The sequence below is a fragment of the Alcanivorax sp. DSM 26293 genome (assembly GCF_900107995.1).
Lineage (GTDB): Bacteria > Pseudomonadota > Gammaproteobacteria > Pseudomonadales > Alcanivoracaceae > Alcanivorax.
This window is the reverse complement of the sequence record NZ_FNUM01000003.1, coordinates 114,100-335,975: the sequence shown is the minus strand read 5'-3', so window position 1 is coordinate 335,975 and position 221,876 is coordinate 114,100. Positions and strand designations below refer to the sequence as shown.

General features: G+C 59.5%; 223 protein-coding genes, 1 other RNA gene and 1 riboswitch (2 of these 225 only partly in view). Of the genes, 121 read left to right on the top strand and 103 right to left on the bottom strand.

The genetic code is table 11. The features are described from left to right. From C4S63_RS07975 to pilG, 6 genes are all read right to left on the bottom strand, one after another. Nucleotides 1-4,555, bottom strand: the 5' portion of a protein-coding gene (locus C4S63_RS07975) for an Hpt domain-containing protein (RefSeq protein ID WP_103917247.1). The gene continues 2,528 nt to the left of window position 1, outside the view; only the first 4,555 of its 7,083 coding nucleotides appear in the window; it begins with the start codon at nt 4,553-4,555; its stop codon lies beyond the left edge, outside the window. Between the two features lie 63 nt (nt 4,556-4,618). Continuing rightward, a complete protein-coding gene (locus C4S63_RS07970) occupies nt 4,619-5,497 on the bottom strand; it encodes a protein-glutamate O-methyltransferase CheR (protein ID WP_063509839.1) in 879 nt (292 codons plus the stop codon). A gap of 31 nt (nt 5,498-5,528) precedes the next feature. Then, entirely contained in the window at nt 5,529-7,553 is a 2,025-nt protein-coding gene (locus C4S63_RS07965; RefSeq protein WP_103917246.1) for a methyl-accepting chemotaxis protein, read from the bottom strand. Between the two features lie 59 nt (nt 7,554-7,612). After that, nucleotides 7,613-8,161, bottom strand: coding sequence for a chemotaxis protein CheW (locus tag C4S63_RS07960; RefSeq protein ID WP_062815156.1), 549 nt, complete (start codon nt 8,159-8,161; stop codon nt 7,613-7,615). A gap of 13 nt (nt 8,162-8,174) precedes the next feature. Continuing rightward, complete coding sequence (pilH, locus tag C4S63_RS07955; protein ID WP_062815157.1) at nt 8,175-8,543, bottom strand: twitching motility response regulator PilH; 369 nt, start codon at nt 8,541-8,543, stop codon at nt 8,175-8,177. Nucleotides 8,544-8,575: 32 nt separating this feature from the next. Then, nucleotides 8,576-8,959 carry a twitching motility response regulator PilG gene (gene pilG, locus C4S63_RS07950; RefSeq protein ID WP_007148837.1) on the bottom strand — a complete coding sequence of 128 codons (384 nt, stop codon included), beginning with the start codon at nt 8,957-8,959 and terminating at the stop codon, nt 8,576-8,578. Nucleotides 8,960-9,202: 243 nt separating this feature from the next. Between pilG and gshB the strand changes: the two genes are divergently transcribed. The 4 genes from gshB to ruvX all read left to right on the top strand — a co-directional run bounded on the left by gshB (nt 9,203) and on the right by ruvX (nt 12,365). Then, a complete protein-coding gene (gene gshB, locus C4S63_RS07945) occupies nt 9,203-10,156 on the top strand; it encodes a glutathione synthase (RefSeq protein ID WP_062815158.1) in 954 nt (317 codons plus the stop codon). Nucleotides 10,157-10,220: 64 nt separating this feature from the next. Then, nucleotides 10,221-11,096 (top strand): energy transducer TonB, encoded by an 876-nt coding sequence (locus C4S63_RS07940; protein WP_063509840.1) that lies wholly within the window; start codon nt 10,221-10,223, stop codon nt 11,094-11,096. 179 nt (nt 11,097-11,275) lie between these two features. Further along, nucleotides 11,276-11,836: a YqgE/AlgH family protein gene (locus C4S63_RS07935; RefSeq protein WP_063509841.1), complete on the top strand. Its 561-nt coding sequence runs from the start codon at nt 11,276-11,278 to the stop codon at nt 11,834-11,836. A gap of 124 nt (nt 11,837-11,960) precedes the next feature. Beyond that, complete coding sequence (ruvX, locus tag C4S63_RS07930) at nt 11,961-12,365, top strand: Holliday junction resolvase RuvX (protein WP_103917245.1); 405 nt, start codon at nt 11,961-11,963, stop codon at nt 12,363-12,365. Between the two features lie 42 nt (nt 12,366-12,407). Here ruvX and C4S63_RS07925 read toward each other — a convergent pair whose 3' ends face one another. Further along, complete coding sequence (locus tag C4S63_RS07925) at nt 12,408-12,998, bottom strand: YceI family protein (RefSeq protein ID WP_103917244.1); 591 nt, start codon at nt 12,996-12,998, stop codon at nt 12,408-12,410. A gap of 31 nt (nt 12,999-13,029) precedes the next feature. Next, nucleotides 13,030-13,602, bottom strand: a complete 573-nt coding sequence (locus C4S63_RS07920; protein WP_103917243.1) for a cytochrome b — start codon at nt 13,600-13,602, stop codon at nt 13,030-13,032. A gap of 258 nt (nt 13,603-13,860) precedes the next feature. Between C4S63_RS07920 and pyrR the strand changes: the two genes are divergently transcribed. The 3 genes from pyrR (at nt 13,861) to C4S63_RS07905 (ending at nt 16,916) form a co-directional block, all read left to right on the top strand. Next, entirely contained in the window at nt 13,861-14,364 is a 504-nt protein-coding gene (pyrR, locus tag C4S63_RS07915) for a bifunctional pyr operon transcriptional regulator/uracil phosphoribosyltransferase PyrR (RefSeq protein WP_200819524.1), read from the top strand. A gap of 268 nt (nt 14,365-14,632) precedes the next feature. Continuing rightward, nucleotides 14,633-15,640: an aspartate carbamoyltransferase catalytic subunit gene (locus C4S63_RS07910; RefSeq protein ID WP_062815164.1), complete on the top strand. Its 1,008-nt coding sequence runs from the start codon at nt 14,633-14,635 to the stop codon at nt 15,638-15,640. Further along, nucleotides 15,630-16,916, top strand: coding sequence for a dihydroorotase (locus C4S63_RS07905; protein WP_103917242.1), 1,287 nt, complete (start codon nt 15,630-15,632; stop codon nt 16,914-16,916). Before C4S63_RS07910 ends, C4S63_RS07905 begins: the two co-directional genes overlap by 11 nt. Nucleotides 16,917-17,066: 150 nt before the next feature. Here C4S63_RS07905 and dsbG read toward each other — a convergent pair whose 3' ends face one another. The 5 genes from dsbG to C4S63_RS07880 form a co-directional block, all read right to left on the bottom strand. Next, a complete protein-coding gene (dsbG, locus tag C4S63_RS07900) occupies nt 17,067-17,618 on the bottom strand; it encodes a thiol:disulfide interchange protein DsbG (RefSeq protein WP_103917241.1) in 552 nt (183 codons plus the stop codon). Continuing rightward, the gene (locus C4S63_RS07895) at nt 17,615-18,424 is read right to left on the bottom strand and encodes a TlpA disulfide reductase family protein (protein WP_063508683.1); all 810 of its coding nucleotides are present in this window, start codon (nt 18,422-18,424) and stop codon (nt 17,615-17,617) included. The genes dsbG and C4S63_RS07895 overlap by 4 nt, the downstream gene beginning before the upstream one ends. A 33-nt stretch (nt 18,425-18,457) precedes the next feature. Then, entirely contained in the window at nt 18,458-18,970 is a 513-nt protein-coding gene (locus C4S63_RS07890; protein ID WP_062815167.1) for a DUF4136 domain-containing protein, read from the bottom strand. Between the two features lie 149 nt (nt 18,971-19,119). Next, nucleotides 19,120-20,568 carry a hypothetical protein gene (locus C4S63_RS07885; protein WP_103917240.1) on the bottom strand — a complete coding sequence of 483 codons (1,449 nt, stop codon included), beginning with the start codon at nt 20,566-20,568 and terminating at the stop codon, nt 19,120-19,122. A gap of 21 nt (nt 20,569-20,589) precedes the next feature. Continuing rightward, a complete protein-coding gene (locus tag C4S63_RS07880; RefSeq protein WP_062815169.1) occupies nt 20,590-20,793 on the bottom strand; it encodes a hypothetical protein in 204 nt (67 codons plus the stop codon). A gap of 328 nt (nt 20,794-21,121) precedes the next feature. Here C4S63_RS07880 and C4S63_RS07875 point away from each other — a divergent pair, with 328 nt between their 5' ends. The 5 genes from C4S63_RS07875 to C4S63_RS07855 all read left to right on the top strand — a co-directional run bounded on the left by C4S63_RS07875 (nt 21,122) and on the right by C4S63_RS07855 (nt 24,771). Next, nucleotides 21,122-21,778 carry an Abi-alpha family protein gene (locus tag C4S63_RS07875; protein ID WP_063525749.1) on the top strand — a complete coding sequence of 219 codons (657 nt, stop codon included), beginning with the start codon at nt 21,122-21,124 and terminating at the stop codon, nt 21,776-21,778. Between the two features lie 68 nt (nt 21,779-21,846). Beyond that, entirely contained in the window at nt 21,847-23,070 is a 1,224-nt protein-coding gene (locus C4S63_RS07870) for a DUF445 family protein (RefSeq protein WP_062815171.1), read from the top strand. A 19-nt stretch (nt 23,071-23,089) separates the two neighbouring features. Next, complete coding sequence (locus tag C4S63_RS07865) at nt 23,090-23,296, top strand: hypothetical protein (RefSeq protein ID WP_062815172.1); 207 nt, start codon at nt 23,090-23,092, stop codon at nt 23,294-23,296. Nucleotides 23,297-23,299: 3 nt separating this feature from the next. Next, nucleotides 23,300-24,061, top strand: a complete 762-nt coding sequence (locus C4S63_RS07860) for an MFS transporter (RefSeq protein ID WP_103917239.1) — start codon at nt 23,300-23,302, stop codon at nt 24,059-24,061. Further along, nucleotides 24,061-24,771 (top strand): hypothetical protein, encoded by a 711-nt coding sequence (locus C4S63_RS07855; RefSeq protein ID WP_063508687.1) that lies wholly within the window; start codon nt 24,061-24,063, stop codon nt 24,769-24,771. The genes C4S63_RS07860 and C4S63_RS07855 overlap by 1 nt, the downstream gene beginning before the upstream one ends. Nucleotides 24,772-24,795: 24 nt before the next feature. Here C4S63_RS07855 and C4S63_RS07850 read toward each other — a convergent pair whose 3' ends face one another. After that, on the bottom strand, nt 24,796-25,698 hold the full coding sequence (locus C4S63_RS07850) for a LysR family transcriptional regulator (RefSeq protein WP_062815175.1): 903 nt from the start codon (nt 25,696-25,698) through the stop codon (nt 24,796-24,798). A gap of 130 nt (nt 25,699-25,828) precedes the next feature. Between C4S63_RS07850 and C4S63_RS07845 the strand changes: the two genes are divergently transcribed. The 3 genes from C4S63_RS07845 to C4S63_RS07835 all read left to right on the top strand — a co-directional run bounded on the left by C4S63_RS07845 (nt 25,829) and on the right by C4S63_RS07835 (nt 28,465). Beyond that, nucleotides 25,829-26,416: an FMN-dependent NADH-azoreductase gene (locus tag C4S63_RS07845; protein ID WP_103917238.1), complete on the top strand. Its 588-nt coding sequence runs from the start codon at nt 25,829-25,831 to the stop codon at nt 26,414-26,416. Nucleotides 26,417-26,505: 89 nt separating this feature from the next. Next, nucleotides 26,506-27,510: a glutathione S-transferase family protein gene (locus tag C4S63_RS07840; RefSeq protein WP_103917237.1), complete on the top strand. Its 1,005-nt coding sequence runs from the start codon at nt 26,506-26,508 to the stop codon at nt 27,508-27,510. A gap of 94 nt (nt 27,511-27,604) precedes the next feature. Further along, a complete protein-coding gene (locus C4S63_RS07835) occupies nt 27,605-28,465 on the top strand; it encodes a pirin family protein (RefSeq protein ID WP_103917236.1) in 861 nt (286 codons plus the stop codon). 102 nt (nt 28,466-28,567) lie between these two features. Here C4S63_RS07835 and C4S63_RS07830 read toward each other — a convergent pair whose 3' ends face one another. Continuing rightward, on the bottom strand, nt 28,568-28,726 hold the full coding sequence (locus C4S63_RS07830; RefSeq protein ID WP_035245841.1) for a YqaE/Pmp3 family membrane protein: 159 nt from the start codon (nt 28,724-28,726) through the stop codon (nt 28,568-28,570). A 152-nt stretch (nt 28,727-28,878) separates the two neighbouring features. Between C4S63_RS07830 and C4S63_RS07825 the strand changes: the two genes are divergently transcribed. Continuing rightward, complete coding sequence (locus C4S63_RS07825) at nt 28,879-29,424, top strand: NADPH-dependent FMN reductase (RefSeq protein ID WP_103917235.1); 546 nt, start codon at nt 28,879-28,881, stop codon at nt 29,422-29,424. Between the two features lie 96 nt (nt 29,425-29,520). On the opposite strand, the gene C4S63_RS07820 is transcribed toward C4S63_RS07825, so the two are convergent. From C4S63_RS07820 to C4S63_RS07800, 5 genes are all read right to left on the bottom strand, one after another. Beyond that, nucleotides 29,521-30,105, bottom strand: coding sequence for a TIGR00730 family Rossman fold protein (locus C4S63_RS07820; RefSeq protein WP_103917234.1), 585 nt, complete (start codon nt 30,103-30,105; stop codon nt 29,521-29,523). Between the two features lie 219 nt (nt 30,106-30,324). Next, a complete protein-coding gene (gene phoR / locus C4S63_RS07815) occupies nt 30,325-31,635 on the bottom strand; it encodes a phosphate regulon sensor histidine kinase PhoR (RefSeq protein ID WP_062815181.1) in 1,311 nt (436 codons plus the stop codon). 111 nt (nt 31,636-31,746) lie between these two features. Then, nucleotides 31,747-32,451, bottom strand: a complete 705-nt coding sequence (phoB, locus tag C4S63_RS07810; protein WP_062815182.1) for a phosphate regulon transcriptional regulator PhoB — start codon at nt 32,449-32,451, stop codon at nt 31,747-31,749. Nucleotides 32,452-32,754: 303 nt separating this feature from the next. Then, the gene (gene ubiA / locus C4S63_RS07805; protein ID WP_103917233.1) at nt 32,755-33,627 is read right to left on the bottom strand and encodes a 4-hydroxybenzoate octaprenyltransferase; all 873 of its coding nucleotides are present in this window, start codon (nt 33,625-33,627) and stop codon (nt 32,755-32,757) included. A gap of 204 nt (nt 33,628-33,831) precedes the next feature. Beyond that, nucleotides 33,832-34,374 (bottom strand): chorismate lyase, encoded by a 543-nt coding sequence (locus tag C4S63_RS07800; protein ID WP_103917232.1) that lies wholly within the window; start codon nt 34,372-34,374, stop codon nt 33,832-33,834. A gap of 257 nt (nt 34,375-34,631) precedes the next feature. Here C4S63_RS07800 and rd point away from each other — a divergent pair, with 257 nt between their 5' ends. The 5 genes from rd to C4S63_RS07775 all read left to right on the top strand — a co-directional run bounded on the left by rd (nt 34,632) and on the right by C4S63_RS07775 (nt 37,692). Further along, nucleotides 34,632-34,796 (top strand): rubredoxin, encoded by a 165-nt coding sequence (gene rd, locus C4S63_RS07795; protein WP_008929914.1) that lies wholly within the window; start codon nt 34,632-34,634, stop codon nt 34,794-34,796. Between the two features lie 50 nt (nt 34,797-34,846). Next, the gene (locus tag C4S63_RS07790) at nt 34,847-35,995 is read left to right on the top strand and encodes an NAD(P)/FAD-dependent oxidoreductase (RefSeq protein WP_062815186.1); all 1,149 of its coding nucleotides are present in this window, start codon (nt 34,847-34,849) and stop codon (nt 35,993-35,995) included. 175 nt (nt 35,996-36,170) lie between these two features. After that, nucleotides 36,171-36,551: a hypothetical protein gene (locus C4S63_RS07785; protein WP_062815187.1), complete on the top strand. Its 381-nt coding sequence runs from the start codon at nt 36,171-36,173 to the stop codon at nt 36,549-36,551. A 154-nt stretch (nt 36,552-36,705) separates the two neighbouring features. After that, nucleotides 36,706-36,942 (top strand): DUF5062 family protein, encoded by a 237-nt coding sequence (locus C4S63_RS07780; RefSeq protein ID WP_062815188.1) that lies wholly within the window; start codon nt 36,706-36,708, stop codon nt 36,940-36,942. A gap of 108 nt (nt 36,943-37,050) precedes the next feature. Then, nucleotides 37,051-37,692, top strand: coding sequence for a hypothetical protein (locus C4S63_RS07775; RefSeq protein ID WP_103917231.1), 642 nt, complete (start codon nt 37,051-37,053; stop codon nt 37,690-37,692). A 54-nt stretch (nt 37,693-37,746) separates the two neighbouring features. Here C4S63_RS07775 and C4S63_RS07770 read toward each other — a convergent pair whose 3' ends face one another. The 3 genes from C4S63_RS07770 to znuC all read right to left on the bottom strand — a co-directional run bounded on the left by C4S63_RS07770 (nt 37,747) and on the right by znuC (nt 40,772). Continuing rightward, nucleotides 37,747-39,030 (bottom strand): MATE family efflux transporter, encoded by a 1,284-nt coding sequence (locus tag C4S63_RS07770; protein WP_082810729.1) that lies wholly within the window; start codon nt 39,028-39,030, stop codon nt 37,747-37,749. A gap of 193 nt (nt 39,031-39,223) precedes the next feature. Further along, complete coding sequence (gene znuB, locus C4S63_RS07765; protein ID WP_063509103.1) at nt 39,224-40,006, bottom strand: zinc ABC transporter permease subunit ZnuB; 783 nt, start codon at nt 40,004-40,006, stop codon at nt 39,224-39,226. Beyond that, on the bottom strand, nt 39,999-40,772 hold the full coding sequence (gene znuC, locus C4S63_RS07760; RefSeq protein WP_062815192.1) for a zinc ABC transporter ATP-binding protein ZnuC: 774 nt from the start codon (nt 40,770-40,772) through the stop codon (nt 39,999-40,001). The genes znuB and znuC overlap by 8 nt, the downstream gene beginning before the upstream one ends. A 236-nt stretch (nt 40,773-41,008) precedes the next feature. On the opposite strand from znuC, the gene C4S63_RS07755 reads away from it, so the two are divergent. After that, entirely contained in the window at nt 41,009-41,875 is an 867-nt protein-coding gene (locus C4S63_RS07755) for a metal ABC transporter solute-binding protein, Zn/Mn family (RefSeq protein ID WP_234999964.1), read from the top strand. A gap of 277 nt (nt 41,876-42,152) precedes the next feature. On the opposite strand, the gene C4S63_RS07750 is transcribed toward C4S63_RS07755, so the two are convergent. Then, nucleotides 42,153-42,503 carry a hypothetical protein gene (locus C4S63_RS07750; RefSeq protein WP_103917229.1) on the bottom strand — a complete coding sequence of 117 codons (351 nt, stop codon included), beginning with the start codon at nt 42,501-42,503 and terminating at the stop codon, nt 42,153-42,155. Nucleotides 42,504-42,663: 160 nt separating this feature from the next. Here C4S63_RS07750 and C4S63_RS07745 point away from each other — a divergent pair, with 160 nt between their 5' ends. Next, complete coding sequence (locus C4S63_RS07745; RefSeq protein WP_234999963.1) at nt 42,664-43,764, top strand: cellulase-like family protein; 1,101 nt, start codon at nt 42,664-42,666, stop codon at nt 43,762-43,764. A gap of 260 nt (nt 43,765-44,024) precedes the next feature. Here the strand turns inward: C4S63_RS07745 and C4S63_RS07740 are convergent, their stop codons facing one another. Continuing rightward, on the bottom strand, nt 44,025-44,942 hold the full coding sequence (locus C4S63_RS07740; protein WP_103917228.1) for a homoserine kinase: 918 nt from the start codon (nt 44,940-44,942) through the stop codon (nt 44,025-44,027). A 118-nt stretch (nt 44,943-45,060) separates the two neighbouring features. Here C4S63_RS07740 and C4S63_RS07735 point away from each other — a divergent pair, with 118 nt between their 5' ends. Together C4S63_RS07735 and C4S63_RS07730 are read left to right on the top strand one after the other, a co-directional pair. Further along, nucleotides 45,061-45,669 carry an outer membrane beta-barrel protein gene (locus tag C4S63_RS07735; RefSeq protein ID WP_062815197.1) on the top strand — a complete coding sequence of 203 codons (609 nt, stop codon included), beginning with the start codon at nt 45,061-45,063 and terminating at the stop codon, nt 45,667-45,669. A gap of 65 nt (nt 45,670-45,734) precedes the next feature. Beyond that, nucleotides 45,735-46,763, top strand: coding sequence for an alpha/beta hydrolase (locus C4S63_RS07730; RefSeq protein WP_103917227.1), 1,029 nt, complete (start codon nt 45,735-45,737; stop codon nt 46,761-46,763). A gap of 176 nt (nt 46,764-46,939) precedes the next feature. Here C4S63_RS07730 and C4S63_RS07725 read toward each other — a convergent pair whose 3' ends face one another. After that, nucleotides 46,940-47,707 carry an ATP-binding protein gene (locus C4S63_RS07725; protein WP_103917226.1) on the bottom strand — a complete coding sequence of 256 codons (768 nt, stop codon included), beginning with the start codon at nt 47,705-47,707 and terminating at the stop codon, nt 46,940-46,942. Nucleotides 47,708-47,963: 256 nt separating this feature from the next. Between C4S63_RS07725 and C4S63_RS07720 the strand changes: the two genes are divergently transcribed. The 4 genes from C4S63_RS07720 to C4S63_RS07705 all read left to right on the top strand — a co-directional run bounded on the left by C4S63_RS07720 (nt 47,964) and on the right by C4S63_RS07705 (nt 52,052). Beyond that, the gene (locus C4S63_RS07720; RefSeq protein WP_103917225.1) at nt 47,964-48,251 is read left to right on the top strand and encodes a hypothetical protein; all 288 of its coding nucleotides are present in this window, start codon (nt 47,964-47,966) and stop codon (nt 48,249-48,251) included. Nucleotides 48,252-48,266: 15 nt separating this feature from the next. Continuing rightward, complete coding sequence (locus tag C4S63_RS07715; protein ID WP_103917224.1) at nt 48,267-49,625, top strand: DUF2868 domain-containing protein; 1,359 nt, start codon at nt 48,267-48,269, stop codon at nt 49,623-49,625. After that, the gene (locus C4S63_RS07710) at nt 49,622-51,052 is read left to right on the top strand and encodes a GTPase/DUF3482 domain-containing protein (protein WP_103917223.1); all 1,431 of its coding nucleotides are present in this window, start codon (nt 49,622-49,624) and stop codon (nt 51,050-51,052) included. The genes C4S63_RS07715 and C4S63_RS07710 overlap by 4 nt, the downstream gene beginning before the upstream one ends. Before the next feature lie 274 nt (nt 51,053-51,326). Continuing rightward, nucleotides 51,327-52,052 carry a DUF1963 domain-containing protein gene (locus C4S63_RS07705; protein ID WP_062815203.1) on the top strand — a complete coding sequence of 242 codons (726 nt, stop codon included), beginning with the start codon at nt 51,327-51,329 and terminating at the stop codon, nt 52,050-52,052. A gap of 299 nt (nt 52,053-52,351) precedes the next feature. Here the strand turns inward: C4S63_RS07705 and C4S63_RS07700 are convergent, their stop codons facing one another. Continuing rightward, nucleotides 52,352-53,263 carry an AraC family transcriptional regulator gene (locus C4S63_RS07700; protein ID WP_062815204.1) on the bottom strand — a complete coding sequence of 304 codons (912 nt, stop codon included), beginning with the start codon at nt 53,261-53,263 and terminating at the stop codon, nt 52,352-52,354. Between the two features lie 139 nt (nt 53,264-53,402). On the opposite strand from C4S63_RS07700, the gene C4S63_RS07695 reads away from it, so the two are divergent. From C4S63_RS07695 to mmsB, 3 genes are all read left to right on the top strand, one after another. Next, the gene (locus tag C4S63_RS07695) at nt 53,403-54,899 is read left to right on the top strand and encodes a CoA-acylating methylmalonate-semialdehyde dehydrogenase (protein WP_062815205.1); all 1,497 of its coding nucleotides are present in this window, start codon (nt 53,403-53,405) and stop codon (nt 54,897-54,899) included. 118 nt (nt 54,900-55,017) lie between these two features. Further along, nucleotides 55,018-56,169 carry an acyl-CoA dehydrogenase family protein gene (locus C4S63_RS07690; RefSeq protein ID WP_062815206.1) on the top strand — a complete coding sequence of 384 codons (1,152 nt, stop codon included), beginning with the start codon at nt 55,018-55,020 and terminating at the stop codon, nt 56,167-56,169. Nucleotides 56,170-56,248: 79 nt separating this feature from the next. Continuing rightward, entirely contained in the window at nt 56,249-57,151 is a 903-nt protein-coding gene (gene mmsB / locus C4S63_RS07685; protein ID WP_062815207.1) for a 3-hydroxyisobutyrate dehydrogenase, read from the top strand. A gap of 132 nt (nt 57,152-57,283) precedes the next feature. Here mmsB and thpD read toward each other — a convergent pair whose 3' ends face one another. The 4 genes from thpD to C4S63_RS07665 form a co-directional block, all read right to left on the bottom strand. After that, a complete protein-coding gene (gene thpD, locus C4S63_RS07680) occupies nt 57,284-58,216 on the bottom strand; it encodes an ectoine hydroxylase (protein ID WP_062815208.1) in 933 nt (310 codons plus the stop codon). Between the two features lie 374 nt (nt 58,217-58,590). Then, complete coding sequence (locus C4S63_RS07675; protein ID WP_062815209.1) at nt 58,591-59,259, bottom strand: DUF899 family protein; 669 nt, start codon at nt 59,257-59,259, stop codon at nt 58,591-58,593. 250 nt (nt 59,260-59,509) lie between these two features. Then, nucleotides 59,510-60,658: an alkane 1-monooxygenase gene (locus tag C4S63_RS07670; RefSeq protein WP_035245910.1), complete on the bottom strand. Its 1,149-nt coding sequence runs from the start codon at nt 60,656-60,658 to the stop codon at nt 59,510-59,512. 71 nt (nt 60,659-60,729) lie between these two features. After that, nucleotides 60,730-61,749: a putative solute-binding protein gene (locus C4S63_RS07665; protein ID WP_035245912.1), complete on the bottom strand. Its 1,020-nt coding sequence runs from the start codon at nt 61,747-61,749 to the stop codon at nt 60,730-60,732. 192 nt (nt 61,750-61,941) lie between these two features. Here C4S63_RS07665 and C4S63_RS07660 point away from each other — a divergent pair, with 192 nt between their 5' ends. Further along, the gene (locus tag C4S63_RS07660) at nt 61,942-62,958 is read left to right on the top strand and encodes an AraC family transcriptional regulator (protein ID WP_103917222.1); all 1,017 of its coding nucleotides are present in this window, start codon (nt 61,942-61,944) and stop codon (nt 62,956-62,958) included. 8 nt (nt 62,959-62,966) lie between these two features. Here the strand turns inward: C4S63_RS07660 and C4S63_RS07655 are convergent, their stop codons facing one another. The 5 genes from C4S63_RS07655 to C4S63_RS07630 all read right to left on the bottom strand — a co-directional run bounded on the left by C4S63_RS07655 (nt 62,967) and on the right by C4S63_RS07630 (nt 67,514). Then, complete coding sequence (locus C4S63_RS07655; protein WP_062815210.1) at nt 62,967-63,587, bottom strand: class I SAM-dependent methyltransferase; 621 nt, start codon at nt 63,585-63,587, stop codon at nt 62,967-62,969. Between the two features lie 12 nt (nt 63,588-63,599). Further along, entirely contained in the window at nt 63,600-64,301 is a 702-nt protein-coding gene (locus C4S63_RS07650) for a lysophospholipid acyltransferase family protein (protein ID WP_103917221.1), read from the bottom strand. 603 nt (nt 64,302-64,904) lie between these two features. Next, complete coding sequence (locus C4S63_RS07640) at nt 64,905-65,708, bottom strand: hypothetical protein (protein ID WP_200819523.1); 804 nt, start codon at nt 65,706-65,708, stop codon at nt 64,905-64,907. Nucleotides 65,709-65,795: 87 nt separating this feature from the next. After that, nucleotides 65,796-66,125, bottom strand: a complete 330-nt coding sequence (locus C4S63_RS07635; RefSeq protein ID WP_103917219.1) for a hypothetical protein — start codon at nt 66,123-66,125, stop codon at nt 65,796-65,798. A 318-nt stretch (nt 66,126-66,443) separates the two neighbouring features. Further along, nucleotides 66,444-67,514: a fatty acid desaturase gene (locus tag C4S63_RS07630; RefSeq protein ID WP_103917218.1), complete on the bottom strand. Its 1,071-nt coding sequence runs from the start codon at nt 67,512-67,514 to the stop codon at nt 66,444-66,446. Between the two features lie 92 nt (nt 67,515-67,606). Between C4S63_RS07630 and C4S63_RS07625 the strand changes: the two genes are divergently transcribed. After that, nucleotides 67,607-68,599 (top strand): AraC family transcriptional regulator, encoded by a 993-nt coding sequence (locus tag C4S63_RS07625; RefSeq protein WP_103917217.1) that lies wholly within the window; start codon nt 67,607-67,609, stop codon nt 68,597-68,599. An 86-nt stretch (nt 68,600-68,685) separates the two neighbouring features. Here the strand turns inward: C4S63_RS07625 and C4S63_RS07620 are convergent, their stop codons facing one another. The 3 genes from C4S63_RS07620 to C4S63_RS07610 all read right to left on the bottom strand — a co-directional run bounded on the left by C4S63_RS07620 (nt 68,686) and on the right by C4S63_RS07610 (nt 71,614). After that, a complete protein-coding gene (locus C4S63_RS07620) occupies nt 68,686-68,955 on the bottom strand; it encodes a YdeI/OmpD-associated family protein (protein ID WP_062815218.1) in 270 nt (89 codons plus the stop codon). Between the two features lie 146 nt (nt 68,956-69,101). After that, nucleotides 69,102-70,520, bottom strand: coding sequence for an amidase (locus tag C4S63_RS07615; RefSeq protein WP_103917216.1), 1,419 nt, complete (start codon nt 70,518-70,520; stop codon nt 69,102-69,104). A 266-nt stretch (nt 70,521-70,786) separates the two neighbouring features. After that, nucleotides 70,787-71,614, bottom strand: coding sequence for an HAD family hydrolase (locus C4S63_RS07610; protein WP_062815220.1), 828 nt, complete (start codon nt 71,612-71,614; stop codon nt 70,787-70,789). A gap of 161 nt (nt 71,615-71,775) precedes the next feature. Between C4S63_RS07610 and glsA the strand changes: the two genes are divergently transcribed. Next, nucleotides 71,776-72,810, top strand: coding sequence for a glutaminase A (gene glsA, locus C4S63_RS07605; RefSeq protein ID WP_234999962.1), 1,035 nt, complete (start codon nt 71,776-71,778; stop codon nt 72,808-72,810). Between the two features lie 133 nt (nt 72,811-72,943). Here the strand turns inward: glsA and C4S63_RS07600 are convergent, their stop codons facing one another. Next, nucleotides 72,944-73,417 (bottom strand): peroxiredoxin, encoded by a 474-nt coding sequence (locus C4S63_RS07600; RefSeq protein WP_062815222.1) that lies wholly within the window; start codon nt 73,415-73,417, stop codon nt 72,944-72,946. A 398-nt stretch (nt 73,418-73,815) separates the two neighbouring features. Then, complete coding sequence (locus C4S63_RS07595; protein ID WP_062815223.1) at nt 73,816-75,690, bottom strand: hypothetical protein; 1,875 nt, start codon at nt 75,688-75,690, stop codon at nt 73,816-73,818. A 219-nt stretch (nt 75,691-75,909) separates the two neighbouring features. Between C4S63_RS07595 and C4S63_RS07590 the strand changes: the two genes are divergently transcribed. After that, nucleotides 75,910-76,575 carry an SDR family oxidoreductase gene (locus tag C4S63_RS07590; protein ID WP_103917215.1) on the top strand — a complete coding sequence of 222 codons (666 nt, stop codon included), beginning with the start codon at nt 75,910-75,912 and terminating at the stop codon, nt 76,573-76,575. A gap of 197 nt (nt 76,576-76,772) precedes the next feature. On the opposite strand, the gene tmpT is transcribed toward C4S63_RS07590, so the two are convergent. Next, nucleotides 76,773-77,420, bottom strand: coding sequence for a thiopurine S-methyltransferase (tmpT, locus tag C4S63_RS07585; RefSeq protein WP_103917214.1), 648 nt, complete (start codon nt 77,418-77,420; stop codon nt 76,773-76,775). Nucleotides 77,421-77,588: 168 nt separating this feature from the next. Here tmpT and C4S63_RS07580 point away from each other — a divergent pair, with 168 nt between their 5' ends. After that, nucleotides 77,589-78,185 carry a hypothetical protein gene (locus tag C4S63_RS07580; RefSeq protein ID WP_234999961.1) on the top strand — a complete coding sequence of 199 codons (597 nt, stop codon included), beginning with the start codon at nt 77,589-77,591 and terminating at the stop codon, nt 78,183-78,185. A 212-nt stretch (nt 78,186-78,397) separates the two neighbouring features. On the opposite strand, the gene C4S63_RS07575 is transcribed toward C4S63_RS07580, so the two are convergent. From C4S63_RS07575 to C4S63_RS07565, 3 genes are all read right to left on the bottom strand, one after another. Next, complete coding sequence (locus C4S63_RS07575) at nt 78,398-80,485, bottom strand: VIT and VWA domain-containing protein (protein ID WP_103917213.1); 2,088 nt, start codon at nt 80,483-80,485, stop codon at nt 78,398-78,400. A gap of 150 nt (nt 80,486-80,635) precedes the next feature. Continuing rightward, nucleotides 80,636-81,124, bottom strand: coding sequence for a hypothetical protein (locus tag C4S63_RS07570; protein WP_062815228.1), 489 nt, complete (start codon nt 81,122-81,124; stop codon nt 80,636-80,638). Between the two features lie 132 nt (nt 81,125-81,256). Then, a complete protein-coding gene (locus C4S63_RS07565; protein ID WP_103917315.1) occupies nt 81,257-81,742 on the bottom strand; it encodes a YajQ family cyclic di-GMP-binding protein in 486 nt (161 codons plus the stop codon). A 142-nt stretch (nt 81,743-81,884) separates the two neighbouring features. On the opposite strand from C4S63_RS07565, the gene C4S63_RS07560 reads away from it, so the two are divergent. From C4S63_RS07560 to C4S63_RS07540, 5 genes are all read left to right on the top strand, one after another. Continuing rightward, complete coding sequence (locus tag C4S63_RS07560; protein WP_062815229.1) at nt 81,885-82,571, top strand: hypothetical protein; 687 nt, start codon at nt 81,885-81,887, stop codon at nt 82,569-82,571. A gap of 96 nt (nt 82,572-82,667) precedes the next feature. Then, the gene (locus C4S63_RS07555) at nt 82,668-83,627 is read left to right on the top strand and encodes a hypothetical protein (RefSeq protein WP_103917212.1); all 960 of its coding nucleotides are present in this window, start codon (nt 82,668-82,670) and stop codon (nt 83,625-83,627) included. A gap of 14 nt (nt 83,628-83,641) precedes the next feature. Beyond that, nucleotides 83,642-83,908: a hypothetical protein gene (locus tag C4S63_RS07550; protein WP_103917211.1), complete on the top strand. Its 267-nt coding sequence runs from the start codon at nt 83,642-83,644 to the stop codon at nt 83,906-83,908. Between the two features lie 115 nt (nt 83,909-84,023). Further along, nucleotides 84,024-85,307 carry a pyridoxal phosphate-dependent aminotransferase gene (locus C4S63_RS07545; RefSeq protein ID WP_062815232.1) on the top strand — a complete coding sequence of 428 codons (1,284 nt, stop codon included), beginning with the start codon at nt 84,024-84,026 and terminating at the stop codon, nt 85,305-85,307. Nucleotides 85,308-85,545: 238 nt separating this feature from the next. After that, the gene (locus C4S63_RS07540; RefSeq protein ID WP_103917210.1) at nt 85,546-86,955 is read left to right on the top strand and encodes an aldehyde dehydrogenase; all 1,410 of its coding nucleotides are present in this window, start codon (nt 85,546-85,548) and stop codon (nt 86,953-86,955) included. Nucleotides 86,956-87,009: 54 nt separating this feature from the next. Here the strand turns inward: C4S63_RS07540 and C4S63_RS07535 are convergent, their stop codons facing one another. Continuing rightward, nucleotides 87,010-88,281 (bottom strand): AarF/ABC1/UbiB kinase family protein, encoded by a 1,272-nt coding sequence (locus tag C4S63_RS07535; protein WP_103917209.1) that lies wholly within the window; start codon nt 88,279-88,281, stop codon nt 87,010-87,012. Between the two features lie 141 nt (nt 88,282-88,422). Then, complete coding sequence (locus C4S63_RS07530; protein ID WP_062815235.1) at nt 88,423-89,190, bottom strand: outer membrane protein; 768 nt, start codon at nt 89,188-89,190, stop codon at nt 88,423-88,425. 255 nt (nt 89,191-89,445) lie between these two features. Between C4S63_RS07530 and katG the strand changes: the two genes are divergently transcribed. Together katG and C4S63_RS07520 are read left to right on the top strand one after the other, a co-directional pair. Beyond that, on the top strand, nt 89,446-91,614 hold the full coding sequence (gene katG, locus C4S63_RS07525; RefSeq protein ID WP_103917208.1) for a catalase/peroxidase HPI: 2,169 nt from the start codon (nt 89,446-89,448) through the stop codon (nt 91,612-91,614). 297 nt (nt 91,615-91,911) lie between these two features. Then, on the top strand, nt 91,912-92,487 hold the full coding sequence (locus tag C4S63_RS07520; protein WP_103917207.1) for a CoA pyrophosphatase: 576 nt from the start codon (nt 91,912-91,914) through the stop codon (nt 92,485-92,487). Nucleotides 92,488-92,592: 105 nt separating this feature from the next. Here the strand turns inward: C4S63_RS07520 and C4S63_RS07515 are convergent, their stop codons facing one another. Further along, a complete protein-coding gene (locus C4S63_RS07515; protein WP_062815238.1) occupies nt 92,593-92,799 on the bottom strand; it encodes a cold-shock protein in 207 nt (68 codons plus the stop codon). 278 nt (nt 92,800-93,077) lie between these two features. Here C4S63_RS07515 and C4S63_RS17495 point away from each other — a divergent pair, with 278 nt between their 5' ends. Both C4S63_RS17495 and C4S63_RS17490 read left to right on the top strand, forming a co-directional pair. Then, entirely contained in the window at nt 93,078-93,419 is a 342-nt protein-coding gene (locus C4S63_RS17495) for a hypothetical protein (protein ID WP_234999960.1), read from the top strand. Further along, nucleotides 93,386-93,679, top strand: a complete 294-nt coding sequence (locus tag C4S63_RS17490) for a hypothetical protein (RefSeq protein ID WP_234999959.1) — start codon at nt 93,386-93,388, stop codon at nt 93,677-93,679. The genes C4S63_RS17495 and C4S63_RS17490 overlap by 34 nt, the downstream gene beginning before the upstream one ends. A 35-nt stretch (nt 93,680-93,714) precedes the next feature. Here the strand turns inward: C4S63_RS17490 and C4S63_RS17375 are convergent, their stop codons facing one another. Continuing rightward, nucleotides 93,715-93,891 (bottom strand): hypothetical protein, encoded by a 177-nt coding sequence (locus tag C4S63_RS17375; RefSeq protein WP_160052737.1) that lies wholly within the window; start codon nt 93,889-93,891, stop codon nt 93,715-93,717. Between the two features lie 410 nt (nt 93,892-94,301). Between C4S63_RS17375 and C4S63_RS07505 the strand changes: the two genes are divergently transcribed. After that, entirely contained in the window at nt 94,302-94,733 is a 432-nt protein-coding gene (locus C4S63_RS07505) for a hypothetical protein (protein ID WP_103917206.1), read from the top strand. Nucleotides 94,734-94,873: 140 nt separating this feature from the next. Here the strand turns inward: C4S63_RS07505 and C4S63_RS07500 are convergent, their stop codons facing one another. The 4 genes from C4S63_RS07500 to C4S63_RS17370 all read right to left on the bottom strand — a co-directional run bounded on the left by C4S63_RS07500 (nt 94,874) and on the right by C4S63_RS17370 (nt 97,284). Beyond that, nucleotides 94,874-95,395: an ATP/GTP-binding protein gene (locus C4S63_RS07500; RefSeq protein WP_103917205.1), complete on the bottom strand. Its 522-nt coding sequence runs from the start codon at nt 95,393-95,395 to the stop codon at nt 94,874-94,876. Nucleotides 95,396-95,426: 31 nt separating this feature from the next. Beyond that, complete coding sequence (locus tag C4S63_RS07495) at nt 95,427-96,341, bottom strand: hypothetical protein (RefSeq protein WP_146063364.1); 915 nt, start codon at nt 96,339-96,341, stop codon at nt 95,427-95,429. Nucleotides 96,342-96,533: 192 nt separating this feature from the next. After that, a complete protein-coding gene (locus C4S63_RS07490; protein ID WP_103917203.1) occupies nt 96,534-96,890 on the bottom strand; it encodes a hypothetical protein in 357 nt (118 codons plus the stop codon). Between the two features lie 253 nt (nt 96,891-97,143). Then, nucleotides 97,144-97,284: a hypothetical protein gene (locus C4S63_RS17370; protein ID WP_160052735.1), complete on the bottom strand. Its 141-nt coding sequence runs from the start codon at nt 97,282-97,284 to the stop codon at nt 97,144-97,146. A 471-nt stretch (nt 97,285-97,755) separates the two neighbouring features. Here C4S63_RS17370 and C4S63_RS07485 point away from each other — a divergent pair, with 471 nt between their 5' ends. The 3 genes from C4S63_RS07485 (at nt 97,756) to C4S63_RS07470 (ending at nt 100,675) form a co-directional block, all read left to right on the top strand. Further along, entirely contained in the window at nt 97,756-98,196 is a 441-nt protein-coding gene (locus tag C4S63_RS07485) for a Replicative DNA helicase (protein WP_103917202.1), read from the top strand. Nucleotides 98,197-99,152: 956 nt separating this feature from the next. Beyond that, on the top strand, nt 99,153-100,121 hold the full coding sequence (locus C4S63_RS07475) for an NAD(P)-dependent alcohol dehydrogenase (RefSeq protein WP_160052732.1): 969 nt from the start codon (nt 99,153-99,155) through the stop codon (nt 100,119-100,121). A 2-nt stretch (nt 100,122-100,123) separates the two neighbouring features. Then, nucleotides 100,124-100,675, top strand: a complete 552-nt coding sequence (locus C4S63_RS07470) for a hypothetical protein (RefSeq protein WP_103917199.1) — start codon at nt 100,124-100,126, stop codon at nt 100,673-100,675. On the opposite strand, the gene C4S63_RS07465 is transcribed toward C4S63_RS07470, so the two are convergent. Next, nucleotides 100,672-101,166, bottom strand: a complete 495-nt coding sequence (locus tag C4S63_RS07465; RefSeq protein WP_103917198.1) for a hypothetical protein — start codon at nt 101,164-101,166, stop codon at nt 100,672-100,674. The two genes, C4S63_RS07470 and C4S63_RS07465, sit on opposite strands and share 4 nt — an antisense overlap. 300 nt (nt 101,167-101,466) lie before the next feature. Here C4S63_RS07465 and C4S63_RS07460 point away from each other — a divergent pair, with 300 nt between their 5' ends. The 4 genes from C4S63_RS07460 to C4S63_RS07445 all read left to right on the top strand — a co-directional run bounded on the left by C4S63_RS07460 (nt 101,467) and on the right by C4S63_RS07445 (nt 105,084). After that, nucleotides 101,467-102,210 (top strand): AraC family transcriptional regulator, encoded by a 744-nt coding sequence (locus C4S63_RS07460; RefSeq protein WP_103917197.1) that lies wholly within the window; start codon nt 101,467-101,469, stop codon nt 102,208-102,210. 116 nt (nt 102,211-102,326) lie between these two features. Further along, a complete protein-coding gene (locus tag C4S63_RS07455; protein ID WP_103917196.1) occupies nt 102,327-103,244 on the top strand; it encodes an alpha/beta fold hydrolase in 918 nt (305 codons plus the stop codon). A gap of 14 nt (nt 103,245-103,258) precedes the next feature. Then, nucleotides 103,259-103,726, top strand: a complete 468-nt coding sequence (locus tag C4S63_RS07450) for a hypothetical protein (protein WP_103917195.1) — start codon at nt 103,259-103,261, stop codon at nt 103,724-103,726. A gap of 152 nt (nt 103,727-103,878) precedes the next feature. Beyond that, nucleotides 103,879-105,084, top strand: a complete 1,206-nt coding sequence (locus C4S63_RS07445) for a lipase family protein (RefSeq protein ID WP_103917194.1) — start codon at nt 103,879-103,881, stop codon at nt 105,082-105,084. A 123-nt stretch (nt 105,085-105,207) separates the two neighbouring features. On the opposite strand, the gene C4S63_RS07440 is transcribed toward C4S63_RS07445, so the two are convergent. Together C4S63_RS07440 and C4S63_RS07435 are read right to left on the bottom strand one after the other, a co-directional pair. Further along, nucleotides 105,208-105,588: a hypothetical protein gene (locus C4S63_RS07440; RefSeq protein WP_103917193.1), complete on the bottom strand. Its 381-nt coding sequence runs from the start codon at nt 105,586-105,588 to the stop codon at nt 105,208-105,210. 10 nt (nt 105,589-105,598) lie between these two features. Beyond that, entirely contained in the window at nt 105,599-106,192 is a 594-nt protein-coding gene (locus tag C4S63_RS07435; protein WP_103917192.1) for an NAD(P)H-dependent oxidoreductase, read from the bottom strand. A 134-nt stretch (nt 106,193-106,326) separates the two neighbouring features. Here C4S63_RS07435 and C4S63_RS07430 point away from each other — a divergent pair, with 134 nt between their 5' ends. Further along, nucleotides 106,327-106,686, top strand: coding sequence for a helix-turn-helix domain-containing protein (locus C4S63_RS07430; RefSeq protein ID WP_062815248.1), 360 nt, complete (start codon nt 106,327-106,329; stop codon nt 106,684-106,686). Between the two features lie 23 nt (nt 106,687-106,709). Here the strand turns inward: C4S63_RS07430 and C4S63_RS07425 are convergent, their stop codons facing one another. Beyond that, complete coding sequence (locus C4S63_RS07425; protein WP_103917191.1) at nt 106,710-107,909, bottom strand: low temperature requirement protein A; 1,200 nt, start codon at nt 107,907-107,909, stop codon at nt 106,710-106,712. A gap of 255 nt (nt 107,910-108,164) precedes the next feature. On the opposite strand from C4S63_RS07425, the gene C4S63_RS07420 reads away from it, so the two are divergent. Both C4S63_RS07420 and C4S63_RS07415 read left to right on the top strand, forming a co-directional pair. Beyond that, entirely contained in the window at nt 108,165-108,524 is a 360-nt protein-coding gene (locus C4S63_RS07420) for a DUF6559 family protein (RefSeq protein WP_103917190.1), read from the top strand. 161 nt (nt 108,525-108,685) lie between these two features. Next, nucleotides 108,686-108,889, top strand: a complete 204-nt coding sequence (locus C4S63_RS07415; RefSeq protein ID WP_200819522.1) for a hypothetical protein — start codon at nt 108,686-108,688, stop codon at nt 108,887-108,889. Nucleotides 108,890-109,078: 189 nt separating this feature from the next. Here C4S63_RS07415 and C4S63_RS07410 read toward each other — a convergent pair whose 3' ends face one another. The 12 genes from C4S63_RS07410 to C4S63_RS07360 form a co-directional block, all read right to left on the bottom strand. Further along, nucleotides 109,079-109,807: a hypothetical protein gene (locus C4S63_RS07410; RefSeq protein WP_103917189.1), complete on the bottom strand. Its 729-nt coding sequence runs from the start codon at nt 109,805-109,807 to the stop codon at nt 109,079-109,081. A gap of 15 nt (nt 109,808-109,822) precedes the next feature. Further along, nucleotides 109,823-110,227, bottom strand: a complete 405-nt coding sequence (locus tag C4S63_RS17445; RefSeq protein WP_200819521.1) for a hypothetical protein — start codon at nt 110,225-110,227, stop codon at nt 109,823-109,825. Then, a complete protein-coding gene (locus C4S63_RS17440; protein ID WP_200819520.1) occupies nt 110,220-110,534 on the bottom strand; it encodes a hypothetical protein in 315 nt (104 codons plus the stop codon). The genes C4S63_RS17445 and C4S63_RS17440 overlap by 8 nt, the downstream gene beginning before the upstream one ends. After that, nucleotides 110,534-111,184: a hypothetical protein gene (locus C4S63_RS07400; RefSeq protein WP_103917188.1), complete on the bottom strand. Its 651-nt coding sequence runs from the start codon at nt 111,182-111,184 to the stop codon at nt 110,534-110,536. The genes C4S63_RS17440 and C4S63_RS07400 overlap by 1 nt, the downstream gene beginning before the upstream one ends. Nucleotides 111,185-111,332: 148 nt before the next feature. Further along, nucleotides 111,333-114,101 (bottom strand): DNA polymerase I, encoded by a 2,769-nt coding sequence (gene polA / locus C4S63_RS07395; RefSeq protein ID WP_103917187.1) that lies wholly within the window; start codon nt 114,099-114,101, stop codon nt 111,333-111,335. 195 nt (nt 114,102-114,296) lie between these two features. Next, entirely contained in the window at nt 114,297-114,644 is a 348-nt protein-coding gene (gene mnhG / locus C4S63_RS07390; protein WP_234999968.1) for a monovalent cation/H(+) antiporter subunit G, read from the bottom strand. Nucleotides 114,645-114,660: 16 nt separating this feature from the next. Further along, a complete protein-coding gene (locus C4S63_RS07385; protein WP_062815253.1) occupies nt 114,661-114,936 on the bottom strand; it encodes a cation:proton antiporter in 276 nt (91 codons plus the stop codon). Nucleotides 114,937-115,077: 141 nt separating this feature from the next. Beyond that, nucleotides 115,078-115,551: a Na+/H+ antiporter subunit E gene (locus C4S63_RS07380; protein ID WP_103917186.1), complete on the bottom strand. Its 474-nt coding sequence runs from the start codon at nt 115,549-115,551 to the stop codon at nt 115,078-115,080. Further along, nucleotides 115,548-117,041, bottom strand: a complete 1,494-nt coding sequence (locus C4S63_RS07375) for a Na+/H+ antiporter subunit D (protein WP_103917185.1) — start codon at nt 117,039-117,041, stop codon at nt 115,548-115,550. The genes C4S63_RS07380 and C4S63_RS07375 overlap by 4 nt, the downstream gene beginning before the upstream one ends. Continuing rightward, nucleotides 117,038-117,385, bottom strand: coding sequence for a Na+/H+ antiporter subunit C (locus tag C4S63_RS07370; RefSeq protein WP_062815256.1), 348 nt, complete (start codon nt 117,383-117,385; stop codon nt 117,038-117,040). Before C4S63_RS07370 ends, C4S63_RS07375 begins: the two co-directional genes overlap by 4 nt. After that, nucleotides 117,382-117,849: a Na+/H+ antiporter subunit B gene (locus tag C4S63_RS07365; RefSeq protein WP_200819518.1), complete on the bottom strand. Its 468-nt coding sequence runs from the start codon at nt 117,847-117,849 to the stop codon at nt 117,382-117,384. Before C4S63_RS07365 ends, C4S63_RS07370 begins: the two co-directional genes overlap by 4 nt. Continuing rightward, nucleotides 117,842-120,169, bottom strand: coding sequence for a putative monovalent cation/H+ antiporter subunit A (locus tag C4S63_RS07360; protein ID WP_103917184.1), 2,328 nt, complete (start codon nt 120,167-120,169; stop codon nt 117,842-117,844). Before C4S63_RS07360 ends, C4S63_RS07365 begins: the two co-directional genes overlap by 8 nt. Nucleotides 120,170-120,549: 380 nt before the next feature. Here C4S63_RS07360 and C4S63_RS07355 point away from each other — a divergent pair, with 380 nt between their 5' ends. From C4S63_RS07355 to C4S63_RS07330, 6 genes are read left to right on the top strand one after another with little or no spacing between them, the layout of a single operon-like run. Beyond that, nucleotides 120,550-123,342, top strand: coding sequence for a monovalent cation/H+ antiporter subunit A (locus C4S63_RS07355; protein WP_103917183.1), 2,793 nt, complete (start codon nt 120,550-120,552; stop codon nt 123,340-123,342). Further along, complete coding sequence (locus C4S63_RS07350; protein ID WP_103917182.1) at nt 123,342-123,677, top strand: Na+/H+ antiporter subunit C; 336 nt, start codon at nt 123,342-123,344, stop codon at nt 123,675-123,677. Before C4S63_RS07355 ends, C4S63_RS07350 begins: the two co-directional genes overlap by 1 nt. Beyond that, on the top strand, nt 123,674-125,155 hold the full coding sequence (locus C4S63_RS07345) for a monovalent cation/H+ antiporter subunit D (RefSeq protein ID WP_103917181.1): 1,482 nt from the start codon (nt 123,674-123,676) through the stop codon (nt 125,153-125,155). The genes C4S63_RS07350 and C4S63_RS07345 overlap by 4 nt, the downstream gene beginning before the upstream one ends. Next, nucleotides 125,152-125,637 carry a Na+/H+ antiporter subunit E gene (locus C4S63_RS07340; RefSeq protein ID WP_062815262.1) on the top strand — a complete coding sequence of 162 codons (486 nt, stop codon included), beginning with the start codon at nt 125,152-125,154 and terminating at the stop codon, nt 125,635-125,637. Before C4S63_RS07345 ends, C4S63_RS07340 begins: the two co-directional genes overlap by 4 nt. Continuing rightward, on the top strand, nt 125,631-125,900 hold the full coding sequence (locus C4S63_RS07335; protein WP_035245990.1) for a K+/H+ antiporter subunit F: 270 nt from the start codon (nt 125,631-125,633) through the stop codon (nt 125,898-125,900). The genes C4S63_RS07340 and C4S63_RS07335 overlap by 7 nt, the downstream gene beginning before the upstream one ends. A gap of 36 nt (nt 125,901-125,936) precedes the next feature. Further along, nucleotides 125,937-126,269 (top strand): Na+/H+ antiporter subunit G, encoded by a 333-nt coding sequence (locus C4S63_RS07330; RefSeq protein WP_062815263.1) that lies wholly within the window; start codon nt 125,937-125,939, stop codon nt 126,267-126,269. 1,010 nt (nt 126,270-127,279) lie between these two features. On the opposite strand, the gene yihA is transcribed toward C4S63_RS07330, so the two are convergent. Next, complete coding sequence (yihA, locus tag C4S63_RS07325) at nt 127,280-127,921, bottom strand: ribosome biogenesis GTP-binding protein YihA/YsxC (protein WP_103917180.1); 642 nt, start codon at nt 127,919-127,921, stop codon at nt 127,280-127,282. A 438-nt stretch (nt 127,922-128,359) separates the two neighbouring features. Between yihA and C4S63_RS07320 the strand changes: the two genes are divergently transcribed. The 6 genes from C4S63_RS07320 to C4S63_RS07295 all read left to right on the top strand — a co-directional run bounded on the left by C4S63_RS07320 (nt 128,360) and on the right by C4S63_RS07295 (nt 131,962). After that, nucleotides 128,360-128,653 (top strand): cytochrome c5 family protein, encoded by a 294-nt coding sequence (locus C4S63_RS07320; protein WP_103917179.1) that lies wholly within the window; start codon nt 128,360-128,362, stop codon nt 128,651-128,653. Between the two features lie 23 nt (nt 128,654-128,676). Further along, nucleotides 128,677-129,330 (top strand): cytochrome c, encoded by a 654-nt coding sequence (locus C4S63_RS07315; protein WP_103917178.1) that lies wholly within the window; start codon nt 128,677-128,679, stop codon nt 129,328-129,330. Between the two features lie 173 nt (nt 129,331-129,503). Then, complete coding sequence (locus C4S63_RS07310) at nt 129,504-130,139, top strand: thiol:disulfide interchange protein DsbA/DsbL (RefSeq protein ID WP_103917177.1); 636 nt, start codon at nt 129,504-129,506, stop codon at nt 130,137-130,139. Between the two features lie 3 nt (nt 130,140-130,142). Next, the gene (locus tag C4S63_RS07305) at nt 130,143-131,045 is read left to right on the top strand and encodes an endonuclease/exonuclease/phosphatase family protein (RefSeq protein WP_103917176.1); all 903 of its coding nucleotides are present in this window, start codon (nt 130,143-130,145) and stop codon (nt 131,043-131,045) included. A 59-nt stretch (nt 131,046-131,104) separates the two neighbouring features. After that, nucleotides 131,105-131,452 (top strand): gamma-glutamylcyclotransferase, encoded by a 348-nt coding sequence (locus tag C4S63_RS07300; RefSeq protein WP_063510021.1) that lies wholly within the window; start codon nt 131,105-131,107, stop codon nt 131,450-131,452. Nucleotides 131,453-131,467: 15 nt separating this feature from the next. After that, the gene (locus C4S63_RS07295) at nt 131,468-131,962 is read left to right on the top strand and encodes an NUDIX hydrolase (RefSeq protein ID WP_103917175.1); all 495 of its coding nucleotides are present in this window, start codon (nt 131,468-131,470) and stop codon (nt 131,960-131,962) included. Nucleotides 131,963-131,991: 29 nt separating this feature from the next. Here the strand turns inward: C4S63_RS07295 and C4S63_RS07290 are convergent, their stop codons facing one another. From C4S63_RS07290 to C4S63_RS07260, 7 genes are all read right to left on the bottom strand, one after another. Beyond that, nucleotides 131,992-133,674: an alpha/beta hydrolase gene (locus C4S63_RS07290; RefSeq protein ID WP_062815271.1), complete on the bottom strand. Its 1,683-nt coding sequence runs from the start codon at nt 133,672-133,674 to the stop codon at nt 131,992-131,994. Between the two features lie 181 nt (nt 133,675-133,855). Continuing rightward, a complete protein-coding gene (locus C4S63_RS07285; protein WP_103917174.1) occupies nt 133,856-135,316 on the bottom strand; it encodes a hypothetical protein in 1,461 nt (486 codons plus the stop codon). A 14-nt stretch (nt 135,317-135,330) separates the two neighbouring features. Then, nucleotides 135,331-136,491 carry a PDZ domain-containing protein gene (locus tag C4S63_RS07280; RefSeq protein WP_103917173.1) on the bottom strand — a complete coding sequence of 387 codons (1,161 nt, stop codon included), beginning with the start codon at nt 136,489-136,491 and terminating at the stop codon, nt 135,331-135,333. 71 nt (nt 136,492-136,562) lie between these two features. Beyond that, the gene (locus C4S63_RS07275; RefSeq protein ID WP_103917172.1) at nt 136,563-137,195 is read right to left on the bottom strand and encodes a CsgG/HfaB family protein; all 633 of its coding nucleotides are present in this window, start codon (nt 137,193-137,195) and stop codon (nt 136,563-136,565) included. A gap of 38 nt (nt 137,196-137,233) precedes the next feature. Continuing rightward, entirely contained in the window at nt 137,234-138,067 is an 834-nt protein-coding gene (locus C4S63_RS07270) for a hypothetical protein (RefSeq protein ID WP_103917171.1), read from the bottom strand. After that, nucleotides 138,064-138,510, bottom strand: a complete 447-nt coding sequence (locus C4S63_RS07265) for a hypothetical protein (protein WP_103917170.1) — start codon at nt 138,508-138,510, stop codon at nt 138,064-138,066. Before C4S63_RS07265 ends, C4S63_RS07270 begins: the two co-directional genes overlap by 4 nt. Before the next feature lie 20 nt (nt 138,511-138,530). After that, entirely contained in the window at nt 138,531-139,784 is a 1,254-nt protein-coding gene (locus C4S63_RS07260) for a hypothetical protein (protein WP_200819517.1), read from the bottom strand. Between the two features lie 279 nt (nt 139,785-140,063). Between C4S63_RS07260 and C4S63_RS07255 the strand changes: the two genes are divergently transcribed. Both C4S63_RS07255 and C4S63_RS07250 read left to right on the top strand, forming a co-directional pair. Then, nucleotides 140,064-142,049, top strand: coding sequence for a thrombospondin type 3 repeat-containing protein (locus C4S63_RS07255; RefSeq protein WP_103917169.1), 1,986 nt, complete (start codon nt 140,064-140,066; stop codon nt 142,047-142,049). 41 nt (nt 142,050-142,090) lie between these two features. Continuing rightward, the gene (locus C4S63_RS07250) at nt 142,091-142,735 is read left to right on the top strand and encodes a hypothetical protein (protein ID WP_103917168.1); all 645 of its coding nucleotides are present in this window, start codon (nt 142,091-142,093) and stop codon (nt 142,733-142,735) included. Between the two features lie 42 nt (nt 142,736-142,777). Here the strand turns inward: C4S63_RS07250 and C4S63_RS07245 are convergent, their stop codons facing one another. Further along, nucleotides 142,778-144,139: a deoxyguanosinetriphosphate triphosphohydrolase gene (locus tag C4S63_RS07245; RefSeq protein WP_103917167.1), complete on the bottom strand. Its 1,362-nt coding sequence runs from the start codon at nt 144,137-144,139 to the stop codon at nt 142,778-142,780. A 136-nt stretch (nt 144,140-144,275) separates the two neighbouring features. On the opposite strand from C4S63_RS07245, the gene C4S63_RS07240 reads away from it, so the two are divergent. Together C4S63_RS07240 and C4S63_RS07235 are read left to right on the top strand one after the other, a co-directional pair. Further along, on the top strand, nt 144,276-144,950 hold the full coding sequence (locus C4S63_RS07240) for a type 1 glutamine amidotransferase domain-containing protein (RefSeq protein WP_103917166.1): 675 nt from the start codon (nt 144,276-144,278) through the stop codon (nt 144,948-144,950). Between the two features lie 61 nt (nt 144,951-145,011). After that, nucleotides 145,012-145,488: a glutathione peroxidase gene (locus C4S63_RS07235; RefSeq protein ID WP_103917165.1), complete on the top strand. Its 477-nt coding sequence runs from the start codon at nt 145,012-145,014 to the stop codon at nt 145,486-145,488. Nucleotides 145,489-145,654: 166 nt separating this feature from the next. Here C4S63_RS07235 and C4S63_RS07230 read toward each other — a convergent pair whose 3' ends face one another. From C4S63_RS07230 to C4S63_RS07215, 4 genes are all read right to left on the bottom strand, one after another. Then, complete coding sequence (locus C4S63_RS07230; RefSeq protein WP_103917164.1) at nt 145,655-146,080, bottom strand: DUF6691 family protein; 426 nt, start codon at nt 146,078-146,080, stop codon at nt 145,655-145,657. Continuing rightward, nucleotides 146,077-146,517 carry a YeeE/YedE family protein gene (locus C4S63_RS07225; protein WP_103917163.1) on the bottom strand — a complete coding sequence of 147 codons (441 nt, stop codon included), beginning with the start codon at nt 146,515-146,517 and terminating at the stop codon, nt 146,077-146,079. The genes C4S63_RS07230 and C4S63_RS07225 overlap by 4 nt, the downstream gene beginning before the upstream one ends. Next, a complete protein-coding gene (locus C4S63_RS07220; RefSeq protein WP_103917162.1) occupies nt 146,514-146,825 on the bottom strand; it encodes a helix-turn-helix transcriptional regulator in 312 nt (103 codons plus the stop codon). The genes C4S63_RS07225 and C4S63_RS07220 overlap by 4 nt, the downstream gene beginning before the upstream one ends. 90 nt (nt 146,826-146,915) lie before the next feature. Then, the gene (locus C4S63_RS07215) at nt 146,916-147,575 is read right to left on the bottom strand and encodes a hemolysin III family protein (protein ID WP_103917161.1); all 660 of its coding nucleotides are present in this window, start codon (nt 147,573-147,575) and stop codon (nt 146,916-146,918) included. A gap of 260 nt (nt 147,576-147,835) precedes the next feature. Here C4S63_RS07215 and C4S63_RS07210 point away from each other — a divergent pair, with 260 nt between their 5' ends. From C4S63_RS07210 to C4S63_RS07155, 13 genes are all read left to right on the top strand, one after another. Then, complete coding sequence (locus C4S63_RS07210; protein ID WP_103917160.1) at nt 147,836-148,282, top strand: Dps family protein; 447 nt, start codon at nt 147,836-147,838, stop codon at nt 148,280-148,282. Nucleotides 148,283-148,397: 115 nt separating this feature from the next. Continuing rightward, a complete protein-coding gene (locus tag C4S63_RS07205; protein WP_103917159.1) occupies nt 148,398-149,132 on the top strand; it encodes a glutathione peroxidase in 735 nt (244 codons plus the stop codon). Between the two features lie 378 nt (nt 149,133-149,510). Next, entirely contained in the window at nt 149,511-150,584 is a 1,074-nt protein-coding gene (locus tag C4S63_RS07200) for an efflux RND transporter periplasmic adaptor subunit (protein WP_103917158.1), read from the top strand. Then, nucleotides 150,585-153,653: an efflux RND transporter permease subunit gene (locus C4S63_RS07195; RefSeq protein WP_103917157.1), complete on the top strand. Its 3,069-nt coding sequence runs from the start codon at nt 150,585-150,587 to the stop codon at nt 153,651-153,653. Between the two features lie 257 nt (nt 153,654-153,910). Continuing rightward, complete coding sequence (locus C4S63_RS07190; protein ID WP_103917156.1) at nt 153,911-154,585, top strand: thermostable hemolysin; 675 nt, start codon at nt 153,911-153,913, stop codon at nt 154,583-154,585. Beyond that, nucleotides 154,569-156,005, top strand: a complete 1,437-nt coding sequence (locus C4S63_RS07185; protein ID WP_200819516.1) for an AMP-binding protein — start codon at nt 154,569-154,571, stop codon at nt 156,003-156,005. Before C4S63_RS07190 ends, C4S63_RS07185 begins: the two co-directional genes overlap by 17 nt. Nucleotides 156,006-156,012: 7 nt before the next feature. Then, the gene (locus C4S63_RS17435) at nt 156,013-156,690 is read left to right on the top strand and encodes a TenA family transcriptional regulator (RefSeq protein ID WP_200819515.1); all 678 of its coding nucleotides are present in this window, start codon (nt 156,013-156,015) and stop codon (nt 156,688-156,690) included. Then, entirely contained in the window at nt 156,674-157,513 is an 840-nt protein-coding gene (locus C4S63_RS07180) for an SDR family oxidoreductase (protein ID WP_103917155.1), read from the top strand. Before C4S63_RS17435 ends, C4S63_RS07180 begins: the two co-directional genes overlap by 17 nt. Beyond that, nucleotides 157,510-158,142, top strand: a complete 633-nt coding sequence (locus C4S63_RS07175) for a tetratricopeptide repeat protein (protein ID WP_103917154.1) — start codon at nt 157,510-157,512, stop codon at nt 158,140-158,142. The genes C4S63_RS07180 and C4S63_RS07175 overlap by 4 nt, the downstream gene beginning before the upstream one ends. Before the next feature lie 140 nt (nt 158,143-158,282). Next, nucleotides 158,283-159,263 carry a calcium/sodium antiporter gene (locus tag C4S63_RS07170; RefSeq protein ID WP_103917153.1) on the top strand — a complete coding sequence of 327 codons (981 nt, stop codon included), beginning with the start codon at nt 158,283-158,285 and terminating at the stop codon, nt 159,261-159,263. 24 nt (nt 159,264-159,287) lie between these two features. Continuing rightward, a complete protein-coding gene (locus C4S63_RS07165) occupies nt 159,288-160,412 on the top strand; it encodes an AI-2E family transporter (protein WP_062815290.1) in 1,125 nt (374 codons plus the stop codon). Continuing rightward, on the top strand, nt 160,409-161,155 hold the full coding sequence (locus C4S63_RS07160; protein ID WP_062815291.1) for a DUF4397 domain-containing protein: 747 nt from the start codon (nt 160,409-160,411) through the stop codon (nt 161,153-161,155). Before C4S63_RS07165 ends, C4S63_RS07160 begins: the two co-directional genes overlap by 4 nt. A gap of 109 nt (nt 161,156-161,264) precedes the next feature. Continuing rightward, a complete protein-coding gene (locus C4S63_RS07155; RefSeq protein WP_062815292.1) occupies nt 161,265-161,978 on the top strand; it encodes a DUF4397 domain-containing protein in 714 nt (237 codons plus the stop codon). 91 nt (nt 161,979-162,069) lie between these two features. On the opposite strand, the gene C4S63_RS07150 is transcribed toward C4S63_RS07155, so the two are convergent. Continuing rightward, nucleotides 162,070-163,017 carry a pirin family protein gene (locus tag C4S63_RS07150; RefSeq protein WP_103917152.1) on the bottom strand — a complete coding sequence of 316 codons (948 nt, stop codon included), beginning with the start codon at nt 163,015-163,017 and terminating at the stop codon, nt 162,070-162,072. Between the two features lie 46 nt (nt 163,018-163,063). On the opposite strand from C4S63_RS07150, the gene C4S63_RS07145 reads away from it, so the two are divergent. From C4S63_RS07145 to C4S63_RS07125, 5 genes are all read left to right on the top strand, one after another. Then, nucleotides 163,064-163,519 carry an OsmC family protein gene (locus C4S63_RS07145; RefSeq protein WP_231874139.1) on the top strand — a complete coding sequence of 152 codons (456 nt, stop codon included), beginning with the start codon at nt 163,064-163,066 and terminating at the stop codon, nt 163,517-163,519. 62 nt (nt 163,520-163,581) lie between these two features. After that, nucleotides 163,582-163,866: a pyrimidine/purine nucleoside phosphorylase gene (locus C4S63_RS07140; RefSeq protein WP_062815295.1), complete on the top strand. Its 285-nt coding sequence runs from the start codon at nt 163,582-163,584 to the stop codon at nt 163,864-163,866. Nucleotides 163,867-164,149: 283 nt separating this feature from the next. Continuing rightward, nucleotides 164,150-165,052, top strand: a complete 903-nt coding sequence (locus C4S63_RS07135) for an alpha/beta fold hydrolase (protein WP_200819514.1) — start codon at nt 164,150-164,152, stop codon at nt 165,050-165,052. A 91-nt stretch (nt 165,053-165,143) separates the two neighbouring features. Further along, the gene (locus C4S63_RS07130; RefSeq protein ID WP_103917151.1) at nt 165,144-166,226 is read left to right on the top strand and encodes a hypothetical protein; all 1,083 of its coding nucleotides are present in this window, start codon (nt 165,144-165,146) and stop codon (nt 166,224-166,226) included. Nucleotides 166,227-166,436: 210 nt separating this feature from the next. Further along, a complete protein-coding gene (locus C4S63_RS07125; RefSeq protein WP_103917309.1) occupies nt 166,437-167,705 on the top strand; it encodes an MATE family efflux transporter in 1,269 nt (422 codons plus the stop codon). Between the two features lie 148 nt (nt 167,706-167,853). Here the strand turns inward: C4S63_RS07125 and C4S63_RS07120 are convergent, their stop codons facing one another. Next, on the bottom strand, nt 167,854-168,774 hold the full coding sequence (locus C4S63_RS07120) for a sterol desaturase family protein (RefSeq protein WP_103917150.1): 921 nt from the start codon (nt 168,772-168,774) through the stop codon (nt 167,854-167,856). 122 nt (nt 168,775-168,896) lie between these two features. On the opposite strand from C4S63_RS07120, the gene C4S63_RS07115 reads away from it, so the two are divergent. The 3 genes from C4S63_RS07115 to C4S63_RS07105 all read left to right on the top strand — a co-directional run bounded on the left by C4S63_RS07115 (nt 168,897) and on the right by C4S63_RS07105 (nt 171,908). Next, nucleotides 168,897-169,919, top strand: a complete 1,023-nt coding sequence (locus tag C4S63_RS07115; RefSeq protein WP_062815300.1) for an AraC family transcriptional regulator — start codon at nt 168,897-168,899, stop codon at nt 169,917-169,919. A 214-nt stretch (nt 169,920-170,133) separates the two neighbouring features. After that, nucleotides 170,134-171,114: a nitronate monooxygenase family protein gene (locus tag C4S63_RS07110; RefSeq protein WP_063509752.1), complete on the top strand. Its 981-nt coding sequence runs from the start codon at nt 170,134-170,136 to the stop codon at nt 171,112-171,114. A 191-nt stretch (nt 171,115-171,305) separates the two neighbouring features. After that, nucleotides 171,306-171,908, top strand: coding sequence for a glutathione S-transferase family protein (locus C4S63_RS07105; RefSeq protein WP_103917149.1), 603 nt, complete (start codon nt 171,306-171,308; stop codon nt 171,906-171,908). Nucleotides 171,909-171,979: 71 nt separating this feature from the next. On the opposite strand, the gene C4S63_RS07100 is transcribed toward C4S63_RS07105, so the two are convergent. Then, complete coding sequence (locus C4S63_RS07100; RefSeq protein WP_103917148.1) at nt 171,980-172,507, bottom strand: hypothetical protein; 528 nt, start codon at nt 172,505-172,507, stop codon at nt 171,980-171,982. A gap of 219 nt (nt 172,508-172,726) precedes the next feature. Between C4S63_RS07100 and C4S63_RS07095 the strand changes: the two genes are divergently transcribed. The 3 genes from C4S63_RS07095 to C4S63_RS07085 are packed head-to-tail and all read left to right on the top strand — an operon-like array spanning nt 172,727 to nt 175,117. Continuing rightward, the gene (locus tag C4S63_RS07095; RefSeq protein WP_103917147.1) at nt 172,727-173,770 is read left to right on the top strand and encodes a hypothetical protein; all 1,044 of its coding nucleotides are present in this window, start codon (nt 172,727-172,729) and stop codon (nt 173,768-173,770) included. After that, the gene (locus C4S63_RS07090; protein ID WP_103917146.1) at nt 173,770-174,774 is read left to right on the top strand and encodes a phosphotransferase family protein; all 1,005 of its coding nucleotides are present in this window, start codon (nt 173,770-173,772) and stop codon (nt 174,772-174,774) included. Before C4S63_RS07095 ends, C4S63_RS07090 begins: the two co-directional genes overlap by 1 nt. Continuing rightward, nucleotides 174,764-175,117, top strand: a complete 354-nt coding sequence (locus C4S63_RS07085; protein ID WP_103917145.1) for a DUF6285 domain-containing protein — start codon at nt 174,764-174,766, stop codon at nt 175,115-175,117. The genes C4S63_RS07090 and C4S63_RS07085 overlap by 11 nt, the downstream gene beginning before the upstream one ends. 11 nt (nt 175,118-175,128) lie before the next feature. Here the strand turns inward: C4S63_RS07085 and fghA are convergent, their stop codons facing one another. Beyond that, the gene (fghA, locus tag C4S63_RS07080) at nt 175,129-175,974 is read right to left on the bottom strand and encodes an S-formylglutathione hydrolase (RefSeq protein WP_103917144.1); all 846 of its coding nucleotides are present in this window, start codon (nt 175,972-175,974) and stop codon (nt 175,129-175,131) included. 123 nt (nt 175,975-176,097) lie between these two features. Beyond that, entirely contained in the window at nt 176,098-177,207 is a 1,110-nt protein-coding gene (locus tag C4S63_RS07075; protein ID WP_103917143.1) for an S-(hydroxymethyl)glutathione dehydrogenase/class III alcohol dehydrogenase, read from the bottom strand. A gap of 140 nt (nt 177,208-177,347) precedes the next feature. On the opposite strand from C4S63_RS07075, the gene C4S63_RS07070 reads away from it, so the two are divergent. After that, a complete protein-coding gene (locus C4S63_RS07070; RefSeq protein WP_062815310.1) occupies nt 177,348-178,220 on the top strand; it encodes a LysR family transcriptional regulator in 873 nt (290 codons plus the stop codon). A gap of 269 nt (nt 178,221-178,489) precedes the next feature. Beyond that, nucleotides 178,490-178,888, top strand: a complete 399-nt coding sequence (locus tag C4S63_RS07065; RefSeq protein ID WP_103917142.1) for a GFA family protein — start codon at nt 178,490-178,492, stop codon at nt 178,886-178,888. Between the two features lie 32 nt (nt 178,889-178,920). On the opposite strand, the gene C4S63_RS07060 is transcribed toward C4S63_RS07065, so the two are convergent. From C4S63_RS07060 to C4S63_RS07020, 9 genes are all read right to left on the bottom strand, one after another. Next, nucleotides 178,921-180,075, bottom strand: coding sequence for a hypothetical protein (locus C4S63_RS07060; RefSeq protein WP_062815312.1), 1,155 nt, complete (start codon nt 180,073-180,075; stop codon nt 178,921-178,923). Nucleotides 180,076-180,085: 10 nt separating this feature from the next. After that, entirely contained in the window at nt 180,086-180,304 is a 219-nt protein-coding gene (locus C4S63_RS07055; protein WP_063509745.1) for a hypothetical protein, read from the bottom strand. Nucleotides 180,305-180,555: 251 nt separating this feature from the next. Continuing rightward, on the bottom strand, nt 180,556-181,497 hold the full coding sequence (locus C4S63_RS07050; protein WP_062815314.1) for a DegV family protein: 942 nt from the start codon (nt 181,495-181,497) through the stop codon (nt 180,556-180,558). A gap of 127 nt (nt 181,498-181,624) precedes the next feature. Further along, nucleotides 181,625-183,094, bottom strand: a complete 1,470-nt coding sequence (pyk, locus tag C4S63_RS07045; protein ID WP_103917308.1) for a pyruvate kinase — start codon at nt 183,092-183,094, stop codon at nt 181,625-181,627. 128 nt (nt 183,095-183,222) lie between these two features. Then, nucleotides 183,223-183,690, bottom strand: a complete 468-nt coding sequence (locus C4S63_RS07040) for an aminoacyl-tRNA deacylase (protein WP_062815315.1) — start codon at nt 183,688-183,690, stop codon at nt 183,223-183,225. Between the two features lie 519 nt (nt 183,691-184,209). After that, nucleotides 184,210-185,037 (bottom strand): methylenetetrahydrofolate reductase [NAD(P)H], encoded by an 828-nt coding sequence (gene metF, locus C4S63_RS07035; RefSeq protein WP_062815316.1) that lies wholly within the window; start codon nt 185,035-185,037, stop codon nt 184,210-184,212. Nucleotides 185,038-185,128: 91 nt separating this feature from the next. Next, nucleotides 185,129-186,517, bottom strand: a complete 1,389-nt coding sequence (gene ahcY / locus C4S63_RS07030) for an adenosylhomocysteinase (RefSeq protein WP_103917141.1) — start codon at nt 186,515-186,517, stop codon at nt 185,129-185,131. 20 nt (nt 186,518-186,537) lie between these two features. Further along, nucleotides 186,538-186,615, bottom strand: a riboswitch (S-adenosyl-L-homocysteine riboswitch). Between the two features lie 61 nt (nt 186,616-186,676). Then, nucleotides 186,677-187,825 (bottom strand): methionine adenosyltransferase, encoded by a 1,149-nt coding sequence (metK, locus tag C4S63_RS07025; protein WP_062815318.1) that lies wholly within the window; start codon nt 187,823-187,825, stop codon nt 186,677-186,679. Between the two features lie 62 nt (nt 187,826-187,887). Further along, the gene (locus C4S63_RS07020; RefSeq protein ID WP_103917140.1) at nt 187,888-188,871 is read right to left on the bottom strand and encodes a metalloregulator ArsR/SmtB family transcription factor; all 984 of its coding nucleotides are present in this window, start codon (nt 188,869-188,871) and stop codon (nt 187,888-187,890) included. 193 nt (nt 188,872-189,064) lie between these two features. Here C4S63_RS07020 and tkt point away from each other — a divergent pair, with 193 nt between their 5' ends. From tkt to C4S63_RS06980, 8 genes are all read left to right on the top strand, one after another. After that, on the top strand, nt 189,065-191,065 hold the full coding sequence (tkt, locus tag C4S63_RS07015; RefSeq protein ID WP_103917139.1) for a transketolase: 2,001 nt from the start codon (nt 189,065-189,067) through the stop codon (nt 191,063-191,065). Continuing rightward, nucleotides 191,066-192,094 (top strand): type I glyceraldehyde-3-phosphate dehydrogenase, encoded by a 1,029-nt coding sequence (locus C4S63_RS07010; protein WP_063510121.1) that lies wholly within the window; start codon nt 191,066-191,068, stop codon nt 192,092-192,094. A 48-nt stretch (nt 192,095-192,142) separates the two neighbouring features. Next, complete coding sequence (locus tag C4S63_RS07005; protein ID WP_062815322.1) at nt 192,143-193,306, top strand: phosphoglycerate kinase; 1,164 nt, start codon at nt 192,143-192,145, stop codon at nt 193,304-193,306. 83 nt (nt 193,307-193,389) lie between these two features. Next, nucleotides 193,390-194,454 (top strand): class II fructose-bisphosphate aldolase, encoded by a 1,065-nt coding sequence (gene fba / locus C4S63_RS07000; RefSeq protein ID WP_103917138.1) that lies wholly within the window; start codon nt 193,390-193,392, stop codon nt 194,452-194,454. Nucleotides 194,455-194,839: 385 nt separating this feature from the next. Continuing rightward, a complete protein-coding gene (locus tag C4S63_RS06995; protein ID WP_103917137.1) occupies nt 194,840-195,049 on the top strand; it encodes a hypothetical protein in 210 nt (69 codons plus the stop codon). Nucleotides 195,050-195,287: 238 nt separating this feature from the next. Next, nucleotides 195,288-195,788 (top strand): hypothetical protein, encoded by a 501-nt coding sequence (locus C4S63_RS06990; RefSeq protein ID WP_103917136.1) that lies wholly within the window; start codon nt 195,288-195,290, stop codon nt 195,786-195,788. Next, nucleotides 195,785-198,772 carry a class I SAM-dependent DNA methyltransferase gene (locus C4S63_RS06985; RefSeq protein ID WP_103917135.1) on the top strand — a complete coding sequence of 996 codons (2,988 nt, stop codon included), beginning with the start codon at nt 195,785-195,787 and terminating at the stop codon, nt 198,770-198,772. Before C4S63_RS06990 ends, C4S63_RS06985 begins: the two co-directional genes overlap by 4 nt. A gap of 71 nt (nt 198,773-198,843) precedes the next feature. Continuing rightward, nucleotides 198,844-199,476 (top strand): hypothetical protein, encoded by a 633-nt coding sequence (locus C4S63_RS06980; RefSeq protein WP_146063363.1) that lies wholly within the window; start codon nt 198,844-198,846, stop codon nt 199,474-199,476. A gap of 101 nt (nt 199,477-199,577) precedes the next feature. On the opposite strand, the gene C4S63_RS06975 is transcribed toward C4S63_RS06980, so the two are convergent. Together C4S63_RS06975 and C4S63_RS06970 are read right to left on the bottom strand one after the other, a co-directional pair. Beyond that, the gene (locus C4S63_RS06975; protein ID WP_103917133.1) at nt 199,578-200,003 is read right to left on the bottom strand and encodes an META domain-containing protein; all 426 of its coding nucleotides are present in this window, start codon (nt 200,001-200,003) and stop codon (nt 199,578-199,580) included. Between the two features lie 75 nt (nt 200,004-200,078). Next, a complete protein-coding gene (locus tag C4S63_RS06970) occupies nt 200,079-200,729 on the bottom strand; it encodes a flavin reductase family protein (RefSeq protein ID WP_103917132.1) in 651 nt (216 codons plus the stop codon). Between the two features lie 112 nt (nt 200,730-200,841). Here C4S63_RS06970 and C4S63_RS06965 point away from each other — a divergent pair, with 112 nt between their 5' ends. After that, entirely contained in the window at nt 200,842-201,792 is a 951-nt protein-coding gene (locus tag C4S63_RS06965; RefSeq protein WP_062815325.1) for an alpha/beta hydrolase, read from the top strand. A gap of 106 nt (nt 201,793-201,898) precedes the next feature. After that, nucleotides 201,899-202,402, top strand: coding sequence for a hypothetical protein (locus C4S63_RS06960; RefSeq protein ID WP_062815326.1), 504 nt, complete (start codon nt 201,899-201,901; stop codon nt 202,400-202,402). Between the two features lie 68 nt (nt 202,403-202,470). Here C4S63_RS06960 and rpiA read toward each other — a convergent pair whose 3' ends face one another. Then, nucleotides 202,471-203,124, bottom strand: a complete 654-nt coding sequence (rpiA, locus tag C4S63_RS06955; RefSeq protein WP_062815327.1) for a ribose-5-phosphate isomerase RpiA — start codon at nt 203,122-203,124, stop codon at nt 202,471-202,473. A gap of 151 nt (nt 203,125-203,275) precedes the next feature. Between rpiA and ilvA the strand changes: the two genes are divergently transcribed. Next, entirely contained in the window at nt 203,276-204,799 is a 1,524-nt protein-coding gene (gene ilvA, locus C4S63_RS06950) for a threonine ammonia-lyase, biosynthetic (protein WP_255409062.1), read from the top strand. 293 nt (nt 204,800-205,092) lie between these two features. After that, a complete protein-coding gene (locus C4S63_RS17365; protein WP_156478221.1) occupies nt 205,093-205,242 on the top strand; it encodes a hypothetical protein in 150 nt (49 codons plus the stop codon). Here C4S63_RS17365 and C4S63_RS06945 read toward each other — a convergent pair. The 4 genes from C4S63_RS06945 to C4S63_RS06930 form a co-directional block, all read right to left on the bottom strand. Further along, a complete protein-coding gene (locus tag C4S63_RS06945) occupies nt 205,223-205,804 on the bottom strand; it encodes a 5-formyltetrahydrofolate cyclo-ligase (RefSeq protein WP_103917130.1) in 582 nt (193 codons plus the stop codon). The genes C4S63_RS17365 and C4S63_RS06945 overlap by 20 nt on opposite strands. 59 nt (nt 205,805-205,863) lie before the next feature. Then, a non-coding RNA gene (gene ssrS / locus C4S63_RS06940) (6S RNA) lies at nt 205,864-206,047 on the bottom strand. 334 nt (nt 206,048-206,381) lie between these two features. Next, complete coding sequence (locus C4S63_RS06935) at nt 206,382-206,693, bottom strand: cell division protein ZapA (RefSeq protein WP_103917129.1); 312 nt, start codon at nt 206,691-206,693, stop codon at nt 206,382-206,384. A gap of 51 nt (nt 206,694-206,744) precedes the next feature. Beyond that, entirely contained in the window at nt 206,745-206,957 is a 213-nt protein-coding gene (locus C4S63_RS06930) for a TIGR02449 family protein (protein ID WP_035246082.1), read from the bottom strand. A gap of 249 nt (nt 206,958-207,206) precedes the next feature. On the opposite strand from C4S63_RS06930, the gene C4S63_RS06925 reads away from it, so the two are divergent. The 10 genes from C4S63_RS06925 to C4S63_RS06880 all read left to right on the top strand — a co-directional run. Then, complete coding sequence (locus tag C4S63_RS06925) at nt 207,207-207,791, top strand: UPF0149 family protein (protein WP_062815331.1); 585 nt, start codon at nt 207,207-207,209, stop codon at nt 207,789-207,791. Nucleotides 207,792-207,826: 35 nt separating this feature from the next. After that, nucleotides 207,827-209,143, top strand: coding sequence for a Xaa-Pro aminopeptidase (gene pepP / locus C4S63_RS06920; RefSeq protein ID WP_103917128.1), 1,317 nt, complete (start codon nt 207,827-207,829; stop codon nt 209,141-209,143). Nucleotides 209,144-209,351: 208 nt separating this feature from the next. After that, nucleotides 209,352-210,533: an FAD-dependent monooxygenase gene (locus tag C4S63_RS06915; protein WP_103917127.1), complete on the top strand. Its 1,182-nt coding sequence runs from the start codon at nt 209,352-209,354 to the stop codon at nt 210,531-210,533. A 259-nt stretch (nt 210,534-210,792) separates the two neighbouring features. After that, entirely contained in the window at nt 210,793-212,046 is a 1,254-nt protein-coding gene (locus C4S63_RS06910) for an FAD-dependent monooxygenase (protein ID WP_234999958.1), read from the top strand. Between the two features lie 130 nt (nt 212,047-212,176). Further along, entirely contained in the window at nt 212,177-213,190 is a 1,014-nt protein-coding gene (locus tag C4S63_RS06905) for an extracellular solute-binding protein (protein WP_197463389.1), read from the top strand. Between the two features lie 3 nt (nt 213,191-213,193). Further along, a complete protein-coding gene (locus C4S63_RS06900) occupies nt 213,194-214,795 on the top strand; it encodes an iron ABC transporter permease (protein WP_103917126.1) in 1,602 nt (533 codons plus the stop codon). A gap of 255 nt (nt 214,796-215,050) precedes the next feature. Beyond that, nucleotides 215,051-216,415, top strand: a complete 1,365-nt coding sequence (locus C4S63_RS06895) for an OmpP1/FadL family transporter (RefSeq protein ID WP_062815334.1) — start codon at nt 215,051-215,053, stop codon at nt 216,413-216,415. Nucleotides 216,416-216,425: 10 nt separating this feature from the next. Beyond that, nucleotides 216,426-219,602, top strand: a complete 3,177-nt coding sequence (locus tag C4S63_RS06890) for an Ig-like domain-containing protein (protein WP_103917125.1) — start codon at nt 216,426-216,428, stop codon at nt 219,600-219,602. Between the two features lie 318 nt (nt 219,603-219,920). Next, nucleotides 219,921-221,276 (top strand): outer membrane protein transport protein, encoded by a 1,356-nt coding sequence (locus C4S63_RS06885; protein WP_062815336.1) that lies wholly within the window; start codon nt 219,921-219,923, stop codon nt 221,274-221,276. A gap of 12 nt (nt 221,277-221,288) precedes the next feature. Beyond that, nucleotides 221,289-221,876 carry the 5' end (the start) of an Ig-like domain-containing protein gene (locus tag C4S63_RS06880; protein ID WP_103917124.1) on the top strand. The gene runs 2,631 nt beyond the window's last position, so 588 of the gene's 3,219 nt are visible here — the first part of the coding sequence; it begins with the start codon at nt 221,289-221,291; the stop codon falls past the right edge of the window.

Genomic DNA, 221,876 nt, shown 5'->3' with positions numbered 1-221,876 from the left:
CGACCATTTCCGCGAGCTTGTCGTGACAGCGATGCAACAGATCCAGCAGGGTTGTTTCAACAGCCAGACGGCTCTGTGCCAGCCCCTCGTACAGGGTTTCCAGTTCATGGCCCAGATCGCCCAGTTCCCGGACTTCGGCCATGCGGGCACCGCCCTTGAGGGTGTGCAGGTCCCGTTGCAGCGACTGCAGTTCGATCAGGTTGTCCTGCTCGCTGATCCACTGTTCCAGGCTGCTGCCGGCGGACTCCAGAATTTCATCCGCTTCTTCCAGAAAGATTTCCACCAGCTCCGGGTCACGCTCCGGTTGAGGGGGCGCCGGCATGCTGGGCGCGTCCTCAAACGCAACGGGCGCGGGACCGGTGTCTGCAGCAAAATCGGAAGGCGTGTGGTCAGCAAGGTCGTCATTGTCCGGGGAGGTAACAACGGTGCCCGGGATGTCGGCAGCCGTCGTGTCGCCACGCAGGAAGGCCTGGATGGCACTGACCAGTTCCGGTGCGCTGTCGGGGGTGCGGCCGGCGCGCAGGCCGTCGATCATGTCGGCGAGCCGGTCATGGCAGCGATGCAGCAGGGCAAACAGTGCCGGATCCGCCTCTAGCTGGCCGGTATTGAAGGCTTCGTAAAGGTTTTCCAGTTCGTGGGCCAGGTCTCCCACCGGCGCCACGGCGGCCATGCGGGCGCCGCCCTTGAGCGTGTGCAGGTCCCGCTGCAGGCCATCCACATTGCTGGCATCGCCCTCTTCCCACTGATCCAGGGTGTGGCTGGCGGATTCCAGAATTTCTTCGGCCTCTTCCAGGAACAGGCTGACCAGCTCCGGATCCATATGGGCCTGATATTCATTGCTGTCGGCCCAGCTCTGGGTATCCGCATCGCTGTCCGCTTCCGGGGTGTCGGCAGTGTGATCAGAGAAGGCGTCATCCCACTGCGGCGCACGAGTGCCGGAGCCGGGGCCATCGTCGTCCGGGCCGCTGCTTTCTGCCAGTTCGTGCAGGGCATCCACCAGTCCCAGTTCCGGGCGCACGGTCTGGCCGGCAGCCAGGCAGTCCATCATGTTGACCAGGGCATCCTGGCCTTCGCCGGCCAGGGACAACATCTGTTCGCTGTACGCCAGCCGGCCGGATTCCACGGCGCTGTAGCAGGCCGCCAGGCCCGCAGCCAGGGCATGAATTTCGCCAAGCCCGGCGGTGGTGGCGCTGTTGGAGAGCAGTTGCAGCTCGTCGCGGAGTTTCACCAGCTCTTCGGTCTGCTGCGGATTCCTGGACCACTGCTCAAGCAGTTGCTCCGCATCCACGATCAGGTCCATGCCTTCGGACAGGAAGACGGAAAGGATGTGCGGGTCCGGGCCGGAATCCCGTTGTTCGGCCAGTCCGTCCCGTTGTTGCTGCAGGGCGGTGATCAGGGCGTCAGCACCGGGCAGGTGGGCCTGGTCGAGTTGTTCCAGGTTGTCGCGCACCAGTTGGTGGGCCTGGCGCAGCAGTTCGGCCTGCTGGCTGCTGGCCCGGCGGTTACTGCTGATCAGGTCGCGCACCAGTTTCTCGGCCGGCTCTGCCACTTCCGCCACCGCTTCGATTTCTGCCATGCGGGCACTGCCCTTGAGGGTGTGCAGGGCACGGTGAACGCTGTCGTCAAGGCTGTGCTCGGACAGGTCCGGGTCCACGGTCTGCAGCCACTCCTCAATCAATGCCAGATTGCGAAGGGCCTCGCTGGCAAAGATTTCCAGCAGTACCGGGTCCGTGCCTTCCTCGCTGGCGCTCTCTGCCGGAAGGTCATCGCCGTCACTCATGTCCGGAATGTCGGCCAGGCTGTCAATTTCGCTGTCGCTGCTGGCGTCCGTGTCGAGCGGCTGGGCGGGTGCGTCCGTTTGCGGGGCGTCGGCCTCGGGCAGGTTGAACTCGATGATGCCGTCCTCTGACGCATCGTCGCTTTCCCAATCAAGCGGCGTGCCCTCGTCGCTGGCGTCGTTGAAGGCGGCCAGATCTTCCACGGACAGGCTGTCGCCGTGGTCATCGCTGCGGTCCGTGAACCCGTCACTGTCTGCGGGCAGGGTCAGTTCCAGGGTGTCGTCGGCCTGTGCGTCATCAGCGGAGGCATCGTCGTCCTGGTCGACGGTGTCAGCGCTGTCCGCAGGGAGGGTGTCGCTACCGGTCTGGCCTGTGATCGCCGGCACCTGATCGATCTGTCCACCGGCGGCCAGGGTATCGGCGGCGTCGGCCAGGGGCTGCACATCGAACGGATCCGGTTGTCGCTGGGTAAAGGCATCCACCAGGGCGGGTACCCGGTTGCGGACTTCCTGCACCAGATCAATGAGTACGGCGGTGGGCTCAATGGTGCGGTCAATCACCCGGTTGAGCATGTTTTCCACGGACCAGCCCAGCTCACCCACGGTACTGGCACCGACCATTCGGCCGGAGCCTTTCAGGGTATGGAAGGCGCGACGGAATTCCACCAGGGACTCTTCATCGCTGGTGTTGGCGGCCCAGCGGGGGAAATACTGGTCCAGGGCTTCCAGCACTTCGCCCACTTCTTCCTGGAAAATCTCGATGATTTCATCATCGATCAGATTGTCATCGTCTTCATCCGCCAGGTTTTCGGTGGTCTCCGGTGATTCTGGCTCCGCGCTGTCCGTGCCCTGGTCTGTGGGCGCCAGGCCGGTAATCTCGAGAGTCGGGTCGTCCTGGTCATCCGCGGTGTCCCAGGTCACTTCGGCGGGATCGTTGAAGGCCGGCTCCAGGGAAATGTCCGACTCCGGATAGTCCTCGGTGTGGTCGTCGCTGTCGCCGATCTGGCCAGTGGTATCGCTGTCGATCTGCACGTCGGCGTCCAGCTCGATGCGTTCCACTTCCACCGGGTCATCGCCGAAGCCGCTGCCCTGATCCAGGGGATAACCGAGCGCGTCCACACTGGCGCGGGCCAGCTGCAGGATATCGTCGGTGGTTTCCGGATCGTCGCTGAGACGTTCCAGGTAGTACTCCACCGAGGTGATGGCATCCGCCAGAGTGTCCATGCTGCGCCAGTCCGGCTTGGGCTGGTCCGCATCAAGCAGTTTTTCCTGAATGAACTGCACGCACTGGCGCAATATCAGTGCCGGCTTGTTGAGCTGGATCACTTCCAGGCCGCCGCGCACGGCACTGAGTCGTTCCGGTACCGGGTGAAGATGTTCCGGGTTCCACTGGGACGCAATGAATTCGACGATACCGTCCTTGGCCTCTTCCAGGCCGGCTCGGCATTCGCGCAGTACCGCTTCCATGGCCTGGCCCACGTGGCCGGGCACGTCGTTCTGATCACCGTTATAGGATTTTCCGCGGCGGTCGCCGCCGCTGATACCGGCCAGGGTCGCTTCCACATAAAGCAGGGCGCCGGCAATATCCATCAGGGTTTCGCGTTCCGCAGGGCGTTTACCGGCAACAATGTCCTCTACCGCGTGGAGCTGTTCTTCCACCAGGGTGCGTGGCTGGCCCAGGCCCAGTACGGCCACGGTGTCGGCCACCTGTTTCAGGGTTACGGTCTGTGGATGCAGCTTGCTGGCATCGCTTTCGCCGTTATGGACGAAGGCTTCCAGGGCGTCCTTGACGGTGGTGATCTCTTCGGAAAGCGCCTTCACCACGGAATTCATGGCTTCGGCATCCGGGCCGGTCATGCGGGCCCGTTCCGCGTTGATCAGGTCATCGGAAGGCAAGGCATCGTCAAGACGGAAACGGGCTTTCACGTCGCGGATGCGCGGACTGTCCGCGTCCGCCTTGGCCACGTAGTACAGCAGGTTCTTGAGCAGTTCCGTGGGCGCCGGACGGTTCAGGCTGGCCGCGCCTTCGCTGACCAGTTCACGCAGGTTGCGGTCCACGTGGCCCAGCATCAGTTTTACCGAGGTGCCCAGGACAATGGCGTCTTCGGAGAGCCCTTCCACCAGGGCATTGCTGATGCTCCACAGGGGAGCGCGAGGAGCGTCGCCGGTGATCTGCTCCAGCTTGGTGAAGACCTTGGCCATGTAGCCCAGGTTCTCGCCCATATTGTCGTTGCGCAGCACACCGAGCAGGGCGATCTGGAACATCTGACGGATTTTCTTGGCCAGCTGGATAAAGCGCGGGTCGTTGAGCAGGTCTTCGGGGATCTGGCCGCGGCCGGTGGCATCGGTGAGATCCGGTTTGAACAGGGCGGTTTCCGACAGCAGCGGTTCGCCACGGGCGGCTCGCAGATCATTGAGCAGGGGCAGGAGTACCACCGGCAGGTCGCGCCGGTTGCTGGCTACCCTGTCGAGATAAGGCGGCAGCTGCAGGATGGCCCGCATCAGGGTTTCCTGGCCATCTCCCACGTTGCCGACCCGGGCTTCCAGCAGCGCCTGAGCCAGCTTTTCCATTTCTTCGGCGAGCAGAGCAGCACCGTAGAACTCCACCATTTGCAGGGTGCCGTACACCTGGTGCAGATGGGCCTGGCAAAAACGCATGCGGGTGGCGTCGTCCGGGGTATCCACGAACGCTTCCAGTGCCTGCTGCGCCTGGTTCAGGGTTTCCTGGATCTCCCCGCGAACCCAGTCCAGAGCCAGATAGTCGTGACGGTCACTCATGACGTCTCCTGTCATACTCAAACCTGCCGTCACTGCGGGCAGGTTTTTTATTATCTACAGCGCTTATCGACAGCGCCGAAAAGCCAGCGTATCGGCGAAATGTATGCGTTCCAGATCCGGATGCTGCCAGTCGGTCACTTCCCCGGGACCGAGTACCAGAATGCCACCGGGCGCCAGCCGTTCCGCCAGTCGGTTGACGATCTGACGTTTCCGCCAGCGGCGGAAGTAAATCAGCATGTTCTGACAGAAAATCAGATCCATGTCGTTCATTGGCGCGGTGCTCAGATCCAGCACGTTGAGCCGCGCAAAACAGATGCGTTCGCGCAGCACGGGCGCCACGGCCAGGGTCTGTTCGTTGCCGCTGGGCTGGAAATATTTCTCCCGCAATTGCGGGTCCACCTGCAGTACCCGGCGCGCGGGATATTCCCCTTTGCGGGCCTTGGCCAGGGTGGGCAGGCTGATATCGGTGGCGGTGATGCCGTAGAACAGTTTGCGATCCGTGTCGTTCAGCTGCTCATTGATCATCATGGCGAGGGAGTAGGCTTCCTCGCCGGTGGAGCACCCCACGCTCCACACATCCAGGTTGGCGCCGTCCGGCTGTTCTGCCTTGAAGCGCTGCACGAATTCTTCCACCAGAGCGTAGGAGCTCGGGTGGCGAAAAAAACTGGTTTCCTGAACCGTGAGCCGGTCCACCAGTACCGACCATTCCATGGCCCGGGATTCGGTGGAGCCCACCATCAGGTGTTCGTAATAGGTGTTGTAGTCCTCGATGCCCAGCTCGCGCATGCGAATGCTCAAGCTGGTTTCGAGAAAGGTCTTGCGCTCGTTGGACAGGGTCATGCCGGTGCGCTCTTCGAGCAGCGCCTGCCATAGCTGGAACTGCTCCGCATCCATGGCGGGCGTGCTTTTGATCGACCAGCGGTCTGTCACGGCAGCACCCATAGCATCACCCCGCTAACCGGCGCGAGCCGGATCAGGAGTGCTCCGGCAGGCGGAAGCCGGCAACGGAATTACGCATCTCCTGCGCCATCTCGGCCAGGTTACCAATGGACCGCGCAGTGGCGGTGGTACCGGCGGAGGTCTGCGAGGTAATTTCCTGGATCACGTTCATGGTGTTGGAAATGTGACCCGCGGAGGCGGCCTGCTGGCGCGCCGCGTTGGAAATGTTCTGGATCAGGTCCGCCAGGGTTTTCGATACGTTCTCAATTTCTTCCAGTGCCACACCAGCGTCCTGCGCCAGGCGGGCCCCTTTTACCACCTCGGCGGTGGTGGCTTCCATGGAGATTACCGCTTCGTTGGTATCGGTCTGAATGGTTTTTACCAGGGTTTCAATCTGCTTGGTCGCAGCAGCGGAACGTTCCGCCAGTCGCTGTACCTCATCCGCTACCACCGCGAAGCCGCGGCCCGCTTCACCGGCCATGGATGCCTGAATGGCGGCGTTCAATGCGAGGATGTTGGTCTGGTCGGCGATGTCGTTAATCAGGGATACGATGTCACCAATCTCCTGGGAGGACTCACCGAGACGCTTGATCCGTTTGGAGGTTTCCTGAATCTGTTCGCGGATGGTGTCCATGCCGTGGATGGTCGCCTGTACCACTTCGGCGCCCTTGTTGGCGATGGCTACCGCCCGTTCCGCTACCGCGGCGGATTCGGCGGCGTTGGCGGATACCTGGTCAATGGAGACCGCCATTTCGTTCACCGCGGCAGAGGCCCCGGCAATTTCTTGGGCCTGGTGCTCGGAGGCCTCGGCCAGATGCATAGCCGTGGACTGGGTTTCCTGGGCCGCAGAGGCCACCTGTACCGCCGAGTTGTTGATCGTTTGTACCAGGCTGCGCAGCTGGTCAATGGAGTAGTTGATGGAGTCCGCAATGGCCCCGGTGAAGTCCTCGGTCACCGTTGCCTGTACGGTCAGGTCACCGTCCGCCAGGTCGCCCAGTTCGTCGAGCAGTCGCAGAATCGCGGCCTGGTTACGCTGGTTCTCGCTTTCCAGTTCGTCCTTCAGTTTTGCTGCCTGACGGTTCCGTTGCGCCATGATCAGGAAGAACAGCAGCACCGCGATGGCGGCAGAAAGGCCACCGAGTGTCACGGACGGGAAGAAGGTGTTGGTGGAGCCTTCGAATTGGGTGTTCAGGTTGCTGGATTCCTGCAGCAGATCCTGGGAACGGCGGAAAATGGTGTCGGCCGCGTTACGTACCTGGAACAGTTCGGGAGCAGTTTCCAGAATTTCGTCCACGGACTGGTTAACGAATTCGTCGAACAGGTCAGCAATTTCAGCCAGGTAATCCAGGGCATCCGGGTCGTTCACCTGGTCAATGCCCATGGCGTCGTCGCCTTCGATCATGCCATTCATGACCCGGCCGAACAGGCTGGCGTCACGACCGAAAGCATCCGCTGCGATCACCGCGCCATCGCCCCCTTCCAGTACCTTGGAGATGGAGCTGAGAATCCGTTCTGCGAGCAGGGACTGACGTTGGGCAAAAGCGATCTGATCCGGCTCGGCACCGGTGGCAACCAGGATCTCTACCACGCCTTCGTATTCCGCTTGCAGGGAAGGAATGGTCTGGGCCAGGGTATCTGCCACTTCGTGCAGATCCAGAACCGTATCTTCCCCGCGCAGGATGGTGCCGGCGTTGCTGTTCACTTCGGACCACAGGCTACTCAGACGTTCTTTCACCTCCGGGTTCTCGACCGGCTCGTCTTTCACATCATCCCAGGCAGACTGGAAGCTCTGTTGGGATTTGGCCAGCAGCTCGAAAGCGTCCGCGTTACCGGCAGCCGCTTCCAGGGCGTTCTTGGCGATTTGCTGGGAAATAACGCGCATTTCCGAGGCCAGGGTAATGTTTTCCTGGGCCTGGTTCGCCGTGGTGGCGGACAGCAGAAAGTTCACCACCGCCAGGACGATAAAGACGGCAAGCCCGATATACAGCGCGATATTCAGCGTGCTGCCTTCCGCGCCCCCCCGCAATTTGTCAAAGATTGCTCCCGAATTGAACTTCATAGTCTGGCTCCTGGCCTGGCGTTCGCTCTTCTTATGTACCCCAAATGCTTGTCTGCGGATCAGCCGGTGCGGGCGACCTGCATAAAGCGTGGATCCTCTGCCAGCCGAGTCAGGCTGAACACGGACCAGTACTCCCCGTCCCGCCGGTAGGCGCCGCGCACAAATGGCGTCACGCTGCTGTCGCTGACCGGCAGTGATTCCACAAATTCATCAATGGGAAAATGTTGCATCCCCAGTACTTCATCCACCGTCATGCCGGTGTACAAGTCGTCCTGGTCCAGCACCAGCAGTCGCCGACGTTTTTCCTGGACCGGTGAACTCTTTTCCAGAAAGCCGCTGAGATCCATCACGGTCATCAGTCGGCCCCGGACATTGGCCACGCCCTTCATCCAGCTGCGTGCGCCGGGAATGCGGGTGTAGGCCGGCACCGAGAGGATTTCGGAAACCTCATCCAGCGGTGCCACGTATTTCTTGCCATCCATCACAAAGCCCACACCGCTCCAGTAGCTCACCGCATCCTGCTGCATGGGCAGGTCTTTGGCCTGCTCACGGCAGCGACGGTTGTAGTCGGCCAGTTGGATATAGGCGGCGGAAGCAGTTGCGCTCATCGTGGGCTCCGGATTAGCCGTCGGCCAGCATGCGGTCGACGGTTTGCAGGAGCACATCCTCGTCCACCGGCTTGGTCAGATAGTCCTTGGCGCCCTGGCGTTTGCCCCAGACACGGTCGGTTTCCTGATCCTTGGTGGTAACGATAACGATGGGAATGTGCGCGGTATCGGCGCCTTTGGTGAGCTGGCGGGTCGCCTGGAAGCCGTTCAGGCCAGGCATCACCACATCCATCAACACCAGTTCGGGCAGCTCGGAGCGGGCCATGGCCACGCCATCAGCCCCGTTGGCGGCCTCGAGTACTTCGTGGCCGTGCTTTTCCAGAATCTCCCGCAACTTGTAGGTTTCGGTGGGAGAGTCATCCACTATCAGAATACGTGCCATCTTATCCTCTTCAGGCTCAGCGACGCTGTCGCTTAACCGTTGATATGCTGTCGAATCGCGCCGAGAAGCTCGTCCTTGGAAAACGGCTTGGTCAGATACTCGTCGGACCCCACTATTCGCCCCTTGGCCTTGTCGAAAAGGCCGTCCTTGGACGACAGCATGATCACCGGGGTGGCCTTGAAGGCACTGTTGTTCTTGATCAGGGCGCAGGTCTGATACCCGTCAAGACGCGGCATCATAATGTCGACGAAGATGATATTGGGTTTGCTGTCGGCGATTTTGGCCAAGGCATCGAAGCCATCGGTGGCGGTGATCACTTCACAACCTGCTTTCTTCAACAAGGTTTCCGCGGTGCGACGGATGGTTTTGGAATCGTCGATCACCATTACCTTGAGGTCTTGGAAATTGTCAGTCATGGAAACTGCCTTTAACCGTGAACCGTTTTTGGCCGCAACTTATTGTAATTTTTGGCCTTTCTAGTAATTCGATGGGCGGGGTGTGTAGCGATACAAGCCCAAGCGAAGTTTTTAACACAGATTCTACAATCAATCTATAAGACCCTATGAAACTTGAGAAAATGCCCCGCGCATCCCTGCATAGCGATAGGCGGCCTGCACTGCTAAGATTCCCCGGCCCGCTTTATTGTCTGTGGAGACCCCATGAGCTTGCGTATTGGTGTGGTGATGGACCCCATCGCCAAAATCAAACCCTGGAAAGACAGCACCTTCGCCATGCTGCTGGAAGCGCAACGACGTGGCTGGTCATTGCTCTACATGGAGCCGGCGGATCTGTATGTGCGCGATGGTCGCACCTTTGCGGCCACTCGGGCACTGTCCGTCACCGACAATAACGACGATTGGTACCGTCTGGCCGATGCCGTGAATCACGATCTGGCCGATCTGGATATTATCCTGATGCGCCAGGACCCGCCGTTCAACGCAGAATACATCTATGCCACCTACCTGCTGGAAAAGGTGGAACGGGAAGGCGTACTGGTGGTGAACCGGCCCGGCAGTGTTCGCGACAGCAATGAAAAGCTGTTTGCCACCGACTTCCCCCAGTGCTGTGCCCCTACGCTGGTGTCCAGCCAGTCCGGACTGCTGCGCGATTTTGTACAGGAGTTCGGTGACACTGTGATGAAGCCGCTGGACGGCATGGGCGGCAGCAATATCTTCCGGGTGCGCAAGGACAGCCCCAATATCTCGGTGGTGATCGAGGTGCTGACCCAGCATGGCAAGACGCCGATCATGGCCCAGCGCTTCGTGCCGGAGATCACCGAGGGTGACAAGCGCATCCTGATGATCAATGGCGAGCCGGTGCCCTATGCGCTGGCGCGGATCCCCAAGGAGGGCGAGTTGCGCGGCAACCTGGCGGCCGGCGGCACCGGCCAGGGGCGGGAGTTGAGTGACCGGGACCGCTGGATCTGTGAGCAGGTGGGGCCTACCCTCAAGCGCAAGGGCCTGTATTTTGTGGGTCTGGACGTGATCGGTGATTATCTCACCGAGATCAACGTGACCAGTCCCACCTGTATCCGCGAGCTGGACGCGATCTTCAATATCAACATTGCCGGTCAGCTGTTCGACATGTTGCTGGAGTTGCGGCAGCCGTCATAGACGATGAGTGCGGGCCGGGGCACACTCTCCGGCCGATCAAAGGCAGTAACAAAAAGAAGAAACCATGGCAGCCAATTCCACCGTCAGCGCATCAGATCGTCTCACCTTTACGGTGTTTCTGGCGCTGGCCTTCCACGGCATCCTCATCTTCGGGGTCAGCTTTGCCCCGGAGAAACAGCGCGCCGCCCCCCATACCCTGGAAGTGACCCTGTCCCAGCATCGCAGCGATGACGCGCCGGACGAGGCGGACTTTATTGCCCAGAGCAACCAGCTGGGTTCCGGTGATTTGGCGGAAAAACAGGAACTGACCACCACCGAGCAGGTGGACTTCGCCGACAACAAACTCGACAACGTGCAGCTCAAGGAAAAGACCACCCGGGAGCGCCGCGATCGCCAGTCCCAATTGCTGGTCATTACCACCGCCCGCGCCAGCGACCGGAAGGTCAACGCGGACCAGCAGGAAAAAACCGACCCGAAACCGCTCAAGGTGGCCAAACAGGAAAACCTGCAGGACCTGAGCCGGGAAATCGCCAGCCTGCAGGCCCGCCTGGATGCCCAGAAACAGGCCTACGCCAAGCGCCCTCGGATTCGTCGCCTTACCTCGGTATCCGCCAAGGCCCACTACGAAGCCCAGTACATCGACAGCTTCCGCCGCGAAGTGGAAGCCATGGGCACCCGCAATTTCCCGTCCCGGGCCCTGAACAGCAATACCTTTGGCGCCGTACGGCTGATGGTGGCGATCCAGAAAGATGGCAAACTGAAGGAGGTGCGTCTGCTGAAATCCTCCGGCCACACCTTCCTGGATCAGGCGGCCATCCAGAGCGTGCGACTGGCCGCCCCCTTCGATCCCTTCACGGCGGAGATGCGCAAGAACATGGACGTGCTGGAAATCATCCGCACCTGGAAGTTCGACAAGAACCAGCGGGTGTCTTCGAAGTAATAGCTGCAAGCCTCAAGCTACAAGCGGCAAGGCGCGGATTGGGGTGTTGCCAGCTTTAAGATCAGTGCCCGCGCACCATTCGTGGTGAATGCGGGCACGGCATCAACGGTAACTATCGGCATGTCCCGCGTTGTAGCTTGAAGCTTGCAGCTCTCCCACCCACCCCGGATACTGTCCCCATGGACAACACGACCCTCAAACACCAGTTGCTGGTGGCCATGCCGCAGATGGCCGACCCCAACTTTGAACATTCCGTCACCTATCTCGTCGAGTACGGTAGCGAGGGCGCCATGGGGCTGACCCTCAACCGCCCCGTGCAGATCAGCCTGGGCGATATCCTCAGCGACATGGACATCGACATCGAAGTGCCGCCCTCGGAGCGGCACCGGGTGGTTGCTGGCGGTCCGGTACAGCAGGAGGCCGGTTTCGTGTTGCACGCTGCCTCCACCCACTGGCAGTCCAGCGTGCCGCTCAGCGACGGCCTGATGCTCACCACCAGCCGCGATATTCTGGAAGCCATCGCCATCGGCGAAGGACCGGAGCAATCGCTGATCTGCCTGGGCTACGCCGGCTGGGAACCCGGCCAGCTGGAACAGGAACTGGTGGAAAACGCTTGGCTCAGCACCCCGGCCAGCCGTGAACTGGTGCTCGACACCCCCTTCGAACAAACCTGGCAAGCCGCCGCAGCGCGTATTGGTGTGGACATGAGCTTGATTGCGACCCAGGCGGGACACAGCTGACATGTCCTTTCGCACCGTAGGAGCTATGCTTGCATGGCGAAAGGTTTTGATCTGGAGCGGTGCTTCCTGAAAGTCCTTCGCCATGCAAGCATGGCTCCTACGGCCTCAATAACCGACTCGTCATATGATTCTAGCGTTTGACTACGGCACCCAAAAAATCGGCGTGGCCAGCGGCAACAGCCTGCTGGGTACAGCCACGCCGTTAAAAGCCCTGCCCTGCAAGAACACTCAACCCAACTGGGACGACATTGCTGCCTTGTTGAAAGAGTGGGAGCCGGAAGAGCTGGTGGTGGGTCTGCCGTTGAACATGGATGGCAGTGAAAGCGAATCCACGGCACGGGCAAAGAAATTTGCCAATCGTCTGAAAGGCCGTTTTGGCATGAAAGTCTGGTTGGTGGATGAACGCTTGAGTACCCGCGAAGCGCGGGAGCGAACCGGAATTCGTCAGGCGGATAGCCGGGTGGATTCCATGGCGGCGGTGATCATTGCCGAAGGGTTTTTGAGTGAGGGTGGCGAAGCGTTGCCATAAAAAAACGCCAGCGCGAAGCTGGCGTTTTTCGTTATCACTGCATTACTGTCTGATCCCTTCCACCGAGATAATGATGTCCACGGTTTCCGATGCTGGACCCAGGTCGTAGGTGATGCCGAAGTCCGCCAGTTTCAGGGTTGTGGAGGCTTCCAGGCCCATGCGGTAGCCGCCCCAGGGATCATCGCCGTAGCCCAGCAGTTTGGCGTCCAGTGTGACCGGTTTGGTGACACCGTGCAGGGTGAAGTCGCCGGTAATCTTGGCGGTTTTTTCGCCGGTCTTTTCAATCTTTGTGCTCTTAAAGGTGGCGGTGGGGTACTCGTCTACCTCGAGGAAGTCATCGCCGCGCAGGTGCTTGTCACGCTCGGCGTGGTTGCTGTCCAGGCTGGCGACCTGGATGGTGGCCTGCACGCTGCTGTTCTCCGGGTTGTCCGCGTCCACGGTGAAGCTGCCGTCGAAATCGTTGAAGCGGCCGTACAACCAGCTGTAGCCCAGATGGGAAATCTTGAACATGACAAACTGGTGAGCGCCCTTTTTATCAAACGCATAGGTGCCGCCGGGTTTATCGGCAAAGGCCATGCTGCTGAGCAGCAGTGCCAGGGCGGGAATGGTGATTTTCTTTGCTAGCGTCAACATAAGCATCGAACTCCGTTTGGATTAAAGGTTGTCAGGAAAGGTTGTCTGGGTCACGGGGCGCTTTGCCCAGCATGCGGCGCAAGGTGTCGTCCCGATCAAGCAAGTGGTGTTTGAGCGCGGCCAGGGCATGCACGCCGGCGAGGATGATGATCGCCCAGGTGGCAATCTCGTGGATGTCTCCGGCAAGATCTTCCAGGCCCTTCTGGTCGCCGGTCATAGAGGGTACGGCAAACCAGTTGAATACATCGATGGCAGACCCGTCGGCGCTGGTGATCAGATAGCCGCTGATCATGGCGGTGAACAGCAACAGATACAGGGCCCAGTGGGTCAGGTGGGCGCTGACTTTTTCCCAGGGCTGATGGGTGGGCAGGGCTTTCGGGGGTGGAGAAATCAGCCGCCACAGTAGGCGGGCGCCCATCACCAGAAACAGCAGGATGCCCACGCTGCGATGCAGGTGCGGCGCGCTGCGGTACCAGTCGTGGTAGTAGGTCAGGTCGACCATGTAAAGCCCCAGCGCAAACATGCCCACCACCGTCATCGCCACCAGCCAATGCAGTGCGATGGTGATGATGCCGAAGCGTTGTGAGTCGTTGCGCAGTTGCATCCCTGTACCCTACCCGATCTTCCTGATGATTGGAGTGTTGCCCGCTAGCCGGGTTCCGCCCTTTACAAAACTTACCGTTACCGGCGACGGCTTTGCCATCCTCACCTTGGCGGGGTGTTACTGCCATCCCAAAAAACTGAACGGTTTGATCACCTGGCCTGAAGGTTTGTCGGGTCCTGGCCTTTATTCTTTCTCCGGCAGGCGCCATGCTTGCAGGGCGAACGTCGGATATCGCCATACACAGAGCAGGAGAGCCCCTTGAGCTGGGACGAACAACAACTGCAGACACACCTGGGTGCCATGGCCCGGGCCATCACCGAGCAATACGGTGAGCGGGCCCCGCTGCTGGTGGGGATCGAGTCCGGTGGGGCCTGGGTGGCCCGGGCATTGAACGCGATGTTGGCCAAGCCGCTACCGTTGGGGACCCTGAATCCGGCTTTCTACCGGGATGACTTTGATACCCGTGGGCTCAAGCGCACGGTCTCGCCGTCGAAGCTGCCTTTCGAGGTGGACGGGCAGCATATTCTGCTGGTGGACGACGTGCTCATGACCGGCCGCACCATTCGTGCCGCCATGAACGAATTGTTCGATTTCGGGCGCCCGGCCTCGATCGGCCTGGTGGTGCTGTTTGATATCGGTCACCGGGAATTGCCAATTCGTGCCGATATCTGTGGTGAAACTTTGGCATTGCCCCCCCATCAGCGGGTAGAATTACGCGGGCCCGCCCCCCTTGTGGCGGAGATACGAGAGACAATGGCCTAGGCCTGTTATCAGTTTCCTGGGCCGCCGTGTTGCGCCGTAAATAGCGCCAGGCAAGGCGCGAGGAGCGATGTTTGGTTTACCCAAATGAACGACGAGCAACACGGCATGGCGCTATTTACGGCACAACCCGAAGGGCCGGGTCCCTTTTTCCGCAATACGGTGTTGCCGCTCGCTTATGTAGAATAACTACACGGTGCTCACGGCGCCTTGTCTTGCGAAAAAACTGCCACCGGCACGGTGGCCCAGGAAACTGATAACAGGCCTCCGAATGACGCTTGCGCCATCCTCCCGCGTACAACTCACCGACGACGGTAAGTTACGCCATTTCCTGACCACCGAGCACCTGCCCCGCTCTTTACTGGAAGATATTCTCGATACCGCCGCCAGCTTTGTGGATGTGGGTGGCCGGTCCATCAAGAAGGTGCCGCTGCTGCGCGGCAAGACAGTGGTCAATCTGTTCTTCGAATCCAGCACCCGTACCCGCAGTACCTTCGAGCTGGCGGCCCAGCGCCTCAGCGCCGACGTGCTCAACCTGGACATTGCCAAATCCGCCACCAGCAAGGGCGAAACCCTGCTCGATACCCTGCGCAACCTGGAAGCCATGGCCGCGGACATGTTCGTGGTGCGCCACCAGGATTCCGGCGCGCCCTTCTTCATCGCCAACGAAGTGACCCCGGATGTGGCGGTGATCAATGCCGGTGACGGGCGCCATGCCCACCCCACCCAGGCCATGCTCGACATGTACACCATCCGCCACTACAAGGGCGGTTTCGAGGGGCTCAAGGTCGCCATCGTCGGCGATATTCTCCACTCTCGGGTGGCCCGCTCACAGGTTCACGCCCTGAACATTCTGGGCGCCGAGGAAGTGCGGCTCATTGGCCCGAAAACCCTGTTGCCGGTGGATGCCCAGGGGCTGGGGGCCACCGTGTTCACGGATATGGGCCAGGGCCTGAAGGATGTGGATGTGGTGATCATGCTGCGCCTGCAGAAAGAGCGCATGGATTCTGCCCTGTTGCCCAGCGAGAGCGAATTCTTTCGCCTTTACGGCCTCAACAACGAAAAACTGCAGCTGGCCAAACCGGATGCCATCGTCATGCATCCCGGTCCCATCAACCGGGGCGTGGAAATTGCCTCGGAAGTGGCAGACGGCCCGCGCTCGGTGATCCTCAACCAGGTGACCTTCGGTATCGCGGTGCGCATGGCGGTCATGTCCATGGCCATCAGCGGCCAGGAAAGCAGTGCCCAGGGCCGCACAGGAGGTGAGCGTGGCCAGTAGCAAGAAAGCCAATATCCTGATTCGCAAGGGCCGGGTGATCGATCCGGCCAATGGTCGCGACGAGGTTGCCGACCTGCTGATTGAAAATGGCCGTCTGGTGCGCATCGGTGCCAGCCTGGATGCCCCCGGCGCCGATATCGTGGACGCGGAAGGCCACTGGGTGTTGCCCGGGCTGGTAGACGCCTGTGTGCACCTGTCCCTGCCGGGCAGCGGTCGCAGTGGCGACATTGCCAGCGAAACCCGCGCCGCCGCCGCGGGTGGTATTACTCACCTGGTGGCCCAGCCGGACTGCGGACCGGTGGATTCCACCGCCGTGGTGAGGCTGATCCGCGAGCAGGCCGGCCAGGCCGGATTCGCGCGCATCATGCCCATTGCCGCCATGACCCAGGGTCTGGCCGGCGACCAGCTGGCGGAAATGGCCACCCTGGCCAAGGCAGGGTGTATTGCCGTGGGCAATGCGGGCCGCAAGGTCGCCAGCGCCCTGGTGCTGAAGCGTTCCCTGGAATATGCCTCCACCTTCGATTTGCCAGTGATGTTCCGGCCCCAGGATTCCGCGCTTAGCGCGGGCGGCTGTGCCCACGAAGGGGCCGTGGCCACCCGTCTGGGGTTGCCGGGGATTCCGGCGGTAGCGGAGAGCGTGGACCTGTCCCGGGACCTGCTGCTGGTGGAAGCCACCGGTGTGCGTGCCCATTTCCAGCAGATATCCAGTGCTGACTCCCTGCGGTTACTGCGCGCTGCCAAGCGTCGCGGCCTGCCGGTGACGGCGGACGTGAGCATTCAGCACCTGCTGCTGGATGAATCGGCCCTGGAAGGGTTCAACAGCCACTGCCACGTGATCCCGCCCCTGCGCAGTGCGGCGGATCGCGAGGCCCTGCTGGAGGCGGTGGCCGACGGTACCATTGATGCCATCTGCTCCCAGCACACCCCCATTGGTTCTTCCAGCAAGGCGGCCCCTTTCCCGGCCACCAAGCCGGGCATGGCCGGGCTGGATACCCTGCTTGGCCTGGTGCTGCAACTGGTGGACGACGGTAAGCTGGCACTGCCCCGGGCCCTGGATGCGGTGACGGCCGCCCCCGCCCGCTGCCTGGGCATCCTGGCCGGCCAATTGGAAACCGGCCGCCCGGCCAGCCTGTGCGTGCTGGATGCCAGCGCCGAAAAGGATTACGCCGAACACTGGCTGTCCGCCGGCAACAACTCTCCCTGGCGCCGCGCCGTGCTCAAGGGCAACGTGAAGCTGACGGTGTGTCAGGGCAAGGTGAGCTGGCTGACGGACTGATTCAGTGAACAGTTAACAGTGAATAGTTAACAGTTCGCGGGATGGGTTCTTTGTTCCTTAACGCAAGAGGCCGCGCCTGAACGCCGGGCGCGGCCTCTTGCGTTTCAGTGCCCAGATGCCTGTGGGCGCGAGCTGTTCACTGTTAACTCTTCACTGTTCACTGATCTGAAACACCTCCGCCCGCAACGCCTCCTCCCCAATCACGCCGGGGGCCAGGCGCCAGCGTCCCTGGCTATCTTCGAAGACCAATGCGGGGGTGCCCTGCAGGCCCAAACCGATCATCAATGCCGTGTTGTTGTGGATCTGGCTGCGGATGGCGTCGGGGACCCGTTCCAGCGGGCGGATGCCGCCGTCGTCATAGTGCCCTTCGTGTTCAGCCAGTGCCGCCGCCGGATCCGGGGCGGCGAGGATGGCGCCTCCCTGGGTGAAGCTGCGTTTCGGGTGGATCAGGCCGACGATGATATGGCGCACCTGAAGGGAGTTGTCCGGATGCTGGATCAGGGGCTGCATGTTTTCCCAAAGCTCGGCGCAATAGGGGCAGGCCATGTCGGTGAACACATACGCCACCCGCTGGGGAGGGTCGGCACCCTCCGCCACCCAGCTGCTGCTTTCCAGTCGTGCCAGCAGGCTGTCCATGTCCGCCTGCGCGCCCACGGTGGAGAGGGGAAGCAGCAAGGACAGTAGCAGGGTGAGCAATTTCATGGGTGGGGACCATCCAGATGGTGGGTAAGAAAGTGATGCAGACTGGCCCGGGACAGCGGGCCAAAGTGGCGGGCCAGTTCGTTGCCGTCCTCATCAAAGAGTAGTGTCAGCGGTAAACCGCCGTTACCGGCATGGTGACCCAGCGCCATCTGCGGGTCCAGCAGGGGCAGGTCGAAATGGAGTTCGGCCTGGATCAGGTAATCCCGCACTGCCTGGGCGGTTTCCCCCTGATTGGCGAGGACAAAACGGACGTGGGGGTAGCGCGTTTGCGCCTCGGCCAGTATCGGCATTTCTCGCCGGCAGGGGGGACACCAGGTGGCCCAGAGGTTGATCAGGGTCGGCCCCTGGGTTAGCGGCTTGAGAGGAACCGGAGTGCCCTGCAGGTTCTCCAGGGTGATTTCCGGCAGTGGTGTTGCGTCAGGGGTCATGCTGTGAAGTGCGGTGAGAGAGAGCCCCATGGCGACCATTGCCGCGGCGGTGCTGGAGAGTAACGCCAGCCGCAGTGCCGGACGTCGCCACAGACACAGGCCGAAAACGGGCAGGGCTGCCAGGGCCCCAGGCCACCACCAGCCGCCATCACGGATATCTGCCATGGCCATCAAGCCGGAGTACTGATCGGGGTAACGCAACACGAATGCCAGACGTGCCCCAGCCAGGGCAGCCAGGGTGATCAGCCATAGCCATTTTTCCACTGGCTTGCCACGCCATTGCCACCAGATGCTGGCCAGCACGGCGGCGGAGAAAGTGATCAAAGCCACAACCGTGCCCGCCGGCAATGCCAGCGGGCCGATCAGGATAGCATCCAATGCAGGGCCTCTTTACCTGTGTGGGACTCCCTGTCAGCCAGGGTAACGTTGAAACATTTCAGCAACGGCCTTGCGGATCCGGTCGCTGCGACGCTCACTGCTCATTTCGTCATAGAGGCGGTCACGGCTGGTTGCCTGCCAGACCACGTTGTTGGTGGCGGGCTCAATCATTTGTACCACCAGCTTGTATTCCTCAGTGATGTCGCCTTCCACCGGGGTGGTGGTGCCCACCCCCACATTATTGCGGCTGAAGCCGAAACCGAACTGCAGCACCGAGCCGTCATACCGCTGTTCACGTTTGAAGTAGTGTTTCACGTGCACATCGGCCTGTTCGGAGGCGGCGGGCGTCAGGCCCTGTTCAGCCAGGGCACTTTTCAGGGCGTTACGGGCCCGTTGGTCGTCCAGTTCCCGGGGCTGATCCTCGTTCTGTTCCACAAAGGCGTAGCTACGGTACTGGTTCAGGCTCGCGCCTTCCTGGCTATCGATAACCACCGGGCTGACGCAGGCGCCAAGGACCAGACAGAGTGATAGGAAAAACCAGCGCATGATGCTTCTCCCGGTTGGAATGAATGCCTCCCATTATCACAGGGGAGCGGCAGGATACCGTGAAATAGCCGCCCCGGCAGACAGGCTCCGGGGCGTAGCTGCCTTCAGCTTGATAAGTATGACCGTTCTGTGGGCGAAGGGTTCAGCGGTCAGGCCGGCAATGCCTGTTCCAGCCGTGGCCACAGGCCGGTTTCGTTGGCGGCTTCACGGAAAGCCTGCTGGTCCTGCGGGGGCTGGCGCTGATAGACACGGCCGATATCGCGGAGCATGTCCGGGGCGTCCACCACGCTGACGGCCGTGGCGATGGCCTGCCAGCCGTTGCGGGTATCGCGGGCAGCGTCCAGGAATGCCTGCAGCAGGTCACCGCCGTCGCGCAGGCTGATTTCCACCACGGTCTGCAGGCCTTCGCGGTGAAAGCGGCGGGCAAAATCCAGCAGCAAGTCTGTCTTGCCGGATTTGGCCGCGTTACGCATCAACGCCTCGATCACCGAGGGGTTATGACTGCTGGGCAGTTTTGCCATCATGTTGCGTTCGTCGTCGCCGAGGAACTGTGCCAGGTCCAGAATCAGATCCCACTGTCCGCTCTGGTGTGCCGCCTGCACCACGGCTTCCGCCACCTCTTCGCCCTGGCGCAGGGCGGTGTGGGCGACCACTTCCTGATAGTCCCGTTGCATGGCTTTTACCAGAGGCAGGGTTTCTTCCAGCAGGTTCTTGCTGACTGCCGCATTCACCAGATCGGTAATCACGCTGTTATTGCGAAGAGCGGGCAGGTTGACGATCTTGCGATGGTAGCGGGGGTTGATGACGGACAACGCGCGCAGCACCGGCCCCCACAATTGTTGGCGGTGGGCCACACCTACCAGGGAATCCAGGGTGCGTTCATCTTGCTCGGCCATGATGTTGCCGAGCCGGCTTTTCAGTTCTCCCTCCACATGGTCGATTACCCAGATGGCCTTGGGCCAAAGATCGATATTCTCGGTACCGGAACGCACGATACTGGCCAGTCGGCTGTTATCAATCATGCGGATCACGTTACTGAGCTGGGTGGTGTTTTCCATGTAGAAGGCAATGTTCAACAATGCACCATCGTCCTTCACTGCATTCACCACTTCACGGATAGAGGGCGCAGACAGTGCGTCGGCGAAGCGGCCCAACAGCAGGAACTGTTTTTCCTGAATTTGTTTCAGTGCCACCTCGCGGATGGTCTCGGCCGGCAGGCGTCGAATAATTTCACGAATCTTGCGCGGGTCTGCCTGTGCGGCAATCTCGCCGAGAAAATCCGGGGTCAGCCGCCGGGCAACCTTTACGGCGAAGTAAGGATCCATTTCCCCGACCAGGCGAGCGGCCATTTTGGCGCCCACGGCATAAGCCAGCTTCGCCAGTTGCTTGATGGAAAGCCAGCGGGTCCAGCTTGCCAGGTGCTGAAAGCCCTTGCGGTGCTGGTCATACATTTCCTGTTCAATATGTTCACGCAGGGCACGCAGGTTGTTGGTGCCGGCGTCTGCAAGCGCCTGCCAGGTGGCGTCGTTGAGGGTCAGATACTGTTCAAGCTTTTCCAGCTCAATCTGGATTTCCAGGTTCGTGGTCAGGTCGTTCATGTAGGCATCCTTGGTGCGGAACTAGCGAAGGGCGCTGCGGGCAATACTGCGCAGCCAGAGTGGCAAGGCCTGAACGCCGGTATCAATGGCTTTGTTCAGGCGACTCTTTTCGCTTTCCAGGTAATCATCCACCGCCCGGTCAAGATCCTGGGTTACCGGCTCAGGCAAATAGGAAAGAAATCCCACCCGCTGATGCATACGTTCGATGGCATCCTTGTTATTCATGATCGATCCTGTTTTTGTTTGCCGATTCAGGGTGTGCCGTCATCGTAAAATCCCTGTGGAGAACCGATTCGGGAAAACACCGTCATTGCACTGTATCAAACGAGAGCAAACAGAAAGTACACATAACATTAAGCAACTGTGGCATTTTTGTATCGACATTCTTGCCAACATTGTTGACCCCCCGAAACAGTGATACTTAATGACGTTATCACTGAAGGAATCGATAGCGGTTGGGAACGGGCCTGCCATGGAGGCGATGTTGGCTGGAGAAAACAGAAAGAAAAATACGTCGGCCAGAACCCCCTGGGCCGGGCGACTCGTTCGGCAAATGCGACAGGCTGTGGCGCGGGCGCCGGGCGGGCACTATGTGCTGGATCAGGCACGTGCTGTCGAGGATGTGTTGTTCGAAGATTTACAGTTGCGACTGGGTGGCATGGATAGCCGTCATTATCTGCCCGGTCCGGCCGGGACCTCATCCGCTGAGGGAGACGGCCCGGACAGATCCCTGCAGTCGCGCTTTGCCGCGCTGGCAGATCAGTCCCTGGAACAGACCCCGGATAGCGCCATGAACCGGGTTTATGGCCGTATCGTTAACCAGCTTCTCCCCGACGAAGTCCGCATCCTGACGGCCATGTCGGATGGCTCTGATATTGCCATCAGTCATTTGCTGGCTCGGGGAGGTCGTTTCAAAAGCAGCGAGCACCGGGTGATGGCATTTCTCAGTCGCGTGGGAAACGAAAGTGGTGTGATGCTGGCGGAAGCGGTGCCCCATTACCTTGCCCATCTGTTTTCCCTGGGGCTGCTCGATGGCGGCCCGGAAGACACGACCCAGACCGCAAAATATGAGGCCATAGAGAATGGTTCGGAGGTGCGTGCCGCTTGCGAAATGATGCGTAAGGAATCACGGCTTCGACCCGTCTTTATTCGCGAAACCGCACACCTTTCCGCTTTCGGCAAGGCATTCTGGACGGCCTGCTCCGGATAACAACCCGTATCTGAAAGCGTATGGAGTTGTTCAGAGACTCCTAAAAGAAGAACGAAAAGCGAGGAATAATGGAAGCGTATATTAACGAGTTTACCGACAATATCTGGTTGTACTTGTCCATGCCATTGATCAGCGCTTTGGTGGGTTATGCAACCAATGTCATTGCCATCAAGATGATGTTTTATCCGGTGGAATTTTTTGGCAAACCCCCTCTTCTGGGCTGGCAGGGCATTATTCCTCGCCGGGCTGCCAAGATGGCGGCGATCTCTGTAGACACTATCACCACGCACCTGATTACCCAGGAAGAGATTTTTGACCGTCTCGATCCGGATAGGGTGGCCGGTGAGCTGGAGCCGGTGCTCAACAATATGATCGAAGACGTGGTGGATTCCATCATGGGTCAGCACGAGCCAGGCCTGTGGGAATCGCTGCCGGAGATGGTGAAGAAACAGATCTACAAAAGAGTAAAGAAAGAAGCGCCTGGCCTGATTTCCGACATCATGAAACAGATCAAGATCAACATCGCACAGATGTATGATCTTGAGGACATGGTGATCACCAATCTGACCAAGGACAAGTCACTACTGAACCGTATTTTCCAGGAAGTGGGCGCGGCGGAGTTCAAGTTTATCGGGCGTTCCGGGCTCTACTTTGGCGGCATTTTCGGTACCTTCCAGATGATTGCCTGGATTTTCTACAAGGGTTCCTGGTTGCTGCCGGTTTTCGGTCTGGCGGTGGGCTATGCCACCAACTGGATTGCCCTGCAGATGATTTTCAATCCCAAGGAGTTGATGCGTTTTGGCCCGTTCAATGTGCAGGGCCTGTTCATGAAGCGTCAGGATGAGGTGGCGCGGGATTATGGTCGTCTGGTTTCCTCCTATGTGCTGACGCCGGCCAATATTATTGAAGGGATTCTCAAGGGGCCGTATTCGGACAAGGTGTTTGCCATGATCGGCAAACACGTACAAAAAGCGGTGGATGAACAAACCAGTTTTGCCAAGCCGTTTGTTACCTTTGCCGTGGGTACCCAGAACTATCGGGACATGAAGGAATGTGCCGTGTCGGAGTTGGTAAGCCGGTTACCGGAAACGCTCAAGCATATTGAAAACTATGCCAACGATGCGCTGGATCTGGAAAACACGCTCTCTACCCGTTTGCAGAGTCTCAAACCGCAAGAGTTTGAAAGCATGTTGCGCCCGGCATTTGAACAGGACGAATGGATTCTGATTGCGGTGGGTGCGTTCCTTGGCTTCCTGGTCGGTGTCTTCCAGTTGCTGGTAATGTTTTCCTGAGACTGTCCTGGAGTCGGCAATGTCCTTGTTAATGATTGTCTGGATCCTGTTGTGTGTGCTGTGCTTCGCCGCTGGCCTGGTGTGGTCATGGCGACGGGCCCGTCGCCGTATGCGTGCCCGCGTGGAGCAGGTGGTGGATGAGGAAGTTCGCCAGCAGGTCGCCCGGGAAGTATTGCGTCATCTGCAGGATGGCCCCGCGCACAGTAATGGCAAGGGGGAGCCCTGATTCATGCAGGTTACCATTCGAAAGTCGTTTGTTATTGGTGCGGGAGTGCTGTTGATCATCGCGCTGGCCATCGGTGCCTACCTGGCCTGGTGGGTGTGGAAAAATCTGGGTGCAGAATTATTGTTACGTGATCAACAGGCCAGTGTGGTGGTGCCCGAGCCCATGTCAGTGGGCATCGATATTCTGGATGATCTGGATATCGTCATTGATACGGTGATCGATACCACGGTGCCCATCGATCAGACCCTGACTCTGCCGGTCAAGGAAACCCTGGATGTGCAGGTGGGCTTCGATAATGCGGTGCCCATCAGGATGAATGTCCCGCTGAAAGATACCATCAAGCTGGATCAGATTATTCCGGTGGACGGCGAGGTGCGTGCCCGGGTGTTGGGCAAGTGGATCACCGTGCCGATCAAGGGCGAGCTACCGGTGAAAGCGGATGTGCCCATTGATGTGAACGTGCCGGTGGATCAGCTGGTCAAATTGCAATTCAACGCCCCCGCCAAGGTGGATATTCTCGAAGACCTTTCCGTACCACTGAAGGCAGATATCAAAACATCCATTCCCCTGAAAAGTGCCATGCAGGTGCCGGTGCGTTCCCGGCTGCGCGCCAGCGCCACCATCCTGGAACCCGCGGACGCCCTGATTGCCGAGATGGATCTGAAATTGCCACTGCGGGAAGTGGGCCTGTCGTTTGTCAAGGACGGCAAATCTGCCACGGCTGATGAGGGTGACATGACCCCGTCCCGGGGGGAGCAGCCTTGATGGGCCGTTGGGTGCTATGGGGCTGGGTGTCACTTGCGGTTATTGTGGCAGGGCTGTTTCTGGGTTTCGTGCTCTACAGCCGTATCGTCATCGGTGTGGGCCTGCAGGAACAGTTCGCACTGCTGAAATTGCCGGAAAGCCTGATCGTGCAGACCCGGGCGGAGGAAGACGCGGCAATTACCCTGCAAGGGCGGGTGGAAGTGGATGTGCCATTCAAGCACCAGGCCCTGCCGTTACCCCTGCGTGGCACCTACAAGGCCAATCTGGCGCTGGATACCATGGTGCCCCTGCGCATGACCATCGAGTATCAGGACGTGATCTCCATCGACACCACCGTGGCCATCGAAGGGGATACCAAACTGATAGCCGACTGGCTGCCGCGCATTCCCCTGGAGGGCGAGCTGCCCTTGAAGCTGGATGTGCCGGTGTCCCTGAAAGTGCCGGTGGATACCCGTATCCGGTTTGTGTACGACGGGCCGGTGCAGGTGGGGTTCGACCAGACCATTCGGCCGCCGGTGGATACAACCCTTCATACAGCCATCAATCTGGATGAGGAAATCAGCGCACCGATCACCAATGTGTTCGAGGCCCGGGTGATCCCCGATAACCGGGCGTTGCCCATTATCCTTACGGATACCGGGTTGACCTTGCCGCTGGAGAATCTTCGGGTTCGTCCCATGGCGTCCCGGGTGCAAGACGAGACACCCTAGCCGGGATTGGCGGGCCTGGAACGATCAGGACACGGTGACCCCGGGACAGGGCACCGCAGCGGCCTCGCGAATCCTCTCGCCCAGGTAACGGGCGGCTTGCCCGGCGTACTGCCCATCCGCATAAATCAGATGCAGGTCCACCAGCCGTTCAACCCCCTCTTTCAAGGGCAGCACCTTCAGTGCCCCGGTTTCCAGGCCGTCGCCGATCTCGGCCTCGGGGACCCAGGCAAATCCCAGGCCCCGGCGAATGGCGGCGATACGCGTGGACGGGTGCGACACGGTCCAGCGTTGCTCAGCGCCCAGCCAGCCGGAGTCGATGCGGCGGCTGCCGGAATCACGGATCACGATTTGCCGATGCTGGCGAAGATCCTCATGGGTGAGGCTGTCGGCCTGGTTGAGTGGATGGTCTGCTGCGGCCACCGCCACAAAGCGCACCCGCATCAGTGGATCGCCGAAGAACCCCGGCGGTACCCGCCCGCCGATCACCACATCCGCCTCCTTGCGTAGCAGGGCTTCATCGGAGCCGGACAGCACGGTCTCGGTGTACTCCACGCGGGTCAGCGGACTGTGCTGGGCGAACGCATCCAGGGCCGAGAGCATGCAGTGTTGCGGGAACAGGGCGTCAGCGGCCACGCGTACCAGCGGCTCCCAGCCCTGGCTGAGCTGGATGGCGGCACTCTCGATCCGGTTGGCCTCCTCCACCAGCACCTTGGCCTGGCGATACAGCATCTGGCCGGTTTCGGTCAGCCTGGCCCGCCGCCCTTCCAGGGCAAAGGCGCGGACCCCCAGCTCGGTCTCGATTTTCTGCACCGCATAGCTGATGGCGGACTGGCTCTTGTCCAGGGCCTCGGCGGCGCTGGCGTAACCGCCCTCATCCACCACCGCAATCAGGGCTTGCCACTGATCCAGACTGATTTTCGCTGACATATCGAATTACCTGAGCTAAACGTGCAAATTTATCCGGTTTTATATCGCATTTGCTGAATCCAGAATAGCCCTACAGTTAGCAAACAGCGTTCGGCCGTTGCCGACACAGTCATTACAAGGAGTTGGGGTCATGAATATTCTGGTCATCAAAAGCAGCGTCTTCGGCGATAACGGCAATTCTTCCACTCTGGTCAACGAGCAGGTGGAGCGTCTGAAGGCCCAGCACCCGGAAGCGACCATGGTAGTGCGTGACCTGTCTGCAGAGCCGATTCCGCATCTGGACGGCGAGCGGGTTGGCGCCTTTTTTACCCCGGCGGATCAGCGCACTGACGAGCAACAGACAGTGGAAGACTTTTCCCAGGCGCTGATCGCGGAGCTCAAGGCTGCGGATCATGTGGTGCTCGGTCTGCCCATGTATAACTTCGGCATTCCCAGCCAGCTGAAGAGCTGGATCGACCACGTGGCCCGTGCCGGCATCACTTTCCGCTATACGGAAAATGGCCCGCAGGGATTGCTGGATGACAAGCCGGTCACCGTACTGGCCGCCCGTGGCGGGCTGTATGCCGGTACCGAGAACGATACGGTGACACCGTACATCAAACTGTTCTTCGGCTTTGTGGGTATCACCGATGTGTCTTTCGTGTTTGCGGAAGGTCTGAACATGGGTGATGAGAGCAAAGAGCAAGCCATGAGCGAAGCCCGCGCTGCGCTGCAGTGATCCAGGTTGCAAGAGCTATGCTTGCATGGCGAACCTGCCAAGGCACGGCTCCTGCGGTGAGACGGTAATTCTGCAACAAGGAGACAATCATGGGACTGCTGGTTGATGGCAAATGGCAGGACAAGTGGTACGACACCAAGAGTACCGGTGGGCGTTTCAAGCGTTCCGAAAGTCAGTTCCGCAACTGGGTGACGGCGGATGGCAGCGCTGGCCCCAGTGGCGACAGTGGCTTTCAGGCAGAAAGTGGCCGCTATCACCTGTACGTGTCCTACGCCTGTCCCTGGGCACACCGCACGTTAATCGTGCGGGCGCTGAAAGGGCTCCATGAACATATCAGCGTATCCGTGGTGCATCCGCACATGCTGGAGAACGGCTGGGAACTGCGCGATGACTTTGACGGCGCCACCGGCGATGGGCTCTATGGCTTCAGCAAGCTGTATGAGTTGTACCTGAAGGCCGATGCCACCTACACCGGTCGCGTCACGGTTCCGGTGCTGTGGGACAAGCAGCGCGAAACCATCGTCAGCAATGAGTCCGCGGAAATTATTCGCATGCTCAATACCAGCTTTGACGGGTTGGCGGCGGTGCCGGGGAATTTCTATCCCGAAGCGTTGCAGGCGGAAATCGATGCCATTAACGACCCGGTCTATAACCACGTGAACAATGGCGTCTACAAGGCCGGTTTTGCTACCAGTCAGCAGGCCTACGATGAAGCGGTGGTGACGCTTTTCGAGCAGCTGGATGCTCTCGAGCAACGACTGGGCAAGCAGCGTTATCTGGTGGGTAACACCCTCACCGAAGCGGACATTCGCTTGTGGACGACACTGGTGCGCTTTGATCCGGTGTATGTCACCCACTTCAAGTGTGACAAAAAGCGCATTGCCGATTATCCGAACCTGAACGGATTTTTGAAAGAGATTTACCAGCTGCCCGGTGTGGCCGAAACCGTGAATATGGCGCATATCCGCCACCACTATTTCCGCAGCCATCCGACCATCAACCCTCACGGGGTTATTTCCATCGGGCCAGAGCTGGACTGGGATTCGCCCCACGGCCGTGAACGGCTCGGGGAAAGAGAGATTATCAACCAGTGACGAGGGGTGAGTAACGAGAAGCGAATTTCGAAAATCAAAATCGGTTTCGCTCTTCGCAACTCGTAACTCGACACTGCTACATCAGGAGGTTCCCATGGAACGCACAATTCTCAACACCATTCGCGCGCTGGATACATCCGACGGTGCCGGTGTTCGCCTGAAGCGGGCGCTGGGCTACAACCCCATGGTGCGGCTGGATCCCTTTCTGATGCTGGACGCGTTCTCCTCCGATAATCCGGATGATTACATTGCCGGCTTCCCGCCGCACCCGCACCGGGGCTTCGAAACGGTGACCTACCTGATGGAAGGCCACATGAAGCATCGCGATCATCTGGGAAACGAAGGGGATCTGCAGCAGGGTGGTGTGCAGTGGATGACCGCCGGGCGCGGTATTATTCATGAAGAAATGCCGCAACAGCAGGATGGTTTGCTGCGGGGTTTCCAGTTGTGGATCAACCTGCCTGCGGCAGAAAAAATGAAAGCGGCCGGTTACCGGGACATTGCCGATAACGAGATCCCGCGTCTGGACTTGTCCAGCGGAGGCCAGATCAAGGCCATCGCCGGGGAAGTGACCATCGGCAATCAAGTGATCAGCGCACCGGTAAAAGGCGGCAGTACCGATCCGCTTTACCTGGACGTGAAATTGCGTGCGGGTGAAAGGGTGACGGTGCCGCTGACACAGGGTTACAACGCTTTCCTGTATCTGTTCGAAGGTGAGGTCAGCGTGGCGGGTGAGGCAGTCAAGAGCGACCATCTGGCGACCTTCACTGACGGTGACAGGGTCACTCTGGTGGCCGGAGAACACGGTGCCAGATTGCTGCTGCTGGCGGGCAAACCCATTGGCGAGCCCATTGCCCAGTACGGCCCGTTCGTGATGAATACCCAGGACGAAATCAACCAGGCCCTGAGTGATTATCGCGACGGCACCCTGACCGCCGAACCGTCGTTCTTATAACGATGCCCTGAAAGCGAGTGGCGAGTAACGGGTTTTGAAAGGCAACACCTCTATGGGGTTAAGGCTTTCGCGACTCGCAACTCGCTTCTCGCTTTTTCTTTTCTAGCGTGACGCGATCACCCAGACCGCATGCACGATGCCGGGGATGTAGCCGAGAATGGTCAGCACAATGTTGATCCAGAAATGCTTGCCGATCCCCTCCTGGAGAAATACGCCCAGTGGCGGAAGCAGGATGGCAATAAGAATGCGTAACAGGTCCATGCGTCTCTCCTTGAGTCCGAAAGTCTCACTGTAAGATCATTCTTTCATGGCGTCTGCTAAAAAATACAAACTGCAGCACAGATTGCGTTGCTGACACCGTTAATTTCCGCGAAGCTGGTCGTTATTACGATATCCGGGAAAGGAGAGACAGTATGAAAATTCTGGCCATAGCTGGCAGCTTGCGGGAAAAATCCTATAACCGTGGTCTGGTGCGCGCCGCCCGGGCATTGGCGCCGGCGGGCATGGAAATCATCGAAGCGGATATCAGCGATATTCCACTTTATAACGGTGATGACGATGGTGACACCCAACCTGCTCCAGTGCTGGCTCTGGCGGAAAAGGTAAAAGAGGCGGATGCCCTGTTGTTTGCCACGCCGGAATACAATTACTCCATCCCCGGGGTGCTGAAGAATGCCATTGACTGGATGTCACGCGTGCCGGGCGGCATCTTTGCCGGCAAGCCCGCTGCCATCATGGGGGCCTCCATGGGCGGTATGGGCACCAGCCGCAGCCAGTACCACCTGCGTCAGGTGCTGGTGTTCCTGGATGTGCACCCGCTCAACAAACCGGAAGTGTTCGTCTCCGCCGCCCACGAAAAATGCGATGACAATGGCGATCTGCAGGATGAAAAAACCAGAGAAATGATCGGTAAGCAATTGGAGGCACTTAAGGTCTGGGCGGAGCGGCTCGGCGAATAATTAAGACCGTTGGAGCCTTGCTTGCAAGGCGAAGCTTTCAGAGTGGGACGACGGGGGATGCCTCTTCGCCTTGCAAGCAAGGCTCCAACGCGGTTCCTAGAGTTGGCTTTCTCGCCGAATCCATTTGGTGACATCCGGCGCCTGATAATCCGCGAAGCTGTCCAGCAGCGTTGCTGGACAGTTGTGAACCTGCAGGAGATCTCTGTGTTCCTGGCGCAGAAAGCCCTGGCTGACGGCGTGGTCGAGGAAGGTGATCAGGGGGTCGTAGTAACCGTTCACGTTCAGCAGGGCGCAGGGGTTGTGGTGAAAGCCCAGTTGCGCCCAGGTCAGAATTTCAAAAATTTCTTCCAGCGTACCCATGCCGCCGGGCAAGGCGATAAAGCCGTCAGAGCAATCCGCCATGGCCGCCTTGCGCTCGTGCATGGAACCGACTACACGCAATTCGGTGAGATGGTCGTTGCCGATTTCCTTGCGCATTAAGGCATCGGGAATAATGCCGATCACCTCACCGCCCCGTTGCATGACCGCATTGGCGATGGCGCCCATGACACCGACGCTGGCGCCACCATAAACCAGTCCCAGCCCGCGCTTTACCAGTTCGTCGGCCAGATCTTCAGCGGCGGTGATGTAGTCGTTCCCCTCACCGGGGCTGGAGCCGCAATAGACGCAGATTCTTTTCATGGATATTCACCTGATCCCTGCGCCGTAGGAGCGTCGCTGGCGGCGCGATAACGAACCTTGAAGACTGGAATTCCACCACAGAGGGCACAGAGTTCACCGAGGAAAAGATGGGTTTCTTCTCTGTGTGCTCTGTGCCCTCTATGGTGAAAATGCGTTTGATCTAGGTTTGCCATCGCGCCGCCAGCGACGCTCCTACGGCGGGGTATTTAAAAGTATCACTCATCCCGCCACCGCCGTGGGTTTGCTCACCAACCGCTCCGCCGGGAAATGACAGGTGAAGACGCTCCCCTTGCCCAGCTGACTCTTGATTTCCAGTTTGCCGTTATGACGGATCATCACGTGTTTGACGATGGCCAGGCCCAGGCCGGTACCACCGGTCTCGGTGACGCGGCTGTTGTCCGGGCGGTAAAAGCGTTCGGTGAGACGCGGGATATGCGCCGGGTCGATGCCGACACCGTTATCACTCACCGCCAGGTGTGCGCCACGCTCATCCTGCCACCAGTGAATACGGATCTGGCCACCGGCGGGGGTGTACTTGACCGCATTGGTGATCAGATTGCCGAAGGCGCTCTCCAGCTCCGCCGGGTTGGCAATCAGGCGGGCTTCTTCTGGCACGTCCAGCTCAATGCTGTGGCCCTTGTCGGCGCTGATCGCCAGGGCATTTTCGCGCATGCGCTTGAGCATGCCGTGGACAGGGACCGCCTGGCTGAGATTGTCCGCATTGGTGCCTTCCAGCCGGGCCAGCAACAGCAGGTCCGAGACCAGGGCTTCCATACGGTTGGACTGGTTGTCCATCTGGGTGAGGGCCCGACGTAACCGGGACTGTTCCTCCGGCACCGTGTCCAGCAGGGTTTCCAGGTAGCCCTTGAGCACGGTCAGTGGGGTTTTCAGTTCGTGGCTCACGTTGGCCACGAAATCCTTGCGCATCTGTTCCAGATGATGGATCCGGGTGACATCCCTGGCCATCATCAACTGCTCGCCCACCCCAAATTCGGTAATGCGAAATTGCAGGATGCGGTTGTCGTCCACCGGCGAGGGAATCTCCAGCGCCTCGCGGAAATCCCCCTTGCTCAGGTATTCGGTGAATTTCGGATGGCGCACCAGGTTGGTCAGCGGCTGGCCCAGATCCTGGCGGGCGTTGAACCCCATGTAGCGTTCCGCAGCCTGGTTCCAGTATTCCAGGTAGCCGTGCTGGTCAATCAGAATGACCACGTCTTCCAGGGCATTCACCGATTGCTGGGCACGGTGAATGATGCCCTGCAGATTTTCCTGGGCGCGGCGTTCTTTCTGGAAAAGGTGCTCAAGGCGGGTGTAGAACTCCCCCCACAGCCCGATGCTGTCCGGGGGTTCGGTGTGGTCATCGCGCACCAGCCAGCTGTACAGACCAAACAGCTGCCGGGTGCTCCAGATGATGTAGCCCAGCAGACCGACCACCAGTGGCCAGATGTGGCCCACTGCCAGCGCTGCCGCAACGGACAGCAGGATCAAGCCGACTATGCGATTTACTTCCTTGGCCAGACTGGCTTTCATGATCTCGCTTCCACCGCCCCGTTGCGGCTACGTGGGTGCATTCACCGTCACCGATCCGCATTGCATCACCTCTGGGGATTGCGCGCAACGCGCCATGCGGACCGGATCGCTTCAGCTTGCCTTGGCGGATTTTACCGAAAAACGGTAGCCAGTGCCGCGGACTGTCTGGATAAAGCGGTCGTAGCCGAAGGGGGACAGGGCCTTGCGCAGCCGGCGGATATGCACATCGATGGTGCGGTCTTCCACATAGACATTGGCGCCCCACACCTGATCCAGCAGCTGGGTCCGCGAATAGGCCCGCTCCTGGTGGCTCATGAAGAATTCCAGCAGACGGTACTCCGTGGGCCCCATGTCCACCGGTTCATCGTCGGCGCTGATGCGATGGCTCACCGGATCCAGGCACAGGCCTTCCACTTCGATGGCCTTGTCTGCCGCGGTGCTGGAAGCACGCCGCAGTACGGCCTTGATGCGGGAGATCAGTTCGCGGGTGGAAAACGGCTTGGTGATGTAGTCGTCGGCGCCCACATCCAGCCCCTGGATCTTGTTGTCCTCTTCGCTCTTGGCGGTAAGCATGATGATGGGGATTTCGTTGGTGGTCTCATCACGCTTGAGGCGGCGGGCCAGCTCGATACCGGTAACCGACGGCAGCATCCAGTCCAGCAACACCAGATCCGGGCGTTCATCGACAATAATTTCGTGGCCTCGCTGGGCGTTTTCCGCCTCCAGCACATCAAAATCGGCCAGCTCCAGCGCAACGGCCACCATTTCCCGAATGGCGGGCTCGTCGTCAACAATCAGAATACGGTTACGGGACATGGCTTTCCTTCCTTGCCTGTCTGTCTGTGTTGGCCTATTAGATTGCTTTTTTGTGACATCTGTATGACAAATTGGGCGGAAACGGGCGAAAAAGCAAGGGGGGGGAGCTACAAGCTTCAAGCTACAACGCGGATTGATGGGGGAGCTATCCGATGACGTTGGAAGCCGCGCGTCGAGGTGAAAGAGCGCAAGGATAAAGCATGGTTTGAAACCGTCAGATTTGTTTAGCAATGAATCGCGGGCATGGCGTTTCAGAACATGGGAGCCAGCCCGCGTTGTAGCTTGCAGCTTGAAGCTTGTCACTCAGAAGTACTGGAAATACAACCCGACAAACACACACGCCCCGGCCCAGTGGTTATTGAGAAAAGCGTGGAAGCTGGGCCAGCGTTCCCGGTAACGGATCAGGCTGTGCTGGAACAGGAAACTCAGGGACATGCCGGCCAGACCCAGGTACCAGGGCCAGGAAAAGTCCAGCCGTTGCCCCACCATGATCAGGGCCAGCAGAGTCAGCCCCTGGAGGATGGCGATCATCAAGCGGTCCGCATCGCCGAACAGGATGGCGGTGCTCTTGATGCCCAGTTTCAGGTCGTCTTCCCGGTCGCACATGGCGTATTCGGTGTCGTAGGCCACGGTCCACACCAGGTTGGCCACGTAAAGCAGCCAGGCGATTTCCGGCACGGCCCCGGTTTCGGCGGCAAAGGCCATGGGAATGGCCCAGCTGAAGGCAGCGCCGAGAAACAGTTGCGGCATAAAGGTGAAGCGCTTGGTAAAGGGGTACAGCATCGCCAGCCCCAGCCCGCCGAAGGACAGCCAGAACGTCAGTTCATTGAGAAACAGCACCAGCACAAAGGCCAGCAGCCCCAGCCCGCAAAACAACGCCAGGGCTTTCTTGGCGCTGATAGCACCGGTGGCCAGCGGACGGCCTTTGGTGCGTTCCACATCGCCGTCGAAATCTCGGTCGGCAAAGTCGTTAATCACGCAGCCAGCGGCACGCATGATGATCACCCCGAGAATGAAGATCACCACGGTCTTCAGGCTGGGCGTACCGTTCCCGGCAATCCACACCGCCCACAGGGTCGGCCACAACAGCAACAGGGTGCCGATGGGGCGGTCCAGCCGCATCAACTGAATGTAGGGCCAGAGCGACGGGTAGCGTTGTTCAACGAAGGCAAACATGGGACATCCGGTTGTCAGGGGCGGGGGTAAGTTTCAAGTTGAAAGTGGAAAGTTTCAAGGCTCCTTGTAGGAGCACCTCTTGAGGTGCGAAGCCTCGAATGGTCGCGATAACTCTTAGAGTTGAACCGACTCTCCCTCCAGGCAGGGTGACTGCGGTGAAAACCATTTCCTCGCTACGCTCGGTTCGCACCTCAAGAGGTGCTCCTACAGCAGCCCTGAAGAAACGCCAGTAGCGCCCACCTTCTCCCACAGCGCCGGCAGGAAGTATTCTGCCACCAGCAACGGTTCACCGCGTTTGATAAAACGGGACTGGCGCCCCCAGCACACTGGCATGGCTTCTGCAGGGCTCCCAATGCGGGCCCAGACCTGGTCGCGCTGGCAGGTGGGGCGTTTGTACAGTTCCAGGCCCAGGGAGCGGCTGCCCATATGGCCCAGGGAGCGATTGGCACCGGTCAGACTGGTCAGGGGGAGTACGCTGCGGGCGGCCACCACCGGGGTGTCGTCCAGCAGCAGGGTCACTTCGCGGATCAGCGCCGCCCGCCGGGGGGCCAGGTTCAGCAGTTGCCGTTCGTCGGCGCGGGGAAAGCTGATGGCGTGGTAGCCCGGCGCTACCCGGAACTGGCCGTGACGCTTCAGGCGCAGGGTCAGGGAGGCGGGATCCGCCATCCAGTCACGGATACGCGGCGGCAGCACCAGCTGTTCCAGCGGGCGCCAAAGGCTGTCAGGATGCAGGGCGGCAGGCAGCATGGGTCTCTCAACGTCGCAGGCCGCAGGACTATGGCGCAAGCGGTGACTCAGGGCAAGTCGGCGGTCAGCCTGTGTGCAGGCGCTTGCCTGCAAGGGATAATGGCGCTGGGCCCGGTCGATGGACCCCGGCGCCGTGCTTTGCCAGCGCCCAATGTCATTGATTTTTCGGGCGTGCGCCGATAGGTTAACGCCCCCCGAGAAACACCCTGTATGTAGCAGAGTAAGCAAGTACTTACTCCAAATCGACGAGGTTCACGATGAAGAAGTGGGAATGCGTAGTGTGCGGTTTCATCTATGACGAAGCCGAAGGTCTGCCCGATGAGGGTATTGCCCCGGGTACCGCCTGGGATGACGTGCCGGAAGACTGGGTCTGCCCGGACTGCGGCGTGGGCAAGGAAGACTTCGAAATGGTGGAAATCTGAGCCACTGCTACGGTCATTCTGCCCGTTCACTGATTAATTAAGGACTGTTCATGCAACCTATCGTCATCATCGGTTCCGGCCTTGCCGGCTTCAACACCGTCAAGGAATTCCGCAAGCTGGACAAGGACACGCCCATCGTCATGCTCACCAGTGACGACGGCCGTAACTATTCCAAGCCCATGCTGTCCGCCGGTTTTACCAAGGAAAAAACCGCTGATGACCTGTGCATGGCCACGCCGGAGAAGGTTGCCGAGCAGTTCAATGTGGAAGTGCGCACCGACGTGCACGTGGCAGAGATCGATCCTTCCGGCAAGCGCGTGCTGCTGCCGGACGACCACCTGGACTACAGCAAGCTGGTGCTGGCCCTGGGCGCGGATACCTGGACGCCGCCGCTGGAAGGCGACGCCGTGGGCGATGTGTTCTCCGTCAATGACTTGATGGATTACGGCAAATTCCGCACTGCCCTGCAGGGCGCCAAGAAAGTCACCATCCTCGGTGGGGGTCTGATTGGCTGTGAGTTTGCCAATGACCTGTCCAACGGTGGCTATGCGGTGACCCTGGTGGAACCCCAGGGCCGTTGTCTGCCGCTCTTGCTGCCGGAACCGGCCTCTGCCGCCGTGGGTCGTGGCCTGGCGGATCTGGGCGTGACCTTCCACTTTGGCCCCCTGGCCCAGGCGGTGAATCACGGCGACAACAACCAGCTGGTCACCGAGCTGTCCGACGGTACGCGCATTGAATCCGATGTGGTGCTGTCCGCCATCGGCCTGCGCCCGCGCATCGCCCTGGCCAAGGAGGCCGGCCTGGCTATCAACCGTGGCATCATCACTGACAAGACCCTCAAGACCAGCGCTGAAGACATCTACGCCCTGGGTGATTGCGCCGAAGTCCAGGGCCATGTGCTGCCCTATGTGTTGCCGCTGATGGCCTCCGCCCGTGCCCTGGCCAAGACCCTGGCCGGCGAAACCACGGCGGTGAGCTATGGCGTCATGCCGGTCACCATCAAGACCCCGGCCTGCCCGGTGGTGGTGTGTCCGCCTGCAGATGCAGAGAATGGCGAGTGGGAAATCCAGGAAGACGGCAACAACGTTCAGGCCCTGTTCCGCGGCAAGGACGGCAGCCTGCAGGGGTATGCCCTCACCGGTGATGCGGTGAAAGAGAAGATGAAGCTCAACAAGGAACTGCCGCCGTTGATGCCTTAGTAGCTACAAGCGTCAAGCTGCAAGCTACAAGGCGCGTGATAGATTGGCGGTTACCGGCAATGTCTTCCCCCGCGATTCGGGCGCGGTAAATGCGGTTCGGTTTGCATGGCCTGCTCCCGTGTTGCAGCTTGTAGCTTGAGGCTTGAAGCTCGCCCCTGACAGAAAAGGAACGCCCATGAAATTTGCACTGGTTTTGCTGGTCCTTGGCTGGCGTTTGCGCTGGTTGGCCTGGCGTAATGCGGGTTTTCGCAAACAACTGGAAAACCGCAACGTGATAATGCAGTGGCGGACCTTCAAGGGTAAGCCGGCGCGCAGTTTTCATTTCACGCCAGGCAAGGTGGTGTCCTCCGGTGGCCTGCACGACAAGCCCACGGTCACCCTGAACTTCAAGGACGCCAGCTACGCCTTCCGCACTCTGCAGGTGGCGGGCAAGAACCAGATGGCCTTCATGGAAGGCATGCAGGCCGGCGACATCAAGATCGAAGGCGATCCGGGGCAGCTTATGTGGTTCATGACCCTGATGAAGTTCATCATGCCGGGTGGCAAGAAAAAATAGCTCTCCCGGTTCTTCCTGCAAATGTCTCACTGCACGCCCCGGATTCGGGGCGTGTTCGTGTCTGGCCCTCCGCTTCCGTTTTCCCTTTGGTAAATTCGGGTCATCCCGTAGGCTGGTGAAATATTCAGGTTGCTAACCAAGACAGGGAATGGCGATGAAGAAACTGAAAAACGAAAAGGAACTGGTCAAGAAAGCCATTGCACTGGGGGTGGATTACGCGGAGAAGCGCGGTGTGGTGGAATTCGAACCCACCGATTCTGCGGCGGAGAAGCTGGAGTACATCTACCGGCTGCTGGTGCACGACAAGGTGATTCAGCCGTTGCCGGAGGACCAGGTATCTCAGCCCTCCATTCAGCACAAACTCGCCATCTGGGCTTCCAAGCAGACATAACCGGTATCGCTTGTTGCTTGCCGGTCTGTTATAAAAATCCTTGAACTCGAGCCTGTGGGCAAGCATTCCCGCGCTCGATGGAATTGCCTCTCTTCAAAAGGACCTGATATGCGACGCATCGCCCTGTTGGCCATTGCCAGTATCGTTTTGCTACTGACCGCCTGTGCGACAACCACGGAAACCCATTCCACCTGGCAAACCAAAACCGGAGAATCCCACCCGACCTTCCGGCATATGTATGTGCTGGTGCTGGCGGATGACCCGGCGGTTGCTGCCACGGCAGAACAGCAGGTGCGCAAGAGCCTGAATCATCGGGCCGTGGAAGCCACGCTGGCCAGTGAGACCCTGGGCGAGCGAGAGAGCGAACGGGAGGCGTACCGTGCCCAGGTCGAGGCGGCTGTGAAGGCCAGCGGTGCCGATGGCGTCATGGTGGTGTCGTTGCTGAAAGTGGAAGAACGCTCCGAGTATGTGCCGCCCCAGGTGGACTATGTGCCCGTGCCCTCTGCCCCCATGTATCTGGGCTACGGCCCCTATGTGGGCCACAGTTACGGCGCCATCTATCAGCCCGGTTATTACCACAATGCCAAGGACTATTACCTGCAGACCCAGGTCTACAGCGTGGAGCGCAAGCGCCCGGTGTGGCAGGCCCAGTCGCGCAGCATGAATCCGGATAGTCTGAAGAACGGCGCCAAGGGCTATGCCAAGAGCATTGTCTCGCAGCTGGACAAGGATGGTGCCCTGAAGCGCTAGCCGTTATGCCAGAGAGGGCACAGAGCCCGCGCAACACCCCCTCCGCTCTGTGCCCTATCCCGCCAGCCGTTTTTTCAGCACCCAGCCCATCAATATCCCTCGACCCGCCATAAAGCCGTTCATGGCCAGCCACAGGCCGTGGTTCTCCCAGCCCAGGGTTAACGCCCAGAGCACAAAGAAAATCCCCACTGCCAGCAACATGGTGTTGCGCATGGCCGCGCCCCAGGTGGCGCCCACGAAGATGCCGTCCAGCCAGAAGCCGGCACTGGCGGTGAGGGGTAACAGCAACATCCAGGGCAGATAGGTAATGGCCGTGTCGCGGATGCCGGGCAGGTCAGTGAGCAGATGAATCAGTGGCACACCGCCGAGACTGAACGCGATCAGCCCGAGGGCCGCACAGGCCACGGTCCAGCGGCCGGTGGCGCCAATCGCCTGGCGCAAGGCCTGTCGATCATGTCGGCCATGGGCGTCTCCCACCAACGCTTCCGCCGCATTGGCAAAGCCGTCCAGCAGGTTGCTGAGCAGCAACAGAAAGGTGATCAGTACCGCATTGGCGGCCAGCACCGCATCCCCCAGGCGGGCGCCCTGGGCGGTGAAGAAAAAGAAGGTGCTGAGCAGGGCCAGACTGCGCAGGAAGATATCCCGGTTCACCGCCATCAGCGCCAGCATGGCCGCCGGCTGCCACAACCGCTCCTGTCGCGCCGGTGGTCGCAGGGCGGCGCGCAGCCAGAACAGACCGCCGGCCAGGCCCACGTATTCCGCCGTGGCACTGGCGATGGCAACGCCGCGCACATCCAGATGCCAGACCTGTACCAGCAGCACGTCCAGCAGGGCATTGGTGCTGTGCATCAGCACCGTCATCTTCAATGGCACCCGGGTATTGTGGGTGCCAATGGCAAAACCGATCAGGGCAAAATTGGCCAGCGCCGCCGGGGCGCCCAGAATGCGGATGTTGATATAGTCCCCGGCCAGCTTCTGCACCTCGTCGCTGCCGCCCAGCAGCCACAGCCCGGATTCCCGCAGCAGCGGCGACAGGGCAATCAGCCCCAGCCCAAGCACGGTGGACAGCAACAGGGCGCGCAGCAATACCACCCGGGTATCCTTCTCCCCACCCCGCGCCTGGGAGGCAAAGCCGGTGGTGCCCATGCGCAGGAAATTGAAGGAGAAATACAGGAACATGAAGACATTGCCACCCAGCGCCACCGCCGCCAGATAGCGGGGATGGTCCAGATGCCCCACCACGGCGGTGTCCACCAGCCCCAGCAACGGCGCCGTCAGATTGGACAGCAACAGCGGCCAGGCCAGCATCCAGATGCGGCGGTTAATCGATAAGCTCACTCAGCCCTCTTCAACAATCCTTCTACGGAGCCGCTGTAGGAGCGCCTCTCGAGGCGCGAACCGCGTGTAAACGCGGAAATCCCCCGCAGGGCGATCAGGCAATCCCAGGGCTCGACAGGTTTGGATAGAAACCCGATCCTCTCGCTATTGCTCGGGTTCGCACCTCGAGAGGTGCTCCCACAGAGAGACATTGTCATGCTGGTCGCCGCAGCAACGTCAGCACAAACAAACTGCTGGCGGCGACCACGATGGAGGGGCCCACCGGTGTATTGGCAAACCAGCTCACCGCCAGCCCGGCCAACACTGCCAGGGTGCCCAGCACGCTGGCCACCGCCGCCATCTGCGCCGGGGTATGGGTGAGCCGGCGGGCGCTGGCGGCGGGGATCACCAGCAGGGAGGTGATCAACAATACCCCCACGGTGCGGATGGCACCGGCGATCAGCAGGGCCAGCAACAACATCAGCAGCAGCCGGGTGCGCTGTACCGCCACCCCTTCCACCTGGGCCAGTTCCTCACTGACGGTGATGCTCAGCAGGGCCCGCCACTGCCACAGCATCAGCAGCAGAATCAGGATGGCACCGGCCCACAGGGCCAGGGCATCCTGCCAGCCCACCGCCAGCAGGTCGCCGAACAGATAGGCAAACAGGTCCACCTGGATACCCTGCTGCAGGCTGATGGCAATCACCCCCAGGGCCAGGGTGGTGTGGGCGACAATGCCCAACAGGGTATCGCTGGCCAGTTGCTGTTGATGCTGCAGGGCGGTGAGGGCAGCGGCCAGGCCCAGGCATACGGCCACCACAGCCAGGTACAGACTGATATCCAGCGCCAGCCCCAGGGCCGCCCCCAGCAGCGCGCCGTGGGCCAGGGTGTCGCCAAAGAAGGCCATGCGCCGCCAGACCACAAAGGCACCCATGGGCCCGGACACCAGGGCCACGGCCAGGCCGGCGAACAGCGGCGGCAACAGCAGCTCAATCATGGTGGCAATTCCCGTCGTGTTGGTGGCCCGGTTGGGCGTCGCCATGCAGATCATGGTCGTGGTCATGATCGTGGGTATAGAGCGCCAGGTTGGGGGTGCCGGCACCGGGCCCGAACAACTCGTGGTAGGCCGGGTCCCGGCTCACGGATTCCGGGCTGCCGGAGCAGCACACATGGCGCTGCAGGCAGATCACTTCGTCGGTGGCGGCCATCACCAGATGCAAGTCGTGGGAAATCAGCAGGATGGCGCAGCCCAGATCATCGCGGACCGATTTGAGCAGCCCGTAGAGCGCATTCTGCCCGGCCACGTCCACCCCCTGGGCCGGTTCGTCCAGCACCAGCAGGTCCGGCTTGCGCAGCAGGGCCCGGGCCAGCAGCACCCGCTGCATTTCGCCGCCGGACAGCTGCTGCACAGCACGGCGACGCAGGTGGGCCACCCCGGCCTGCTCCAGGGCCGCCCGCCGGGCGGAGGTGGGACCGGGAGCGGCCAGCCACAGGAAGCGGTCCACGGTCAGCGGCAGGCTATCGTCGATCTTGATGTGCTGGGGCATATAGCCCACCCGCAGGCCCTTGCGCCGGGTCACCGAGCCGCTGGACGGCGTCACCAGCCCCAGCACCACCCGCGCCAGGGTACTTTTGCCGGCGCCATTGGGGCCGATCAGGGTGGTGATGCGCCCGGGAGCCAGGGTCAGGCTCACCCCGGACAGCACGCTGTTGCCACCCAGGGTGACTGACACCGCCTGCACATTGACCAGAGGATCCGACATAGCAAAAGGGCCCGAAGAACAAAGGCGCAATGATATACTGCCGGCCTTTCGCCTGCACGAAGCAGGCTTGTTGCAGGAGCGCGGCAGAGTGCATGCGTCGCTGGCGTCGCGATAACCCAACAGTGACGAGTTGCGAGAAGCGAGTTTCGAAAATCAAGATTCCTGGAGCTGGGGCCAGGTTTTCGCTTCTCGTACCTCGCAACTGGGTTTGCTCCTGCACGGTGTTAAACGAGGAAATGATGCGCAGTTTGTGGTTGGTTATGTTGATGATGCTCAGTGCCCAGGCAGTGAGCCAGACCCTGGTGGCCAGTGTGGAGCCGTTGGCCAAGGTGCTGCGCGGCCTCTATGGCGACCAGGTGGAGGTGGTGACCCTGTTGCAGGCCAACCAGAACCCGCATCAGCTGGCCCTGTCCCCCCGCCAGGCCATGCTGGTGCAGCAGGCGGATCTGCTGGTGTGGCTGGGCGAGGCGGTGGAAGCGCCGCTGGCTCCCCTGGTGGCCCGCCGGCAGGGTCCGACCCTGAGCCTGCTGGCCCTGGAAGGCGTCCATCGCCGGGAAGGGGGGGAGGATCACGACCATGGACATCAACATGCCGACCACGCCGATGCCACTCTGGATCCGCACCTGTGGCTGTCACTGGACAACATGATGCGACTGGCCGGAGCGCTGGCGCAGCAATACCCGCAGGGGCTGAAAGCCGGAGAACCGGCACGCTGGCAGCAACAGGCCAAAGACCGCCATACCCGGCACCGGCAGGCGCTGGTCGGGCTGGAGGGAGTGTCCTGGCTGAGCTACCACCAGCCCTGGGGGTATCTCACCGAAACCCTGGGGCTGGCGGAGCCGCTGGTGGTGTCAAAGCAACTGGATGCGGGACCCGGTAGCCGGCGTTTTGTGGCGCTGGCCGGCGAGATTCGCGAGCAGCAGGTCCGCTGCGCCATCCTTGAGCCGGAAGCCCGCGCCGCCATGGTCTCCCGGCTGTGTCCGGATTGCCGGGTGCAGCCTCTGGACCCGCTGGGCCGGGACTACCCGGAACTGGATTATCTGAGCTGGCGGGATCGGCTGGTGGAAGGTTTCAAGGCGTGTCTGCAGGCGGGAGCGGGCTGAAGCTACGAGCTCCGCTCGCTGGATAAGAAAAGGTTGGAAGGTTCCCAAGGCTTCGGCATTTCTTACGAAGCCGCTGTAGGAGTACCTCTTGAGGTGCGAACCTTGCGAAGCAAGGAAATCGCCCGAAGGGCGATCAGGCATTTCAGCACTCGACAGGTTTCAGAAAGAATGGCGGTGAGATTGATCTTTGTCGCCTCGCCAAGCGCGGTTCGCATGTCGCAGATCCCCTGCGGGGGCAAGCATGGCTCCTACAAAAGACTGCCAACCCTCGCAGCTGCTAAAGCTCCCGAATCGGAATCAACGTGGGCGGCGGTGGCGGAGGGGTGTTGTCGCGCAGCGCTGGAGGGCGGACAGATTCGGCCTGGCGCTGACGCAGCTCCTGTTGCTCGTTTTCCAGATACCGGGTGTCCGGGCTGACCGCATTCATGCCCCGGCTTTCATCGCTGGTATCCAGTTCCCGGGGGGACTCCAGATACATGGACTCCAGTTCCTTGCCATCCAGCGGCTGGGCGGGAACCGGCTCGCGGGTTTGCGGCGCATCATCGTCCGGCGGCGCGGAGTCGGGCAGTTGTTCCGCCGCCAGGCTCAGGGCCGGGGCCATTAACAGGGCAATCATTATTTTTTTCATATCCCGATCATAGCGCTCCCGCAGGCCCGGGGGAACTGGCGGATTCGCACCACCCGGTGTCAAGGCGGGTCAATAATTCCCCGTTGGGCTCAGGGCCATTGAGGCGGCACCGGAAAACGGTATGCTGGAGCGCTTAATCTGAAACGGGTGCAGGGCCTGAATGGCACAGCAAAGCAAACCTATCGCAATGGCCTGCTGGGATTTGTCCTGGCTGCTGGACCGTGACAGCCGTCACGGGGCCTTTGCGTCGCTGGAAAAAGTGCTCGATGAAACCCAGCAACGGGGTTTCAATGCCTTGCGCCTGGATCCGTGCCCGCACCTGATTGCCCGCCCCGAGAACGGTGTCCATCTGGACCGCTGTGAATTGCAGGCGCCCGGGTGTGAGCCGGTGGAAGTGAAAATCCGCCACAGCCTCCAGAAACTGCTGCAGTCTGCCCACGAGCGCGGCCTGAAGGTCTGGTTCAGCAGCCGTTTTGTGGATGACAGCCGCGCGCGCCGTTCCTTTGTGCGACGGCCGGAAGACTTCGTCGCGGTGTGGAGCGATACCCTGTCCCTGGTGCAGGAATGGGGTTACCTGGAGGATGTGGCCGGGGTGGATTTCTGCCACCAGTTCCCCGCCCTGCCCTACGCCCATGGCGTCACCCGTCGGGTGTTCAACCGGTCGCCGGACCGGCCGCTGCCGCCGCGCTGGTCCGCCAGCGCCGCCGAACGCATTGAGGAGTATCTGCTGGATATTCCCCGTGCCCTGCATGCCCTGTTCCCCGGGGTGCCCATCGGCCTGAGCACCACCACCCAGATCAGCGAGCAGTTGCGGCAGCTGGATACCAGTGAGCTGGATTTTCTCGATTTCAGCCTGTGGCTGGATGATGATCCGCGCTATCGACTGGCCAGCGGCGAGGCGGTGCCCATGACCGGCCTGGCCCGGCGCCTGGCCAGCCCGGTGAAGCAGCTTCTGCTGGATGCCGGCGGCATGCACTGGCAGCGGCGCATGGAAGACCAGTTACAGCGGCGTATGGCCTTTACCCGTCTGCGGCGTCTGCAGCCGGTGATCGGTGAAGGCTTTGTTCGCCAGCCCCGCCATCTGCGCCGCCTGCCCACCGGCTGGGCGGACCTGCACGAAATGATGGTGGTCTGCGCCCTTACCCAGGGGGTGGAATCCATGACGCCCACCTCCCTGGCCTGCCCGGCCTATGAGTGGCTGTGGCGGGAAGAGGAGTACCTGGCGCACCTGAATCATCTCATCCTGTCCGGCTCGGAGTAATCCCTCGCCCTCTATTTTCACTACAGAGCTCACAGAGTGAATGTAGGAGCGTCGCTGGCGGCGCGATTCACCCAGGTTCGAGTTACGAGGAGCGAGTTCCGAAAAGCGTTTTTACTACAGAGGGCAGAGAGTTCACTGAGGGAAACATTGCGTTATCTATGTGCGCTCAGTGCCCCTGCCGGCAGGGCACTGGCGGTGTGAAAAGTCGGGGGGTGGTTGTGATTTTCGAAACTCGCTCCTCGGAACTCGCTCCTGGCCTCTTACCCCGCCAACGCCGCAATCCGCCACTGAAAAATCCGCGCAAACTCTTCCGGGTCCTTGCTGCCCTGCCCTTCGCTGTGCTCGGACACCGGGCCGGCCAGTCGCGACAACCAGAAGCGCAGGGCGGCCACCGCCAGCGCCTCCAGCAACAGGCTGTCATCCACCTGCCCGCTGGACTCCCGGTAGCCTTCCAGCAGCGCTTGCTCCCGCTCGGCCACCGGCTTGCCATTGCGATCCACACACCAGTCGTTGAGCGTTACCGCCAGATCGTATTCCGGGTAATCCAGGCAGGCGTTGTAGAAGTCCAGCAGGGCGCTGATGCGACCCTGTTGCCACAGCAGGTTGTCGCGGAACAGGTCGCCGTGGATCAGGGTGGTGCCGGTGGGTCGTGCCTGCCAGTCACTCAGCAGTGCCTTGGCCCCCTCGCGGTGGTCGTCTGGCAGCTGGTCCAGGTGGCTAGCCAGTGTCTCCAGCCGTTGACGTTCGCCGGGCAGGGTCTGCAGGGTGCCGGTAGCACATTGATGCAGTTGGGCAAGCAGCGCGCCCACCTGTCGGCAGCGGTCCAGGTCCACGGCAAAATCATGCTCCCCGGGCAGGCGCGGCATCAGCACCGCCGGTTTGCCGGCCACTGTGATCTGGTCCTGGCCGCCATGATCCGTCAGCGGGGCGGGCACCGGCAGACCCTGTTCAGCCAGGTGCGCCAGCAGCACCAGATACGGGGCGAGAGCCGCGTGGGTCAGGGTTTCGAAAACCGTCAGCACTAGTGGCGCAGGTTGCTGGTGGCGATCCTCTGCCTCAATCAGGAAGGTGCTGTTTTCGATGCCATGGCTGGCCGCCCGATAATCCCGCAGTCGGAAGCCGTAACCGTCCAGAACGGCGGCAAGTTGGCGGTGACTGAGCGGGGTATAAACGGACATGGGATTCCTTGTCGGCAAAAAGGCCGCAGATGACCGGACTCTGCGGGCGAGCAATGGTATAACAGGCGCTGATAACAATAACGACGCATCTCCAACAATAACAAAAGGATGACTTGCCATGCGTTACGGGATTCTGTTTTTCGGGTTACTGTTTGCTGCCGCCAGCCAGGCGGACGGGGTGGCGCACTATCAGGACCAGCGTTTCGGCTACGTGGCCGGCAATCTGATGAACATCACCCTGGACTATGACAACCGCGAGCTGACTCCCACCGGGGTGGGGGTGCGTCTGGGGGGCATGATCGACCCGTACTGGGGGGTGGAGCTGCGTGCTGCCGTGGCGCCTTCCGGCGATACCTGGCGGGCCGAGAACAGCCGCAACAAGGTGGATTACACCGTGGATCATATCGGCGCCTTGCTGGCCACCGGCCGGTTGCCGTTCCAGTCACCGGTCACGCTGCCCGTGCTGGATGCCTACGTGGACGAATTTTTCGTGCAGGGCTTTGCGGGTATTGCCGATGTGAAGGTGAAAACCAACCGGCGTCGCTGCAACGCGCTGCGCTGCCGGGATGATGTCTCGCGTAATGATGAGACCAGTCTGGCCTTTGGCGCCGGAGTGGGCGTGCGCACCACGTTCAATCTGGGGCTGACCCTCCAGTACATGCAGTACGTGGACAAGGATTACATCACCGTGACCGGCATCGAAGGCGGTCTGGAGTGGTATTTTTAGTAACGTTTCATGCCGACGGCCTGATGCATGAGCGTCATCGACGGCAGATACAAAGAGGACAATCGATGAATCCTGCAGTATTCGAGCGTGGCGCGGTGCGCGCCCTGATGAGCCTGCCCGGTGCGGTGCTGGACAAGCTGTCCGCCGGCCTGGAAACCCACAGTCGCTCCCATCTGGATTCCCGCCTACGCTTCCTGCTGGCGCTCAGCGCCGCCAAGCCGACGCTGGATAGCGGTACCGTGGAACAGGCCCGCCGCCTGTACCGGGATGTCATCAATCTGCTGGATGTGGCGCCGGTGTCTTTGCCTGTGGTGGTCGATCACCAGGTGCCGCGGGACGATGGCAGCTCGATGCGGGTGCGGCGTTATCGTCCGGCCCTGGCGCCACGAGTGGCGCCGGCAATCCTGTTCATGCACGGTGGCGGCTTTACCGTGGGTGGCGTGGACGAGTACGACCGCCTGTGCCGCTACATTGCCGACCGCACCAATGCGGTGGTGTTGAGTGTGGATTACCGGTTGTCCCCGGAGCATCCCTCTCCGGCGGCGGCGGAGGATTGCCTGGCCGCCTGGCGCTGGTTGCTCGACAACACCGCTGCCATGGGGCTGGACCCGCAGCGGCTGGCGGTGATGGGCGACAGTGCCGGCGGCAACCTGAGCGCCGTGGTCTGCCAGCAGGCCAAACAGGCCGGCCTGACCCTGCCTGCCCTGCAGGTGCTGATCTACCCCACCACTGACGGGGCCCTCAAGCACCCCTCGGTGCAGGCCCTGGGCCAGGGCTTCGGGCTGGATATGGCCTTGCTGACCTGGTTCCGCAGCCAGTTTATTCAGGATCCGGCGATGATGGAGGACTACCGCGTGTCGCCCCTGCGCAACCCGGACCTGTCCGGTCTGCCCCCCGCCATCCTGATCACCGCCACCGATCCGCTGCGGGACGAGGGGCTGGAATATGGCGAGAAATTGCGGGCAGCGGGGGTGGATGTCACTGCCCTGGATTACCCGCAACTGGTCCACGGCTTTCTCACCATGGGCGGCGTTATTCCCGCGGCACGCAAGGCGGTCAATGCCATCTGCGACGCCACCGTCCAGCGGTTGTGATTTAGTTAAAAGTTGAAAGTTCAACGTTAAAAAAGCGCGAGATGGCGTTGTTGCCAAGGGTGAAGGCAGGTGGCCGCGTTGGTGGCTAAGAGTGCAGCATCACAGCGGCGCGTGGGCTTTTCGGTTGCTTCCCATCTCGCTTCGCGCTTTTCAACTTTAAACTTTCAACTTGCTCCTCAAAACTCCCCCACAAACTGATTATAAAACTGCCGTGCCGTACGTCCGGAGCGCACGCCCTTTTCCATGGAAAATCGGCGCGCGCGAACGTGCAATTGCGCCTGGTCTTTTACCGGGCCAAACAGGTGATCGACGATCTCGAAATACTGCGGTTCGCTGATCGGGTAAAAACTCAACGCCAGCCCGAAACGATCCGAAAGGGAAATCTTTTCCTCCACCGCATCACCGTGATGAATCTCCCGGCCCACCACGTGGCTCTGTTCATTGTCTTTCATGTATTCCGGCACCAGATGGCGACGATTGCTGGTGGCGTACAAGCGCACATTCTCCGGCGGCAATTCCAGGGAGCCTTCCAGCACACTTTTCAGATGCTTGTACTGGTGTTCTCCGTCCTCGAACGACAGGTCATCGCAGTAGACGATAAAGCGCTGACTGCGTTCGCGGATATCATCAACGATATCCGGCAGATCCTGCAGGTCGTCCTTGTCCACCTCGATCACCCGCAGCCCCCGCGGCGCAAACTCGTTCAGCAACGCCTTGACGATGGAGGACTTGCCGGTGCCCCGGCTGCCCCACAGCAGCACATGGTTGCAGGGTTCGCCGCGCAGAAACCGTTCCGTGTTCTGCAGGATCTTCGCCTTCTGGGTATCGATGCCGAGCAGATCCTCCAACCGTACCGGATCCGGTCGGCTCACCGGTCGCAGGGTGCCGGAACGGCCCCGCCAGATCGCGGCAGGAATGTTGCGCCAGTCGATGTTGGACGCCATGGAAGCCTCGTGAGAAAAAGTGGGAAAGCAATGACGCCGCCAGGAAAATAACGAAGCCTGACAAACCGGTCTTTCGTTGGAGCCTTGCTTGCAAGGCGAAGAGGCGGCTGTTCTGAAAGGATTCGCCTTGCAAGCAAGGCTCCAACGGTGAAAGTCTAACAAAAGTTTTTCCTCTGGAGCATGCGTGGCCGCTGAACTTTCACTATGCTTGAATCTCCAATGCATGGTCCTCGACGACTATTTCAGGAGATCGTCAATGAAAGCTGTTGCCCTGGTTGTGCCCGCCTTTGCCTTGCTGGCCACCGCCTGCGCCACCCAGTACGACACGGACTACCCGGCCGGGCTGCCGGAAAGCACCACCACCTGCCCGGAAGATCCGCCCCAGGCCTGCACCATGGATTACCGCCCGGCCTTCGGCTATGACGAGCAAGGGGGCATCCTCGGCGAGTACGGCAATGCCTGCGGAGCCTGTGCCACTGACGGGGTGAAATACACCTCCCCCAAACAGCTGCCGCAACCGGCCGCTGCCCCGGACGACAAATAACCTCGAGGTCGCCCCTTGCCCAAGGCCCTGACCCTGCTGCTGGATTTTGACGACCAGTACCGTCGTGATGTGCAACAGAGCCACGCCTTTCTGCACCGCCGCGATCGCCGTTTTGCCCAGCAGCAGGAAGACCAGAAACAACCGCTCACCGTGCCCGCCTGGCTGGCGGCACTGCATGCCCTGAACGGCCAGCGCCGTGAAGCCGGCGCCGACCCGCGCCTGCGTCACTGGCGCCAGGCCCGCTGGGTGTTTGCCGGCCTGGGAGCCCTGCTGGGGGCGGGTTTCATGCTGGGTCTGCTCTGGTATGACGGCAGCCGGCAGATCAACCTGACCCTGCTGATCGGCCTGGTGGCCCTGCAACTGCTGCTGGCCCTGTTCACCAGTCTGCAGGCCTGGCTGGGCTGGCAGCCCTGGGGCAGCCTGCTGGGGGCGCGCCAGGGGGAGGATCCTCTGGCCGCCCTGCGCCCGGCCCTGTGTGCCCGCATCGCCCACACCGGGGGGTTGCTGTTTGCCATCAGCGGTCTGCTGACCTTGCTGGCCCTGGTGGTGGTGCAGGATCTGGCCTTCGGCTGGAGTACGACACTGCAGACCTCCGCCGACGGCTATCACCGGATGGTGGCGGCCCTGGCTCAGCCCTGGCAGAGCCTGTGGCCCGCAGCGGTCCCCTCGGCGGAGCTGGTAAGCGCATCCCAGTTCTACCGGCTTGCGGACACTCCGGCGGATAACCCGGCCTTGCTGGGGACCTGGTGGCCCTTTGTGCTGATGCTGTGGCTGGTGTATGTGCTGTTGCCCCGGCTGGTGTTGCTGATGCTGGCGGCCCTGCAGCTCCGCTGGCAGGCCGGCCGGGCCCTGCGCGCCCACCCGGGCTGGCAGGGGCTGTTCTATCGCTTCGAGACGCCCTGGGTGGAGACCCGTGGCCAGGAAGACAGCCAGCCCGCCCCGGCGGCGGCCAAAACGGACCTGTCGCCCCTGCCGGACAGTGCCACCCTGATCCACTGGGCCGGCGCCGCCATGGACGCCCCCGGCCTGTTGCCCCGCCTCAGCCGCGATCCGGCGCCGCTTCAATGCCGTGCCGGGGGCAACAATTCTCTGGAAGAGGATGCCCGGGTGCTGGAACAGACCGGTGCCCGCAATCAGCCGGTGATCCTGGTTACCCGGGGCTGGGAGCCGCCCACCGGGGAACTCAGCGATTTCATTGTCGATGCCCGCGATCATTGGCCCGCTGCCACCCTGCTGGCCCTGGTGCCGCTGGCGGATGAGCAGGGCACCGCGCTCACCGATGCCGGGCTGCTGGCCCAGTGGCAACGCTTCGTGGATCGTCAGGGCGACAGCCATCTGTTGCTGTGCGCCCCCCGGGAACAGGATCAACCATGAACGAAACGGCCCAACAACTGCCCCGCTTTGCCGTGGTTGGCCACCCCAACAAGGGCAAGTCCAGCGTGGTGGCCACCCTGGCCCAGAACGATTCCATTGCCATCGCCATGGAGCCGGGCACCACCCGCGACAGCCACCGTTACCCCATGAAGGTGGATGACACGACCCTCTACGAGCTGATCGACACTCCCGGGTTCCAGCGTCCCCGCAAGGTACTGGCCTGGTTGCAGGGGCACAGCCTGTCCGCCTCCGATCGCCCGGAAACCGTGGCCGCCTTCGTCACCCAGCATGGGGATGACCCGCGCTATCACGATGAATGCCAGCTGCTGGCTCCCATCGTGGACGGCGCGGGGATCATCTATGTGGTGGACGGCTCGGTACCCTACAACCGGGAACACGAAGCGGAAATGAACATCCTGCGCTGGACCGGCCGCCCCAGCCTGGCGCTGATCAACCAGATCGGCAGCGACGATCACAGTGCCGACTGGGAAGCGGCCCTGGGCCAGTATTTCCAGATCGTGCGTCGTTTTGACGCGGTGCGCGCTCCCTTCGAAAAGCACCTGGACCTGCTGCGCAGCTTCGGGCAACTGGCGCCGGACTGGCGCGAGCCCCTGGATGCGGCGCTGGAATACCTGCAGGCCCTCAAATTTGGCCGCGACAGCCAGGCCCTGGAACATATCGCCGATGCCCTGATCGACATGCTCGGCCATCAGGAAAGTGCCCGCCTGGGCGAGCACGAACCGGCCAAACCGCTGCTGCCCAAATTGCGCCAGCGGTGGCATCACTGGCAGCGCGAACGGGAGCAGCGCCTGCGCCGGTCGGTGGAAGATCTTTATCAGCACCGTCGCCTGCAACGGCAGGAGAGCGACCTGCTCACCCCGGACGATGGCGACCTGTTCAGTGAGCGCACCCGCCAGCTCTGGGGTATCAGCAAGACCCAGCTGGCCGCCGCCGGCTTCGGTGCCGGTGCGGTGGGCGGCGCGGGCCTGGATGCGGTGACGCTGGGGCATTCCCTGGGCACCGGCGCGCTGATCGGTGGTCTGCTGGGCGCCGCCGGCAGCTATTACTACAGCGACAAACTCACCCGCCTGAAACTGGGCCCGCTCAGTGGCGGCTTCCGGGAAGCGGTCTACGGCCCCCTGAAAGACCCCCAGTTCGCCTATGTGGTCCTGGGCCGTGCCCTGGTGCACAGCTACGAAGTCAGCCAGCGCAACCACGCCGGCCGCGACGTGCTGGTGGTCAACGAGGCCGGCGAACACTGGCTCGATCACATGGACCGCAAGGAGCGCCAGCGCCTGCACAAGACCCTGCTGTCCCTGGCCAGCCGCAAATTCGAACCGGGCAAACGCCAACGGCTGATCGAGCAGCTGGAACAGGCGCAACAGGCGTTCGGGCAATGGCAGATGGGGCAGTTTGAAGGCAGTTGACAGTTGATAGTGTACAGTTGACAGCTACGCGGTCTTGATTGGCTGTTAATTGTAGCGCAGGAGGCCGCGCTTAAAGCTTGGGCGCGGCCTCAAGTGTTTTAAAATCGACAAACCGGGCTCGCGCCGCGGTCAACTGTCCACTATCAACTGCCAACTGTATTTTTTTGCATTCCACTCAGTCAGCAAAACCGCCCTGGCAGCAGATTTGTGAAGGCTATTCGTTGCCTTGGTCCCGCACTCTGGGCAAGCTAAAACGACCTTGCGAGGACGTGTGATGCTGCCTGAAGAAATCAAACTCAAGCTGGCCCCCTTGTCCCGGAGTGCCTGGCGGCCCCGGACAGGCCCTGCTGTGCCCGGCGCGCGTTCGAAATTCGGGGGCTTGCCCCTGTTGAGGCCCGACGAGTCCTGGCCCTGTTGTGCCCATTGCCATCAGCCCATGCAGTTGTTCGTGCAGCTGGATTCCGGGGATTTGCCGGCGGAGGCGGGTCAGCCGTTCGGTGACGGGGTATTACAGGTGTTCTACTGCACCAACATGGAAGAAGAATGCGAGGTGCTTTGCCAGGCCCATCTGCCCTTCTCCGAAGCCTCACTCACCCGAGTGATTCCCCGGGATCAGACCGGCGGCTTCGACGCCTTGCCGGTGACCATTCCTGATGCCTTCCCCGAACAGTCGCTCACCGGCTGGAGTCGCCACAACGATTTTCCCGATCAGCAGGAAACCGTGGCCATCAATGATGATCTCCCCGACGGTACCCTCGCCCTGCTCCATGCCCACCGCCCTGCCCCGCGGGCCGGCGACAAGCTGTTGGGCTGGCCGCACTGGGTGCAGAATGTGGACTACCCGACCTGCCCCTGTTGCCAGAAAAAAATGCAATTTATCATGCAGCTGGATTCCACCGACACCCTGCCCTTCTGGTTCGGTGATTACGGTTGCGCCTATGTTTTTCAGTGTGAAAATCACCCTGACGTGATGACCATGACCTGGTCAAGCCGCGCCTGATTTTTGAAAATAAAATTAAAAAAATAAATATGGGAAGCGATGCTTGCGTCGCGAATCCAGCAGTATCTGCGAGGCAGTACCGTCAGCTTTTCAAATAACACCCAGCCGAACCATTAAACGACTACCCACCAATTACCGTAGGGTGCACTGAGCCTAAGGCGAACTGCACCGGTCCGGCGTTTGATGGTGCAGTTCGCCTTAGGCTCAGTGCACTCTACATATCCGCTGGCGTGCTAAAGAATGAGTAACCGTCGTGTGTCCTGCGGTTAACGTACTTTATATTCTGGCTCACTATGGCCCTAATGCCCCCGCTCACGACGGTAACGTTGTGGCGAAACGCCCATCACTTTTTTAAACAATCGCGAAAAATAATAGGGGTCATCATAGCCCAGCCGGGCGGCAATCTGCGCCAGGGTGTCGTCGCTGATATCCAGCAGATAGCAGGCATGGCTGACCTTGATGCGTTGAAAGGCCTGCATGGGAGTTTGCCCGGTCTGGCGTTTGTATTCGCGGATAAAGTGGTAGCGCGACAGCGTACTGGTGGCGCTCACCAGCTCGTCCAGATTGAGACGGCGGGTGAGGGCGGTCTGAAGGTAGCTGTTGACCCGGTTGATGTCCAGGGAGGCGTGGCGGGTGGTGTACTGGCGGCGCATCAGGGCCGCAAAGGCCAGCAGGCTGCGCAGCAGGTTGGCAGCGTAGACCAGGTGCTCCGGCTGTACCCGGGTGGCGGCGGCGAGCAGGGCCTGAAATTCCTCTGCCAATCGTGAATGCACCCCTACCGTTACCCGCTGACGCTCCACGCCCTCCCCGGCAATTTCGTCAAAATACCCTGCGACCTCATCCCCCCCTAAATGCACCCAGTAAATACTCCAGGGATCACTGTCGTCCGCCTGATAGCGATGGGGAAGGCCTTCCGGCAGCAGTAACAGATCCCCGGCGGTTACCGCCAATGTCTGGCCCTCGACCTGCAGCTGGCCCTGGCCTGAGACGCAGTAAATCAGCAGATCATCCGCGGGATTCGCCCGGTACATGCGGTGTCCGCTGGCATGGGGGTAGTAGCCGACGCCATGGGGCAGGCAGCCGCGACAGAGTGGGTGCGCCGTCATGGTGGCCAGCACCGCCGGGGGCACCACGGTGCGCTGGCCACTGGCGGGCAGCGGCCAGCGGGAGGTTTCCGCCGGGTGGTTGTCGGGGTCGGTTGAAGAGCTCATAAGCAGCAATATAGTCCATCTTGGATCAAAAGTGGCTATCTCTATCCGCCGGAGGCTGTGCTACAACGTATTCAGAGGTTCCTTATCGCGCAGACTCGCTTCACGCTGGCTCGCCAGCCCAAACAAGAATGGAGACCCCATGGCTCGTCAACTCCCCATGCTGATCAATGGCGAATTCGTCGCCAGCCAGACCGACCAGTGGATACCGGTTACCAATCCGGCCACGCAAGAGGTGCTGTGCGAAGCCCCGGCGGCCACCGCCGGCGAAATGGAGCAGGCCATCGCTTCCGCCAAGGCGGCCTTTGCCGACTGGAAGGAAGTGCCAGTGTCCGAGCGGGCGCGGTTGATGCTGCGTTACCAGGCCCTGCTCAAGGAGCACCAGGAAGAGATTGCCGAGATCCTCAGCCAGGAAACCGGCAAGACCTTCGAGGATGCCAAGGGCGATGTGTGGCGCGGTATCGAAGTGGCCGAGCAGGCCGCCAATATCGCCTCGCTGATGATGGGCGAGACCATGGGCAATGTGGCGCGCAGCATCGACAGCCACTCCTGGACCCAGCCGCTGGGGGTCTGTGCCGGTATCACCCCCTTTAACTTCCCGGCCATGATTCCCCTGTGGATGTTTCCCCTGGCCATCGCCGCCGGTAACACCTTCGTGCTCAAGCCTTCCGAGCAGGATCCCATGACCCCCAACCGGCTGGCGGAGCTGTTCCAGCAAGCCGGTGCGGCGCCGGGTCTGCTTCAGGTGGTCCATGGCGGCAAGGAGCAGGTGGATACCCTGCTGACCCATCCCGATATCAAGGCGGTGTCCTTTGTGGGTTCGGTGCCGGTGGGGCAGCACGTGTACCGCACGGCCACTGAGCATTTGAAACGGGCCCAATGTTTTGCCGGTGCCAAGAACCATATGGTGATCATGCCGGATGCGAAAAAAGAACAGGTGATCAGCAGCCTGGTGGGCTCCTCCTGCGGGGCGGCGGGGCAGCGCTGCATGGCCATCAGTGTGGCGGTGTTCGTGGGCGACTCCAAAGCCTGGATTGATGAGCTGAAAGACGAGTTCGCCAAGATTCGCCCCGGCGCCTGGAACGATCCCGATGCCGCCTACGGCCCGCAGATCAGTCCCCAGGCCAAACAGCGTGTGCTGACCCTGATCAAGCAGGGCAAGGAAGAGGGCGCCAACTGTTTGCTGGATGGTTCCGAGTGCACCGTGGATGGCCTGCCGGATGGCAACTGGGTGGGGCCCACCCTGTTTTCCGGTGTGACCCCGGAGATGTCCATCTACCGGGAAGAAATCTTCGGCCCGGTACTCTGCTGCGTCACCGTGGATACCCTGGAAGAGGCGTTGGAGCTGGTCAACAACAGCCCCTACGGCAACGGCACCTCCATCTTCACCGCCTGCGGCGCCGCGGCGCGCAAATACCAGCATGAAGTGGAAGTGGGGCAGGTGGGTATCAATGTGCCGATTCCGGTGCCGCTGCCGTTCTTCAGCTTTACCGGCTGGAAAGGCTCGTTCTACGGTGACCAGCACGCCTACGGCAAACAGGCCGTGCGCTTCTACACAGAAACCAAGACCGTCACCAGTCGCTGGTTCGATTCCGATATTCCGGCGGCCGGGCCAAACATGAGTATCAATTTGAAGTGACGGGATTCTCCGTAGGAGCGTCGCTGGCGGCGCGATTCCAGCGTCAGGTTATCGCGCCGCCAGCGACGCTCCCGGGGCAGGGTCTTGAATGATGAAAAGGTCTTGAAAGGATCAACGCGTGGACTTTTCTTTTAGCGAAGAACAAATCGCCTTCCGCGAAACGGCCAGACAGTTTTCTGAAAAAGCGCTGGCGCCTTTCGCCGCAGAATGGGATGCAAACAGCCTCTTTCCCAAAGACGCCATTCGCGAAGCTGGGGCGTTGGGATTCTGTTCCCTGTACTGCGATGAAGAGCACGGCGGCATGGGGCTGAGCCGACTGGATGCGGCGCTGATCTTCGAGCAACTCTCCCAGGGCTGCACCTCGACCACGGCTTTCATCACCATCCACAACATGGCCACCTGGATGCTCACCCGGTTTGGCAGCGATGCCATCCGGGCGCGCTGGGCGGCGGACCTGATGAGTGGGGAAAAGCTGGCGTCCTACTGCCTTACCGAACCGGGGGCCGGTTCCGATGCGGCCTCATTAAGCACCACCGCGAAAAAAGACGGCGATGACTATGTGCTGAATGGCGCCAAAGCCTTCATCTCCGGCGCCGGCGATACCGATGTGCTGGTATTGATGGCGCGCACCGGTGGGCCCGGAGCCGGCGGTATTTCCTGCTTTGCGGTGCCCGCGGATACCCCCGGCATCAGCTATGGGCGCAACGAAGCCAAGATGGGCTGGAAAAGCCAGCCCACCCGGGCGGTGATTCTGGAAGACGCACGAATTTCTGCCGATTGCCTGATCGGTGAAGAAGGGCAGGGCTTCCGAATCGCCATGGCCGGGCTGGATGGTGGCCGCATCAATATCGCCAGCTGCTCCCTGGGTGCGGCCCAGGCAGCTCTGCGCCAGGCCCAGCAATACGTGCAGGAACGCAAACAGTTCGGCCAGGCCATCGGTGATTTCCAGACCGTGCAATTCACCCTGGCGGATATGGCCACAGAACTGGTGGCTGCCCAGCAAATGGTGCGCCTGGCCGCCTGGAAACTGGATCAGAATCACAGCGATAAAAGCATGCTGTGCGCCATGGCCAAACGCCTGGCCACGGACCTGTGCTTCAACGTCTGCAACCAGGCCCTGCAACTGCATGGTGGCTATGGCTATATCAGTGAGTACCCGCTGGAGCGCTACGTGCGTGATACGCGGGTGCACCAGATTCTGGAAGGCACCAACGAAATCATGCGCGTGATTATCGCGCGCAATGTGCTGAAAGATTTATCGTTTCTGTAAAGGGTCGGACGTCAGAAGTCCGGCCCGTCTCTAAACGCACAAAAATATCCGCTCGGGAAAGCGGCAGGGAGAGACAACCATGAAAATCGGATTCTTCGGTGTCGGTCATATGGGTGGTCCCATGGCCGCCAATCTGGTCAAGGCCGGACATGAGGTAGCGGCATTTGATCTGGTGCCCGCCTTGTTGGCGGCTGCAGTGAATGATGGCGTCAAGGCTGCCGAGAGTGCCGCTGAAGCGGTGCAGGGAGCGGACGTGATCGTGAGCATGCTGCCCTCGGCGGCGGCGGTTCGTGGCTTGTACCTTGGCGCCCGGGATAGAGAAGACGGGGGCGTGCTGCAACACATCGATAAAAGCGCCCTGATTATCGACTGCTCCACCATCGATGCGGACACTGCGCGGGATGTGGCAGGCATTGCCCGAGAGCAGGGCAGGGTGATGATCGACGCCCCGGTCTCCGGTGGCGTGGGCGGGGCAAAGGCGGGCACCCTGACTTTTATCTGTGGCGGTGAAAGCGACGCCATCGAACGGGCCCGCCCGGTGCTGGAATGCATGGGCGCCCAGGTGTTCCGTGCCGGCGACAACGGTGCCGGCCAGCTGGCGAAAATCTGCAACAACATGCTGCTGGCCATCCACATGATCGGCACCGCGGAAGCCCTGCAGATGGGCGCGGACCACGGCCTGGACCCGGCGGTACTGTCCGAGATCATGAAAGCCAGTTCCGGCGATAACTGGTCCCTGGACAAGTACAACCCCTGGCCCGGTGTCATGGAAAATGTCCCTTCATCGAAAGACTATGAAGGCGGCTTCGCCGTGAAGCTGATGAACAAGGATCTGGGCCTGGCACTGCAAGCCGCCCTGAGCACTCAGTCCGCCACCCCCATGGGAAACCTGGCAAAAAGCCTCTACGCCGCCCATGGGAACCATGGCTACTCTGAAAAAGACTTTTCCAGTATCCAGCGGTTTTTTCGCCACAAGGAGTAAGGCAGTTAACAGTTAACAGTGAATAGTTAACAGCGCGCGAGAGAGCGTCACTCCAACTGAAATGAAAAAGGCCGCGCCCAAATCGGGGTGCGGCCTTTTTTGTTTTCGCTGTTAACTGTTCACTATTCACTGTTAACTATCGTCCGCTTGCCAAAGCCGATCCGGCTCATGCCCAAGAAAACGCGGGCGCCGTTTTTTGGCTGCATAAGGTTTATGGCAGGCGTTGTCACGCCGGTTGAACACGAAGAACACATTGCTGCGCGGGTCCGGCGACATGTTGGCGTTGGAGCCGTGCAGGGTGTTGCAGTCGAACAGCAGCAGGCTGCCAGCCGGGCCGGTGGGGGCGTCGATACCATGGCGACTGATCATGGCTGCCAGCGTCTGCTCCGAGGGGACGCCGATCTGCTGGGTTTTCAGTGATTGCTTGTGGTGCTCATCCGGTGTGGGGCCTACACAGGGAATAAAGTGTTTGTGGGACCCGGGGATCAGCATCAGCGGTCCATTGAAGGAGTGATTATCCGTCAGGATGATGGAGGCACTTACCGCATGCATGGCCGGCATGCCGTCTTCCGCATGCCAGGTTTCAAAATCGGAATGCCAGTTGAACCCCTTGCCCTTGAAGCCGGGTTTGTAGTTGATCCGGGACTGGTGCACATAGTGGCCGCCACCGAGAATCTGCTCCACCCGTTGGGTCAGTCGCGGATCGCGGGCCAGGTGTTGAAAGGCCCGGTGCAGGAAATGCACGGCAAACACGGACCGGATCTCATGGCTATCCGGCTCGGTGATAGTGAACGGCTTGCCCCGGTAGTCCTCACGATTGAGCAGCTCGCTCATGGCCTCGGTCAGAGAGGCTACCTCCTCAGGCGGCAGAAAACCGGGCTCGAAAAGAAAGCCGTTTTCCTCGAAATGATCCAGCTGTTGTTCGGTCAGTGGACCGGGCAAGTGGCGGCCTTTGACCGTATTCTCCCGGCGCTCGTGCCAGGGGTGTTCCGGTTGCTGGTGCAGCCGGGTGGGGTAGGGGTCGGCCTGTATCGGGGCCGGGCAAGTCAGGTTCTGCGCTGACATCAAATCACCTCCGCGATCTAATCCACCGTTCAGAAACCGCCTTGCTAAAAGGCGTTCAGTGTCATCATCTCCTGTTGGCGACCTGGGCACTCGAACAGCCGCCATCGGGCCAGACGGCAAAAAAACTGACGCAGTGCATCAAGTCGAGTCTGTTGCTCAAATAATCCGGCAAGCAGAAAGGCCGGGGTGCGTGAAGATAAGGGTTATAACGGGAGTTTCAACCCTTGTGTGGGAAGTTGTCGGGCAATAGCGTTGTCCGTATTGCACATGGTTAACTCACCCTGCCTGGCCCGGGCGATGCGTTTCGTCTCAACGTGGAGATAGCAGTTGGCGAACGCCATGTCTAAGTCCATATCCGCCAGCATGCTTATCAACTAGTAGTCATCGTGCATACGCCACCATTGGTAGGGCTCGCTTTGTGGCCAGCCACCGGGCGAATCTTCCCACTGTTCCTGGCGGCCGTACGGGGTGATATCCAGCAGCCGGAAATGGGTATCGAACAGTTCTCCGCCACGGTCGGTACTGAAGTAGGTGCGGTAGACCAGGTTGTCGTCGTCGCGAATAAACACGTTGATGGCAAACCCCTTGCCGGCGCCGAACGCATCCGCGAAACGACGCTGATGGTCGGTATACCAGGGCGCCTGCCAGTGCATACGCTTTTGCAGTGCCAGGATCTCGTGTTGCGGTGCCGGGGAGGTGAACACGAACGTCGTATCCCTGGCGTTGACGTGGGCAAGATTGTGGCCAATGTTGTCCATCACCATTGAGCAACCCTCAAAGGGGGTGGCGCCGGGCTCAAGCATTGCGCAATAGACAATCAGTTGCCGGCGTCCCTCAAACAGATCCACCAGACCCACCTCACCATGCGGCCCGGTGAAGGTGTAGTTTTCTTCCACGGGCACCATCGGTAACCGACGGCGTTCGGCAGCCAGCTCGTCCTGCATTCGGGTCAATGCCTTCTCCCTGTCAAGCAGGGCCTGTAGAGACGCTTCCCACTCATTGTGGGAGGTGGTTTTTGGTAGTGCCGTTTTTTTCGAGGTCATGAGTGCGACTCCTTTTGTTCCGGGTGGTCTACTTCATGATCGAATGTGCCGCGTCGATTTCGACAAGATCCTGACTCTGGCAGTGTAGGCATTTGGCGTGGCCGGTCAAAGGGCGCTACCGTGTTGAAAAAAGGCGTTAATGCTTTTCGAAGGGAGGGGAAAGCGGTGGCAATGTGTCGGTAAAACACCGGACTGTGATGCAGTGCGAAAACACCGGTGAGCGGCGCAAGGCCACTCACCGGTACCGAAATCAGGCAATATTGTTGATGCGCGGGCCTTCGCGGAACAGCTGATCCAGCTCGCCTTGGTAGTAGGCTTCCACCCGCGGGTTCATCACGGCTTTCCACAATGGCGGCACCATGGCCAGCAACATCATGGCGGAATAACCAGCTGGCAGTTGCGGGCTCTCGTCATAGTGGCGCAGCACCTGGTAACGACGCTTGGCATAGGCGTGGTGGTCGCTGTGGCGTTGCAGTTGGAACAGCACCAAATTGGTCACAAGGAAATTCGAGTTCCAGCTGTGTGCCGGGGTGACCCGTTCATAGCGACCGGTCTGCAGTTGGCGACGATGCAGGCCGTAGTGTTCGATGTAGTTGACGATCTCCAGCGCCAGAGCCGCAAAGAAACTCTGGCCGACAAAAAACAGCACTCCTTGCCAACCCCACAGGACACCGAAGGCTACCGCAAACAGGAAGGAGATGCCGTACCACCAAATCAGCTCGTTATGAATGCTGATGTTGTTCTTGCCCTTGCGTTCCAGGTACTGCTTTTCCAGTTTCCACGCATTCTTGAAATTGCGCACAAACGCCTTGGGCAGAAAATCATACAGAGACTGGTTATAGCGGCTGGAAGACGCATCATCCGGGGTGGACACATGCACATGGTGACCACGCACATGCTCCACCTTGAAGCCGCCGTAGGTCACCGACGACAACAACAGGCCGCCCATCCAGTTTTCCACCTTGGGGTCCTTGTGAATCAGCTCGTGACCCAGGTTGATAGCGATCATGCCGCCAAGCAGGCCGATGGACATGATCCAGCCGAGCATGCCGGCCGAGGAATAGTCATTGCTGACGAACACATGGCCGGCATAGAACAACAGGCCCAGCCAGGCCACGGCCAGCAGCAGGGGCAGGGAGCGGTAGCTCTTGTCCTGGGACAGTTCGGGGACCTGTTTTTCTTCATCCGGGTTCACCGGGTCCTTGCCGACCAGGTAATCCACCACCGGCACCAGAATGAAGAACACCGCCAGAATCATCCAGGCCCAGAGATTCTGGGTGCCCTGCTCACGACCCACCAGCGCGGAAAACGGCACCATGGGAAGAAAGAGCATCCAGCAGGCCAGGTAGCCCCATTTTTTCAAACGCAACAAGGTATCAGGATTGATTTTTTCCAACATGATAATGCCTCGCATAATGCTGTGCAGATCACTGCAAGATGACGTTGAAAGAAAAGAAATAATCGATCAGATCATTCGACGGGATTGACGCATTCCGCTCGGGACGGATTGCCCTTGCAGCGCACCTTGCGCAGCAGGCTCATCATGTCCTTGTTGTAAACGCCCTGGTTGGCCAGATCGATACGGGCCTGGCGAAACATTTCGTCGTAACGAGTAGTTTCTTCATCAGAAATATTGATCCACCACTTTTCATTCACTTCGCCGTCGGCGTTGTTGATGATGCGCATGGCACGATCAAACTGGCCGGCCAGATACTTGCGGGATTGATCGGCAAAATCTGCGGGGAAAAGATCCTTGCGAAGAATCAGCTGTGCACTCAATTGGCCGAGCACCAGATCAATGATGCCGCCGTCCGGCTGCATGCCCTTGTACAGTTCTAGGGCGGAATAACCGAAGATGGGAGCGAAGCAGGTATCCACGGAACCGTTGTTGAAACGGGTGGAGAAGTTGGTGATATCCGACATCACCGGTGACATGCCCACACGCTTGGCCATGTTCGCCTCGGCCACATCGTATTCCAGCACCGCAATGGATTTTCCCGCCAGTTCTTCCACCGTATCGATGCTGTTGTCCTTCACGAACAGATAGGCTGCGCCCATGGGTACCAGGCCGCCAAACTCATAGGGGCCGGACACCAGATGTGGGTTTACCTTGGGGTTACCGCTGGCCAGGATCGTCACCACCATGCGCATAGCATCGTAGTCGGGGATGGCGCCGATGGAATCCATGCTGCCGGTATAGCTGATGAACTGACGGCCACGGATGCCGGTAAGCAGGGCGCCATCGCATTGCTTCGCCTTCAAATCTTCGGCGGCAATTTTCTCGTCGGTATAGGGCTTCAATTCAATGTCCACGCCCCAGCCGAGCGCGGCGGTCTTGAAATCCTTCATGATGCCGTAGAAATCACCGTTGGCACCGACCAGATCGAAAACGCAGAGTGTGCGTTTGTTGCCAATGCTGGCGTGAGTGCTGTTGGCGAAAAGGACCGTGGAAACCACGAGAAAAATAATAAATTGTTTTGCATATCGCATGATGTTCTCCCTGATGAAAGGCAGCCAATACGTAAGGTTTTATTGTGCTTTGTTACCTTCCTGTACCGTTGTCGTGCTCGGGGTTTGAGCAGTGGAGATCGATGCTAGATATGCGACCGGTGCTGGGGTAGGTTGTCTGTAGACAGATTGGGGTCATTTTTTGACAATGCGAATTTTCGGATCTTGCCAGCCATGAACCAGCCGATGGAATGGGCACTGTCCATCAACTATCTCCGCCAGGTGGCAGACCAGCTCACGGAGATGGGGATCGACGTTGCTCCCTGGTTGGCTTCCCATGAGCTGTCGCTGGCCGATCTTGAACAGGCCGATACCAGCGTTCCCTGGGAGGTGGTCCGAGCCCTGTTTCTGGAAGCGGAAGCGATCACCGGAGAATCCGCCCTGGGTCTGATGGTGGGCGAGCGGCTGCGCATCAATAATCATGGCATGGTCGGCTATGCAGCCATGAACAGTGGTTCTGTCCGCCAGGTGGTGGAATTACTGGAGCGGTTTATTCCCCTGCGTATCAACCTGGTCATGGTCAGCCATCAGGTGGAGGGCAACTACCTGAATCTGCAGATACGGGAATTGCTGCCGCTGGGTGAGCTGGGGCCCTTCCTGCTCGGGGCCGTGGTGGTGGCGGTAAAGAACGTGCTCGACTTCATTACCCTGGGCAACTGTCAGGTGGCTGAGGCCAGCTTTACCTTTGACGAAGCCTTCGACCGGGAACTGGTCCGCTCCCTGTTCCGCTGCCCGGTACGCTACAACCAGAACTGGACCGGCCTGTCCCTGCCGCTGGAAGTGGTGGACCAGCCCCTGAGAACCGCCGACCCTGCCGCCTTCGAACATGCGGAAAAACTCTGCGAACGGGAATTGCAGAACCTGGTATCGGATGCGTCCGTATCAGCACGGGTGCGCCGACTGATGCTGGCCAAACAGGTGAACTTTCCCTCACTCACCGTCACCGCCCGCATCCTGCACATGACCCCGCGAACCCTGCACCGCCGGTTGCTGGATGAAGGCACCTCGTTCCAGGAAATCCTCGACGAAGTCCGCCACGCCCTGGCCATGGAATACCTGAAAAGCCAGCACATGACCATTCAGGAACTGGCTTACACCCTGGGCTACGGCGACACCGCCAACTTCCGCCGCGCCTTCAAACGCTGGACCGGCGTAGCGCCGTCGTTTTTCCGGGAGGGGAATGAAAACTGACGAAACAGTCAGGCGCGCTTTCTGGCCACAATAAAGACAGACAGGCTGTCCGGCTGCCATTCATGGTCGATATCAAAGCCAGCCCGAGCCAGCATGGCGAACAACTCGTCCCTGTCGAAGCGACTGACATGGGGCGCAAAACCAAGCGCCTGCATTAACGGGATAAGCAGTCGCCAGTGCAGCTTCATATCGGCGGCAAGTACCGTGTTGGCAACGAAAATACCGCCGGGTTTCAGCAGACTGCTGACTCGGCCGATGGCGGCGTCGGGGTCTTCCAGCAGATGTAAGATATTCAATCCCAGCACGGCATCAAAACTCCCGGGGGCCAGCGGCAGGCTGTCCAGCGTGCCCTGCTGGAAGCGGATATTGCCAATGCCGGCATCAGCAGCTTTGGTTTGCGCGATCTCCAGCATATTTTTGGAAATATCCGTGGCAAGAATGTCCCGCACATAAGGCGAATGGAGGATGGCTGTGCCGCCAGTGCCACAACCGAATTCCAAAACAGACCAATCCGGTTGGAAGTACTCCCGGGTGATGGCCAGTTTTTTCTGGTAGCTGGCTTCGTCCCGAATCGGACTTTTGGCATAGCGGGCGGCGGCCTTGTCCCAGAAAGTTTCCGCGCTTTTCATTGGTTGTGTCCTTCAGGTGCTGGCATGTTCCGTCAGCATTTCCTGCAAACGGCGCTCCAGTGCGGCATGAAAGGCATCAACGGCATTAGGGTCATCGTCGCTACAATTGCCGGGCGGTGACATTGGTGCATTCAGGTAATGAACCAGTTTGGCGGGCCTGGGAATGGGGGTGCCGAACTTGCCAAGGATAACCGGGGCGGCCAGCCTGTAGCGGTTGTACACCCAGTCGGTCACCGGGTTCGCGATCACATGATAAATGTCGTCCGCCGCCGGGCAGGCGGACAGCACCACCGGCGCGCCGGTACGCATGGCCAGCCGCGCAAACCCTTTCCGGTCACGGATATTCAGCTGGTACTTCTGGCTACTGGGCCGCAGCGCTTCACGCATGCCCCCCGGCGCCACCAACACCAGCTCGCCATCGCGCAACAGACTTTCCGCGTTGTGCTGTGAACCCTCAACGAAACCGTAGGCGGATGCCAGATCCCGGACCACCGGAATCTTGAAGATATAGCGATCACCCAGCAGCCACACATCACGACCCAGGCGTTCCCGCACAGCGGCAGCCAGCAGGCCGCTGTCATAGGTGGCCAGGGAATGGTTTACCACAATCAGCGCAGGGCCACTGGCCGGGATATGCTCCAGGCCTTCGACGCGGTGCTCGTGATAGCGGGCGGCGCGGTTCATGACGGTGTCTGCGATATTGATGATGTTCATGGTGATGGACCGGTTTGAGTCTGTTTGTGTGAGATGGTGGGCTAGCGCTTGACATAATGCGGTGGAACGTCAGTGCTGTTCGTCTTCAAAAAATTGTTAGATTTATTAAAGTAATCATAATAAATGATATAGACAGGCCAAAATATATCGCGAATCTCTCGGTCATCTACCAAGAAGTGATGAACCCCTAAACTATCGCCACATCTTCCCAAACCACAGCGGAACCCTTCTAGCTCTTCAGTTCGCTTACTCAGGTCGGAACCAGCATCTTCGAAATGCTTTGCGTTATTACAAAGATCGCGGATAATTTTGTACTCCGTCATCTCATGAAGCCGGGCATGCAATTCCTCTTCTCGCGATCTATCAGAGACAGGTTTATTCCGATAGCGCCTGGGTCCGCCAAGGCATATCCACTCTCGTAGGTGGTAAAGCGGAAATATAGCCGTGTAGATCCCATCTGCCGTCGGGTTATCAAAGAATGCCACCAACTCCGTCTGAAGTTTCTTATAGAGATACTCGGGGGAGTTGTATGAGAATAATCCTGCCATATAAACCTAACGCTGAAGGCAGCGGCGCGTCTTACGCGTCCGATGACCTGACTTGTTATCTACCGACCTTGCTTCCCAATGCTGAGATGGCCTTCTTGGCATCCTCTAACTTTTGCTTTTTCCGTATTGCTTCCAGCTTCTCGTCAAGAACAAGTTCAATCCCAACTTTCACTATAGGGAAAGCAGCTAGGCATTCTGACTCGCCTAGCTCGTGTATTCCCTTGCTCAATATTGCGTACATGGCTCGGTTTTCGACCAAAAACTTGGGAAGGAGCTCTTCAAGCATCTTTATTTTTTCGTTCATTTTGGCGCTCTGAAAAGCGGCTTCATCCCAGGAGTCAAGGTGTTGAGCTTCCACATGTGCCTCTTCGATTAGAGACTCGAAGATTCTTCTTAAATAAACAAAAGAACCAATCCCAACTCCGTGAGCTGCAAGCCCGATTGCTTTAGTGAATTCCCGATAATAATTTCCACTGAGGGTTTTCGAGTACTTTTTTATATCGTAGACGTTGAGAGTTGCAACAGACGGCGTTTGACCAATTTTCTGGAGTGTCGTTCCAGTCGCGAGAATGATAAAAGTGAGATTGTGGCTGGCATCTCGAGTGCATGCTACTTGGACAGAGAAAATTCCTGCGTCCACCCATTTTTCGTTTCCGTAGCTGATATGCCTCCCATTCGGCCAATACCGCCTGAAAATGCTGTGTGAATTACAGCCTGGGCAATAAGAATCAAAGGTCCCATCGTAGTATTTGACCTCCCATCCTTGATCAAGATCTGGGTCTTCGTATTCGACCGTCTCATACAAAGGGAAATCTATAAAAAACTGTTCTGGTGTTGGGTATTTCTTATTCTCTGCCAAGACACTCCCCTTTATAGATAACGCTTGTAACACTTGACCGAAAAAGCGTAGCTTTTTGGGGTCAAGTGCTTACTCTTGTTAGCTACACTAGAGTCTGTATCCAGTGTATTGAACTTGTCCTATCTTCTGAACATCAAAAAATAGGTAACTTCTCTCTGTATACTCAGATATTTCAACGTTCAAGAAGTCTTTTTTAGCTTTATTTAACGAATCCTCGATGTAGTCTCTAGTTGCATGTACATCGGGTGCTCTTTCATCTTTGCGTATGTCATAACTATAGACAGCATCATCTGTGGAGATTTGCAAATCCACAATCTCAATTGGGGAGCCGTCATGTGCGCTCTTAACTGTTTTCACTTGAACACTAAATACGGTGATTGAACTTCCATTTACTTTGAGTTTCTTCTTTTTTGGCATAAAGCCTCCTTGTATAGCTAACAGCGTATTAATTAGAACGTTCCGCATAACCCGGTTCCGTATAACTCTGGAACCGTACCCCCTGGATCCGAAAGAAAATCCTGCCATAACAATGGGTTGGGATGCTATAGCCAATCTCTTACACGGAGTTATAAGGAGCGTTCTATATAACTCCTGACTGGTATTCTCACAGCCGATGGCAGCAAGGTGTTTGATTATGAAGAAGATTCTAAAGGTCGAAGTGAGTAGGCTAGGCCGTTTCCGCTGAAAACCAAAAAGCCCGCACAGGACGGGCTTTTTGTTGGCAAGTCATCACCATCAAGCCGCTTGCGGTTTGTCGTGCATCCGGTTGGCCCGTCGGAAGGTGCCAAGATCATTGAATCTCACCCCATTCTCCTTCAACACCACATGGGCCCGCTTGGCGGTCATCTGCCGTACGTAGAAGGGGTCGCGGATCACGAAGTGGTGGATGGCGTGGGTGCTGCCGAAGTTGAAGCAGAAGGCCTGCAGGGGCCACAGCCACCAGACGTTCAGCACCTGGCATTGTTCGGTGATCTTGCCCGGTTCGTTGTCGCCGTAGTAATGCATGTTGGACGAGATGAAGTGCAGGCAGAAGGTGCGCAGCATGTTGGGGGCGATGAGTACCACCACCAGCGGGGTGATCCAGGTGAATTGGGCGGTGACCACTTCCGGCCACGGGATGCTGATGCCGGCCAGCCAGGCGGCGCCATTGAGCAGGTGGTAGAGCACGAAGAAGTGCCAGATGGCGTGGACGATCACGCCCAGGGGGTTGTAGCTCACCAGGCCGATGAGGCGGAAGTTCTTCAGGTCCTTGCGGGTGATAACACCGCGGCGGTAGAGCTTCAGGGGTTCGGTCAGGTATTTCACCGCACGAAGATAGACGGCCAGCATATTGTCGCCCACCATGATCAGGCGCTTGAGTCCCCACTTTTCGCCATTGGTGATACCGCGCTCTTCCAGGTCGGTCTCGCTGCCGGAATGCTTGTGGTGATGGAAGTGCAGGTGGCGGCGCACCCAGGGGTTGATGGTGGTGGGGCGCCACAGGTACACGCCGAGCATCATCAGGTGATGAACCAGCTTGTTGTTCTTGAAGTACATCCAGTGGATCAGGTCGTGCTCCAGTTCATGGAGCAGTGACGTCCAGAAGGCGGTCAGCAGGATCACCGCCCAGGCGGGCATGATGCCTTGCAGGTAAAGCACGGCGTTGAGGCTGCAACCGGCAATCGCCAGGGCAAAGATGCCGAAGCCGATGGCGTTCTGGTGCTTGAGCCAGCCGTGCCGTTGCCGTATATCATCACTGATAGCGATGATGTCGCGTTGTATCTTCTTGTCTGTCGCGGACTTGCCGCGGGCAGGTGCAGTTGCCATGGGAAACCTCCATTTCTCGATGGCAACGACTTTAGGCAAGGCCGGCCAGGAAAACTCGGCTTTGCCCGCCAACCGTTTGACCGGGGACGCCAATGTCAGAAAAAAAACAGGCGGCAGCGCTGCTGATGGGGCCGCTTGTGCACTTGTTGCACGAGCGGGGGCTGGACGGCGACGCCATTCTGCGTCGCCACGGGCTGGACCCGCAGATGGTGCAGGATCCGGAGGCCCGGCTGGATGCGGCGGTGTCCACGGCGCTGCTGGATGATTGCCTGCAGGAGCTGGGCGATCCGGGCATGGCCATCGAGGTGGCCCGCCATGCCCAGTACAACACCTTCGGGGCCCTGGGGCTGGCGGTGGCGGCGGGGGGCGATCTGTACAGTGTGCTTAACCGCATTACCCGCTTTCATCGCCTGATCAGCGACCTGGTGCGCACCGAGCTGACCGTGGATGACGCCACCGTGGCCCTGCAGTTTTCCTCCAACACGGATCACCAGCCCCACCCCCAGGCCATCGTCTTTGTCATGGCCACCATTGTTCGCCTGCTGCGGATTCGCATTCACCGTGACCATAACCCGGTAGCGGTGTGCGCGCCGGAGTGGCTGGAGCCGGGGTTACGCCAGGTCATGGCCCGCTATTTTCGTTGTCAGGTGTCGGTGGCGGATCACTACAGCCTGGCGTTCGACAAGGACAACGCCCAACACATGCTGGCGGCCAGTGATGTGCAGCTGGCCGCCATGCTGGATGCCACCCTGGCCCAGCGCCTGGCTGCCAGTGAGCAGGCGGCCTTGGCCAGCCGGTTGGCACTGTGGATCGAGCAGCGTTTACCGGATGGCGAGCCCGCCCAGGCGGATGCGGCGGCGGAATGCTGCATGAGCACCCGCAGCCTGCAGCGGCGGCTGGCAGACGAGGGGCTGAGCTGGAAACAGTTGCTGGAGGATACCCGCAAGACCCTGGTGGAACGCCACCTGCGCACTCCGGGGATGACGGTGACACAGATGGCGTTTCTGTTGGGGTTTTCCGAGGTGAGTGCGTTTTCCCGGGCGTTCAAGAAATGGTACGGGGTGTCGCCGAGCCAGTTTCGGTGATGTGGCTCGTAATCGCCGATCTGTAGGAGCTTGCCTGCAAGCGATGGGTGTCGGGTTCGCCATGCAAGCATAGCTCCAACGGCCAGTCAGGCCTTGCCGGTGCGTTCGCGGTGGGGGCAGCCCGGCCAGCAGCAGGGGCGGCGTTTGCCGGCGGTGAGGTTTTCCCGGGCACGGGTAATGCGCCCCTGCCGGGTTGCCTCTCTCTTGGCATCTTCAATCCAGCAGATCCATTCGTTGCGGGCCAGCGGGGTGATGTCTTGCCATTGTGCCAGCATGGCGCTATCCGCCTGGAGGGCTTGGCGAAGGTCATCCGGTAGCGCGTGGACCACGCCGCCGCTGATGGTCTGGTTTTCCATGATCCGGATTCCTTGTTAGATCAACGTAGCGACCATAGCAAAAGGCGGTGGGCGGCCACTATGACGTGAGTCGCTGAGTTTGGTTCTTCCAGCGATTACCTGTCGTGTGGGGCCTGGGCGGGGTGATGGTGCAGTGCGCCTGAGGCTCAGTGCACCCTACCCAGAGACTGGAAGGGGTGGGCCTCTTCCAGTTCGAAGGCCAGACCCAACAGCAGGGCCTCTTCGCCGTTGGCGGCAGAGAACTGCACGCCGATGGGCAGGCCATCGGCCGTCTGGCCCAGGGGCAGGGAGATGCCGGGGCCGCCGGAGGCGTTGTTGGCGGGGGTGAAGGTGGTGTAGCGCAGCAGCCGTTCCAGTTGGGTGTCGAAGGGCAGGTCGGCGCCCAGGTAGCCGATTTGCGGGGTGGTGTGGGCCAGTACCGGGCTGAGGATCACATCGTATTGCGCAAAGGCGGCGGCGTAGCGCTGCCGGGCCAGACGCAGCTGGCGCAGCATGCCCGGGGTTTTCAGAAAACGTTGCTGGTAATAGTCGGCCAGGCCACGGGTGAGCGGGTCCAGCTGGCCGGCATCAAAACCCTGGGGGAACAGGGCCTTGCCGCCCTTGCTGACCAGGAAGCCGAGCATGGCCCAGTAGAGCAGAAAATCTTCCACGAACCGGGCGGGCAGGTCGATGCGGGCCTCTTCCACGGTGTGTCCCAGACTTTCCAGCAGGCGGGCGGTGTCTTCCACGGCGCGGCGGGTCTGCGGGCAGGTGGCATCCCCGGTCACCGAGTCGATCATCATGCCCACGCGCAGCCGTTGCTTGCCCGGGCCGGTGACCTGGCCGATGGGTTTGAGCTTGCGGTTGCGGTAGTAGCGTTCCGCTTCCATAAAGAAGTGGGCCGTGTCGCGGACGCTGCGGGTGAGCACGCCATCGTTGACGATATTCACCGGCAGCACCTTGGCGGCTTCCTGGTCGATCAGGCGCCCGCGGGTGCCTTTCAGGCCCACCAGGCCACAGCAGGCGGCGGGAATACGGATGGAGCCGCCACCGTCGTTGCCATGGGCGATGGGCACGGCACCGGCGGCCACCAGGGCGGCGCTGCCCCCGGAAGACCCGCCGGCGGAGTAGTCGCTGTGCCAGGGGTTGCGGGTGGCGGGGACGCCTACCTGTTCGGTACTGGCGGTGAAGCCAAAGGCGGGCAGGGTGCTCTTGCCCAGCAGGTTGAAGCCCTGGGCCAGGTACTGTTTGGCGATGCCGCTGGTTTTCTTCAGTGGCGCCTGACCCAGGGCGCGGCTGCCGTGGCCGGTGGGCAGGCCGCGCAGGTCCAGGTTGTCCTTGATCAGGCTGGGCACACCGGCGAAGAAGCCGCTGAAGCGTTTGCTGTCGGCGCGCTGGCGGGCGGCGTCGAAGGTGTCCAGGGTGAGCCCTTTCAGGGTGGGCTCCACGCGCTGTAGCCGGGCGATGGCCGCCTCGGTGACCTCCCGGTTGCTGACCTGACCCTGGCGTAATCGCTCGGCCAGGGCGGTGGCGTCGTCGTGCCCGAGGGCGTCGTCGCAGAAGGCGTGGAGGGGGTTGCTGGCCATGAGTCTCTCCCGGCTAAAAAGATGCACGATCGTACCATTAATGATCGGTGCGAAGGGGCCAATTGTTATTTTACGGCGCTGACCGAATCCGGGTTTTAGCACGACGGATGGGTCAGGCGGAATGCTTCCCTTTGGCGCCCTGCTCGCAAGGCGAACTCCTTGATCCCTCTCCCGGCTCCTTCGCCTTGCGAGCAAGACTCCAACGGGAATGGCAACGGGTTCCCTTCGTTGGGGATCGCGCCGCGAGCGACGCTCCTACGGGAGGGCTAGCGGGCACGCTCCACGCGCTTGTGCTGGGCCAGCAGGTGGCGGGCCAGGCTGGTGAGCTCGGCAATGCTGCCGACCACGGCGTCCGGGCGATGAGGGTGCTTGATGGTGTTGGGGAAGATCTTGTCCAGCCAGGCCTGATCCCAGCCGGCGCCGTTGTAGAAAATGGAGGTAACACCGGCTTCCTTGGCGGCGATCACGTCGGTGGTGCTGTCGCCCACGTACCAGCAGCTTTCCGAGGGGGGAAGGCCCAGTTTTTCCATGGCCAGTAGCAGCATTTCCGGGGATGGCTTGCGCTTGCTCACGTCGCTGCCGCACACCACTACATCGAACAGGTCTTCCCAGCCGGTACCGTCCACCAGGGCCAGTTCGTGTTCCAGAAAGTCCCGTTTGCGATTGGAGATCAGGCCGACCTTGATGCCCAGTGCACGGATACGTTCCAGCTGCTGGCGGATGTCGTCTTCCAGGGGGAACACTTCGTCCACGTATTTTTTATAGGCCTCGTCGAAGGCCTGGTGGGCACGGCCCTTGGCATCCTGATCGCTGCCGAACAACACTTCGAAAATATCGGTGCGGGAAATCTTTCGCTGGGCAACGATCTTGGGATGCAGGCGTTTATGGTCCTTCACATAAATGAGCAGCTTGGCGTCTTCGATGGTCTTGGAATCATCCGGGTCCAGCAGTCGGTCCCACAGGTCCAGCTCCTTGAGGTGGGGCAACACATCGTCCACGGCGTGGTACATGGCATCGTGGGTGTCCACCAGGGTAGCGTGCCAGTCGATGAGGATGGCTTCGGGTTTCGCATGGGGCAGTTGCAGGATGCTCATGGTGCTCTGTCCTTGCCGTTCATAACGTATTGTTAGCACATAACCTGTGGCGCTGATGTGAACCCGTGGCGGATGGGTGCTGGTCAGGTTGCTGGCCACCCGTATAGCATCCCTACTCAAGGTGGCATTGTTCAAGTTGGTTGGTGCAAGGGAGAGAGAGCATGGGATGGGTTGCAGGGAAGAGAGTGCTGAGCGGGATGGTGTTGGTCGGTGGCCTGTTGGTGTCGGGCCTGACGCTGGCCGGTGAGTTACCGTCGGCGGAGGCGATTCGCGCGGCACTGACGCAGGCCCATGAGCGTTATCAAGGGCTGGACGAAGGCGCCAACGCGGATTATATCCCGGCCCTGGCCAAGGTGGATTCAGACATTTTCGGCATTGTGCTGGTGACGGTGGATGGCCGGGTGTTCAGTGTCGGCGATGTGAAATCCGAGGTATCGATCCAGTCCATCTCCAAAGTCTTCACCATGGCCTTGGTGATGGAAGAGAAGGGCGTGGCGGCGTTACCGGATACCATGGGGGTGGATGCTACCGGGCAGCCGTTCAATTCCATCCATGCCATCGAGCAGTATCGGGGAGCGGAGATGAATCCGCTGGTCAACGCCGGGGCGATTACCGCCACCAGCATGGTGCAGGGGCGCAATGCCGATACGGTATGGAAAAAGATTCTCGGGTTTTATAACGATTTTGCCGGTCGGAAGCTCACCGTGCAGGACGACATCTATGCCTCGGAGGCGGCCACCAATCAGCGCAATCAGGCCATCGCGCATCTGATGCATGCCTACGGCCATCTGCAGGGCGATCCGGTGCAGGCCACGGATATTTATACCCGCCAGTGTTCAGTGGGTGTGAATGCCCGGGACCTGGCAGTGATGGCGGCGAGCCTGGCTAACGGCGGGGTGAATCCGGTGACCGGCAAGGCAGTGATGACAGCGGCCAATGTGCCCGAGGTGCTGGCGGTCATGGCCACCGCCGGTTTGTATGACGATGCCGGCAAGTGGCTGTATGCCACCGGCCTGCCCGCCAAGAGCGGGGTGGGCGGCGGCATTATTGCGGTGTCGCCGGGCAAGTTCGGTATCGCGGCCATTTCCCCGCCACTGGATGCGGCGGGCAACAGTGTCCGTGGCCAGAAAGCCATTGCGGATATCTCGGCGGCGCTGGGTGGCAACCCTTATGAAGTGGTGCCGTATCAGCGGTAACCGGGTGATGAGGGGAAAGACCGGGCCTGAACGTAGGGTGCACTGAGCCCAGGCGAACTGCACCAGCCCAACGCTTGATGGTGCAGTTCGCCTGGGCTCAGTGCACCCTACACATTATCTTGCGTTGTTCGTCTCAGAGTTCGCCGAGCACGGTTTCGGCGCTGCTTTTTTCCACGCCTTTTTCATCCACACCCAGGTATTCCACCACGCCGTCATTGGCGATCAGGGCGAAGCGTTTGCTGCGGATGCCCATGCCGCCACCGGTGGCATCCAGTTCCAGGCCCAGGGCTTTGGCGAATTCCGCGTTGCCGTCCGCCAGCATGGTGATGTGCTCGGCGTTCTGGTCTTTCTGCCAGGCATCCATGACGAAGGCGTCGTTGACTGCCATGCAGGCGATGGCATCGGCTTTTTCCAGAATGGCATCGGCGTTGATCACGAAACCGGGCATGTGGGTGTTGGAACAGCCTGGGGTGAAGGCGCCGGGTACCGCGAACAGGACCACTTTGCGGCCCTTGAAAAAATCCCCGGTGTTCAGGTCTTCCGGGCCTTTGGCGCCGTTGGTCTTGATGGTCAGGGTGGGAAGGGTATCGCCGACTGCAATGGTCATGATGGGCATCCTTTGTTGAAGAGCCTGTTTGAGGTCTATACGCAGCCGCGCCGGAGTCAATTTTTTCGTCAGGTCGTGATTGCGATTGTGCCGTGTAGTCACTCTACATAAGAAAGCGCAATCGCGGGCTGGCGGAAAAAGGGGCCCGGCCCTTCGGGTTGCTGCTCAAAATGGCGCCATACTGTGTTGCGAACCTTGAACTTGACCCGTCAGGCCCTGCGGTCCGCGCCTTGCCTGGCGCCATTTTGAGTAGCAACGCGGTTGCGTATAGACCTCAAACAGGCTCTTTAAAGTGGATGTCCACTGTAGCAAAGACGCGGTGACAGAAAAGGGGGAGGCGGGGCAGAAACAAAAAACGCCCCGTTAAAGGGGCGTTTTCTGTGAGGCTTGGTAGCGTATTAGCCGAGCAGACCCAGCAGGCCACCCAGTACCGGACCCAGTACCGGGATGGTGGTCAGGGCATCATTCAGCGGGGCCAGCAGGTTGCTGGCTTCGCTTTCACCCAGCAGGGATACCAGCAGGTTACCGACCAGATCGCCGACCAGCGGCAGTTCTTCCACCAGGGCGGAGACGGTATCCAGCAGGTTGCCGTTCTGGTCCAGGATGCCGTCCAGCAGGGAGGCAGGATCACCGCTCATCAGACCGCCCAGCAGGCTGCTCAGCAGCTCGCCGAGAACCGGAATCTGTTCCAGCATGGCCAGGTCCGGGGTCAGCATGTCGCCGCCAGCGCCGCCCTGCAGGGTGGTCAGGATCTGGTTGAGCAGGTCGCCCAGTACCGGAATCTCGTTGAGCATGTCGGTGCCCGGCAGCTCGCCGCCGGTGCCGGCACCGGTGAGGGCGGCCAGCAGTTCGTTGAGCACGTCACCCAGTACCGGAACCTGCTCCAGCAGGGCGGTGAACTGCTCCAGCTGGTCGGCGGAGTCGGTCAGGCAGTCCAGCGGGTTGGCGGCGTCACAGGACACAGCACCCAGCAGCTGGTTGACCACATCGCCCAGTACCGGCACGTTGGCCAGCAGGTCGGTCACCATGGCCAGTTGCTCGCCTTCCAGGGCGCCCATCAGGGCTTCCAGGCTCAGGGCGTCGGTGGGCAGGCCACCGCTGCCACCACCGGCTGCGCCATTGAGGATGTCGCCCAGTACCGGGATTTGCGTCAGCAGGTCAGGCAGGGATTGCAGGTCACCGAGGGTGTCGAACAGGTCACCGCCGTTACCCAGCAGGCCGGCCAGTTGTTCACCCAGTACCGGAATCTGTTCCAGCATGGCGGGCAGTTCGCTCAGCAATTCCATGTTGCCCGGCTCGGCCAGGCCAGCCAGCAGGTCTTCCAGGATGCTCGGATCCAGGGGGCTTTGACCCAGCAGTTCGCCGATGGGGCCCAGGTTTTCGCCAGCCGCCAGCAGGCAGGTGAACGGGTCCGCGCCTTCCGGGCACAGTTCGCCCAGACCGCCGGTCAGGTTGAGGATGGAGCCCACGCCGCCGAGCACTTCGGTGAAGCATTGATCCGGCGCAAATTCCTCGGCCTTGGTGGCAATGGGGCACAGGGCCAGGGACAGGCTGTTCACGGTGCCGATCAGGGGTTCGCCCATGGCCAGGTTGTCCGCGACCTGGGTCAGGCAGAGCTGGGGATTGAGCGCGTTGTCGCAGCCCAGGTAGCCCAGTACGCCGGCCAGGGTGCTGTCCGGAACGGTGCTAAGGGCAACTACCACACACTCAAGCGGGTTTTCAGCGCCGGCACACAGCTGCTGGCCGATGGGGCCGCTGCTATCCAGGACGCCGCCCAGGGTGTCGATCAGATAAGGAACGCTTTCTTCCAGGCAGGTCGGCAGGAAAGTGGGTTCGCTCACACTGCCGAGCAGGTCGGTGTCAGTGGCGGCAACCGTGTTGGCGCAGAGCAGGCCCAGCACGTTGTCGTTGCCCAGGGAGATGTTGGTCAGCGCTTCGTTTTCGCAGGCCAGCACATCAATGGCGCCACCCAGCTGGGTGCCGAGCAGGGTCTGCGGGCAGACGGAAACGGTAAAGTGGTTGTTGGTGTCGATCAGCGTCAGAAGCTGTTGGCTCTCTTCGTCGGTGAGCGGCGGGGTCTCATCGTCGCCACCGTCTTCCCCCCCGGTGTCGCCACCGTCGGTATCACCCTCGTCTTCACCGCCAGTGTTGCCGGTTTCTTCGCTGGTGTTGCCGTTATCGTTGGTCGGGTTGCTGCCACCACCGCCGCCGCCGCAGGCGGCCAGGGTGACGAGCAGGGAGCTCATCAGCAGGATTTTCAAAAGATGTAGCATGGGTACTTCCCCCTTAATCTTCCATGAACACAAAGTGTGTATGACAGGCGTATCAGCGCGATCCACCCATGCGCGCACTATATAAAATTCATTGCGGTGCCAATGTTGGCTAAAAATGTCGTTTTGTATCTGGTATTGCAGTGTTTTGTAATGCACAACAGAAGTGCTTGAATGGGGTGCCCGCTAAGTGGCTGGGATATCAACGGAAAGGAGGCAGATATGGCGAAGACAATTGTAATTACCGGCGCAAACCGGGGCATCGGCCTTGCACTGGCCCGGCACTGGAAGGCCCGTGGGGACAGGGTGCTGGCGGTATGCCGTCAGGCGTCCACGGCGCTGATAGACAGTGGGGTGGAGGTCATTGACGGGGTGGATGTGAGCACCGCAGACGGGGTCAGCAACCTGACCAGTGCCCTGGGCGATACTCCGGTGGATATTCTCTACAACAACGCCGGCATCATGCTCAGTGAGACGGTGGACCAGATGGACTTTGAGCAGCTTCTGGACCAGTTCAAGGTCAACACCCTGGGCCCGCTGCGGATGACCGTGGCATTGCTGGGCAATCTGCGTGAGGGCAGCAAGGTAGGATTGATGACCTCGCGGATGGGGTCCATCGCCGATAATACCTCCGGCAAGAAATACGGCTACCGCATCAGCAAGGCGGGCCTCAATGCGGCGGGTAAATCCCTGGCGCTGGACCTGCACGATCGCGGCATTGCCGTGGCAATCTTGCACCCCGGTTGGGTACAGACCGATATGACCGGCAACAGCGGTAATCTGACCGTAGACGAAGCAGCGGCCAACCTGATTGCCCGCATGGATGAACTGAACCTGGAAAACAGCGGCACCTTCTGGCACTCCGACGGCAGCGTGTTGCCCTGGTGATTTGATCGTGAGTGCGGCCAGATCAGGAAATATTTTTCCAAAGAGGGCAGAGAGGTGTGTGCTCTGCCATTTTGCGAAGGGTGTCTTTTGCAGGAGCTATGCTTGCATGGCGAAGGCTTGGGAGCGCAATGGGAGCATAGCTCCTGCAAGGCGAGCCGGCTTGCGGGTCTCGAGCACGCCGGCCCTCTACGAAAAAATCAGTCCAGCAGAAACGCATTTTCGTATAACGCCGATAGCCCTTTCTCCCGGAAAACCGGTTCGTGGTCGAGAATCATTTTTCGGGAGAGTGAGGTTACCCGGTAGTGATCGCCGTACCGTGTTTCCACTTCCTCCTGGTCCACCGAAAACGGCGGCCCCGCCATCTGCTGTTGATCATATTCCAGCGTGATCAGTAACTGCCGCGCCTTGTGGGTCAGCGTCTGCAGATGGCGGGCATACCGTGCGCGCAGTGTGTCCGGCAGGGCGATCAGGGCGGCGCGGTCATAGATCGCATCCACGGCGGGAAGATCATCGGGCGTCAGCAGAAAAATGTCGCCCTGAAAGACGGTCAGGTCACCCTGCCGGTAACGCTTGCCACCTTGCCAGGGGGTGATCTCCGGTTGGCGGTTCAGGGACGCGAACAGGTCGGTGACGGCTTTCCCGGACAGCTCCGCGCCGATCACGCTGTAGCCCTGCTCCAGCAGATAGCCAATATCCAGTGTCTTGCCACACAAGGGCAGAAAAAGGGTCTGCCCGGCTTTCAGTGACAGCTCGCCCAGGTACCGTTGCAAGAGTGGATGGACCTGGGGCAGGTGAAAGCCCAGTTCCCCGTTGTGCCATTTCTGATGCCAGAATGCCGGATCCATGGTGTCGCCTTGAATGTCAGAGTCAGTGCTGTTTCGGTCAATCTTGCCACGATGCCCGGTTATTGTGCGGGAACAAACCCTGCTTGTATTGCTACTAAGAGACTCAGTCCGCATCGTTTAGCAGAAACCGTAACGTCCCATTCAGAGACTTGCCAAGGAGAGCAGGCCATGACGCACGCTGTGCGCTTTCAGCATCCCCGTTATACCATCCGCCGCAAATTCTTCCGGCTGTTTGGTGATGCCTTTCATCTCTACACGGACACGGGCGAGCTGGCGCTATATTCCAACATGAAGCGTTTCCGCATCCGCGAGGATATTCGCCTGTATGCGGATGACACCCAGGAGCAGGAGCTGCTGCGGATTTCCACGCGCAGCATTTTTGATTTCGCCGGTGCCTACGACGTGCATGATTCGCAACGCAATGAGCATGTGGGTACGTTGCGGCGGGCGGGTTTCAAGTCTTCCTTCCTGCGCGATCACTGGACCTTCCTGGATAGCGAGGGTCGGGAAATTGGCACCCTGGAAGAAGACTCCATGCTCAAGGCGCTGGTGCGCCGCTATATCGAATTTCTGGCGTTCTTCTTTCCGCAGCATTACCACGCCAGTGTGGCCGACAAGCCCGTGGCGGAATATCGACAGCGATTTAACCCTTTCATTCTCAAACTGGATGTGGATTTCAGTGCCGACCGGGACGGCCGGTTGGACAAACGCCTGGGGATTGCCGCCGGGGTGCTGTTGTCGGCGATCGAGGGTCGGCAGGAGTAAAGAGGTTCATCGCCGCTTAGAGGAAACGGAAGCGGCCACCGACCGTGTAGGGTGCACTGAGCCTAGGGCGAACTGCACCGATTCGGCGCTTTGTGGTGCAGTTCGCCTTGGGCTCAGTGCACCCTACATTTGGAAAGCCGTGGGGTTTGCGGCCATAAAAAATTCCGGACAGGGGAGACCCTGTCCGGAAAGGGTTGCTGTCATCAGTTGATTCATTGGCGCCGGCGCAGCCCGCCGCCGACCAGCAGGATCAGGAAGGGCAGCAGGGTACCGATGCCGAAGGCGCCGCCACTGCCGCTGCCGCCGCTGTAGGAGGGACGGTTCGTGGTGTACATGGGCTGTGCCTGGTCCACCCGGTTGCTGGTGGGCGCGTTGGCCTGCCGCTGGGCCTTGGCGAGTTTTTCGATTTCCCGGCGTTTGGCATTGCGACGTTCGATGCCGTACTCCTCAAAGACTTCGTCGCGCAGCACCACCATGGAGGTGTAGTTGGTGACCAGGCCGTATTCCAGGCCCAGGTCGACGATGCCCTGCTGCAGATCCTTTTCTTCACCGAAATAATTGATCTCCCGTTGCATGTCCTGAATGGTGGCGTAGGCCCACAGGCGTTCCAGTTCCGGGTTGTCGCCGCCACTGGCGGGGAAGTCGAAACGGGTCTTGTATTGCTTGTCCTGGCCGGCCACGTTGGCGCGCAGGGTGACATTCGCCGGACCATCGCCCCAGTAATGGCCGAGCAGGACGATCTGGCGACCTTGGTAGATGCTGCCGATGCGCTGCGGTTGCAGGTCGGCGGTGCGCACACCATCGATGTCTATCTCTACGTCATTCATGGCCTGGTGGGTGAGCTTGGCGGTGGCGTTCAGAATCTGCCCGGCGATGTCGTCGCTGTTGGAGACGCTGAGGGCAAAGCCGTTGCTGGCATCCGTCATGGCGGTGAGCATGGGGCGGTTGGCGCTGTTACCCATGACAAAGGTGAATAACCGAACGTCATGGCTTTCCAGCAAGTCGATAAAATCTTTTTGTTGGGTCTTGCCCACGTTGGCCACGCCATCGGTGACCAGCACGATGCCGGTGGGACGGTCTGCGTCCAGCGGTTTCAGGGCCAGGCTCAGGCCGCCGAACAGGTTGGTGCCGCCACGGGATTGCAGCTGCATGACTTTCTGCGTGTAGCGACGAATGCTGTCCGGGGTGGCATCCACGAAGCCATTAGTGAGTTCTTCGGCGCGGTCATCAAACAGCACGATACGGAAACGGTCTCCGCCGCGCAGTTTGCCCAGGGCCTGGCTGACGCCGTCGGCCAGGGTGGCAAGTTTGGCATTCATGGAACCGGAGATATCCAGCACGAACACCCAGTCGCTGCCGGTGGTGATTGGCGGCAGGTCGTCACCGGGGGTGATGCTGAGCATGAAGGTGCCGCGGTCTTTCCCCGGGGCCTTGTAGGCAACCAGATCCACGCTGCCGGGCAGGTCTTGCTGGTGGCGCCAGTAGACGACGATGTCCTGATTCAGGGTAAAGGCATTGGTCGGCTGGCCATTGGCAGCGGGAGGGGAGAAGTTGGCACTTTCACTGTTGTCGTCTTCCTCGCTGACAACGGTTGCGGTGCGATTATCCAGTTTTACCTGCCAGTGTTGCGGGCCCAGTTGCTGGATCTGTGCCTGGGGATGTTTGGGCAGGCGAAGGGCGTCCACCGGGTAGCCGCTGCGCAGGTTGAGGGTGAAACTGAAATGTTCCTCGACACTGTCGTTGGCGGTCCAGAACGCCAGCTTTTGTTCGTCCACCCCGCCTTCTTCCAGCGGGTACACATAGCGACCGATGCCGGTATCCACAAAGGCCGGCTGCATGTAGACCAGCCGCACCCGGGTGTCCTGGCCGGCACGTACCGGTTGCACCCGCACATCGAGGGCCTTGTAGCTGTCCTTCTCGGTGAGTCCGGCTTCGCGGCCAGCGGCTTTTTCCTTTTCATAGACTTGGCGGGCCTGCTGTTTTTCCAGCACCTCGCCGATTACCGGCTTGCCGTCGATCCACACCGTGAACTCGGCCACGGTGCCGCGCTCCGGGACCGGGAAGCGGTAGTAGGCTTCCAGGTCCTGGTCATTGGGATTGTGAAAAACCTGCTCCACCTCGGTGATGGCGTAGCCGTCTTCCACGTCCACGGTGACATGCTGTTCGCGAATTTGCAGTGGTGGCAGGCCGCTGTTGGTTGGCGTCATCAGCCCCGCGGCCAGGGCCGGGGTGGTCAACATGCTGCCCAGCAGCAGTGCCAGGCCGGCAAACAATCGGGTCAATCCGTTCCTGAAACCCATGATGGTTCTCCTTGTTATGGATCATGGGATTCGTTTTACCGGTGGCGAGGCCATTTGTTAAACAGTGTTCATTAACAATTCATGTCGCGGGGTGTTCAATAGCGAACCGGCCCGGGGCCGGCGCGCGAGGTGCCAGGCCGCGGTACCGGCTCAGCGTGGTAGTTGCTGGCGGGTCTGAGCGATCAAAGAGGCAAAATCCGGTCGGGCGATGATCGCCAGCACCAGGCTGAAGATGCCATTGAGAATGGCCAGATGGGCATCGGCCTGCATCAGGCAGAAGGCGATGACGAGCATGGCAACAACATCGAGCAGTCCCAGCAGGATGAACATGCTGGTCTGCACTTTCATGGCGGCAGTCTCATCGTCGCTGCTGGCAGGGAGGCCTTGCAGGGGGCGCCTTGCCATGGCTTCCGGTGACATCAGCAGATTGCGCAGCGGTCGGGCTACCACCAGCGTCAGCGCCATGGCGCCGATAGCGCCCATGCGCAGCGTGTCGGTGGGGACCAGCTCCATGGGCGCCTGGTACTGGCCGAAGCCGATCATCAGGGCGATGGCGATGCCGATCATCATGGGGGCGGCGAGCACGGTGAACCAGAGCAGGTTGAGGCGTGGCACCGCCGGGTGCGAAGTAGCGGACATGATGTCTCCTTATTATTGTTATTGATCCTGGAACCAGCGAGCCTTTCGCCGGCCTCTGCAGGATCTATGCTGGCATGGTGACCGTGCCCAACACCCCATTCGCCATGCAAGCATAGCTCCTGCAATTAGTACTTAGTCTCTAAAATTATTGAACTGCAGCGGCGTTTCAATTTTGGATTCGCGCAGCAGCGCCATCACCGCTTGCAGGTCATCCCGTTTCTTGCCGTTCACCCGCACCTGGTCACCTTGAATAGAGGCCTGCACCTTGAGCTTGCTGTCCTTGATCATCTTGACGATCTGCTTGGCGAGGGGCTGCTCGATGCCCTGGCGGAAGGTCAGGGTCAGCGAGAAGGTCTTGCCGCTGTGCTCGGGTTTTTCCGGACGGTCAGCGCCGGCGACGCTGATGCCCTGTTTCACGGCCGCCTTGGCAAACAACTCTTCCAGCTGCTGCACCTGAAAGTCCGATTGGGTTTTCAGGGTCACATCCAGACCATTCTGTTCAATGCTGGCTTCCACGCCACGGAAGTCGAAACGATTGGCCAGGTCACGGTTGGCGTTTTCCACCGCGTGGCGCAGGGCTACTTCATCAATTTCAGAGACGATATCGAAAGAGGGCATGATCAGTCCGCACACATATTCCGTTGTAAGAAGGTTGCGATTATAGTCTTTTTTGGTCTGCGCGTGCCCATTGGGGTGGCGCCGGGCTTTACCGTTCAGGAAGAACGGCAAAACAACATCATAACCATCGCGAGGGAACGTAATGAGTCAAGCCAATGCAATTGTCGTACTGTGCCCAAAACGTCCGGATCTGGCCGGCCAGCCATTGCTGGGGCATGTGGGCTGGGGGTTTGAACTGCCGGACGGGCAGTGGATGGTGGGAGCCGTGGAAGGTGACGGCTGGAGCAACGGGAACGGCATGAACGGTTTCTGGTCACGCCGGGTGCCGGGCGAACGGCAGGCCACCCAGGTCTTTGCAAACATGGTGCATCAGGGCGCCGAGTATAATTATTTCAAATATCTGACCATGACTCATCAGGTATGGCCTGATCCGGATGCGGCACTGCGTGTCATGGCCTGGGTCAGTGCTCAGCCTTATCAGCTGTTCGGTCGCAACTGCATGAATTCCACCTACGATGTTCTCCGTGCCTTTTCCCGGGGGGGACATTTCAATGGCAAGATCCTGCCGAATCCGGACTTCAACTGGATTCCCAATGGCTGGTTCAATGCCATCCAGGTGCCACAGAGCGATTACCACCACCTCCCTCCTGCGTCCCAGCCCGTTCAGGCGTTTGCGGCCGCCCAGGAGGATCTGCAGGCAGCGGCGGAATGCCCGGACTGGCGTAATCCGGAATCGGAAAACTATCTGCCCGTCGGGGAGGCGCCCAATGAGGCTGTGGAGGCCGTGGAGGTGCCGCCTCCGGTGAATGCAGCGGGCGTGGGCGGATAAATTGGCACGTACGCTTTATATGCAATAAATGCCATTTTGGTTAGAGTTGGGTGCGCACACCGGAGTGTGCGTATCCAACTCTGCCAGGAGGCAAACATGTCACTCAAGGAACGGTTGTCCGCAGATAATCTGCTGGATTCTCTCCCGGTTTCCCGGGATCTTCTCACTCGTCTGGGCGTACTCGGCGCCCAGGTTTCCCGCAAGATCGCCATCGATCAGGTCAGCGTGCAAGACGGCACGCTCAATAACCTGCGCGTGGACAAGGTCACTCTGGGTAGCGCCAGCATTGGCAACCTGCACGTGGAAAACACCCAGGCCTCGGTCGATAGCGCCAGAGCCGTGCTCAATCAGGTGCGTACCCTTGTCGAGCTGGGTTTTCGACTCGATTGGAAAATTGATCTGGGCTGGCTGGGCAGCTGGGATGGCAGCGAGGATATGGGCAGCCTGGATATCCCGGTGGATCTGGGCACCATCACGGTGCCGGACCTGGGCAATATCGACCTGCAGATTCCGGCCATTGATATCCCCGGTCTGGTGGCGCAGATGAAACCCATCGACCAGCTCAACCTGGGCAACCTGGATCTGTCCGGTATTCGCCTGGATAAACTGGGCCTGCCCAGCGCCGGGTTGTCCGTGTCCGGTATGGGTATTGGTGAGCTGTCGCTCAGTTCCCTGTCGGTGCCGGGTGCCAACGGCGAAGCGATGCGGGTGAATCGTGCCGCGCCCACCGAACAGCTCACTCTGCCCGGTGCCAGCCTGGAAAACATCAGCATCCCGTCTGTGACCATGCCAGCGGCCACCAGCCAGGCATTCAATGTGGATGCCACGGCCTCGGATAAATCCCTGGGGGTGGATCTGGGCATCCTCAAGGTGAGTATTGCGGTGACCCCCACGGTGCATCTGAACGTGGGCAGCATGACGCTCAGTGATGCCAAACTCGGTGCGACCCTGGGCAAGGTATCGCTCAACGACATCAGCCTGCCGGTGGCCCTGGAGGGTATCAGCGGCGGCGAGCTGGGGCTGAACAGTATCAGCGTCAATAAACTCACATTCTGAACAGGGAGGTTGTCATGACATTGAGCCACAAGGAATTCGAAAAACGCTGGGAGCAGGCCCACCGCAAACAGCAGATCACACAGAAAAAGGCGTCCATTGCTCCACTGGTGCATCTGTCGGTACTGACGATCCTGGACAACTACATGCACCAGTTGCACAAGGCCGTAGATGGCCATGCGCTCAGCAAGGAAGAGTGCGACGCCGTCTGTAAAAAAATCGCCGAGCTGAAACCGCTGGCGAAAAAGGCGGATGCCAAGGCGGCGAAATACCTGAAGGTGTGACCCGCGGTTTATCTGTCACCGTTGTGCCTGCCGTCACCGGGTCTGCGCACTTTGCAGCCCGGTGACAACCCGGTAGGGTCGAAAGAACGCTGTCTTGTTCAGGGGAATTTCGATCATGCCGTTCCAGCCCGATGTACACCTCAACCTGAATGTCCGTGGCCTGGGGGTGTCTGCCACCCTGGCCATCAATGAGCGCAGCAATGCCCTGCGTCAGCAGGGGCGTCAGGTCTACAAGCTGGGCCTGGGGCAGTCGCCGTTTCCGGTTCCTCCCTCGGTGGTGGACGCGTTGCGTCAGTTTGCCGGCGAGAAGGATTATCTGCCGGTGAAAGGCTTGCCGGCGTTGCAGGAAGCCATCGCCAGTCATCTGGACCGGGAGCACGATGTGGCCTTCCGGGGCGAAGACATCATGATCGGGCCGGGCTCCAAGGAGCTTATGTTCATCCTGCAGCTGGTCTACTACGGTGACCTGGTGATCCCCACGCCGAGCTGGGTGTCCTACGCGCCCCAGGCCAGCATCATCGGTCGCCGCGTGCACTGGCTGCCGACCCACCGGCACAATCACTGGAAGCTCAGTGCCGATAGCCTGGATGCCCTGTGTCAGAGTGACCCGGGTCGTCCCCGCCTGGTGATCCTCAATTATCCGGCCAATCCCCACGGCTATACCTTTACCGACGATGAGTTGCAGGAAATTGCCGAGGTGGCCCGCCGTCATCGACTGATTCTTCTCAGCGATGAAATTTACGGGCGCACCCGCTACGACGGTCAGCACCGATCCATTGCCCGTTACTACCCGGAAGGCACCATCATCAGCGACGGCCTGAGCAAGTGGTGTGGTGCGGGAGGATGGCGTCTGGGGGCCTTTGCTTTCCCGCCCAATCTGTCCTGGCTGCGCGATGCCATGGCCACCGTGGCCAGCGAAACCTATACTTCGGTGGCCGCGCCGATCCAGCATGCGGCAGTGAGTGCTTTTCAGGGTGGCGCTGACATTGATGACTACCTGTTTCAATCACGGCGTATTCTGAAAGGATTGGCGGCTTACCAAGTGGCTGCCTATCAGCGGGCCGGGCTGGACCTTGCCATGCCCGATGGCGCCTTTTACCTGTTCCCGGATTTCAGTCCGCTGGCAGAACGCTTACACCAGCGGGGGATTCATGACAGCGCGGCGCTGTGTGAAGCCTTGCTGGAAGATACCGGTGTGGCCACCTTGCCGGGCGACGCCTTTGGTCGCCCGGCGGGAGAACTGACCTTGCGTCAGGCCTTTGTGGATTTTGATGGCCAGGCGGCCCTGGATGGCGCAGCCAAGGTGACGGCGGAAGCTTCGTTGGGCGATGATTTTCTGCGGCAATATTGTGGCAACTGCACCACCGCCATGGACCGTATTGTGGACTGGTTGGCGTAGCCTTTTCTTTCTTTGTCGGAGCCATGCAAGTATGGCTCCGACAAAAAATCATAAGGTATATATGGCAGCGGGACATGTATGTCCCGTTTGTTTAAGTAAAAGAAAAAATAGCGGTTTTCGCCACTTTCTGATTGTTTTGGTCAGGTGCTTTGCTCGCTTTGTGTAGAGCCTGGGCGTCACCCATGGAACACTCGTTTTCCCAACCCTTGCGGTTAAACGAATAATGAGGAGGTGCGCCATGGGTGCGGTATTGGACAGTGAAAACCTGAAGCAGTCACAAAGCTGGGCTGGCGTCGCGGTGGATCGACAGCGACGGTTTTTCGAGACCGGCGCAACCCGAAGCTATGACTTTCGCGTGCGTCAGCTGAACAAACTGAAGGACGCCATTGTCCAGTATCAGGAAGAGATTCAGGAAGCGCTCAAGGTGGATATTGGCCGCCCGCCCTTCGAGGCCTATATCGAGATCACTACAGCGATTGAAGATCTCAAGCACACCCTCAAGCACCTGAAAAGCTGGATGAAGCCAAAAAAAGTCGGCACATCAATGTGGGCCCAGCCCGGTCGTAGCCGCATCGAGTCCACCCCCCAGGGCGTGACCTTTTTGATGGGGCCGTACAACTATCCCTTCCTGTTGCTGGTGCAGCCTCTGATCGGTTCCATCGCGGCGGGTAACACGGCCATTCTCAAGCCGTCATCACTGAACCCCACCGTGGCGAATGTGATTGAGAAAATGATGAAGGAATGCTTCAGCGAGGAATACGTGGCGGTATTCAAGGGAAGCACCGAAGTGACCAATGTGCTGCTGGAAGAGCGCTTTGATCATATTTTCTTTACCGGCAGTCCCCGTGTCGGCCGTATCGTCATGGCGGCAGCAGCGAAGCATCTCACCAAGGTCACCCTGGAGCTGGGTGGCAAGAGCCCGACCATCGTGCACAAGGATGCCAACCTGAAAGTGGCGGCGCGGCGGATTATTGCCGGCAAGATGCTCAACGTGGGACAGACCTGTATCGCGCCGGACCATGTTCATGTCCATGCGGATATCCGCGATGCCTTTGAGAAGGAAATGGTGAAGACGCTCCGGGATTTTTATGGGGATGCGTCGAGCCAGAATCCGGATCTGGGCCGTATGATCAACGACCGGCATTTCCAGCGGGTGGCCGCACTGATCGATAAGGCCCGGGTGCTGGTGGGGGGCCAGACCGATGCGGGACAGCGCTATATTGCGCCGACGCTGTTGAAAGATATCTCCATGGACGATGCCATCATGCAGGAAGAAATCTTCGGGCCAGTGTTACCCATGTTGACCTACCAAAGCCTGGAAGAGCTGATCGGCAACCTGAAGAAATTGCCGGAATATCCGTTGGCGCTGTATCTGTTTACCAGTAGTGATCAGGTGGAGCGCCAGGTGCTCGATAGCACCCAGTTCGGTGGCGGATGTATCAACAATACCGTGATGCATGTGGCCAACCCGAACCTGCCGTTTGGTGGTGTGGGGGAAAGCGGTATGGGCGCCTATCACGGCAAGAACTCGTTCGATGCCTTCTCCCACAAGCGCAGCATCCTCAAGGCCACCACCCTGTTCGATATCAAGTTTCGCTACGCCCCTTACAAGGACAAGGTGAACATGCTCAAGAAGATGATCAAGTAACGTCGGCGGCGTATTGGTGCCGTTCGCCTCAGGAACTGCACCATGGCGCTCGGCTTAACGGGCGCCAAAACCTCCCCAGGAAAACGGAATCTGATAGCGGGTCATCAGCCCGCCCACGGTAATCAGCACCCGCACCATGGCCACGAAGGCATCCGGCATCACCAGCCGCAGGCGGCGAAATTCGTCCAGCAGGGTGCGCAGGTTATCGGCCAGGGTGGTGTCGCTATCCTGGCGGGCGGAGACCAGGGCGGCGGACAATTTTTCCAGTCGTTCCTCGCTGAGCCCACCAAAGCCGGCCGCTTCGAATAGCGGCAGCAAGGGGCCATCGCCCATGCCCAGCAAGCGCATCAGCAATGCGGTGTAATGCTGGCGATCTGCGGCGGCTACCTGCTCCACGGCACCGAAATCCAGCACCGCCAGGTCGCCCTCCGGCGTCACGATAAAGTTGCCCGGGTGCGGGTCCGCATGAAAGAGGCCGAACTCCAGCACCTGCTGCATCATGCTCGCCTGCAAGCGTTCCAGCAGGGGAATGGCCCGCGCTTCATCCTCGCGCAACACCGTGGAAAGGCTCTGCCCCTCGATCCACTCCGTCACCAGCATCTGTGCGCTACAAAGGGTGGGATAAACCCTCGGCACCTTGATGCCGGGCAGGTGGGGCAGTTCGCTGAAATCCCGCATGTGGACCATTTCCTGGCGGAAATCCAGCTCCCGCTCGGTGGTGGTGATGAGCTGGTTGATGATCTGCTCCACATCCACTTCCCGCAGCAGTGGCTTCAGGGCCTTCGCCAGCAAACGCAAGGCCGCGGCATCTTCGGCAAACTCCTGGCTGACCCGGGGCTGCTGCAGTTTGACCGCCACCTGGGCGCCGGATTTCAGGGTGGCGTTATGCACCTGGGCGATGGAGGCGGCGGCCATGGGAATGATATTGAAGGCACTGAAGGAGTCCGCCCAGTCATGCCCCAGCTGGGCTTTCAGCCAGGGCTGGATGTCATCGAAGTGAGCCTTGGGAGCGTTTTCGCGCAGATGGGCAAAGGCATCGATATAGGGGGCAGGCAGCAGGTCCGGGCGGCAACTGAGAAACTGGGCAAACTTGATCCAGGCGCCGCCGTTATCCCGGAACAGGGTTGCCAGGCTGTCCGCCACTTCCTCATGGAGCGGGTACAGCGCCTGCTCGTCGCCACTGCCCAGCACCTTGCGGTGTTTCCAGACCACTTTCTGCAGGCCGGCCGCGGTGGCCAGTACCCGCTTGTAGCGTCCACGGGCGTTCCACAGCATGCGGGTGGTTTCACCGAGTGTCTGGGGCTGGTCGGGCGTGGTCGATTCCATGGGGATCCCTTTGCCAATGCGATATTGGCAGCATAGCAAAGGTGGTCCTGTGATGTGATAAATCCGCAATGACAGGGGAGAGGGGCCCGTCCTTATCCATGGAGGGCCCCCGGGTGTGACTAAAAATGAGCAAGGCGACGTTTAGAACTTGTAGGCAGCGCCGACTTCGAGGGTTTGCCGAACGACTTCAATCGTCGCATCAGCACCGAAACTCGAACCGCTCTGAGCAGGAATAGCGGTGAAGTCGAAGTCACCATAATCGGCGTGTCGGTACTCTGCTCTCAGCACCAGGTTATCCGACAGGAAGTGTTCCGCCCCGAAACCCAGGGTCCAGCCGGTCATGCGCTCGTCATCACTGAAACGCTGGAGACCGTCTGCCGGGTTGCAAACGTTGGTATCGGCGGGGCAGGTGCTTGTCGTTTCGACTTCAAGCTGGGATACGCCCAGGCTGCTGTAAACCATGGTGTTGTTATTCACCATGTAGCCGCCGCGAAAGCTCAGGCCCAGCGCCAGATCATCAGTCTCGACCTCGGAAAAACTGGTCGGGTTGGAGTCGGGGTCTCCCAGCCCGGGAATCCGGTTGCGGATTTCGTCGCTGGCATCGCTCATCAGCGCCGAGAATTCAGCACCCAGCACCCATTTTCCCTGTCCGACTACCCAGTTATAACCGGTAAAAAGACCATAGCTGGTATCTGAGTCATCCAGTGATTCGGTGGGATCAGAAAATGGCGCAATAAGGTTGCCGTTGGGCTCGAAGGTTCGTTCGGTTTTCCAGTCCATATCCGTGCTCTGGTAACCGAGCGATACACCAGCGTAAAAACCGCCAGGGTTGGTCTCAGCCAGAGCTGGTGTTGACAGGACAGCAAGTGACAATGCGCCGGTCATGGCAAGCAAGTGTAGGTTTTTCATTGGTTCCGTTTCCCTTTTATAGTCCAGCAGACATCTTAGTCCATATGCGACTATTTGTGTAACTATCGAGGATATGATGCTCCTGGGGAATTTGGGGCAGGGAGTGTGTTTTTTAACGTGATATTGACGCAGACACTGTCGCGTTTAATAAAAACTATCACCGTATTTGGCAAACTAAACTGGCCAAGGTGACCTCTAAGGGACTACAACAGAGTAATAAATACGCCGAACCCACCCATAAGGAAGGAGAGCGCTATGACAGAGAGTAAATGCCCGATTAAACACGCGGCAGGGGGTGGCACCACAAACCAGGACTGGTGGCCCAACCAGCTGCGTTTGGACCTCCTCAATCAGCATTCCTCCAAGTCCAATCCCATGGATGAGGACTTTGATTACGCCAAAGCATTCAACAGTCTGGATCTTGATGCAGTAAAGAAAGATCTGGATGCGCTCATGACAGATTCCCAAGACTGGTGGCCGGCGGACTTTGGTCACTATGGTGGTCTGTTTATCCGGATGGCCTGGCACAGTGCCGGTACCTACCGTATCGGTGATGGTCGCGGCGGCGGCGGTCGTGGCCAGCAACGGTTTGCCCCCCTGAACAGCTGGCCGGATAACGTGAACCTGGATAAGGCGCGCCGCTTGCTGTGGCCGATCAAGCAGAAATACGGTCGCAAGATTTCCTGGGCGGACTTGATGATTCTCGCCGGTAACGTGGCGCTGGAATCCATGGGCTTCAAGACGTTCGGTTTTGCCGGTGGCCGTGAAGACACCTGGGAGCCGGACCTGGATGTGTACTGGGGGGCGGAAAAAGGCTGGCTGGATGGCGACAAGCGTTATTCCGGCAAACGGGACCTGGAAAACCCCCTGGCCGCGGTACAGATGGGCCTGATCTACGTGAATCCGGAAGGCCCGGATGGCAACCCGGATCCGAAAGCCGCTGCCCATGATATCCGCGAAACCTTTTCCCGCATGGCCATGGACGACGAGGAAACCGTGGCCCTGATTGCCGGCGGGCACACCTTCGGCAAGGCCCATGGTGCCGGCGACCCGGACAAGATTGGTCCCGATCCGGAGGCTGCAGGCCTGGCGGAACAGGGCATGGGCTGGCACAACCCGGTGGGTACCGGCAAGGGCGACGACACCATGGGTGGCGGCCCGGAGGTGACCTGGAGCCAGACGCCGACCCAGTGGAGTAATTACTTTTTCGAAAACCTGTTTGGGTATGAATGGGAGCTGACCACCAGCCCGGCCGGTGCCAAGCAGTGGGTGGCCAAGGATGCGGATGAAGTCATTCCGTACGCCCAGGATAAAACCAAAAAGCACAAGCCGATGATGCTGACCACGGACCTGTCGCTGCGTTTTGATCCGGACTACGAAAAGATTTCCCGTCGCTTCTACGAGAACCCGGAGGCATTCGCCGAGGTATTCGCCCGTGCCTGGTTCAAGCTCACCCACCGTGACATGGGTCCCCGTGCCCGCTACCTGGGCCCGGAAGTGCCCAGCGAGGAGCTGATCTGGCAGGATCCGGTGCCGCCGGTGGATCATGAACTGGTCAACGATCAGGACGTTGCCGCACTCAAGGGCAAGATCCTGGAGAGTGGATTGTCCGTGTCCGAACTGGTGTCCACCGCCTGGGCCTCTGCCTCCACCTTCCGTGGCGGCGACAAGCGTGGCGGCGCCAACGGGGCGCGCATTCGGCTGGCCCCGCAGAAGGACTGGGAAGTGAACCAGCCGCAGCAACTGGCCAAGGTGCTGAAGACTCTGGAAGGCATCCAGAGTGACTTCAACAGCGGCAACAAGGCGATCTCGCTGGCAGACCTGATCGTACTGGCCGGGGGTGTGGGTATCGAGAAGGCGGCGAAAGAGGCCGGCCACGATGTGACCGTACCCTTCCATCCGGGACGGACCGATGCCACTGAGGAGCAGACCGATGTGGCCTCCTTCGAGCCCCTGGAGCCCGCAGCAGATGGTTTCCGCAACTACCAGAAAGGCAAGTTCAGCATCGGTGCGGAACACCTGCTGGTGGACAGGGCACAGCTGCTCACGCTGACGGCACCGGAGATGACCGCACTGGTGGGTGGCCTGCGTGTACTGGGCGCCAATCACGACGGCAGCCAGCACGGTGTGTTCACCGACAAGCCGGGCACGCTGAGCAACGACTTCTTCGTCAACCTGCTCGACATGGGCACGGAGTGGAAAGCCACCTCCAGCGATGAAGAGGCGTTCGAAGGCCGTGATCGCGACAGCGGCAAGGTGAAGTGGACCGGCACCCGGGTGGATCTGGTGTTCGGTTCCAACTCGGTACTGCGTGCCCTGGCCGAGGTCTATGCCTGTGCCGATGGCCAGGAGAAGCTGGTCGACGACTTCGTGGCGGCCTGGACCAAGTTGATGGAGCTGGATCGCTTTGATCTGAAGCAGTAATCAATCCCTGTCCGTCGAACGCAACGGTGCGCTGGCAACAGTGCACCGTTTTTCGTTGGAGCCTTGTTCACAAGGCGAAGGGGAGAATGAATCCTGGCGCCTGCTGAAACCTTCGCTTTGCGAGCAAGGCGCCAGCGGCAGAAAGTCAGGTCGGCGCCACCTCCAGCCCCGAGTAACCGTGCCGACTTTCAGGCCGCTGCGTTACTGAAAGAGAGGGGTGGAAAACAGAGAATCTCCAACGGCAGAGGCATCCTACTGATGGTACTCTGCGTGGAGTCATTGCTGTCGTGAGCCGTTATGCCATCCCTGCGCTGGCTGGAAAAATATCGTCCGCACAAATTGCCGTTCCGGCGTCATGTTACCCGCGCCTCGGTGGCGCTCATCTACCGTGGCGCCAACGTGCGCGAAGGCGAGCTGTTCTTCATTCAGCGGGCCCGCCGTGAGGGTGACCCCTGGTCCGGCGATATGGCGTTTCCCGGTGGGCGCCTGGAGCGCAGCGATACGTCCAGTCGCCACACCGCCATGCGCGAAACCCTGGAAGAAACCGGGCTGGATCTGTTTCAGCAAGGCGAGTATCAGTCGCGGCTGTCGGATCTGCTGACCCGGCACCACAGCCGCTGGAGCCCCATGGTGGTGACGCCCCATGTGTTTGCCTGGCGGGGAGACAACGTCATGTCACTCAATCACGAAGCACAACGGGGAATCTGGATTCCCCTGGCGTATCTGGGCAACCCGGCACACCGATCCACGCTGCAGATACGTACGCCACTGGGAAGAATGACATTCCCCTGTTGCCGTTATCAGGGCTACTGTATCTGGGGGCTGAGTTACAGCATGCTGCAGGAGTTTCTGCGCAAGCGCGAGGAAGGGTAGGCAAGTGGCGTTGGCGGGAGGGTCGTGATACGGGTAGCCCGTAAGGCAGATAAAAAAAGGGCGCGTCCCGAAGGAGGCGCCCTTTTTTGTTACCGGAACAATCGCTTACAGAGCGACGATGTTCTCAGCCTGAGGACCTTTCTGACCTTGAGTCATGGTGAACTCAACTTGCTGGCCTTCGGCCAGGGTCTTGAAGCCGGAGCCCTGGATGGCGCTGAAATGTGCGAACACATCCGGACCACCTTCCTGCTCGATAAAACCAAAACCTTTAGCTTCGTTGAACCACTTAACGGTACCTTTCACTGTAGACATAATACTAATCCTGAAAATAATGATATTTCGCCGGTGAGGGCGTGTGTAGCTGAAAAATGGAAACTTGGACTTGTGGACTGCAGGACGAGTTATACGAATAAAACAGCGAAATGTAGTACTTGATTCAAGCGTAATTTTTTAGCTATCGGCTACGTTACAGGGCGCGCCGCTCCCTGTCCAGTTAAATATCACCGCCTCTGTCACCTCGCCAGAGGCGACAAAGACCGGGGCAAGGTGAGAATCCGCTATACTCCTGCTTTTTCATAGCGGAGCACTGTATGAGCGAGCACATGGAAGGCGGCAAACACCGGACGCCACTGAGCCAGCGGATCGCGCAGACTCTGTTGCGTCTTGCTGGCTGGCGGGCCGGGCCCTTCCCGGATATCCAGCGGGCAGTGATTGCCGGCGGTCCCCATACCTCAAACTGGGATGGGGTCCTGGCCCTGGTGAGCCGCTCGGCCTTGCAGAAAGACGTGAATGTGATGATCAAGCACAGCCTGTTCAAGGGCCCGCTGGGCTGGCTGTTGCACAGGCTTGGCGCCTGCCCATCGAGCGCGGCAAGGCCGGCGGCATGGTGGAGCAGACCGTGGCGCAATTCCGTCAGCGCGACAAACTGTTGATCGCCGTCACCCCGGAAGGCACCCGCAGCAATGCGGAGCAATGGAAGCTGGGCTTCTACCACATCGCCAAACAGGCCAACGTGCCGATCATCCTGGCGCTGGCGGATTACCAGGCGAAGACCTTCTCCTTCCCGGTGGTGATTTACCCCGGTGACGACATGGAGGCCGACCTCCAACAGATTTATGCCCACTTCGCCAGCGCCACGCCGAAACATCCGGGCAAGCTATCCGTTCCCGTGAGAGAGCATTATCGGAAATAGTGTTGCCGGTTGGAATTCACGCCCCGGACAAATAGTCAGCGAATATTCTCAAACATCTTGTATTTTCGTGGCCCGGATATCAGTACCAGCCCGATCGTATAAAGAATCCAGCTCGCATAAATTTCTATTTCAACATTCTTGCTGTCAATGCTCGCCATAGAAAGCGCGATAGCGCAAATAACCAGCCCCCAGCCGAACAGATAGACTTTCATGGTGCTTCCTCCCCCCACGGAGTGATCGCATTTCAAAGCTATTGCATTGGGTGATTTGAGACTGGAAATTTAGGTGCAGATTGAGGTTTCAACAATCACAAAAAGGGACATTCCGACCAGTGAATGTCCTTATTTGCTACAACCGTTAAATAGTTAAATGAGAGATGCGAATTTTTACGGTAACGGACATTTGTTTGTAGACAAAATGCCATTGAAATGACGATTTTCTGAAGGGAAGAGAAGCAATAAAAATCATTCCATTTCAGCGTTTATTTTGCAGGAATGACGGTGTCGCCAGGTAAAGGCCGGACTAGGTAATTTTTACATCATTTAGATTAACGATTAATCATTAATTAACTATCCTTTGGTTGTTGTATTTATAAGAATCACAATCATTGGGGGCTTGTAAAATGATAGAGAAAACCATGTTTGAGAATGACGAGCTTGTTGGCGAAGTACGAGCCGTCATGCGTCAGCGGTTGCAGCGTTTGGGGGCAGGGGCTTATGCGTGTTTGTCAACGGCGGAAGGTCAGCTGGCGGTAACCACACTGGATGATCAGGATAAGGGGGCAAGATACTCCGCGCTTTCCAGTGCGCTGCTTGGTCTGTGTGAGACCTTCTGCAAAGAAGCCATCGGTGAATCATCCGGTGAAGCCTGCTTCTCATCCGGTAAAGGTCACGCCGTTCTTATGCGTATCGAGTTAAACGGGCAGCTTTATCAGCTATGTGTTGTTAGCAGTACCGGCAATAACATGGCATCAGTGCTTCGTGAAACCCGGGATATGGGGAGTAGTGTAAAGCGCCATATAGAAAGTGGATCAACGAATACAATGCCGGACTAGACGCATTGACACTCTGGATGATCCGAGCGGGGATTCAGTGCGATAGTCAGGCCGGGTATGTGTACTAGAAAGCTCAGGGGATTCGGTCACTAAAAAAATCGCCGCCCAGGTGGCAATTCCGGATAAATGGCTAGCCAATACTAAAGGCCGCGAATTGCCACCAAAATCCGCAACAGCTGCTTGATGCTGTCTTCTTCACGAGCATCCACACTAAGAATTGGTGCCGATTTGGCGTAATGGGCAGCGATTTTTCGCAGTTCGTTCAGTGACACCTGGCCGCCAATATCCGTCTTGGTTACACCAATCGCAAACATCAGGTTGGCATCCAGCGTGGTGAGTGAACTCAGCCAGGCATGGGCGTCGTCGTAAATCGTCTCGCGAGAACCGTCCAGGAGCAACATCACACCCAGTGCCCCAGGCACAAGAATGTCTCGCATGAACGATAAACGGTCCTGGCCGGGGAGCCCGTAAAGATGAATGATGGAGCCATCCATCCGTAGAAAGCTATAGTCCAGTGCCACTGTGGTAGTGGTTTTTTCTCCCATGGATTGGTCCAACGGCGCTTCCGTTGAGATTGGCACTTCATGAGAAAGCGTCTGGATGGCGGTGGTTTTCCCTGCGCCAACCGGGCCGCCAAATAGCAATTTGTTATAATTCAACATCACTCCCCATGGATGTTAGTCAGAGTCATGGTCACATTCCCAGCCAGTTTTTCAGCATGGTTAACATCTTGTCCGGGCGTAGTTTCTTCGCGTTGTCAGTCGTCTTGCTTTGAGCGCTAATTTCTGTCTGGGTTTCATTCAACAGGCCTGCCACATAGCATGCATACAGAAAGGCGTTAACGACCTTCGGTTGAGCCGCTGCCTCCAGTTGGTCCACGGAAAGCGTTGAGTTGATTAGCATTGCGGATAACGCAGCGATTTCTCCGCCATATCGCCGACTCTTTATGTCCGGCCACGCTGAAAGTGACAGGCCCTGTGAGCGATTGAAGTGCTGGAAATCCGAGTTCACGAGGCCACCGAAAATAAGGTTTTCTATGCTGGTAGAGACTTCTGCCAACTTTTCTTCGGTGCGGCTTTTTCGAGTGATTCGTATGCTCTTGTCCAGTACAAGCGCTTCAGCGATGGCCAGTAGATCCCGGTGTGAAACGGCCCTGAAAAAGCCGGTTTCTTTATTCATGAAGGCACCATTTGTGGCGGTATAGACATAGCACCGCTCATTTTCCCTGGCCAAATCGTGGATGATGCCGCCGATGCTAGAGTCTGGCGAGACGCTTTGCTTTTCAGAAAGCAAGCGTTCAAATTGCTGGAAAAATTCCATGGCGGGCTTGCCGCTCTTGATCACGCTTTCCCGTAACGCCAGATCCACATCAATATCGCCGTCATCGCACACCCAGAGAACCGGAAGATTTTTTCGGCGAGCGATATCGGCCACACGGCAACCAAAGGCATCCTGTCGATTCGCCACAACCAGGTCTACACCGGTTCCCTGCCAAAACTCAATATTCAGGAATTTACCGCGTCCACGAAAAAGATTGGCCACGATATTGAGTTTTTTGACGACATCGTCATCGCATCCTGCGTGAGCAACAGTGAATCTGGCCATCATGGTTCCTTTGCGAAAAGCATAGTCAGGCAGCGTTTTATGGCCGCGTTGGCGGGACGAAAACCATGCGGCTGCACCAGAGACGCAGTCGCCACAAAAGATTGTTTCGCCGCTGCTGCGACAGGGGAAGCATGGATTGCACCATGCTCCCTGCGGGCCGTGAAAATCGGCCGCATAACGCGAAGTTAGCCTTGTTTAACTGAAATCGACGTTCTTCTCATGGTTGCGAAGCGAGTGGCGCGCCATTGCCAGATTCGATTTGGCACGGTCAAGAACCAGATACAGGAAAAGACTCGCATTGGTTTCCAGAGGGCGGATCAGGTGATACTGCTTGGAAAGCGTGATCAGAATATCTTCAACTCTGTCGTTCAGTTTCAGGTTGTTCGCCACTTTCAGCTTGGCTTTCACTACCTCCGCATTCCCGGCAGCGGCCACCTCCAGGTCAATGGCATTGCCATCGCCGGCCATTAGCATGCCGGAATCCATGTCGACCAAGGCACAGGCCATGTAGCCATCGATATCCTTGAGCTCTGTAAAGTCTACTTTTGCCATTCTTTTCTCCAGTTTTTGAGGATTTGTTGTTTTCTTTTGTGTTGACTATTGAGCATTACGGTTGAGTTGTTCTTATCAGTGCTGCCCTTCAACAGGGGCAGCAGCGCCAGTCGCAGGCAATATGCAACCTGTCCAGAATGCCTGGGGTGAAATTGGGAAATTTCTATGGGGGTGGTTCCAGTGCCTTCTGCAGTGCCATAGTCAATGTTGATGGCTCTTGTATTGTTGTTTTTACACGCAAGCCGATCCCCGTTTACATGACCAGTGCCATCCCCGTGGTGTAAAGAACCCAGCTGGCAAAGATTTCCATTCCCATATTCCCGCCCTGGAATGTTGTCAGAGCAATAAGAAATGAAACGATGACCTGTGCCCAACCGATGACATGCACTTTCATAAGAATTCCATTCCTGATGAAGCCATGTGTTGATCAGTAACTATGCCGTTTCTTGATGTAGAGAAATGTAAGTTTTGATGACAGGATGCAGCAATAGCAAAAACGGACATGCCGGTTTACCGATGTCCTTTTTTGCTGATTCAAGACTGGCATCCGTGATGCGCTGCTTCATCGGTAATAGAGGGGATTGCGTCCTTAGTCTCTGGAACTACGGGGCTTGTGGCGGACTCGCGTCTGCCTGATGGGGGTGCGTGGGCGGACCCCGGCGAAGAGCAAGCAGGGCGGTTTTAGAGAGGCTATTTTACGTTCTTTTTCGTTTTGGGATTGTGCTGGGTGGGCCGGAGAGGGGAGGAGCAAAGGCTAACGCGTTTGGCCATGTGAAGCTGCCCGGAACAGTTTTCAGCAGAATTCCATGGCTTCAGGGTATGCTATGCAGGGAGGACGTCCCTTCCCGATATTGGTTGAGAGAGAATGATTAACACCAAAATATACAAGGCCATTTATGGACTGGCTGAAGGTCTGGTGGAAGCCGACAGGAAAGGCGACAGCGCGGAATTCTTGTCCCTGTACGGCCGTTTGGAAGCCATTTGTCTCGATAATGACGGCACCGACAAGGATCACCCCGAGCAATGGGAAACGCTGGCTGACTTCACCGAAGACCTGGAGACTGCGCTGGTGATCTACGAAAAAGCCCGGGAAAGGGCGCTCGTGATCAATGCCAAGGACCATCTTTCATCCATCGGGCTCTCCATGGCCAAGCTGCAAGTCGATCTGGGTCACTATCAAGCAGCGATGAAAAATCTTGAGAAGGCCAGGGCGGCTGCCAACAAGATTGAAGATAAAGCGCTTAAAGCAGAAATTGATGGGTTTCTCGAGCGTCTATCAGTGGAGCCGGAAAAATCCGGATTATAGACCGGGACGTTATCCCGGAGAGTCACCCATCGCCATGGATACAGGGGATACCAAAAGCCAGTCCCGTGCAGCTCCCTTCTGAGCAATCGCTGCCATTTTGGTGAATTCCCCCTTGGGCAGTAATCCAGTGATCGCTTTACCAGTCATTGGGTGAGCATATTGCCCCTTTACGCCGCCTGTCCGGCCTTTCTGATGGACATGTCTGTCGCACTTTTCTTCCCATTCCGAATCCGGATTCTCTGCAATCTGCCGGCTGAGTGACGCTGTGTCGTTGTCGTGATTTGTGCTTTTTGAAAGCGGCGGTTAACTCTGTTGGTTTGTAAAAAATAAAATTCGCGAAATTAGATTCAGGACGTTAGTGCCTTTCGCAAGATGTTGAAAATAAATCAAAGATGAAGACACCTTGACACTAGAGAACAGCCGTCAACGCCGTTGTATTGAAATGAATATTTTTTTACCTGTATGTGCTGATCTAGCATCGCCTGATTGAGAGAGGGTTTTGTCCCCTTTGTTGGAAAAATAAAAAATAATAAAAAATGCAAAAAAGGGATTATTTTTGATGCTTCACGCCAGGGATAAGATGGTTTTTGTGCTGTCAATGGTCGTCCTTGTTGCCCTGATTTGGATGCAGGAAGCAAGAGCGGATAGCACAGAAACCATCCAGGCTTATGATTTCTGGAAGCTTATTCTTGTCGGTGGTCCGGAGGGGGGTAGCAAACCCTCTTGGATACAATGGGGGTGATTCGCGCTATCAAGGAAGATGCGCACGATTTCATCCACGAGGTTATGAAAAGGATCCGGGTCTGCGCGTCTGGTCGCATAGCATTTGTCCCGGCTAAGACGCGAGAAAAAATCTGAAGGGCCGAGTGAAGGGGCAGACTGTACGTGATGCTGTTCAAAACGCCTAATCAGGCTAACTTCCCCAAAAGCTGCCTACATAGCGTGGAAATATGAATGTGAAATCTGCCATGCGTGCGGTTTATACCACCAACAATATCAATGGCAAAATCCACGTTGGGGAAAAGGATCTTCCCTCTATCGGGGAAAGGGACATTCTTGTTTACATGCACGCGGCCAGCATTAATCCCATTGATTGGCGGTTTATTGGTTTTATAGCGCCATTCTATCCGTTTTCAATCACTCTCGGTCACGATGGCGCGGGTGTGGTGGTTGCCGTTGGGAAGAAAGTGTCCCGTTTCAGCGTGGGAGACAAGGTATACGGCCTCAAGGTATATGCCTTTCGAGGCAGCTTTGCGGAGTACTTTGCCCTGAACGAGAATTGCGCCGACCGAATTCCGGATAACATCTCGCTGATTGAAGGTGCCGCCTTGCCCCTGGTGGGGCTTACTGCCATTCAGGCTTTGCGCTGGGCAAGGCTCGAACCCGGCCAGCATGTTCTGGTGATTGGTGGTTCAGGAGGTGTTGGCCATATTGCTGTGCAAGTGGCAAAGGCCCAGGGTGCCAGGGTGACCGCGGTGTGTAGCACCCGGAATGTGGCATTCGTCAAGTCGTTGGGTGCCGATGAGGTCATTGACTATACCTGGCAGGACGCGCTGGAAGTGGTCAGAGGTGTGGATGTGGTGCTGGATACTGTCGGCAAACTTTCGCATCGCCAGTGCCGGCCTCTACTGAATCCGGGTGGCTGTTATGTGACGACGTTTCCCAACTGGAAGAGTATCCCCGAAGTGTTGTTATCATGCACGATTGGGAGATTTTTTCGCAACTGCCGCCTTTCCTGGTTTGTCATGCTTAATGGCAACCGAAAAGACATGGAAACCTTGTCGGCATTGGTGCGGGAAGAGAAAGTCGTTGTTGCAATCGATACCTTGTTCGAAATGAAAGATATCAGTGCCGCCTTCGAGATCAGCAAACAATCGCGCACCGTCGGTAAGAATGTCGTTCTGATAAATGGTGGCGAAAAATAGAGATGGAATTCATTCATGAGTGGCTGTCACCGGTTTTCCCGCAAATCAGGTTTGTCCATCTGCTCTCAGTCATGATCTGGCTCTGGAGTGCATCTATTGCCTACAGTTTCCTGTTGGTGACTGCCTGGAAGGATTGGCGCCGTGATCCGGCCAATAGTGAACTACGGAACCGGCGTAATTGGGTCTTCTTTCACTATGAAAGGGGGCTGGTGCTGGAGCACTCTGCCATGCTGGTCGCCCTGTTTTCGGGCGCCCTTCTGGTATGGATCAGCGGGATGGATATTGTTGCCACGCAATGGCTGTTGATCAAAATTATCATTGTCATGGTTATTCTGGTGCCATTGGAAATCATGGATTCCTGGTTGGCCCATTTTGGCGGTAACAAGCGGGGTCTAAAACAAAAAGGGGTCAGTGATGAAAAATTCGAAGCCTATATGAAGCTTAATTGGCTGTTTCTGAAAAGATCCGCCCCAATCGCCGTGGTGGCAATCCTGATGACTTTATACCTGGCTGTGGTAAAGCCGGATTTCCTCTCTCCCTCGCCTATTGTCTAATTCCTGTGTGCCTTCTCCTCCCGCCCCCTGGTCCGCGGCCGCCATATTTGTACGCCGCCCGGGACCAGGTATTCAGAAACGGTTCTGAACCAGAGCAGCCCCTTGATATTGCCATTGAGTCGGATCTTCCCCTGACGCATGCCAACAAAGAACAGCCGCTGATTATCCAGCAGCTGTATCAGGGTGGTTGCCCCATAGTCGGCATCCTGGAAGCGCACGGCAATATCACAGCGCTTACGTAAACCGGAACCGCTGCGAACGCGATTGGGGCTGAAATGAAACCAGCGGGCAATGCGCCCGTCATGGGTGCGCCACACCATCATGATGTTGCGTCGCTGCAAGTCCTTGCGAAATGCCGGGTCGCGCCATGCCAGCCAGCGCAGCCGCAGGGCGACACAGAACAGGATCAGGCGGAAGGCCAGGTGTTGTTTTCTTCTGGCCAGCCAGGCACGAGTGCGCAAGCCGATGCGGTGTGGTGGGGCTGGTGGCATTCTTGTTCTGATGTTTGTTGTGATGAATGAACCTTAACAGTTGGAGTCGAGGAGGCATACGTGTTGGTCAGGAAAGCTGACCATCTTGCGCAGAGACATGGCAGAATTGAGATGCATTGCATTTGCCGGGTGATGGGTCACTAAGGCGCGCACTGTCGTGCTTGGATCAAGGAAAAGGCAACGGAAGCTGGTCGTCCAGCTCGGGAGCCCCCGGGCCACCGTCTTTGAGCGGCCTAATGACGGTAAGGAATTGGCGTGCACCCCTTCTCTCGATTGAATAACAGCAGGATCGCCTGAGCCATGGAAAAAGACTGGAAACTGGATATCGTTTTTTCCGACAGTGTGGCCATCTTCCGTGGGCATGTGGGGCCGAATAATCCGCACAGCCACTGGGCGTCGCAACTCACCATTGCCCTGGAAGGGGAGCTGGAATTTGAAGCCGGGAATTCCGGGCGGCGCCATGCCCGGGCCGTGTTCCTGTCGTCCAAGGTGAAGCACCGGTTATTTTCCGGTTATGTCTGTTCTATTTATTTTGATCCGTTAACCGTCTCTCCGCTCAAGGCTCTGGGCCAGGCGAGCGGCAAGGATTGGCGGGTGTTGACGGAGGGTGAGCTGCCCGCGCCGCTGCGCGAGCTGTCGGCGAGCAGCGATCTGCATGCCCTGCTGGCTTCGGATCTGCTGGTGGGTGCGGAGTCGGACGCGGCGCTGGATCCCCGTTTTCGGGATATCGTGGATGCCATCACCACGCAGCTGCGCGCCGGTGAGGACCCGGACCGTGATGCGCTCGCAAAAAAGGCGAACCTGTCTCCCAGCCGTTTCTCCCACTGGTTCGTGGAGCAGGCAGGCATTCCCCTGCGCAGCTACAAAAAATGGCTCAAGCTGAGGATGGCCATGGATGCGCTGCTGGACGGGATCAATCCCATGGATGCGGCCATGCAGGCGGGTTTCAGTGATTTGCCGCATATGAGTCGAGCCTTCGCCGAGTCCTTCGGCCTGACCTACATGGACGCCCTGCACGCCTGGCAACAGGCTCATCAATCGTAGCTGTTTCGTTCAATACGCCTCCTGCCTTCATCGCTAGTCTTGCCCCATACGGTGACCGTCATCCTTGTGGAGAAACGGGTCTTCGCCATTACGCATGAGAAGGGGCAGGAACGCGCATGAAAGTCACAGAACGATTTGTCGATATCGAGGGGCATCGGCTGGCATGTTTGGCCGTCAATGAACACCTGGTGCAGCCCGGTGAACCCGCGGTGGTGTTCATCCATGGGGTGTTGGCGTCGGTGAACTTCTGGCGGACTGCCCTGCCGGCGGACTACCGCGACAACCGCCCCTGGTATGCCTTGAGCCTGCCTGCCCATTCGCCCTCCACCGTGCCGGCGGATTTTCATCCGGATCAGGTCGATGACGACTGGTTCTACCGGATTATGAACGGCGCCCTGGAACAGCTACTGCAGGGCCGTAAGGCCATCGTGGTGGGTCACTCCACCGGAGGCTTCGTGGCCCTGAATCTGGCCATTCAGCACTCGCCCTTGCTGGCCGGTTTGGTCAGCATCGCGGGTTTTCACAGTGGCCAGTGGGGCGGAGTAGAAGGCCTGCTGGTGAAACTGGCTGCGCAGGGCCAGTGGGGGCGACCGTTGTTTGCGGCCAATATCGCCATTGCCCGGCATAGCCGCTATGTGCAGCAGACCTTTGCGAGTTTGTTGGCCCGCGATCGCAACGCCTTCCTGCGCCACCCCATGAGCCAGGCCATGCTCGACAATATTCGCGCCGATACCCGGGCGCAGGATGCCCGGGCACTGTATTGCTTGTTCAATGGCATCAGCAGGTTGGAAATCGGCCATCGGCTCGATGCGATACGCGTGCCTTGCCATCTATTCGTGGGCACCCACGACCCGGTGGTGCCTGCGTCTCAGTCGGTACTACTGGCGGATCGTGTGCCCCGCGCACGCACCGAGGTGTTCTGGAATGTGGGCCACATGCCGTTCATGGAAAGCACGGAGCAATTTGGGCGTGCCCTGGATCGGGCCATTGCCGCCATCACCCAACAATACAAGGCGACGGCCGCCGCTGCCTGAGCCGAGGAGAGAGAATGAACTACCCCGAATATCAGGCCGACTTGCAGCGCATTCACGAATCCGAAGTGTACGGACAGGCAGTGTTTGATACCGCCGCCCGACTCACCCGCAACCCGGAGCGCAAGGCAAAATGGCTGGCACTGAAGGCGCTGGAAGCGCACACCCTGCAACGCTATCTGGATTACATGGCGAGCACCGGCCAGACGGTGTTGGAGCCTAAAGGCTGGGCAGTAAAAGGCCGCGCGGAGGGGGCTGCTCTGGCCGTCATGCCCTGGCGTCTGGCCATGACCCTGGTGCGTAACGCCACGGGGCCCTTCCAGGAAAAGTTTCTGCGCCTGAAGACCCACGCGCAGAAGCAGGAGCAGGACTTCTTTGCCTATGTGTACGCCCATGAAAAAGCCATCGAAGCCTTTGCAAAAAAAGAGCTGGCCCGTGAGCCGGACAGCCTCAAGGGGGTGGAGAGCCTGTTGAGGGGCAAGTAGGCAAGGCCGGGGTTTATTGCTTTTCAAATCCCGTCATCGGTATTTTGTCTTGCAGGGCGATGCTGATGTCGATGTATGACGGGTGCCGTGGCAAAGGGATGCAGGGTCAGGGAATCGACCGCAATAAATCAGGCTGACAGGGAAAAGTGGCAATGACTACCCCAGGAAAATCCAGGTTCAGGCAGTCCGGGCGTTGCAGGACAGCCCTGCTGTTGATGGGGGTCATGGCCATCAGCGTCATGCTGGCGGTAGGGCTTTATTTTGCCGCCGTGCCGCAGCAGCCTTCCGCCTTTTATCAGCCGCCACAACCGTTGCCAAAGGCGCTTCCGGGGAGCGTGATTCGGCAGGCATCCTCCCACGCCAAACTGCCGGAAGGGGCCAGGGCCTGGCGGGTCATGTATCTGTCCACGGATGAACAGGGCAAGCCACTGGCGGTGACCGGCACCGTGGTTGCCCCGGACAAGCTGAGCAGCACGCCGCGACCGGTGGTGGCCTGGGCCCATGGCACCACCGGCATTCGCCCGGAGTGCGGTGTCAGCCATACCCGCGATCCCTATCAGCAGACCCCGGATGTGGCCGGCATGCTGGCGCAGGGGTGGGTGGTGGCCATCACCGACTATCCGGGGCTGGGCACGCCGGGCATCCATCCCTATATGGTGGGCAGAACCGCTGCCCACAGTGTGCTCGACATGGTGCGGGCCGCGGAGCAGATCCCGGAGAGTGGGGCTGGTTCGTCATTCGTGGTCTGGGGCGCGTCCCAGGGCGGCAACACCGCCTTCTGGGTGGGGCAGCTGGCCGCAGACTATGCCCCGGAACTCACACTGAAAGGTGTCGCCGCCTCGGCGCCGGCGCTCAATCTGCGCAAGATCGCCGCCTATAACCAGGACAAACCCGCCGGCGGTATCTTCATGGGCATGGTGTTTGCCGCCTGGGATCAGGTGTATGCCGAAGCAAGCCTGCAGGCCATTCTCAAACCGGATGCCGCCGACGCCTTCCAGCGGATGATTCGCCCCTGCTTCACCGCCCCGGCCGGTTTCCTGCCTGCACTGGCAGACCTGCGCACCCCGCAGGAGTACCTGGCCGTGGATATCCTTGCCACACCACCCTGGCCTGGGCTGTTCGACCACAACAGCCCCGACGGACCGATTGCGGTGCCCATGGTCATAGCCCACGGCACCGCAGACGCTCTCATCCCCATCGCGCTAAGCGAGCAGGCAGTGAGCCGACGCTCCCGGCGGGGAGAGACTATCCAGATCATTCGACTGCCTGGCGTAGGCCATGATGCCCGGGATGAGAGTGCTGGTTATTTGATGACGTGGGTTCAAGAGCGTTTTGAGGGGCAGGGCCCAACGCGTTGAGCAACGCGGCTAGGTCGCAAAGCCATCATAGTTGCCAGCATCCGAAAACGGGTGCAGCTGCTGCTCTGCGCATTTTATTGGCCGCGCTGGCGAGCCTGGTGGCCCGCCAACCGTTACCCAGCTTCAGGGCTTCTCTTCGACAATGATCGCCATCACTGGCTGGGTTCCCGTATTGGACACCTGGTGAGACCAGGCCTCGTGCCACATCACATGGCCATCCGGCACGGTGACATCCATGGCGTCGCCACCGGGCAGGGTAATACGCAGGGAGCCACCTTTCTGAAAATAGACGGTTTCATCGCGGTGGTCATGCGGGCAGTCTGATTCGCCCGGTTCGAGCACCATTTCCAGTACCAGCACCTGGTCATTCTCCAGCAATACCCGGTACTGATCCGGGGAGGTCACGTGGGCGGCGTTGTGCTGTACATGGCTGGCGGTGGTGCAACCGGTCACGTTCAGGGCCATGCCAAGCAGCAAGGCCGGAGTCGCGTATCTTTTCATCATGGTTGCTCCCTCAGGCTGCCGGTAGGTGGGTGTCGAGATGTTGCTGGAAACGCACAAAATCGTTTTCTGCCTGGGCATTCTTCATCACGTCGAAGCAGGCAAAGGTATCCAGCGGTGTCATGCCGAAAAAGCGGAAATTCATGTGCATGGGGAACAGCAGGTCGTCGACGCCCTTGCCCTGAAACAGGTATTCCTGTGGATCGTCGAAGGCTTCTTGCGGGGCATTGAAGGTCAGCGAGAGCATGTAGCGCTTGCCGTTAAGGGTGCCGCCGGCCCCGTAGTTGGCCTTGGGGGCGGCTTCGGTGCGGCCATCGCCATGGCACAGGGCTCCGCCCATGCCGGCGGTGTAAACCTCGTCCATGTACTTCTTGAACACCCACGGCACTCCCATCCAGTTCACCGGGGTCTGCAGCAGGATCACATCGGCCCACTGGTGGTGGGCCAGTTCCTGCTCCACGTCCCAGCCCTTGTCGACTTCCACAATGCGGATCTGGTGGCCATTGGCCTGGAGTTGCTCGCTGGCCCGTTGCACCAGTGACGCGTTGAGTTTGCCCTCGGCAAAGGGGTAGGGGTGGTGGGCATTAATAATCAGGATGTTGCTCATCAGAGTCTCCATGAAACAGGTGAAGGTGACAGCGGGTTGCTGGTTACCAATCTATTTCAGGTATACTATTTATACCTGTTGGCGTGGATCAATTAGTATCCTTTTGGAAACCTGGTGCTTAGGGCGGTGAAAAAATGAAAAGTCGCATCGAAACAGATGGTTATGGCAGGAAAAAAGTCATCGATGCCTGCATGGAACCCTGCGCCATCGAGCGGGGCATGCGCATTATCGGCGGCAAGTGGACCGGCTCGCTGATCTATCACCTCAAGGATGGCCCGGTACGCTTCAATGATCTGAATCGCCTGCTCGGCGGCGCCACCAAGAAGATGATCGACCAGCGGCTCAAGGAGCTGGAGGCCCGCGGGATGGTGCTGAGAACGGTGATCAACGACAGGCCTATTGCCGTGACCTATGAGCTCACCGAGCTGGGGCGCAGTGCGCTGGATATTCTGGAAGATCTGCGGTTGTGGTCGGAGAAGTATGATATTCGGTAGGGGGAGCGTACTCCCCCCTTCTATCACTGTCGCTCAAAATGCGGCATGTCACGTGCCGCCCGATAAAGCGGCACGGCAATTTGCGAGAACAGCGCCAGCCCCCAGAGCAGGTTGCCGATAATCGAGGGCACGAAAGGATGCACGGCCAGCACGACCAGGGCCATGACAATACCGAATAGCCGCAGAGCCGGGCTGTGACCGCGGCAGGCATGGCTGTCTTCCGCCACGAGCCGCTGCAGTATCCATAGCGCGGCGAGAAAGACGGCGAGACCCACCGAGCCGAGGGCACCGTAACCCGTCGGGTAGGGCTCCAATAGGCCAACATACACTTCGCCGGCCAGCGCCACGCCAATCGTCACCGCGCTCCACAGGATGGTAATGTGCGCCAGCCAGTATCCCACCAGGACACCGATGTCGCGGCTCTTCGGTTTGGCGTTGCCGGCGCTGTCGAAATAGACCCAGGCCAGCGCGAAGAGCGACAGGCCGCCCATGGCCACATTGAAGAAGGTGCCGGCGCCGATTTTGTAGACTCCTTTGTCGGCCAGAGTCAGCACCAACTTGAAGAAGCCTTCTCCCAGCAGGATCAACATCAGCAGGCCGAAGCGCTCAGAGATATGCCCGAGGCGCGGAACGAATCGGGCGAACCGCAGTGTCCCGATCCGCGGCAGCATGTACTGCAGCTGGATCAGCGCAACGCTGGCCCCGAACACCCAGTAGGCCAGGGGTTTGGGCAAAAACGCGGACAGCGCGAACAGCCCGGCCAGCACAAAGAAATTCCGTCCCTGCTCGTGTGCCAGTGTATCGGTGGCGTCGCCAACACAGCGCGCCCGCCAGTACAGATAGGCGGTGATAGTCCGGTTCAGTGCGTAGCCCAGCGCAAAATAGGTCCACCCCTTGCCGGCCACGTCAGGAATGGCGGCGGCGATGAACATCATGGTCACGATCTGCAGCGCCATGGCAGCGCGATGGGGCATGTCCGTGGAGATATAGAGGGAGTTATAGACGGAGCTGTCCGCCCAGGCATAGAAAATCGCCAGGAACAGCCCGGTAAATACCCAGAAGCCCTGCCAATCCATGTGGTGGGAGAGGTAGTTCCCCAGAATGAAGATCGTCACCACATGGATCAGATCGAAGAACAGCTCGACCCAATGCACATGATCGTGGGCGTCGTCAGTATCCATGTAATGGCGTGGCCGCCGCCAGAGAGGATCGTTCGCTGCCATGGGGGACTCCTTGTGGGCGTTGCATTCTCTTGGCGGCGGATTATAGGTTGGCCGGCCTCAATGATCTAACCGGCAGCCCTGCGCGGCCTGTTACCGTGGGTCTTGACCTGAGGGTAACGATAAGGCCATGTTTTTGCAGATTAAATATGTGCCTGCCCCTTCTTTCCTCGTTCCCCTTTCCTCCGGCTGGCTCATCAGTTCCCTGGATTTGCTATTCTGAAACGGTGATTACACTGTTTCCGGTAGGAAAGGCATATGAGCAGAAGGGATGCTGCTATTCATAAGTATCAAAGGTTACTGCCCGAGGCGCTTTCGAGTCGTTATGGCGGCTCGCCTCCTTATACGCCAGCTCAAGTGATGCGAACGGTGAGCGATCTTGGGTTGAATACACACTACGACGAGTACGCATGCTTGTTGTTCTGTGATGAAAAGGCGTTGGAGACGGCTGTGTTCACGGAAGAAAAGATTGCGGACATGCGAGAGGTTGTGGCTTCGGCCCTGGGGAAAGGGGCTAGCTTGGTACCTGTTGCAGGCCCCTTTGCTATTGCTGTAGGCGGAGCGTTCGATTCCGACTTCGGTAGCGGTGGTGATGGCGGCGGAGGTTGTGGGGAATGATTGTTGGCTAAAGGTGTGCGTGACCCCTTCTCGAATTTGCTTTCCCTAATGGATCGAAGTAGGGCTTTTGTGGGAAATCGGAGGCCTGACCCCGGTTCCCGCTGAATGGACGGAGCAGCTTATCTAGGGCCGGACACACCGCTGCCAGAAAAGCGCTGTTCATGCCTGGCATGGTTGCCAAGCATCACAACCCCGCCATCATCGCCATGGCCCAACGCCTAGAACAACGTGGGCTGACCCCGAAAGCTATCGTAGGCGCCAGCATGCGAAAACTGGTGCACCTGATTTATGGTGTATTGAAATCAGGTCAGCCCTTTAAGGCAGAAATACCGATGGCGGGGCTTGAAGTTCAAGAGGGTATCTGACCCCGGTTGCGCGGTTCCCTGTCCGATATTGCTGCTTCCCATCTGGATAGAAACAGCGCCATCCTCGCGGCCCATGAGAGTGGGGCTTATAGTATGCGAGAGATAGGGCGTTACTTTGGTTTGCACTATTCGCGAGTGAGTCGGATAGTTCGAGGGACACGGGGCAAGGCCTGACCCTGGTTCCGGGACCTAGGTGATGGGTGTGGTTCGTAGGTGGTAAGCCACAAAAAAATTTGGGGCGTCGGTTTTAATTTGGTTATTGATTGAGCCGTGATTGATAACTAGAAAGCTGGCATCATCATCAGTCATATATAGAGGCTGTTTCTTTTCAAGATGTTCATGCCAGTAACCATCGGTGGCTAGAATAACTGTGTTCTGATTTTTTTTATTTAGAGTGGTTTTTATGATTTCGGGAGCAAAGAATCGCCGGGAATTAAGAGATCTATAGATGTGGTCTTTTTCCCCATGATGGAAATCATTAAAAATTGGTAAATTATCAATCCTATGAGGGGTGTCAAGCCATTCCGGCTCGCCTTTATTTTTTTGTATTCCAAGTCGGCAGTCGCCGGTATAATACCATTGTATTTCACCTGTCATGGTATCCATTATCATTATTCCATAGCAGGCGGTTTCAAATAAAAAATGGTGGCGCAGCTCTTTCTGTTTTTTATGTAGTATGCCGATTAAAGTTTTTTCGGTTAATGAGTCGATACTCTTCAGTATTTCTACTAGGCAAGTATCAGCCCAGTGGATCGATAAGAACTTCCCCTTTTTATCGACGCCGGAAATGGTGTTTCTCTTCGGCTCGGCTGCATCCACGATGACTGCAACTAGCGTTTCTTTAAAATAGCCGATCGCGACTGCATCATTATTGCGCTTTCTTTGTTTCCCTTTTTGGCTGGTCCAGAATATTTCCATTTGTTGCCTAGTTTTTTATTGGGTTTGTTCTGATATTGTCTCAAGTCTTTCAAAAAGAATGTTCTGTCGATCATGGTCCCCTTTGGCTTGACTTGAAACTGCACTCTCAAAATCGGGATTTGATAGTAGTTTTATGATTTCGGAGGCTATATATTCCTTAACATCTTTTTCTGCCGCTATAATTTCATCAACGAGCTCCGCTCGGCCATCAACTAGATTTACGATGTCTTCAATGTCTCTGCTTGATAGTGCATCACCATTGCCTCGACCGTTAAAAGCTTCTAATTTTGTGGCCACAAAAAATACAGGAGTGACGAGTTTTATTCTTATTTCTGGTGTGAGGTCGTGATATGTGGATGTTTCCATGGCTGATTTATACCAGCGATTGCTAAAGCCTAGAACATTTTCATCGTCAGGCATGAAATCGACCTGAAGACCTCCAATTAGCATTGCGCAAATAGGTGGGGGGGTCGTCTCCGGTAATTCCAGGGTCCTTGAAGCCTTTGCTTCTTAGCGTTTTTTGTAATTTATGAAATCCAATGGTGCCAATGGTATTTACTACTAAATCAACATCATCTGTCGCGCGTACTTCTTCTTTGGTTAGTTCATCAGTTAGTAGCAAGCTAGTAGCGCATCCCCCAACAAATGTCACTTCCTCACATAGTTCTGGACCTAGAGCCTCAGCTACTTTTTCCAGCATATGCCTTATTGCAGCAAAATTTGTCATCAATTCAGGCTCAGTCGCTTGTTAAGAAAATCTGCCGCAAGATTGGCCTCTCTTGGCTTTCCTACCCGTATTGCATCTGTTAAAGCAAGCATCGCATACATTTCAGGGTCTCTCTTTACGGCATATGGGGTTGATTTGAACAAGGGCTCTAAGGTTTGCCCTTTGGTGTTTCCTCTAGCGTAAGGCCAAACCAGAATGAGCTCGCCTGCTGTAAATAGTTTTTCATTTAAGACCGGAGCAGCAAAAGCTGTGGCAATTCCCCGAGTAAGAGAGCCGGGCTTGGTTGGAAACACATATTTTATGCCGTAAACAATAAACTCAATTAGTGCCCGGGTGTTCGTGCGTGGTAGACCGGTTTTCCGATCAGTTCTTATCAGTCCGATGTCTAAACAACGATTTAGAGAAAGGTTGATCTGAGATTTGCTGATTCCCAGGCTTTCTTCAAGCGATCTAGCAGTGTATCGGGAAGCAAGATATTCGCTTGGTGCGGTTTGGCTCGACTTTGCACCTAGGTGCTCGTCATCCAGTTCTGAATCCCAGTCTTGCCAGTCCATGGGCCATGACTTGTTTATATTGTCTACAGCAGGACCCGCTTCCTGCTTATGAAGCGAGATTAACTTGAACAGCAAGCCAATATCTTGACTTTTCATGATTTCTCCCCTCTCGATGTCCTGTGTCCCGGGACGCGGGACATTGTTGTCATGGTTATTCCCCTTTTGCAAGCCATTTTGGGGGAGGTATTGTCTCAGGCTCTACTGCTGCTGTGTTTGCTTCGGCCTTGGGGCGGTGCTTTTAAGCTCAATGCGCCTCTTCCCAATTCTCCCCAACCCCCGCATCCACAATCAACGGCACCTTCAGCTCTGCCGCTGACTCCATGCGCGCCTTCACTTCCGTGACCAGATCCTCCACCTGATCTTCCGCCACTTCAAACACCAGTTCATCGTGCACCTGCATGATCATCTTGGCATCAAAGTGGGTGGTGTCCAGCCAGTCGTGGACCTGGATCATGGCCATCTTGATGATGTCCGCGGCGGTGCCCTGCATGGGGGCGTTGATGGCGGTGCGTTCGGCGGCCTGGCGGCGTTGGCCGTTGCTGCTGCGGATTTCCGGCAGGTAGAGGCGGCGGCCGAACAGGGTTTCCACGTAGCCTTGTTCCGAGGCCTGGGCGCGGGTTTCTTCCATGTAGCGTTTTACGCCCGGGTAGCGTTCGAAGTACAGGTCGATGTAGTCCTGGGCTTCCTTGCGCGGCAGGCCGAGCTGTTTGGCCAGGCCGAAGGCGCTCATGCCGTAGATCAGGCCGAAGTTGATGGCCTTGGCGTTGCGGCGGTCGTTGTCGCTGACCTCGTCCAGGCTTTTGCCCCACACTTCCGCGGCGGTGGCGCGGTGAATATCCAGGCCTTTTTCGAAGGCGTCGGTGAGGCCCTTGTCGCCGGACAGGTGCGCCATGATGCGCAGTTCGATCTGGGAGTAATCACAGGCGACGATCTTTCTGCCTTTGGGGGCGAGGAAGGCCTGGCGAATCTTGCGACCTTCTTCACTGCGCACCGGGATGTTCTGCAGGTTGGGATCACTGGAGGACAAACGCCCGGTGGCGGCCACGGCCTGGTGGTAGGAGGTGTGCACGCGGCCGGTGCGCTGGTTGATCAGCTCCGGCAGCTTGTCGGTGTAGGTGTTCTTCAGTTTGGCCACGCCGCGGTAATCCATGATTACCTGGGGCAGGGGGTATTCCAGGGCCAGTTCCTGCAGTACCGGTTCCGCTGTTGAGGGCGCGCCCTTGGGGGTCTTCTTGATGACCGGAATTTCCAGCTTTTCGTAGAGGATCTCGCCCAGCTGTTTGGGGCTGGCCAGGTTGAATTCCTGCCCGGCGATCTCGAAGGCTTTTTCCTGCAGTTCCGCCATGCGCTTGGCCAGGAACTGGCTCTGGTGCTTGAGCAGGGTGGCGTCCACGTAGGTGCCGTTGCGCTCGATGCGGCTGAGTACGGTAACCAGGGGCAGTTCGATGTCGCGGAACACTTCGGGCAGGCGGCCTTCCTTTTCCAGTTTGGGCCACAGGGTCTGGTGCAGGCGCAGGGTCACGTCGGCATCTTCGGCGGCGTAGCGGCTGGCTTCGTGCAGGCCCACCTGGTTGAAGGTGAGCTGCTTGGCGCCCTTGCCGGCGATTTCTTCGAAGCTGATGGTCTTGCGGCCCAGGTACTTGAGCGCCAGGGAATCCATGTCGTGGCGGGTGGCCACGGAATCGAGCACGTAGGATTCCAGCATGGTGTCGTAGGCCACGCCGCGCAGGGTGATGCCCACGTCCTCGGCCAGCACGCTCATGTCGTACTTCAGGTTCTGGCCAATTTTCTTGAGGTTGTCGTCTTCCAGCAGCGGTTTGAAGGCGTCCATGACGAGCTGCTTGTCGAGCTGGTCCGGGGCGCCGGGGTAGTTGTGACCGAAGGGGATGTAGGCGGCCTTGTCGTCCACCGCCACGCAGAAGCCCACCAGTTCCGCGTTCATGTAGTTGAGGCTGGTGGTTTCGGTGTCGAAGGAAAACTCGCCGGCGCTTTTCAGTTTGTCGATCCACTTGTCCAGCTGCGCCTGGGTGTAGACGATGTCGTAGGCGTCGCGGCCGAACGTGGGGGCCGCGGGCGCATCGTCATCCGCGTCCATTTCCACGTCTTTGCCCGCGTCTTCGGCCACCGGGTCCTTGCCGCCCAGCAGCTCCTTGAGCCAGCCCTTGAATTCCAGGGTGCGGTAATACTCGGCCAGTTTTTCCGCGTCCGGGGTTTGCAGTTTCAGGTCGTCCAGGTCTTCGCTGAGTTCGCAGTCCAGCTTGATGGTGGCGAGCTTGTAGGAGAGGAACGCCTGTTCCTTGTGTTCTTCCAGTTTCTTGCCCAGGGTCTTGGCGCCCCGGAAGCTGAGTTCGGCCACCTTGTCGAGATTCTGGTAGATGTTTTCCAGGGAGCCCAGGCCCTGGATCAGGCCCAGGGCGGTCTTCTCGCCCACGCCGGGGACGCCGGGGATGTTGTCCACCTTGTCGCCCATGAGGGCGAGGAAATCGATGATCAGCTCCGGGCCCACGCCGAACTTCTTCACCACGCCGTCGATGTCGTAGAGGGCGTCGTTCATGGTGTTGATCAGGGTGACCTGGTCGGTGACCAGCTGGGCCATGTCCTTGTCGCCGGTGGAGATCAGCACCGGTTTGCCCTGTTCGCCGAAGATGCGCGCAAAGGTGCCGATCACGTCGTCCGCTTCCACCCCTTCCTCGATGATCAGCGGCAGGCCCATGGCGCGGATCAGGTCGTGCAGGGGCTGCACCTGCTCGCGCAGGTCGTCGGGCATGGGCGGGCGGTTGGATTTGTATTCCTCGAACAGTTCGTCTCGGAAGGTCTTGCCCTTGGCGTCGAAAATCACCGCCATGTATTCCGGGTCGTAGTCCTTCATCAGTTTGCGCAGCATGGCGGCGACCCCGCGCACCGCCCCGGTGGGTTGGCCGCTGGAGGTGGTGAGCGGCGGCAGGGCGTGAAAGGCGCGGTACAGGTAGGAGGAGCCATCGACGAGGATGATGGGTTTTTCGGCTGCGGACATGGTGCTCGGCTTCTGCTGATGAGTGAGTGGGGAGAGTGTAGCGGAATTGGGCGGGTTCGGCAGGCGGGGCTGACTGTAGGAGCACCACTTGAGGTGCGAACCCGTTCAGGCTTGCCCTGCGGGCGATTCCGTCGCCAGGGCTCCGGTTCGCGGCTCAAGCGCCGCTCCTACGGAGAGGGGGAGGTGGGTGGTGCGTCAGGGGTTCTTGTCGTCGTCCGGGTTGTGGAGGATGTGGGTGTCCGGGTCGTAGCGGTCTTTCAGGTCGTCCTTGAGCATCTTGTCCCACAGGGGCACGCCCACGAAGTAGCCGGCGCGGCCGATGGCGTGGGCGGCCACCGGGGCGGTGAGCAGGATGAACAGGATGATGGCCAGGGTGCGGGCGGTGACGCCGGCATCCAGGAAGTGGGTGGCCACGGCCAGCATCACCAGCCCGGCGCCCAGGGTGCCGGCCTTGGTGGTGGCGTGCAGGCGCATCAGCAAGTCGGGCATGCGCAGCACGCCGATGCCGGCCAGAAACATGAAGAAGGTGCCGGCGACCATCATCACCGATACCAGCAGGTCATTGATCACCTCGGTGGCCTCCTTTTTCCAGGTAACGGGCAAAGCCCACGGCGGTGAGGAAGGCGGTGAGCGCCAGCACCATGGCCACATCCAGGAAGGCGGGCCGGTCGTTGTTGAGGGCATAGATGCCGATAAAGGCCACGGTGAGCGAGGCCATCAGCTCCAGGGCCACGACCCGGTCGGGCAGGGTGGGGCCGCGCACCAGCCGCACCAGGGCTCCCAGCAGCGCCAGGCTGAGCAGCAGATAGCTGAGAAATATTGCGCTTTGCAGCATGCCTGTCTCCGTTTCTCGTGCCTGTGGTATTGCCGTTGGAGCCTTGCTTGCATGGCGAATGTTCTGCCATCGGCAAGTCCGTTCGCCATGCAAGCATGGCTCCAACGGTGGGTGGTGGTTGCGGTGTTGTTTGCCGCCGTCCTATTCCAGTACCGCCAACACCCGGTCTTCCAGTTTGTGAATCTGTTTGCGCAGGTCGTCTTCATTGTCCAGGTACATGACGTGCAGGTAGAGCACGCTGCGGTCGCTGGACACGTCCAGGCTCAGGGTGCCCGGGGTCAGGGAAATCATGTTGGCCAGGATGGTGATGGCACCATCGGTCTTGGCTCGCAGGGGCACCGCCACCACCGCCGGGCGCATGTAGTGGGTGGGGGTGAGCACGTCGTAGGCCACCCGCAGGTTGGAGACCAGCAGGTCGCGCAGAAAGTGGGTCAGCAACATCAGGACCCGGGGCATTTTCTCGCGGTAGCGGGCGAAGTCGGGCACATCGCGCAGGGCGAAGCCGAGAATCAGGTAGCCCAGACCAAACCCTACCAGCAGGTTGGCGCCGCTGAAGTTGCCGGTGATGGCGGCCCAGACCAGGGCCAGAATCAGGTTCCAGCTCAACGGGCTCATGGTGCGCCTCCCAGCACGGCGGTGATGTAGCGGGTCGGGTCCAGTAGCTGTTCGGCGGTGGCCATGGCCAGTACCAGTACGGGCTGTGCTGCCACCCCGATGGCCACGGTGATCAGTGCCAGGCCGGCCACGGTGGCATAGAGCAGGGTGTTGCTGCCGCTGGCAGGGGCGGCGGCCGGTTCCGGGGCCGCCTTCCAGAATACCTCGGCCCAGATCTTGGTCATGGAGTAGAGCGTCAGCAGACCCACCACCAGGGCGGCGGCAACCAGGGCCCAGGCGCCGGCTTCGACGCCTCCGCGAATGACGATGAACTTGCCGAAGAAGCCGGACAGCGGCGGCATCCCTGCCAGGGACAGGGCCGGGATCAGGAACAGCAGCGCCAGCCAGGGCTTGTCCCGGTACTGGCCGCCCAGTTGCTTGAGTTCATAGCTGCCGCGCAGGCGGTAGACCAGGCCGCTGACAAAGAACAGGTTCGCCTTCACGATGATGTGGTGAATGATGTAGAAGATGCCGCCGGCCAGGGCCAGCACGCTCACCGACGCCAGCGCCAGGCCCATCATCATGTAGCCGATCTGGCTGACGATATGGAACGACAGGATACGGCGGAATTCGAACTGGGCGGCGGCGCCCAGTACCCCGGTGACCATGGTCAGCCCGGCGCCCCACAGCAGCACCTGATGGATCAGCGGGTCATCCATGCCGAAGATCAGGGTAAAGACCCGGAACAGGGCATACACGCCCACCTTGGTCAGCAAGCCGGCGAACAAGGCGGACACCGCCACCTGGGGGGTGTGGTAGGAGGCGGGCAGCCAGAAGAAGAAGGGGAACGCCGCGGCCTTGATGCCGAAGGCCACCATGAACAGCATGGCGATCACGGTGGTCATGCCGGTATCCACTTCGCCCAGCTTCACGGCAATGTCGGCCATGTTGAGCGTGCCCACCAAACCATAGAGCAGCCCTATGGCAGACAGGAACAGGGCGGAGGACACCAGATTGAGGGTCACGTACTTGACGGCCCCTTCCATCTGCGCGCGCTCGCCGCCCAGGATCAGCAGGGAGAAGGACGCCACCAGCATCACCTCGAACCACACGTACAGGTTGAAGATGTCGCCGGTGAGGAAGGCGCCGTTGACCCCGGCCAGCAGCAGGTGCATCAGCGGGAAATAACCGGCCTTGCGATGGGCGATGCTGATGGTGCCCAGGGAGTAAAACGCGGTGGCGGCACCGGTGACGGCACTGAGCAACACCATGATGGCGGCCAGCAGGTCACTGACCAGCACGATGCCGAAGGGGGCGGGCCAGCTGCCCAGCTCGGACACGATATGGCCCTGTTCCCAGGTGGCCAGTAACAGCGCCACGGCACTGATCACCAGGGCGATGCTACCGATGACCGCCAGGGCGCCCTGGACGCGCTGGGAGTGGCGCCCCAGCAGGGACAGGGCCCCGGCTGCCAGGGGAATCAGAATGGGCAGGATAACCAGCAGATTCATGTGTCGGTATCCCGCATCTGGTTCATGTCGTCCGCTTCCACCACCTCATAGGCCCGGCGGATCAGCACCACCGCGAAGGCCAGCACCCCGAAGCCGATGACGATGGCGGTGAGAATCAGTGCCTGGGCCAGCGGATCGGCGACCAGGCCGGCGGGCACCTGGGCGTCATCCGGCACCAGCGGCGGGGCATCCCGGTGCAGGCCGGCGGCGGTAAAGATCAGCAGGTTGGCGGCGTTGGACAGCAGCACCAGGCCGATCACCAGTTTGACGATGGAGCGGCGCAGCATCATGTAAATGGCGGCGGCGTAGAGCACGCCCACCACCAGGGCCATCAGGCTGGTCATGTGTCCTGCTCCGCCAGGTTGATGATGATGGTGCTGGCGGTGCCCAGCACCACCAGAAACACCCCCAGATCGAACAGCAAGGGCGAACCCAGCTTCAGTTCACCGAACACCGGCAGGCTGACGGTGAGCCAGTGGGCAGTGAGAAACGGCTGGCCGCTGAACAGGCCGATGACCCCGGCGGCCAGCGCCAGGATCAGCCCCCAGGCGATCAGGTCGCGGGGATCGACCCGCAGGACCCGGCGGGCGCCGGCTTCGCTCATGGCAAACAGGTGCACGGCGATGGCCGCGGATGCCACCAGCCCGGCGATAAAGCCCCCGCCCGGGGCGTTGTGGCCGCGCAGCAACAGGAACAGGGCAAACAGCAGCAGCAGCGGCAGCAAGAAGAACCCGGTGGTGCGCAGGATCAGCGACTGGGTGCGCAGGGCATTGCGGTCCGGGGGCGGCAGGCGGCGATCTCTAGTCATGGGTCTTCTCCGGTTCCGTGGTGTCACCCTTGCTGCGCAGTTTGAGCATGGCGTAGACCCCGGTGGCGGCCAGCGCCAGCACGAAGATTTCGCCCAGGGTATCCAGGGCGCGGAAGTCCACCAGAATCACATTGACGATATTGCGCCCGTAACCGGCGGGCACGCTCTCGTTGATAAAGTAATGGGCAATGCTGCCGTGGTAGCGGCTGCCCAGCACGCTGAGCAACAGCGCGGTGACCATGCCGCCCACGGTGAGACCCACCAGGGCATCGGCCAGCCGGGTGCGGGTACGGGTCAGGCGCAGGAAACCGGGCAACCGGAACAGCACCAGCACCAGCATGATCACCGTGAGGGTTTCCACCAGCACCTGGGTGATGCTCAGATCCGGGGCGCTGAACAAGACATAGAGCAGGGCGATGGAAAAGCCCACCGCGCCCAGGCTGGCCACCGCGCCCAGACGGGATTGCAGGGTGACCGCCGCCAGGGTGGCGCTGACAAGCACGGCGGCGATCACGCCCTCGTGGAGCTGGATGTCGGAGAAATCCAGGTGCAGCTTGAGGGCATCCGGGTTCAGCCACAGGGCGGCGGCCACCATGGCCACCAGCGTCAGCAAGGTGTTGATCAGGTAATAGCGCAGGTAACCGCTTTGCAGCAGCCGGGTCTGGCCACTGGACAAGGCCACCAGGCCATCCATCAGGCGGTGATAGGCCTGCTCCGGGCCGAAGCGGGACAGCGTGTCCGCCCAGCGGGTGTAGTGGCGGAAGCCCTGCCAGTAGCGGAACAGCACCAGGCCCACCAGCACTGCGCCGATGCTGATCAGCAGGGCGGTGTTGATGCCGTGCCACAGGGCCAGCGGCTGTGTCACGGCTTCTCCCAGGGTGGCGCTGGCGGCGGCACTGAGCAGGCTGCGATCAATCAACCCGGGAATCAGGCCCAGCAGCAGGCCCAGGCTGGCCAGCAGGGCCGGGCCCAGCAGCATGGCCGGGGGCGCTTCGCTGGGGGTATGGGTGAGGGGAGCGGGTTTGCCGAACCAGGGGCGGATGGCAATCACCGCGGCCACGGCCACGCCCAGGGCGGCGGCGATCACGATGGCGGCAATGAACAGCGGGGCCAGGGCATGGTCGAGACGCAAACCCGCTTCCAGCAGCTGTTCCTTGGCGATAAAGCCGAACAGGGGCATGACCCCGGCCAGGGACAGGGCGGCCAGGCCGGCGCTGGCACTGGTCACGGGCAGATAGCGGGCCCAGCCGCCGGTATCGAGGAAATCCTTGCGGCCGGTCTGGTGGTCAATGATGCCGGCCACCATGAACAGGGCGCCCTTGTACAGGGAGTGGGCCAGCAGGTAGCTCATGGCCGCCAGCAGGGCAGTGCGAGTCCCCAGGCCGATCAGCAGGGTCAGGGTGCCCAGGGCCATGACGGTGGAATAGGCCAGCATGCGTTTGATGCCGGTGGCGCGCAGGGCCAGGAAGATGCCCAGCACCATGGTGATGGCGCCGGCGCTGCCCAGCAGCAGGAGCCACAACTCGGTGCCGCCCATGGCCGGGTGCAGCCTTGCCAGCAGGTAGATGCCCGCCTTCACCATGGTGGCCGAGTGCAGGTAGGCGCTCACGGGGGTGGGCGCGGCCATGGCGTTGGGGAGCCAGAAATGGAACGGGAACTGGGCGCTCTTGGTGAAGGCGCCGAGCACGATCAGCACCAGTGTCAGTTCGTAAAGCGGATGGGCAACGATGGTGTCGCCCCGGGTGATCAGCTCCGACAGCTCATAGCTGCCGCCGATGTGGCCCAGCAGGATAAAGCCGGTCATCAACGCCAGCCCGCCGCCCACGGTGACGATCAGCCCCTGCAGGGCCTTGGCCCGGGCGTTGGCGTCTTCGTGGTTGAAGCCGATCAGCAGGTAGGAGGTGATGCTGGTGAGTTCCCAGAACACGAACAACACGATCAGGTTGTCGCTGAGTACCACGCCCAGCATGGCGGCCATGAAACACAGCAGCAGCACATAGAGCCGGGGCAGATCCCGGTGGCCTTCCAGGTAGCGGCCGGCGTAGATAAAGATCAGCGCGCCGATGGCGCAGATCATCAGGGCAAATAAAAGTGACAGGCCATCCAGCATGAAGCTCAATGGCATTGCCAGATCGGGAACCCAGGCAAACCGCGACATCACGGTGTCGCCCTGGGTGACGGTGTGCCAGTGGCTGAAAAAATACAGGGTCAGCCCGGCGGGAAGCAGGGCGAGAAGCCAGCCACTGTAACGGGGAAATAGCCGATGCAGGGCGGGGGCCAAGGGTGCGAGCAAGAATCCAGACAAGATGCCTGTCAGCATGGCGCTCCGTCGTAATCAGTGGCCCGCTTTCGCGGAATATGGGATCACCGTAAAACGATGATTAGCATAAAATTATCCTACGCAACATGTGAAATTCCGGGCAAGGTAAAGTTCCGTTTGACGGCGAAAAAAAGCGTTTATTGCTGCTTATTTAAGAGAGTTGATCGGGGTCAAAAAATGCATATTTGGACCATGTCGTCGATCTGCCTGTAACCAGAAGACAACAAAAGGGCGAGCTTGCCGGTGTCCTGTTGCCCGGTTCGCTTGCTGTCACCGCCGCCGCCGTCGGGGGGGATTCTTGCAAGGGCAAGGGGGCATGGCATACTTGCCGAGTTTTGCTGCCGGTTTGGTAGCACAAGGATTGTTATTCAAGAGAGCACATGATGTTGCCTGCAATTGTTCTGCTTCCCCTACTGGCGGCGTTTCTGCCCATGTTTACCCGCCACCTGGGGCGGCGCTGGTGCGCCCTGCTGGTGGCGTTGCCGGTGGTGGCTGCCCTGGGGCTGCTGGCCCAGGCGTCGCTGCCGATTTGGGAAGGGGGGATGCAACAGTGGTCCATGGCCTGGTTGCCCTCGCTGGGACTGAATCTGGCGCTGAGGCTCGATGGTCTGGCGCTGTTGTTCTGTATCCTGATTCTGGGTATCGGGCTGCTGGTGGTGGTGTATGCGCACTATTACCTGCCGGCCAAGGATGACGGCGGCCGTTTCTATACCCTGTTGCTGCTGTTCATGTTCAGCATGCTGGGGGTGGTGACCAGCGACAATCTGCTGTTTCTGGTGTTCTTCTGGGAATTGACCAGCCTTAGTTCCTTCCTGCTGATCAGCTACAAACAATACGACAGCGCTGCCCGCAAGGGGGCTCGCATGGCGCTGACGGTCACCGGCATGGGCGGTCTGGCGTTGCTGGCCGGGGTGTTGTTGATTGGCCATGTGGTGGGCAGTTTCTCACTGAGCACGGTGCTGGAGAACGGCGCCCTGGTGCAACAGCATGCCCTCTACCCGGTGATTCTCTGTCTGGTATTGCTGGGGGCCTTCACCAAGAGTGCCCAGTTCCCGTTCCATTTCTGGCTGCCCCACGCCATGGCGGCCCCTACCCCGGTGAGTGCGTATCTGCATTCGGCCACCATGGTGAAGGCGGGCATCTTTCTGCTGGCGCGGTTCTACCCGGTACTGGCAGGCACCGACCTGTGGTTCTACCTGGTCACCGCTGCCGGCATGGCCACGTTGTTGTGGGGGGCGATCTGGGCCCTGTTCCAGCACGATCTGAAAGGGCTGCTGGCGTTTTCCACCATCAGTCACCTGGGTCTGATTACCTTGCTGTTCGGGCTCAATTCGCCGCTGGCGGCGGTGGCCGGGGTGTTTCATATCATCAACCACGCCACCTTCAAGGCGGGCCTGTTCATGGCGGCGGGGATCATTGATCAGCAGACCGGAACTCGTGACATGCGCCGCATCAACGGGCTGTGGAAGTACATGCCCTATACCGCCGTGCTCGCCATGGTGGCGTCGGCGGCCATGGCCGGGGTGCCGTTACTGAACGGGTTCCTGTCCAAGGAAATGTTCTTTACCGAGACCCTGCAGTCCGATCAGTTGGGGGCCCTGAGCTGGTTGTTGCCGCTGGGCGCCACCCTGGGCGGGGTGTTCTCGGTGGCCTATTCGGCGCGCTTTATTCATGACGTGTTCTTCAATGGCGAGCCGGTGAATCTGCCCAAGTTCCCGCCCCGGGAGCCGCCCCGCTACATGAAGATTCCGGTGGAAATCCTGGTGGCCCTGTGTGTGGCGGTGGGGGTGTTCCCGGCAATCACCGTGGCCGGGCTGCTGGCGGTGGCGGCCACGGCTACCCTGGGTGGCACCCTGCCGGAGTATCACCTGGCGGTGTGGCACGGGCTCAATATTCCCTTGTTGATGAGTGTCATCGCCATGGTCGGCGGTATTGCCGTGTACGCCTGCCGGCGGCGGTTGTTTGCCTGGTATGCGGGCCTGCCGGAAATCGATGCCAAGCAGGTCTTTGAAGGGGCCATTCAGCGTCTGGTGAGAGCGGCCGCGGCGGTTACCCGGCACTTCCAGAACGGCTCGTTGCAGGGCTATGTGGCCTGGGTGCTGGCGATGGTGGCGGCGGTGCTGGTGTGGCAGCTGCCTGAGCTCGACCGCGTTACCGGCGAGCGCGCCATGCTGCCCGTGGATGGGGTGTCGGTGCTTTGTGCTCTGATGTTGATCGCCGCTGCCTTGCTGACCACGGTGCTGCATCGTCAGCGGATGATGGCGATTATCAGCCTGAGTGTGGTGGGCCTGATTGTGTCGCTGATCTTTGTGCGCTTCTCGGCGCCGGATCTGGCGCTTACCCAGCTGTCCGTGGAAGTGGTCAGCGTGTTGCTGATGATGCTGGCCATGTATTTCCTGCCGGCGCGGGCCAAGGCGGATTCCAACTCCCTGCGGGTGGGCCGTGATGTGGTGCTGGCGGGGCTGATCGGCACCGGGGTGGCGGTGGCCGCCTTGCTGGTGATGACCACGGACACCGCCACCATCAGCCCCTTCTTCCTGGAAAACAGTGTGCCCGGCGGCGGCGGTACCAATGTGGTCAATGTGATCCTGGTGGATTTCCGCGGCTTCGATACCTTCGGCGAAATTACCGTGCTGGGGATTGCCGCCCTGGGGATCTATGCCCTGCTCAGTGATCTGAAGCTGGCCTCCGCCAAGTACGATCCCTTCGGCCGGCCCTGGGCCCATGATGCCCATCCGCTGGTGCTGGTTACCCTGTCGCGGCCACTGTTGCCGCTGGCGTTGATGATCGCGGTGTATATCTTCCTGCGCGGGCACAATCTGCCCGGCGGCGGTTTTGTGGCGGGGCTGATCACCTCGGTGGCGCTGCTGTTGCAGTATGTGGCGTCCGGGGTGACCTGGGTGCACAAGCGCATCCCGGGGGATTATCACCCGCTGGTCGCCCTGGGCGTGTTGCTGGCGGGGCTCACCGGTGTGGCCAGCTGGGCCTTCGATTCGCCGTTCCTGACCAGCACCTTTACCCATGTGCATTGGCCCCTGGTCGGCGATTTCGAATTGGCCAGCGCCATGTTGTTCGATACCGGCGTGTTCCTCACCGTGGTGGGCGCCACCCTGCTGATACTGGCCAACCTGGGCAAGCTGTCGCTGCTTGATGACAAGAAGGAGACCACCTGATGGAGTTGTTAGTGGCGCTGATTATCGGCGTGCTGGTGGCCACCGGCGTATACCTGTGCCTGCGTGCGCGCACCTTTTCGGTGGTGCTGGGACTGACCCTGCTGGGTTACGGGGTGAATCTGTTCCTGTTTGCCATGGGCGGGCTGAAGATCAACCAGGTGGCGGTGGTCGGCGCCAGTGTCGACCCCACCGACCCGTTGACCCAGGCGCTGGTGCTGACCGCCATTGTGATCGGGTTTGCCATGACCGCCTTCCTGGTGGTGCTGGCCCTGCGCAGCCAGGGCGAGCAACACAGTGACCATGTGGATGGTCAGGACGGGGAGCAACGTTCATGACCCACTGGATTATTGCGCCTATCCTCATTCCGGCATTGGCAGGGCTGCTGCTGTTGCTGGAAGTTCGCGAACGGCAACGGCTGCGGCGGTTTACCGGCCTGTTGTCCTGTGTCGCCCTGGTGCCGGTGGCGCTGGTGCTGTGGCAACAGGCCGCCCAGGGTGACGTGGGGGTGTATCAGCTGGGCAACTGGCAGGCGCCGTTCGGTATCGTGCTGGTGCTGGACAAGCTCAGCGCCCTGATGCTGCTGCTGACGGCGCTGCTGGCCCTGCCGGCGTTGCTGTATGGCTGTGCCGGCGATGACCGCCGGGGGGCCAATTTCCATGCCCTGTTCCAGTTTCAGTTGATGGGCATCAACGGGGCCTTTCTGACCGGTGACCTGTTCAACCTGTTCGTGTTCTTCGAGGTATTGCTGATCGCCTCCTACGGTCTGGCGCTGCATGGCCGTGGCCCGGAGCGGGTCAAGGCGGGTCTGCATTACGTGGTACTGAACCTGGCGGGCTCGGCCCTGTTCCTGATTGCCCTGGGCCTGATCTACGGCACCACGGGGACGCTCAACATGGCAGACTTTGCGGTCAAGGCGCAGGCGCTTCAGGGCAGCGAGCAGATACTGGTCACGGTGGCGGTGCTGTTGCTGTGGGTGGTGTTTGGTCTGAAGGCGGCCCTGTTCCCGCTGTACTTCTGGCTGCCGGCCACCTACGCCAATGCCACCGCGCCGGTGGCGGCGTTGTTTGCGATCATGACCAAGGTGGGCATCTACGCCATCCTGCGGATGCAGGCGCTGGCCTTCAGTGACGGGCCACTGGCCGGGCTGGGTGCGGACCTGCTCTGGTGGCTGGCGCTGGTGACCCTGGCCCTGGCGGCTATCGGGGCTCTGTCGGCGTCACGGTTGGGTGGGCTGGTGGCCTATCTGGTGGTCATGTCGGTGGGGACCCTGGTGGCGGCGCTGAGCGTTGGCGAGCCACAGACGGTTGGCCCTGCGCTTTATTATCTGATCCATTCCACCCTGATCTGTGCGGCCCTGTTCCTGCTTTGTGATCTGCTGCGCCGCTCCCGTGGCGATGGTGAAGACCGGCTGGAGTCTGGCCCGCCGCTGGCGCACGGTAAGTGGCTGGGGGCGGCCTTCTTTGCCGCTGCTGTGGCGGTGGTGGGGTTGCCGCCCCTGTCCGGTTTTATCGGCAAACTGGCGCTGTTGCAGGCGGTACCCAGTGCGCCTTACTGGACGATCCTGCTGCTGGCGGGTCTGGCGGGTCTGGTGGGCATGAGCCGGGCCGGTTCCACCCTGTTCTGGCGGGTGCACGGTGAGGTTGTCGACAGGAAGCTGGGCAAGCGACGGGTCATTCCCATGCTGGCCCTGTTGCTGGCCAGCCCGGCCCTGGCGTTGGCGGCTGAGCCCCTGTTGCAGTTGTGTGCCGGCGTGGCGGGCCAGCTGGCAGATCCGACGATTTACATCCGGGCGGTGCTGGGAGGTGCTTCATGAAACGCTTGCTTCCCTATCCCAGTCTGACGCTGGTGCTGTGGCTTACCTGGCTGCTGCTCAATGGCTTCAGTGTGGGCCATGCCCTGTTGGGGCTGATTCTGGCGGTGGTGTTGCCCCTGGGCACCCGACCCTTCTGGCCACAAGTGCCGCTGGTGCGGGATCGTATGGGGCTGCTGCGTTTCGTGCTGCGGGTGGCCAAGGATATTCTGATAGCCAATATGGCGGTAGCGGTGAAAGTGCTGGGGCCGGTGAAGGACCTGCAGCCCGGTTTTGTGGAGGTGCCGCTGGATCTGCGTGACCGTTTTGCCATTACCGTGCTGACCAGTACCGTGTCGCTGACCCCGGGCACCGTGTCCGCCGATGTGAGCGAGGACCGTACCCGGCTGTTGGTGCACGCCCTGCACGTGGAAGATCCGGCGGCGCTGGTGGCGGAGATCAAGCAGCGCTATGAAGGGCCGATCAAGGAGATTTTCGAATGCTAGAGAGTGCTATCTCGTTGACCTTTGGCCTGCTCACGGTGGCGTGGGTGCTGAACCTGTATCGGCTGGTGATCGGTCCTTCCCTGCCGGATCGGGTGCTGGCGCTGGACACCATGTACATCAACAGCATTGCCCTGATTGTGGTCTACGGCATCCAGGTGGACAGCAAGCTGTATTTCGAGGCGGCCATGCTGATTGCCCTGATCGGCTTTGTCAGCACCGTGGCGGTGGCCAAGTACATTACCCGCGGTGACATCATTGAATAATGCCTGGCATCCGGTGTCAGGCAAGTTGGAGCTTTTATGGATGTCTTGATTGAATGGCTGGTGGCCATATTTGTGGTGGTGGGCGGCATCTTTGCGCTGATCGGGTCCATCGGCCTGGCGCGCTTGCCGGACTTCTATACCCGTTTGCATGGCCCCACCAAGGCCACCACCCTGGGAGTGGGCGGCACCATCATTGCGTCCCTGCTGTTCTTTTCCTGGCAGGAACGGGGGCTGCAGCTCCATGAGGTGCTGATCACCCTGTTTCTGTTCATCACCGCGCCGGTGTCTGCCCATATGCTGGCCAAGGCCGCCATGCACCGGGATCTGAAGCGGATGAAGGGCACCCAGGGAGAGCCCTGGAAGCAGTAAAAGCGGCAAGCTCCAAGCAACAAGCTGCAACGCGGAACTGGCAGGACGATGCGGCAAAGCCATGCCCGCGATTTAACGTCGGGTTTGTATGCGGGAATCGCGGAGGAGAGGGGGTCGGTTGGCTGCAGCCTTAATCGTGTTGCAGCTTGAAGCTTGCGGCTTGTAGCTTATTCGATCGTAAAAAATGTAAAAGGTGAAACCGGCAGGAACTTTCGAAAAAACGGTGTGGTCCTAAAGAATAGCTACGGATTGGCACCCCCCGATCCCCCAGTACCCTCGTCGATCCGTAGCGTATTTGGACTCCCCAATCTCCCCCCAGAGGTTGGGGCGGCAAGCCTCCCTGGCAGCGCAGTCGTTCCCTTCCCCCAAGATTGCTGCCAGGGATTTTTTTTGCCTGTCGTTTGTGCTGACAGGCAATGGCAAACTGCAACCTCTTCGTGTTTTCGCGCAGTTCGCGAACTTCTGTCCAAGAACTAAGCAATCCCTGTGCCAGAGATCTCTGCGTGACGAATACTGCTTTCTGATCAGTGGGATAGGGGAGAGTTGGGTCCGTTTTTCCATTGCGGCAGAAGCGGGACGGGGGCAGGCGTGTGCCATACAGTGCCAGTTTTGTGACGCAGATCGACAGTCGGGCAAAAAAACAGGGCAAGGGGCTGGAACTTTTCAGCGAACACGGCAGTCTCTATTAATGCGACGGGCCGGAACCCCCGATCCCCCAGTACCCTCACCGGCCCGTCGTGTTTTGTCCCGGCCTTTCCCCCCAAAGAGGCCGGGGCGGCAAGCCTCCCCGGCAGCAAGTCGTTCCCTTCCCCCAAGAATTGCTGCCGGGGATTTTTTTGTCTGGAACTTTTTCCCGGAAGAAAGTGGCGAGGTACGAGTACCGAGTTGCGAAAACCTTTCAGAATCCTCAATGCCTGGTGATCACCGCTTGCCGGCAAACCATTGGGCATTGTCCAGAGGCCCCGAACGTCAGTAAGTCCGGCTGCCACAGAGGCAGGTTTCGAAACTCGTCACTCGCTCTGGTCAGGCGCTGCGATCTCCAACCATTCCCCCAGTTTGTCCCAGGCCGCTTCGCAGCCGGTACCGTTGGTGGCAGAAAATAATTGCAGGGACAGCGGTGCAGGATGGTTCTTGAGCTGGCTCTGCACCTTCAGCAGGGTGGATTTGGCGGCGCCGAACTTGAGTTTGTCGGCCTTGGTCATGAGGATATGAATCGGCATGTTGGCCTGGGCGGACCATTCCAGCATCAGCAGATCGAAATCCTTGAGGGGATGGCGAATATCCATCATCAATACCAGCCCCACCAGCACCTGGCGCTCGGCCAGGTAGTGATCCAGGTGTTCCTGCCACTCGTTGCGCTTGCTCTTGGCCACCTTGGCGTAGCCGTAGCCGGGCAGGTCCACCAGGCGCCGTTCCTCGTCCAGGGCAAAAAAGTTGATCAGCTGGGTGCGGCCGGGGGTCTTGGAGGTCCGGGCCAGGGTTCTCTGCCCGGTCAGGCGGTTGATGGCGCTGGATTTACCGGCGTTGGAGCGGCCGGCGAAGGCCACTTCCCGGCCCTCGTCAGGCGGGCACTGGTCCAGGCGCTGGGCGCTTTGCAGGAAACTGGCCTGGTGGAGCAGGATCTCTGCTGGATGCTTTTGACTGTTACCCATAACCTAAGAACCTGTGTGGAGTCTATACGCAGCCGCGCCGGAGGCAATTTTTTCGCCAGGTCGTGATTGCGATTGTGATGTGTAGTGATTCTACATGAACGAGCGTAATCACGACCTGGCGGAAAAAGGGTCCCGGCCCTTCGGGTTGCCGCTGAAAATAAGGCCATGCTGTGTTGCGATCCTTGAACTTGACCCGTCAGGCTCTGCGGACCGCGCCTTGCCTGGCCTTATTTTCAGCGGCAACGCGGCTGTGTATAGACTCCACACAGGTTCTCACCCTTCACATGGAATATGACGGCGCGTGCCAGACTGGTATATAATCCCGGCCGCCTGACCCTCCTGGCGGTTGCCAGGGCGGTCGACGTTCTACAAGGGTTTGACGGGAAAGGCAAATCCACACTTCGCCAGCGGTTGACGCCAGCATAGCAGAGGTAGGATATGAAGGGTTTGGTAGCAGGCATTGCATTGATCATGATGGCAGGAGCGGCCACCGCCGCCACTGTGGAAGAGCGCTATAACAGTAGCTGCACCTTCTGCCATACTTCCGGCGCAGCCGGTGCCCCCAAGGCTCACGATGAAGCCGCCTGGAAGCCGTTGCGCGCTAAAGGCATGGATACCCTGGTGAAGCACGTGAAGGAAGGGTACAACGCCATGCCGCCGAAAGGCATGTGTAACGACTGTAGCGACGACGAATACCGTGCTCTGATTGAGTACATGTCCAAAAGCAAATAAGACGCTGTACGAAAGGATAGGCCATGAAGTTTTTCAAACTGTTCGTGCTGATGGCGGCTGCCGTAGTAGCCAACCCGACTCTGGCTGCAGGTGATGCTGAGGCCGGTGAAGCAAAAGCCGCTCCCTGTGCCGCTTGTCACGGCCCTGGCGGTAGCAAGCCGATTGCTGGTAACTACCCGAAACTGGCGGGTCAGGGTGAAGCCTACCTGGTCAAGCAGCTTCAGGATTACAAGTCCGGTAAACGTGAAAATGCCATCATGGCCGGTCAGGCTGCCAACCTGAGTGAGCAGGACATGGCGGATCTGGGGGCGTATTACGCTTCTCAGGAAGCGCAGTCCGGTCAGGCTGACCCGGAATGGGTAGAGCAGGGTGCCAAACTGTATCGCGGTGGTGATGCGGCTAATGGTCTGCCTGCATGCTCGGGCTGCCACGGCCCTGCAGGTCAGGGTATTGATGGCGCCAAGTATCCGCACCTGGCTGGTCAGAATGCCCAGTATGTGGAAGATCAGCTGAAGGCGTTCCGTGCCGCTGGCCGTAATGATCTGGGCGATAACGTGATCAAACGCACCAATGATACCGATGGTGATGCCCCAGGCATGATGCAGACCGTTGCTGCCAAGATGAGCGACTCCCAGATCAAGGCGGTGGCCAGCTACATTGCTGGTTTGTCCAAATAGATCTGATTGGTTACGGTTTGTAGAAAAGGCAGCCTGCGGGCTGCCTTTTTCGTTGTTATCATGAAAAGATAAATGATTCCCCCAGCACTGACGTGTTTTTTGCCCGGTGGCGGGAGAAAATAATGATTCCGGCGGTCCTACCGTGCGGAGACCAACAATAAGGAGATGAACCCATGCTTCGCTTTGTGACGGCTTTGCTGATGAGTCTGGGCCTGGCAACCGCTGCGGTTGCAGCCGATGAACATGCCCGTTTTGCTGTGGACACCCACTACAAGATCCTGGATGTGCCCGGCAATGTGAGTGACCCCAGCAAGGTGGAAGTGCGGGAGTTTTTCTCCTACGCCTGCCCCCACTGTTACTCTCTGGAACCGGCGGTAGATAAGTGGCTGGAATCCAAGCCGGACTATATTGATTACGTGCGCACCCCGGTGCTGTTCCTGCGTAATGCCGAGCCGCTGGCCCGTGCTTACTACGTAGAGGAAACCCTGGGTCTGGTGGATGAAGTCCACGCTCCCCTGTTTGATGCCATTCACAAGCACCGTGAGCCGCTGTTCAATGAACCGGCACTGGCCAACTTCTTCCGTAAATACGGCGTCGAGCCGGACAAGTTCAACCGTCTGTACAGCTCCTTCGGTGTGTCCACCAAGGTTCGTCAGGCGGAGGCGCTGACCAAGGAATACAAGATTCCGGGTGTGCCCAACTTTGTCGTTAACGGCAAGTACCTGGTATTGCGCGAGAACCTGAAGAACACCGGCGAGCTGTTCGAGGTCATCGAGTATCTGGCCAACAAGGAAAGGACTGGCGGTTGATTCATGCTGCTGGATCGTGCCCGCACTGCCTATCGTGACTGGAAAGCCCGCCCTGCGGGCTTTTCCTTCGCCCGGGAAGGGGTGAGGCGCACCCGTCAGACCCGTGAAATTATCCTCCCTGACACGAGCATCAAGCTGCTCAGCTTCAATATCCAGGCCGGCATCGGCAGCCAGAAATTCGGTGATTACATCACCGGCAGCTGGAAGCACCTGGTAGCACATCCGCGCAGCGTGGAAACCATTGAGCAGATTGCCGAGGTGTTGAGCCACTTTGATGTGGTTGGGCTGCAGGAAGTGGATGGCGGCAGCCTGCGCTCGCGTAATATGAATCAGTTGGTGCACCTGGCATCGCTGGGCGATTTTGCCTTCTGGCATCAGCAACTCAATCGTAATCTGGGCCGTCTCGGCCAGTTCAGCAATGGTTTCCTCAGCCGCCATCAGCCCTTTGAGGTGAAGGATCACCGGTTACCCGGTCTGCCTGGGCGTGGGGCCATCATCATCAAGTATGGCCATCCCATCCAGCCTCTGGTGGTGGTGGTTGCCCATCTTGCTCTGGGCGAAAAAGTGCGCAATACCCAGCTGGCTTACCTGACCCGGTTGCTTGAAGGCTACAAGTATGTGGTGATGATGGGTGACTTCAATTGCCGTCTGGAGCACCTGGAGGCGTCGCCACTGGCAAGCCTGGGGCTGCGGACCGTGGAGGCAGACAACCTCAATACCTACCCGAGCTGGGCCCCGGACCGGCATATCGATCATATTCTGCTGTCTCCGGCCCTGCAGAGTCGTCACACCCGGGTACTGGAAGATTGCCTGCTGTCGGACCACCTGCCCCTGGCTACGGAAATTCTGGTACCGGACGAGGTGATTGCGGCCACGCGGGAACATCGGCTGCCGCTGATTCGTTGATAACGGTGCGTCGGGTCGACCCTTGAAAGGGGCCCGATTTTATTCATCGACAACCATTGATGGCTCTTCCGATGCTGGTCTTCGTGTATGGCACACTCAAGCGCGGTGGCAGAAATCAGGGGTTCCTGCGCCGGGCCCGTTTCGTGGCGAGCTGGCAAACAGCGCCTGCCTACCAGTTATTTGATCTGGGCACTTACCCGGGAGCGTGGCGTCCCGGGACCACGGCACTGCAGGGTGAATTGTATGAGGTGGATGCGCTGACTCTGGCAGCGCTGGACCGGCTTGAAGAGGTGCCACGGGTGTACCGCCGTGAATCGATTCAGACCGACTTCGGCCCCGCCATTCTCTACCTGTTGCAACGGATGCCCCGATCCGCGCGACGTTGTGCTAGCGGTCGCTGGCCATAACCGGTCGGACATGTCATGAGAATACCCGCCATCGCCATGCTGCTGACCCTGGTGTCGCCGATCCTGGCTGACTGTCCGCGGGTGCCTGGCGAGGAAGATGACAGGCGGGCAAATGCAGGCTGCCTGATTCTGCAGGACGGCCAGGCATTGCTGGTGAGCCACCGCTGGGGTGGCAAGCTGGGGGTTCCGGGCGGCACCCGGGAGGAGAATGAGCTGGCCCAATGTACGGCATACCGTGAAACCCTGGAGGAGACCGGGCTTGCGGTCACGGTGGGGCGGCGGCTGGAAGTGATGAAAAACGGTTTTCATCTCTACCGCTGTTACCCGCAGCAACCGTTGTCGGCGTCGCCACTGGCTGTGCCCGCCCGGGCGCTTGCGGAAGTGAAGGGGTTGAGCTGGCACACACCGGATTCCCTGGACAGGGAGAACTGGCGTTTTTCCTATCAGTTCGACCTGTTCCTGGACGTGCTGAACCGCGCTCTCCAGCAAGAGAATGCAGAACCGGAATAACGGATCACCCGGCAGGCCGGGGTTCCGCGTCAGGCCCGTTGCGTGATGGTCTGGGGTATCGAGCCAGCCAGTGCTTCCACAAACTCCTGCCAGCATTCTATGACCGGGTAGCGGCCCTGGTTTTCCAGCACGTGAAACTGTGCGCCAGGAATGGCCTCGGCCATGGCGCGGGCGGATTCCACCTGGACGCTGCGATCCAGCGCGCCATGCCAGACCTGGGTGGGGATGGTGATGTCCGTCAGCTCAAACTTCCAGGGGCGTAACACCCGCAAATAATCATCAATGATTACCCTGGCGCCCTGGAACCAGCGTTGGCGTAACTGTGGCAGGGTGATTGCCTGTACGGCCGGGTCGTTAATCAGGCTGGCGTCTTTGGGGTCGAGGAAGCGGGAGAAGAAGGAAAAGAACTTTTCCGGGGAGCGGTTGACCCCGCGCAGCGCCATTTTCCCCAGAGAGATGAAGATTCTGGGATCGCGATCCACCATTTTCAGTAACCGGTCATGCATGGGGTCCAGTTGACCTGAATGCATGTATTGCCAGGGTACGAGGCTGCCAATCACGCCAACCTGCTGGAACAGGGACGGGTATCTGGCGGCGGCAGCCAGAGCGTAGGGGCCGCCGAAACAATACCCGGCGAGGATGGGCTGCTGCAGGTTCAGGCGCTCGCAGAAATAGCGCAGATCATCGGCAAAATCCACAAAGCTGCCGTTCGGGCAGGGACTGGAAATACCGAACCCGGGTCGCACCACAACCAGCACTCTCAGGCCCTGTGACACATACCAGTCGTGATGGGGCTCATGGCAGGGCATATTGCCGGCCTGGTTTTCCATGACCAGCAACGGCTTGCCTTCCGGGCAGCCATATTCAAACCAGCTCAGCACCCGGTGATCCGGTAGCACCATAAAGCGTTCTTCATGACCATCGTGGGTGGCAAGGGTGGGGGTTGCCAGCAGGGCATGGCTCATGGCGCGGCTGACCAGGGCGACCTGACTGCTGATGCCGGTTTTGCCCATGATCGATTTGAGCTGGGTGCGGGCCGTATGCACGCTGACCGAGAGCAGTTCGGCACTCTGACTGAGGTTGCCCACCTTGCAAAGCAGGTGCAACAGACGCGCCTCCGCCGGGGAAATGCCGAACAGATCCGCCAGAGATTTAACCGAGGGTGCGGCAACGCTTCGGTCGGCAAACACCCAGACCACGGTGGTAACCCGCGATACCTCATCCGGCGCATCGGAGCGAAACACGGGCATACACAGCAGGACCATTTTTTCCTGTTCGGAATGCAGTAACTGGCTGTCGCGACCATGTTGCAGGCGCACCACCTGCTGAAGCTGCTGTTTGAGTTTGGCATCGCTGAGCATCAGTGCGCCGCCATCGGCCATGCGTAACGGGCCCGATGCCAGGATGCGGTCAGCGGCGGAATTGTGCTTCACCACATGCAGTTGGTCGTCCACCATCAACATGGGCCAGGGCAGACGGTTGGTCATGTCGTTGAGCAGGTGGTTCTGGTCTTCCTGGGAATGCATGTGATTGCTGCTGCGCACAGCGCGATCCAGATGGGCAAGCAATGCCTCCATGGTGGCCAGGTCCTGCTTCTCCTGCTGGCACCAGTCCACCATGGGTTCCAGCAATTCGCCCCAGTCACCGGGTGACAAAGCGGTTTCGTAGATGCGCCCAATAAGCGCATCCCATTGTTTTTGTTGGATATCCATCTGGATTCCCCATTGATCCCTGCTTTTTACCTTAGCAAATTTTCCCCTGTGGGCTGTAGCGATGGCGTTAATGTGGGCAGGCAGAGGGTAAAAAGCGAATAGAAAAGCGTAACGGAAGGGGGCAGTGAGGGAATGCGGGGTGCCCCGGCAAGGGCTCTTGCCGGGGCGCTACCAAGGGGGATTACTGCGCGGAAGCCAGGGACTGCATCAAGCCGGGATAGATGGCATCCGCAGCCTTGATGGCGTCCTGGAAGTTGCTGTTGGTCCCGTGGACCGCCTTCAGATAACGGGCCATGTCCTCCAGGCTGCGGAAGGACTGGTCCGAGGTCTGGCGAATGTAGTCCATACCGCCGGACGCACTGATGGCCGCAGAGTGGCCCATTTTCTTGCCCACCTTGGAACCCAGAAAGCCGCCGACGAAAGGCACGTTATCCAGCGCTTTCGAGGCTGCATAGGCGCCAGCGGCGGAGCCCACCGCGCTGCCCATTTTGGCATTGATCGCCTTGTCGACCCATTCGGCCAGGACCCCGTCGCTGGTCCAGGGGTTCATGTACTCGCCGCTGTTGTCCGGAATCAGCAGGGCGGCCACGCCGTCCGGGCGGGAAACACGGGCAGTGTCCGCCACGCTGGGAGCGGGTGTGGACGGTTGGGCGCCGCTGCGGATCATGGCGGCGATCAGGTCGCTGGAGAGGCCGCTCTTGCGCAAGCGGCGAATTTCCTCGTCGCTGAAGGGCTTGTAGGGGCCCTGGGCTTCCACCTGGGCTGCCAGAATGGACTGGCTGGTGCCGCGTTTGGCGGCGTCCACCAGATCAATCACCCGTTGACCGTCCGGACCCACAAACCACAGGGCGTCCTCCTCGGAGAGGAATGCCACGTACCTAGGAAACCGGGACACATTTTCCCGGTGCCAGCCCAGGGTGTTACGGCGCGGGGTATGGCTGGCCAGGTTGGCAAGAATCTCACTGGCAAACAGGCTGTGTGGATTCTCGATCAACCACTGACGTTGCTCGAGAATATCCTTGCCGGCGATTTCCTGATCGTACTGCTGTTTCTGCACAGCGACCCATTCTTCCAGCGCCTGGCGATGTTGTCGCATCATGTCGTTGGCCATGTCCGCCGAGGCAATGGCGGGATCTTTTTTACCGACGAAAAGTGCCGAGGGTGAATAGACGGAAATATAACCCCGGATACTGCCGTTGGCCTGGGAGGTGAACAGCGTCTCTCCGCCGGTGTTAACCGTCATTTCGCTGTCGAACTGCATATCGGAACTGCTGGGCAGTGTGAAAATCGAGGCGATATACATGAGAAAATGTCCCCAGTTCATTTTGAACGTCTCATTTTCTACATGCATGGATAGGTAGGGCGATTGGCTTGTCGCTGATTCGCCGGACAAGGTTTCGACCTGAGGTGTCAGAGCGCTCTCAATGGTCGGGGGGATTTTTTTCCAATCCGGGTGGTTGCGAACACGGGAGTGGGCATCCACTCTCACGGGGGCAACCTGGAAAGCAACGGGCAGTGAGGTGTCGCCCATTGCCGGAGAGGTGCTGTCTTCTGCTGGAACATAACGGTAGGTCATGCAGCCACTGATCAGAAGCAGGCTGACCATGATCAGGGTGAAGCGGTAAACAGTTCGAATTGACATGGTGGGCTCCTGAATCAGCGTGCCGAATTGGCTACGGCGGTTTGCAGGCCGGGGTAGATCTTGTCGGCGGCCTTGATCACATCCACAAAGTTGCTCTTGTCGCTGTGGGTGGTGGCAAGCCAGCGGGCCATGTCATTCATGGAGTTGAAGGAAAGGTCAGAACTGCTGCGAATGAAGTCCCAGCCGCCGGAAGCTTCCAGCGCCGTGTTTCCGCCCACGGCCTTGCCGGCCTTGGAGCCCAGAAAGCCACCCAGCATGCCGCCGAAGGGAACGTTTTCCAGTACCTTGTTGGCCGCGTAGGCACCCGCAACGCCACCTACGGCTGAGCCGGTTGCCTTGCCCATGGACACGTTGATGGTCTTGTTGACCCACTCGGCTGTCACGCCATCGCTGGTGTAGGGCGACAGGAACTGGCCACTGTTGTTCTTGATGGCGAGCGCGTCGATCTGTTGCTGCTGGATGGCGGCCTGTTGCTCGGCAGTCTGCTCACGACGCTCAAGGACCACGTCGCGGGTTCCGGCAGTGCCCGGAGACATGATGCTCAGGCGGGCAAAGGTGCCAGGCTCACCACGCATTTGGGCAACCAGCTGTTGTAAGGTCTGGCCGCTGGTCGGGGTCATTTCCCCGTCCTTGCCTTCACCGATGGCCACGATCAGGTCGCCGCTCTGCAACTGGCCGCTTTCTTCAGCCGCGCTCAGCGGAACCAGACTATCGATGCGCAGGAAATGTTTATCTTCGGTCTGATTGATGCGGACGCCGAGCAAGCCCTTACCGAGGGGTTCTCCGGTGGGCGACTGGCCGCCAGCCGCCAGAGAGGAGGAATCCAGTTGAGCCCAAACCTGTTGAGCGTTGTTGCTGTAATCGACACAACGCCAAGCGCCTTCGGAGTGCTGCGCTTGCACCTGGAAGCTGCCCGGCGCAACAAGGGTTGAATGGTAGACCATCTTGCCGGATACCACTTCGGCCTGTACGCAGGCGGTTTGGCCGGTTTGGCTGGCCTGCAGTACCTGTGCCTGGTAGGCGCTGGTGTCAGTTGAGGTGGTTACACTGCCGTTGACGGTGGTCACGGCGGGGCTGCTTGTACTGCCTTGTTGATAACTGGAGGCGCAGGCGCCCAGTAGTGCAGAACCGAGCACGACCGCCCCCAAGCGGATGCTGGCAGAAATGCGTTCCATGATAATGATCTCCTGTTAACGCCTGTCCGGGCGGGCGGTCGTTCCCGTGGCGCCCGCGGACAGTAAAAGGGTTAGCGGTAAAGAATGTTGTCTTGAGTGGCCTTGCTCATTTCAAAGCCGTCGCCCCACACCAGGGTGCCCAGCTCCATATCCACCATTTCGAAGGAAATGTAGTGGTAGCGCTGACGCATCTGGCTTTGGCGATCAATGGCGTCCTGGGAGGTGATGGTGGCAAACATCTGGTAGTCGACCCCGGCGGTGGCCTGGGTCTTGCGGATGGTGCCGCCATCCACCAGCCCTTCGCGTTTGATTTCGCGCTCTTTCTGGATCGCTGCCAGGTTCTGGCGATTGACGAACACCATGCGCCCGTTGGCGGCACGGGTAAGCTCGATCTGCAGCCGCTTGGCGAGCATGTTGAGATTGATCACCGAGGTGCTCTCGTTCTTGAAGCCTTCCATGTCAATCAGTACCCGGGGTGGGGTGGGGCGGTTGGAAACCATGGGATTGGCCAGCAGGCTGCGCATCATTTTGTCGGTCATGGCGACTACGTCCTGGGATTCGATGCCGACCCCCTGAACCCGTCCGGCACTGCCTACGTCCTGGTATACGGAAGGCTGCCCGGCGGCGTTATCGACCCGCGACGGCGCACAGGCGCTGACCAGCACAGCGGCACCGAGGATGACGATAGGTTTGAAAGCTTTCATTGTGTTCCCCTCATGGAATTCGTGGATAAATAAGGTGCTTACTGGCTCATCTGGGCCATGGTATGCAGAGCAATTTCCTTGCCGGTGGCGCTCATGGGCTGCGGGCGATCGCGCTTTTCGAAGCCGCTTTCAGCCACCACCCAGGCATGTTGGTCTTCACTGCCCGGCGGTTTGCCATCGGTGTTGAAAACCGCGAGCACGCTCGCATCTTTCACGGACAGCACGCGCACCTGGTAGAGGCCATCGCGGTCAAAATCGCTGCCTACCACCAATTCCAGTACGTAGTCCGCTTGCTGGGAAAGAGCGCGCATCTGCAGGCGCAACTGATCCGGCGAGGCGCGTTCGAACGTGCCGTCTTCCAGGTCGTTATCGGTAATGCGCTGGGCCATGGCTTGATCAATGACAGTAGCCCCGCCTTGCTTGAAGGTGCTGATGAGTCCGCCCTGCAGGCCCAGGGCAATGGCGTTGCGGTCTGAGCTACGCAGACCGCCACGGCTTTCCTGTTCCATGGTCAGGGTGGCGCGCCCTTTTTCTTCGCGGGCATCCTTGCCGGTGACGCTGAGCTCGCCTTTGGCATTGAGACTGCCGCGGTGGTGGCTGTACCAGTCACTGACGCGGCTAGGGAATTCACGATTCCAGAATACGGCAATACGCGGTTTCCCCTGTTCAGGGAAAGCCTGACGAAAACGGCTGATGACGTCCTTCTCAGGTGGGCGTTGGTACTGATCACGGAGGCTTTCCGCGTAGGCCTCCTCGCTCATGGGGACCTGGGCGGGTGCCATCATTTCGGTGGCGGGGTGATCCTGCTGGGCAAAAGCCTGGCTGCTGGCGAGCCAGGCAAGGGGCAGGGCGAGAGCGACGAAACTTTTCATTTTGCCTGCCTCACTTCCACCCGATATTTCAGCTGCGCAGTGGTGGTGGATTTTTCCAGATAGACACTGGTGGAGTTGGCCGGGACCACGACCCGTTGCCAGCGCGGTTCCACGTCGGTGGGAATCTCGGACTGGTCAAAGAACTGGGTGCGGGCTTCCAGGATGCCGTTGTAGTCGGTGTGGTTACGCAGCACCACGAAGACTTCCGAGGTGTTGGCCGGGGTACGGCGAATGCCATGCTTTTCGGCGGTAAAGCGGAACACCTTGTGAGGACCGGGAATGCCGCCACTGAAGTTACGATTCAGGTCGTAATCGGTAAACGTCACACTGTTGTAGGTGGTCGGCGCGGTGCGCTGTTCATGCTCCAGCTTGCTGCTGTTCTGGCAGCCGACAAGCAAGGAGCCGGTCAGCAGACCGGCTACAAGGGCGAATTTCGCGTGCATGGAGTTCTCCTTAACGTGGGTTAACGGGCACTGGCGAAAATCACGCCGTTGCCATTCTTGTCGAAGAAAATACGGGCGGGTTTGCTGCCCGGTGGTTGGGTAATACCGGCCTTGTTGGTGAAGGTGACTTTGGCGTTTTGGGTATCCCCGGAAAGCCGGGCGCTGCCCAGGTGCAGGGTGTCGGGCAGGCTGGTCCAGTAGCGGGTATCGGCGCGGGTCTTGGTACGGGCGGACATGCCCTGGGCGGCGACACCAATGGCGGTGATGGTATTGAAGCCGGCGGCAAGGCCTCCCCCGGCCCCGGCCGCGATACCGGTGATCAGGCTGTTGTCGCTGAGGCTGGTCATGGTGTCGCCCACGTTGCCGGTGGTCTGCTTGAACTGCACCTTGCCTTCGATGATGCGATCCACCGCCCGCCCGCCTCGCGTCGAGGCCTGGAAGAACACGTCTTCCGCCGGGTAGAGGGTCTGATTGAGGCCATCACCGGAAATCCTGGCGCGGTTTTCGGTAAAGCCCTTGCCGCGACGGTAGACCAGTTCGAAGTGACCGACGCCGTCGGCCAGTTTGCGCGGGGAGGTGCCGGTTTCTGCCACGATCAGGGTATTGTCGCTGTCAGCCGGGACCGGGCCGTCGGGACGGAACTGGCGGTATTCCTCGAAATGCTCACTGGCGAGGCGTTCGTTGCCATCCAGGCGCGCCGCCCAGCCGGCCAGATAGACCAGGGAGGCGAAGTCGGTGCTGTGCTGTTCTTCCTCGGCGAACGCGTCCTGCAGCAGGCCGTTGAGGAAGGTGGCGCGGGCGTTACCGTAATCGCCATCGATCAGATAGATCAGGCCGCGATAGTAATAGACCATGGAGCGTTCATAGGGCTCGCCCTTGAATTCCTTTTCTCCCTCCTCGTACCAGAGGCTTCGCGCTTTGCGCGCGGCATCGTTGTCCGCATAGACGCTTTCGATGTTGGCGATGGCTTCATCCAGGGTACGGCGGGCGGTATCCAGATCCCCGGTCTTGAATGCGGTGGCACCGATTTCCATCAGGTTCAGCACTTCATTGCGGCGCCCTTCCTGAAACAGCTTGCGCCAGGCGGGCTGCAAGGCCGCTGGCTGACTGGCCACATACTCCTGTTTGGCAGGATCCAGCGGTGTTACGGCGTATTGCTTGGGGCCGGTGGCGCAGGCGCTCAACAGGCCGGCTCCGAGTAGTGGTAGTAGGAGTTTCTTGCAGGCATAAAGGGGGCGTTCCCCTGAAACAGCAGGCGTAAACGTGTTAGCCATCAACTTCCCCGTTGGATGGATTCTTTTTGGTGTCGTGCGGGGCGTCCCCTGACCCTCACCCGCGCGAAGTTGTTAGCTGCAAGTATTGAGCAGGCCAAGATCGGTGCGCATCCCCCAAATGGGGGATAAAGCCATATTTCCCGATAAATATTGCCTCTGTTTTCGGTTCTGCCGGCTTGATTCCGTTGATTGTTTTGATACCCAATTTGGGGGATGCGGGGATTCCGGTCGGTCGCTAGCCTGATATTTCCGTTCTCGGGGAATAAGGGAGAAAAGGCTATGAGGGCATTATTACGGGGCGCCAGCCTGGCGGTAGCGGTTGCTATTACCGGGTGTGGCGGTAGCGATAGCAGCAGTGGTGGGGGAGGAGGCTCATCGGGGCCGCCTGGTGGCGGTACTGCCATGAAGGGCAGCGCTGTCAAAGGGCCGCTGGCCAATGCCGCTGTCACGTTGTACCAGCTGGACGTCAATGCACAGGACGGGGCGGGGCCTCAACTTGATACCGGTGCTACCGATGCCAGAGCAGCCTTTACCGGTGTCAGTATTCCTGAGGGAGCCACCGGCGAGGTTCTGGTTGAGGTGCGGGCCGACGGCGACACCGTTGACCTGACCACTGACCAGGCACCGGTGATTACCCGTTTGTTGTCAGTGACCTCTGTCGAGGCGGTAGCCGCCGGGGAAACCAACTACCCGACGCCGTTGAGCACCCTGGTGGTGAACATGGCGCTGGCCAACGCAGACAGCTCTGCTAATGGTTTTGCCGGTGACGATGATGGCACGGTGACCGCAGATGAATGGGCGGCAGCATTGAAGCTGGCCAAAAGCAAGGTACGCAGCCAGTTCGGCTTTGGCCTGCTGGATGACAGCGTGGATCTGTTGTCTTCCCCGCCTCTGATCACCAGCGATCAGGATGATCAGGAACAGGTGGTCAAGTTACGGACTGCGGTGGAAGCGGTGGCGGCACTGATGGCAGATATGGCAGAAACCGCCAAGACTGCGGATCCCAACAGCACCGAAACCGCAGACTCCATGTTTGCGGCCCTGTCGGAGGATCTCAACGACGGCCAGGTAGATGGACAGAGTGGTGGTGAAGCCATCTCGACCTTCTCCAACATCGCCGATGTGGCTGCCGAAGTCACCCAGGATCCTTCCTCGCTGACCATTCCGGGTTCCACTACAACCGTCTCGCAGGTTGCAACGGTGGTTGCCAATGAGACCGAAGATACCGGTGTGGACACGGATACCACCACGGCACAAAACACCACCACAGTGGTGGAGCCGGCGGAAGTGGAAAGTGATATTGACCAGGACGGTACGCCGGACAGCAGCGATGCGGATATTGATGGCGACGGCTTGATCAACGAGCAGGATGCTGCGCCCTTTGATCCGGACCGCGACGAAGATGGCGTAGTCGATGGTGAAGATGCTTTCCCGGATGATCCTGCGGAAACCGCTGATACCGATGAAGACGGCGTCGGTGATAATGCCGATGTGTTCCCTGAAGACCCCACCGAGACTGTCGATACTGATGGTGATGGTGTGGGGGACAACGGTGACGCCTTCCCGCAAGATCCCGCCGAGACTGTCGATACTGATGAAGATGGCGTGGGTGATAACGCGGATGCCTTCCCCGAAGATCCCACCGAAACCGTGGACACGGATGAGGATGGCGTAGGGGATAATGCTGATGCCTTCCCGAACGATCCTTCTGAGACCACAGATACGGATGAAGATGGCGTCGGGGACAATGCAGATGATTTCCCTGAAGACCCGGCAGAAACCACGGACTCTGACAGTGACGGTGTCGGGGATAATGGCGACGCCTTCCCCAATGATGCTGGTGAAACCACTGACACAGATAACGATGGTGTGGGGGACAACGCAGATGCTTTCCCCAATGATCCGAATGAAACCACAGACACTGATAACGACGGTGTGGGTGACATTGCGGATGCCTTCCCCGATGACCCCAACGAAACCCAGGACAGCGATTCCGATGGTGTAGGGGACAACGCGGATGACTTTCCCAATGACTCCACCGAAACCACTGATTCGGACGGTGATGGTGTGGGCGATAACGCCGATGCTTTTCCGGAAGACTCTACCGAAAGCGTGGATGCGGATAGTGATGGCTTTGGTGCCAACGTGGCAGATCCGGACGATGCAGACCCCTGTGTTCCGGATACCAATGCCGCTGCCTGTAACGGTGGTTCACCAGCCGCTGTGTGGGATCAATTCAACTGGGATCAAGCCAACTGGCAGTGAGGCCGTTGGTTAAAGCACGAAATCTATAGAGGGTAATAGAGATGAAAAAATTTATTCTGACTGGCCTCACCGCTGCACTGATGAGCGCGAATGTAATGGCATCGGAAGTGGTTGAGGGTACGGATACAACGGTTTTTACTGCTGATTCACCGGCGGTTGCCAGCGAAGTGAATGGTAATTTCGCTGCTCTGATCGCCGCAATCAATGACAACTCCCAGCGACTTGATGCTTTGGAAGACATTGTTGGCGATGGTAGTGTTGCCGGCTCATACACCTTTATTGAGATGGCTGTAGAGTTGGCTGCTGACAGTGGAACAGAGTTGACTCAAGGGTACTCAGAAATTTCAACGTACAACTCTTCTGGTAGCTTTACGCTGGATGCGCAAGGTGACTTTTCGGGCACTATCAACGATAACCGTTCTACGCTGTTTGATACCCAGAATGGCAATTGTGAGGTAGAAGGCTGTCGGGACGTATTTGATCCAGACTTCAATAATCCCGGTTCAGAATCGTTGGGGGGAACCTGGACAGATAATGGTTCTACGGTCACCTTGTCATTTGGCGGGGATGGCATTGTCTTCCATAAGGCCGGGCCGAATTTGCTGGTTTATTCTGGAAAAGAGATTGAGACTGGTTCCCAGCCAATTTTTGATTTCACTAATATTGTGATGCTGGTAAAGCAGTAATAGATGAAACACTGGGGCCGCATGACGCGGCCCCAGCTTTTCTTAATACCGCGTTTCCGCCATTCCTGAAAACTGCTTGGCCAGATAGGTCGCGTAGTTGTCTGTCATGCCGGCAAGAAAATCCAGTGCCCGCATGATGCACTGATAAATTCTTTCCTGTTCAGGCATCTGTTCCAGGTTTTCCGGGAAACTGTGTCGGCCAATCAGGTCGATGATACGTTCATGGCGATAGTTCCTGGCGCTATCGCAGGCATGGGATACCGCGGCTTCAATCAGGCCGTCCAGTAGCGCACCCATCACTTCGAAGGCACCAATTTCCAGCTCGATTTTCCGTGGATGCTCGAAAACTTTCGAGCGGGCCAGCTGTTTGGCATTTTCCACCACATCGCGCACCGCCGGTTCGCAATGGCTGATCAGATCTCCTTCCATTCTGCCGCCCAGCAGGTTGTCATGATTGGCGACAAAAGCTTCCACGCCGGCTTCGATAAAGCGCTCGATGATCTTGCCTCGTAACAAGGCAGCCTTGCGGCCGTCGCGCAGGTCGGAATGGATCAGGTCACGCACCTCGGGGGTATCCGGCAAAGCGGGTTGCAGCAGGGCATAGACTTCGTCCCAGTGCAGCAGGTCCATCTCCAGGCCATCTTCCAGATCGATAATGGCGTAGCAGAAGTCGTCGGCGGCCTCCATCAGATAGGCCAGCGGGTGGCGGCAGAAGCGACCCGGAGAAATTTCCCTCAGGCCGGTGGCAACGGCCACTTCCCGAAAGGCATCGGCTTCCGACACAAAGGCGCTGTACTTGCCGGGCTTGCTGTTGGCTCCGCTGCTGTCGGTGGCATCGACGGACAGCCAGGGATATTTCAGGAAGGTGGCCAGGGTGGCGTAGGTCAGGCGCATGCCGCCGTCGTACTGGTGGTATTCACTCTTGGTAATGATGCGAAAGCCCTGGGCATTGCCTTCGAAAAAGGTCAGATCGCTTTGTTGCTCCGGCGCCAGCATGGCAAGGAAGCGTTGCCCCCGTTCCTGGAACCAGGCGCGGATGGCACGCTCACCGGTGTGCCCGAACGGCGGGTTGCCGATATCGTGGGCCAGACAGGCGGACTGAACGATGTCGCCAAAGTCGGTGGCGCTGACCGTATCCGGCAGCAGCTGGCGTTGCTGCAGCCTTTCGCCCACGCGAATACCCAGGGTGCGTCCCACGCAGGACACTTCCAGGGAATGGGTCAGGCGGTTGTGAACATGGTCGTTGGTGGCCAGCGGGTGCACCTGGGTCTTGCGTGCCAGCCGCCGGAAGGCGCCAGAGAAGATGATCTTGTCGTGGTCGCGCAGGAAGGCGGTGCGGCCGCTTTCATCCTTGGCGCTGCGTCCGCCCAGCCGGGCCTTGTTGAGTAACTGGTGCCAGTCCATACAAAAAAATCCGCCTGCGGGCTTGATGAAAAACGCCGTCGCACCCAACGTGAGAAGAACCAATCACAGCATGTTGCCATGGGCCGTGCTGGGATGAACAGAACAGGAACGCAGTGAAACACGAACGGGAGGCGTAATGAATCTGGATAAACCCCTGCTGATGCTGGTCACCAGTGCATCGCAAATGGGCCAGGGTCAGCAGACCGGCCTGTGGCTGGAAGAATTCGCGGTACCCTGGTTGTTGTTCCGGGAGAAAAATATCCCGATGGTGGTGGCCAGCCCCCGTGGTGGCAAGATTCCGGTGGACCCCAACTCGGTGCCGGATGACGAACAGAAAGCCCAGTGGTCGGAAGCCATCTCTGCCCTGCAGGATACCCGTCCCCTGGAAGAGATCTGGGAAGACGGTTTCGCCGGTGTCTTTGTCCCTGGCGGCCATGGCGCCATGTTCGATATGCCCGATCATCCGCTGGTGGCGGCAGTGATGGAGCGTACCTGGATCCAGGGTGGCCTGCTTGGTGCGGTCTGTCATGGCCCGGCGGCCCTGGTGGGGCTGCGCGATGAAAATGGCGCGCCGCTGGTGCAGAACCGCACCCTGACCTGCTTCACCAATGAAGAAGAGCAGGAAGTGGGCCTCGATGAGGTGATGCCGTTCCTGCTGGCGACTCGCCTGGCAGAACTGGGGGCGACGCTGGATCTGGGCGACAAGTTTGTCAGTCACGTGGTCGCGGACGGGCGACTGATCACCGGGCAGAACCCGCAATCCAGCCAGGCCGTGGCCGACGCCATGGTCGAGGCGCTGTACCGGGAATAGCCGAGACAGGTAAGGTTACGACATCGCGCCGCTGGGCGTTTGTTTTGTTATGGGAGACACAATGGGGATTTACGATTACACCGCCACTACCCTGAGTGGCGAAGACAAGGCGCTGGCCGACTTCAAAGGCAAGGTGCTGCTGGTTGTGAATACCGCCAGCAAGTGCGGTTTTACGCCGCAGTACAAGGGCCTGGAAGCGCTGTATGACGACCTGCAGGAAAAGGGCCTGGAGATTCTTGGCTTTCCCTGCAACCAGTTCGGCAAGCAGGAGCCCGGTGCCGCAGACGAGATCGGTGCCTTCTGCGAGAAGAACTACGGGGTCAGCTTCACCATGTTCGACAAGATCGACGTGAACGGTGACAACACCCACCCGCTGTACGCCTACCTGAAAAACGAAGCCACCGGTGTGCTGGGTAGCAAGGCGATCAAATGGAACTTCACCAAGTTCCTGATCAACCGGGATGGCAAGGTCATCAAGCGCTATGCGCCCACTGACAAGCCGGAAGCCATCCGCAAGGATATTGAAAAGCTGCTGTAGAAAGCCGAGCTGCAAGCTACAAGCTTCAAGCTGCAACGCGATCCAGGTCGGGATATGCGGCAAGTTCGCAGCCCGCGATTTTAGGATCGGGCGCGGGCATGGCCTTTAAGAACCTGACGGCCATTGGCGCGCCTTGTAGCTTGAGGCTTGTAGCTTGTCGCTGCCTTTACGCGCTCTTACGCCGTTCCAGCCATTCAAAGGCCGCCATCCCCGCCACCATGGCAGCAACGAAGACCACGGCCTTGAGGCTGCCGGTGCCCAGTGCCACCAGCGCCGGGCCCGGACAAAAGCCCGCCAGCCCCCAGCCCACCCCGAAACCCAGTGAGCCGAGTACCAGGCGCCGGTCCAGTTTGCGGTTGCCGGGTATCTGGATGGGGTCGCCACTCCAGGCCAGGTGACGACCCTTGGTCAGGGCAAAGCCCACCGACGCCACCGCGATGGCTCCCACCATTACCAGCGCCAGGGACGGGTCCCAGTCGCCGGCCAGATCCAGAAAGGCCAGCACCTTGGCGGGGTTGGCCATGCCGGCCAGCAACAAACCGATGCCGAAAATCAGGCCGACGATGAAGGCACTCAGTTGCGAACGGTTCATGCCGCACCTCCAAGCAAATGACGAACCACAAAGACGGTGACAAAGCCGCTGCCCATGAATGCCAGGGTGGCTACCAGGGAGCGCGGAGACAGCCGCGATATGCCGCAGACCCCATGACCACTGGTGCAACCGGCGCCATAGCGGGTGCTGATGCCGACGATCAGCCCGGCCACAATCAGCAGGGGCCAGTCTGCGGCGATAATCAGTGGCGGCAGGGTGGTCGCCAGGCTCCACAGCAGCGGGGCGGCGATCATGCCCAGCACAAAGGCCAGTCGCCAGGCCCGGTCACCGGGGGAAGGGCGCAGCAGGCCGCCGACAATGCCACTGATGCCGGCAATGCGGCCGTTGGCATGAATAAAGAGGGCGGCGGCCAGCCCGATCAGGGCGCCACCGGCCAGGGCCGACCAGGGTGTAAAGGCGGTCCAGTCGATGGTCATGAAGTCTCTCCACAAAAAAGGGCGTACAGGGTTTCCAGCACGGCCAGGGCCTTGGGGTCGGCAATGGAATAGTGCATCTGCTTGCCATCCCGACGACTGGCCACCAGCCCCTCCCGGCGCAGGACGCCGAGCTGCTGGGACAGGGAGGGTTGGTAAACGCCAACCAACTCTTCCAGCTCGCTGACGCTGCGCTCGCCCTCGGTGAGCTGGCAGAGCAGCAGCAGTCGATCCGGGTGTGATAACGCTTTGAGAAGCTGGCTGGCGTCGGTGGCGTTATCGCGCAGGGCATCCATATCCAGAGTTTGCATGATACTTCCATATAATATATTTAAATAAAATATATAATGAATGCCTGGAGTCATGCAAGTGATCCGGGGCTTTTTCACAAAGGCGTGGCCCTAGACCGGCAGCACGCCGTAGTAGACGGCGAAGAAGTGGCAGACACTGCCGCCCATAACGAACAGGTGCCAGATAGCGTGGTTGAAGGGAATAAAGCGGTCGGCCAGGTAGAAAATCACTCCAGCGGTGTAGGTAATACCGCCGGCCAGGATCAACCAGAAGCCCACCTCGTTCAATTTGGTTGTCAGTTCCCCGGAGGCGAACAGGATCAGCCAGCCCATGGCCAGGTAAATGCCCACCCGCATCAGCTTGAAACGGTGGCCGTACATGGCCTTCAGGCCGATGCCGATGAGCGCCAGTGTCCAGATCACCGCAAACAGGATCCAGCCGGTCTGGCCGCGCAGATTCACCAGCAGGAAGGGGGTATAGGTGCCGGCAATCAGCCCATAGATGGCGCAATGGTCCAGCATCTTGAACACCGCCCGCCACTTCGGGTTACGCAGGCTGTGATACAGGGCGCTGGCGCTGTAGAGCAGAATCAGGCTGGCACCGAAAATGCTGAAGCCGACAATTTTCCAGGGATCGCCCTGCAGGCTGGCGGCAACGATCAATATCACCGTGCCGGCGACGCTCAGGGCGGCGCCGATGCCGTGCGTCAAGCCGTTCAACCATTCTTCCAGAATAGAGTAATCCGTTTCCGGTTGCGGGGTTGCGGTCATTGACGAGGTCTTCTTGCAGCTAGAGGGGAGTCTGCATCATGCCGAGCGCCAAAGGCGCCTGTAAAGCGCCAATTCGGACAGTGCCGCATATCAGTGTTTTCTATCGATGTGATGAAAGCAATTTTCTGTTGGTAACGTGGGTGTGGCGTTACGGTAATTCTGACTCGTGGCAGAGCAGGGTTGAAGTTCCTGTTCAGAAAGCCATGTTGAGAAGAGTGGAAAACATTCTTCGTCACATTTGCACAGCAAGGAGCCACGCAATGATTGAACACAATAAGCAGGTTGCCGAGCAATTGAGCAAGTTGCTGGCCGAGAGCTACACCCTCTACCTGAAAACTCACAAGTATCACTGGAACGTGACCGGTCCCATGTTTCACAGCCTGCACCTGTTGTTCGAGCAACAGTACACCGAGCTGGCCCTGGCGGTGGACACCATCGCCGAACGTATTCGGGCGCTGGGCTGGAAGGCGCCGGGCAGCTACGCAGAGTTTGCCAAGTTATCCACGGTGAAGGATGCGGTGGGCGACCCCTCTGCCAGTGACATGATCCGTGAACTTGCCGAAGATCACCGCACTGTGGCCGAGCAGGCCAATCGGGTGTTGAAGCTGGCCGGCGAGCACGAGGATGAAGGTTCCTCCACGGTAGCCAGCGACCGTATCGAGATCCACGAAAAGGCAGCCTGGATGCTGTCCGCTCATCTTGATTGATAGGTAGGGGCAATTGCTCAGATAGAAGTAATTCGTTTTTCAGATAAATAGAGGGTGGCTATTATTGAATGCATATCAAACGAGTCACCCTCTAATTGGCACAAGGAGTGCAAGTATGCTGGAAAATCGCGAAGGGCAGCCCGTCCCCCAGGTCACCTTCCGGACCCGTGAGGGGAATGAATGGCGGGATGTGACCACCGATGACCTGTTCAAGGGAAAGACAGTGGTGGTATTCGCCCTGCCGGGTGCGTTCACTCCGACTTGTTCTTCCACTCACCTTCCCCGCTATAACGAGCTGGCTCCGGTGCTGAAAGCCAACGGCGTGGATGACATCGTCTGCCTGTCCGTTAACGACGGCTTTGTAATGAACGCCTGGGCTGGTGACCAGTCTGCCGGCAACATCCATTTCATTCCGGATGGTAACGGTGAGTTCACTGATAAAATGGGCATGCTGGTGGACAAGCAGGATCTCGGGTTTGGGCCGCGTAGCTGGCGTTATTCCATGCTGGTGAAAGACGGGGTGATCGACCGCATGTTCATTGAGCCGGAAAAGCCCGGCGACCCGTTCGAGGTCTCTGATGCGGATACCATGCTCAATTACATCAATGGCGAAGCGGCCCTGCCCAAGCGGGTTACCGTTTTCACCAAACCAGGTTGTCCGCACTGCACCCGAGCCAAGAAGGCGCTGGCCGACAACGGCTACGCGTTTGAAGAAATCGAACTGGGTAGCCGTGGCCTAAGCTACAGCTCCCTGGCCGCGGTAACCGGTGCCGGCACCACGCCGCAGGTATATATCGAAGGCGAACGCATTGGCGGCGCCGACGAGCTGGAGGCCTGGCTCAAGGCCTGATCAGGCTGCAGGCACCGTAACGAGCAACCCCGTGACGCGCTCACCGTCACCGCATGGCAGGTCGGGTGGACCCTCCAGCCGTGCACCTTCTTCCCCCCTTGGGTCGACGCCTGTCGGCCCTTTTTTTTACGGTAACCCGCAGCGGCTTTGCGAGCCGTAGGGTGCCTCTGAGCCTACGCAATCGGTGTGGGCGGTCAGGGTTAAGATCCCGGCATTGGCAAGAAGATGTCGCGGCAGGATGGCGGCGGCGTTCCTGTACAAAGACACCATAGTCATTTCAGGTCAGAATCCAGTAGGGTTTTGAATAGGCTTCACGACACTGTAGCAAGGTATGTGATAATTGGTACTGATAAGTACCATAATACTGGGAGAGCACGCATGGCACGTTTCTGGGCACTGGTTGGCCTGTCTCTGGCGATGGTGGGGTGCGGCGATGAACCGCCATCGCAGGCGCCGCTGCCGCAGCCGGTGAAGTTGTATACGGTGAATGGCGATGGTGCCGGGCAATTGCGTCATTACCCGGGGCGGGTGGTGGCCACGGAAGGCTCGCAGCTGGCGTTCCGGGTGTCCGGGCAACTGGTGAAGCTGCCGGTGCGTGCCGGTGAACAGGTGAAGAAGGGGCAGCTGCTGGCGGCCCTGGATCCGGCGGATTTCAACAATCAGCTGGCGGACCGCCAGGCACAGTATGATCTGGCCGAAAGTCAGTATCAGCGAGCCATCAGCCTGCGCGAGCGCGGGGTGATTTCCGAAGCCCAGTTTGACGAGTTGCAGGCCAAACGCCGCCAGGCCCGGGCTGCCCTGAGTCAGGCCCGTGACAATGTGGACTATACCCGTCTCAAGGCACCCTATGAGGGTACCGTGGCGCGCACCGAGGTGGAGAACTTCCAGTTTGTGCAGGCCAAGGAACCGATCCTCTATCTGCAGGGTGACGATAACATCGATATTGAGTTCGCCGTGTCCGAACGCTTTTTCACCAACCTGAGGGAAGGCGGCGAAGACTATCAGCCGACGGTGCGTTTTGAAGGGGCGCCCAACCGTACCTTCAAGGCCAGCTATAAAGAGCATGAAGCCAGCGCGGATGCGCGTACCCAGACCTACAACATCACCCTGACCATGGCTAACCCGGAAGGCTTGCTGGTGCTGCCGGGCATGAGCGTGGATGTGGCCATCGACCTGAGCCAGATCCGCAAGGCCTCCGCGGATCACTTGCAGGTGCCGGTGGAAGCGGTGTTCAAACAGGACGGCAAGGAAGGCGCCTTCGTCTGGCGCTATCAGGCGCAGGACCAGGAGGGAACCGTGACCGCGGTACCGGTGATGCTTGGTCAGGTTGTCGGTGACGGGGTGGAAATCCTGGACGGCCTGCAGGCCGGGGATCGGGTGGTCAGTGCCGGCGTTCACCATCTTGAAGAGGGTCAGACGGTCCGTGAGCTGGTGAAAGAGCGGGGACTGTAAATGAATATCGCCGCCTACAGCATCCGTCATCGCGTCGTTAGCTGGCTGTTCACTCTGGTGCTGCTGGTGGGCGGGATCGTCAGTTTTACCCGGCTGGGTCAGTTGGAAGATCCGGAGTTCACCATCAAGACGGCCATGGTGATTACCAGCTACCCGGGGGCGTCGCCCCGTCAGGTGGAAGAGGAAGTGACCCTGCCGGTGGAGATGGCCATCCAGAATCTTCCCTATGTGGATTACGTCACTTCCATCTCCAGCAATGGCTTGTCCCAGGTGCAGGTGGAGATGAAGCCCACCTACCGGTCCAGCCAGCTCAAACAGATCTGGGACGAGTTACGACACAAGCTCACGGACCTGCAACCTGAGTTACCGCCGGGAGCCGGCACCATTCAGGTCATGGATGACTTTGGTGATGTGTACGGTATTTTGCTGGCCATTACCGGGGACGGTTACCGCTATCAGGACATGCAGGATTACGCCGACTACCTGACCCGGGAGCTGGTGCTGGTGAAAGGCGTGGGCAAGGTGGTGGTAGGGGGCCAGCGCCAGGAGCAGGTGCTGGTGGAAATCTCCCGCACCCGGCTGGCGTCACTGGGCATCAGCCCGGAACGGATCTTTTCCCTGTTGCAGACCCAGAATACGGTCAACCCGGCGGGCAAGGTCAGAGTCGGTGACGAGTACATCCGCATCTACCCCACCGGGGAATTTCCCACCGTCCAGGATATGGGGGATCTGCTGATTTCCGAACCGGGCGCGGATGAGCTGGTTTACCTGCGCGATGTGGCCACCATTGAACGGGGCTACGCGGAGGTGCCGGATCATCTTTACCGCTTTAATGGTGAGGCGGCCCTGACCCTGGGGATTTCGTTCTCCAAGGGCGTCAATGTGGTGGAAGTGGGCGCGCGGGTAGAACAGCGTCTGGCTGAGCTGGAGTACCAGCGACCGGCGGGTATGGAGCTGGCCACGGTCTACAACCAGCCCGAAGAGGTCGACAGTTCAGTGGGGGCCTTCCTGCTCAACCTGGGCGAGGCCATTGCCATCGTTATCGTGGTGCTGCTGGTGTTCATGGGGGTGCGCTCCGGTCTGTTGATGGGGGGAGTCTTGCTGCTCACCATCCTTGGCACCTTTATCGTCATGAAAATGCTGGCCATTGATCTGCAGCGGATTTCCCTGGGCGCACTGATTATTGCCCTGGGGATGCTGGTGGATAACGCCATCGTGGTCACCGAAGGCATCCTGGTGGGCATGAAGCGGGGCATGTCGAAACTGGAAGCGGCGGTGGATATTGTCCGCCAGACTATCTGGCCACTGCTGGGGGCCACGGTGATTGCCATCATGGCGTTCGCGCCCATTGGTCTTTCCGAGGATGCCACGGGGGAATACACCAATACCCTGTTCTGGGTGTTGCTGATTTCGTTGCTGCTCAGCTGGATCACAGCGGTGACCCTGGTGCCGTTCTTTGCCGACCTGTTCTTCTCCGACAAGGATGTGGGCGGTGCCGAGGGGGAGGCCGAAGACCCCTACAAAGGGAAAATCTTTGTCATCTATCGGCGTTTGCTGGACCGGGCCATTCACCACCGGGTGCTCACCCTGAGCGGCATGGGCATCCTGCTGGTCGCAGCGGTGGTGGGCTTCGGCGCAGTCAAACAGGCCTTCTTCCCGCCCTCCAATACCCCCATGTTTCTGGTGGACTACTGGCTGCCCCAGGGCAGTGATATTCGTGCCACCCGCGAGGCGGTGGAGCGTCTGGAGTCATCGCTACTGGATATGGACGAAGTCACCGGGGTGACCAGTACCATCGGTCGCGGCGCCGAGCGATTCATGCTGCCCTATAACCCGGAAAAGAGTTACCCCAGCTATGCCCAGTTGATTGTTCAGGTGGGCGAACGGGAGCAGATTGATGCGGCCCTGTCTGCCACCCGGAAACTGATCGGCGAAGAGCACCTGCAGGCCTTTGCCAAGGTGAAACGCCTGATGATCGGTCCCAGCCCGCCGGCATCTATCGAGGCCCGTTTCAGCGGCCCGGACCCTCAGACGTTGCGCGAATTGGGGCTGAAGGCCCAGGCGATCATGCGCGCCGACGGTGGTCTGGAGAGCATTCGACATGACTGGCGTCAGCAGGAAAAAGTGATTCGTCCCCAGTTTCAGGAGGCCCAGGCCCGCCGTGCCGGCATCAGCCGGGAAGACCTGGACAATACCCTGGCCCTGAATTTCAGCGGCCGTACTGTCGGCCTGTACCGGGACGGCAGTCAGTTGTTGCCCATTGTGGCGCGGCCCCCGGAAGAGGAGCGGCTCAGTGCCGATAACCTGAACGATGTGCAGGTGTGGTCGCCGGTCTATGCCACCTATATACCCATTACCCAGGTGGTGTCCGATTTCCGCACGGAGTGGGAGAACGCGCTGATTCTGCGTCGTGACCGCAAGCGGACTCTCACCGTGCAGGCGGAGCCGGATGTGCTCGGTGATGAAACCGCCGACCAGGTGCTGCGCCGGATCCGCCCGGCCATTGCCGAGCTGGAATTGCCACCGGGGTATTCCCTGGCCTGGGGTGGGGAATATGAAGCCTCGAAAGATGCCCAGGCAGCCGTATTCGGCAGCCTGCCCATGGGCTACCTGTTCATGTTCATCATTACCATGCTGCTGTTTGATTCCCTGCGCCAGCCGCTGGTGATCTGGGCCACGGTGCCGCTGGCCATTATCGGCGTCACCCTGGGCCTGTTGCTGCTTAATGCCCCCTTCGGCTTCATGGCCTTGCTGGGCTTTCTCAGCTTGTCCGGCATGCTGGTGAAGAACGGCATCGTGCTGGTGGAGCAGATCAAGCTGGAGATGGAATCCCTGCCGCCGTTTGAGGCGGTGGTGACAGCGTCCATTTCCCGGGTGCGACCGGTGTGCATGGCAGCGGTGACCACCATCCTCGGCATGATCCCGCTGTTGTTCGATGCCTTCTTCGAGTCCATGGCAGTGGTGATCATGTTCGGTCTGGGCTTTGCCACGATTCTGACCCTGATTGTGGTGCCGGTGCTTTATACCCTGGCCTATGGCATCAAGCCGGGGAGGGGGGAGCGTGCCTGATGCGTCTTAGATGCATTCAGAGCCCTCCAATCGATCTGGCCCCGGCATTTTCTGCCGGGGCTTTTTATACATAGTTAGAATAATATTTTTTATTGTGGTGGGGTTCCGGGAATATAACGGTTCGTTAAACAAGGAAATAACAGGGGTTTGTCTATTTCTCTAAAAGTTCCATTTTGATTAAAAAATATACTTCCTGCCTGTTAAGTAATCGTTAAGTTTTCCCGCCGTATTGTGTTCCTGAGAAAGGAGCACAAACGATGAAACTGAAAACTCTCTCGCCACAATCTTTACACAATGCCATGGCCTCCCCTTTGTCATTGCATGGCCAGTCCATGACCTGTCGAGTATTGACTTCGACAGATGACGGGTATCAGAGGGCCGCGCATTTTATTCGCCGCTATTACCGTATGGCCTTTGCCGCCCGGCCGCACATCAATGCCACTTTTTTGGTGTCCCTAGAGGATAGCGAGCATCGGTTGCGGGCAGTCGTCGGTTTGAATCCTGCGGCGGGTCGCTCCTTGTTTCTTGAACAATACCTGGATGCTCCCCTGGAAGCGCATATGGCGGACCACTATGGTGTTCCAGTCGGTCGGGATGACATTGTCGAGGTGGCCAGCCTGGCGGCGGATGGCAGCGGCGCCGGTCGCCTGCTGTTCGTGGCGCTGACGGAAGGGCTGTATCACCTGGGTCGCGACTGGATCGCCTTCACTGCCACTGCCCAGGTGCGCACCATGTTTTCCCGCCTGGGGCTGAGGCCGCATGCCATCGCCGAGGCCGATCCGGCTCGCCTGGGTGACGATGCCAGCCGCTGGGGACGGTATTACCAGTTTCGTCCCCAGGTGATGGTCGGCCATGTGCCGCCCGGCTATGCAACCTTGACCCGCAATGGTTGGTTGGGCACAGGAGGGCTGGGCTATGGCGTGGTTGCTTGAACGCCTGCAGCAGCATGCTGCTTGTCATCCTGATCGTATCGCTCTGGACGGTGCAGACCAATCCCTGAGTTATGCCGGATTAGTGGAGGCGGTGGAGGCGCTGGCAGCGCGCTTTGTCCGTCAGCACGTCACCTGTCTGGCATTGCAGGGCGATAACAGTCATGCCTGGGTGGTCGCCGATCTGGCCGCCCAGCGGGCTGGCTGCGTGGTGGTACCCGTGCCGGGATTTTTCAGTACCGGGCAGGTGGGCCACCTTTATCGTCAGGCTGCGGTGGATACGGTCTACGATGCCGACCGCGATGTCTTGTTGCCGTGCGTGCAAACGGTGGACGGGGGCGGTGCTGTGATGCCGCCAGCTACCAGCAAGGTGACATTCACTTCCGGCAGTACCGGTCAGCCAAAAGGCGTCTGCCTGACCCTGGATCACCAGCGAAGAACTGTCATGGCGCTGGCAGAACGATTGGCCCCCCATGCCGGTAAACGCCACCTCTGTGTGTTGCCCTTTGCCACGCTGCTGGAAAACCTGGCCGGGATCTATTTGCCTCTGTGGCTCGGTGCCGCGGTGGTGGTGCGTCCCCTCGCGGAATTGGGCTTTTCCGGCAGTTCCAGCGTCAATCCTTTCCTGCTGTTTCAGACGCTGAATACGGTGCAGCCAGAGAGCATGATCCTGGTGCCGGAACTGCTGCGGTTGCTGGTGCTGATGGCCGACAAGGGGCTGCCGGTGCCGGATAGCTTGCGCTATATCGCGGTGGGCGGCGGCAAAGTGGATCCGCTGTTGTTGGGCCGTGCCCATCGGTTTGGCTTGCCGGTTTACGAAGGCTACGGGCTGTCCGAGTGTGGCTCGGTGGTGGCGCTGAATGTGCCCGGCGATAACCGCCCCGGGTGTGCCGGCCGACCGCTTTCCCATGTGCAGCTGAGCGTCGGTGGCCACGGGGAGATCATGATTAACGGTGGGGTGATGGCCGGCTATCTGGGCGAGGCGCCGGTGAATGGCGCCTGGGCGACCGGGGATCTGGGTGTGCTCGATCGGGAGGGTTTTCTTCGCGTCAGTGGTCGGGCCAAGAACCTGTTGATTACTGCCTATGGACGAAATGTGAATCCGGAATGGCTGGAAAGCGTGTTCCAGACCAGTGATGTACTGCGATCGGTAGTGGTTTTTGGAGACGGCGAGCCGGCTTTGTCGGCTGTGCTGGTGGCCATGCCCGGGGCGTGTCGCAGCCAGGTCGCGGCGGCGGTGGCAACCCTCAATGAGGGGTTGCCGGATTATGCCCGCATTGCCAATTGGGTACTCGCCGGGCAGCCCTTTTCTGCTGATAACGGTTTGGCAACAGCCAATGGCCGTCCTCGCCGTGAGGCGATTTTTCAAACCTATCAAGCGGCCCTGTCTCGCACAGGCCACAATCAATTAGCGTATTTCTGAGGTGCGTATGTTTTTTGAAACCCTGCAAAATGAAACCGCCGAGGCGCGTAACCATGTGCTCGGCTCCCCGGTGATGAAAGCGGTGCCTGAAGGGCGCTTCAACTTGGACAGCTACCGGTATTTTCTCACCCAGGCCTACCATCATGTGAAACACACGGTGCCCTTGATGATGGCCTGTGGCGCCCGCCTGCCCAATCGCCTGGAATGGGTTCGTGAGGCGCTGGTGGAATATATCGAGGAAGAGTACGGCCACCAGGAATGGATTCTCAATGATCTGCAGGCACTGGGGGCGGATACCGCAGCAGTTCGCTATGGACGCCCGGATTTGCCTATCGAGCTGATGGTGTCCTGGCTTTATAACGCCATTGAACGGGGTAACCCCATGGCCTTTTTCGGCATGGTCAATGTGCTTGAGGGCACCAGCATTGCACTGGCGACTCCGCTTGCGGAGCAGGTTCAGTCGCAATTGCAGTTGCCCAAAAGCGCGTTCAGCTACCTTTTCTCCCATGGAGCGCTGGATCAGGATCACTATCAATTCTTTCAGTCCCTGATGAATCGTATCGAAAGCGTTGCCGATCAGCATGCGGTGATCCATGCCAGCCAAGTAGTTTACCGACTGTATGGCGACATGTTGCACAGCATTCCGCTGTTGAATGAGGAGGGCTGCCATGAGCAGGTTGCATAATCAGACGTGGCTATTGCTGGGAGCCAGTGGCGGCATTGGCCGTGCAGTGCTTGATGGGTTGCTGGAAGACGGAGCCAGAGTGTTGGTGGCAGGTCGTCATCCGCAGACGCTAACCAGCCAGTATCAGGATGACGCAGTGGTGCCGGTAACGCTGGATTTGAGTGATGGCCAGCTGGGTACGCAGCTGCGCGCCCTGATCCATGACAGTGGCCTGCCCGATGGGGTAATCCACTGCGCCGGGGTGAATCATTTCCAGGGGCTGGCGGAGAACGATGACGCCAGCCTGGATGCCATGCTGAACGTGAACTTGCGCAGTGCCGTAGTGCTGGCCCGCGAACTGGCACCCAGGATGCGCCAGCGTGGTCGCGGAAGCTTGCTGTTTGTGGGCTCCACGTTTGGCAGCATCGGATTCCCGGGCTATAGCGCCTACTGTGCCAGCAAGTTTGGCCTGCGAGGTTTTGTGGAAGCGCTGCGCCGGGAGCTGGCAGACAGCCCGCTGATAATTCGTTACGTGGCCCCCCGGGCGACCCGCACCGCCATGAATGATGCCCAGGTCAATGCCATGAATGACGATCTGGGTAATGCCATGGACAGCCCGCAAACCGTAGCCGCGGCGATTCTTTGCAGCCTTGAAGGGAGACGCGCCAGCGTCTACCTGGGTTGGCCGGAGCGGTTGTTTGTTAGCCTCAATGCGATGTTGCCGTGGCTGGTGGACAAGGCGCTGCGCAAACAGCTTCCGGTGATCCATCGCTATCTTCAAAAAAAACACCCACAACATCGTCACCAGGCAAGAAGTCACCTGCAAGAAGGAGCCTCACCATGAAAACATTCTCTGTGTCCCTGTTGGTTTGTGTCTTATGGATGCCGCTGCTGGGCAATGCCGATGCGGTGGACGATACGGTGCTGGATATTCAGCATCAGTGGGCGCATATCCAGTATCAGCTGCCTGAAGCGCAGCGTGAGGATGCCTTTGAAGCGCTGGAAGGCGTTGCCGCAACACTGGTGAAGCAGCATCCCCAGCGGGCAGAACCGAAAATATGGGATGGCATTGTGCTCAGCACCTGGGCCGGCGCCAAAGGCGGTCTTGGCGCCCTGTCGCTGGTGAAGCGGGCTCGTCAGCAATTCGAGAGTGCCATAGAGATCGATCCGGTCAGCCTGGATGGGTCGGCGCTGACCTCGTTGGGCAGCCTCTATTATCAGGTTCCCGGGTGGCCGATCGGCTTTGGGGATGATGACAAGGCTCGGGAGTTGCTTGGCCAGGCCTTGAAGATCAACCCGGAGGGCATCGACAGTAACTACTTCTATGCCGATTTCCTGCTGGATCAGGGAGATGACGCCAAGGCGCGCCTGTACTTTGAAAAAGCATTGAAGGCGGCTCCTCGCCCGTCGCGGCCGGTGGCTGATGCGGGGCGCCATGAGGATATCCGCAAAAAACTGGCAACTCTGTCGTAACCCTTCTGACAAGTCAGGCGTTACGTATCTTCACAGGCCGGCATTGCCGGTCTTTTTTATGGCCGCTGGTTACCCCGCTTGCGCTTTTACGCCACAATGTGTCCGCCTGTTATTCCTGATTGAGACCGCAAGGAGTCCCCATGTTGCTGGCTATTGCCGCTGTGATCGGTGGTTTGATTGTGCTGGTATGGAGTGCCGATAAATTCGTGGAAGGGGCAGCGGGAACCGCCTCCCATGCCGGCATGCCGCCGTTGTTGATCGGCATGCTGATCGTCGGCTTCGGCACCTCCGCACCGGAGATGGTGGTGTCTGCCATGGCGGCGCTCGATGGCAATCCCTCGCTGGCCCTGGGCAATGCCTATGGCTCCAATATTTCCAATATTGCCCTGATTCTCGGGGTGGTGGCGGTGATCAGCCCCATTGCACTGAATTCGGCGGTTCTCAAGAAAGAGCTGCCGGTGCTGACGCTGGTGACCTTGCTGGCCGGCTATCAGCTGCTGGATGGCAATATTTCCCGTCTGGATGCTTGGGTCTTGATCGCTGTGCTGGCGCTACTGATGGGCTGGTCCATCTATGCCGCCATGACCGGTAAAGGGGATGTGCTGGCCGGGGAAGTGGAAACCGATCTGGCGGAACACCCGCTGCCCCTGAAGACGTCGTTGTTCTGGCTGGTGGTGGGCCTGGCCCTGCTGGTGAGCAGCTCCCGGCTGCTGGTGTGGGGGGCGGTGGATATCGCCCAGTCACTGGGGGTCAGCGATCTGATCATCGGCCTGACCATCGTGGCGATTGGCACCTCCCTGCCGGAGCTGGCCTCCAGTATCGCTGCGGTCCGCAAGGGGGAGCACGATATTGCCTTTGGTAACGTGCTAGGCTCGAACCTGTTCAATACCCTGGCGGTGGTGGGTATTGCTGGTGCCATCCAGCCCATGAGCGTGGAAACGCTGGTATTGCAGCGCGACTGGAGCCTGATGATGGTGCTGACCCTGGCCCTGTTCGTCATGGGCTTTGGTTTATGGGGCCGCAAGGGCCAGATCACCCGGGGCAATGGTGTCGTATTGCTGTTGGTGTTCGTGTCCTATATGAGTTTCCTGGGCGGCAGCGTGATCATGGCGGCCCGCTAACGTGTCAAAAGGGACGGAGTGGCGATGCAGGGTACGGATATATCGGTAAAGCTGGAGCGTGGCACGTTTTTGCTCACGCTGGTGGCGGTCAGCGTGGCTTTTGCGCTGTTGTTGAAACCCTTCTTCGCCCCGATATTCTGGGCCTGCGCCATCGGCGTGATTTTCTATCCGTTCCAGAAACGGCTGCTGGGCAAATGGCCCCATCGCCGTAACCTGGTCTCCCTGTGCACCCTCATCCTCTGTGTGGTGCTGGTGGTGATTCCGGTTCTGGTGGTGGCCTCCTCCTTTGTCACCGAAGGGGTGTCCCTGTTCCAGAAAGTGCAGAGTGGCGAGCTCAACCTGGCTGACTACGTGGACCGCATCAAGCAGGCTTTCCCCTGGTTGCAGACCCTGGCCGAACGTTTCGATATTGACCTGGATCGCATCAAGTCGCAGACCGTGGAAGCCTTCACCGGCGCCGGCCAGTTTCTGGCCAAGCGGGCCCTGGCCGTGGGCCAGAACACCTTCCAGTTTTTCCTCAATCTGGGCCTGATGCTGTACCTGGCGTTCTTCCTGATCCGCGACGGCGATGCCATGGTCAGCATGCTGATTCGCGCGCTGCCGCTGGGTGACGAACGAGAAAAACTGCTGTTTGCCAAGTTTGCTGAAGTGACCCGGGCTACCATCAAGGGCAATCTGCTGGTGGCAGCGACCCAGGGGGCGCTGGGCGGATTGATCTTCTGGTGGCTGGGTATCCCCGGTGCCTTGTTGTGGGGGGTGGTGATGGCCGTGCTGTCGCTGATTCCGGCGGTGGGGGCAGGCCTCATCTGGGTGCCGGTTTCACTCTACCTCTATGCGGTTGGTGATATAGTGAATGCCACCATACTGGCCCTGTTTGGTATTTTTGTGATCGGGCTGGTGGACAATATCCTGCGGCCGATCCTGGTGGGCCGGGACACCAAGTTGCCGGATTATGTGGTGCTGTTTTCCACCCTTGGCGGCCTGGCCATGTTCGGCATTACCGGTTTTGCGCTGGGGCCGCTGCTGGCAGCCCTGTTTGTTGCCTTCTGGGGCATTTTCATACGTGAGTTCAATGAGGGTGAAAGTCCCGCCGTTCTGCTGGAGCAGCAGGGCAGTAGTGAGGAAGCGCCCGGGAGTGAGGCATCATGATTTTTCTGCGTCTGGTATTGGCCGCGTCTGTGGCAGGGCTGTCGACTTTCGGTTGCGACGAGGATGATGACAACGGTCTGTTTTCTGACAATGCCAGAATCTACTTCCATAACCAGCTCACCCAGGTGGGTGGCGGCAGCGAAGATGATGTCACCGTGGACCTGTTTGTGGACAACCAGAACAGTCCGCTGCAGGACGATGTGGGCTACACCATTACGGGCAATGTCAGCGCCGAATCCATCGAGCTGGATGACGACAGTGAGTCCTTGTCTTTCGATGCCCGTGGCAGCAGTTCCGGCAGCACCCTGGTCAACGGCCCACTGAATCGCACTCTGACAGCCGGTGATCGTTATACCGTGGTGCTGATGGGGGACACGACGCTGGACAACCGTCAGCTGCGCACCTATCGCCACCAGGATATGGACGTAACCAGCGGTCAGATCCGGGTGCGTTTCATCAATACCCTGTCGCGCCTCTCCGGCGATGAACTCAGCGTTGTCACGCCGGGCGCAGCCGGCCAGTCGCTGGTGTCCGGTCTGGAATATGCGGAGGGCAGCAGCTATGTTTCGGTGAATGCCAGTGGCAGCCTGGACGTGACGGTGAACAACGAAACCCAGGGCCTGGAAATCGACCAGGTAAGCTGCAGCGTCAGCAGCGGCCGCAGCTACGATGCCATCATTGCCTATCGCCGTTTCGACAGTGACGATGACCAGATCGCCCTGTACTGCCAGCCGTTCAACTGAACGGCTGGCAGTACCCGCCTTTCGACCCCCTCCAAACTGCCAACTATTACCAAAAAAATGCCGCTGGCCGTGGTAATTCTTACGCCGGTAATCGATTCGGGAGAAAACAATGAAAAAGCTGGGTCTGCTGGCCATGGCCGGTGTTGTGATGTTGTCCGGTTGCGGGGGAGATGACGATGAGGTGGAGGATCTGCTGCGGCCCCCTGCCAGCCTCTATTTCCATAACCAATTAACCGACTTCACGGATCCGGATGCCTCCAGCATTCGTGTGGATGTGGTGACCAACAAATCTTCGGATCCCCTGTTTGAGGATGTGGGTTACTCAACCGATGAACAGGACGGCAAGAATCTGAAACTGGATGCCGGTGAAGACACTATCGAATTTTCCGTGCGCAGAAATGGCAGCGACTTCCACGCAGACAGCGCCAGCCTGAAAGCGGGGGATAATTACACGCTGGTATTCATGGGCGATGTTGTTGGCGGTGCTCTGCAATTGGCTGCGTTTCGCCAACAGACGCCAGAGGTGGCTGCCACCCAGGTAGGAGTGCGTTTTATCCATGCCATGTATGAGCAAGCCAGCACCCGTTTCTCAATCGGCATTGCAGCAGATCTGGATTACGGTAAAGCGACCGGCTATTTCGCAGATACACCGAACGGCAGTGGCCGCCTGGAAATTGAAGTGAGAGATGCGGCGGATGACAGCTTGCTGGATACGGTATCCTGTGCGGTTCAGGCCGGTAAGAGCTACGACGCCATCATTACCCACAAAGGGTTTGCTGATCCTGACATGGCGATGTTTTGCCAGCAGGTAGAAGGCTCCTGATCCGGGCTGTGTTGGTGTAGGAGCCATGCTCGCATGGCGAACATGTTGAGCGGTTCGCCATGCGAGCCTGGCTCCTACGGGCCGATCCGAATCATTTAAGCCGTACTGATGGATCCAGGCTGGGGGCTTTCAGGGGATCGCCCTGATAGGCCGCCACATCCGGGAAGCGTTCGTTGGGCCAGGCCTCCCAGTCTGCAATCGCTGCCTCCAGCTGCTGCTGGTCCCGACCGACAAAATTCCACCACAACAGCACGGGTTGCCCCAGAGGCTGGCCCCCCAGCAGCATCACCCGGCTGTTGGCGCTGAGCGTGAGTGTCAGGCTGTCACGGCCACAACCCAGGTAGTACAGCTCACCCGCCTGCAGGGTTTCACCGTCCACCTCGGCGCGGCCTTCGCTGATGCATAGCCCCAGTTCAAAATCCGCCGGCACAGGCAGGGTCAGGGTGCAGGTGTCCTGCGCCACGATATCGGCGCCGACCAGGGGGGAGTACACCCGGGCGGGGGAATGGTGGCCATCCAGTTCGCCCACCACCAGGGTGATGTCCGCACCCTCCTGATGCCATTGCGGCAGGTCGGTGTGATGGCTGAAGGCCGGGTCGGTGTCTTCGTGTTCGGCGGGCAGTGCGATCCAGAATTGCAGACCATGCATGGGGCCGCTGAAATCCTCGGGGCTTTCCTCGGAGTGACAGATGCCATGCCCGGCAGTCATCAGGTTGAGTTGTCCCGGGCGAATCACCTGTTCATAGCCCAGGCTGTCCTTGTGCAGCAGGGCTCCCTCGAACAGCCAGGTCACGGTCTGCAGGCCGATGTGAGGGTGGGTGCCCACATCCACGCCGTTGTCGGCGGCCAGCGAGGTGGGCCCGATATGGTCAAGAAAACACCAGGGGCCGATCAGTCGCTGATCGCGGCTGGGCAGATGACGAATGATCGGCAGGCCACTGCCGAGAATGCTTTTGCGTGAGGCCACCGCCTTGAGTGTGGGTTTGCTGGCCAGGTTGGGGCATTCCACCATCTCGCCGCTGGCATTGGTATTGCTCATGGCCGTCTCCGTGGCATAGTCATTGATTCGGCTTCTGGAGGTCTGCATGCAGTCTACAGAGGCGGTTTGGTATTTCAGTATGCAAGCGGCGACGCTTCAAGAAAAGGAGAGCATGATGGCCAAGGTGCAGGTTCAAAGCGTGGAGAAGTACGTGCAGCAGATTGATGCCCGGCAGCATCGGCTCGCTGCCGATGAAGGCGAAAAGCTGGGTGGCAGTGACAGCGGCCCGAATCCCTACGAATTGTTGCTGTCCGGACTGGGAGCGTGCACGTCCATTACCCTGCGAATGTATGCCGAGCGCAAAGGGTGGGACCTGGGTGAGATTCAGGTGGGTCTGCATTTTTACCGGGACGACGCGGGCAAGGAATATATCGATCGTACCCTGACCTGTAGCGGTCAGTTGAGCGACGAACAGCGGCAGCGTCTGTTGGAGATTGCCGCCAAGACCCCGGTCACCAATACCGTGCGGCAGGGCACTCCGATTGCCACGGATTGGAAATAAGCGGCACAGCGCCGGCGCTTTTGGCATACTCGCGCCTCCATTGACTCAACGGAGGCCCTTGCATGTTCAAGGTCAACGAATACTTCGATGCCAAGGTGGCATCCATTGCCTTTCAAGCCGAAACCAAACCGGCCACCGTCGGCGTTATGGCGCCGGGCGATTACGAGTTCGGCACCAGCGAGCACGAGACCATGACCGTGGTAAGCGGCGCACTGACCGTGAAGTTGCCCGGCGCTGCCGATTGGCAGACGTTTGCTGCCGGTGACACCTTTGAGGTCGTGGCAGACAGTCGTTTTCAGGTAAAGGTGGCTATGGATACCGCCTATCTGTGTCTGTACGGCGAATAACAGGGGAGCCTCTGAATAACTCCTTGCGTACTCAGTCTTTCAGGCTGGTTCACAATCTAGGCGCAATTTTGAAGGTGTATGTCGATCCATCAAAAAATTGCAACAACGAGTGTGGGCCAGCCTGAAAGACCCGGAGGGCGAGGCCTGAAGCGCACATCTGCTGCGCCTTGTCTCTAGGAAAGGGAGCCACCCTGTCCGTCGAGACAAGACACAACAGCTGCACGCTTCAGGCCACGCTGAGCACGCAAGGAGTTATTCAGAGGCTCCCAAACGGGGGATAGGAATGCCGTTATTTCCTGCCAGGGACGGCCAGTCTCTGCATGTGAGAATTCTGGGGCGTGGCCAGCCGGTGCTGATGTTGCACGGGCTTGGTATGCAGGGACGCGACTGGTTGCCTTTTGTGTTGCCATACCTGCGTCGTTACCAGTTCTTCATGCCGGATCTGCGCGGGGCGGGACAGTCCGCCGCCGCCCGATTCAATCAGCCGGATGTGTTCCATAACCACATGCAGGACATGGAAGACCTGGTGGCCCATTTCGGGTTGCAGGACTTCCATTTGGTGGGCTATTCCCTGGGTGCCACCACCAGCCTCCACTGGCAAGCCCACGGGGATTTCTCCCCGGTGGCACGGTATCTCCATATTGATCAGACGCCCTGCATTGCCAACCAGCCGGACTGGGCCCACGGCCTGTTCGGTGAGCGCCAGGAGCACTTCTTCTCCCAGCTGCGGGAGTTGCTGGCATTGCTGGAGGCAGCGCCGGATCAGGGGCGGGTCGCCAACCTGGCTCCCGGTCTGCGCGAAGCGGTACTTCGCCAGTTGACCCATATTCTCGCGCAAGTGGCTGGGCGCCCCGGGCTGCATTCTGCCTTTCGGGCCACTGCCCGCTGGTCCGGATTATGGGCTCGCCTGCTGCCGGTGGCGGAGCTGGCGGATATTCGTGCCTACCTGCAGGCCTACCTGTCCGCAACCCATGATTATCGGCCCACTGCGGCGGATTTCCCGGTGCCGGCCACGGTCATCACCGGCGCCCACTCCCCCCTCTATCCTGCGGAAGGGCAGGCTGCGTTTGCCGAACTGATCGGGGCTCGCCATGTGGTGTTATCCCGCTCCGGCCATGTGCCGCTGATGAGTCAGCCGTGGGCGTTCACCCGCGCGCTGGGGGAGTTCTTGACCGCCCAGCATTGAACGGCGGAAGCAGCCGCGGAATGCAATTTCGGAAATCTGCCAATAGCGGGTAGGATGCATAACCTTCCTGAGCAGGTTGCGGAGAGAACAGGTGGTCGCCATTCACAACAATGCCCCGGCCTTGACGTTGCGCGCGGGCACCGACGCTATTGCCCATTTGCGCGAATATGGTCTGCGTGCCGGGGATGTGGACATTGTTCCCGGTGCGGCCGGTGGTCCCAAGGCCCTGGGAATCAACGGGCTGGACCAGGCCGTTTTTGGTGACTTCCTGCCCCGGGCTCCTCGCCGTCGGACCCTGATCGGTGCCTCCATTGGAAGCTGGCGTTTTGCCGCCATTGCCATGGGGCAGGACCCGGCCAAGGGGCTGGCAAGGCTGGCGGAGCTCTACACCTGCCAGCGTTTTCCCAAAGGCATTACCTCCAGAGAAGTCAGCCACCGCTGTGCGGCCATGCTCTCCGACCTGCTGCAGGATCGCGACCAGCATATCCTGCATAACCAGAACTACCGGCTGGTGATTGTCGTAATTCGCAGCCGCGGCCTGATGGCTCGGAGCGGCGGTCTGGGCCTGGGTCTGGGCCTGGCCGGGCTGATCGGTACCAACTTTTTCAGTCGTCAGGCCACTGGCCTGTTCATGGAGCGAGGCCTGGTTTACCCGGACGGCAGCCCGCTGCCGGTGGGCCCGCTCAATGATTTCACCACCCACCATATTTCCCTGGGGGCGGAGAACCTGCGTGCGGCGCTGCTGGCCAGTGCCGCTATTCCCATGGTTCTCGATGGGGTCACTGGCCTGCCTGGGGCGCCGGATGGCGTCTACCGGGATGGCGGTATGCTCGATTATCACCTGGATTTGCCTTACCAGAGCAGGGGTATTGTGCTGTATCCGCACTTCACGGACCGGGTGATCCCCGGCTGGTTCGACAAGCCGTTGCGCTGGCGCAACGGCGATCCCAAGCGGCTGCGTCGGTTGTTGCTGGTGTCACCCTCCCGGGAGTACCTGGCCAGCCTGCCCCATGGCAAGTTGCCTGATCGCACCGACTTCAAGCATTACCTGGGGGATGACGCCGGCCGCGAGGCCTATTGGCGCAAGGCGGTAGGGGAGAGTCAGCGGCTGGGTGATGAATTCCTGGAGCTGGTGGAAAGCGGCAAGCTGATGGATCGTATCCAGCCGCTGTAAGTCTTTCCGTAGGAGCGTCGCTGGCGGCGCGATAACCCAGCCTACGCGTTGCTCGATACGGTGATTATCGCGCCGCCAGCGACGCTCCTACGAGAAGACATGTTACCCTCGCCTCGTTTCTCTCCATGACCCGGACCCGGATTGCCCGTGACTGAATCCAGCCCCACAACCCTGTCCCTCGTCCGCCAGCTCTGGCAGCAAACCTGGCCCATGGCGCTGGGGGTGATGTCGTTACTGGGGTTCTACTTGGTCGACAGTATCTTTGTGGCACGGCTGGGCACGGCGCCGCTGGCGGCCCAGTCGTTCACCTTTCCGCTAGCGTTTCTGGTGATCGGGGTCCAGGTGGGGATCGGCATTGCCATTGCTGCACTGATTTCCCGGGCCATCGGTGCCGGGCAGCAGGATCAGGCCAACCGGCTTGGCGCCCTGGTGCTGACCGGTGGTGGCCTGTTGCTGGGGGGGCTGTTGCTGCTGCTCTGGCTGCTGCAAGCCCCGGCGTTTTCCCTGATCGGTGCCAGTGACGCCATTCGCGAACTGATCCGCCCCTACTGGGCGATTCAGGTGCTGGCCATGTGGGTGGGCGGGGTGTTGTACTTCGGCTACAGCCTGTTCCGGGCCCATGGCAACACACGCTTTCCGGGGCTGATGATGGTGCTCACCAGCCTGCTCAACCTGATGCTGGACCCAATACTGATCTTCGGGGTGGGGGACTGGGACGGCTTCGGCCTTCCCGGTGCGGCGCTGGCCTCGCTGCTGGCCTTTGCCATTGGCCTGGGCATTCTGGTGCTGGCCCTGCGCGGTAAGGGCTGGGTGCAGCGTCATGGCATGCTGGTACAGATGCGAGTCTCTGCCTGGCCCTTTGCGCAGATTGCCGGGCCCGCCATGATCAGCCAGCTGATGCCGCCGCTGGCGGCCATGCTGGCCACCGCCCTGGTGGCCCGGGCCGGTGATCAGGCCGTGGCTGCCTGGGGTATGGCAAGCCGGCTGGAAAGTTTTTCCATCGTGCTGGTGCTGGGCATGACCATGGCGCTGCCGCCCTGGCTGGGCCGTTGCTATGGCGGTAATGACTGGGACACCGTACGCCGTCTGATGCGGGTGGCGGCGGCGATGGTGATCGGCTGGCAGCTGGTGCTGGGGTTGTTGATGGCCTTGCTGGCGGCACCGCTGGCTGGGCTCCTGGTGGATACCGCCCCGGTGCAGGCCTACCTGACCCTGCTGATCCGCTGGTTGCCACCGAGCTATGGGCTGCTCGGTGTCTGCATGCTGGTGGTCTCCGCCAGTAATGCCCTGGGCTGGCCCATGCGCGCCATGCTGATTTCCTTCCTGCGCCTGTTCCTGTGCTACCTGCCGTTGCTCTGGCTGGGTTATCAGCTGGGGGATTTCGGCGGCCTGGCCCTGGGGGCGGCGTTTGGCAATCTGCTGGCGGGGGTGATGGCGTGGATGTTTTATCAGCAGGCGCTTGGTTCAGTTGACAGTTGATAGTGGACAGTTGACAGCGGCACGAAACAGCCACTGCCAATTTTCAAACCTAAGAGGCCGCGCCCAAACTCCGGGTGCGGCCTCTTAGGTTTCAGGATAAAGAGTAAACCGCCCGCGTAGCTGTCAACTGTCCACTATCAACTGTCAACTATTTATCTCTTTCCCACTCCGGTGGCTTCCAGAGATGTTTCAGCCGTTGGCCGATGGGGCCGCGTTGTTTGATGTCGCGGAACATATCCACGTATTCATGGCACCAGTTCACCAGCAGGTTGTTGCTGTACACCGGGCGGGTGATGCCGTATTCCACCGGTTCCTCGTCCCGTTCCGGGGTAAAGGTGCCGAACAGACGATCGAAGACGATGAAGACGCCGCCGTAATTGGTGTCGATATAGTCCGGGTTTCGACCATGATGGACCCGGTGGTGGCTGGGCGTGTTGAACACATATTCGATGGCCGGATGCAGTCGCTTCACCAGGGTGGTGTGGATAAAGAACTGGTAGACCAGTGACAGCGCATAGCAGACCCCGATCCACACCGGGTTGAAGCCGACAAAGGCCAGCGGCACGTAGAACAACCAGCCACCATTGAAGATATTGGTGGCGTTCTGGCGCATGGCCGTGGAGAAGTTCATCCGCTCGGAGGAGTGATGGGTCACATGGGCGGCCCAGAACCAGCGCACCCGGTGTGAGGTGCGGTGCATCCAGTAGAAGCAGAAATCGGTGAGCACCCACAGCAAGGCGCCGGTCAGCCAGGTCAGTTCGATATCCAGCAACCGGTGGTGATAGGCAAAGGCGTATACCGGGAAGGCGATCAGGCCGGCGAACAACAACTCAGTGGTCTGATAGCCCGCCCCCAGCATGAAATTGCGAATGGATTCACGGCTATCCACCAGCGTGGCATCGTGGCGGATTTTCAGGAACTCCCACAGGAACACACCAATAAAGAACGGCGTGGCCACCATGAAGATCAGTTGCCGTTCGTCCAGGGCCAGCCAGGGCGCCACGGTGTCCCAGAGCGGGGCCAGGCCGCTGTTCTGCCAAACGCTGTTGAACCAGTCCATCAGAGCCATGGGCAACGCTCCCGGTGTGATTGATGATGGATCCATTGTGCGATGGGTCGTCCGGTTTGTATTGACGTTCCATGCCGTATTTTTGACAATCTATGCCATCGGATAAACGGCGGGAGAGGATCATGGCCACAGCCATGCGCGTGACCGGCGCCTGGGTGCAGCTGCTCACGGACTGGCTGGACCGGGAAAATCTGCCGGCACCGGCCCTGCGAACCGTGCTCGACAGCCGCAGCCCGGCGGACCTGGTGCCTTTGACGCTCTGGCGTGATCTGCTGCAGCAGGCAGTGGCCCTGCGGCCTGAGCGTGTCGCGCCGGGCCTGTCCATCGGCGCCATGGTGCAGCCCCGCCACGTGGGTATGCTCGGCTATCTGATTCTCACCTGCCGCACCCTGGGCGAAGCCATGCTGGCCTACCAGCGCTACGAAACCCTGTTCTATGGCCAGGATATGGTGGAAGTGCTGGGCCAGGGGGATCAGATGCAGGTGCGCTGGTCCGGGGACGATTCCGTGGGGGAGCTGGCGGACACCGTGGCCATCGCTGCGCTGATCACCTTTCTGCGGCGGCTGGTGGATGATCCGCCGTCACCGACGTCCGTGTCCTTCGTGTTCCCGGCACCGCCGGCCGAGACCCGCCAGGCCTACGAGGCATTCTTCGGTTGCCCGGTATGGTTTGCCCAGTCTCACACCTGCGTCAGTTTCCCGATTCACTTTCTGGCCATGGCCCTGCCACACAGCGACCCCAGCATGCGCAATCTGCTGGATCGCCAGGCCCGGGCCATGTTGCTGGCGCTGCCGGATTCCGACAGTTTCGATCGGGCCCTGCAGCAGGCCATGGTCAGGTTGATGCCCGAGGCGACGGTGACCCTGCCGCGCCTGGCGGCGGAGCTGCATATGTCCGTGCGCACCTTGCAGCGACGGCTTGCGGAGCGACGGCTCACCTGGCGGGAGTTGCTGGACCGCACCCGTGAACAACTGGCTCGACATTATCTGGCGGACCCTTCGCTGACCCTGGGTGATATCGCGCTGTTGCTGGGGTTTTCCGAGCACAGCGCCTTCAGTCGGGCCTATCGGCGCTGGACCGGTACCTCGCCGGGCAAGGCCAGGAAAGCCCTGGGCAGCGCATACAAAAGTGACGTTCCTGTCTAGCCGCTGGGCGGAAAAAGGGTTTCCGGGCGCCTCAAAAAAGCGTTGTACAACAGCGGCTTGCTAGCGGATCCCGGATCAGTGCTATCCAAAATTTCCGGGGGGTGAACATTCCTGTCATTGCTGCAAAATAGTGGCCTTCAGTACGTTGGCGCCATCCTGACACCTCGCACCGAGTTCTGCGGGCGGGTCTGAATTGAGTAAAAGGATCCCATTCATGAAAACACGTATTACCGAATTGCTGGGCATCCAGTATCCGATTGTGCAAGGCGGCATGCAGAATGTGGGCTATGCGGAACTGGCGGCGGCGGTATCCAACGCCGGTGGCCTGGGCATCATCACTGCCCTGACCCAGCCCACGCCGGAAGACCTGGACAAGGAAATCAAGCGCTGCAAGGAGATGACCGACAAGCCCTTCGGTGTGAACCTGACCATCCTGCCCACCATCAAACCGGTGCCCTATGAGGAATACGCCCGGGTGATCTGTGAAAACAATATCACCGTGGTGGAAACCGCCGGTCGCAACCCGGAACCCTTCATGCCTCTTTTCGAAGGTGCCGGCGTAAAAGTGGTGCACAAGTGCACCTCCGTCCGTCATGCGCTGAAGGCAGAAAAAGTGGGTGTGGCGGCGGTCTCAGTGGATGGCTTCGAATGTGCCGGTCATCCGGGTGAAGATGATATCCCCAATCTGGTATTGCTGCCGGCGGCGGCAAAAGTGATCAAGATTCCCATGCTGGCATCCGGCGGTATTGGTACCGGCGCGCAAATGGCCGCTTGTCTGGCTCTGGGTGCGGACGGTATCAACATGGGGACCCGTTTCCTGGCCTCGAAAGAGTCGCCGGTGCACGACAATATGAAGCGTGCCATTGCCGAGGCGTCCGAGCTGGATACGGCCCTGATCTTCCGGCCGCTGAAAAATACCGCCCGTGTTTTCAAGAATGCGGTAGCCACCCGGGTCAACGATATCGAACGGGAAAAGGGCCCGGACATGAAGTTCGATTACATCCAGGATCTGGTTGCTGGTGTAAAGGGCAAGGCGGCGCTGACCTCCGGAGAAATCGACGGAGGCATCTGGACCTCGGGCATGGTTCAGGGCCTGATCGACAGTTACCCCAGCTGTGCCGAAATCATCGATGACATCATCAGTGAGTGTGTGGGCACCATCAACCAGCGTCTCGCCGGTTTTCTCAACGATTGATTCCTTCCGATTTAGTCTCGCTCTCCCGAGCCATGCCAGGGGTAATGCCCTGGCTTTTTTTGCCTGGACAAAGATGAAAGGATGCATGGCGCAATACTTTTTTGTTCCCTGGCTCTGGCCTGGGGTAGCCAGCGCCGAAGAGTTTGAACGAATATAGCGTTAATTTTCACTGATGATTACAAGGAGCAGTGATGTTGACGCTTTATGAATTTTCTTCGTCCGGCAATTGCTACAAGCTACGGCTGGCCATGGCCCAGCTGGGGATCGCCTTTCGCCGTATCGAGAAAGACATTACCCGTGGTGAAACCCGCACCGCGGACTTTCTTGCCATCAATCCCAATGGGCGGATTCCGGTACTGGTCACCCCAGAGGGGCAGGTTCTCCCGGAATCCAATGCGGCACTCTGGTATCTGGCCAGAGAGAGCCAATTCATGCCAAAAGATGCGTTTCAGCAGGCTCAGGTTCTGCAATGGATGTTCTTCGAGCAGTATAACCACGAGCCCAATATCGCGACATCCCGCTACTGGATTCATGTTCTGGGAGAAAGGGAAAAGTACGCCGAGGCGCTGGCGGAAAAACAGCAAAAAGGCCATGAAGCGCTGAGGGTGATGGATGCCCACCTTGCTGATCATGATTTCTTTGTCGGGGAGAGTTACAGCATTGCCGATATCGCTCTGTACGCCTATACCCATGTGGCGGAGCAGGGCGGGTTTTCCCTGAAAGCCTACCCGGCGATTGGCAACTGGCTGAATCGGGTAGCAGAGCAGCCGGGCTATGTGCCAATGAAGGGGTGATGCAGGCGCATGCAAGGGGGCGTTGTCCAGAGAGCGCAATCGGTGGTTCAGAATGGCCCCCTGTGCAGCTGCTAGAGCGCCGGTTTCACCACAGCAAGATAAATAATAAGGGGAATAAAAATCGCTACCAGAGGTGTGCTGATGCGAAAGAACACCCAGTGCCATTGCATCAGTTTTTCATAGCGCGCATGGTCGCCTTTTTCCCGCCATTGGCGCTTGCTTCCGCCAAAATGTGAAAGCCAGTAATCAACAATTTCCATCGGCACAAACACTCCCGTCACCAGTAGCAGCTTCACTGCCAGCCAGTGAGATTCCAGTGTCCATCCCGTGGTCCAAAACAAGAGCCCGCCGCTGAGTAAAAGAACCGGGAAGGCGATATGCTCCAGTGAAGCGCCTTTGTCGAACTGCTCCATGAGCCAGTCCCGGCGTTTTTTCAGTGCCGCCACATCCGGGTGTTTTTTCCAGCTTATCCAGGCGCTTCGGATAAACCAGGTGTAGGCGACGGCAGTGCTGAAACTCCATATCATCACTGCGAGTAAATGAATGAATTTTATTTGTAGATACCAGGGTTGCAGAACTTGCCGTAACTCTTCCAGCATGGTGGGCTCCTTGTTTTTCTGAAGTGCTTTTATTGAAGCCTGCCGGAGCCACTATATGGATGAAAATTCATGAAGTCTTGTGCATCTGATAACAAATATTCTGGATAAGTTGTCACTCAAAGTTAATGCACGATCTCCTGTTTCCTTTCAGTCTGTAAGACTGCCGATGTCGGTGATGATTCGGTAAACAAAAAAACAATTTTTATCAGGGAGGATGATATGGATCTGGGGAAAAGTGCCCTGCGACTGGATGCCAGTGATGAATACATGCATCCCATTGAGGCGGCAAAAAACTTTAATGAAAGCATGTACGTGAATCTCTTTGATCACCGCAAGGGAATCGGTGGCTGGTTTCGCGTGGGTAACCGGCCCAATGAGGGCCATGCGGAAATGTCTTTCTGTTTTTATCTTCCGGATGGGAAGGTGGCATTCATGTTTCGCCGGGTCGAGATTCACGGAAACCATGCTCTGGATGCGGGAGGAATGCGCTTTGAGGTGATTGAGCCGTTAAAGAAAATTGCCTTGCACTACCAGGGTCCGGCCTGCGTGCTGGACAATCCCCAGGAGATGGAAAACCCGGCCCGGGCCTTTGCCGATAACCCTACGGTTATGGTGAAAGCACAGTTCAACTTTGAGGGGCTGACCCCGGTTTACGGTGGCGAAATGGTCGATGAGCAGGGCCGACCCATCGAGGAAGACCCGGAGGAATCCTTTGCCCGCGGGCACTACGAGCAGCACCTGCGTGGCAAGGGCGAAATCAGTATTGGCCAGCAGAACTTTTCATTGCAGGGCTTCGGACTGCGCGATCATTCCTGGGGGCCACGTTACTGGCAGAACCTCTATTGGTATCGCTGGCTGCCACTGGTTTTCAACGACCAGTTCGCGGTCAATGTGTCAATCGTGCAGATGGCCAGTGGCCGTCAGCATGTCTGGGGCATGGTCTACGATACCCGTGATGGTAGCGAGCCACGTTATGATCCGGTGGAACAGGCCACGCTGTGCTCAGCCCTGGATGAGCGCGATCAGGCATACACGCAGCGTGTCAGCCTGACCACCGAGTCCGGCCGTTGCTATGCCATCAGTGGTGAATCCCTGGCAATGATCCCTCTGCGCAATCGACGCCAGACCGATGACGGCGAGTGGAGACATACCCGTATCACGGAAGCGATGTCCCGGTTTACCTGCGATGGTCTCACCGGTTATGGCATGGCCGAGTATCTTGACCAGATGGTAGACGGTAAACCGGTGGGCAGGCATTGCTGATGACTGTGACTGTGGAACAGATTGAACAGGTGATCCCCGGGTTGGTGGAGCCGGTGATGGGGAACAGGTGTCTGCTGCAACAATGCCGGCGGCTCACCGCCGGGGCGTCAGCGGATACCTGGTGGCTGCAGGCAACAGTGGGCCAGCAGCAACACCAGTGGATATTGCGCCTGGATGCCGGCGGTGAAGATCTGGGCATGGCCCCGGGAAAGCAATGGGAAGCCCGGGCCCAGCAGGCAGCGGCGGATGCCGGTTGTGCCACGGCGACCGTCATCGCAGAACTGGGCGAGGACAGCGGGCTGGGTTGTGGCTATCTGATGGCGGCGTTGCCCGGGGAGTCCCTGCCGCCGGTATTGCTCAAGTCCCCGGCCTACGACACTGCCCGTCGGCGTTTCCCGGACCAGGTGGCTGGCGCGCTGGCGGCTATACATCGCACGCCGTTAACCGGTCTGGGTGGCCTGCCTGTGCTGGATGCCAGGCGGCAGCTGGAGCAACTGTATGCCATGCACCGGGATTATGGTGAGCCTCTGCCGGTATTCGCCCTGGCGTACGGTTGGTTAAAGGAGCATGTACCGGACAACGCCAGCCTCACTCTGGTACATGGGGATTTTCGGCTGGGTAATTTCCTGTTCACGGAGTCGGGCCTTAGCGGCATTCTGGACTGGGAACTGACTCACCTGGGCGACCCTATGGAGGATCTGGGCTGGCTGTGTGTCAACGCCTGGCGTTTCGGTCGACGGGCAAAACCGGTGGCCGGATTGACGCAGCGGGAGGTTTTCCACGCGGCCTATGAGGCCGCCTCGGGGCGCCCTGTGGACCCTGTCCATGCCCGTTACTGGGAGTTGCTGGGCACCTTCAAGTGGGGGGTTATCTGCCAGTATCAGGCCTACAGTTACCTGCGGGGGCGGGTGTCATCCGTGGAGCGAGCAGCGATTGGTCGACGGGTAGCGGAAACCGAATACGACATGCTGATCTGCCTGAAGGAGCTACAGGATGCCGCTTAATCGACCCCATGCCCGGGAATTGCAGCAGGCCATTGAGCACTATCGGCAGCGCCCGGATCCGGATCCCGGGGTCCATGAGTATTACGGCAAGGTGATTGCACACCTGGAGGCCCTGCTGGAACGGGAAAAGGCGTTGGCTGCCGCATTTGCCCACCAGGAAAAGGAGGGCATGGAGCAGCTGGCAGCGGTGCTGAAATCCTCAGACCAGACGCTGTCGGGCCTGTGCCGGAGGCTGGCATCCGGTAACGTCAATGAGCACCTGCCAGCGGTGCTGGAGACCCTGCTGGCAGTGGCGGAAGCCAAGCTGGATATCGACAGCCCACGCTATCCGCGCGCAAATTGATATGCCGCGCATCACGCAGTCAGATGGTGAAAGTGATACTTCAGATGATCGTCAATAAAACTGGCGATGAAGAAGTAGGAATGGTCATAGCCGGGTTGCATGCGCAGGGTGATCGGCACACCCGCCTCCTGGCAGGCGGCACTGAGGGATTCCGGACGCAGTTGGCCATCCTGATAGAAATTATCTGCGTCGCCCTGGTCCACCATTAGCGCCAGGTCGCTGCCGTTGGCCTTGATCAGCTCGCAGGCATCCCAGGCCTCCCAGGTTGCACGGTCCTCCCCCAGATAGCCGCCCAGTGCCTTCTCGCCCCAGGGGCACTGACTCGGGTTGCTGATTGGTGCGAACGCCGATACCGAGGTATAGCGGCCGGGGTTTTTCAGTGCGCAGATCAATGCGCCATGGCCTCCCATGGAATGGCCGCTGATCGCTTCGCGGCCGTTGAGGGGGAAATGATCGCGGAGTAGTGCCGGCAATTCACGGGTCACGTAATCATACATGCGATAGTGCTGGCTCCAGGGCGCGCGGGTCGCGTTCACATAGAAACCGGCACCGGAACCGAAATCATAGCTGTCGTGTTCGCCGGGAAGGTCGGTGCCCCGCGGGCTGGTATCCGGGCAGACCATGGCCAGACCCAGTTCCGCTGCCGTGCGTTGGGCACCGGCTTTCTGCATGAAATTTTCATCGTTGCAGGTCAGGCCGGACAGCCACCACAACAAGGGAACGGAAGCCTGCTCCGCTGCCGGCGGCAGATAGATGGCAAAGATCATCTCGCAATTGAGTACCTGGCTGCGGTGCCGGTAGCGCTTCAGCCAGCCGCCAAAGGATTTGGTGGCAGAAACCAGTTCGATATCAGACATGATTCAACCTTTCTACGAAGCCGCTGTAGGAGCACCTCTTGAGGTGCGAACCTTGCCTGGCAAGGTCTTTCGCAAGTAGATTCGCACCTCAAGAGGTGCTCCTACAGTCGGAATTAGTACGCCTTAAAAAAGAATCACCGAACGAATGCTCTTGCCTTCGTGCAGCAAATCAAAAGCGGTGTTGATCTCATCCAGCCCCATGGTGTGGGTGACGAATTCGTCGATCTTGATTTCGCCGTTCATGTAACGATCCACATAGCCGGGCAGCTCGGTGCGGCCTTTTACACCGCCGAAGGCCGAGCCTTTCCAGACCCTGCCGGTGACCAGTTGAAACGGACGCGTGGAAATTTCCTCGCCGGCACCGGCCACGCCGATGATGATGGATTCGCCCCAGCCCTTGTGGCAGCACTCCAGCGCCGAGCGCATCACGTTCACATTGCCGATGCACTCGAAGGAATAATCCACACCGCCGTCGGTGAGTTCGACAATCACTTCCTGAATGGAATTGTTGTAATCCTTCGGGTTGATGAAATCGGTGGCGCCGAACTGCCGGGCCAGGGTTTCCTTGGCCGGGTTGGTGTCGATGGCAATGATGCGTTCTGCCTTGGCCATCACGGCGCCCTGGATCACCGACAGGCCGATGCCGCCGAGCCCGAACACGGCCACCGTGGAGCCGGGCTCCACCTTGGCGGTATTGAGCACCGCACCGATGCCGGTGGTGACACCACAGCCAAGCAGGCAGATCTTGTCCAGCGGGGCGTCCTTGCTGACCTTGGCCAGGGAAATTTCCGGCACCACGGTATATTCGGAAAAGGTGCTGGTGCCCATGTAATGGTGCAGCAGTTTGCCGTTCAGGGAAAAGCGGCTGGTGCTGTCCGGCATCAGGCCCTGGCCCTGGGTGGCGCGCACCGCCTGGCACAGATTGGTCTTGCCGCTGAGGCAGAATTTGCACTGGCGGCACTCGGCGGTATAGAGCGGAATCACGTGGTCGCCGGGTTTCAGGCTGGTCACGCCTTCGCCCACTTCCTGCACGATGCCGGCGCCTTCGTGGCCAAGAATGGAAGGAAAGATACCCTCCGGATCCTTGCCGGACAGGGTGTAGGCATCGGTGTGGCAAACGCCGGTGGCGACGATCTGCACCAGCACTTCCCCGGCCTTGGGGCCGGCCACATCCACGTCTTCGATCTGTAGGGGTTTGCCTGCTTCCCAGGCGACGGCGGCACGGGATTTCATGGTGATTCCTTTTTGACGGTTCGGAAGGCGGTAACCTTTTCGCCGGGCTTGCTCGGCGATTCATGGATTATTCACTATACGCAGACACGAATAGCGCTATAAGGCACAATTCGACAAGAGATTATTGTCAGGTAGCAACAATGCAGCACTGGGATCGTATTGAAGCCTTTGTGGAAGTGGTGAGGCGGGGCTCCTTTGCGGATGCCGCCCGGCATCTGGGGGTATCCAGCTCCCATGTGAGCCGGCTGGTGTCCCGGCTGGAAACCCAGCTCGGCACCCAGTTGCTCTACCGCACCACCCGGCGCCTGAAGCTCACCGATGCGGGGGCGGTCTACTTCGATCATTGTGGCCAGTTGTTTGATGGCTTCCAGGAAGCGTTGTCGGCCATTAGCGACTACCAGCAACGGCCCACCGGGGTGCTCAAGCTGACCTGCGCCACCACCTTTGGCGAACGTTACATCGCGCCGTTAGTGAACGACTTTCTGGCCCGCCATCCGCAATTGTCCATCCAACTGGACTTTACCAACCGGCGGGTGGATATCATCGACGAGGGCTTCGATGTGGCCATCCGTACCGGGGCGCTGCCGGACTCGTCATTGATCGCCCGCAAACTCTGCCCGCGTCGCGAATATATTGTCGGTTCCGCCGACTATTTCCAGCGCCATGCCCGGCCCCACACGTTGGGGGAGTTGAGTCAACACAACTGCCTGCTGGGTTCAGCGGATCAGTGGGCGGTGGATGTGGATGGCCAGCACCGGCAATGGAAAGTGCAGGGCAACTGGAAGGGCAATTCCGGCGTGGCCCTGCTGGATGCGGCTCGCAAGGGCCTGGGGCTGGTGCAGCTGCCGGACTATTACGTGGAGGATGATCTGCATCGGGGACGGCTGATTTCCGTGCTGGATCAGTATGCCTGCAGTCACACTGCGGTGTGGGTGGTGTATCCCCGCCACCGGCACTTGTCGCCCAAGGTGCGTCAGTTTGTGGATTTTCTGGTGGAGGGTATGGTGCGTTGAAAGGCGCGGATACCTTTTGGCAGGAGCGTCGCTGGAGGTACGATTGGAAGTCCTGATCCAGGCTTGGGATTCATGTCCGGCAAATTTTTCTGCTGTAGGAGCTCCTCTTGAGGGGCGAAGTGCGATGCAATGGATGAGTCGAGCAGGTAGCAATCTATTCTGGATGGCTCTGTCGAGCTCAGGAAGGTCTGATCGCCCTGCGGGCAATTTCCGCGCAAGCGCGGTTCGCCCCTCAAGAGGAGCTCCTACAGCAATAAAACGGAGCGGATATGTACACAGGAAATTGTCTCTGTGGTGGTGTGACATTTGAAATCGCCGGTGAGCTGGCGCCGATTCAGGTTTGCCATTGTCAGCAATGTCGAAAGGCCCAGGGCACTGCGCTGGTTACCAATATTCCGGTGGAAACCGGCAAGCTGCATTGGGTACGGGGTGAGGCTTTACTGAAAAGCTATGCGTCCTCGCCGGGCAAGCAGCGGGTGTTCTGCCGCGAGTGCGGTTCGCCGATTTACAGTTGCCATGAACGCAAGCCCGGTGTGTTGCGCATTCGGGCGGGGCTGCTGAATGAGCCGCTGGCGACGCGGCCCGCGTTTCATATCTATACGGATTCGGCCTGTAACTGGTGGGCCATTGACGATGGGTTGCCGCAGTATCCTGAAGGTGCGGAATAAAAAAATGCCGGGTCAGCGCCCGGCATTTTTTGTTACGCCATTTGTGCCTTCAGCGCCTCGATCTCGTGGGCATCGCCGTTGCGCGCCGCGAAAGCCTGCCAGTTCTCGGCGGCATGGCTTTTAAGTACCTCGGCCACTCGGGGCAGCTCCGCGTCGGGCAAGTGGCCGAACAGGCCGAGCAGCTTGCTGTCATGGGCCTGGCCCAATGCTTGCCCCAGTGCCTCTGGCTGGCTTTGGGTTAGCACGTCCACCGCTGGTGTCAGGTGTTCCTGATCCAGCAGTGGCAACAGGGTGAGCAATTCATCCCAGCTGTTTTCACTGGCCACGGTGCTGATCAGGCTTTCCATCACTGGGGCTTCGCGCAACTTGGGCACATTCACCACCATTTGCTGATGCTGATTGTCCATGGCGTTCACCGCCTGCAACAGGTTGGTCCACAGGCGCTGTTCGCTGGCCACTTCGATAATGTGACTGATGACGGCTTCGCCCTGCTCGGCTACCAGGTTGCCCATCTGGCCACGCAGTTCGGTGTTCAGGTGCCCGTTCAGGGACAGCACCGCCGGCCACAGTTCATGGTCGGTGGCGGCTTTCAGAGTGGCCCGTTGCTGTGCTTCGCTGAGCAAGGCCAGCACAGTGTCCAGTTTGCTCTTGTCTTCCAGGTAAAGCGCGATCTTCACCATGGCTTCGCCGTCGTCGATGCTGCGGGTGACGGCTTCCAGGGCAGACGGCTGAATCACGGCAACAAAACGGGCCAGGGTGATGTGCTCGCCCATGGACAGCAGGGTTTTGGCCACGGAGGCGACAATCTTGTCGGGCATGGCAGCCAGCAGATCCCGGGAGTATTTGGGCTCAAGGTGGATGCACAGCTTGGCGAGAAAGTCTTCCGGCAGTTTGTCGGCCAGCTTGATGGCGCGTTCGGGGGGCAGCTCGGAGGCAATGCCGGCGGCGAGCACGGAGCCCAGTACGGTGGTGGCCAGCTTGGCGCTGGCACCGGTGGGAACCAGTTTGCTGATGCCGGCCAGGCGCTGGTAGCTGTCCTGGTGCTGTTCGTAGAAGAAGCCGGAGACGGCACTGCGGAAGTTGGCAATGGCGGTCAGGTCCTGACCATCCAGAAAGGCCAGGTTGGTCTCGTCGGTTTCCAGCAGGCGGCTGAGTTTGAGCAGTTCGGCCTGGGTTTCAATGTGCATGTCTGTCTCCTTAACCGAACAGCATTTTTTTCACCGGGCGGCGGAAGGGCCCGGGCACCACATTCAGTGCGTTATTCATGGCTTTTTCGACTCTGGCGTCTTTGGTTTCCAGAGCGGCAAGGACGGTATCGGCCAGTTTGCTGGCCTGATCCGCAGGCAGGGACTCGATAAAGGCCAGCGCATCGGCGGGCAGCCCCTTGGTCTTCAGGGTAGTGATGGAATCAGACATGATTTCTCCTTTACTACAGCGCCCGGGAACACATCCCCGGGCGCCCTGGATGCAGGCTGTCGCGCGCAGCCTGCCTATGGCTGGCGCTACTATGCCAGCAATAAGGAAGGATGGGTGTTGCCGAAAAGCCGCTACCGGGCGGCGCTCAAGAAAGCGCAGCTATTGCCTTGTGGCGGTTTGGCGGGTTCGATTCGCTGCGGGTAACGCTCACTCCGGGGAGCCTGATCCGCTATCCACCCCGGTGGACGGAGTCAGGCGAAATCCATCTGGTCGGTGATGAAACCCACGCTGATGGCGCCGGGGCCGATATTGACGCCCCCGGTCAGCCCCATATGACTGATCAGCAGGTCCACGCCGTGTTTCTCGGTGGTGGCCTTCAGTTCGCTGAAGCCGGGCATCTGGTAAACCGCATCCGGGTCGCCGGCGTAGCTGACACAGACAATGGGGGTGAGCAGGCCTTGCTCCACGCAGGCGCAGGCGTGGGTAAACATTTTCTCGACAGCGGTTTCGAACCCCCGGACCTTGGCCACCGGGAAGGTCTGATCCTGGCGGGCACAGAGGATGGGCTTGATGTCCAGCGCCGAGCCCATCAGAGCGCCGATGAAGCCCACGCTCTTGTCGCCTTTCTTGCGGGCGCGCTTGTGCACGTAATACAGGTCCGGCACCACCGCATAGCCCACGGTTTTCGGGGTCAGGTCACTGATGCGCTGGCGGATGTCGCCCACTTTCATTTCCGTATTGATCAGTCGCATGGTTTCCGCCGCCAGCACGCCCTGGCCGGCAAACAGGGTCTGGCTGTCACTGACGCGGATACGGAACGGGCCTTCCCGCCCGGCGGCTTCCCGGTATTTCTTGTAGTCGCCAAGAATGGCGTGGGCCGCTTCGGTGGCGTTCTCGAAAATCGGGCTGCGGCTTTTCGGCACGGTCTGCACCAGGGCGTAGTCGAACTCGCCCACCGCCTGTTCCAGGAACAGGGTGCGGATCTGGTCCACCGTGGGAGGGGCGGTTTCCGCGTCGTGGTTCTTGTCCACTTCATGGCGGGCGTAAAACTCCCGGGCCCGTTGCGGGTCGCGGTCGTCCACGAAAATTTCCTTGCCGATGCGGATGGGCACCGGCATGACCAGGATGTTGTTTGCGTCAATAAAGTCCTTGGGCAGATCACAACCCGAGTCCACAACCAGACCGATTCTCATTGTTATGCTTCCTGTGGGAAGTTTGAGAACCAGTCTAGTACCACCGTTCCGTTACTGGCGTCTTTTTGCGTATGGGAATGGTTAGGGGCTGTTACAAGACGCCAGTCTTTGCATCGCTGGTGAGGCGTTACTGAATATCCCCGCCCACCTGGATCACCTTCAGGGTGTTGGTGCCGCCATGGGCATCGTTGTAGTTGCCCTTGGTGATCAGAACCCGGTCGCCGTCCTCTATGGCGCCCATCTCTTCCAGGATGGCGACCGCGCGGCGGTTCACTTCGTCGCTGGCGATGGCATGGCTGTCAAAGGGGATGGCGCGCACGCCGCGCAGGATGGCCACCCGACGCTGGCTGCTGGGGTAGGGGGTAAAGGCATAGATGGGGATGCCGGAGCGCAGCCGTGACATCAGTCGCGGGGTGTTGCCGCTTTCGGTCATGGCAATGATGGCGGTGACCTTGCTGAGTCGGTTGGCGGCCTGCATGGCCGCCATGGCAATCACTTCATCAATATTGTCGGTGTTGTCGTTGATGGGACGGTCGGTGCGTCTTTCCTGCCAGGTGCGCTCGGCGCCGAGAATAATGCGGTCCATGGCCTGGACGGTTTCCACCGGGTATTCGCCCACGGCGGTCTCTGCTGACAACATCACTGCGTCGGTGCCGTCCAGCACCGCATTGGCCACATCGGAGACTTCCGCCCGGGTGGGCTGGGGGCTGTGGATCATGGATTCCATCATCTGGGTGGCGGTGATCACAAAGCGGTTGAGGGCCCGCGCGCGGCGGATGATATGTTTCTGCACCCCCACCAGCTCCGCATCGCCGATCTCCACGGCCAGATCGCCCCGCGCCACCATGACGCCGTCGGAGGCCAGGATGATGGCATCCAGGGTGTCATCGTCCGCCACCGCTTCCGCCCGCTCAATCTTGGCAACGATGCCCCCCTGGCCGCCGGCCTGCCGGTAGCGACGACGGGCTTCTTCCACGTCTTCGGCGTCGCGGGGAAAGGACAGGGCAAGAAAGTCCACTTCCATGTCGGCGGCGGTGACGATATCGGCCAGATCCTTGTCGGTGAGTGCCCGGGCGCTGAGGCCTCCGCCCTTGCGATTGACCCCCTTGTGGTCGGACAGCTCGCCGCCCACCAGTACGGTGCATGCCACGCGGGTGCCGTTGATGGCATCCACTTTCAGTTCCAGCAAGCCGTCATTGAGCAGCAGGATATCGCCGGGCTGGCAGTCCTCCGGCAGTGGCGGGTAACTCACCCCGACCTCCTCCGCATTGCCGGCGTCATCCGCCAGGGCGGTGTCCAGCGTAAAAGCCTGGCCGGCTTTCAGCAGAATGGGGCCATCGGGAAAGCTGCCAATACGGATTTTGGGCCCCTGCAGGTCTGCCAGAATCGCCACGTGTTCGCCGCACTGTTCCGCACAGCGGCGAATGGTCTCTGCCGTTTTCCGGTGCGTATCCGCACTGCCATGGGAAAAGTTCAGGCGGAACACATTCACGCCAGCCTGTATCAGAGCCTCCAGTCGGGATTCTGAAGAAGAGGCGGGGCCAACGGTGGCGACAATCTTGGTGCGACGCAGGGGGGAGCGGGACATTCGGAACATTTCCATCAGCTGATTTTTGGCCAGCATACCATGTGGACTTGGCGGGGGGATGACAGCAATGGGCGAGGGATCAGACAAAAAATACCCCCGCACGGGCGGGGGCAAGGGGATCGTTGTGCAGAGAGAAATCAATGCAGCATGGCAAAAGAGCAGGACTGGGCTCCACTGAGGCGCAGGAAATCGCCCATACCCATCTTGATGACTTCGGTGTGAGAGCCGGCATTAAAGGCCAGCCAGTCTTCACTGAGCAAGGTGTCGTCCACATACACCTTCATGTCGTAGAGGTTGCCGAAAGGCGGTTCACCACCGGGCTCGCACAGCGGGAAGCGATCCTTGAAATCCTCCTCCGGGGCCAGCCGGACGCTATTGGCATTCAGTGCCTGGCGTAGCTTGTCCGGGTCCAGGTATTGGTCGGAAGGCAGTACCGCCATGGCCAGCTCGCCATCCACATCCACAATCACCGTTTTGGCCATGTGACGTCCGGGGATATGGCTGGACTGGGCCACCTCGGAAGCGGTAACGGCGGGCGGGTGGTTATAGCAATGGTAGTTCACATTGTTGTTGTCGAGAAAATCAGCCAGTGCGCGGGCAGGCATGATAGACCTCCTCCCGGAACAGGTAAGCCGGGATTGGGGAGCGGTCCGCGGAGCAGTGGGTAACTGGCCGGGCCCGTTCCATGAATGTTCATATCCAAGCTTAGGGAGGTAAAAGCAGGTGGGGAAATACGGTTATGCGCTAAGGGAAATAGCGGAAAGATCTAGCTCTAGCTACGAGCTTTCTTCGAAGCCGCTGTAGGAACGGAGCGCAGCGGAGTAACGCACGTAGTTCCGTGCGGCCCGAAGGGGGAGCGAAGCGAATAATACCTCTCGAGGCGCGAACCGCGCTTGCGCGGAAATCGACCGAAGGGCGATCAGGAATGCCTGCACTCGACAGGTTTATCTGAGAAGGTAAATGCTATCTATTTTCCGATAGCCTCGCTGCGCTCGGTTCGTCCCCTGGAAGGGAACTCCTACAACTTTCCCGAAAGATATGGGATTCAATAAAAAACGCGGGCAGAGACTCTGCCGTTTGGCGCATTCTTGCCCGCGTTGCAGCCAGCAGTTAGTAGCTGCCTTTCACATCCCCAGGTTATCCAGAATCCGCAGATTCGGACCGGCCTGGTTCATGGTGTAGAAATGCAGTCCCGGCGCGCCCATGGCGAGCAGGCGTTCGCACAGACGGGTGACCACTTCCTCGCCGAAAGCTTTGACCGCCGCGTCATCATCCTTGATGTCGTTGAGCTTGCTGTGCAGCCAGCGGGGGATATCGGCGCCACAGGTGTTGGAGAAGCGCACCAGATTGGCCACGTTGAGGATCGGCATGATGCCCGGGTAGACCGGGGCGTCGCAGCCGATTTTCTGCAGCGCGTCCAGGTAATAACCGTAGGCATCCGCGTTGTAGAAATACTGGGTCAGGCCGCTGTTGGCGCCGGCGTCGACCTTGCGCTTGAAGTGGGCAATATCATCTTCAAAGCTGCGCGCCTGGGGGTGCATCTCCGGGTAGGCGGCCACTTCCAATGTGAAGTGATCGCCGGTTTCCTCACGGATCAGCTGCACCAGTTCGTCCGCATACTTGATCTCACTCTGGGCGTAGCCCATGCCAGAGGGCAGGTCGCCGCGCAGGGCCACGATGCGGGTCACTCCCGCGGCCTTGTAGCCGTTCACCAGCTCCAGGATTTCCTCGCGGCTCTGGCCGATGCAGCTCAGGTGCGGGGCGGTGTCGCCGTGCTGATTGCGCAGCTGATTGACCATGTCGCGGGTGTTGTCACGGGTGGAACCACCGGCGCCAAAGGTGCAGGAAAAAAACGCCGGTTTCTTGGCCAGAAGTTTCTGCTGGGTCGCCAGCAGTTTTTCTTTTCCCGCATCGGTTTTCGGCGGGAAGAATTCAAAACTGATTCGTTTCATAAAATGCTCGCGTCGCGAGGCTGGCACAGAGACACGCCCCGCGCTGGCGCGATTGGAAGCGAGCAGCGTGGGGCGTGTTGTGTGCAAGCGGTTAGTACTTGTAGTGCTCGGGTTTGTACGGGCCGTTCACGTCGACGCCGATGTAGTCGGCTTGCTCTTTGGTCAGTTTGGTGATCACGCCACCAAAGCCCTGCACCATGTAACGAGCCACTTCTTCGTCCAGGTGCTTGGGCAGCACCTCTACTTTAAGCATCTTCTCCTTCACGGTATCGGAGTGCTTGGCGTAGCCCTGGTCGAACAGATACATCTGCGCCAGTACCTGGTTGGCAAAGGAACCATCCATGATGCGGCTGGGGTGCCCGGTGGCGTTGCCCAGATTCACCAGACGGCCTTCGGACAGCAGCAACAGGAAGTCACCCTCGGCCTTGTTGCGCCATACCTTGTGCACCTGCGGTTTGACCTCTTCCCATTCCCAGGTCTTGCGCATGAAGGCGGTGTCCACTTCATTGTCGAAGTGACCGATGTTGCAGACCACGGCACCTTTTTTCAGGGCCTTGAGCATGTTGGCGTCACAGACATTGAAGTTGCCGGTGGTGGTCACCAGCAGGTCGGTGTTGCCCAGCAGTTCCGTGTTGATGGAAGCCTCGGTACCGTCATTGACGCCATCCTTGTACTGGCTGACGACCTCGTAGCCGTCCATACAGGCCTGCATGGCGCAGATCGGGTCCGCTTCGGTGACCTTCACGATCATGCCTTCCTGGCGCAGGGACTGGGCAGACCCCTTGCCCACATCACCGTAACCAATGACCAGTGCTTTCTTGCCTGACAGCAGATGGTCGGTGCCGCGCTTGATGGCGTCATTGAGAGAGTGACGGCAGCCGTATTTGTTGTCGTTCTTGCTCTTGGTGACCGAGTCATTCACGTTCACCGCCGGCACTTTCAGGGTGCCCTTGTTGAGCATCTCGTAGAGACGGTGCACACCGGTGGTGGTTTCCTCGGTGATGCCGTGGATGTTGTCCAGCATCTGCGGGTAGGTCTCGTGGATGTAGCCGGTCAGGTCGCCGCCGTCATCCAGGATCATGTTGGCATCCCACAGCTCGCCATTGCCGTCGCGACAGGTCTGCTCGATACACCACATGTACTCTTCTTCGGTTTCCCCTTTCCAGGCGAATACCGGTATGCCAGCGGCTGCGATGGCGGCAGCGGCGTGGTCCTGGGTGGAGAAGATATTGCAGCTGGACCAGCGCACTTCTGCGCCCAGTGCGACCAGGGTTTCGATCAGCACGGCGGTCTGAATAGTCATGTGGATACAGCCGATGATTTTTGCGCCTTTCAGCGGCTGTTCGGCACGGTATTTTTCGCGGATTGCGATCAGTGCCGGCATTTCGGTTTCGGCAATATGGATTTCAGAGCGGCCATAGGCGGCCAGGGAAATATCGGCGACTTTATAGTCGGTAAAAGTGTCCACTCTTGCGTTCATGATGTTCTCCATTCGTTTTTGACGAATGGGCGCCGTTGTTCCTTGCGTGTCTGCCCAGCGAGCCTCGCGGTCAAGCCGCTGCAGCGCCCCTCACAGGGCAGACATAGTCGGGATAATGCCGACGCCACCCGGGAGGCGGCGCCGGCGGTGATGCCGTGGTTACAGGGCCTTGGCCAGGTCTGCCGCCTTGTCAGTTTTCTCCCAGCTGAAACCTTCGCGACCGAAGTGGCCGTAGCTGGCAGTGGGGCGGTAGATCGGCTTGCGCAGGTCGAGCATCTCGATGATGCCCCGCGGGCGCAGGTCAAAGTGCTCGCGCACCAGGGCCACGATGGCATCGTCGCTCAGTTTGCCGGTGCCGAAGGTGTTGACCGAGATAGAGGTAGGTTCGGCCACGCCGATGGCATAGCTCACCTGGATCTCGCACTTGCTGGCCAGGCCGGCAGCCACGATGTTCTTGGCCACATAGCGGCCGGCGTAGGCGGCGGAACGGTCTACCTTGGACGGGTCCTTGCCGGAGAAGGCGCCGCCACCGTGACGGGCCATGCCACCGTAGGTATCCACGATGATCTTGCGGCCGGTCAGACCACAGTCACCCATGGGGCCGCCGATCACGAAAATCCCGGTGGGGTTCACGTGGTACAGGGTGTCCTTGTGCAGCCACTCTTCCGGCAGGACCGGCTTGATGATTTCTTCCATCACCGCTTCACGCAGATCGGCCAGCTTGATGTCCGGGGAATGCTGGGTGGACAGCACCACCGCATCCACGGCCACCGGCATGCCGTTCTCGTAGCGCAGGGTGACCTGGCTTTTCGCATCCGGGCGCAACCAGGGCAGGGTGCCGTTCTTGCGCAGCTGTGCCTGGCGCTCCACCAGTCGGTGAGAGTAGTACACCGGCGCGGGCATCAGGGTGTCAGTTTCGTTGGTGGCAAAGCCGAACATCAGGCCCTGGTCGCCGGCGCCCATTTCCTTGTTTTCGGCTTCGTCTACGCCGATAGCGATATCCGCAGACTGTTTGCCAATGCCGTTAAGCACGGCACAGCTGGCGCCGTCAAAGCCCTTGTCGGAGCTGTCATAGCCGATGTCCAGAATCACCTGGCGAACGATGTCCTCCAGCTCCACATAGGTGCTGGTACGGACTTCACCGGCAACGATGGCCATGCCGGTTTTGACCAGCGTTTCCACCGCCACGCGGGCATGGGGGTCATCCTTGATGATGGCATCCAGAACGGCGTCCGAGATCTGGTCGGCCATTTTATCCGGGTGGCCTTCGGACACAGACTCAGAGGTAAAGATGGAATATTCACTCATTACTGGAGTGCTCCCGTTATTCAAGTGTGCGTTACATTGCCTTCAACAGGCGCCAAAAACTTTCAACTCTTCCTGAAGGTGCGTACCTGCACCTGAAAACCATTGCGCAGGGCCAGAAACTGGCTTTCCTGCAATGCCAGACCGGCGCGGCCGGCCCAATCCACCAGATCGGCTTCTTCGAAGCCAAGCCAGAAATCACCACAGGCCTCGTGGGCCCAGTGCTGGTCATGCCGACACAGGTCGGTGATCAGCAGGGTGCCGCCTTCATTCAGCTGCCGGGCCGCGGCGCCGATGGCGCTGGCGGGGGCTGGCAGGTGATGCAGCACCATGTTCAGAACCACGGCATCCACCGTGGGCAGGATGGTGGCGCTGGCGGGCCACTCACCCAGTATCAGTTGCACATTTTGCCGTTTGGCGACAGTCAGGTTCTGGCGGGCCCGCTCCAGCATGGCTTCGGCATTATCCAGGCCGAACACGGTGTCAAAGCGTGTCGCCAGCTCCAGAAGAAACTGGCCATCACCGGGGCCGATCTCCAGGACGCTCTTGCCATCCGGAGCGTCCGGGCTGGCCCGGGTGAGTAATTCCAGGGCCTGATCCGCATACTGGCCATAGTCGGCAATCAGTTCCTGCTGTTCGTCCACCTGCTCCGCATGGCGGGCGAAAAAGGCCCGGCTCTGTTCCGCCCGCTGCCCTTGCACCTGCTCAAGCCGTTCCGCCACCTGGCCGTCCAGGGGGCTATCATCCAGTTCTTCCAGCAGGGCGGCGTGAAGCGCGCCTTCTGAGTTGTCACCCTGGGGCAGGCGCCGGCGATAGAAGATGGAATTGCCTTCCCGCCGCTTCTCCACCAGCCCACCCTGGGCCAGTACCTTCAGGTGGTGACTCATGCCGGATTGTTTCATGGCCATGATGTCGCACAGCTCCAGCACCCCGAAGCTGTTCTGGCCCAGCACCTGCAGCACCTGAAGACGCAACGGGTCGCCAGCGGCCTTGAGGAAGCCCGCCAGATGATCAGTGATCTCCGGAGCGTCGGGTGCTTGTGCATTCATAGGGGAGAGTCTAGCGCAATGAAAAGCTAAATCAAAATAAATTGATATAGATTTTCTGGCGGCCTGGCCGGTCACCCGCCAGAGCTGCTCTGGGGCATGTAAACCGGCGGGCGGGGCGCCCGCGCTTGTAGCGATTATCCCCTTGAGGGACAATAGCGCCCCTTTTCAGCCACCAGCCAGTTTGGAGCCCTGCATGTCCAGTGCCCCCGCCCGCCGTGAACTCGCCAACGCTATCCGTGCCCTGAGCATGGATGCGGTACAGAAAGCCAATTCCGGGCACCCCGGTGCGCCCATGGGAATGGCCGATATCGCCGAGGTGTTGTGGCGCGGCTTCCTCAAGCACAACCCGCAGGATCCCACCTGGCCCGACCGGGATCGCTTCGTGCTGTCCAATGGTCACGGCTCCATGCTGCTTTACAGTCTGCTGCACCTGAGCGGCTACGGCGTCAGTCTGGACGACATCAAGAACTTCCGTCAGCTGGGCAGCCCCACCGCCGGGCACCCGGAATACGGCGACGCCCCGGGCATCGAAACCACCACCGGCCCGCTGGGCCAGGGCATTGCCAATGCCGTGGGCATGGCATTGGCGGAGAAGATGCTGGCAGGTCAGTTCAACCGGGAAGGGCACGATATCGTCGACCACTACACCTACTGCTTCCTGGGCGATGGCTGCATGATGGAAGGCATCTCCCATGAGGCGTGTTCCCTGGCTGGCACCCTGGGCCTGGGCAAGCTGGTGGCCTTCTATGACGACAATGGCATTTCCATTGATGGTGAGGTGGAAGGCTGGTTCACCGATGACACCGTGGAGCGTTTCCGTGCCTATGGCTGGCAGGTGATCCCCAATGTGGATGGTCACAACGCGGAAGAGGTTCAGGTGGCCATCGAAAATGCCCGTGCCAATACCGATCAGCCCACCCTGATCTGCTGCAAGACCGTTATCGGTTTCGGCAGCCCCAACAAGCAGGGCAAGGAAGAGTCCCACGGTGCCGCCCTGGGGGAAGACGAAATTGCCCTGACCCGGGACGCGCTGGGCTGGAAGCACGGTCCCTTCGAGATTCCTGCCGACATCAAACAGGCCTGGGATGGCAGCGAGAAAGGGGCGGCTGCCCAGAGCGACTGGCAGCAGCGTTTCGACGCTTACCAGGCCGCCTACCCGGAACTGGCGGCAGAGTTCCTGCGTCGTCAGGCCGGTGAATTGCCCGCCAACTTCCAGGAGCAGGCGGATGCCTACATCCGTGAGTGCCAGGAAAAAGGTGACAAGGTCGCCACCCGCAAGGCCAGCCAGAACACTCTCGATGCCTTCGGCCCGCTGCTGCCGGAACTGGCCGGTGGCTCCGCCGACCTGGCCGGCTCCAACAACACCATCTGGAAAGGCTGCAAGTCGGTCACCGCGGATGATGCCAGCGGCAACTATATCCATTACGGGGTGCGTGAATTCGCCATGACCGCGATCCAGAACGGTCTCTGCCTGCACGGCGGCCTGCGCCCTTACGGCGGCACCTTCCTGGTGTTCATGGAATATGCCCGCAACGCGGTGCGCATGGCGGCGCTGATGCATCAGCCCAACATTCTGGTCTATACCCACGATTCCATCGGCCTGGGTGAAGACGGCCCGACTCACCAGCCCATTGAGCAAATGGCCAACCTGCGCCTGACCCCGAACATGCGCACCTGGCGCCCCTGCGACACGGTGGAATCCGCGGTGTCCTGGAAGAAAGCCATTGTCCGGCAAGACGGTCCTTCCGCGCTGATCTTCTCCCGCCAGGGGCTGCCCTGCATGGAGCGAGGTGATGCGCAGCTGGCCGAGATCGAAAAAGGCGGCTACACCCTGCTGCAAACCGGTGAGGGCACCCCGGACGCCATCATCATTGCCACCGGCTCTGAAGTGGAGCTGGCGGTGAATGCGGCCAAGGCTCTGACCGGTAAGACTATCCGTGTGGTCTCCATGCCCTGCGTGGAAGAGTTCCTGGCCCAGGACCGTGAGTACCAGGAAAGCGTGCTGCCCTCCAGTGTGCGCGCCCGGGTTGCCGTGGAAGCGGCCATCGCCGATTACTGGTATCGCTTTGTAGGCCTGGACGGCAAGGTGGTGGGCATGAACAGCTTCGGCGCCTCTGCCCCCGCCGGCGACTTGTTCAAGCACTTCAATATCACTGCCGAGGCAGTGCAGCAGGCCGTGGAGAGCCTGCTCTAAGTGAAAGTCGCGATTAACGGCTACGGCCGTATCGGGCGTTCCTTTGTCCGTGCCCTGGCCGAGCGCGAAGGCGCCGGCTGGCAGGCACCGTTCACCCTGGCGGCGATCAATGACAAGGGTCGCCCGGAAGACCTGCTGTACCTGACCCGCTACGACACCACCCATGGTCGTCTGGCGGAGCCGGCGGAATTGATCGAAGGCATGCTGCGTATCGGCAAGCAGGCCCCGCGGCTGCTGCAGCAACCCAAGCCGGAACAATTGCCCTGGCGCGAGATGGGGGTGGATCTGGTGCTGGAATGCTCCGGTCATTTCCGCAGTCATGCGGGTGCCTCACGGCATCTGGAGGCAGGGGCCGGGCGGGTCATCATCGGTGCGGTGCCGTTCGATCAGGCGGACCAGATCGTGGTGTACGGCGTGAACCACAGGGATGTGCGCGATGACAGCAAGGTGCTGTCGGCGGCATCCTGTACCACCCACTGTATTGCGCCACTGCTGTCCCGGCTGGACCAGGCCTATGGCATCCGCCAGGTACTGATGAAGGAGATCCACTCCTATACGTCGGATCAGACCCTGCTGGATCATGTTCATCGGGACCCTCGCCGGGGCCGGGCCGGGGCACAGAACATCGTGCCCACCACCAGCAGTGCGATCGGCGCGGTACAGCAGGTGCTGCCGGCCCTGGCCGGCAAGATCAGCGGCCATTCCATCCGTGTGCCCACCCTGAACGTGGCCATGGTGGAGCTGACACTGCTGCTGGAGCGTACCCCGGATAGCGACAGTCTGAACCAGTGGCTGCAGCAGCAATCGAAAGAAGCCAGTGCGTTGATTGGGTACAATGATGCGCCGCTGGTGAGCGTGGATTTCAACCACCGGCCGGAATCTGCCATCGTCGATGCCACCCAGACCCGGGTGCAGGGCGAGATGGGGCAGGCCATGGTGCAGATAGTGGCCTGGTATGACAACGAATGGGGCTATGCGAACCGACTGCTCGACTGGGTGGCGGCGCTGGCTGAATCACATCAAGCTTGAATGAATGGATGCACCCATGCGGGTGGCCGTGAATGAGGTAAGTACGACATGAACTTCAAACGCATGACCGACCTGGATCTGGCAGGCAAGCGCGTTCTCATCCGGGAAGACCTGAACGTGCCGGTGAAGGACGGCAAGGTCACCAGCGATGCGCGTATCCGCGCGTCCCTGCCCACCATCGAGCACGCCCTGAAGGCGGGAGCCAAAGTGATGCTGATGTCGCATCTGGGCCGTCCCACGGAAGGGGAGTACGCGGAGGAGTTTTCCCTGCAGCCGGTGGCCGACCATCTTGGCAAGCTGCTGGGGCGAGAGGTGCCGCTGGTGAAAGACTGGCTGGACGGCGTGGACGTGGCAGAAGGCCAGGTCGTGTTGTGCGAGAACGTCCGTTTCAACAAGGGCGAGAAAAAGGATGACGAGGCGCTGTCACAAAAGATGGCGGCCCTCTGTGATATCTATGTGATGGATGCCTTCGGCACCGCACACAGGGCCCAGGCGTCCACCCATGGTGTGGGCAAGTTTGCCCCGGTCGCCTGTGCCGGTCCGTTGCTGGCCAATGAGCTGGATGCTCTCGGCAAGGCCCTGAACGCGCCCGAGAAGCCGCTGGTGGCGATTGTCGGGGGTTCCAAGGTATCCACCAAGCTGGAGGTGCTGGAATCCCTGTCGGATGTGGTGGACCAGCTGGTGGTGGGTGGCGGTATCGCCAACACTTTCCTGGCCGCGGCCGGTCATCCGGTGGGCAAGTCTCTGTACGAGGAAGACTTGATCCCGGCGGCGAAGAAGATCGCCGAGAAGGTGCATATCCCGATCCCGGTGGATGTGGTCACCGCCAAGGAATTTGCCGAATCCGCTGAAGCCACCGCCAAGAAGGTGGATGATGTGGCCGAGGACGACCTGATTCTGGATATTGGCCCGCAGACTGCCCACATCGTGGCGGCGCTGATGAAGGAAGCCAAGACCATTATCTGGAACGGCCCGCTGGGTGTGTTCGAATTTGACCAGTTCGGTGAGGGCACCCGGGAAATGGCGGAAGCCATTGCCGACTCCGATGCCTTCTCCATTGCCGGTGGCGGTGACACCTTGGCCGCCGTCGACAAGTACGGTATCACCGACAAGGTCAGCTACATCTCCACCGGTGGTGGGGCCTTCCTGGAATTTGTGGAAGGCAAGGTGCTGCCGGCAGTCGCCATGCTGGAAGCGCGGGCGAAAGATTGATCACAGACCGCATGGCCGGTCTGGGTAACCACTGAACAGGAAACGGGCAGCATCGCTGCCCACGGAACCGAAGGGGAAACACAATGGCACTCGTAAGCATGCGACAGTTGCTGGACCACGCCGCCGAACACGGTTATGGCGTACCGGCCTTTAACGTCAATAACGTGGAACAGATGCGCGCCATCATGGAAGCCGCGGACCAGACCAATTCCCCGGTGATCGTGCAGGCCTCCGCTGGCGCCCGCAAATACGCCGGTGCTCCTTTCCTGCGGCACCTGATTCTGGCAGCCACCGAAGAATTTCCGCACATTCCTGTGGTGATGCACCAGGATCACGGCACCAGCCCTTCCGTGTGTCAGCGCTCCATCCAGCTGGGGTTCTCCTCGGTGATGATGGATGGCTCGCTGGGCGAGGACGGCAAGACCCCCACGGATTACGAGTACAACGTGCGCGTCACCCAGCAAGCGGTGGCCATGGCCCACGCCTGTGGTGTGTCTGTGGAAGGTGAGCTGGGCTGCCTGGGTTCCCTGGAAACCGGCCAGGCCGGTGAAGAAGATGGTATCGGCGCGGAAGGCACCCTGAGCCACGATCAGATGCTCACCGACCCGGAAGAGGCGGCGGACTTCGTCAAGCAAACCAAGGTGGATGCCCTGGCCATCGCCATCGGTACCAGCCACGGTGCCTACAAGTTCACCCGTCCGCCCACCGGTGACATTCTGGCCATCGAGCAGATCAAGGCGATCCACAAGCGCATCCCGGATACTCACCTGGTCATGCACGGTTCCTCCTCCGTGCCGCAGGACTGGCTGGCCATCATCAATGAGTACGGTGGCGAGATTGCGGAAACCTACGGGGTGCCGGTGGAAGAGATTCAGGAAGGCATCAAGCACGGCGTGCGCAAGGTGAACATCGATACCGACCTGCGTCTGGCGTCCACCGGTGCGATTCGTCGTTTCCTGGCCCATAACCCGGCCGAGTTCGACCCGCGCAAGTACCTGAAGGAATCCATCACCGCCATGCGCGATATCTGTATTGCCCGCTACGAAGCGTTCGGCACGGCCGGCAATGCGGACAAGATCAAGCCGATCAGCCTGGAGCGCATGTTCCAGCGCTACGAAGCCGGCGAGCTGGATCCGCGCGTCAAGTAATCCCGCGCTATCTAACGGCATTATGTAGCAAATGCACATGACATGATTCTCAAAATCGGTCTAGCGTTATCGCGCCTTGATGGCGTGGTGCCGCTGGGCCTTTTTTGTGGCGGCCATGCCACTGCTTCCGGCTCTTGATGAAATAGTGATCACGGCACACCCTGCAGTCTGGGCAAGCCTGTTCCTTCCTGGTGCCCAGCCCAAGTCAACGAACGTCCCCAACACCTCCTCTTCTCCGCGCAATCTCCTCAACGAGGGCTGGGGAGATTGCGCGGAGAAGAGGAGGTGTTGGTCATAATGAAAGGCTGTCTATATGGACAGTGTTGGGGTGATTGCTCGACAAACCAGACCCGTCCCAAACGTTCAAGTGCCGAGTGAATACTCTATGATGACCGGTATGAAGAACCGTGATGATCTCCAGCAGGTCAAGCTGCATGAATACTACGCCAAAACCGACTTATTACCCCCTAACCAATACAACATTCTGCACGTTGCCGCTGACGAGCTTGTCGCCCTGGCCCATGAGGTGCTCTCAATATCAAGCGAAGGTCGCTGGCGCACCCGAAGTCAGTGCGCGGTTCGTAACTGCTCCTAGCCCTCAGCGTCGGGCGAGAGCATAGTTCGCCGGTCGGTGTAGAAGTTCCCCCATAGGCGTCATTCCCGCTCGAATCCTAATCCTCTTTCCCCTTGCGTCTCCTAAAGGCTGCCCATGTGGCGCACTTACTCATTGTTGCGCCAATATGACTCAGAGCTAGGTAGATACTATTTAGAGTAGTAAGGAGCTAGCTCAGATAAACGTTGAAGTGGCTCAAAGCAGCACTTAAAATGCCGTTATGATTTCGTCATCAATCACCATCGCCGATATCTGTGAGATAACCGGATTTACCCGGCACAGGCTTCGGGGTATTTTGCGCGAGCTGCCGGAGTTCGGAGGTAGTGTTGAGAAAGCACGCGTCGCGCGGGAGTACTCTGCGGCGGAGTTGTTGGTGATAGTGATTTGCTGTGAACTTGAGGAGTCGTTCGGGTTGCGCCGCAAGGTGATCGGCGCTTTGTCAAATGATATCCTGCGTTGTCTATCCCGCCCCAGAAACCTGCACAAAGCGGCGTGCTTGCACATTCAGGTGCAACCGCAGTCTGTGACCTACTTCAATGATCTGGTGGCCGTTAAAGCGGTGGTCGGATTGGTCGTGCCTTTGGGCAACATCTTTGAGCGGATTGATGCCTATATAAAGCAGCACTCGTTCTCTTCACCGGATCAACAACGACTGCTTAACTTCGGGCCGATTGAGACATCCGCAGTTACACCGACGCGCACATCGGGAGGTGGCCGATGAACACGGACGATTTGGTCGGTCAACTGACTTCAGCGGGCGTTGATGAGGCCAGTATTGTGCGGTTCGACCAGAAGGCAACGCCGCGCCACCTGCGCTATCTCGATTTGCTAAGGGTGTGGCCGATGGGGCCTGATGCCGTTGTCGAGTCGGACGGGCAGCCACAGGTCTATGTGGTGAGGCAGGATCGACTCGGAGACGCCAAGGGTGTAAACAGGCAGGCACTGTCCGAATTAATTCAGGTGCTGGGGTGCCGCTCAGATGCGCGGTTTCTGGTTGTAGTGCAGCCGGGTAATCTCAATGTCTATCCGGTCGGTGTGTTTACAAGCGTGCCTCAGCCATTGGTCACTGATCGCGAAGAGCCGGCTTCGCTTTGGCGGGCCCTGCTGGGTGGGGTTGAGTTCTCCCGGCAGACGAGTCCTGAATTAAAAGCGAACTATCGCTGGATCGAGAATCTGCTCTTCAAATTATTGGTCGCGGCGGCGACAGATATCCAGACCGCCTGTCCCGACCTCTCTGCCCGACAAGTCCTGTCCCTTGTCGGGCGTTCATTGTTTTTTCGGTTTCTGGTCGATCGCGACATTGTAAAAGAGACTGATCTGTCGTCTATTTCTCGAAACGCCGGGTGTCTGTCCGCATTGTTTAGCACGCCACAGGCTATGGAGGATACCTGCCTGTGGCTCGACAAGACCTTCAATGGCGATCTGCTATCGCTCGAGGACAAGGATTACCGGAGCTTATTTCGCCGTATCGGCGATAGCATGGAGAAAGTCTGCTGGAGTCTTTCCAATATTCAGTACCACGCATCGGGCGGCCAGTTGCAGCTCGATTGGGGATGGATCAAGTTTCAGCATGTTCCGGTGGATGTGCTGAGCCAGGTGTATGAAGACTTCGCCCACAAATTTGTCCCGGACCTTGCCCGAAAAACCAGTGTGCATTTTACACCCCGACAGATTGCTGAAGTGGCCATCGAAGGCGCCTTTAGTGCTGTCAAGTCGGTGCCGCCACACGAGGCGAGGGTGCTGGACCCTTCGGTCGGTGCCGGCGTATTTTTGGTGCTGGCCCTGCGCCGCCTCGTGGCGGAGCATTGGCTACAAAAAGGAGTGCGACCGACGCGGCAGGTAATCCGGCGGTTATTGGCAAATCAGCTATCAGGCTTTGACATCAACCTCGATGCGCTAAATATCGCAGCACTGAGCCTTTACCTGGCAGCTCTCGAGCTCGATCCCAAGCCAAGCCCCTTGACGGACCTGAAATTCAAAAAGCTCATCGGTTCTGTGTTACGGCTGGTGGACAAGGATGAGCTCGGCAATCAAACCGACCTTGGCAGCTTATCGCAGCCAATCATTCAGGGCTTTCGAGGCCACTTCGATATCGTTGTCGGTAATCCGCCTTGGACAGGCTTCAAGGGGCGTGCGGCGAAATCACTCAACGGGGCTTTAGCGCAACTCATACCCCATGAGGACGATAATACGGCCGAAGTTGGTAGCGTCGTGGCGCGTTACGGGTCGCCGGATATCGCATTTCTCCTGGCCGCCAAGCAGTGGGCGAAATCTACAGGAGCTATTGCGCTCGCGCTCCATGGGCGCTTCTTATTCCAACAAGACGCCTACGCTCTGCGTCGCCATGTCTTCAGTACCCTCAAGGTAACCGGCATCATGAATTTTGCCGCGTTGAGGCAGGACAAGCGCCTATGGCCTACCAATGATGCACCGTTCATTCTGCTGGTGGCTGAAAATTTGCGGCCCGATCCATTGGACCGGTTTTACTTCATTAGCCCAAGGCAGGAGCCCCAGCTTGCAGCGGTAGGACAGTTCCGCGTTGACCCGTCTGCGGCCATTCCGGTGTCCTGTCAAGTGCCGCGTAAGCATGTTGCGGCTTTCAAGGCGTTGTATAAAGGCGGCCCGTTGGGTTTCGAGCTTATCTCGCGTATCCAGCATGAAAACTGCAATAGCGTCAAAGCGCAGCTTGACCAGCTTCATCTGACATTCAGAAGCGGTTATCAGCTCGGTAAAGAAGTGAGCAGAACTCGAGACGCGCAGCATCTTACGGGCTGTCCGACTGCCGATTTAGACATGTGTTTTCAGGTCGACGAAGAATTCGCTAAACCCTTTCAACACAGACTGTTGCAATGGCCGCGAACGCCCGAGATCTACGAGGGACCTCTGTTGCTCTTTCGAGAGTCTCCGAAGCTTGAACGCGCGGTGCGCGGTGCGTTGGTGAGCGAAACCCGGACGGCCTTTAGCGAGAGCTTTTTTGGGTTGTCATTTCACAGCAAGCCGCGTCACCGCCGCCTCATGGACCTGCTGTATCTCCTTTCCTACAGCGACCTTCTCCTTTACTACCAGTTGCTCACCAGTGCGAAATTTGGGGTTGAACGCGATTCGTCGCTTCAGTCCGATCTTGAAAACTTTCCACTGCCGGATTGGGAAAGCCTAGATGCCGAAATCGCTCGGCGCATGCGCAAAGCCGCCGCGAAACTGAGCTCGGGCAACCCTTGCTGGGAGGAGATCGACACGGTCATAGCGGACATTTATGAGCTGTCTTTTGCCGATCAACAACTGATAAAAGACACGTTGCGGGTCGAGCTCCCGTTCGGGAAAGCAAAGCAACTGGCCAACCAGAGTACCTCCAATGAAGATTTGATGGATTTCGTGGAGGTGTTCAATCGCATCGCAGGCCCGTTCTCAGACTGTGGAGGTGGTAGTGAGCTTGCTAAACCGCTCGGCAAGCAGCGAGGTTGGGCCTTTATCCAGATCGGAGGCGGTGGTAGTCACAAAAGTTTTGCTGGCATGGCCAACGAGCTAGAGAGGTTGTGCCTTACGGGGGATAGCTACTGGGCGTCTCAACTGCGTTATCACGTTGCCGATGGCGTCGAGATTCTGGGCCGTCTTGATCAGAAGCGATACTGGACCAAAACCGAAGCGCGTGTCCAGGCCCTGGAGTGGTTACGGCAATGTGCCGAAGCGGCTGAGCAGGAGGCTTAGGGGTGGCATTCACAAGCTTAGGAAAAGCGCCTGCCGCTCCGCAGAGTAATCCTAGGTGGCATGGGAGGCTATTGGAGGCGGCGGAAGCGGCCATATGCCTTGCATGGACTCGATTGAAGGACAGGTCCGACGCCGCCATTTGCGCCAAGGACGAAGATAAAATCACCAACGCGCTTCTCAAAGAGCTTCGGGTTATTCGCAAGAACCGCGATATCGCCCGCTTCATACCCGAAATCTTTGGCATGCCGACGCGTGACTCGAAAGTTGAATCCCGCGGCGGTGACTCAATTGATCAGATGCCTGATATCACCATTTATCCCTCCAATCCCCGTGAAGTGGTGGCGGATGAAACGCAGGATGCATTGTTCTACGAGTGCAAAGTGCTTGATCAGCAACGTCACCTCGACCGGTACAGAAAAGAAGGCATCGACAGGTTTCTCGACGGCCGGTACGCCTGGGCCATGCCACACGCGGGGATGGTAGCGTATGTCTTTGAAAGGAGTAACACCTGCCCCGTATCGTCTTTGCGCCGTTACTTCAAGCGCAGCTCAAATGGTGTTCCCATTGCAGAGCGAGTCGGGTGCGCGGAGCTACCGGCTAAAGTGAGTGAGGCTCCTGGCGCTAATGCCGCAGATGTAGCGCTGACGCGGCATTCCCGTGCACTCATGCCCGCTATCGATCTACGCCATTTGTGGTTGTCATGATGCTGGCGGTGTCTGGAGGGCCTGCAATATTCTCGTTCACTGCCGTAATGAGCGGAGAGTCACAAATGACCTGTGCTACATAATGACGCTGCATACAGCCGCTATGGTTGGTGTGATGCCTCAATGCGCATGTCGCCGCCACGTAATATGAGCTGCCCTGCGTCATTGATGTCGGCCTGGTCGATGGTTTCCAGGGCATCCAGGAATTGCTGCTCCAGCTTCATCAGCGGCTGGGGGCACGCCATCATGGTGACGCCGCCGGTTTTCACCGAGAACGTGTCCTCGTCCAGGGTGTAGCTGGCCATGTAGTTGTTGCAGGCGGCCTTGCCGGCCAGTCGTCCCGGTTCATGAAAGTTCAGGGTAATGAGGGCATCCCCCACATGGTCACCGTTGAGGCGCTGTACCTGCCAGGCGCTGCCCTGCAGTTGCTCGGAAGTGAACATGGTATCGGTTCCTGTGGGGTGGCTGCTGCAGGCGGCAAGCGTCAGGGCGGCACCTGCCAGCAGGGAAAGCTTGAGTGTTTGCATGTCGGGTCCTTATTGATCGCACGGTATCAGGGCGTCCTGTCCCGGTTAGTCCCCAATGGCAGCGGATAGTTTCCCTCAGCCATGATCGTGGTCCGGATCCAGACGGCGCAGGGGCTGATCCGGCTTGGCATAGCTCCAGCGCGCCTGGCGGTGGGTCAGGTGATAGCTGTCCAGGCCAGACAGGGCCACGGTGCCCGCCTTTTCGATATCCACATAGCCGTCACTGCCCAGCGCATAGCCAGGCAGCTGAATATGTTCGATGGCACCGATTACCATCACGGTATCGTTGACCTGCAGGGTGTGTGTCTCCAGCAATACCATGCCCAGGCGGATGCGGGCCTGTTCCACAAAAGGCGCCGGGAAATCCGGCAGGTAGGCCGGGGTCAGACCGGTGGCGGTAAACTCGGACACGTCGCGGGGGTAGCGGGCCGCGGTCTGATGCGCCGCAGGGACCATGTCGCCATGCACCTGGTTGAGCGTGTAGAAACCGGTTTCCATCAGGTACTCCAGGCTGTGTCGGTCCACAGAGTGGGGACGAATGATCATGCCCAGCAAGGCAGGATCCGCGCCAAGATGGAAGCAGGAACTGACAATGGAAAGGTTCTCCTGGCCATTGGCGGCACGGGTGCCCAGCAGATTGGCGCTCTTGAAGCCGGACAGGCTGTTGATCAGATTGACCCGCTGTTGGCGGGGCAGGTCCTTGAGAGTATCGGCGGTCAGGTGCATGGTGTGCTTCCTCCTGGCGCCGTATTATCAGAAGTCGCCGTGAGTAAACCGTGGAGATCTGTATGAACTCCGGTGCGACTACGACTAGACTCGAAACAGGCTCTTACCGGCTATGGCAAATCCTTTCGACCGTGATCACATTGTTCAGGAATGGCAGCCGCTTAACTGGGAGGCGTTTGATCCGCTCAGTGAGTCTACCCGGCGATATGTGGCCTACTATGGTCTGAATTTCGCAGAGCAGTTACCGGATCTGGAACATGGCTTTGGCTATTTCGAAGCGGCCGGCCACCAGTTGTCCGTGCATGCCTGGCGCCCCCGGGCGCCGCGGGGCACGGTGCTGGTCTGCCATGGCTACTTTGATCATGTGGGCCTGTACCGGCATATCATCGGCCATTTACTGGAGCTGGGTTACGCGGTGCTGGCCTATGATCTGCCCGGCCATGGATTGAGTTCCGGCCCCCAGGCCGTGATCGATGACTTTCGGACCTATCGGGATGTGCTTGAACAATGCCTGGCGCTGGCGGATAACCATTTTCCCCGTCCCTGGAATGTGATTGCCCAGAGTACCGGCGGAGCGATCGTGATGGATTATCTGATCAGTCGTGGCGACGGCGATGCCAATCCCTTTGAACATGTCATCCTGCTGGCGCCACTGGTACGACCGTTCAAATGGTCTTCAGCCCGTTGGTTGCACACGTTTATCCGCCCTTTTGCCCGCAGCATCAAACGCGTCTTTACCATCAATTCCAATGATCCGGATTTTCTGGATTTTCTGGAAAACCAGGACCCGTTACAGGCCAAGAGAGTGTCTGCAGTGTGGGTGTCTGCGCTGAAAAAATGGTTGCCGGGTTTTGAAAAAGCATCACGAATCAAGGTGTCGCCGGTGGTGATACAGGGTGACATGGACGAAACCGTGGACTGGCGTCATAACCTGAAAGTGATTCAGGAAAAATTTCAGGATCCACAGATTCATATGTTGCCCGGTGCCCGCCATCAACTGGCCAATGAACATGAAGACTTTCGCGGTAAAATTTTCGCGATTATTGATCAATATCTCGACTGATTATCGATTTTACGCTTTGTTACTTGAGCTGCGGCGCGAATTTCCTGATGGTAGCGTCACATATTGGCAATATGCCTTTTGAATGTTGTTTCAAGGAGACTTAAGCATGGATAAGAAATGGATGCTGGCCATGACCGCCGGTGCTGCAATGATGAGCCAGGCAGCAATCGCTGACCTGAACGCAGGTATCAACGCTGCCGTTAATGCCGAAGCGGATGCCAAAGCCACTGAGCAGTCTGTCCGTGATCAGCGTGATGCGGCAAAAGCCAACGCCGAGCAAATGAAGGAAGACGCCAAGGCACGCAAGGAAGCCATGAAAGAGCAGGCTGAAGCGAAGAAAGAAGAAGCCAAGGCCAAGAAAGAAGCCATGAAGGAAGAGGCTGAAGCGAAAAAGGAAGCGGCCAAAGAGCGTGCAGAAGCCGAGCGCGAAGCAGCGAAAGAGCGCATGGAAGCCGAGCGTGAAGCTGCGGAAGACATGAAAGACGCTGCCAAGGCAGACGTGAATGCCAGCGCCAATGTGAGCGCTGACGGTGCTTCCGTCAATGCCGAAGCCAATGCGGAAGGAAACGGCAAGGCAGAAGAAAAATCCTGGTTCAACTTCTGGGACTAATCACCCTGCCAGGAACGAAAAAGGGCCGCTCCATGCGGCCCTTTTTTATTGTGCAAAATAACAGCGTTTCAGTATTGATTGACGCTGCCATTTTCTCCTACCAGGACCACATCCGCCGGCCGTTTGGCAAACAGGCCATTGGTGACAACGCCCACGATATTATTGATTTTTTCTTCCATCTCGATGGGGTTGAGAATGTCCAGGTTGTGAACGTCCAGAATGATATTGCCATTATCGGTGACAAAGCCCTCCCGGTACTCCGGCTGCCCTCCCAGGGCCACCAGTTTGCGGGCCACGTGGGAGCGTGCCATGGGGATGACCTCCACCGGCAGCGGAAAGCGCCCCAGCCGTTTCACCTGCTTTGAGCCGTCAACAATACAGACGAACTGTCTGGCCACGGCGGCAACAATTTTTTCCCGGGTGAGCGCGCCGCCGCCGCCCTTGATCATTTCCCGGTGACCGTTGACTTCATCCGCGCCGTCCACATATACCGGCAGGGAATCCACGTCGTTCAGAGACAATACCGGAATGCCGTGTCCCTTCAGTCGTTCTGCGGTGGCATCGGAGCTGGCCACGGCGCCCTTGATGCGGTCTTTGATACTGGCCAGACCGTCAATGAAGAAGTTGGCGGTGGAACCGGTGCCCACACCAATGACTTCGCCTTCAGGCACAAAGCGGAGCGCCGCCTCGGCGACCTGTTTTTTCAGCGCATCCTGGTCCATGAAATTGTCCTGTCATGCCGATCAATGAATTTTGCGGGGATTATAGGGCAGGTGTGGCGTTGACTCGACCCTGGAGAGCCGCTGACCTATCGCATTTATCCCGGTCACCCCCTAGACTAGTCCTTCCTGCGCACCAAACACCAACCCGGAACTGTCAATGCTGGACAAATACGTCAAACGGATACTGCAATCCCGCGTCTACGACGTGGCGGTGGAAACCCCTATCCATGCAGCGCCGTTGATTTCCAAACGTATTGGCAACCGGGTATTGCTCAAACGGGAAGATTTGCAGCCGGTGTTTTCCTTCAAGCTGCGTGGGGCTTACAACAAGCTTTGCCAGCTCACCGACGAGCAGCTTCAGCATGGAGTGATCTGTGCCTCCGCCGGCAATCATGCCCAGGGCTTGGCGCTGGCAGCCAGTTCCATGGGGATCAAGGCCACTATCGTGATGCCGCGGACCACACCGGATATCAAGGTGAACTCGGTGCGTAACCATGGTGGCAAGGCCGTGTTGCATGGTGACAGCTTCGATGAAGCCCTGGCCCATGCCCGCAAACTGGAAGCGCGCGATAACCTGACGTTTGTGCACCCCTATGATGATCCGGATGTCATCGCCGGCCAGGGCACCGTGGGCATGGAAATCCTGCGGCAGCAGAGCCGGGATCTGGATGCCATTTTTATTCCGGTTGGCGGTGGCGGTCTGGCTGCCGGCGTGGCGGCCTACGTGAAATACGTACGCCCGGATGTGAAGGTGATTGCCGTGGAGCCGGAAGATGCGGCCTGTTTGAAGGCTGCACTGGATAAAAATCGTCGTGTCACGCTGGCGGAGGTCGGTTTGTTTGCCGATGGTGTGGCGGTGAAACAGATCGGCAAGGAAACCTTCAAGATCCTGCGTCATCACGTGGATGAGGTGATTACCGCCACCACGGATGAAATCTGCGCGGCCATCAAGGATGCCTTCGAGGATACCCGGGCCATCTGCGAGCCCGCCGGTGCCCTGGCACTGGCTGGCCTGAAAAACTGGGTGGCCAAGCACCAGGTGGAAAATCAGACCCTGGTAGCGATCCAGAGCGGTGCCAATGTGAATTTTGATCGCCTGCGCCATGTGTCTGAGCGGGCGGAATTGGGTGAACAGCGTGAGGCGATTCTGGCGGTGACCATCCCCGAGCGCCCTGGCGCCTTCCGCGCCTTTTGCCAGGCTCTGGGGCGTCGAGGTATCACCGAGTTCAACTACCGATACAGCGATGACCGGGATGCCAACATTTTTGTGGGCATCCAGTTGCGCCCGGGTGGTGAAGCGCTACAGGCCCTGATGGCGGAGCTGCAAGAGCGTGGTTACCCGGTGGTGGATATGAGCGGCAACGAAATGGCCAAGTTGCATATCCGCCATATGGTAGGGGGGCACGCCCCTCGCCAGGACATGCAGGAAAGATTGTTCCGGGTGGAATTCCCCGAGCGCCCGGGGGCCCTGATGAAGTTTCTCCAGTCCCTGGGGGAAAAGTGGAACATCAGCCTGTTCCACTACCGTAACCACGGCGCGGCCTATGGGCGAGTGCTGGTGGGGTTTCAGGTGGAGTCCGGCAAGCACTCCCGGCTGCTGGCGGATCTGAAGAAAGTCCCCTATCCCATGGTGGAAGAAAGCGACAACCCGGCCTACCGGCTGTTTCTTGATTAGTCCTGAACTAAATGGCGACAGACCTGTCAGTCCCTGTTGATGTCCCGTGAGTCACGACTTCCTGGTTGCATAACTAATAATTGCATTTAAAGCGGCTTGCAGACGTCACTTAACGAGGGTTTTTGTTAAGAAACGTCAGCAAGACCGGCTAACTGCTTGACTTTGCACCTTAAAGTGATCAAATTTTGACCCGGTTGGCATTTTACATTTCGTAATAGGTTTAAAGTGACACTCTTGTTACGACTTTTGGGTCACTTTTTATTTTGCTGTACCGCTTTTTGGGGATAGAAACAATGAAAAAGAAGCCGGACGCCCTGGTGCTACTGGCTGTGATATTCGGGTTGGGGGTGCTGATCAGCAGCCTTACCCACGGCGGCAATGAAAACGATTACCAACGTTACGCAGATAGCGCCGGTGTTGTTGTCAGTCACATCCAGCAGTAACCGTCAGATCTACCGGTTGGTCCCACGGGGCCACCGGTAGGGTCCCTTCGCCCACCTTCTGAAAATCATAGCCCACAGCCACCAGCCTGGGCCGCCTCGGTCTGCGTTGCAGATCCGCCAGGGTGCGATCGTAATACCCTCCCCCCATACCCAGCCGATAGCCGCAAGCGTCAAACGCCACCGCCGGCAACAGAATCACATCCAGTGCCCACAGGGCTCGCCCGCGATAATAGTGTGCCGGTTCAGCGATACCGTAATGGTTGGGGCGCATGGGATGGTGGCGCTGCCAGAGGCGAAACTGCAGATGGCCGCGGCGGATCGGGTCCAGGCGGGGCAGATAGGTGGTGGCCAGTTGGAAGCGGCTGTGGCCGAGAGCAGGTCGCAGATCCAGCTCGCCGTCGTTGGCCAGATACAGCGCCAGATGGCGGGCAGGGCGATGGCTCAGGGCCTGATCCAGCCTGGCGCCGAAACGGTGGCTGGCCCGACGGCGTTGCCCCGCAGTCAGGGAGCGGCGTTGTTGTCGAAACTGGCGGCGCAGTTGCCGCCGCAAGGCTGCGGTCATGGGCTGGCCGGAATCTGTCCGGAGCGTTGATATCATCGCTCCGGGAGGAAAAAGAAAGGGTGCTTCCCGGTCCGCCGCTGCGGGCTTGACCCTTGAACCGTAGGTTCAAGGTGGAGGCAGCAACCCCACCTTCAGGCTTTCCGCTCAATGGGCGGACATGCACACAGGCAAGGTAATGTTTGCCCCCGGGTATTACATTATCGGCTCGGGGACATGACCCTCTGGCGAACGGGCCAGGAAACACTCGCGTGCAGTATAACAGGGGTGTCGGGGACAGGTCAGGACTTGACAGGAAAGGGATTTCGTTGGCCTTTACTCGGAGTCGCTGTAGGAGTTCCCTTCCAGGGGACGAACCACGCGTCAGCGTGGAAATCGCCCGCAGGGCGATCAGGGATGCCGGGGATCGACAGGTCTTTCCAGAAAGGAGAGCGGGTTGGTCGGGCCCCTTCCCTCGCTTGGGCTCGGGTTCGCACCTCGAGAGGTGTTATTCGCTTCGCTCACCCTTCGGGCCAGCCTGCGGCTGTTACCTTCGCTACGCTCGGTTCCTACAGGAGCCTTGTAGAAAGTGAAGTGTGTATTAAAGCTTCCGGCGGGCGTCTTCGAAGGCCTGGATTTCGTCTTCCAGGCGGCTGAGCAGGGCCTGGACCCGGGCTTCGCTGTCGGAGTCCTCGGACACCGCCTTGCGGGCGTTGAGCAGTTCGTGGCTCATGTTCAGAGCTGTCATGATGGCAATGCGTTCCAGGCCGATCACATTGGCGTCACGGACTTCCCGCAATTGCTTGTCCAGATAGCGGGCGGCGGCCAGCAAATTGTCCTGTTCACCGGACGGGCAGGCGACGCGATACTCCTTGTCCAGTAGATGAATCACCAGGGAGTTTTCGTTAGACATGGCCGAGGGCACCGCATTGGCTGTGGATCAGTGTCAGGCAGGATGCCACGCTCAGGACTCCTGCTCCAGGGATTTCAGACGAGAAATAATGGCTTCGACCTTGTTGCGAGCCACATCGTTTTTTTTCAGCAGCTGTGCCCGTTCCTCCACCAGCTTGGCCTCGCGCTCATGCAAGGACTGGTTTTCCTGACGCAGGCGCGCACTGATGCGCAGCAGGTCATCGACGCGGGCTTCCAGTTGCCGTAGTTGTTGTTCCGTCGTCATGGCAAAATGTACGCTGTTCGCCTAAGGTGTGGGCCTTTCGCGGCCCGGCGTTCCCATGGAGCCAGTGATTGGCCCTCACCCTGCCGGTATTTTCCGGCAATGGCATTCCCACCCGGATTAGAGGTTGTTTCAACTATAGGTGTGGGGTTTGCAAGGGTCAACGAAATTCAATAGTGGTAGCCACTTAGCGCACATTATTCACAGGCTGCCTGAGCATAACCTCCAATTCCCCGAAAAACGGATAGATGCATGTCCAACCTGATCGATTTTGAAGTCCTGGCCCAGGGGCTGGCGGCAGCCGGCGTGGCCCACTCTCCCAGTGAATTGCAAGGCGTGCTGGCGGGGCTGTTGGCCACCGGCCATGGTGGCCAGGACCAGGAAGTGCTTGGTGTGCTGGCGGCCCATGCGGATATTGATGGCGGCTTTGACGGTGCCCTCTCGGCGGCACTGCTTACATTGCGAGATCAGCTTCACGACGGGTTTCAGGGCACTGGGCTGGACCTGGCCCTGTTGCTGCCCGGGGATGAAGAGGAGCTGGGCCTGCGGGTAGCGGCGGTGGCCCAGTGGTGCGAGGGCTTTCTGGTGGGGTTCGGCACCGGGTCTGCCAATACCCACGACAAGGATCTGTCACCGGGCATCCAGGAAGCTCTCTCCGACCTGGCAGCGATCAGCCAGGTGGCGACCCCGGAAAACGACGGCGATGAAGAGGAAGACATGTTCGAGCAGGTGGCCGAGCACTGCCGGATGGCGGCGCTGATGATTTACACTGAGCTGGTCATGCGCCATCAGGGCAAGCCGGCACCGGCACCGCAGACGCCACCGACCCGACACTGATTACGCTGTTAGCGCCGCCACATTAAGGAGAGCTCTTGAGTATCAACCGCCAGGAATTCGCCCGTCGCCGCCAGGAACTGATGGGCATCATGGGGCCCAACAGCATTGCCATCCTGCCGGCGGCCCCGGAACGCACCCGTAACCGGGATGTGGAATACCCCTATCGGCAGAACAGTGACTTCTGGTACCTGACCGGGTTTGGTGAACCGGAGGCGATCATGGTGCTGTTGCCGGGCCGGGGGCACGGCGAGTATGTGCTGTTCTGCCGCGAGCGCGACCGCGCCATGGAAATCTGGAACGGCTACCGGGCCGGCCCCGATGGGGCCGTGACGGATTTTGATGCGGATGATGCGTTCCCCATCGGTGATATCGACGAGATCCTGCCGGGCTTGATCGAGGGCCGTGAGCGGGTCTATTACGACCTAGGTCACGATGCGGAATTCGATCGCCGTCTGATGGGCTGGGTCAACAGTATCCGTGAGCGGGTCCGCTCCGGTGCCCAGCCGCCCGGGGAATTCGTTGCCCTGGCACACCATCTTCACGACATGCGTCTGTTCAAGAGCGCTGCCGAAATCAAGTTGATGCGCCGCGCTGCCAGTATTTCTGCCGGCGCCCATGTGCGGGCCATGCAGACGGTGAAGCCGGGCATGATGGAGTACCAGCTGGAAGCGGAATATATCCACGAGTTCATGCGCAACGGCTCGCGTAGCCCGGCCTACCCGAGCATTGTCGGTGGCGGCGCCAACGGTTGCATCCTGCACTACATCGAAAACAGCCAGAAACTGAAAGACGGCGACCTGGTGCTGGTGGATGCCGGTTGCGAGCTGGAACACTATGCCTCGGACATTACCCGTACCTTCCCGGTGAATGGCACATTCAGCAAGCCCCAGCAGGCCCTTTACGAACTGGTTCTGGCCAGTCAGCACGCCGCCATCGCGGCCACCCATCCGGATAATCACTGGAATGTGCCCCACGAAAAAGTGGTGCATATCCTCACCCAGGGGTTGCTGGATCTGGGCCTGCTCAAGGGGGAGTTCAACGAGCTGGTGGAAACCGAAGGCTACCGGCGTTTCTTCATGCATCGCACCGGTCACTGGCTGGGTCTGGATGTGCATGATGTGGGCGACTATCGGGTGCAGGACCAGTGGCGGCAACTGGAGCCGGGAATGGCACTGACCGTGGAACCGGGACTCTATGTGGCGCCGGACGACGACAGCGTGGACGAGCAGTGGCGAGGCATCGGGATCCGCATTGAGGACGATGTGGTGGTAACCCGGGACGGCTGTGATGTGCTGACCCACGAGGTGCCCAAGGAAGTGGCGGATATTGAAAAGATCATGAAAGGCAGTTGAAAGTTTAAAGTTGAAAGTTAAAACGCGAGGACATCTTTGTGTTGTGTCTGGCGATTGGCACTCCGCGCTGGTGCGCGGGTACTGACTTCGGGCCCATAAAACCCTGGTTCGCGCTTTTCAACTTTGAACTTTTAACTTTCAACTAAAAGGGTTGGGGCATTGATGGCGGAGATTCCTTGCAGGAATTTCCGCCCTACGGATAGGGCGTATGGAGAGCAGCGAAAATCAACCCATCGTTATCGTCGGCGGTGGCATGGCCGGGGCGTTGCTGGCGTTGTTGTTGCGTCATCATTGCGCCGCTGCCGTGACGCTGGTGGAAAGTCATCCGTTGACCTTGCCCGATGAACCGCCGCTGACGCCCAGTTTCGATGCCCGCAGCACCGCCCTGTCCGCAGGCACCCTGGAGGTGCTGGATGCGTTGGGATTGGGCGAGGCCATTCGCGAACACGCCGCCCATATCGATACCGTGCATGTCTCGCGCCGCTCCCGGCTCGGCATCACCCGTCTGCGCGCCAGCGAAGAGGGCGTGCCGGCGCTGGGGGCGGTGGTGGAAAACCGTTGGCTGGGGTTTGTGTTGTTGCGAGCCCTGTATGCGGATGCCGCCATTGAGGTGTTGGCCCCGGAACGACTCAGCGCCATTCGCCGTCTGGACAATGGCTACCAGGCCACCCTGGAAAGCGGCCGCACCCTGACCACGCCGTTATTGATCGCCGCTGATGGTGCCGGGTCACGGACCCGCGAATGGCTGGGGGTCAGTGCCCGGAGCAGCGACACCGGCCACGATGCCCTGATTGCCAATCTGTCCCTGGCCAGCGATCACCAGGGCATTGCCTACGAGCGTTTCCTCAACGATGGGCCTTTGGCCCTGTTGCCGCTGCCGGATCGCCGTTTTGCCCTGGTCTGGACCGGCCCCCGTGATCAGGTGGATACCTGTATGGCCATGGAGCCCGAGGCATTGCTTGCCCGGTTGCAGGAGCAATGCCCGGCGGATGCGCCGCGGCTGACCGGTATCGGCGAACGCCAGCGTTACCCGCTGGTGCTGACCCATGCCTGTGCCCAGGCGGTTCCCTATGGGGTGGTGGTGGGCAATGCCGCCCATACCTTGCACCCGGTAGCGGGGCAGGGTTTCAACCTGACCGTGCGCGATCTGGTGCAGTTGGCCAGCACCGTTGGCGCTGCCCCGGCACCGGGTGAATTGTCCCTGTTGCAGCAATACGTGCAACGCCGGGAACAGGACCAGGCCCTGATCAGCCAGGCCTCCCGCTGGGTACCGGAGTTGTTCCGGGTGCAGCAGCCGTTGTTCGCCCACAGCCGACAGCTGGGGCTGGTGGCCATGGATATCCTGCCCGGTCTGCGGCAGGGGTTTGCGCGGCGGGCCATGGGCTTGTGAAAGCAGTTGAAAGTTCAAAGTTTAAAGTTGAAACGCGAGCGAAACTTGTAGCCACACGATTTGCGTCAACGCCGCGCCGCAAGACCCGTAGAATGCACCGTAGCAATGAGGCGCCAAGGTTGGACCTTGCTTTTAATCTTTTCCCTGTCATGTATGGACGCGGGGGAAGCGCCGCTCGGCTGGCACTAAACGAGCGTCGTGTTTCAACTTTAAACTTTGAACTTTCAACTCAAAGCACCTGAAAACGTGAGGACAAAGCGTGCAACCCAATAGCGTGTCGCCTGCAAGCGAAAAACAACACATCGTCATTGTCGGCGGTGGCATGACCGGGGGCTTGCTGGCGGTGTTGCTGGCGGAGCAGGGGCTGACCGTGACGGTGCTGGATGGTGCGCCGGCGCCAGTGATGCCGACCGGCCCGGCCCAGTTGCGGGTGTCCACGCTCACCGAGGCCAGTCACTGGCTGCTGCAGAACAGTGGTGTCTGGGAGTACCTGGACATGAGCCGGGTGCAGCCCTACGACGCCATGCAGGTCTGGGATCAGGATGGCACCGGTGAAGTGTTGTTCCGCGCCCGGGAAGTGGGAGCGCAATCCCTGGGCTGGTTGCTGGAGAATGGCCACCTGGCGGCCGCCCTGTACCGTCGTGCGGCGGACTACCCGAACCTGCATTGGCGCTGTGGGGTGGCCGTTGAAGGGGCGCGCCGTGAAGAGGGTCGCTGGCAGGTCCGTGCGGGCGATGAGCAATGGCAGGCAGATCTGCTGGTGGGTGCCGATGGCGCCCGCTCCCGGGTCCGTGACTGGGCCGGTATCAGTGGTGGCGCCCGTGACAGCGGTCACCATGCGCTGGTGGCGACCATCGCCACTGCCTTGCCCCATAACGCCTGTGCCCGTCAGGTATTCATGGAATCCGGCCCCTTGGCGTTGCTGCCGCTTTACAGTGACCCGCAACAGGGTGAACAGCGGCAGTGTTCCATCGTCTGGTCTGGCTGGCCGGAGCGGATTGCCCGGCTGCGGGAAGCGGCGCCGGCGGATTTTGCGGCCGAACTGCAGGCGGCCACGGGCGAGGCGCTGGGTGAAGTGACCCTGCTCAGCGAGCGGGCGGTGTTTCCCATTCAGGAGCGGCATGCCAGCAGCTATGTGGCAGCCGGGTTGGCACTGGTGGGCGATGCCGCCCATGTGATACATCCGCTGGCCGGACAGGGCGTGAACCTGGGCCTGCTGGATGCGGCGGTGCTGGCAGAAGAGGTGGAGCGTGCCACACAAAGCGGGCGGTCCTGTGCCGACAGTGCGGCCCTGGCCCGTTACCAGCGTCGTCGCCGTGGCGAGAATCTGCTCATGCAGAACGCCATGCGCGGGTTTCAGCAGTTGTTCGGGCAGCGGGCCCTGCCGGTGCGCTGGTTGCGCAATACCGGCATGCGCTGGGTCAATCAGGCCGGGCCACTCAAGCGTCTGTTTGCCAGCCAGGCCATGGGGCGGGGCGCCGACTTACCGGTTAGGGCGCGGCCCCGGGCTTGAGGGTATTGAGCGGTCCGCAGGGGCGCGGCAAATAGTGCCGACAGGCTCTAGAGCTTGGCATAAATTCCTGCCATACTTGCCGCCCAATTAAGAATCATTCTTGTTTCCTTGTGCATTTATGGAGTCCGCTATGATGCGAGCCATTGCCACTGTGGCTGCCGCCGCTGTCATGCTTACCGGCCTGTGGGCCTGTTCCGAACCCGCCGCTGAAGAAGAGCTGGTGGTCTATACCTCGCGCAATGACCATTTGATCAAGCCGGTATTCGATGCCTACACCGAGGCTACCGGGGTGAAAATCCGCTATATCACTGACAACGCCGCCGCCCTGACCGCCCGTTTGCAGGCGGAGGGTGAGCGTTCCCCCGCGGATATGCTGATCACGGTGGATGCCGGTAACCTGTGGAATGCGGCGGACAAGGGCCTGCTGCAACCCCTGGACTCCCAGGTGCTGGCCGCCAATGTGCCGGCGGAACTGACCGACCCGGAGAACCGCTGGTTCGGTCTGACCGTGCGGGCCCGCACCCTGGTTTATTCCCCCGAGCGCGTTGATCCGGCCGCCCTGTCCAGCTATGAAGCCCTGGCCGACCCGGAGTGGAAGGGGCGTCTTTGTCTGCGCACTTCCAAGAAGGTCTACAACCAGTCCCTGGTAGCAACCATGATCCAGCGCCTGGGCGAGGAAAAAACCGAGGAAATCGTGCGTGGCTGGGTGGCGAATCTGGCCACCGACGTGTTCTCCAACGACACGGCTCTGATGGAAGCCATCGTGGCCGGTCAGTGCGATGTGGGCATAGTAAACACTTACTACTTTGGCCGCATGAAGCAGGATAACCCGCAGCTGCCCCTGTCCCTGTTCTGGGCCAATCAGGATTCCAGCGGCGTGCATGTGAACATCTCCGGCGCGGGCATCACCCGCCATGCGCCGCGACCGGAAAAGGCCCGCGACCTGCTGGAGTGGATGAGCCAGCCGGAAGCCCAGAAACTGCTGGCCGACCGCAATATGGAGTACCCGGTGAATGCCGCCGTGGAGCCCGCCGAAGAGGTGGCTTCCTGGGGGGAATTCCAGTCGGATGATCTCAACGTCAGTGTGGCCGGTGCCTTGCAGGTGGATGCGGTCAAACTGATGGACCGCGCCGGGTACCGCTAACCGGTGCGAACCCGGGGAGCCCTGTCCGCCAGCGGAGCCAGCGTTCTGCTGCTGGCCTTGCTGGTGCTGGTGCCCATTGTGGTCCTGCTGGCCGCCTGGCAGCAGGAGCAATGGGCCACCTGGCAGCACCTGCTCGACACGGTGCTGTGGCGGCTGGTGGGCAACACCCTGTTCCTGATGGTGGGGGTGTCCGCCGGGGTGCTGCTGCTCGGCGTGTCCCTGGCCTGGTGTGTGGCCACCCTGGAATTTCCCGGGCGCCGCTGGCTGCAATGGGCGCTTCTGCTGCCCATGGCCATGCCCGCCTATGTTCTCGCCTTCGTGATGGTGGACTTGCTGGATTACGCCGGTCCCATCCAGACCTTTCTGCGCCAGTGGCTGCCGATGCTGCCCGACTTCAGTGCCCGCCATCCCCTCTGGGTGGTGATCACCCTGTCCCTGGTGCTCTATCCCTATGTCTACATGCTCGCCCGGCTGGCCTTCGAGGCCCAGGGGCGGGCGGTGCTGGAACAGGCCCGTATCCTCGGTGATACGGCCTCGTCCGCCTTTTTCCGGGTGGCACTGCCCATGGCGCGGCCCGGTATTGCTGCTGGGCTGGCCCTGGCGTTGATGGAAACCCTGGCGGACTTCGGTGCGGTCAGCATCTTCAACTTCGATACTTTCACCACGGCCATCTACAAGAGCTGGTACGGCCTGTTCAACCTGCAGGCAGCCGCCCAGCTCGCCTCCCTGCTATTGCTGTTTGTGGTGGTGGCCCTGTGGCTGGAACGGCGCGGCCGCAGCCGTGCCCGCTACAGTGAAATTGGTGGGCGGCAGACCCTGCGCAGTCGTCCGCGGCTGGCCTGGGGGGTGACGCTGTTTGCCTTTTCCGTGTTGTTCATGGCCTTCCTGCTGCCGGTCAGCCGCCTGCTCTACTGGGTGATCGACAACGGCCTGATGCAGGTGGATGCCCGTTTCCTCAATCTGATCTGGAGGACCTTCCTGCTCGGGACCATGGCCGCCCTGCTGGTGCTGAGTCTGGCCGGCTGGCTGGCCTGGGTGAAGCGGCATCAGCCGTCACGGTCCGTGTCCGTGGCCGTGCGCTTGGCGACGCTGGGCTACGCCTTGCCAGGGTCGGTGCTGGCGGTGGGCATCATGATCAGCTTCAGTGCGGTAGAGGGCTGGCTGGCGGACCTGGGGCTGGGCATCGTTCTGGTCAGTACCCTGGCGGCATTGTTGCTGGCCTATGTGGTGCGCTTCATGGCGGTGGGTTTCGGTCCGGTGGAAAACGCCCTCCAGCAGGTGCGTCCCAGCCTGGTGGAGGCGGCCCGTACCCTGGGGGCATCCTCCGCGGAAGTGGGCCGTCGGGTCTATGTGCCGATGATGTTGCCGGGCCTGCTCACCGCGTTGCTGTTGGTGGGCATTGATGTGATGAAGGAAATGCCGGCCACCCTGCTGCTGCGCCCCTTTGGCTGGGACACCCTGGCAGTCCGGATTTACGAGTTGACCGCCGAGGGGGAGTGGCAACGGGCTGCCGCCCCGGCGCTGACCCTGGTGCTCTTGGGGTTGATCCCGGTGATGGTGCTGACCCGTCGACGCGCCGAGCGACTGGATTCCCCCCAGGGCTGATGGTCCTGTCGGCTATTGCATCCTGCAAATGGCCTAACTTCCTCGAAAAAGCTACGAACATCTCCCTAGCTGTACCGATATCGTAACGTTTCTTTTTGTGTATATATGTAAATTTGGTGACGGTGTAGCCATTTCCCGTGATGTATTCGTGAAGGAAAGTTGGTACGTTAATGCCAACTTTTTGCGCACATAACTGTGTATGCAAATTGAAAATAACAATAGCCCCGGTACGGGCGCGTCTTTTTGGAGAGCTTCATGACAATGCGAAAACTGCTGCCTGCGGTTGTGGCGGGCGTTGGGGTGGTGTGTATCTCGCCGGCCATGGCCAGCATGGGCAACATCGGTACCACCTACGGGGTGTTGCCGTCGGATCTGGCGTCTGCCCAGGCCCTGTCCTTGTTCAACAGCCAGGTCTCCGCCACTTACTACAATCCGGCCTACCTGGCCCAGGATGATCGGGGCGAGCTGACCACCGGGTTATTGCATGCGGACCATGAATTGCGCGCAAGCAGCCTGGGTGGCGCCGCGCCGCTGCCGCGCAGCAGCGATACGCTGCAGGATTCGCCTTCCCAGCACACTCTGCTGGGCATGAAAACCGACCTGTCCTCGCTGACCCGCTTCAACCACCCCCTGTACCTGGGGTTCATGCTGGGAGTAGAGAAGTACGGCGAGGAAATGATGGCGTTCAATTCCCAGACCTCCGTCGAGGGCCAGTACTTCGAATTCGGTCGTCAGCCCCTGTTCCTGAATCTGGGCGGCGGCACGCAGATCTGGCGTGGCCTGGATATGGGGCTGTCCGCCCGCATCACGCTTCACTCGGAAGCGGAGCTGGTGGCCACCTCCACCCTGGGCGGGGTGACCAGCTATGAGACGCTTAACGTGTCAGCCAAGCCCTCCATTCGTCCGATCTTCGGCATGAACATGGACTGGGGTGAGAGCTTCTGTGGTGACGGCAACGATTGCTGGTACAGCGGTCTGGAGACTGCCTTCAGTTTCCGGGGTTACTCCAATACCAACACCACGGTGGATTCCACCATCACCATTCCCGGCACTGTGCTGGATCCGGGTATCAATCTGGCCATCAGCACCGTGGATTCCTACCAGCCGAACATCTATGCCGCCGGTCTGGCCTACGGGCGTGATCGTTGGCGGGTGGGCCTGACCGTGGAAATGCAGGAATGGTCACGGCTGGAAGAAGAGCTGGAAGGCGACACCATCAAGGATCAGGCGGTGCAGTACAAAGGCACCCCCTATGAGCTGAAGTTCAAGGACATCGTGGTGCCCCGGCTGGGTGGCGAATTCCACCTGGATGACACCTACATGGTCACCGGTGGGGTGGCCTTCAGCGAATCGCCGCTGGATTCCGACGGCTCCCTGGAAGTGAACTACCTGGATACCGACAAGTGGATCCTGGGGCTGGGGCTCACTGCCCAGTACAAGTCGGTGCCGGTGCTGGCGTTCCCGGTGCGTCTGGACCTGGCTTACCAGTACCAGAAGCTGGAAACCCGCACCTTTGACCTCTACGACCGCCGCTCACCGTCCTTCCCGCAACCCTACGAAAGTGTGGACGCAGAAGGGGACGTACACGTGTTTTCCGGCTCCATCACCCTGAAATTCTAGGAGATCGGCGATGACAACAAGAAATTTATGGCTGGCCGCCGCGGCGGCGACCCTGGCCGCCTGTGGGGGAGATGCCGGAGATACCCCGTCCATTGCCGGTTGGCAGCAGGCGGAAGTGTATTACAGCTATCCCTATGACGGGCAGCAGAACCTGTCACCAAAAACGCCGCTGGTGTTGCGGTTTTCCCACGCCATGGCGGTGGATGCCAGTCACTTTACCCTGCTCGATTGTGGCCAGCTGGGCGACGCCTGTGAGGACACGGGAGATAACCAGGTGGCCCTGGGTGACCCGCAATCGCTGGATGGCGGCATGGGCGTGATGCTGCAGCCGCAGAGCTCGCTTCAGAGCCACAGCCATTACCGCTTGGTGATCGACGGCATCGAAACGGCCCAGGGCAGTCCGGTGTTCCCGGATGGTGGCCTGGATTTCGTCACACGCCTCAGTCATGACGGACCCCTGTCCACCCGGATGGCCACGCCGGATCTGGCCGTGAGTCAGGTGATCCCGGACGGCAATGCGCTGCCCTTCATGGATTTTTCCACCCTGCGGGTGCGCTTCAATCAGATGCTTGACCCGGGAACCATGCAATATGGCGACACCGACGGTGGAGCTTCCGTGGAACTGGAACACGAGGGTGATACCGTGCCCGCTGCGCTGCTGGTCAAAGGCAATGCGGTGACCATCGATCCTCTCCAGGATCTGACCCCGGGACAGAGGTACACCCTGAAATTCACCCCGTCGGTACGTGGTGTGGATCAGGCCCAGCTCACCGGCGGGTTCGAGCAGAGCTGGACCGCCCGGGATTCCATGCCCCGCGCGACCCTGGTGCAGGAAGCCCTGAGCGCCAGTGAGGACCAGAACGACCCGTGCAATGCTCCGGATGCCCTGGTGGCCAAGCTTACCGGCGCCACCATGAACTGTGTGCCAATCCAGTCCACCCTGCTGGGCGACAAGGATGCGACCATGCAGACTGGCGATGTGTTCGCGGAGCTGGCCTACCTGCCGAATTATCCGCAGGTATCGCCACTGCGGATTCCCCGCAACAGCCTGCTCACCGGCACCAATGTGACCGTCAAGGTGGCGGGGGAAGTGGCGGCGGGCATCGACACCGGCGCCATCGCGGTGACCTTCCTGTCGGATGCGTCAGGTTACCTGTTGCCCAACCCCTACAGTGATGCCCATGAAGCGCCCAAGCAGGTGAAGCTGTACATGGATGTGTCCATGACGGCGGAAAACCCGGAGGCCAACGGCGCCCTCAGCCAGACCCTGCTGCATGTGGAACTCAATGGCATGGCGCTGGTAAAAGAGGGCCGCATGGAAATTGATGCGGTGGGTATCGTGGAGCCGAAAGTCCTGGGCCAGGAAACCGCCTTTGGGCTGCTCAGCTTCCATATGAAGTCCTACGAGGATCAGGAGAACGCGCCGCAACCGGTGCCGGATATGACCGCACCACAATTGCAGTCCATGGTCCCCGCCGTGGACGAGTCGGGCACAGCGCTGAGCGCCCGCCCCGGCGATGCGGTGATCCTCAATTTCGATGAGCCCCTGGATCCGTCCAGCCTCAGCGCCGGCGACACCTTCGTCCTGCAACAGGATGGCAGCCATGTGGCGGTGGACTGGTATCTGGATGGCGCCTCCCTGGTGATGCGCCCGGTTGCTCCGTTGGCATTCGGCGAGAGCTATACCGCCATGGTCAGCTCCCGGGTCACCGACCTGGCCGGCAACCCCGCGGTTCCGGTCAATGCTTCCTTTAATCTGCCTCAGCAGGTGGGGGACCTGGCGCCCCCCATCGTGCTGACCAGCTATCCGGGCTTCCCCTGTGCCGCCGACAAGGCGCACTGGGAAATCGAAGCGGGGAACCATGGTTTCTGCCAGGGCGGCAAGGTGGAAGACGACCGCAATCCGGTGCCCTCGCTGCCGACAGATCGTGCTATCCGGGTGAATTTCTCCCGGGATATCGACGCGGAATCGGTGGTCTTTGAAAATACCAATGCCTGTGACGTGGGCAGCTTCCGGGTGGAAAAGGTGGAGCTGGACCCAGCCACGGGGCGCCCGCTGCGCTATGACGAAGACGGCAAACGCAAATACCGCTGTGAGGCGGGTGTGACCGGCAAGCTGGAGGTGGGCAATCGTCGCCTGGTCTTTACCCCGTCCCAACCCTGGGAAGAGGGTGCCTATTACCGTTACATCCTGATGAGCGTCAATCAGACATCCGCCCAGCAACCGGATGATTGCCGCAGTGGCGAGGCCATTTGCGCCACCGATGGCAAGCGTCTGCAGACCGCTCTGTTACGGGCCCCGGACAGCGACATGGGTGGACCCGACATGCATCTTCACTTCGTTGCCGGCGCGCCGGTTGCCAGTGTCTTCCAGCCACTCAAGAACCTGCCCACGGCGGACCTGAACGGCAATGGCCATTTTGATGCGGGAGAGCCTGGCTACAACGGCGGTGAGCCCGGTGCCAATACCACGGCACTGATCATTGATGAAAGCAAGGGCGATAACGGCAGCGAAGGAGGCGTCTCCGATCCGGCGCTGGTCTGTGATCTGCCGGAGCAGTGTGGCATTCATGTGGTCGGTGGCCTCAACTCCGAGGTGATCGGCGCCACACAACCCTACGATGATCCGTCGACACCGGACGTTGAAGCCTGGCCGGCTGTCAGGATCGGGCTGTATCCCACCCTGATTCAGGCATCATCGGTGACACTGAAAGTGAAAATCATCGGCCTGTTTGACAGCGACACCCCCACAGAAACCCAGTTCATGCGTATGCGTTACCAGTGTGTGGCCTGGCCGGAAGACGCGGATAATTTCTGTGGTAAAAAGCATCCGGATGGCAGTTTTGTCTATGACGAATGGGAGCGCCAGGGGCTGATCCCCGGCTGGATTGTGCAAACCCCGGAGGGGCCGGAGTTTCGCGCTGATGTGGACCTGTATCTGGACGCGCCCTACATGCACATCCTGCTGGATGGCACCCATAACCAGCACAGCTATCCGCTGACCATGAATCTGGCCGGGCCGGTCACTTTCCTGCCGGACGGGCGCATGGTAATCGAGCAGCTGAACAGCAACGATATCGCTGTAGACGTGAATCTGTCGGTGTTGATCCTTAACCTGAAAATTTATCTGAAAATTCCGGCGGGCGGCGTAAAGCTTCAGTACCTGGGTGAGCCGATCAAGCAGTAACGTCTTCCTTGCCAAGCCATTGCCGGCCTTCGGGCCGGCTTTTTTATGCTCCTCTACCTGTCTGTGACATAGCCGCCCTGGCGACGGCAAACCGAAACCCCCCGGTTACATCGTTTAACAATACCGGTGCTCCCATCAACTTTTCTCAACCATTCCCAACTTTTTGCCAACGGCGCTGGCACTCGCGTTTTGTTTGACTTGTTGCATACACACAGGGGGGAATAGGTGAGAGGCTGCATAGCTTCACGCATTGTTCTCCTGTCGCCTGGGACCTTAACCTGAGGCGAAAACCCTAATAACAAACGCCGGAGAAGCGCTATGACTACGAAAACCCTCGCCCGTTGGGGAGCTGCTGTCATTGTCAGCACTGCCCTGTCGACCCCTACTTTCGCTGCAATGGGTAACACGGCCAGCACCTATGGTCTGCTACCTGCCGATGTGGGGACCGCCATGGGTCTGTCCATGTTCAATCCCCAGGCATCAGCGCTTTATTACAACCCGGCCTACCTGACCCGCGATCCCCGTGGGGAACTGACGGTGGGTCTGTTGCACGGTGACCAGGAACTGCGTGCCGTCAGCCAGGGCAATCCCAGCGGGGGCGCCCCATCGGTGATTCGTGACGGTGACATACTGAATGACACCCTGTCCCAGCAGCAGGTCATTGCGCTGAAGACCGACCTCACCGATATGACCAAGTTCGAACATCCGATCTACTTCGCGATTATTGCCGGGGTGGAAAAATTCGGTGAGGAAATGCTGGCATTTGACTCCAGCACCAGCATGGAAGGCCAGTTCTTCAATTACGGCCGACAGCCATTATTCCTGAACCTTGGTGGAGGCCTCGAACTGGCCAACGGTATTACCACCGGGGCCTCCGCACACATCTCCCTGCGTTCTGAGGCTACCCTGATCGCCAGCGCCAACCTGGCCGGTGAAACCCAGCGCGAAGAGCTGACCGTGTCTGCCAAGCCGGTGATTCGTCCGGTGCTGTCCATGAATCTGGAATGGGACAAGGTGTTCTGCGGCAAGGAAGACTGCGGCATCTGGACCGGTCTTGAGACCGCTTTTGCTTTCCGCGGGCACACCGAGGCCCGCACCGCGGTGGAATCCAATCTGACCATTCCCGGTACCGTTATTGATCCGGGTATTACTGTGTTGATCGATACCATCGATTCCTATCAGCCGGATATCTTCAGTGCCGGTCTGCTGTATCACTTCACCGACAACTTCCGCGCTGCCGTTACCGTAGAACAGCAGAACTGGAGTGACCTGGAAGATGAGCTGGCCCGCGACACGGTCAAGGACCAGGCCTTCGCCGAGTTCAAGGACATTGTGGTTCCCCGTATCGGTGCCGAGTGGACGGTGAACGATCACCTGATTCTGTCCGGCGGTGTGGCGTATCAGGAAAGCCCGCTGGAAAGCATCCAGACCCCGGACGTGAACTACCTGGACAGTGACAAATTGATTGTCGGCGTGGGCTCATCCCTGATTATCCAGAACCCGCCCGTCCTCGCTTATCCGCTGCGCCTTGATTTCGGTTACCAGTTCCAGAAACTGGAAGAGCGGGATTTCGAGCTGACCACCAACCGTCCCGGTGTGGCGAACCCCTATGAAGTGGTAACCGCTGATGGCGATGTCCATGTGTTTTCCGGCGCTATCACGGTGAAGTTCTAACGGAGGTGTTCCATGAAAAAGAATAATATCGCCCTGACAGCACTGACCGCCCTTGCGGTGGCAGGCTGTGGCGGGGACAAGGACAGGGTGAGTTTCGATACACCCACCTTCAACGCACGCAACCTGCACTACACCTACCCGCTGGATGACCAGAACCAGGTGGCACCGCGTGCCATTGTGGCCTTACAGTTCAGCCATACCGTATCGGCCACGGCAGATAATTTCGTGTTCCAGGATGCGGATGGCGCGGATGTGGCCTTCACCCTGGAATCCGTGGCAGATGGCCGGGGTGTGGTGCTGACGCCTGTGGATGCACTGTCTCCGGCAACGGATTACACGGTGGTCATGAATGGCGTCACCGTGCTCGGTGAAACCACCACTTTCAAGGACGGCGAGCTCAATTTCACTACCCGCGCCGCTCTGGAAGGACCGCTGGATACCCAGCAGACCGCCGCCAGCTTCGAAGTGGAATCCATCTTCCCGGATGACGACCAGTTCGAAAGCATGGATTTCTCCAGTTTCCGGCTGCGTACCACCAAATCCATTGATGCCTCCACGGCGGTCTATGGTGAAACGGTCAGCCTGATGAGCAATGGCGAG

What these genes read in the sequence shown, in the direction of transcription:
- C4S63_RS07800 (WP_103917232.1), bottom strand. Translation starts at nt 34,374, where the DNA reads ATGCTGCCTGCCGCCCTGCATCCTGACAGCCTTTGGCGCCCGCTGGAA.
- dsbG (WP_103917241.1), bottom strand. Translation starts at nt 17,618, where the DNA reads ATGAAATTGCTCACCCTGCTACTGTCCTTGCTGCTTCCCCTCTCCACC.
- C4S63_RS07720 (WP_103917225.1), top strand. Translation starts at nt 47,964, where the DNA reads ATGAAAGCTGTTGCCCTGGTTGTGCCCGCCTTTGCCTTGCTGGCCACC.
- C4S63_RS07280 (WP_103917173.1), bottom strand. Translation starts at nt 136,491, where the DNA reads ATGGAACGCATTTCTGCCAGCATCCGCTTGGGGGCGGTCGTGCTCGGT.
- C4S63_RS07725 (WP_103917226.1), bottom strand. Translation starts at nt 47,707, where the DNA reads ATGGCGTCCAACATCGACTGGCGCAACATTCCTGCCGCGATCTGGCGG.
- C4S63_RS07750 (WP_103917229.1), bottom strand. Translation starts at nt 42,503, where the DNA reads ATGAAAAAAATAATGATTGCCCTGTTAATGGCCCCGGCCCTGAGCCTG.
- C4S63_RS07535 (WP_103917209.1), bottom strand. Translation starts at nt 88,281, where the DNA reads ATGGAATCGACCACGCCCGACCAGCCCCAGACACTCGGTGAAACCACC.
- C4S63_RS07440 (WP_103917193.1), bottom strand. Translation starts at nt 105,588, where the DNA reads ATGATGAAAAGATACGCGACTCCGGCCTTGCTGCTTGGCATGGCCCTG.
- C4S63_RS17370 (WP_160052735.1), bottom strand. Translation starts at nt 97,284, where the DNA reads ATGAAAGTGCATGTCATCGGTTGGGCACAGGTCATCGTTTCATTTCTT.
- C4S63_RS07050 (WP_062815314.1), bottom strand. Translation starts at nt 181,497, where the DNA reads ATGAGAATCGGTCTGGTTGTGGACTCGGGTTGTGATCTGCCCAAGGAC.
- C4S63_RS07100 (WP_103917148.1), bottom strand. Translation starts at nt 172,507, where the DNA reads ATGCTGGAAGAGTTACGGCAAGTTCTGCAACCCTGGTATCTACAAATA.
- C4S63_RS07335 (WP_035245990.1), top strand. Translation starts at nt 125,631, where the DNA reads ATGCTAGAGAGTGCTATCTCGTTGACCTTTGGCCTGCTCACGGTGGCG.
- C4S63_RS07155 (WP_062815292.1), top strand. Translation starts at nt 161,265, where the DNA reads ATGAAAAAGCTGGGTCTGCTGGCCATGGCCGGTGTTGTGATGTTGTCC.
- C4S63_RS07570 (WP_062815228.1), bottom strand. Translation starts at nt 81,124, where the DNA reads ATGTCCGCTACTTCGCACCCGGCGGTGCCACGCCTCAACCTGCTCTGG.
- C4S63_RS06975 (WP_103917133.1), bottom strand. Translation starts at nt 200,003, where the DNA reads ATGCAAACACTCAAGCTTTCCCTGCTGGCAGGTGCCGCCCTGACGCTT.
- C4S63_RS07505 (WP_103917206.1), top strand. Translation starts at nt 94,302, where the DNA reads ATGATAGAGAAAACCATGTTTGAGAATGACGAGCTTGTTGGCGAAGTA.
- phoR (WP_062815181.1), bottom strand. Translation starts at nt 31,635, where the DNA reads ATGAAAGCCAGTCTGGCCAAGGAAGTAAATCGCATAGTCGGCTTGATC.
- C4S63_RS07670 (WP_035245910.1), bottom strand. Translation starts at nt 60,658, where the DNA reads ATGTTGGAAAAAATCAATCCTGATACCTTGTTGCGTTTGAAAAAATGG.
- pilH (WP_062815157.1), bottom strand. Translation starts at nt 8,543, where the DNA reads ATGGCACGTATTCTGATAGTGGATGACTCTCCCACCGAAACCTACAAG.
- rd (WP_008929914.1), top strand. Translation starts at nt 34,632, where the DNA reads ATGAAGAAGTGGGAATGCGTAGTGTGCGGTTTCATCTATGACGAAGCC.
- C4S63_RS06930 (WP_035246082.1), bottom strand. Translation starts at nt 206,957, where the DNA reads ATGACGACGGAACAACAACTACGGCAACTGGAAGCCCGCGTCGATGAC.
- C4S63_RS07205 (WP_103917159.1), top strand. Translation starts at nt 148,398, where the DNA reads ATGCTGGAAAATCGCGAAGGGCAGCCCGTCCCCCAGGTCACCTTCCGG.
- C4S63_RS06985 (WP_103917135.1), top strand. Translation starts at nt 195,785, where the DNA reads ATGAACACGGACGATTTGGTCGGTCAACTGACTTCAGCGGGCGTTGAT.
- C4S63_RS07625 (WP_103917217.1), top strand. Translation starts at nt 67,607, where the DNA reads ATGTCAGAAAAAAAACAGGCGGCAGCGCTGCTGATGGGGCCGCTTGTG.
- C4S63_RS06915 (WP_103917127.1), top strand. Translation starts at nt 209,352, where the DNA reads ATGGAGAGCAGCGAAAATCAACCCATCGTTATCGTCGGCGGTGGCATG.
- C4S63_RS17365 (WP_156478221.1), top strand. Translation starts at nt 205,093, where the DNA reads ATGAAAAAGAAGCCGGACGCCCTGGTGCTACTGGCTGTGATATTCGGG.
- C4S63_RS07375 (WP_103917185.1), bottom strand. Translation starts at nt 117,041, where the DNA reads ATGAATCTGCTGGTTATCCTGCCCATTCTGATTCCCCTGGCAGCCGGG.
- C4S63_RS07590 (WP_103917215.1), top strand. Translation starts at nt 75,910, where the DNA reads ATGGCGAAGACAATTGTAATTACCGGCGCAAACCGGGGCATCGGCCTT.
- C4S63_RS07430 (WP_062815248.1), top strand. Translation starts at nt 106,327, where the DNA reads ATGAAAAGTCGCATCGAAACAGATGGTTATGGCAGGAAAAAAGTCATC.
- C4S63_RS17445 (WP_200819521.1), bottom strand. Translation starts at nt 110,227, where the DNA reads ATGCCTGACGATGAAAATGTTCTAGGCTTTAGCAATCGCTGGTATAAA.
- C4S63_RS07415 (WP_200819522.1), top strand. Translation starts at nt 108,686, where the DNA reads ATGCCTGGCATGGTTGCCAAGCATCACAACCCCGCCATCATCGCCATG.
- C4S63_RS07255 (WP_103917169.1), top strand. Translation starts at nt 140,064, where the DNA reads ATGAGGGCATTATTACGGGGCGCCAGCCTGGCGGTAGCGGTTGCTATT.
- C4S63_RS07660 (WP_103917222.1), top strand. Translation starts at nt 61,942, where the DNA reads ATGAACCAGCCGATGGAATGGGCACTGTCCATCAACTATCTCCGCCAG.
- C4S63_RS07370 (WP_062815256.1), bottom strand. Translation starts at nt 117,385, where the DNA reads ATGACCAGCCTGATGGCCCTGGTGGTGGGCGTGCTCTACGCCGCCGCC.
- C4S63_RS07040 (WP_062815315.1), bottom strand. Translation starts at nt 183,690, where the DNA reads ATGCCTGCCCGCGCACTGGCTGATTTTCTCGACAACAACAATGTGAAC.
- C4S63_RS07470 (WP_103917199.1), top strand. Translation starts at nt 100,124, where the DNA reads ATGGAATTCATTCATGAGTGGCTGTCACCGGTTTTCCCGCAAATCAGG.
- C4S63_RS07885 (WP_103917240.1), bottom strand. Translation starts at nt 20,568, where the DNA reads ATGAACGACCTGACCACGAACCTGGAAATCCAGATTGAGCTGGAAAAG.
- C4S63_RS07730 (WP_103917227.1), top strand. Translation starts at nt 45,735, where the DNA reads ATGAATCCTGCAGTATTCGAGCGTGGCGCGGTGCGCGCCCTGATGAGC.
- C4S63_RS07345 (WP_103917181.1), top strand. Translation starts at nt 123,674, where the DNA reads ATGACCCACTGGATTATTGCGCCTATCCTCATTCCGGCATTGGCAGGG.
- C4S63_RS07175 (WP_103917154.1), top strand. Translation starts at nt 157,510, where the DNA reads ATGAAAACATTCTCTGTGTCCCTGTTGGTTTGTGTCTTATGGATGCCG.
- C4S63_RS07630 (WP_103917218.1), bottom strand. Translation starts at nt 67,514, where the DNA reads ATGGCAACTGCACCTGCCCGCGGCAAGTCCGCGACAGACAAGAAGATA.
- polA (WP_103917187.1), bottom strand. Translation starts at nt 114,101, where the DNA reads ATGTCCGCAGCCGAAAAACCCATCATCCTCGTCGATGGCTCCTCCTAC.
- C4S63_RS07775 (WP_103917231.1), top strand. Translation starts at nt 37,051, where the DNA reads ATGCGACGCATCGCCCTGTTGGCCATTGCCAGTATCGTTTTGCTACTG.
- C4S63_RS07785 (WP_062815187.1), top strand. Translation starts at nt 36,171, where the DNA reads ATGAAATTTGCACTGGTTTTGCTGGTCCTTGGCTGGCGTTTGCGCTGG.
- C4S63_RS07865 (WP_062815172.1), top strand. Translation starts at nt 23,090, where the DNA reads ATGTCCTTGTTAATGATTGTCTGGATCCTGTTGTGTGTGCTGTGCTTC.
- fghA (WP_103917144.1), bottom strand. Translation starts at nt 175,974, where the DNA reads ATGTCTGATATCGAACTGGTTTCTGCCACCAAATCCTTTGGCGGCTGG.
- C4S63_RS06905 (WP_197463389.1), top strand. Translation starts at nt 212,177, where the DNA reads ATGATGCGAGCCATTGCCACTGTGGCTGCCGCCGCTGTCATGCTTACC.
- C4S63_RS07880 (WP_062815169.1), bottom strand. Translation starts at nt 20,793, where the DNA reads ATGAATAACAAGGATGCCATCGAACGTATGCATCAGCGGGTGGGATTT.
- C4S63_RS07450 (WP_103917195.1), top strand. Translation starts at nt 103,259, where the DNA reads ATGAACTACCCCGAATATCAGGCCGACTTGCAGCGCATTCACGAATCC.
- C4S63_RS07935 (WP_063509841.1), top strand. Translation starts at nt 11,276, where the DNA reads ATGGACAACACGACCCTCAAACACCAGTTGCTGGTGGCCATGCCGCAG.
- C4S63_RS07180 (WP_103917155.1), top strand. Translation starts at nt 156,674, where the DNA reads ATGAGCAGGTTGCATAATCAGACGTGGCTATTGCTGGGAGCCAGTGGC.
- C4S63_RS07445 (WP_103917194.1), top strand. Translation starts at nt 103,879, where the DNA reads ATGACTACCCCAGGAAAATCCAGGTTCAGGCAGTCCGGGCGTTGCAGG.
- C4S63_RS07580 (WP_234999961.1), top strand. Translation starts at nt 77,589, where the DNA reads ATGACGCACGCTGTGCGCTTTCAGCATCCCCGTTATACCATCCGCCGC.
- C4S63_RS07615 (WP_103917216.1), bottom strand. Translation starts at nt 70,520, where the DNA reads ATGGCCAGCAACCCCCTCCACGCCTTCTGCGACGACGCCCTCGGGCAC.
- C4S63_RS07310 (WP_103917177.1), top strand. Translation starts at nt 129,504, where the DNA reads ATGCTTCGCTTTGTGACGGCTTTGCTGATGAGTCTGGGCCTGGCAACC.
- C4S63_RS07355 (WP_103917183.1), top strand. Translation starts at nt 120,550, where the DNA reads ATGATGTTGCCTGCAATTGTTCTGCTTCCCCTACTGGCGGCGTTTCTG.
- C4S63_RS07890 (WP_062815167.1), bottom strand. Translation starts at nt 18,970, where the DNA reads ATGCGCTGGTTTTTCCTATCACTCTGTCTGGTCCTTGGCGCCTGCGTC.
- C4S63_RS07330 (WP_062815263.1), top strand. Translation starts at nt 125,937, where the DNA reads ATGGATGTCTTGATTGAATGGCTGGTGGCCATATTTGTGGTGGTGGGC.
- C4S63_RS07200 (WP_103917158.1), top strand. Translation starts at nt 149,511, where the DNA reads ATGGCACGTTTCTGGGCACTGGTTGGCCTGTCTCTGGCGATGGTGGGG.
- C4S63_RS07485 (WP_103917202.1), top strand. Translation starts at nt 97,756, where the DNA reads ATGATTAACACCAAAATATACAAGGCCATTTATGGACTGGCTGAAGGT.
- C4S63_RS06960 (WP_062815326.1), top strand. Translation starts at nt 201,899, where the DNA reads ATGGATAAGAAATGGATGCTGGCCATGACCGCCGGTGCTGCAATGATG.
- C4S63_RS07420 (WP_103917190.1), top strand. Translation starts at nt 108,165, where the DNA reads ATGAGCAGAAGGGATGCTGCTATTCATAAGTATCAAAGGTTACTGCCC.
- C4S63_RS06970 (WP_103917132.1), bottom strand. Translation starts at nt 200,729, where the DNA reads ATGCACCTGACCGCCGATACTCTCAAGGACCTGCCCCGCCAACAGCGG.
- C4S63_RS07060 (WP_062815312.1), bottom strand. Translation starts at nt 180,075, where the DNA reads ATGCACATTGAAACCCAGGCCGAACTGCTCAAACTCAGCCGCCTGCTG.
- C4S63_RS07965 (WP_103917246.1), bottom strand. Translation starts at nt 7,553, where the DNA reads ATGAAGTTCAATTCGGGAGCAATCTTTGACAAATTGCGGGGGGGCGCG.
- C4S63_RS07860 (WP_103917239.1), top strand. Translation starts at nt 23,300, where the DNA reads ATGCAGGTTACCATTCGAAAGTCGTTTGTTATTGGTGCGGGAGTGCTG.
- znuB (WP_063509103.1), bottom strand. Translation starts at nt 40,006, where the DNA reads ATGATTGAGCTGCTGTTGCCGCCGCTGTTCGCCGGCCTGGCCGTGGCC.
- C4S63_RS06995 (WP_103917137.1), top strand. Translation starts at nt 194,840, where the DNA reads ATGATGACCGGTATGAAGAACCGTGATGATCTCCAGCAGGTCAAGCTG.
- C4S63_RS06890 (WP_103917125.1), top strand. Translation starts at nt 216,426, where the DNA reads ATGACAACAAGAAATTTATGGCTGGCCGCCGCGGCGGCGACCCTGGCC.
- C4S63_RS07825 (WP_103917235.1), top strand. Translation starts at nt 28,879, where the DNA reads ATGAAAATTCTGGCCATAGCTGGCAGCTTGCGGGAAAAATCCTATAAC.
- C4S63_RS07840 (WP_103917237.1), top strand. Translation starts at nt 26,506, where the DNA reads ATGGGACTGCTGGTTGATGGCAAATGGCAGGACAAGTGGTACGACACC.
- C4S63_RS07710 (WP_103917223.1), top strand. Translation starts at nt 49,622, where the DNA reads ATGAACGAAACGGCCCAACAACTGCCCCGCTTTGCCGTGGTTGGCCAC.
- C4S63_RS07705 (WP_062815203.1), top strand. Translation starts at nt 51,327, where the DNA reads ATGCTGCCTGAAGAAATCAAACTCAAGCTGGCCCCCTTGTCCCGGAGT.
- metK (WP_062815318.1), bottom strand. Translation starts at nt 187,825, where the DNA reads ATGAGTGAATATTCCATCTTTACCTCTGAGTCTGTGTCCGAAGGCCAC.
- C4S63_RS07125 (WP_103917309.1), top strand. Translation starts at nt 166,437, where the DNA reads ATGGCGCTGGGGGTGATGTCGTTACTGGGGTTCTACTTGGTCGACAGT.
- C4S63_RS07830 (WP_035245841.1), bottom strand. Translation starts at nt 28,726, where the DNA reads ATGGACCTGTTACGCATTCTTATTGCCATCCTGCTTCCGCCACTGGGC.
- C4S63_RS07085 (WP_103917145.1), top strand. Translation starts at nt 174,764, where the DNA reads ATGCCGCTTAATCGACCCCATGCCCGGGAATTGCAGCAGGCCATTGAG.
- C4S63_RS07545 (WP_062815232.1), top strand. Translation starts at nt 84,024, where the DNA reads ATGCCGTTCCAGCCCGATGTACACCTCAACCTGAATGTCCGTGGCCTG.
- C4S63_RS07170 (WP_103917153.1), top strand. Translation starts at nt 158,283, where the DNA reads ATGTTGCTGGCTATTGCCGCTGTGATCGGTGGTTTGATTGTGCTGGTA.
- C4S63_RS07835 (WP_103917236.1), top strand. Translation starts at nt 27,605, where the DNA reads ATGGAACGCACAATTCTCAACACCATTCGCGCGCTGGATACATCCGAC.
- C4S63_RS06895 (WP_062815334.1), top strand. Translation starts at nt 215,051, where the DNA reads ATGACAATGCGAAAACTGCTGCCTGCGGTTGTGGCGGGCGTTGGGGTG.
- C4S63_RS07850 (WP_062815175.1), bottom strand. Translation starts at nt 25,698, where the DNA reads ATGTCAGCGAAAATCAGTCTGGATCAGTGGCAAGCCCTGATTGCGGTG.
- pyk (WP_103917308.1), bottom strand. Translation starts at nt 183,094, where the DNA reads ATGTTCCGAATGTCCCGCTCCCCCCTGCGTCGCACCAAGATTGTCGCC.
- C4S63_RS07350 (WP_103917182.1), top strand. Translation starts at nt 123,342, where the DNA reads ATGGAGTTGTTAGTGGCGCTGATTATCGGCGTGCTGGTGGCCACCGGC.
- C4S63_RS07560 (WP_062815229.1), top strand. Translation starts at nt 81,885, where the DNA reads ATGAGTCAAGCCAATGCAATTGTCGTACTGTGCCCAAAACGTCCGGAT.
- C4S63_RS07595 (WP_062815223.1), bottom strand. Translation starts at nt 75,690, where the DNA reads ATGCTACATCTTTTGAAAATCCTGCTGATGAGCTCCCTGCTCGTCACC.
- gshB (WP_062815158.1), top strand. Translation starts at nt 9,203, where the DNA reads ATGAGCTTGCGTATTGGTGTGGTGATGGACCCCATCGCCAAAATCAAA.
- C4S63_RS07385 (WP_062815253.1), bottom strand. Translation starts at nt 114,936, where the DNA reads ATGCTGCAAAGCGCAATATTTCTCAGCTATCTGCTGCTCAGCCTGGCG.
- C4S63_RS07875 (WP_063525749.1), top strand. Translation starts at nt 21,122, where the DNA reads ATGCGACAGGCTGTGGCGCGGGCGCCGGGCGGGCACTATGTGCTGGAT.
- C4S63_RS07655 (WP_062815210.1), bottom strand. Translation starts at nt 63,587, where the DNA reads ATGAAAAGCGCGGAAACTTTCTGGGACAAGGCCGCCGCCCGCTATGCC.
- C4S63_RS07145 (WP_231874139.1), top strand. Translation starts at nt 163,064, where the DNA reads ATGCAGTCTACAGAGGCGGTTTGGTATTTCAGTATGCAAGCGGCGACG.
- C4S63_RS07960 (WP_062815156.1), bottom strand. Translation starts at nt 8,161, where the DNA reads ATGAGCGCAACTGCTTCCGCCGCCTATATCCAACTGGCCGACTACAAC.
- C4S63_RS07755 (WP_234999964.1), top strand. Translation starts at nt 41,009, where the DNA reads ATGATGCGCAGTTTGTGGTTGGTTATGTTGATGATGCTCAGTGCCCAG.
- C4S63_RS07695 (WP_062815205.1), top strand. Translation starts at nt 53,403, where the DNA reads ATGGCTCGTCAACTCCCCATGCTGATCAATGGCGAATTCGTCGCCAGC.
- C4S63_RS07575 (WP_103917213.1), bottom strand. Translation starts at nt 80,485, where the DNA reads ATGGGTTTCAGGAACGGATTGACCCGATTGTTTGCCGGCCTGGCACTG.
- C4S63_RS07340 (WP_062815262.1), top strand. Translation starts at nt 125,152, where the DNA reads ATGAAACGCTTGCTTCCCTATCCCAGTCTGACGCTGGTGCTGTGGCTT.
- C4S63_RS07745 (WP_234999963.1), top strand. Translation starts at nt 42,664, where the DNA reads ATGGCACAGCAAAGCAAACCTATCGCAATGGCCTGCTGGGATTTGTCC.
- C4S63_RS17435 (WP_200819515.1), top strand. Translation starts at nt 156,013, where the DNA reads ATGTTTTTTGAAACCCTGCAAAATGAAACCGCCGAGGCGCGTAACCAT.
- C4S63_RS07240 (WP_103917166.1), top strand. Translation starts at nt 144,276, where the DNA reads ATGAATCTGGATAAACCCCTGCTGATGCTGGTCACCAGTGCATCGCAA.
- C4S63_RS06990 (WP_103917136.1), top strand. Translation starts at nt 195,288, where the DNA reads ATGATTTCGTCATCAATCACCATCGCCGATATCTGTGAGATAACCGGA.
- C4S63_RS07055 (WP_063509745.1), bottom strand. Translation starts at nt 180,304, where the DNA reads ATGTCTGATTCCATCACTACCCTGAAGACCAAGGGGCTGCCCGCCGAT.
- C4S63_RS07490 (WP_103917203.1), bottom strand. Translation starts at nt 96,890, where the DNA reads ATGGCAAAAGTAGACTTTACAGAGCTCAAGGATATCGATGGCTACATG.
- mmsB (WP_062815207.1), top strand. Translation starts at nt 56,249, where the DNA reads ATGAAAATCGGATTCTTCGGTGTCGGTCATATGGGTGGTCCCATGGCC.
- C4S63_RS07160 (WP_062815291.1), top strand. Translation starts at nt 160,409, where the DNA reads ATGATTTTTCTGCGTCTGGTATTGGCCGCGTCTGTGGCAGGGCTGTCG.
- C4S63_RS06945 (WP_103917130.1), bottom strand. Translation starts at nt 205,804, where the DNA reads ATGACCGCAGCCTTGCGGCGGCAACTGCGCCGCCAGTTTCGACAACAA.
- C4S63_RS17440 (WP_200819520.1), bottom strand. Translation starts at nt 110,534, where the DNA reads ATGACAAATTTTGCTGCAATAAGGCATATGCTGGAAAAAGTAGCTGAG.
- C4S63_RS07515 (WP_062815238.1), bottom strand. Translation starts at nt 92,799, where the DNA reads ATGTCTACAGTGAAAGGTACCGTTAAGTGGTTCAACGAAGCTAAAGGT.
- C4S63_RS07735 (WP_062815197.1), top strand. Translation starts at nt 45,061, where the DNA reads ATGCGTTACGGGATTCTGTTTTTCGGGTTACTGTTTGCTGCCGCCAGC.
- C4S63_RS07400 (WP_103917188.1), bottom strand. Translation starts at nt 111,184, where the DNA reads ATGAAAAGTCAAGATATTGGCTTGCTGTTCAAGTTAATCTCGCTTCAT.
- rpiA (WP_062815327.1), bottom strand. Translation starts at nt 203,124, where the DNA reads ATGGACCAGGATGCGCTGAAAAAACAGGTCGCCGAGGCGGCGCTCCGC.
- C4S63_RS07275 (WP_103917172.1), bottom strand. Translation starts at nt 137,195, where the DNA reads ATGAAAGCTTTCAAACCTATCGTCATCCTCGGTGCCGCTGTGCTGGTC.
- C4S63_RS07095 (WP_103917147.1), top strand. Translation starts at nt 172,727, where the DNA reads ATGGATCTGGGGAAAAGTGCCCTGCGACTGGATGCCAGTGATGAATAC.
- C4S63_RS07070 (WP_062815310.1), top strand. Translation starts at nt 177,348, where the DNA reads ATGCAGCACTGGGATCGTATTGAAGCCTTTGTGGAAGTGGTGAGGCGG.
- C4S63_RS17375 (WP_160052737.1), bottom strand. Translation starts at nt 93,891, where the DNA reads ATGAAAGTCTATCTGTTCGGCTGGGGGCTGGTTATTTGCGCTATCGCG.
- C4S63_RS07185 (WP_200819516.1), top strand. Translation starts at nt 154,569, where the DNA reads ATGGCGTGGTTGCTTGAACGCCTGCAGCAGCATGCTGCTTGTCATCCT.
- C4S63_RS07140 (WP_062815295.1), top strand. Translation starts at nt 163,582, where the DNA reads ATGTTCAAGGTCAACGAATACTTCGATGCCAAGGTGGCATCCATTGCC.
- glsA (WP_234999962.1), top strand. Translation starts at nt 71,776, where the DNA reads ATGGGATGGGTTGCAGGGAAGAGAGTGCTGAGCGGGATGGTGTTGGTC.
- C4S63_RS07455 (WP_103917196.1), top strand. Translation starts at nt 102,327, where the DNA reads ATGAAAGTCACAGAACGATTTGTCGATATCGAGGGGCATCGGCTGGCA.
- C4S63_RS07285 (WP_103917174.1), bottom strand. Translation starts at nt 135,316, where the DNA reads ATGTCAATTCGAACTGTTTACCGCTTCACCCTGATCATGGTCAGCCTG.
- C4S63_RS07110 (WP_063509752.1), top strand. Translation starts at nt 170,134, where the DNA reads ATGAAAACACGTATTACCGAATTGCTGGGCATCCAGTATCCGATTGTG.
- C4S63_RS07920 (WP_103917243.1), bottom strand. Translation starts at nt 13,602, where the DNA reads ATGCAACTGCGCAACGACTCACAACGCTTCGGCATCATCACCATCGCA.
- metF (WP_062815316.1), bottom strand. Translation starts at nt 185,037, where the DNA reads ATGAAACGAATCAGTTTTGAATTCTTCCCGCCGAAAACCGATGCGGGA.
- C4S63_RS07210 (WP_103917160.1), top strand. Translation starts at nt 147,836, where the DNA reads ATGATTGAACACAATAAGCAGGTTGCCGAGCAATTGAGCAAGTTGCTG.
- C4S63_RS07300 (WP_063510021.1), top strand. Translation starts at nt 131,105, where the DNA reads ATGGCTCTTCCGATGCTGGTCTTCGTGTATGGCACACTCAAGCGCGGT.
- thpD (WP_062815208.1), bottom strand. Translation starts at nt 58,216, where the DNA reads ATGTCAGCGCAGAACCTGACTTGCCCGGCCCCGATACAGGCCGACCCC.
- C4S63_RS06925 (WP_062815331.1), top strand. Translation starts at nt 207,207, where the DNA reads ATGTCCAACCTGATCGATTTTGAAGTCCTGGCCCAGGGGCTGGCGGCA.
- C4S63_RS07150 (WP_103917152.1), bottom strand. Translation starts at nt 163,017, where the DNA reads ATGAGCAATACCAATGCCAGCGGCGAGATGGTGGAATGCCCCAACCTG.
- C4S63_RS07650 (WP_103917221.1), bottom strand. Translation starts at nt 64,301, where the DNA reads ATGAACATCATCAATATCGCAGACACCGTCATGAACCGCGCCGCCCGC.
- C4S63_RS07600 (WP_062815222.1), bottom strand. Translation starts at nt 73,417, where the DNA reads ATGACCATTGCAGTCGGCGATACCCTTCCCACCCTGACCATCAAGACC.
- C4S63_RS07740 (WP_103917228.1), bottom strand. Translation starts at nt 44,942, where the DNA reads ATGTCCGTTTATACCCCGCTCAGTCACCGCCAACTTGCCGCCGTTCTG.
- C4S63_RS07845 (WP_103917238.1), top strand. Translation starts at nt 25,829, where the DNA reads ATGAATATTCTGGTCATCAAAAGCAGCGTCTTCGGCGATAACGGCAAT.
- C4S63_RS07120 (WP_103917150.1), bottom strand. Translation starts at nt 168,774, where the DNA reads ATGGCTCTGATGGACTGGTTCAACAGCGTTTGGCAGAACAGCGGCCTG.
- C4S63_RS07465 (WP_103917198.1), bottom strand. Translation starts at nt 101,166, where the DNA reads ATGCCACCAGCCCCACCACACCGCATCGGCTTGCGCACTCGTGCCTGG.
- C4S63_RS07195 (WP_103917157.1), top strand. Translation starts at nt 150,585, where the DNA reads ATGAATATCGCCGCCTACAGCATCCGTCATCGCGTCGTTAGCTGGCTG.
- C4S63_RS06965 (WP_062815325.1), top strand. Translation starts at nt 200,842, where the DNA reads ATGGCAAATCCTTTCGACCGTGATCACATTGTTCAGGAATGGCAGCCG.
- C4S63_RS07410 (WP_103917189.1), bottom strand. Translation starts at nt 109,807, where the DNA reads ATGGAAATATTCTGGACCAGCCAAAAAGGGAAACAAAGAAAGCGCAAT.
- C4S63_RS07530 (WP_062815235.1), bottom strand. Translation starts at nt 89,190, where the DNA reads ATGAAAAACCTACACTTGCTTGCCATGACCGGCGCATTGTCACTTGCT.
- C4S63_RS07065 (WP_103917142.1), top strand. Translation starts at nt 178,490, where the DNA reads ATGTACACAGGAAATTGTCTCTGTGGTGGTGTGACATTTGAAATCGCC.
- C4S63_RS07250 (WP_103917168.1), top strand. Translation starts at nt 142,091, where the DNA reads ATGAAAAAATTTATTCTGACTGGCCTCACCGCTGCACTGATGAGCGCG.
- C4S63_RS07970 (WP_063509839.1), bottom strand. Translation starts at nt 5,497, where the DNA reads ATGGGTGCTGCCGTGACAGACCGCTGGTCGATCAAAAGCACGCCCGCC.
- C4S63_RS07290 (WP_062815271.1), bottom strand. Translation starts at nt 133,674, where the DNA reads ATGGATATCCAACAAAAACAATGGGATGCGCTTATTGGGCGCATCTAC.
- C4S63_RS07435 (WP_103917192.1), bottom strand. Translation starts at nt 106,192, where the DNA reads ATGAGCAACATCCTGATTATTAATGCCCACCACCCCTACCCCTTTGCC.
- C4S63_RS07940 (WP_063509840.1), top strand. Translation starts at nt 10,221, where the DNA reads ATGGCAGCCAATTCCACCGTCAGCGCATCAGATCGTCTCACCTTTACG.
- C4S63_RS07700 (WP_062815204.1), bottom strand. Translation starts at nt 53,263, where the DNA reads ATGAGCTCTTCAACCGACCCCGACAACCACCCGGCGGAAACCTCCCGC.
- C4S63_RS07820 (WP_103917234.1), bottom strand. Translation starts at nt 30,105, where the DNA reads ATGAAAAGAATCTGCGTCTATTGCGGCTCCAGCCCCGGTGAGGGGAAC.
- C4S63_RS07135 (WP_200819514.1), top strand. Translation starts at nt 164,150, where the DNA reads ATGCCGTTATTTCCTGCCAGGGACGGCCAGTCTCTGCATGTGAGAATT.
- C4S63_RS07320 (WP_103917179.1), top strand. Translation starts at nt 128,360, where the DNA reads ATGAAGGGTTTGGTAGCAGGCATTGCATTGATCATGATGGCAGGAGCG.
- C4S63_RS07780 (WP_062815188.1), top strand. Translation starts at nt 36,706, where the DNA reads ATGAAGAAACTGAAAAACGAAAAGGAACTGGTCAAGAAAGCCATTGCA.
- C4S63_RS07425 (WP_103917191.1), bottom strand. Translation starts at nt 107,909, where the DNA reads ATGGCAGCGAACGATCCTCTCTGGCGGCGGCCACGCCATTACATGGAT.
- C4S63_RS07265 (WP_103917170.1), bottom strand. Translation starts at nt 138,510, where the DNA reads ATGCACGCGAAATTCGCCCTTGTAGCCGGTCTGCTGACCGGCTCCTTG.
- C4S63_RS07520 (WP_103917207.1), top strand. Translation starts at nt 91,912, where the DNA reads ATGCCATCCCTGCGCTGGCTGGAAAAATATCGTCCGCACAAATTGCCG.
- C4S63_RS07910 (WP_062815164.1), top strand. Translation starts at nt 14,633, where the DNA reads ATGACGCTTGCGCCATCCTCCCGCGTACAACTCACCGACGACGGTAAG.
- C4S63_RS07790 (WP_062815186.1), top strand. Translation starts at nt 34,847, where the DNA reads ATGCAACCTATCGTCATCATCGGTTCCGGCCTTGCCGGCTTCAACACC.
- C4S63_RS07380 (WP_103917186.1), bottom strand. Translation starts at nt 115,551, where the DNA reads ATGAGCCCGTTGAGCTGGAACCTGATTCTGGCCCTGGTCTGGGCCGCC.
- C4S63_RS07315 (WP_103917178.1), top strand. Translation starts at nt 128,677, where the DNA reads ATGAAGTTTTTCAAACTGTTCGTGCTGATGGCGGCTGCCGTAGTAGCC.
- C4S63_RS07365 (WP_200819518.1), bottom strand. Translation starts at nt 117,849, where the DNA reads ATGACTAGAGATCGCCGCCTGCCGCCCCCGGACCGCAATGCCCTGCGC.
- C4S63_RS07550 (WP_103917211.1), top strand. Translation starts at nt 83,642, where the DNA reads ATGACATTGAGCCACAAGGAATTCGAAAAACGCTGGGAGCAGGCCCAC.
- C4S63_RS07500 (WP_103917205.1), bottom strand. Translation starts at nt 95,395, where the DNA reads ATGTTGAATTATAACAAATTGCTATTTGGCGGCCCGGTTGGCGCAGGG.
- C4S63_RS07565 (WP_103917315.1), bottom strand. Translation starts at nt 81,742, where the DNA reads ATGCCCTCTTTCGATATCGTCTCTGAAATTGATGAAGTAGCCCTGCGC.
- pilG (WP_007148837.1), bottom strand. Translation starts at nt 8,959, where the DNA reads ATGACTGACAATTTCCAAGACCTCAAGGTAATGGTGATCGACGATTCC.
- fba (WP_103917138.1), top strand. Translation starts at nt 193,390, where the DNA reads ATGGCACTCGTAAGCATGCGACAGTTGCTGGACCACGCCGCCGAACAC.
- C4S63_RS07360 (WP_103917184.1), bottom strand. Translation starts at nt 120,169, where the DNA reads ATGCTGACAGGCATCTTGTCTGGATTCTTGCTCGCACCCTTGGCCCCC.
- C4S63_RS07215 (WP_103917161.1), bottom strand. Translation starts at nt 147,575, where the DNA reads ATGACCGCAACCCCGCAACCGGAAACGGATTACTCTATTCTGGAAGAA.
- tmpT (WP_103917214.1), bottom strand. Translation starts at nt 77,420, where the DNA reads ATGGATCCGGCATTCTGGCATCAGAAATGGCACAACGGGGAACTGGGC.
- C4S63_RS07020 (WP_103917140.1), bottom strand. Translation starts at nt 188,871, where the DNA reads ATGAATGCACAAGCACCCGACGCTCCGGAGATCACTGATCATCTGGCG.
- katG (WP_103917208.1), top strand. Translation starts at nt 89,446, where the DNA reads ATGACAGAGAGTAAATGCCCGATTAAACACGCGGCAGGGGGTGGCACC.
- C4S63_RS07540 (WP_103917210.1), top strand. Translation starts at nt 85,546, where the DNA reads ATGGGTGCGGTATTGGACAGTGAAAACCTGAAGCAGTCACAAAGCTGG.
- phoB (WP_062815182.1), bottom strand. Translation starts at nt 32,451, where the DNA reads ATGTCCCGTAACCGTATTCTGATTGTTGACGACGAGCCCGCCATTCGG.
- C4S63_RS07235 (WP_103917165.1), top strand. Translation starts at nt 145,012, where the DNA reads ATGGGGATTTACGATTACACCGCCACTACCCTGAGTGGCGAAGACAAG.
- ubiA (WP_103917233.1), bottom strand. Translation starts at nt 33,627, where the DNA reads ATGTTTGCCTTCGTTGAACAACGCTACCCGTCGCTCTGGCCCTACATT.
- C4S63_RS07620 (WP_062815218.1), bottom strand. Translation starts at nt 68,955, where the DNA reads ATGGAAAACCAGACCATCAGCGGCGGCGTGGTCCACGCGCTACCGGAT.
- C4S63_RS06885 (WP_062815336.1), top strand. Translation starts at nt 219,921, where the DNA reads ATGACTACGAAAACCCTCGCCCGTTGGGGAGCTGCTGTCATTGTCAGC.
- C4S63_RS07635 (WP_103917219.1), bottom strand. Translation starts at nt 66,125, where the DNA reads ATGCCAAAAAAGAAGAAACTCAAAGTAAATGGAAGTTCAATCACCGTA.
- znuC (WP_062815192.1), bottom strand. Translation starts at nt 40,772, where the DNA reads ATGTCGGATCCTCTGGTCAATGTGCAGGCGGTGTCAGTCACCCTGGGT.
- mnhG (WP_234999968.1), bottom strand. Translation starts at nt 114,644, where the DNA reads ATGATGGTCGCCGGCACCTTCTTCATGTTTCTGGCCGGCATCGGCGTG.
- C4S63_RS07225 (WP_103917163.1), bottom strand. Translation starts at nt 146,517, where the DNA reads ATGACCATCGACTGGACCGCCTTTACACCCTGGTCGGCCCTGGCCGGT.
- C4S63_RS07610 (WP_062815220.1), bottom strand. Translation starts at nt 71,614, where the DNA reads ATGAGCATCCTGCAACTGCCCCATGCGAAACCCGAAGCCATCCTCATC.
- C4S63_RS07555 (WP_103917212.1), top strand. Translation starts at nt 82,668, where the DNA reads ATGTCACTCAAGGAACGGTTGTCCGCAGATAATCTGCTGGATTCTCTC.
- ruvX (WP_103917245.1), top strand. Translation starts at nt 11,961, where the DNA reads ATGATTCTAGCGTTTGACTACGGCACCCAAAAAATCGGCGTGGCCAGC.
- C4S63_RS07245 (WP_103917167.1), bottom strand. Translation starts at nt 144,139, where the DNA reads ATGGACTGGCACCAGTTACTCAACAAGGCCCGGCTGGGCGGACGCAGC.
- C4S63_RS07260 (WP_200819517.1), bottom strand. Translation starts at nt 139,784, where the DNA reads ATGGCTAACACGTTTACGCCTGCTGTTTCAGGGGAACGCCCCCTTTAT.
- C4S63_RS07230 (WP_103917164.1), bottom strand. Translation starts at nt 146,080, where the DNA reads ATGAACCGTTCGCAACTGAGTGCCTTCATCGTCGGCCTGATTTTCGGC.
- yihA (WP_103917180.1), bottom strand. Translation starts at nt 127,921, where the DNA reads ATGGGTAACAGTCAAAAGCATCCAGCAGAGATCCTGCTCCACCAGGCC.
- C4S63_RS07165 (WP_062815290.1), top strand. Translation starts at nt 159,288, where the DNA reads ATGCAGGGTACGGATATATCGGTAAAGCTGGAGCGTGGCACGTTTTTG.
- ahcY (WP_103917141.1), bottom strand. Translation starts at nt 186,517, where the DNA reads ATGAACGCAAGAGTGGACACTTTTACCGACTATAAAGTCGCCGATATT.
- C4S63_RS07270 (WP_103917171.1), bottom strand. Translation starts at nt 138,067, where the DNA reads ATGAAAAGTTTCGTCGCTCTCGCCCTGCCCCTTGCCTGGCTCGCCAGC.
- C4S63_RS07090 (WP_103917146.1), top strand. Translation starts at nt 173,770, where the DNA reads ATGACTGTGACTGTGGAACAGATTGAACAGGTGATCCCCGGGTTGGTG.
- C4S63_RS17495 (WP_234999960.1), top strand. Translation starts at nt 93,078, where the DNA reads ATGAGCGAGCACATGGAAGGCGGCAAACACCGGACGCCACTGAGCCAG.
- tkt (WP_103917139.1), top strand. Translation starts at nt 189,065, where the DNA reads ATGTCCAGTGCCCCCGCCCGCCGTGAACTCGCCAACGCTATCCGTGCC.
- C4S63_RS07855 (WP_063508687.1), top strand. Translation starts at nt 24,061, where the DNA reads ATGGGCCGTTGGGTGCTATGGGGCTGGGTGTCACTTGCGGTTATTGTG.
- C4S63_RS06935 (WP_103917129.1), bottom strand. Translation starts at nt 206,693, where the DNA reads ATGTCTAACGAAAACTCCCTGGTGATTCATCTACTGGACAAGGAGTAT.
- C4S63_RS07105 (WP_103917149.1), top strand. Translation starts at nt 171,306, where the DNA reads ATGTTGACGCTTTATGAATTTTCTTCGTCCGGCAATTGCTACAAGCTA.
- C4S63_RS07295 (WP_103917175.1), top strand. Translation starts at nt 131,468, where the DNA reads ATGAGAATACCCGCCATCGCCATGCTGCTGACCCTGGTGTCGCCGATC.
- C4S63_RS07305 (WP_103917176.1), top strand. Translation starts at nt 130,143, where the DNA reads ATGCTGCTGGATCGTGCCCGCACTGCCTATCGTGACTGGAAAGCCCGC.
- C4S63_RS07870 (WP_062815171.1), top strand. Translation starts at nt 21,847, where the DNA reads ATGGAAGCGTATATTAACGAGTTTACCGACAATATCTGGTTGTACTTG.
- C4S63_RS07075 (WP_103917143.1), bottom strand. Translation starts at nt 177,207, where the DNA reads ATGAAATCCCGTGCCGCCGTCGCCTGGGAAGCAGGCAAACCCCTACAG.
- C4S63_RS07115 (WP_062815300.1), top strand. Translation starts at nt 168,897, where the DNA reads ATGGCCACAGCCATGCGCGTGACCGGCGCCTGGGTGCAGCTGCTCACG.
- C4S63_RS07005 (WP_062815322.1), top strand. Translation starts at nt 192,143, where the DNA reads ATGAACTTCAAACGCATGACCGACCTGGATCTGGCAGGCAAGCGCGTT.
- C4S63_RS07925 (WP_103917244.1), bottom strand. Translation starts at nt 12,998, where the DNA reads ATGTTGACGCTAGCAAAGAAAATCACCATTCCCGCCCTGGCACTGCTG.
- C4S63_RS07495 (WP_146063364.1), bottom strand. Translation starts at nt 96,341, where the DNA reads ATGATGGCCAGATTCACTGTTGCTCACGCAGGATGCGATGACGATGTC.
- C4S63_RS07675 (WP_062815209.1), bottom strand. Translation starts at nt 59,259, where the DNA reads ATGACCTCGAAAAAAACGGCACTACCAAAAACCACCTCCCACAATGAG.
- C4S63_RS07220 (WP_103917162.1), bottom strand. Translation starts at nt 146,825, where the DNA reads ATGCAAACTCTGGATATGGATGCCCTGCGCGATAACGCCACCGACGCC.
- C4S63_RS07665 (WP_035245912.1), bottom strand. Translation starts at nt 61,749, where the DNA reads ATGCGATATGCAAAACAATTTATTATTTTTCTCGTGGTTTCCACGGTC.
- C4S63_RS07190 (WP_103917156.1), top strand. Translation starts at nt 153,911, where the DNA reads ATGAAACTGAAAACTCTCTCGCCACAATCTTTACACAATGCCATGGCC.
- C4S63_RS07460 (WP_103917197.1), top strand. Translation starts at nt 101,467, where the DNA reads ATGGAAAAAGACTGGAAACTGGATATCGTTTTTTCCGACAGTGTGGCC.